The sequence below is a fragment of the Sphingopyxis sp. EU05-FHT14B03 genome (assembly GCF_058790875.1).
This window is the reverse complement of the sequence record NZ_JBYTDC010000002.1, coordinates 261,012-484,490: the sequence shown is the minus strand read 5'-3', so window position 1 is coordinate 484,490 and position 223,479 is coordinate 261,012. Positions and strand designations below refer to the sequence as shown.

Below are 223,479 nucleotides of genomic sequence, written 5' to 3'. Positions count from 1 at the left end.
GCGCGATCGCGATCAGATGCCCGGTCGCGAACGCTGCCGCGCCCTGCAACATTCCCAGCGCGTCGAGCAGATAATCCCCGAGCGCTCCGAAACCAAGCGCCGCCGCGATCAGCCAGCCGTCGGTGCTCCGCGCATTGGCGGCGGCCCACAGCGCGAGCAGCGCGACCCCCGACGTCTTCCACGCCCAGATCGCCGGCCCGTCCTGATGCTGCAGCACCGCCCAGAAAAAGCTTACGCCGCCGATCAGCGCCGCGCCCCACAGCCACCGCGCCCGATCCCAACCGCCGTCACCCGACATACCGCCCCCTTTGCATCTTGTGCCCAAGACGCCTACTGCGCGGCGCACCAACTGCAAGTCAACGATTAGGGTAAAGAGTGGCGCACGACATCCACATCATCGGCGGCGGCCTCGCCGGCTCCGAAGCCGCCTGGCAGCTCGCCGAGGCCGGCTATCGCGTCCGGCTGTCCGAAATGCGCGGCGGCGGCGACATGACCCCGGCGCATCAGGGCGACACGCTGGCCGAGATGGTGTGCTCGAACAGCTTTCGCAGCGACGACGGCGACAGCAACGCGGTCGGCCTGCTTCACCGCGAGATGCGCAGCCTCGGCTCGATCATCATGCGCGAAGCCGACGTCCACAAGGTCCCCGCCGGCTCCGCCCTCGCCGTCGACCGTGACCTTTTCTCGGGCGGCGTGACACAGGCGCTGTCGCAGCACCCCAACATCGCCATCGTCCGCGAACGCATCGACACGCTGCCCACCGAAGGCCTCACCATCGTCGCCACCGGCCCGCTGACTGGCGCCGCGCTCGCCGATAGCATCGGCACCGCGACCGGCAAGGATGCCCTCGCCTTTTTCGACGCCATCGCCCCGATCGTCTACCGCGACAGTGTCGACATGGACGTGGCCTGGATGGCGAGCCGCTGGGACAAGGTCGGCCCGATCGGCGACGGCAAGGACTATATCAACTGCCCGATGGACAAGGACCAGTATCACGCCTTCGTCCAGGGACTCGTCGACGGCGACAAGACCGAATTCAAGGAGTGGGAATCGAACACCCCCTATTTCGAAGGCTGCATGCCGATCGAGGTCATGGCCGAACGCGGCCCCGAAACCCTGCGCTTCGGCCCGATGAAGGGCGTCGGCCTCGACAATCCGCGCACCGGGCGCTGGCCCTATGCCGTCGTCCAGCTGCGCCAGGACAATGCGCTCGGCACGCTCTGGAACATGGTCGGCTTCCAGACCAAGCTGAAGCACGCCGCCCAGGTCGAGCTGTTCCGCACCATCCCCGGCCTCGAAAAGGCCGAATTCGCGCGCCTCGGCGGCCTCCACCGCAACAGTTTCATCCGCTCGCCCGAACTGCTCGACCATCAGCTCCGCCTCAAATCGGCGCCGCACATCCGCTTCGCGGGCCAGATCACCGGCTGCGAAGGCTATGTCGAAAGCGCCGCGATCGGCCTCGTCGCCGCGCGGTTCGCCGCCGCCGAGCTTGGCGGCCGCACGCTTCCGCCGCCGCCGCCTGAAACCGCGCTCGGCGCGCTGCTCGGCCACATCACCGGCGGCGCGGATGCGGCAAGCTACCAGCCGATGAACGTCAACTTCGGCCTGTTCCCGCCGCTCGCCGAGGATGTCCGCAAGAAGGACCGCAAACTGGGCTATACCCAGCGCGCGGGTGCGGCTTTGGCGGAGTGGATGAAAGTCGCCGAGGGAGTCGCGGCGTAAAGATCCTCCCCTTGGCGAAGCCATGGGGAGGGGGACCGCGCCCGCAGGGCGTGGTGGAGGGGCAGCGACGGTAGCGCCAAAGCCCCTCCGTCAGCGCTTCGCGCCGCCACCTCCCCATGGCCTGCGGCCACAGGGAGGATCATCACCTCAGCATTTGCACTTCGCCACCACCGCCCTTTTCGGCGCGGTCGTCGCGAACTCGGCGCGGCTCAGCCCGCCCGACTTGTCCTTGTCCGCCCCCGCGAAGCGTTCGCCGGTCGCCGCCGCCCATTCCTCGAAGGTCAGCAGATTGTTGCCGTCCTTGTCGAGCTTGCGGAACGCCGCGGTGCGCGTCGACATCATTTCGACCCGGCTGACCACTTCGTTGCGATCGCGATCATAGCGGTTGAAGCGCCGCTCCTCGCGCGACGCGTCCTTGGCGGCGGGAAGCTCTGGCGGCGCCGCGCCGCGTTTCGGCGTCCCCGCGCCCGCCACCGGGATCGGCCCCGGATCGGGCGGCGCGTCGGGGATCACCGCCTCCTCGGCGATCTGGCTATAGCCCTTCCAGATGAAGACGCCGCCGCTGAGCAACAGCGCGCTGGCGATACCGCCGATCAGGAACCGCGAAACCGCCATTGCCCATCCCCCTCGCCCGAAGAGCCAAGGCTATCATGGACCGGCCGCCGCGAGCAACCGGATGCCGCGCGGATCGGACCAAAGCCATGATCGAATGACCTGTTCAAATCCGGCGGGATGATTGCTATATTCGATCAATGCAAAATTACCTGCCCTCACTGAAACAGATGCAGTATCTGGTCGCGCTGCACGAGCATGGCCATTTCGGCCGCGCCGCCGACGCGTGCAACGTCACCCAGTCGACGCTGTCGGCGGGCATCCGCGAACTCGAGACTTTGCTAGGCCAGACCCTCGTCGAGCGCACCCGCCGCGTCGTCCGCTTCACCACCCTCGGCAACGCGATCGTCGCCAAGGCGCACCGCGTGCTGCGCGAGGCCGAGGAACTGGCGGACATGGCGGCCGCCGCCGCCGCGCCGCTCGTCGGCGAACTGCGGATGAGCGTCATCCCGACGATCGCGCCCTTCCTGCTCCCGGGCATGCTGCGCCTGCTGCGCAAGACCCGCCCCGCGCTCAAGCTCTTCCTGCGTGAGGAACCGAGCGCGCAGGCGTGCGAATCGCTCCACCACGGCGCCGTCGACTGCGTCCTGCTCGCCCTCCCCTATGCGTGCGGCGACGTCGAGAGCGAGGCGCTGTTCGACGACGCTTTGTTCGTCGCTTTCCCCGGCGACCAGTCGGAGGATCTTCCCGCGATGGTCAGCGCCGACCAGATCGACCCGGCGCAGATGCTGATGCTCGAGGACGGCCATTGCCTGAAGGACCATGCGCTCGCGGCGTGCAACCGCCCCGAACTGCGCGCCGGCGCGCGGATGATGGGCACCTCGTTGCACACGCTGGTCCAGATGGTCGACAACGGCCTCGGCATCACCATGCTGCCGCAGATGGCGATCGAGGCCGGCATCCTCGACCACACCGACATCGACACCCGCCCGCTCGATTCGGATCACGACTGGCGGACGATCGCGCTGGTCTGGCGCAAGGGCAGCCCAAGGGCCGAGGAGTTTCAGATGCTCGCCGAGATTTTCAGGCAGCATAAGGCGGGGTGAGCGCCCCAACCAAATACTCCGTCATTGCGAGCGAAGCGAAGCAATCCAGGGCGGGTTACGCAACTCTGGATTGCCGCGTCGCTTCGCTCCTCGCAATGACGGGTTCCTAATCCCACCGCTCGGCACGCTTATGATCGCTGCCGCGCTGCTCGACCCATGCCGCCCGCCCGTCGCCGAACGTCTCGCGCTTCCACAGCATCACATCGGTCTTCAACCGGTCGATCAGAAACTCGACCGCCGCCAGCGCCTCGCCGCGATGCGGGCTGCTCGCCAGCACCAGCACGATCGTCTCGCCCGGTGCCATGCCGGCGACGCGGTGGATCAAGGTCAGCGCCGAAATCCCCCAACGCTTTGTCGCCTCGGTCGCCAACTCCTCCAGGCCCGTCACGGTCAGCACCGGATGATGGTCGAGGAACAGCTCGGTCAGCCCGCCGTCGCCACGCACCCGGCCGACAAAGCTTGCGCTCGCGCCGTGCCCGCCGGCATCATGCGCGGCCAGTTCAGCGGCGACGTCGATCGCCGCGGGCTGGACCGCGACACGGATCATCCGCCGGTCACCGGCGGAAACAGCGCGACCTCGCCGCCGCGCGGCACCACGGCGCCGGGACCGGCCATATGCCCGTCGATCGCAGCGCGGATTCGCGCCGGTTCGGCAAAGGCCAGCGCCCCCGCATCGTCGCGCGCGGCGAGCCAGGCGATCAGGTCGGCGACCGTGTGCACGTCGTCGGGAAGCGCGACCGCCTCGTCGGCGATCCCCATCCGCTCCCGCACCCAGGCGAAATAGCTCAGTGTCAGCGCCATGCGCTCAATCCATATGCTTCAGGCCGACGCGCAGATAATCCCAGCCGGTGATCAGCGTCAGCACCGCGGCGCCCCACAAAGAGGCGAGGCCGACCGCCTTGATCCAGACCATCGCGGGCAATGCGCCGGCGAGGATCAGCGCCCCGAAGGCGACGAGCTGGAACGTCGTCTTCCATTTGGCGAGTTGGGTCACCGGCATCGACACCTGCAGCGTCGCGAGGAATTCGCGCAGCCCCGACACGATGATCTCGCGCAACAGGATCATCAGCGCGGCGATGACATGATAGCCGGTGATGTCGCGCGTGAAGACGAGCAGCAGGATCACCGCCGCGATCATGATCTTGTCGGCGATCGGATCGAGGAAGGCGCCCAGCCGCGACACGATCCCGCGCGAGCGTGCAACATAGCCGTCAAAATAATCGGTAATGCCCATCAGGCAATAGAGGACGAAGGCGAGCGCATAATCGATCGGCTTCGGCTGCATCGACCCTTCGACCACCCCCGGCCACAACAGGAAGAGCAGGATGGGCACCGCCAATATACGCGACAGCGTCAGGATATTCGGAAGGCTGAGCATGACCCCTGTTTCCCGCTCGCGCGGCCTTTTGGCTTTGACCCTGCTGTCCCTAGCCGATAAGCCCGCCGGGCGACAACCATAATGCCTGTAAGGCCCGAGGCGGTCGGACGAATTTTGACGGGATGGACCAATATATGACCGGCACCTTTGCGCTGTTGAAGCAACGCCGGTTCCTGCCCCTCTTCGTCACCCAGCTGCTCGGCGCGTTCAACGACAATCTGTTCAAGAATGCCATGGTGCTGTTCGTCGTCTATGGCGTCTACAACGACGAGACGCAGGAAACCCTGTTCAGCGCGGTCGCGACCGCGGTGTTCATCCTGCCCTTCTTCCTGCTTTCGGCGCTCGCGGGGCAACTCGCCGACACGCGCGACAAGGCGCGGATCATCCGCATCGTCAAATTCTGCGAGATCATCATCATGATCGTCGGCGGCACCGGGCTGGTGCTCGCCTGGATGGGCTGGGGCATCGAATTGCTGGCCATCCCGCTGATGATGCTCGCGCTGTTCGCGATGGGGGTCCACTCGACCTTCTTCGGCCCGATCAAATATGCGATCCTGCCGCAACATCTGAAAAGCGACGAAGTGCTCGCCGGCACCGGGCTGGTCGAGGCGGGGACCTATATCGCGATCCTCGCCGGCACGATCCTCGCCGGGGTGATCGACGTCGAATGGGCCGCGCTCGGCGTCGTGCTCGTCGCCGCGCTCGGCTATATCACCTCGCGCCAGGTGCCGCCGGCCCCGCCCGAACATGAAGAACATGGCATCGACTGGCACATCATCCGCTCGTCGAAAACGCTCGTCAGCGGCACGATGCACATCCCGCGCCTCTATCTCGCGATCCTCTCGATCAGCTTCTTCTGGACGATCGGCGCGGTGCTGTTCATCCAGTTCCCGCCGCTGGTGAAAAACATCCTCCACGCCGACAAAAGCGTCGCCAGCCTGTTCCTCGCGGTCTTCTCGATCGGCATCGCGATCGGCTCGGTCGCGGTCAACCGGCTGCTCAAGGGCCAGGTCTCGGCGAAATACAGCCCCGCCAGCGTGGTCGTGATGGGCGGCTTCGTCCTCTGTTTCTATTGGGTGTGCCGCAACTGGGAACAGGACCCGGCGGGGGTCATGTACGGCGTGTCCGGCCTGCTCGCGCACGCCGACGTCATCCCGCTCCTCGCCAGCCTGCTCGGCATCGCGATCAGCGGCGGCATGTTCGTCGTCCCGCTCTACGCCTTTCTGACCACCACGGTCCCCAAGGATCAGACCGCGCGCACCGTCGCGGCCAACAATATCGTCAACTCGGGCGCGATGGTCGCGGGCTCGCTGCTCGCGATCGGGCTGGGCTTCGCCGGCGTCGGCGTCGTCGATCAGCTGCTGATGAGCGCGGTGATGTGCCTGATCTCCGCGTGGCTGGCGGTCAAGCTCCACCGGGCGTGCGACTGAAGGCAAACTGTCGGTGCGCTGTAAAGGTCGGCTTAGGGGTGGGAAGCGGACTTTGCCGATCCTCCCTGTCGCGCAGCGATGGGGAGGTGGCAGCGCGAAGCGCTGACGGAGGGGCCGACGCCGTCAAAGGCTGGCGCAAGGCCGCCGCCCCTCCACCACCGCTGCGCGGCGGTCCCCCTCCCCACGGCTGCGCCGCAGGGAGGATTCATTTCCGCAATCGGTCATTAACGGTCGCCGTCGTCCGCTGGCCTTGAGGGTGAAGGATGGTCTGGATCGAGATATTCGCGACATCCGCAGTCTTTAACCGTACACGACATCTCGCCGTCGCCGTCCCAATGATACCCGATAAGATGGCCACATCGCTGACATCCGCTCGGCTCATTCATCGATCGTCTCCAGTGTCAGCTTTTAGCGCCCCAAAATGGCGACGGGAACGACAGCATTTGGTCGCTTCCCGCGCCTCAGATCAAAAACATCATCGTCGCGGTAAAAAAGATCGCGAAACTCTGCAGGAACAGCTTGAGGTCGGTCGACCCGACCACCGGCTGCGGACGCCGGTGCTGCGCGAGATCGTAACGCAGCGCGCCTTCCCAATCGGCCGGCGCGCTCATGCGGGCGATGACCAGTTGCCGGCGACCATGCGAACGCAGGCGGTCGCGGATGTCGATACGCAGTTCGGGGTCGAATTCGTTCATGCCCCCAAGCTAATGCGGGGTTAACGAGTCGGTAAGGTTAAAAAATCGTTAACGCCGGCCTGTCCCGCCCGGGGACGCGCGGCACAGCAACCGTTAACGCGGCATCGGCCGCACCTTCACCACCCGCTTGTCCGCCAGCCCGCGCTGGAACGGCAAGCAGCGCTGCGGCTTCATGCGCGGGCCGAGGCAATAGCGCACCTCGGACAGCCAACCGTCGCGGTCGGTCGCGACCGCCAGCATCTCGGGCCTTATGCCGCCATTGCGCGCGACGAACGCCTGACGGATCGACCCCGCGGTCTGCGGCCGCGCCGCCAGCGCCGTCATGTCGGGAAAGTTCACGGTGCGGAACAATATCTCGGCGGCGCGGAAATAGGAGGCCGGATCGGGGCTCATGCAGGTGCCATGCTTCGCCCATTCATGCTGCAACAGCTGCGCCGACGGCGTCATGCACATATGGCGGCGCAGCACCGGCTGCGGCACGATCTTCGCCGGGCGGCACCATTGTGGATAGCCGGGGGTCGCCGCCTCGGGCCAGAGGCCGTGCAGCACCCAGCCGAACCGGCCGTTCTCGCCCGAACATTGGAACCGGTCGCGCGCGTCCTTCGCATTGCGCACCCCCGCGCAATGCTCGGGCGACCAGCTCAGGCTCAAGAGGTAACCCGCGATCGGCGGATTGCGGACCGGCTCGCCGCGCTTCGGCTGTTCGAGGCGCGGGATGATCGTGCGGTCGGGGGCGACGCACGATGGCGCCTGCGCCAAAGCGACAGTGGGCGCGAGCGCCAACAGCGCCGCGGCAGCCCTAGGCCAGCGCAAAATCGAGCCCGATGTCGGCCGCCGGCGCCGACTGGGTCAGCCGCCCGACCGAGACATAGGTCACCCCCGTCGCCCCGATGCCGCGGATCGTGTCGAGCCGCACTCCGCCCGATGCCTCGACCGGCACCCGGCCCGCGACGATGGCGACCGATTCGCGCAAGGCGGCGAGGTCCATATTGTCGAGCAACAGGTGCGTCGCCCCCGCGCTCAGCGCGGGTTCGACCTGGTCGACCCGGTCGACCTCGACGATGATGTTCGCGATTCCCGCGTCGACCGCGCGGCGCACCGCCGCCTCGACCGATCCCGCGACCGCGACATGATTGTCCTTGATCATCGCGGCGTCCCACAATCCCATGCGATGGTTGGTCGCGCCGCCCATCCGCGTCGCATATTTCTCCAGCACGCGCAGCCCGGGGATCGTCTTGCGCGTGTCGAGCAGCGTCGCCTTGCCGTCCAGCGCATCGACATAGTCGCGCGTCAGCGTCGCGATGCCCGACAGATGCTGCACGGTGTTCAGCGCCGAGCGTTCGGCGGTGAGCATCGCCCGCGCGTTGCCCGACAGCCGCATCAGGTCGGTCCCGGCGGGCACGCGCGCGCCTTCTTCGACCAGTATCTCGATCTCCATCGCCGGATCGAGCGCGCGAAAAAAAGCTTCGGCGATCGGCAGCCCGGCGACGATGATCGCATCGCGGCTGTCCATCACCCCGCTGAAGCGCGCATCGGCGGGGATCACCGCCAGCGACGTGATATCGCCGCCTTCGCCCAGATCTTCGGCGAAAGTGGCGCGGACGAAGGCGTCGAGATCGAAGCCGGGCAGGGAAAAATCGCTCATGCCGTCCGCGATAAAGCGGCGCCCGCGCAAATCAACTTGACGTTTACGTAAACTAGCGCTGACATGGGCGATATGCGTGAAGATCGACAAAATAGACAAGCTGGAGAGACCTGATGCTATCCCCCATTTGCGCGATGCTCGGCATCGAATTCCCCCTCCTCGCCTTCTCGCACTGCCGCGACGTCGTGGTCGCGGTGTCGAAGGCGGGCGGCATGGGCGTCTTCGGCGCTGCCTCGCTCCCGCCCGAACGGCTCGAGGAGGAACTGGCGTGGATCGACGAGCATATCGGCGGGCGCCCCTATGGCGTCGACCTGATCGTTCCGAACAGTTTCGCCGGCAAGGGCGAGGAAAAAGCCGCGCTGCCACCGATCCCGGACGAGCACAAAGCCTTCATTTCGGGGCTGCTGCAAAAGCATGGCGTCGATGACAGCGACCTGTCGCTGCCCGGCGCCGCACGTACCAGCCTCGGCGACAATATGTCCGATGCCGGCGCTGCCGCGCTGCTCGAAGTCGCCTTCCGCCACCCGATCGCCCTGATCGCCAACGCGCTCGGCGTGCCGCCGCCGCTGATGCTCGAACTCGGCAAGCGTAACAACGTCCCCGTCGCCGCGCTCGTCGGCACCCGCGACCATGCGCTGGCGCAGGTCCGCGCCGGGGTCGACATCCTCGTCGTCGCGGGCGGCGAAGCCGGCGGCCATTGCGGCGAAGTCGCGACGATGGTGCTCGTCCCCGAAGTCGCCGCCGCGGTCGAGGCGGTCGGCGCGAACACCCCGATCCTCGCCGCGGGCGGCATCGTCACCGGGCGCCAGATGGCCGCCGCGATGGCGATGGGCGCGCATGGCGCCTGGACCGGCTCGGTGTGGCTGACCACCGCCGAGGCCGAGACCAATCCGGTGGTGAAGGAGAAGATGCTCGCCGCCTCGTCGCGCGACACGGTCCGCTCGAAAAGCCGCACCGGCAAACCCTCGCGCCAGCTCCGTTCGCCCTGGACCGACGCATGGGAAGCCGAAGGCGCGCCGAAACCGCTCCCGATGCCGCTCCAGTCACTGGTCAGCGAACCGGCGCTGCGCAAAGTCGATAAATTGTCCGAAGGCGGTCATGAGGGTGCGAAGCATCTCGCCACCTATTGGGTCGGTCAGGGGGTCGGGCTGATGAACGAGGCGATGGGCGCCGGGCAGGTGGTGCAGGAATTCAAAGAGGATTGGATCGCCGCCTGCGAACGGCTGAACGGCTTTATCGGCGACTAAAAAAATCCCCGCCGAAGCGGGGATTTTCCTTTATTCGCTGACGGTCGCCTTGACGATCTTGCCGGGCTCGCGCGGCGGCTCGCCCTTGGGCAGCGCGTCGACATTTTCCATGCCTTCGATCACTTCACCCCAGACGGTGTACTGCTTGTCGAGGAAACGCGCGTCGTCGAAGCAGATGAAGAACTGGCTGTTCGCGCTGTTCGGGTTCTGCGAACGCGCCATCGAGCACACGCCGCGAACATGCGGCTCGGCATTGAATTCCTGCGGCAGGTCGGGAAGCTTGCTGCCGCCCATGCCGGTGCCGGTCGGATCACCGCCCTGCGCCATGAAGCCGGGGATCACGCGGTGGAAGACGACGTCGTCGTAAAAGCCTTCGCCGGCGAGCTGGCTGATGCGCTCGACGTGCAACGGCGCGAGGTCGGGGCGCAGGCGGATGACGACATCGCCGGTCGACAGCGACAGGGTGAGGGTCTGTTCGGTCATGAAAAACTCCTGTGAAGCGGGATTGGCGGTCCCATAGCCAAGGGCGGCGCAGATGCCACGCAAATTTTGCCGATCATCGCGCACGTCGTTGCCTTCGCGGCGGGCCGGGACTAGGGGGAAGACCGGTTCGCAGCCGGGTTTTCCGGCATAGGTAAGGGAGGACCGCGCGATGGATAAACGCGAAGACTCCCTGCCCCCCGACGATGTGCTGGTCGATACCGCCCTGCCCGAAACCGAGCTCGACGAGGATGACCGGCTGAAACCAGAATTCGTCCGCGACGTCATCGAACTCGCCGAGGTCGGCGAAGCCGAAGCGGCGCGCGAGCGCATCGGCCGCCTGCATCCTGCCGACATCGCCGATCTGTTCGAACTCGCGCGCGCCGACGAGCGGCCGATGCTCGCCGCCGTCTTGGGTGACCTTCTATCCGCCGACGTGCTGGCGGAAATGAACGATTATGTGCGCGAGGAGCTGATCGACCTGCTCGCGCCGGAGCAAGTCGCCGAACTGGCGTCCGAGATGGATACCGACGACGCCGTCGCGATCATCGAGGACATGGAGGCGGACGACCAGCAGGCCGTCCTCGACGCGATGGAGCCCGAGGACCGGGCGGCGATCAAGGACGCGCTGTCCTTCCCGGAAGAGAGCGCCGGCCGCCTGATGCAGCGCGAGTTCGTTGCGGTGGCCGAGCATGTCACGGTCGGCGATGTCATCGACCGGCTGCGCGAGGATACCGACCTGACGAGCGATTTCTGGGAAATCTTCGTCGTCGATCCGATGCACAAACCCGTCGGCACTTGCCAGCTCAGCTGGATTTTGCGCACCCCGCGCGAGATTGCGATCAGCGACGTAATGAAACGCGAGCAGACGTTGATCCCGGTCGACATGGACCAGGAAGAGGTCGCGCTGCGCTTCCAGAAATATGCGCTGATCTCGGCGGCGGTCATCGACCGTTCGGGGCGGCTGGTCGGCATGATCACCGTCGACGATGTCGTCCATATCATCCAGGAAGAGGCGGGCGAGGATATTTTGCGCCTGTCGGGCGCCGGCGACGGCGACATCAACGAACCGATCCGCGAAACCTATGTGGCGCGCGTGCGCTGGCTGGTCGCCAATCTCGGCACCGCGCTCGTCGCCTCGTCGATCGTCGGCTTCTTCGGCGGCGCGATCGAACATATGGTCGCGCTCGCGGCACTGATGCCGATCGTCGCCGGGGTCGGCGGCAACGCCGGAACGCAGACGCTGGCGGTGACGGTGCGCGCGCTCGCGATGAACCAGCTGACCGATTCGAACAGCTGGCGCGCAGTACTCCGCGAGGTGAAGATCGCGCTGCTCAACGGCGGCACCATCGCACTGATCGCAGGGACGGCGACCGCGCTGTGGTTCGGCAATCCCCAGCTCGGCGGCGTCATCGCCGCCGCGATGATCGTGAACATCTTCGTCGCCGGCGTCGCCGGGGTCGCGATCCCGCTGTTGCTCGACCGGCTCGATCAGGATCCGGCAGTCGCGAGTTCGGTTTTCGTCACCATGACGACCGATTCCATGGGCTTTCTGGCCTTCCTCGGCCTCGCGGTGGCCAGCGGGCTTACCAGCCTGAACTGACAAAGCGCTGGAATCGCAAGCGATTCAAAAGAATCGAAAAAAATTTCCCCGTCCGCATTTTTTTCGGGAACTTATCCACCGCCTTGGCAGTTTCCCATATGAGCAGCGGTCATCGCCCCCCCGCAGCGCTGCTCAGCAACATTGGCCCGGTGCGTATTCCCTCCCCCCCCTCGAAGCGCGCCGGGCCATTTTGCACGCAGATTTCACGAGGTTCTGATCATGTCGAATGTCCGTATCGTTCTTGCCGCTTTGCTTGCCAGCTTTCTGGTCGCTGGCTGCAACACCGTGAAAGGTGTCGGCCGCGATATCGAGTCGGTTGGTCAGGCGGGAAGCGACGCGATTCACTGATCCCGTCGAGTCCTTACCCTAAACCTCTTCGAGAGGTTCGACAGGCGCCGTTTCGGCGCCTGTTTTGCGTCGGCGCTGGGTAAACCAGATCGCGAGTAGCGACAGCTCGTAAAGCAACACCAGCGGGACCGCGAGCAACAACTGGCTGACCGCGTCGGGCGGCGTGAAGATCGCCGCGATGAAGAAGGCGCCAACGATCATGTAGCGGCGCGCCGAAACCAGTTGGGCGCGTGTCACGATGCTCGAGCGCTCAAGCAGCATCAACAGGATCGGAAGCAGGAAGGCGATACCGAACGCCATGATGAACTGCATGATGAAACTGAGGTAATTGCCCGCCGAGGGAAGGGCTTCCTGGGTGATCCCGCCCATATTGCCCTGAAAACCAAGCAGGAACTTCAGTGCCACCGGGATGGTGATGAAATAGGCGAGACAGGCCCCTGCCGCGAACAGGATCGGCGTCGCGATCAGGAAAGGCAGCAAGGCCCGCTTTTCCTGCCGATAAAGCCCCGGCGCCACAAATTTCCAGAGCTGGTTGGCGATCACCGGAAAGGCGATCATCACGGCGGCGAACAGCGCGACCTTGATCTCGACGAAAAATGCCTCGCCGAGTTGGGTATAGATGAGTTTGCCCTGCCCGGCTGCGACCAGCGGCTGCACCAGCACGCTATAGATCGGCTTGGCGAAATAGAGGCAGACCGCGAAAGCGGCAGCCAGCGCCGCGAGCGACTTGAGCAACCGCGAGCGCAACTCGACCAGATGATCGAGCAAGGGCATCTTGCCGCCGGCGCCCTCCTCTTCCGCCGTCACCGGGGTTTCGACGCTCATGGAAGCGGGCCATCCTTCGGCGGGATGGCATGGGTCTCGGCGGGCTGCGCGGCGGCAGCCTGATCAGCCTCCGCGCTCGATTGCTCGGATGGCGTTTCGGCGGGGACACTCGCCGCCGAAATCATGGACGGGGCGCCATCGCCATCGACGCGCGGAAATTCGCGCATGATGGCTTCATTCTGCTCGCGCCACTTCTTCTCAAGTTCCTCGAGTTCGGCCTCGCGCATCATCGTGTCGAGACCCGAACGAAAATGACGCGCCATGCCGCGCGCCTTGCCGACCCATTTGCCGACGAAGCGCATCGCCTTGGGCAGGTCCTTGGGGCCGATGACCACCAAGGCCACCACCACGACGAGCAATAACTCGGTGGGCGCGACGTCGAACATCTACTAAACTTCCCCCAGCCGGCGGTCGGCGATCAGAGCTTGTCCTGTTCGCTGGTCGGCGTCGGCATCGGGGTGGCTTCGGGCGTGCGCTGCCCTTCGATGTGCTTCATCGGCGGGGCCGGCGTATCGTCGTCTGCCATGCCCTTCTTGAAGCTTTTCAATCCTTTGGCCACGTCGCCCATCATGTCGGAAAAACGGCCCTTGCCGAACAAGAGCAGCACGATGACACCGAGGATAAGCCAGTGAATCAGGCTGAATCCGCCCATGAAAAATCTCCTTTGCGCCCGACCCGAGCGTCTGTTGATGTCCTAATTAGGCGTCTTCGCCGTCTTTTACTAGGTCCAGTTCGCCCATCGCTTCCTCGAAAGCGAGATCGACCGGATCGAGCAGACCCGCCGCGCGCAGATCTTCGATGCCCGGCAAATCCTTGCGGCTGCTAAGTCCGAAATGCTGCAAAAATGCGTCGGTGGTCTTGTAGATGAGCGGGCGCCCCGGAACTTCGCGCCGGCCCGCCGGCGCGATCCACTCGGCCTCCATCAGCACGTCGAGCGTGCCCTTCGACGTCTGGACACCGCGAATTGCTTCGATTTCGGCGCGGCTGACCGGTTCGTGGTACGCCACGATGGCGAGCACCTCGGACGCGGCGCGCGACAATTTGCGCGGGTCGTCGCGTTCGCGGCGGAGCAAATGCGCCAGATCGGCAGGGGTCTGGAAATGCCAGTGACCGCCGCGCTCGACGAGTTCGATGCCGCTTCCCGCGTGGCGCGCGGCGATCGCATGGATCACCGCCTTGACGTCGGCCACCGGGATTTCCTCGGCAAAGCGCGCCGCGACTTGCCGTGCGTCGAGCGGTTCGTCGCTGGCGAACAGCATCGCCTCTATCGCACGTTCGCGGTCGTCGATCGTCATGTCGGTTGTTGTCCTATCTGGGCAGCCCTCAGATACAGCGGTTCGAAGGCCCCCTCCTGCTTCAGGTCGACGCGGCCCTGCCGCGCCAGTTCGAGCGCCGCGACGAAGCTGGACGCGATCGCCGAGCGGCGCAAGGGGCCGTCATAGTCGGGCGGCAGGAAATCGGCGAGTTCGGCCCAGTCGAGCTTGACCCCAATCAGCCGTCCAAGATGGTGCAACGCCGCGTCGAGCGTGATGACAGGGCGCCGCGACACGATATGGACCACCGGCTCGGTACGCAGCTTCACCTGCCCATAGGCCGACAGCAGGTCGTAGAGGCTCGCATCCCAGCGGCGCAACCTTACGTCACGCAGTCCCTCGGGCTTGGCGCGCAGGAACACGTCGCGCCCGACGCGATCGCGCGCGAGCAGGCGCGCCGCCGCTTCGCGCATCGCGGCCAGCCGCTGGAGCCGCAGTTGCAGGCGCAGGGCCAGCTCGTCCGGCGACGGATCCTCCAGCGGATCCTTGGGAAGCAGCAGCGCCGATTTGAGGTAAGCGAGCCACGCCGCCATCACCAGATAGTCGGCGGCGACCTCCAGCTTGGCGCGCATTTCGGTGATGAAGGTCAGATATTGCTCGACCAGCGCGAGAATCGAGATTTGCCGGAGGTCGACCTTCTGGCTGCGCGCCAGCGTGAGCAGCAGGTCGAGCGGGCCTTCCCAACTGTCGAGCGACAGCTGGAGCGCATCCTCACGCTCGGCCGCGGGCGCCACATCATAGTCGAGCGGCAGTTCCTCCATCGGCGGATCAGGCCCTCATCACGCCAGCGCCAGCAGCGCGTCGCGCTGGTCGACCAGCAGCGCGAACTGGCGTTCGTCGTGGGTGCCCGCGATGCGGTCCATCGCGCCTTCCAGCCGCGCCCGCGAAACGGTGCTGATCGGGTCGAGCGCGCGCGCGATGCCGATCATGTCGTCCATCTTACCCCAGCAATTGAGCGCGATGTCGCAGCCCGCCGCGACCGCCGCCGCCGCGCGCGAAGGAACGTCGCCCGAGAGCGCCTCCATGTCGAGATCGTCGCTCATCAGCAGCCCGTGGAAACCGATGCGCTGGCGGATCACGCTGTCGATGACGACCGGCGACATCGTCGCGGGCCGGTCGGGGTCCCAGGCGGTGAAGACGACATGGCAGGTCATCGCCATCGCCGCGTCGCGCAGCGCCGCGAAGGGGGCAAGGTCGGTCTGGAGGTCGCGGTCGAGCGCGGTGACCACCGGCAGTTCCTTGTGCGAATCGAGCAGCGCGCGGCCATGGCCGGGGATATGCTTGACGATGCCGACGACGCCGCCGTCCTGCAGCCCGCTCAGGATCGCGCGGCCGAGCGCGGCAACGCGCATCGGTTCGCTGCCGAGCGCGCGGTCGCCGATGACATCGCTCGCGCCGGGCTGGCGCACGTCGAGCAAAGGCAGGCAATCGACCGTAATACCGACTTCGGACAGCATCGATGCGAGCGCCATCGCGTTGAGCCGCGCCGCTTCGATCGCGCTCGCCGGCGCGCGTTCGTACAGCGCGTCGAACGCCGCCCCGCTCGGGAAAGCCGGCCATTCGGGCGATTTCATGCGCGCAACGCGACCGCCCTCCTGGTCGATCAGGATCGGCAGGTTTTCGCGCCCGTCGAGATCGCGCAATTCGTCGGTAAGCCTACGCAATTGCTGACGATTATCGATATTGCGCCCGAACAATATATAGCCCGCCGGGTCGCTGTCGCGAAAGAAGGCGCGCTCGTCGTCGGTGAGGCTGTGGCCCGACAGGCCGAAAATCGCGGGTATCATCGTGCGTCAACCTCCATCGGTCGGCACCCCCTCAGGCGCGTGCATGGCACAGCCCCTATATCGAACCAAAGTCCGCTGCGGCCAAGCGGGGCGAATCAGCGGACGACGACGCAATTTTCACCCGCCACGCGCAATTTTCCGCACAGGCTCTGGGCGTTGGCCGCCGTCCCGGCGACCGCGCGCAGGCGATAGACCTGGCCGCTGTCGACCGTCGCCGGCGACACCGACTTGGAAAGCTCGGACAGATAGGCAAAGCGTTTGGACAGGTTTGTCCAGGCCTTGGCCGCGGCCGCCTCGCTGCTGAACGCGCCGAGCTGGATCATCGCCGATCCCGAAGCCGCCGGTGCCGCCTTGGCCGGTTCGGCGGTCTTCGCCGAGGTCGCAGCGGGTTTGCCCTTGTCTTTGTCGGTGACGGTGCGCGCCGCTTTGGCGGCTGCGATCTTGTCGGCCTCGGCTTTCTTCGCGGCCTTGGAAGCGGCTTCGCGTTCGGCGGGGCTGGCGGCGGGTTCCTCAGGCATACGCGAGGCATCAACCTTGCCCGACGGCTCGGCGCCCTCGCTCGCGGCGAAACTCGCGTCGCCCTCGCCCTCGAAGGTCTTGGCGGCGTCATTCTTCGGCGCGACCTTGTAGTCGCCCTTTTGCGCGACGATCAGTTCGCCCTCACCGCGCGCCCCGCCATTCTGGATCCACCAGAGGCCTCCGAGAACCGCGCCGATCAGCAACAGGCCGCCGAGCACCATGACGAGCAGCCGGGTCGGCGAAACTTCACCGTCATCCTCGAACTCGTCGGCCGCTTCGAGCCAGGGCAGACGATCCTCGTCGCCCAGCCCCAGTCCGGCTTCGCCCTGCCCCTTGTCGCTGTCGCCCGCCATCAATGCATCTCCTCGAGCGCTTCCACACCCATCAGGTGGAGCCCGCCCCGGATAACCTGCCCGATTCCATCGGCCAAATAAAGGCGGGTCGCGGTCAATTCGGCGTCGTCGGCGATGATCACACGCGCCTCGGGCCGGTCGTTGCCCATATTCCACCAGGCGTGGAAGGCTGCGGCGACGTCGCCCAGATAAAAAGCGATCCGATGCGGCTCGCGCGCCGCCGCCGCCGATTCGACGATTCGCGGATATTGCGCGAGCAATTTCACCAGTCCCAGTTCCTGCTCGTCGAGCCGCGCGGGGTTCGGCTGTGCCGCCGCGATTCCCGCTTCGGCAACCTTGCGCTTCAACGACGCGATCCGCGCGTGGGCGTATTGGACATAGAAGACCGGGTTGTCGCGCGATGCCTCGACGACCTTCGCGAAGTCGAAGTCCATCTGCGCGTCGGCCTTGCGCGTGAGCATGGTGAAACGCACCGCGTCCTTGCCGACCTCGTCGACGATATCGGCGAGCGTGACGAAATTGCCCGCGCGCTTCGACATCTTGAACGGCTCGCCGTTCTTGAGCAGGCGGACCATCTGCACCAGCTTGACGTCGAACTTCTTCTTGCCCTCGGTCATCGCGGCGACCGCGGCCTTGATCCGCTTGACCGTACCGGCATGGTCGGCGCCCCAGATGTCGATCAGTTCGTCGGCAGTCTCGGCCTTCTGGAAATGATAGGCGAGATCGGCGCCGAAATAGGTCCAGCTGCCGTCCGATTTCTTGATCGGCCGATCCTGATCGTCGCCGAACCGCGTCGAGCGGAACAGCGGCAGTTCGATCGGCTCCCAATCTTCGGGCGTTTCGCCCTTCGGCGCTTCGAGCACGCCGTCATAGACGAGGTCGTGATCGCGCAGCCATTTTTCGGCGTCTGCCGGCTTGCCCGCCGCCTGCAGCTCGGCCTCGGACGAGAAGAGATTGTGATGGATGCCCAGCTTGGCAAGGTCAGCGCGGATCATGTCCATCATCGCGCTGACTGCCTCGGCACGGAACAGCCCAAGCCATGCGCTTTCGGGCGCACCGACGAAGCGGTCGCCATATTCGGTGGCCAGCTTCTGTGCGACGGGGATCAGATAATCGCCGGGATAAAGCCCCTCGGGCACCGCGCCGACATCATCGCCGAGCGCCTCGCGGTACCGCAGGTGCACCGACCGCGCGAGCACGTCGACCTGCGCTCCCGCGTCGTTGACATAATATTCGCGGATGACGTCATGCCCGACATATTCGAGCAGCGCGGCGAGCGCGTCGCCGACGACCGCGCCGCGGCAATGGCCGACGTGCATCGGCCCGGTCGGATTGGCGGAGACATATTCGACGTTGACCGTGCGCCCCTTCCCCATCGCCGAGCGGCCATAATCATCGCCGCTGGCGTGGATCAGCGCGAGTTCGGCGCGCCAGCTGTCGTCGGCGAGACGCAGGTTGATAAAGCCCGGTCCGGCGACACTCGCCTCGGTCACTTCGTCGAGCGCGCCGAGTTCGGCGACGAGCAGGTCGGCGAGCGCCCGCGGGTTCATGCCCGCGGGCTTGGCGAGCACCATCGCGGCGTTGGTCGCGACATCGCCGTGCGAGGGGTCGCGCGGCGGTTCGACGCTGATCGACGAACGATCGAGCCCGTCAGGAAGCGCGCCGCGCGCTACCAGCGCATCGAGGGCGGTGCCGATATGGGCGGAAAAACGGCTAAACAGGGTCACGGGCATGGCCTATCTTTGAACAAAGCTGCTGGCGCGCGCCCTATAGCAGCTTGGGCAACGCGAAAAGCCCTGCGTCGCCCGATGGCGCCGCAGGGCGAACCGAAGCGAACGGCGCGAAACGGCGCCGTCGCGATGCTTATCGTCGGACGTTATATTCGAGCTGGTCCTGCGTCAGCTGAAAGCCGACGAGCAGTTCGAAGCTGGCGCGCGCGACGGCGGCGCGGACCTCGGGGATGCTCAGCGGATCGATCGCGGCATCCTGGTCGCCCGCTTTGCGCTTACGCGTGATGCGTTCCATGATGTCGGCGGGCAACGTCGCCGCCGCGCGGTCGACATAGGCCGACGCCTGGCCGCGACCGGTGCCGCGGGTCTGGCCGTCGGCGAAGCTGACGGTCACCGCACCGATCCGCTTGGCGACGACGGCGGTGCCGCCCTGCACGACGGTCGAGAAATAGGGGATGGTCACCGAACGCGCCGGGCCGGCGTCGCGACGCGTCGCGACGACATCGAAACTGGCGAGCTGATAGACCTTCTCGCCGGTGTCGTTGCACTGGGGTGTCAGGTTGGTGATCGTCGCCACGACGTCGATCGCCGCCGCATCGCGGCTGGTCGCCGGGTCGAACAGCGTGACGTCGCCGGTCTGGAGCGGAACCGCCACCGCGGGGCAGGCCGACCGCGTCGCGGTGATGCCGACGCCGCCCGACAGGTCCAGCTCATTGTCCTTCGCGCAGCCCGCGACCGTCGCCATGGCCGCCGTGCCACACAGCACAGCCAGAAATTTACGCGACGGGGACGAAATGGGCATCATGATGGTCAAGGCTTTCCACTTGGCTGGGGCGACGAGGGCGATTGATCCCTGCTCCATGCGCGCCGCTTCTTATCGGGGCGATGAACGGGGCGCAACGGTGCGAAGTTGCTTTACCGCACCGCGGCCGCTGCGCTAGAGCGCCCGCGAGATGAACGCACCCCGTAATATACCCGCCGCAAATGGCAGCGAAGCGGCAGAACTGACGGTTTTGATCGCCGCGCCGCGCGGTTTTTGCGCCGGGGTCGACCGCGCGATCCGCATCGTCGAACTGGCGATCGATCGCTATGGCGCGCCCGTCTATGTGCGGCATGAGATCGTCCATAACCGCTATGTCGTCGATACGCTTAAGGCCAAGGGCGCGATTTTCGTCGAATCGCTCGAACAGGTTCCCGACGGCGTGCCAGTCGTGTTCAGCGCCCATGGCGTGCCCAAGGCGGTCCCCGCCAAGGCCGAGGCACGCGGACTCGATTACATCGACGCGACCTGCCCCCTGGTGTCGAAAGTCCATCGCCAGGCCGAACGCGCGTATGAAAGCGGCCGCCACATCATTTTCGTCGGCCATGCCGGCCACCCCGAGGTGATCGGGACGCTGGGGCAATTGCCCGAGGGGGCCATGACCCTGGTCGAATCGGTCGACGATGTTGCCGCGCTGTCGCCGCCCGATCCCGAAATGCTGTCCTTCCTGACCCAGACAACCCTCTCGGTCGACGACACCCGCGACATCATCACGGCGCTCCAGCACCGCTTTCCCGCGATCGCAGGACCGCGCGGCGAAGATATATGTTATGCGACGTCGAACCGGCAGGAAGCGGTGAAGGCGATCGCCGGCCGCTGCGACCGCATGATCGTGATCGGTGCGCCCAACAGCTCGAACAGCGTGCGACTGGTCGAGGTCGCCGAACGCATGGGCACGCCCGCGCATCTCGTCCAGCGCGGCGGCGACATCGACCCCGCATGGCTGGCCGATATCGGCACGCTCGGCATCACCGCCGGCGCCAGCGCGCCCGAGCAACTGGTGCGCGAGGTCATCGACGCGGTCGCGGCACACCGCCCGATCATCGAAGATGTAGTGGTAACCGCCGAAGAGAATATGGTGTTCAAGCTGCCGCGTGGCCTCGAGCCGGCAGCGGCCTGATGGCGGTCTATACCGGGGTCGACCCCGACGATCTCGCCGCGCTCGTCGCCCGCTACGACATCGGCACCGTCCTGTCGTGCAAAGGGATCGCCGAGGGCGTCGAAAACAGCAATTTCCTGCTCGAAACCACCGCCGGGCGGTTCATCCTGACCCTCTATGAAAAGCGGGTGAAGGTCGAAGAACTGCCCTTCTTCGTCGACCTGCTCGCTCATCTCGCCGCCAGCGGCTGCGCGGTGCCGCCGATGATCCGCGACCGCGACGGCCTTGCGATCCAGCGCATCTCGGATCGCGCCGCCTGCATCATCCAGTTCCTGCCCGGCATTTCGCTGAACCATCCGACACCGGGACAGTGCGCTTCGGCGGGTGCGGCACTGGGCGGCATGCATGGCGCCTTGGCGAACTATGCGGGCGGACGCGAAAACAGCATGGGGCATCGTCACTGGCGCGCCATCGCCGAGGCAACCGGTGACCTCGATGCGGTGCGCCCCGGCCTCGCCGCGATCGTCGGCGATGAACTCGACTATCTCGACGCGCACTGGCCGACCGATTTGCCGGCGCATGTCATCCATGCCGATCTGTTTCCCGATAATGTGCTGATGCTCGGCGACCGCGTCACCGGGCTGATCGACTTCTATTTCGCCGCGACCGATTTCCGCGCTTATGACGTCGCGGTCACCCATGCGAGCTGGACCTTTTCGGCTGACGGCACGCGGTGCGACGCGGCCCGCGCCAAGGCGCTGATGCGCGGCTATGCCGGCGCGATCACGCTCAGCGATACGGAACAGGCGGCGCTGCCCCTCCTCGCCCGCGGCGCATCGCTGCGCTTCCTGCTCACCCGCGCGCACGACTGGGTGCATACCCCCGCCGATGCGCTGGTGACGCGCAAGGATCCCTCGCCGTTCCTCGAACGGCTGCGCCGCTATCAGGCTGCCGACGCCGACAGCCTCTTCGCCGCCGCATGACCGAGGCGGTGGGCAAAACGGTGATCGTCGCGACCGACGGCGCGTGCAAGGGCAACCCCGGCCCGGGCGGCTGGGGGGCGGTGCTGCGCTGGGGCGACGTGGTGAAGACCCTGTCGGGCGGCGAACCCGATACGACGAACAACCGCATGGAAATGATGGCGGCGATCGAGGCGCTGGCGGCGCTCAAACGGCGGTGCAACGTCGAGCTGTCAACCGACAGCGTCTATGTTCGCGACGGTATTACCAAATGGGTCTTCGGCTGGCAGAAAAACGGCTGGAAGACCGCGGCGAAAAAGCCGGTCGCCAATGCCGATCTGTGGCAGCGACTGGTCGCCGAGGCGGCGCGCCACCAGATCGAGTGGCTGTGGGTCAAGGGCCATTCCGGGCACCCCGACAACGAACTCGCCGACCAGCTCGCCAGCGACGCCGCGCTGGACATCATGCGAAAGGCGCGGGCGCGCTGAACGCCCGCGCCCGATCGCTTATTCGGCTTCTTTGGTCTCGGCGCCCGGACCGTTCTTCTTGATCGATTCGATGGCGTTCACCGCGGACGCCTTGCTCGAATAGCCCTCGGTCCAGAACATCGTTTCGCTGTTATATTTGAAATAGGCGACAAACTCGCCGGCCTTGTTCTTCTTGATCTCGAAATAATGGGCCATCGGGGGTTCTCCAAAGATACAGCCGCCGGTCCGTGCGGCTAACCCATGTTAGCCCGGCGATTGCCGTGCGCAAGCGTGCCGTTGAGATATCAGGCGAAGCGTGCCCGCGCATAAGGCGATGGGTCGACGCGCGCGATCGCGCCGTCAGGCGCGGGCGCGCCAAGCTGCCAGGCGAGCAGACCCGCGATCGCGGGCGCGGTCTGGATGCCGAAACCGCCCTGCCCCGCGCACCAGACAAAACCCGGCACGTCGGGGTCGGGACCAAGGACCGCGAGCCGGTCGGGCGCAAAGCTGCGCAGTCCGGCCCATTTGCGCTCGACCGCCGCGATCGGCCAATCGACGACCGCCTGAAGCCGGTCGATCGCCAGAGCGACGTCGAGTTCCTCGGGCGCGGCGTCGCAGGGATCGCTCGGCGTCTCGTCGTGCGGGCTCAGCCAGATGCGCCCCTCGCCCTCGCCCTTGAAATAAAAATCACCACCGACATGCCCGATCAGCGGCAGCGCGGCGGGTGTAGGAACCCCGAGCCGGACCTGCGCGATCGTGCGGCGATAGGGACGGATACCGACCGGCGCGACGTCGCAAGCACGGGCGACCGCGTCGGCCCAGGCGCCCGCGGCGTTGACGATCAGCGCGGCGCGGATTGTGCCCTGGCCGGTTTCCACCCTCCAGCCGCCTTGTTCGCGGTGCGCCGAAACGAGCGGCGTGCGCACCGACAGCAGTGCTCCTGCCCGCTTCGCCGCGCGCAGATAGGCGGCATGCAAGCCGCCAACGTCGATGTCCCGGCATGACGGCTCGAACGCCGCCTCGCTCCAGTCGGGGCGAAGCCCGGGGATATGATCGGCAAGCGCGGCGGCCGACAGGCGCGACACCGCGACACCCTGCGCCTCGAACGCGGCGACAAAGGCATCGACTGCCGCGGCCTCGTCGCGACGCCCGATCATCACCGCTGTGCGCGGCAAGAGGAAGGGGCGATCCGAAAAATCGGGATGCGGGTGGGCGAGCGCTTCGAAGGACGCCGCCGTCAGCGGCTGGACGCCGGTTCCGCCATAGCTTTCCTGCCAAAAAGCCGCCGAGCGGCCCGTCGCATGATATCCAGGTACATCCTCTGCTTCAATCATCAGCACACGCCGATGCAACGCGAGCCCGGCGGCGAGGCTGGCGCCCGCGATCCCAGCGCCGACGATCAGGACGTCGATGTCGGAAGGGAGAGCGCTGTTCATGCCCCGCCGCATATCTTCTGGGTCCCGGAATGCAAGCATGCGCGGCGCTCGACATGGTTACTATTTGGTAAGCCATGACCTCTATGGGATCGGGGCATGAACGGCCATGTTCCTCAGTTGATCCTGATGCTGCTCGCGGCGATCCTGATGATCTGCTCGGCGATCAGCGATCTGCGCTGGCGCGAGATTTCGAACGGCCTCAATGGTCTTATCGCCATCCTCGCCATTCCCTTCTGGTTTGCCGCCGGATGGCCGCTGTGGCCCGATCTCGTGATTCTCGTGGGGGTTGCCGCCACGATCTTCGCCGCTTTCCTGGTGATGTACATGTTCAACGCCATGGGTGGGGGCGACGTGAAAAACGTCTTTGCCGTATTCCTGTGGGTGCCGGTTCCGCTGACGATGCCGTCACTGATGGTGATGGCGCTGTCCGGGGCGGCGGTGTCGGCCGCCATGCTCGTCTGGCAGATCGTCAAGCGTCCGGAGGCCAAGCCGCAGGTCCCCTATGGCGTTGCGATCGCCGCTGCGGGCCTTTGGGCGCTTCACCAACAATATCTTAACCAGTTTCAGGCTATCGCATCGAGTTGAGGGCAAGCACCGCCGCGTCTGGCGAGTGTTAGGAGGCGAAAAATCGTCATGGATACGCGAAAGATAATGCTGATCGTCGGCGCGCTGGTCATTGCGATCGGGGCGGCGTTCGGGGTCAACCAGATGATGCGCGGCGCGGCGGCTCCGCAGGCGCGCGCCGCCGCGGCGCCGGACGTCCAGGGCCCGATGATTCTGGTGGCAACCCGCCAGCTGCCCGTCGGGACGATTATCGGCCCCGACAGCTTCCGTTTCCAGCCTTGGCCCAAGGAACTGGTCGAGAAGGCCTATTTCCTGAAAGAGAAGACCGACGTGAACGGCCTTGTCGGCACTGTGGTTCGCTATCCGATCACCGCCGGCCAGCCGCTGACCCAGGGCGCGCTCGTCCATCCCGACGATCGCGGCTTCCTCGCCGCGGCGCTTGGGCCGGGCATGCGCGCGGTGACCGTCAAGGTCAGCCAGGAACAGGGCGTCGCCGGCTTCGTCTTCCCGGGCGACCGCGTCGACGTGGTGCTGGCCCAGGAAATCAAGGTCAAGGAAGGCAGCGCCTATCCCGACGACCAACTGTTCACCGCCGAAACGATCGTGCGCAACGTCCGCGTGCTCGCCACCGACCAGCGCTATGACGCCGAGGATGAGACGGGCAAGACCCCGGTTCGCACCTTCGGCTCGGTGACGCTCGAAGCGACGCCCGAGATCGCCGAAAAGATCGCCGTTGCACAGGACATGGGCAAATTGTCGCTCGCCCTGCGCCCGCTGGCCGAAAGCGCCGGCGAACTCGACGCCGCGATCGCTTCAGGCGAAATCAACGTGCCGACCAAGGGCGGCACCGCCGCCGAAAAGAAGATGATGGCCGAAGCCGCCGCACGCCCGACCTCGGGTCGTGGCTCGGCGACCACCGGCGGCGATGTGTCGCGCTTCTGGGTCCCAGTCAGCGGCCGCGTGTCGGCACCACGCCAGCAGCCGAACAACAACTACGGCGGCGGACAGAACTCGAATTATGGAGGTGCAGCACCGGCCGCACCCCGCGGTCCGATCGTGCGGGTGACGCGCGGCGAAAAAGTGACCGAAGTTCCGGTTGGGGGTAAGTAAGATGAGCAGCAAACCCAAGTTCAAGGCAGCGGCGCTGGCCCGCACCCTGGCCATCGGCCTGGTGGCAGCCACGCTGGTAACGGCCCCCGCCCACCAGGCGTTGGCACAAGCGGTCCAGAATGCCAGCAGCAGCGTCGACCTGTCGGTGGGACGCGGCCGGCTGATCAGTCTTCCCGCCGCGATGACCGACGTTTTCGTCGCCAACGACGAAGTCGCCGACGTTCAGGTCCGCTCGAGCCGCCAGCTCTACATCTTCGGCAAGAAGCCGGGCGAAACGAGCATCTATGCCACCGACGCCAGCGGCCGGGTCGTCTATTCGACCGTCGCGCGCGTCGGCAACAATATCGAGACCATCGACCAGATGCTTTCGCTGGCGATGCCCGAGGCGACGATTTCGGCGAACACGATGAACGGCTTTGTGCTGCTCACCGGCACCGTCCAGTCGCCTGACGACGCCGCCGAGGCCGAGCGGCTGGTCCAGGCCTTTGTCGGCGACCAGACCAAGGTCCTTTCGCGTCTGCGCACCGCGACGCCGCTGCAGGTCAACCTGCAGGTCCGCATCGCGGAGGTGAACCGCTCGCTGGTCAAGGAAATCAGCGGCAACCTGCTGACCCGCGACAAGGACGGCCCGTTGGGGAACGGTTTCCTCGGCGGCGTGTTCGGCGGTCGGTCCGCCGGCGAGATCAACTATCCGCTAGCCCCGACCGCAGTTTTTCCAGGCAGCCCGGTTCCGCGACCGTATAACCCGGTGACGGGGCAGCCGATCGATACGATTTATCAGGGTACGACCTACGGCATCTCCAATCCGGCCGGCATCCGTAGCCTCGCCGGCGCGGGTCGCCTGTTCGGCCTCGACCTGATCGCCTCGCTCGATGCGGGCGAACGTTCGGGCATGGTCGTGACGCTGGCGCAGCCGAACCTCACCGCGATTTCGGGTGAAACCGCCGACTTCCTTGCCGGCGGCGAATTCCCGGTCCCGATTCCCGGCAACTTCGCCGGCACGACGATCGAATATCGCAAATATGGCGTCAGCCTGGCCTATACGCCGACGGTGCTGTCAAACGGCCGGATCAGCCTGCGCGTTCGCCCGGAAGTGTCGGAACTGTCGACCGAAGGCGCGATCGAACTGCAGGGCTTCCAGGTTCCCGCACTGACCGTCCGCCGCGCCGAGACGACCGTCGAACTGGGATCGGGCGAAAGCTTCATGATCGCCGGGCTGATGAACAATCGTTCGATCGGGGCCATCGACAAGATGCCGGGGCTTGGCGACATGCCGCTTCTCGGCATGCTCTTCAAATCGGACAGCTTCCGCCGCGGCGAGACCGAACTGGTCATCATCGTGACGCCCTATCTGGTCCAGCCGGTCTCGGCCAACGACATCAAGCTGCCCACCGACGCCTATCAGGATGCCAACGATGCCGCGCGCCTGCTCATCAACCAGACGAGCAACGGCGTGACCGGCGGCGACCGCCCCAAGCCGCGCCTCGACACCTCGCCAGCCGACGCCGATCGCCTGCGCGCCGGGGCCGATGTGTCGCCGGGCTTCAGCATCAAGTGACGCGCTGGTTTTCAGGAGCAAGATTATGAACAAGATCGCAACTTGGACGACCCTCGCAATAGCCGCGACGCTCGCCGGCTGCACGGGCGGCGCCCATTCCAATACGGGTCTCGATTCGGTCCATCAGCCGATCGTCCGCAACAGCATTTATCAATTCGATGTCGCAACCAGCGGCGGCGAATTGCCGCCGAGCGAACAGGGACGCCTGCAAGGCTGGCTCGACGCGATGGGGGTGCGTTATGGTGATCGCATTTCGATCGAGGATCCTTCGCCCTATGGCGCAAGCGTGGCCCAGGCGTCGATCCGCGCGATGATCGAACGCCGCGGCATGCTGCTCAGCAACGCCGTTCCGGTCACCACCGGCACGGTGGCGCCCGGCAGCCTGCGTGTCGTCGTCACCCGTGCGACCGCTTCAGTCCCAGGATGCCCCGATTGGTCGAGCAAGTCGTCGATCAATTTCAACAATGCGACCTCGTCCAACTATGGTTGCGCGACGAACAGCAATCTCGCCGCGATGGTCGCCGATCCGAACGACCTGATCAAGGGCGCCAGCAGCGACCGTCAGGATCCCGCGTCGGCGACGCGCGCGATCAAGACCTACCGCGAGAGGCCGCCCACGGGCGCCGGCGAACTCAAACAGACGTCAACCAGCGGGGGAGGCAACCAGTGAACGCGCCATTTAAAATTGCCGGCTTGCGCGAACCCTTCAACGCCTTCGTGTGCGATGATGATACGCTGGAGTTGATCCGCGCGGCCGCCAACGACATGGGCTGGCCTATCGAGAAGTGCAACAAGGGCGGCCTGCGCAACGCGGTCCAGTCGCTGTCGGTCTCGGCGAGCCCGAACATCCTGTTCGTCGACATGTCCGAATCGGGCGATCCGATCAACGACATCAACGCGCTGGCCGAAGTCTGCGAGCCCGGTACGGTGGTGATCGCTGCCGGCCAAGTGAACGACGTGCGCCTGTATCGCGACCTGCTGTCGAGCGGAATCCAGGACTATCTGCTCAAGCCGCTGTCACTCGACCAAGTCCGCGAATCGCTGACGATGGCACAGGCGATACTGTCCGCACCGAAGCATGCCGACATGATGGACGACAAGCCGCATCACATGATGGCGGTAGTTGGCGTTCGCGGCGGCGTCGGCGCCTCGCTCGTATCGACATCGCTCGCTTGGGCGATGAGCGAACAGGCCGGTCGCCAGACGGCGTTGCTCGACCTCGACATCCATTTCGGGACCGGCGCGCTGACCCTCGACCTCGAACCGGGCCGTGGGCTGATCGACGCGATCGACAATCCGAGCCGCATCGACGGCCTGTTCATCGAACGCGCGATGGTGCGGGCATCGGACAAGCTCAGCCTGCTGTCGGCCGAGGCACCGATCCACCAGCCCGTGATGACCGACGGTTCGGCCTTTTTCCAGCTGGAAGAAGAATTGCGCAACGCATTCGAGATGACGATCGTCGACATCCCGCGCCACGTGTTGATCCCCTTCCCGCACCTTGTGTCGGAAGTCGGAACGATCCTGCTGGTCGCCGACGTGACGCTCGCCTCGGCGCGCGACACGATCCGGATCCTGTCTTGGTTCAAGCAAAACGTACCGGGTGCCCGCGTCATCCTGGTCGCCAACAAGTTCCAGACCGCAATCGGCGAGCTGTCGCGCAAGGAGTTCGAATCGTCGATCGAACGCCAGATCGACATCGTGATTCCGTTCGACCCCAAATTGGTCAGCCAGTCAGCAAAGCTTGGCAAATCCTACGCCGAGATTTGCAAGGGCACCAAGGCCAGCGCGGTGTGGAACCAGTTGATGCGGCTTATCCTCGATGGCGCGGACACCGAGGCTGATGAGGCCGTGGCACCGTCCGCCAAAGGCAAGTCGGGCGCCTCGCTGCTCGGCAAGCTTGGTGGGATCGGCGGCATGATGGCCAAAAAGGGCACGAAATAAGGACGATGGCGGCCGGGTGACCGGTCGCCAGCCGGCCTTGGGACGAGAAGCGGACGAAAACCGACTATGGACCTGTCAGTCATCCTTATCATCGGTGGCGCCTTTCTGGCCTTCACCATGCTCGTCCTGTTCAGCGGCCCCTCGATGGGCAAGGCGAAAACTCGACGGCTGGCGATGGTCAAGGACCGCCACGCCGCGTCGACCGAAGCGGTGGTCGCAGCGCAAATGCGCAAAACGATCCAGTCCGGAAGCAACAGGGGCAGTCAGAGCCTGTCCAGCTTCATGCCGCGTCGCGAAGAGATGGAAAAACGGCTCCGCCGGACCGGAAAGACCTGGACCGTCAGCCAGTATATGATGGCGTCGATGGCCCTGTTCGTGGTCGTTGCGGGCTTGCTGCTGCTGATCCGCAGCCCGTTCCCGCTAGCCGCCCTGATTGGTGTGATCGCCGCGCTCGGCTTGCCCTATTTCGTGGTCAACCGGCTGATCAAGAAGCGCGTCGCCAAGTTCAACACGCGTTTCCCCGACGCGATCGACCTGCTCGTCCGTGGCTTGAAATCGGGCCTTCCCGTGACCGAGACCTTCCAGGTCGTTAGCCAGGAATTGCCCGGCCCGGTCGGCGAAGAGTTCAAGGGCGTCGTCGAACGCATCCGCATCGGCAATACGATGGAAGCGGCTTTGCAGGAATCGGCCGAGATGCTCGGCACGCCGGAATTCCAGTTCTTCTGCATCACGATCGCAATTCAGCGCGAAACGGGCGGCAACCTCGCCGAAACGCTCGCGAACCTTTCCGACGTGCTCCGCAAGCGCGCGCAGATGAAGCTGAAGATTCGCGCGATGTCGTCGGAAGCCAAGGCGTCGGCCTATATCGTCGGCGCGCTGCCCTTCTTCGTCTTCGGTATCGTCTATTCGATGAACCCCGAATATCTTCATGGCTTCTTCGTCGAAGAAAGGCTGATCATCACTGGACTCGGCGGACTGGTATGGATGAGCCTCGGCGCCTTCATCATGTCGCGCATGATCAGCTTTGAAATCTAAGGGGCGCGACGAATGAACATCACCCTGCTCCTCGCCTCCTTCACCGGTTCGACCAGCGGCCCGACCATCATGGGCGTCGATGTCATCTGGGTCGCGACCACGCTCGCTGCGGTCGGCGTCGGCGCAGTACTGATCGCGCTTTATGGCGCGCTGACCGTGCGCGATCCGATGGCGAAGCGTGTCAAGGCGCTGAACGACCGCCGCGAACAGCTCAAGGCCGGTATCACCGCATCGACGGCGAAGCGCCGCGCGAAGCTTGTCCGCAAGAACCAGACCGCTGATAAGATGCGCACCTTCCTCGGCAAGCTTCAGGTGCTGCAGGAAGACCAGATCAAGGATGTGCAGCAGAAGCTGGCGCAGGCGGGTATTCGGTCAAAGGATCTCGCGGTCGCGGTCATCTTTGGGCGCCTGATCCTGCCGATCGTGTTCGGCGGCGTCGTCGCTTTCCTGATCTATGGCGTCGACATGTGGCCCGACCTGACCCCGTTCAAGCGGTCGGGGGCGACGATGGCGGCGTTGTTGTTGGGTTACAAGGCCCCTGACCTGTTCGTAGAGAACAAGCGGTCGAAGCGCACCGATGCGATCCGCAAGGGCCTGCCCGACGCGCTGGACCTTCTCGTCATCTGCGCCGAAGCGGGTTTGACCGTCGACTCCGCTTTCAGCCGCGTGTCCAAGGAACTGGGCCGCGCCTATCCCGAACTGGGCGAAGAGTTCGCGCTGACCTCAATCGAGCTCGGCTTCCTGACCGAACGCCGCCAAGCGTTCGAGAACCTTGCCTATCGCGTCAATCTCGATTCGGTGAAGGGCGTGGTCACGACCATGATCCAGACCGAGAAATACGGCACGCCGCTCGCCTCGGCGCTGCGCGTGCTGTCGGCCGAATTCCGCAACGAGCGCATGATGCGCGCCGAGGAAAAGGCCGCTCGCCTGCCCGCGATCATGACGGTGCCGCTGATCCTGTTCATCCTGCCGTGCCTGTTCATCGTGATCCTGGGCCCGGCCGCCTGTTCGCTCAAGGACGCGCTCAGCGGAATGTGACAAAGCCCCTCCCGCCGCGCGGGAGGGGTAATTGCTCCAGATCAGCCGACCTGCTGCTCGATTGCACCGAAAATGCTGTGGTGGCGATCGTCGTCCATCCAGATGCGGACCGTATCGCCCTTCTGCATGAAAGGCGTCTTCGCTTCGCCCTCCAGAATCGTTTCGACCGTGCGCACCTCGGCGAGGCAGCAATAGCCCAATCCGCCCTGCGCGATCGGTTTGCCCGGTCCGCCATCGGCATCGCGGTTCGACACCGTGCCCGAGCCGATGATCGTACCCGCGCCAAGGTCGCGGGTCTTCGCCGCATGCGCGATCAGCGCACCAAAATCGAAAGTCATGTCGACCCCGGCATCGGCACGGCCGAGCGGCTGGCCGTTGAGGTCAACGCACAGGGTGCCGTGAAGCTTGCCATCGCGGAACCGCTCGCCAAGCGCGTCGGGGGTGACGAACACCGGCGACATCGCGCTCGAGGGTTTCGACTGGAAGAAACCGAAGCCCTTGCCGAGTTCGGCCGGAATCAGCCCGCGCAGCGACACGTCGTTGGTCAGCCCGACGAGCAGGATATGGCCGCGCGCCGCGACCGCGTCGGTACCGGCGGGCACGTCGCCGGTGACCACGACGACCTCGGCCTCCATGTCGCAGCCCCACGCGGGATCGCCGAGCGGGATCGGGTCGCGCGGCGCGAGAAAGGCGTCGCTGCCGCCCTGATACATCAGCGGATCGTGCCAGAAGCTGTCGGGCATTTCGGCGCCGCGCGCCCGGCGCACCAGCGCGACGTGGTTCACATAGGCGCTGCCGTCGGCCCATTGATAGGCGCGTGGCAGCGGCGATGCCGCATCGCGCTCATGAAACCGATCCTTGGGGATCGCATCATGATTGAGATCCTCGGCCAGCGCTGCGAGGCGGGGGGCCGCATAAGCCCAATTGTCGAGCGCCGCCTGCATCGTCGGGACGATCTGGCCAGCGTCGGCATACCAGGCGAGATCGTCCGAAACGACGACCAGCCGCCCGTCGCGACCCTTCTTCAGCGAGGCTAGTTTCAAGCGGATTTCCTTTGTCTGGCGATGCGGGGGGAACCGTCATCGCCAACCAAGGAAGCGATGATCAGCGTTGCATCGTGATCGAGGCGAAACAGGTAAACCCGCTCTGCCCCGCCCGCAAGCGCCGGATATATTCCAGATAGGCCTGCGACTGGCTGGAGGTCGTGCCCGGCAGCGTCTGGCCGCGAAAGGCGCGCTTCACCTCTTCGCCGGTGAACGGCCGCGGCGAGCCGGGAAACGCCCCCTTGGTGCCCGCGGCGACCAGATTGCCCCTGCCGTCGATATATTTGCCCGCACCCGACACGTCGGGCACCGGGATCTGGCAATTCATCACCGATACCGCGGTCTGAGCAAAGGCGGGACGTATCGTCAGTGCCGCCGACACGCCGACCGCGCCGAGCGCGAGCATCCGGCGCCGCGACGGAACGGCTTCCATGGCTTCATCGGAATTGGGCGCCCCCGCGCCATTCGGCTGATCCTGCTGTTCCATGATCGGCGCATAAACCATGGACGACGCGGGGAAAAGCAAAAGACCGCTTGTGCGCCGCCACTTCCCGTTTCGGGACATTTGGCGACAAGGCGTTAATGGCTGCAAAGCCGCTTGCGCCGCGCCCCCGCTTCGTGCGAGGCCGAGCGCCGATGTTCGACCGCCTCTCCAGCCTCGTCGTGGCGCTGACCCTGGTCGCCATCGCGGTCATCCTTGCCGCGCTGGCCGGCGGCGACGCATTGGCGATAGCGATACTGGCCGCTGCGGGCGCCGCCGCCGCCGCGCTCGTCTATTCGGCGCTGCCCAGCCCCGTGATGGCCGAGAGCCGCGCCGACACAACGCCGTCCCCCGCCCCGCTGCCGGTGTCGCTGCTCCGCCATCCCGATTTCGCGCTGTGGGCCGACCAGGAAAAGGAGCCCCTGCTCGGCTGCGATGACAATATCGTCACCCTCGCCAACGACGCCGCTATCCGGTTACTCGGCCGCCATATCGTCGGCGCCGACGTGCGCACCGCGATCCGCCACCCCGCAGCGACCGAATGGCTGTCGGGGATCGACGGGCCCGCGACGCCGGAACCGATCAACCTCGTCGATTTCCCGCGGCCGGGCCAGCGCTGGACGATGCGCATCGCGGCGCTGTCGGGGGGGCAGAAGATCATCTTCCTAGCCGACCGCGCCGCGATCGACGCCGCCGACCGGATGCGGTCGGACTTCGTCGCCAACGCAAGCCACGAACTGCGCACGCCGCTCGCCGCGATCCTCGGCTATGTCGAGACGCTACAGGACATGAACGGCGACGCCGACACCGCGACCCGCCACCGCTTCCTGTCGATCATCGAACGCGAGGCGCGGCGGATGCAGCAACTCGTCATCGACCTGCTGTCGATCTCGCGGGTCGAGGCCGACCGGTTCCGGCGCCCCACCACCCCGGTCGATCTGACCGCGATCGTGCGCACGACGATCGCCCAGCTGCGCGACAGCGAAAGGCCGCGCGCCCGCGATATCGTCGCGGTCTTCGACGATATGCCGCTGCCGATGCTCGGCGACGAGGCGCAACTTGGGCAGTTGGCACACAATATCATTTCGAACGCGATGAAATATGGGCGCGCCGACACCCCGGTGACGGTCGAACTGATCCGCGAAGGCCAGCGCGCGCGGCTGGCGGTACGCGACGAGGGCGAAGGTATCGCCGCCGACCACCTCCCCCGCCTGACCGAGCGTTTCTATCGCGTCGACGAGGCACGCAGCCGCTCGGTCGGTGGCACCGGCCTGGGCCTGGCGATCGTCAAGCATATCAGCGAACGCCATCAGGGGCAGCTCGATATCGAAAGCGAAGTCGGAAAAGGCACGCGGGTGTCGGTGGCGTTTCCGTTGATGCGTGAAAGCTGAGCAGATTTCGACGAACGCTATCGGCTTGAAGGTCTGACAATCCCGTTTGCCGGCGCTATCCTGGTCCATCCCTGTTCGATGCGTTGCCCATCGACGTATCGGAAATAGACCGCAACCTGATCGCCTTCTTCGACGTCGGGTCCGGTCGGACCGCAGGTTCCGTTGCCTGTCGCCCAGCCGGTCCGATAGACGGGTTCTGAAAACTCTCCGGCGACCACGGCCTCGACCCGGACGCCGAACCATTTCCCCTGGATCGCGCCATCCATGCTGACATCGATGACGCGCCCGATCAGGATGACATCCGAACGCGCCTGCGCCGGATCGAACGGATATTTGGGCGCGCGGCACGCGTGTGCCGGCGTCGCGGTCAAAATCATCCCCATCAACGCGGCGATATATTTCCACATGGGTTCAATCCCGGGTCAAGAGTCGGTTTCAACCGATGGTTTCGAGCAAATCCCCGAGCTTCCCGAACATCGCGTCGATCTGGCTCTTCTCGACGATCAGCGGCGGCGACAGCGCTATGATGTCACCGGTGGCGCGGACGAGCAGGCCGTTGTCGAAGCAGGTATGGAACAGCTCGGTCGCGCGCGCGGTCGGTACGCCGGGGCGGGGTTCGAGTTCGATACCGGCGACGAGGCCGATGGTGCGAATGTCGATGACATGCCGCCGACCCTTCAGGCTGTGGGCAGCCTCGTCCCAATAAGCGGCGAGGTCGGCGGCGCGGTCGAACAGGCCGTCGCGGGCGTAGAGGTCAAGCGTCGCCAGCCCCGCCGCGCTGGCGAGCGGATGGCCCGAATAGGTGTAACCGTGGAACAGCTCGATCCCGCCCGGGACGCTGTCGATCACGGCGTCGTGAAGGTCGCGCTTCACCGCGACCGCGCCCATCGGGACCGCGGCGTTGGTCAGCCCCTTGGCCATGGTCAGGATGTCGGGGGTGACGCCCCACGCCTCGGCCGCGGTGGCGGCGCCGACGCGGCCGAAGGCGGTGATCACCTCGTCGAAGATCAGCAATATGCCGTGGCGGTCGCAGATTTCGCGGAGGCGCTGCAGATAGCCGACTGGCGGGATCAGCACCCCGGTCGAACCCGCCATCGGCTCGACGATCACCGCCGCGATCGTTTCGGCGCCGTGGAGGTCGACGAGGCGCTGCAGGTCGTCGGCGAGTTCGGCGCCCTGCGGCGGGAAGCCGCGCGCGAAGGCGTTGCCGGGAACGCCGTGGGTGTGACGGATATGGTCGGCGCCGGGCAGGCCGGGGCCGAAGGCGCGACGGTTGTTGCCGATGCCGCCGACGCTGATCCCGCCAAAGCCGGTGCCATGATAGCCGCGCTCGCGCCCGATCAGCCGCGTCCGGCTCCCCTGCCCGCGCGCACGCTGCACCGCGAGCGCAATTTTCAGCGCCGTATCAACCGATTCGCTGCCGCTGTTGGTGAAGAATATGCGGTCGAGACCGTCAGGCATCAGCGACGCGACGCGGCTGGCGAGTTCGAAGACGAGCGGGTGGCCAAGCTGAAAGGTCGGCGCGAAATCGAGCGTCCGCGCGGTTTGCGCGATCGCCTCGGCGATCTCGGGCCGGCAATGGCCGGCGTTGCAGCACCATAGCCCCGCGGTGCCGTCGAGGATATCGCGGCCGTCAGCGCTGCGGTAGAACATACCGCTTGCCGAGACGAGCTGGCGCGGGTTGGTTTTATACGCCTTGTTCGCGGTGAAGGGCATCCAGAAGGCTGCGAGGGGATCGTTTTCGCGGTGCATTGTCGCCTCCTTGGCAGAAAGGGCATCGTCATTGCGAGCGAAGCGAAGCAATCTCCAGCTATCGTCCGTGCTCCAGGTCGATAGCTGGAGATTGCCGCGTCGCTACGCTCCTCGCAATGACGACTTTCGGCGCGATTGTTACAACCTAATGCGCCGCCGCCTTCTTGCGCCCCGGCAGCAGATGGAGCGCACCGACGATCAGCCCACCAAGCAACAGGCCAAAGATGCCCGCGCCGCCGGCATTGATCAGCCATTCCCACAGGCCTGCGACCGGCAAGCCGCCGCCGACAGCCTCCGCAAAATGCTCGAGCGGTTCGGACAGGTTGGCCAGATGCAGGTCGTGCAGCCCGTGCAGCACGATCTGGCCGCCTACCCACAGCATCGCCGCGGTGCCGATCGTCGCCAGCGCCGCGAGCAGCTTCGGCATCGCCGTGACCAGCCCGCGCCCAATCGCGCGGCCGGCACCGGTGCCACCCTTGCTCATATGCAGCCCGATATCGTCCATCTTCACGATCAGCCCGACGACGCCGTACACCGCAATCGTGATGACGATCGCGACGACCGCGAGCGTCGCGGCGCGCATACCGAGCGGCTCGGTCAGCACTTCATTGAGCGCGATCACCATGATTTCGCCCGACAGGATGAAATCGGTGCGGATCGCCCCCGACACCATTTCTTCCTCGTGATTCTTGTCGGCGACCAGCGCGACATCTTCCTCGAGCGGATGATCCTTGGCGGTCAGGCTGTGCCAGACCTTCTCTGCGCCCTCGAAGCAGAGATAGGCACCGCCGACCATCAGGATAGGAGTGATCGCCCATTGCGCGAGCGCCGACAGCAGCAAGAGCACCGGCAGGATGAAGATCAGCTTGTTCTTGATCGACCCCTTGGCGATCCGCCAGATGATCGGCAGTTCGCGGTTGGGGGTGAAACCGGTCAGATAGCGCGGCGTCACCGCGGTGTCGTCGATCACCACCCCGGCGGCCTTCACCCCCGCTTTCGAGGCCGCCGCGCCGATATCATCGATACTCGCCGCCGCCACCTTGGCGATGGTCGCCACATCGTCGAGCAGCGCGAAAAGTCCTGAAGGCATATAAGCTTGATCCCCGTGGCAGTTTCCCCCGCTCTATCGAGCCGGAGCGCCATGCGAAAGGGGATGTTGCGCCGCGTCAGAGATGCTGGCGCGCAAAGGCGGCCGCCGCGCCGAACAATCCGGGCTGTGGGTGGGTGATCAGCTTCACCGGCAAGGCGGCCATAAAACCCTCGAACCGGCCCTTTTCGACGAACCGTTCGGGGAAGCCCGATTTGATCAGGCTGTCCTTGATCCGGAGGCCGAGGCCACCCGCGATCACCACGCCGCTCGCGCCCTGCGCGAGCGCGAGGTCGCCCGAAACGCTGCCGAGCGACAGGCAGAAGCGGTCGATCGCGGCAGCGGCGAGGCTGTCGGTGCCGCTGGTGCCGTTGGTCCAGATCGTGCGGTCGTCGAGCGGGGTCACCGCGCGCCCCTCCATCGCTGCGAGCGTCTCGTAAATGTCGACGATGCCGGGTCCCGAGACGATGCGTTCGATCGATACGCGGCGATGGCGTTTGCGCAGCCGCGCGAGGATCGCGTCCTCGATGCTGTCGAGCGGCGCGAAGTCGATATGGCCGCCCTCGGTCGCCTGGACACGATAATCGGTGCCATCACGCCAGATGTGCGCGACGCCGAGACCCGTGCCGGGTCCGATGACGCTGATCGTGCCGGTTTCGGGAAGCGGCGTTTCGGGGCCGCAGAGCGTCTCGAAATAGCCGCTATCGGCCTGCGCCACGGCATGGCCGACCGCCTCGAAATCATTGACCAGCACATAGCGGTCGACGTTGAGCTTTTCGCCAATCAGCGCGGGGCGGATAATCCACGGGTTGTTGGTGAAGCGGATCACCTCACCGCGCGTCGGCCCGGCGATCGCGATCGCGACGCCGCGCGGCAGGACTCCGCCCTGCTGGCGGCCGAAATCCTCCCACGCAGTCTGGAAGCTGGCATGGTCCTTGGTGTGCAAGGTCGTCGCTTCACCGAGCGACAGGACACGGCCATCCGCAATCTCGGCGATCGCGAAGCGCGCGTGGGTGCCGCCGATATCGACCGTGACGATGGACTCGCTCATATCTCTCCCTGACGGCATCCCGCGATAATCTGGCCGCAAGACTGTCGCATGACCCGGCGGCTGGCAACAGGGCATAGCTATGCGCAGGACTTGTCCCGGCGACGGATATCCGATACTTGCGAATAGATCGCAATAAGGAGCATCGTCATGAGCAGCGCCGCACCATCCCGTACGCATGAATGGACCGGCGCAAGCGGCGACAACTGGGTCCTCCACCAACAGCGACTCGACCTGATGCTCGCGGCGTTCGGCGATGCCGCAATCGCCGCCGCCGATGTCGCATCCGGCGACCATATCCTCGACATCGGATGCGGCGCGGGCGCGACGAGCTTCGCCCTGGCGGCGCGGACGGGATCCGAAGGCCATGTACTCGGCGTCGATATTTCTCCGCAGCTGATCGCCCGCGCCAGCGCCGATGCCCCCGCCGATGCGCCGGTCGCATTCCGGCTCGCCGATGCCGCCACCGCGGCGTGGGAACCGGCGGCGGCCGACCTGCTGTTTTCGCGCTTCGGGGTGATGTTCTTCGACGATCCGGTCGCGGCCTTCGACCACATGCGGGGCGCCCTGAAACCCGGTGGGCGGTTGGCTTTCGCCTGCTGGCGCACACCGGCGGAGAACGACTGGGTGCGCCTGCCGATGACGGCGATCCGCGATCTGGTTACGCCGCCTGTGACCGATCCACTGGCCCCCGGCCCATTCGCCTTCGCCGACCGCGCGCGAATCGAGGACATCCTCGCGGCCGCGGGGTTTGCGGACATCGCAATCGCCCCGTTCGATACGGTCATTCCCTATGGCCATGGCGCGACGCGCGCGGCGGCGATCGACGATGCCGTGCTGCTGGCGTCGGCGGTCGGACCGCTGTCGCGCGCACTCGCCGATCAACCCGATGATATCCGGGCAAAAGCCGGTGATGCGGTGCGCGCAACCTTCGCCCGGCAACCCGGCGAATCATCGGTACTTATCAACGGCGCCGCGTGGATCGTGACCGCGAAAAATAGTTAAAAAGCGCGACGAACGGAGAGACGACAACGCTGTCCGTCGGCGGCGAATCGCGCTATGATAGGGAACGATCACGGGAGCGACCACGGACGTCTGCCTGGGGGGTATACAGGCCCCGTGATCAGCAACCGCGAGACGTTTCGGACGTACTGCCCGGGGTATTCATCCACTTGCATCGGGCCTCGCGGCCAAGCTGCCGAAGCGGCACCAAGCCGCTTTCATATCTGCGATGAAAGAAATGGCGCACCCGGAACGATTCGAACGTCCGACCCTCAGATTCGTAGTTTTATGGTCTAGGTTTGACCGAGCTTCCCCCACCCACCCCTCCGCTTCCATCGGCCTAGGTAATTCGTGCCCGTTCCTTTCCTGTTCTTTCCTTGCGTTTGCTGGTGCTGGCGCTAGAATGATTGCCAGATGATTGCCAACATGGGCGGGCAGCGAAGTGGCTACAGGAAAGATCACAAAGCGCGCGGTTGACGCGATGCGGGCAGGCTCCCGCAATGATTTCCTGTGGGACACAGAGGTCAAGGGCTTCGGGGTCAAGATCACCCCGGCAGGCAAGCGCGTCTATATCCTGCAATACCGGCTCGGCGGCGCTGGCACGAAAACCAAGCGGTACACCATTGGCGCGCATGGGACTTGGACGCCTGACGCTGCTGAGAAAGAAGCAAAGCGGCTGCTCGCGCTGGTCGATCAGGGGAAAGACCCCGCCGACGATAAGCGCCAGCGCGTGCGCGAGGCAACGGACCTAACCTTTGATGCCGTTGCCGATCGATTTGAGACACTGGAACTGCCTAAGCGTTGGGCGAAGTCGGGCGGGTTCGCAAAGGACGCGCTGCGCCTGCACCTTCGTCCCAAGCTGGGCAAGCGCTCACTCCCGTCGATCACCGGCCAAGAGATTGTCGCGCTGCTCGACGACCTCAAGGGCGGGCAGGCCATGCGCCGCAACGTCTATGCCGTTGCCCATCGCGTGTTTCGGTGGGCACAAGGCCGGGGTGAGATTGACCGCAACCCGCTAGAGGGTGTCGAGGCGCCTAAGCCGGTCGCCAGTCGTGACCGCGTGCTTTCCGATAATGAGCTGCGCCTAGTCTGGATAGCGAGCGAGGAACTGCCCCGCGCCTTCTGCGCGCTGGTGCGCCTCCTGCTGCTGACCGGACAGCGCCGGGACGAGGTTGCCGCGCTCGAATGGCAGGAACTTGACCGCGACCGCGCCGAATGGCTGCTGCCTAGTGCCAGGGCGAAAAATAACCGGGAGCATCTTGTTCCCCTGTCACCGCAAGTTGTCGCTGAATTGGACGCGCTCGCTGGCGGCGAGACGTGGCCGCGCAAAGGCTACGTCCTGACTACTGACGGCGGCAAGTCGCGCGTCTCGGGCTATTCCAAGGCCAAGCGCAAGCTAGACGAACAAGTCACCGATCTTGTTGAAGATGACGAGGCGGCGGTCACCGCTTGGCGCTTCCATGATCTGCGGCGCTCGGTTGCAACGGGCCTGCAACGTCTCCGCATCCCGTCCGACTGGATCGAAGCAATCCAAAACCGCCGCAAGGCCGGGGTTGCTGGCACCTATCAGCGGTACGCCTTCGCCGACGAAAAGCGGGAAGCGTTACTAACGTGGGGCGGGCACGTCGCCACGCTTCTGCAAGAGGACAACAAGGTCGTTCCGCTCGCCTCGGTGAGCGCGGACAGGCGACGCGGCTAGGGTAGCTCCCGAACGGCTGTCATCCGCACAGCCTGCCGCGTCGTCATTTTATAGCGGATCGCCAGCGGAGGCGATGATGAGTGACGAGATTGAATGGATCAAGGCGCCGAAAGCGCACGCACTGTTGATAGGGGCAGGCGTTCACCCTGCCGAATTCAAAATTAGGCAGGCGCTGAGGCTCGGCAAAGTCAAAGCTCGGGCGATTGAAGCGGTCATAGAAAGGCGCACTGCCGGTCATTGGACGCCCAAAGAGGTCAAAGACGACTGGATCGTTCCCAAGGAAGTCTGGAAGGGCAGCGGGGATGACGGCGCTTTCGACCTGAATAACGATTATTTTTCGAACAGGTCGTATGAAACTGGATACCGCAGTGTGCGGCTCACCGGGCTTTCATTCGACAAGGCCGAGATAATCGAATATTTCGATATAGAGGAAGCCCCTGTCCCGCGCAGCCCCCCGGTGGTGTTTGACGACGCAACCAAGGACAAGGGCGGCGCGACGCTGGACTCGGAGAAGTGGGCAAACTTTGCCGCAATCGCGGTTGTTCTCCAGCACCATGCGGGCCTTGTCCACAAAGGCATGAAGAAGGCGCAGGTTTACAGCCAAATCGCTGATTATGCCTCGTCCCTCGATCTTGCGATACCCTCCGATACCGGCGTCAGCAAGGCGTTCGATAAGATGAAACAGCTTTCGGGACTGAAGCACGGCGCAGACGGCCAGCCGATGTTCGACGATCACGGACAGCCAATAAAGGCCTAGCCCCAAGGAACCTAGTTCCTTCGGGTTTCTGGGGGTAGCCCCGCGCAAATCTGCCGAATTTCCCCGACTTTGCTCCTGCCACCCAAGGCCATCCCGGCCAGTAGCAGGAGCGGACAATGACTACCGTATCTGAGATTTTCGACACTGACGGCGCGGCTACCTACATGGGCCTCGCGAAGAACACCCTTGAAAAGATGCGAACGTTTGGCACCGGCCCGCGATATGCGAAGCTAGGTCGCGCCGTGCGTTATCGCCGCTCCGATCTTGAGGCCTATGTGAGCGAGCGGCTGGTCTGCTCGACGAGTGAAGAGGCTTAACCCTGTGGCGGGGCACAATGGCGGCGATTCCCACCGCCTCCACAACGGGAAAGACCACGCTGCCGACAGGACGGTAGCGGTTCCGAAGATGCCGAAGCTGGAAAGCGGCTGGCTCGATCTCGACAGCGCGGAAGCGCGCCGCCTTCAAGTGTGGGGCGAGAGGATCATCGACGACATCAAGGCTTTTCGGCACCGCGAGCGCCGTCGTCGTGAAGGATGCCGGGAGGTGTCGGCATGATCGACGCTATCGAGCGCAAGAAGCGGGCGATCAAGGCTCGGGCCGCGTCGTCCACCTTCCCCGGTGAAGTCGCTGCCTGTGCCGCCGCGCTGGAGCGACTGGAGGCGGGTGTAGAGGGCACGCGCAACGTCGTGAGGGCCAAGGCTGCTGCGTCGGGGCTGTTGCCGCACCAGCGCACCGCGTGGCTCTGTCTCGTAACGGGGGCTGGTAAGCTCAGCCGCAAGGAGTCGTCCTTTCTCCACAACATGCGCGAACGGCGGTTCATCACCGGACCGCAAGAGCAATGGCTGGCCCTCCTAGATGCCCGCATTTCGTGGGAGGCTTCGCGATGAACCTGCAAGCCGACCTCGACCGCTCCCTCGCCAATGTTCGTCAATCCCATATCGACCATATCCGTTCGCTCGGGGTCACCCCTGCTGCGGTGGCCTCCCTCGGCCATCGGCAATTGCCCTTTGGGGTGGAGCGCATCGACGTGGACGACGCGGGGCGGTGGTGGCCTGATCCCGAAGGCAGGCCCGCACTGGTGGTTCCCGTCATTGAACATGGCGAGGCCATAGACATTGTGGCCTTCCGCTCTGCTCAGCCTGCGCGCTGGTGGTGGCGGATCGGCTGCGGCTCCATCCTCGGCGCCGACCTGATGGAGCGCAGCGTCTGGCCCGGTGACAAGCTGCTTGTGGTCGGAACGCCGCTGGCGTGGATCGCTGCGGGCGGTGACGCCTGCTGCATCTTGGATTGGGGCCTGCCTGACTACGAGGTGGCCCCGCTCCGCGACCAGCACGAACTGGTCTGCGACTCCCCTCTCCTCGCTGCCCGCCTTCGCAAGCGCCTCGCTGAGCCGCGCAAGGTTCCCCCTATCTCCTGCACCAAGGAATTCACCCATGCCGCCGCGTAACCTCGCCGACGAAATCGGCACCGACGACCCCAAGGTTGTCCCCCTGAATACTTGGCCCGAACCAAAGGCCCTCCCCGGCGGTCTGCTGCCGGTCCATGCCTTCGATAGCGCCCTGCTGCCCGCCGCCTTCCGCTCATGGGTGGATGACGTTGCCGAGCGGATGCAGACACCGCCCGACTTTATCGGCGTCTCGGCCATGGTCGCGGCGGGGTCCGTGATCGGGCGCAAGGTCGGTATTCGCCCCATGCGCAATGACGATTGGCAGGAAGTGCCTAACCTGTGGTCCTGCATCATCGGTCGTCCTGGCGTGATGAAGTCGCCCGCCGTCAAGAACGCGCTCAAGCCCCTGTCCCGCCTAGAAGCGCTGGCGGGCGATGCCTTCCAGACGGACAAGAAGCTTTGGGACGCTGAGGCCGACGAACGGGAGTTGCGGGGCGGGGCGCGCAAGGATCAGATGAGGAAGCTCCTCAAGGAAAACCCCGCCGCCGATGTGTCGCACCTCCGCGCGCCGCCAGAGGAAGAACCGAGCCTGCGCCGATACAAGGCGGTGGATAGCTCCTATCAGGCGCTTGGCGAGCTGCTGCGCCACAATCCTAACGGCCTGCTGGTCCACCGCGACGAACTTATGTCGCTGCTCCGATCGCTCGACCGCGAGGACAACGCGGAGGCGCGGGGTTTCTATCTCACCGGATGGAATGGGGCTGACAGCTATGTATTCGACCGCATCGGGCGCGGCGCGAACCTCGCTATCCCCTCGGTGACAATATCGGTCCTCGGCTCGACGCAGCCGGGGATGATCCAAGGCTATGTTCGCAAGATCATGTCGGGGACTGGATCCGATGACGGCCTGCTCCAACGCTTCGGCATGATGGTCTGGCCCGATATGTCGTCCTCTTGGGTCGAGCATGATCGGGAAGCAAACAGCACCTACCGCCAGCACGCCTATGACGCCTTCGATCATCTCGACGACCTCACGCCTGACAGGATCGGCGCGGCCTCCGACCAGTTCGACAAGGGCGGGGCCTATCTCCGGTTCGATGAACAAGGGTTCGGGCTATTCCGGGAATGGCGCCAGACGCACGAAACGCGGCTGCGCTCGGGCGAGCTTCACCCCGCGCTGGAATCCCATCTTGCCAAGTACCGCAAGCTGGTACCGTCGCTTGCTCTCATCCATCACCTCGCCGGGTTCGGCACCGGCCCTGTCAGCGAAGATTCGGTCATCGCGGCTCTGGCATGGGCCGAATATCTGGAGAGCCACGCGCACCGGGTCTATCAGGCAGGCGCCGCCTGTGACGTCGATGGGGCCAACGCCATCTTGCGAGGATTGCGGGGCGGGCGTCTCGACCGCGAATTTACCGCGCGTGAGGTAACGCTCAAGAATTGGACCCCGCTGGGCGAGGACGTCGAAAAGGTCAAATCGGCCCTGTCCCTGCTGGAAGATCACGGCTGGCTGCGCTCGGTAGATGTCCAGCCGGGGATGCGAGGTGGTCGCCCGACGACGCGCTACATCGCCAATCCGAAGGGCCTGTGACCATGGGCTATCTCGACCGGCTCAAGGCGCGGGTTGCCGAAAACGCGCCACCTGACCAACCTGCAGAACCTACAAAACCCGGTTTCGTAGGTTTTGCTGGTTCCTCCGATGGGTCCTTTTCGCTCCCTGATGATGTGTGCGCCGGTATCGAGCGGCTAAAGCGGATGCGCGTCCCTCGCCTGCTCCCTGCCCGCCTCTGGCCCGGTTTCGTCGCCGATTCGGTCTGGATCGCGGAACACGGCATCGCCGCCGACGCGATGCAACAGGGCTGGTCTGCGGTCGATCTGTTCGGGGTGTCTCGGGATGAGAGTTGGCAATGCCTCGCCGCGTGGATCGGCGGGCGCCGCGATGACCATGGGCGCGCCTGTTACCTGCTGACCGAGATACGGGGCGAGCGGACGCTACCCTATGCGGTGCAGGCTGCTGGCACCTCCCGGCGCTGGCACTACCCCGAACCCGCCCCGAGCGATGCGGTGCTGCCATGGACGATGTGATGCCCGACCTTCCGCCCGATCATGGCGAAGCGCTGCTCGATCCTGACTTTGACGATGGCGACGGCTGGTTGCCCGACTGGCTGCACCAGCACCCCCGCGATACCTCCCTTGATGATTGGATATGATGATGACCGAGCAACCGAAACCAAAGCGCGGCGGCAAGGCGAAAGCAGACAAGCCGAACAGCGGCGCGGCGACAGGCTTTGTGATCGATAGCGGAGACCCTGCCGAGGTCGCGGAGGCTCTGAGTAAGCGCATTCCGGAATGGTCCGAATTGAAACAAACGCAGCGCGACGAACTGGTGCAGCACTCAATTCGCAGTCGCGAGCGCCCTACCCGCGCCAAGGTGGCGTCTGTGAAAAACGGCGATGCAGTCCAGATCAGCCCGCCCGAACAGCACCAAGCAAGTCACGCGATCCGCATCTACGAAACCTTTGCCACGTCCTCCGACGATATCGTAATGACGCGGATAACCGAGATTCAGGCGCATTTCGCGAAGGCGGGCGATGACGTGGGGCAAAAGATGAGCGCTGCCCTCGCCTTTGTTGCCGGCTGCAATCCCGAGAATGAGCAGCAATCGGCAATGGCCACGCAATTGGCGCTGATCCACGACGCGGCCATGACTGCCCTAGGCGCCGCCAAGAGGGCTGAATTCATGGACGCCTACGAGAAGTACTCCAATCAGGCGAACAAGCTATCGCGGACCTTCGCCGTGCTGACGGACTCATACGCGAAGCTCCAGCGCGGCGGTGTCCAAACCGTCAAGCACGTCAACGTCTATGAAGGCGGCCAAGCCATCGTCGCGGATAACGTCCATACAGGGGGTATGAATGCAAAAAGATCGGATCAAGCCCATGCAACCGGAAATACTGGCGCAGGCGCCGCGATGCTTAGCTACAACGCGCAGGGGCACGGCGTGCCAATCGCCTGCGGTACGGGGGCGGAAGCGGTGCAGGATGCACGGTTGCGGCAAGGGTAGCGGGGCGCCTTCGGGCAATAGCAACGCGCTCAAGTCCGGCCTGCACACCCGCGAGCATCGGGAACGGATGGAACGCTATCGAAGTCTGGTCGAGGAAGCGCGGGCAATGGAGCGCTGGACTTGAGCGACGCGCCTTAACTCCATCGGCGCGGAAAATGACCGCTTTACCCGGCGACTCGCGGCCTGTAACCTCTGGTCCGAAGGCGCGAGAAATGGCAGAAAACGAGGAAAAAGGCAGTTTCACGATTTACCTTGATGGCCACGCCGGGCATCGGGGCAATGTCCTTGCGCACGCATTCCTCGCAAAGGCACGTGGCCTCATTTTAGTTTTGAATAAGCTAGAGCGAGCCTACATCGATTCCGGCGTTAGGCAGACGGATTTTGAGATTGTCGGTGCCGACAAATTCAATCCCACAACACTGTCTTTAAAGCCGGTTCCGAGAACGAAGGCCTATGACCCTTTCCCGACGCTCGATTGGAGTTTGCAGCAAATTGGGGCGGTCGGGAACGGCATCGAACCAGATCAAAAAGTCAGTAGCGAGATCGCCTACGACCTTGCGAGACTGGCGCTGAAAGAGAACGAAACGGCGTATCACTCTTTCTGGATCAATGGCCACGCGGCGCCGGTTCGATTCGACGAAGACTACCTGGAGAACGCCAGAAAGATCGCGCGGAAACGCGCCAGAGAAGAAGCCCCAAGCCGTTGGCGGGTAGGGGTGGCTCAAGGTTCCGTGGTTGGCGAGTTGAAGAAGGTAGACGATCTAGAAGGCGAAAACGAATTTGTTATCGTGCCGCCAGTGGGCGCCCGCCGCATCGTATGCACGTTTTCTGCTGAATTGCGGGAAAAGATGGGGAAGCACTTGTTCAAGGTGGTTCGGGTAACAGGCCAATTGCATTATGGCGAAGAAAGCCCTTTCCCGTATAGAGTCGATGCGGCCAATATAGATGAGATGCCGAAGCGGCGGAAGGCAATGAGGGAGTTGCGGGGAGTGTTTGCCGGACAAGATCGCGCCGCCACCGAATGGGGTCCAATGTTGGATGGCATCTAAGGCGACCTATTATTGGGATTCCTGCCTCTTTTACGAGTGGTTGGGAGGAGAAGACGTCACCCCCCAAAAGCGGGTCGGGTTGCAGGACATTCTCGACGCCAACGAAAGAGAGGAGAACCTAATCGTCACCTCTGTGATTGCTCACCTCGAAGTGTTGCCTCGAAAGCTGTCTGAAAAGAGCGCGTCCGACGAGGAGGATTATCTGTCGCTCTTTGATGGCGTTCGTTTTCACGAGATTGAATTAAACGCGAACACGATCTTGCGGGCGAGAGAGATACGAGACTATTATTATTCGCCGCTGTCCCAAGATGGCAGCTACAAGATGATGGACCTAGGCGACTGCCTCCATCTTGCCACCGCAACGATAAACGGCGTGGACGAGTTTCATACGCGCGACAATGATAAGAAGGGGAGCAAGGTCCCCCTGCTGAAGCTTTATGAGATCAGCGGAAACACGAAACTATGCGGTAAATATGATCTCAAAATTGTCTCGCCAGAATCGCCACAAGGTAGGCTCGAAGGAATATGACGGACGACAAGCAACCCCAACTCGAAAAGTTCAAACAGGCCGTCCGCGAGCTAGAGGCGGACGAGGACGCGGCCCGTTGGGATGAGCGGCTAAAGAAGGTCGTGAAGGCGAAGCCGAAACCCGAGAGGCCCGAATGAATTGGAAGCTGGGCATCGCCCGCATATGGCTGTTCGCGTTATTGCTCTATGAGGCCTTCTGCTTAGTCTATGCTGGTGTCTGGGCGTATACATATATGGACGACAAAGCCCGAGGTTTTGTTGACAGCACGGCCTTCGACAACGTGCTGGTTGGCATCTTATTTGCCGCCATCGGGGTTGCTGCCTATTTCGTCGGGCGATGGATCGCGCGAGGCTTCCTCAGCGACTGAGTTTGGAAAGTATACAATCGCCAATCTCCAGCCCTAAAAATCCACGACCGGCACCGTCTTTCGGTTCGACCCAAAGACTAGGAGGAATTGGCGCTCGCCATCGGTTTTTTGAATGTTCAAGAATCCGTCCGCGAACCGCCATGTAGCTGCTCGGGTGAACTGCTGTCCACCGGGTGTCGTAGGGACTAAATCGGTTGAGTCTGGCTTACCGTATTTGACTTTCAGGGCCTCGACTGCCTGACTGTAGAGGTTCGCGTCTCCGCCGATGAACAGGCCATAAAGGAGGCCATCGTGCATCACGACATTGCTATACAGGATCGGAACGTCGGCAAATGACGGGCGGGTGAGATTGCAGGATAGCTTGGCTGGCGGGCCTACGCACCGCGTCAGCTCGGGCCTGTCTGCTGCGATAAGCTCGCTAGCTCGCAGTCCGCCAAACTCGAATGACGGCAGCGGCGGCGCTACTGCTAGAGCAAGGGCTAGTGTCAGCGACATATGTTGCGCCACTCGTATAGACCGGTTGTCGGGTTGAGAACCTGCATCATGCGGCAAGTTTTGGTGCCGATGGGGGGGGTGGAAGGCGGGGAGATGGGCGTCACCGCTGGCGGGGCGATTGGGCAAATGCGCGGTGCGCAAATCGGGCGTATGTCTATGGAGCTAGTGCAGAGAGCCGTCGCCTTGCCGTTGACGCAACTGCACTGGCACGCGGCCTCTGCGCTGCCTGTACCGCAAAAGAACGCCGCGAACGCGATTGCCGCTGCTGAATATCGAACCTGAAACCGAGCCATCCCCAAGCACCCCTTGTTGTGGTGCGAGGAGGATGACAGAAAAGGGCGGCAAGGTCATCCCCTGCCGCCCTAATGCTTCTGCGCTCGCGCCTTACTCGGGTGGGTCGATCTTGTCGGCCTCGGCGTCCAATTCCTGCGCCTGTTGCCACAGCACGGCGGCGTGGTGGCGGTCTGGCTCGGTAAGGGAGTCTCCGCGCCTCTGGTTCGCCGCGTCTCTCATCCCTGCCGCAGCCCGCTTGTTCAACCCAGCCGCATCGTCGATGATCTTCTGCAAATGTTCGTTCATCGAAGCATCCCCCGCAACCCGTCGTTCTCGGTAAGCAGCCGGTCGGTTGACGGCTCGATGCGGTTGCTGTCGGCCCATGGGCTTTCGTCGGTAGATTTGCCGTACCGCCATCCGTGCAGGTCGGGCGGCAAGTCGGTGGGACGGGCGGTGGCGACGTGCGCGCCCTGCTGGAAGCCCCGCCGGTATGACCGCTCTGATATCCGAGCCATGAGCTTGGCGACGGCCTCTTTCTGCTTTGCGTCCATTCCGGCGAATAGAGCCGGGTCGATGCCGTGGGTCACGTCTGCTGCTGTTCGATGCATGGTAGTGCGTTCCTTCGTTCTGCGGGCACTGTAGGCCAAGGGTTGGGATGCCGAAAGGGCGGGAGCCGAAACCCCCGCCCGAAACCACCGCAATATGCTGCGGTTTAGCTGACACGGAAGCGGTAAGGCTCGATCCCCCTCGGCGCGGGCAGAATGATTACCGTTTGGTCCTCGCCGTCATGCGTCACCATGGGCAAGTCGGTGCAGTCGCGCTCGTCAGGGTCAGCGATCGGACAGCCCGGCCCGAGAAGCCAGTTGCTGACCACGCCGAAATCGTCCTCGCCGTTGCCCCCGTCCAGCTCGTCGCCATTCGGCTCAAGGTCCGTGTCGGCGTCCATGTCGTCCAGTCCGTCGATTAGGCGTTGTACCAGCCGCTCAAGCGCGGGACGGGGCAACGACGGAATGAGCGCTAGGGCGATGTGGGCGGGGAGCCTTTCAGCCCCCCGATGCCCTGCTGCCGCGCTCACTGGAACACCGCGAAAGCAAGGTCCACCATTTGGACGGTGAACCACGACACGCCAAGGGCCACGACGGTGCCCGCGAGCGTCATGGGGGCGGCGTCGCCCTTATGCCGCGCCCTCACGCCTCACCCCCTTTCGGGGCCGTCTTGCGATCGATCGCGCGGCGCAGCCAGTACCGCTGCTCAGGCGTGGCGCACGCGAGGTGGGCAAGTGCCGCCGCGTCGCTGCCGCGCCCGACTGCGGTTGCCAGCGCCTTTAGCTGGGTGTCCGCGTCGAGCGCGTGGAGGATTGCGTAGACGACGGCGCGCTCACCTTCCAACCTGTTGGAGAGCATGTAGTCGGCCATCTTTTCGACCTCGGCCATCTTGGCGCGCTCGAAGGGCAACGCATAATCGAACCACTCCCCATAGTGGTCCTTGAGCGCCCTTCCTGCGGCCCGCTGCTCTTTCCAGCGGTGATTGTTGACCTTGCGCGGCGCTGCGGTCGGCAGCTTCACGACAGCGGCGCTCATGCGGGTTTCCTTTCGGCCCACAGGTGCGCGGCGGGGGCGGCGTCGATAAATTCATCAAGGCCGGTCCGCATTTGCTCGATGCGGCGCTTGATCTCGAACGCCATCGTATCAATGGAGTTGATTTCACGAAAAACGCTGTCCGGGTGACCGCCCGCATTCACGGTGGCCCTCAGGTCGTTGATGAAGTGCTCCAGACATTCGGCGAAAACGCGAACCGTGCTGAGGTCGCCCGTGATGCACTCAAGGTTGAGCGGGGCGGGATTGTCGGTGTTCGCGGTAAACGCGGTGGCGCCGTTGGGCGCGGTGGTGCTATCAGTGGTCATAGTCGTTTCCCTGTCGAATAGGGTTGCGATTAGCGCCGGGGCTGGGATTGCCGTCCCGCCCTCGGCGCGCCTTGGCTTCTGGCCTTGGTGATATATGATTTATCAGCTAGTAACCATTGCGTCAACCGCCCATCTGATATAAGAATTATCACCATGAACGCTAAACAATCCCGCATGGCGCGCTCTGGCCTTGGCTGGCGCGCGTCCGATCTTGCCGCCGCTGCCGGTGTCGGCACCGCGACCGTTGCCCGGTTCGAGCTGGGCGAGACTGTGGCGCCGGAATCCATCGACAAGATGCGCTCCGCACTGGCCGACGCTGGCGCCGACTTCTCGCACAAGTCGGGTCGCGTCGGGGTGACGGTGCCGGAATAGATTTCGCAGCATTTTGCGTCGAAATTACCGAAGCCCGAGCGGCGAGCAGTTCCGCGTAGCGCCGGATATGCTCGTCCCGCTGCTCCTTGGTCAGGTCAAGCCGGTCACATCATCGGAGAAGGCGCTGTTCACCGCTCGCCGGAAAGAGGCTTACGAGGCGCTGCATCCTGAGACGAAGCGGGAAGCCACTCTCAAGCAGAATGCGCCGTCTCGCCAACTTGGCGAAACGGCAGACCGCTTCACCGCCGACACTGCCAACAAAACCGGCGAGAGTGAACGCACTGTCCAGCGCAATGCCGAGCGGGGAGAAGTCCGTTCCGACCGGCAACGCAGAGTTTCCGGTGCAGAAACTGTGGGCGCAGCTGTTCCGATGCGGAACACCTGCCAACCGCGTCTGACATTGGCCTCAGTCGCAAAGCTGTGCGCCAGGCGCCAACTTGACGCGCCCCCGATCCTCGGCGACAAGTCCGCTCGGAGGGCCTGACTATGCGTCGCGCTGCAATGTTCCTCGGTATCGTCTGGATGGTGGCATGTGCCGCGCTCTGGCTGTGGGTCGGGCTGATATGGGATTTCGATCCTCTCGCGTCTTGGCCTCGCCTTTCGACCTGGTCGGTGATCGCCCTGCTCGCTGATAGCAAGCTCGGGCTGACAATGGGGCCGATCCTGCTCGGCGGCGTCGGATATGCATTGTACCGCTGGGGCGCCTCTGCTCCCCCAACTTCGAGATAGGACCGATACTGCCCGCCGGGAGTCGCTGAGCGCGTTTCCAGACCATCGCGCTACCCACCTACCACAAACGGCCCTCGGCTCTGTGCGGCCTTTCTGCGCGCCCATATCGCTCTAATCGCTTCACTAGATCAGTTACGCCATACTGATTGACTTTTTCGATAAGTTGTGCTAGCTACAATGGACGGGCTGCGACTGGCACCGATCCCCTGAGGATCGAGCAAAGACCCCGCCAGTGTCTCAACATTCCTGCCGGTCGCAGCCCTCCCCTCAATCGGGAGGCCAACCATGCCCACCACCTGTGCCGAACCCCTCGTCAGCCCTGCCGACGCGCGAAACCGCGCCGACCTCCTTCTTGCCGCTCGGGGGGATGCGGACGCTCAGCTTCGCCTTGCAATTGAGGCCCGCCGCTTAGTCGTAAGCGGAGAGGCCGACGACATCATCGGATCAATCGACGGGGTGAACTACGCTCGCATGGCCGCAACGCAGGGTAAGCCCGACGCGCTGATGGTCCTCGCGGAACACTGCGCGCACCTTGCGACTGTCTACGGTGAGTGCGGCGAAACGGTCTGCTCGGAAGACTGGCACGGACAAGCCTTCGCGACGCTCGAACTGGCGGCGGAAAACATGCCAGCCAGTTGCGACGCCGAACGCGCCGACCTGATGCAGGCGCTCAACGAACTGGCCGACCAAGCCAGCCCCGCAATCATGGAATTCGCGAAGCATTGGCGTGCGCTGTGGGCGCCCGCCTTCGCTCCCCAAGCCGTCGCCTGACAAGAGAGGATCGCCCAAAGATGACCGCCCGCCAGCCCCGGACGCCCCAAGAAGCTGCCATGCTCGATCCCACCGGCCTTATGGCCTTCCCGCCGAACCAGCCGCGCGGCCTGTTTGGTTCCGGTCGGCGTCGTCGCTCCGCAATGTTCGGGAACGGCGCCCAAGCTGCCGACCAAGGCGCGAGTGGCTACCGTGGCGTCCAGCCAACCATGCCTGCCCCGCCGATCACAGACGCGCCGCCGCCGCCTGCCGATTGGGCTAACCAGCTCGGGCCGGAAATGCTCGGCAACCTCCCACAGATCGACCCCTATGCCAGCCAAGGGTTTGGCGCCGGTAGCGGTGTGGGCGGTCAGAACGCCACCGTTGCCCCGCTGGATGCGCAGGGCCTTCCCCCGGCACCGCCGATGCGCGGTGGTCCCCTCGGTAACCGCGGAATGTTCGGAAACGCTGCTACCCCGCCCCCCGGCGCTCCGCCCCTTTCGCCCTCCACCGTGGGAGCCGGTATCGGCGGCGCGATCCAGCGCGGCGGTATGAGCCTTGGCGACACGGCAGCGGACGCCATGCCGAAGAAGAAGGGTTTTGACTGGCGGATGCTCGCGGGGATTGTCGGGGACGGCCTGCTTGGTGCCGCCGGTCAGCCGGGAGTGTACGGCCCCGCGATGTACAGGGAGCGGCAGGCCCGCGCCGACCAGCAACGCCAGCTTGCCGAAATCTCCCTGCGCTCGCGCCTCGATGCCGCCAAGCCGGATTACTTCACGGTCAACAATGACCGCGTGCGCTACGATCCGACCACCGGGGCAACGGAAACGCTCTACACGGCGCCCGAAGATTTTGACCGCTATGCCCGATCGCTGGGCGCCGAACCCGGTACGCCGGAATATGACCGGCTCGCGCAAGACTATGTGCTTCGGACTGGCGGGCCGACCGCGACGCAATTCAACATGGAGGAGGAAGACCACCGGCAGGGCAACCGCCTTGACCTTGAAGGAGTGCGACAGGGCAACCGGGCCGCGTTGGTTGACCAGCGTTTCGGCAACAGCCGCACCCTGCGCCAGACGCCGACCTATCGGCAGGCCAACCCGCTGCCCCGCAAGCCTGCTGCCGGTCGTGGTGGTGGCGGCGGTGTCCGTGAAGGCCAGACGGCAACCGGCCCCGGTGGCGCGAAGATGGTCTATCGCGGCGGCAAGTGGGAGCCGCTCAAGTGAGCGGCCTTCCTCCCGGCTTCACGCTCGACACGCCGCCGCAGCGCCCCCGCAAGCCTTCGCGCCTCGATACGTACCAGCCCGCCGACGACGTGGTGGACCTCGGCACCACCCCGGCGGGCAAGACGCTTCCCATGCTCCCCAATTCGCCGCTCTACCCCACCGGCCGAATTGTCGATGGCGACACGTTCGGCCTGACCAACGGGCGCAACGCCCGCCTGTTGGGGGTGGATGCTTTCGAGAAGGGCCAGATGGGCTATCGCCCCGGTCAGGCGCCCATCAACCTCGGCGATGCGTCGGCAGCCGCCCTGTCGGCCTATATCCGTCCATCGCAGCCGGTATGGTCCACCGGCAAGCAAACCTACGGGCGCCCTGTCGTGACGCTCGGCAGCGGCCCCACTGACCCCGCCTTGCCGATGCTGCGGCAGGGTACGGCTCTGGCCGCTCCTGAGTATCTTAAGACGGACCCCGCGCGCCGCGCGCTCTACATGGAGGGGGAACGCCTCGGACGCCTGAACCTGCAAGGCGCTCATGGCACCGAACACCTCTCGCCTGAGGCCGACCGGATGTTCCGGCGCGGTCATGTGAAGCTGCGCCCCGGCGAAAGCATTGAGTTTACCAACGACCTCCCCGAGCTTCGCCCCGAGTTTCAGCGCCTCACGGATGCCGAGACAGAGGACTATGGGAGGTTCTTCGCCAGCCAAGCGGGTAATCCGAATTTCAGCCAGGCGGATATTGATACCTACTGGCGCGGCAAGGGTCGCCCCGCTGGGGCCATGACCGCCAGCCCCGAATTTATCGCCGCAATCCGCAAAGGGGACCGCTACAGCGGCAACATCGACTATTCGTCATGGGATGCCGCGACCCTGCGCGACTTCAAAATGGACAACGGCTTTGCTGGTCTGCGCCCTGAGGTTCGGGAAAGCTACGGCGCCCTGCTGAAAGACCCCAAGGCCGATGAGGAAACGCTAGCGCAGTTCGCGAACACCAACGGCCTGACCTTCGACCCCCGCGACGTGAAGGAGTTTTTCGCAGCCCGCGCTCGGGGTGAGAATCCGAACATCCCTATCCCGATCATCAACCCGGGCGATGGAGCTTTCGGTGCTGCTGGTCGCGGTTTCGGCGATCCCATCGGGTTCATTGATGAATGGGGCGCGGTGGCCGATACGCTCGGCGGCACCGACTACCGGGAAAACATCTGGAACAGCGACCGCTCTTTCGGAGACATCTACGACAACAACACGCGTCAAAATCGCGCGATCATCGACTATGACGAGACGAACCACCCCTATGCCCGGTTCGGTGGGCAACTCGCCAGCGGCATCGCAATCCCTTTCGGTGGCGGTGTTCGGAGCGCCTCGGGCTTGGCGAAGGTCGGCGGCGCATGGGGCGGGGCCTACGGGTTCGGTTCTGGCGATGGCTCCTTGATGCAGCGCCTTGCAAACGTCCCTGTCCCGGCTCTGGCTGGTGCGACGGGTACGGTCGCTCTTGGCAAGACGCTACAGGCCGCCGCGCCGCTGGTGTCGCGCGGCTGGACGAAGATGACGGGTCGCGGTGCTGACATGGCACCCGGTTCCCTCTCGTCGGCTGTCGCCAATGATGCGCCCGAACTGCCGCCGGGGTTCACGCTCGACCCCGCCCCGGCTGGTGACGATATGGTCAGGCTTTATCGCGGGGAAGGATCGCGCACTGCACCGCGCAACAGCGAGAACAACACAGCCGGAAAGCTGTATTTTACGGACGACCCCGAAAAGGCAGCCGGGTTTGCATGGCGCAATTCTGGCGACGTCTTTTACACCGACGTGCCGCGTTCGCGCATTGAAGGCATGGACCCCAACCACGTTGAATTGCCGGAAGATGGCTTAGACCTAACCCGCATGACTGACATGGGGCCTGTCCGCCAGTCTGCGATGGCAGAGGGTCACACCCTGACCCCTGACGATTATCGGGCAGCGGTAGCCAACATGGATGCGCCGAATGCGCTGCCTTCGCTGTCGTCGCCCCGCGTCCCGGATGTAATCGACATCAACGCCAACCGGACAACTCGCCTGCTCGACGGCCCCACAGAAGCGATGATGAACGCTGCGTCTGCCCGCGTCCAACCGGGCGACCTCCTGCCGCGCCCCGCGAACGAGGTTGGTTCAGTCGGTGAGGCCGCAGCGATCGGCAAAGGGCTTTACCCTGAGGTGAAGGCTCCCCGCGAGCGCGACGCTCTGGAAACCCGCCATTTCCCCTCGCGCTCCAATCCTGAAAACATGATCCCCCGCAAAGGCCCGATTGATCTTGTGGGCTTCGTCCGGTCGCACGGCGGCGTTGCCGACTGGCGGGGCGAGCTGCGACACGCGGGTATCGACAACGAGCCGCGCAATCTCGACTTCACGCAGGCCGAAAAGCGCCTCGGCAACCTCGTTGATGACGAGGCCGGTTCTACGCTCGACGACATGGCCTTGCGGGCATGGGAGGCGGGGTACTTCCCCGACCATTACCAGCGTCCGACCGTTGACGAGTTTGTCCAAGCGCTTTCGGAGACGCAGAGCGGAACCCGCCGCCTGTTCCATCCTGACGACTTCGACGAGATCGACGCATTCGAGGGCGCACGGCAAACCCGCTGGGACGTCGAGAAGGCGCAACAGGACGGCGCCCCGCTGGTCAACGACATGGGCCAGCCAGCCAGCCTTGACGACATGATCGCGAACACCCCGCCAGCGTCGGCCTATGACGACTGGAATAACGCGGTGGTGTCCAAGGTCGGCAACATCAGGGTCGATAAGCTCGATACGCCGCAGGACATTGGGCAGGCGCTCAAGATCGCGGACAATGTGGCCGGCGGATTCGATGCTGCCAAGCGCGGCAAGATCAGCTTTACCGAGACGCAGGCCCTTGCCCAAGACCTCGGGATGACCGCCGACGACTTGCTCGCCCGCCGCAAGGGGCAGGCGTTCAGCGCAGAAGAAGCCTATGCCGCCCGCGCCATCCTCGGGAAGTCCACCAACGAACTGACCAACATGGCGAAGCGCCTACACGCCATGGGCGACGATCCCGGCTCAGAGGCAATGGCAGCCTTTCGCAAGGCGTTCGTCCGCCACGCCGCAATCCAAGAGCAAGTTTCCGGCATGACGGCGGAAGCGGGCCGCGCCCTCTCAGCCTTCCGCATGGTCGCCGACAGCCGCGACATTCCGGGGCGGGTGCTGGAAAGCCTCGTCAACGCAGGTGGCGGACCCACCCGCATCAAGGAGGCCGCAGAGGCGATCATTGATCTTGCACGCGACCCGGCGAACATGAACCGATTTATCGAGAAGGCGAACAAACCGGGCTTCAAAGATAAAGCGGTGGAGCTGTGGTACAACTTCCTCCTGAGCGGTCCGCAAACGCACGCGGTCAACATGCTCTCCAACACGCTGACCAGCCTTGCGCAGATTCCCGAACACGCGGTCGCTGCTGGTGTCGGGTCGGCGCGAAGGGCTCTCCGCCGTGATGCAGCCGACCGGGTATTGCTCGGGGAAGTCGGCGCACGCACCATTGGCCTGATACAGGGGACCAAGGAAGGAATGCGCATGTTCGCCACTGCCCTGCGCACTGGCGAGCCATCGGACTTTGTTACCAAGATGGAGCATCAGGGGCAGAAGGCGATTAGCGGCCTCAAGGGCGAGGTTGTCCGCATCCCCTCGCGCTTCCTGACCGCAGAGGATGAACTGTTCAAGGGTATCGCCCGCCGCATGGAATTGAACGGCCTCGCGGTTCGTAAGGCCAGCAAGGAGGGATTGAAGGGGCAGGAAGCAAAGGACCGCATTGCCGAACTGACGGTCAACCCCACCGATGACATGATGCTGTCGGCGTTGGACTATGGGCGGTATGCGACCTTTCAGGCGAAGCTCGGCCCCCTCGCGTCCAAGGTCTCGGCGGCAACCAACGAAATGCCGATCCTCAAGCTTATCTTGCCGTTCGTCCGTACCCCTACCAACCTGTTCAAGTTCTTCCTTGAGCGGTCCCCCGCCGCTCCCCTGATGCGCGAATTTCGGAAAGACTTCGCAGCCGGGGGCGCCAAGCGCGACCTTGCTATTGCAAAGATCATGGTGGGTTCCGGCATGGGGGCGGTCTTTGCCGAAATGGCTGGCAAGGGTCGAATCACCGGCTCGCCACCGCCCGACGACAACAAGCGCCGCCTGATGGAAGCGGACGGCTGGCAGCCCTATAGCGTCAAGATCGGTGACACCTACTACAGCTATAAGCGCCTTGATCCGTTCGCCCTGACCATCGGCGCCGCAGCAGATATGGTGACGCTGAGCGAGGGCATGACGGAAAAGCAGCTCGACCATCAGGCCGCAAATGTCTTTGGCGCGATTGTCGGAAACCTAAAGGACAAGACCTGGCTTTCGGGGATTTCATCGATGATATTGGCGGCAGATGATCCCGACCGCCATGCAAGCACCTTCTTTGAACGCCTTGCAGGCTCAGCCACCGTGCCGACCGGCGTTGCTCAGACGGCCCGCGCAGTAGACCCTGTGGCCCGTCAGACGCCGGATATTGCTAGCGCAATCCAAAACCGCATCCCCGGTCTGTCTGATAGCCTGCTGCCTGTAAGGGACGTGTGGGGCGCCCCGCTGGTCAACGAAGGCGGCGTCGGTCCTGACATCCTGTCCCCGATCTGGACGAGAAGCGCACGCAACGACCCAATCACCAAGGAAGTCTTGCGGGTCGATGCCACCATATCAGCCCCTCAGAAGAAGGGCCTAACCCCCGAGCAGTACGACCGCCTGCAAGCGGCTGTCGGCCCGACCGCCCGCAAGTGGCTGGGCGATTTGTTCGCCTCGCCCCAATACCGGGCCATGAGCCAAGAGGACAAGGCGGAGGCCGTGGGCAAGGTGATGACCGCAGCGCGGAAGGCGGGCAAGGCCAACGTCCTGACCGGTGAAGCGATGCCCCCGGCCTTCCCGGTGGGGCGCCGTGGCGCTGCCCCGGACTTGCCGCCGGGGTTCGAGGTCGATGCGCTTCCTCCCGGCTTCACCTTGGACCAGTGAGCGCTAATCAATGCGCTTCACAATCTCCTTAGTCGCGACAATCTGGAAAGTGTCCTCGTCGATGTAGTTGACCCTGCCACCATCGGCGGTGAACAGTTCGCCAAGCTCGTTGGCATGGCTCTTCGTGTCGGTGATCTGGTAGATTGTGCCGTCGTCGGCCCTCGCTTCGAATGTTCGCGGCATACTGCCTCCATTGCGCTTTTTGCTCTGTCGTGCTGTCATCCCTCGCGGGAGTATGGGGGGGGTATGATATGACCAAGTTGTTCGAATGGATACTGGCGCTGTTCGGTATGGTTTCGTTCCCGCTGGCTATCCTCAACCTAGTGGGCGGGGTCGTCGGCGGGATATGGCTGATGGTTCTAGGCGAGTGGGGCATCTTCCTGTTTGGGATGGCTGTGCTGTTTGCCGGGGCTATGGCCGCGAGCCTTTTGCTGATGCCGGGAATGTTGGTGGCTGGCGGCGCCGTCGCCTCGTTGGAGCGCGGCAATAAAGCGCTGGGCTGGCCCTTGCTGATCCTGTCCAGCGTGTGGACCTACGGCGTTGTCATCGCGTGGGGTGTCGCGTTCTTCATATGGTTCGACCGGCGCGCAACTCCTGAGAACGTCATCCCGGTCTGGCTGTGGGCCTATGGCATGGCGTCCGGCGTGTGGGCATACCTCGCGAGCAAAGAGGATCGGGATAGCCTTGCCCCCCTCCTGACCTTGGCCGCGCAACTCGGGTTCGTCATCCTGTCCGTCTGCGTGCTACTGCTGGGCTGGTCGCTGGCGGACGGCATAAAGGCCATGCTGGCCCCGTTCGCGCTGACAGCAACGGTGGCAACCGTGTTGACGGTGGCGATGGTCCAAAGCGCCCGCCGCCCCGGCTGGTGACCCCTGAGCGGGAACTGTGGGCCTGTGCGCTTCTGGTCGAGCGCGAACACGGCGACGGCGCTGTGGCCTTCATCGCTGAACGCGTCGCGACGCTGGCGACTGCCGGGGACATGGCCGGGGTCGAACGCTGGCGGGCAGTTGCTGACAAGCTGGATCAACTGCTCGACGGCGGCTCTCCGACCTAACTGCGCTATGCGCGCTAACTGCACGGCGCACCGGGCCGCAGTGGCCAAGGGGGTTTCGTAGGTTTTGTAGGTTACCGCCGGGGCTGTTTTCGGCATCATATGCCTATGACAATGACCGTTGAGCATCGGCAGTGCGACCCTATGCGAAATAGCCCCGCCAGATTGCTATATGATTGCCAGAAGCAAAAGGCTCCCCAAGCCGAAACTTGGAGAGCCTAGGAAAAGCTGGCGCACCCGGAACGATTCGAACGTCCGACCCTCAGATTCGTAGTCTGATGCTCTATCCAGCTGAGCTACGGGTGCGTGGAGACGCGCCTTTAAGGGGGAGCGTGCGGGGGCGCAACCCCCTATTTCAGCTTTGTGACCACGGAGCAGGACGACTGGTGCCGCGCCGCGTCGAGACCGGCGATTTCGCCCGGCTCCCTGAGCAGCAGGCGGATCAGGGCGATGCCCCGGTCATGGGCGGTGCGCACGATCTCCGCGCCCACAGGCACCGCCTGCCCTTCGCGCGCGACAATGATTCGATAGGGCTTGCCGCCGGCTTCCAGATCGTTGCGGACAAAGATGACGTCGGTCGCCGCGTCGAACAGGCTGAGCGAACTGTAGCGGCCCGCCACCGGAGTGACGTCGATCGCCACCGGTCCGCCCGACAGATCATAGGGACAGCTCGAATAGGCAAGGTCGGGACTGGGCCGCACGACCGGTTGGCGTTCGGGCGTCGCGAGATTGCCGTAGGACATGGTGTTCACCCCGCCCTGCCCCAGCCGGTCCATCGCGACATTCATCAGGCCATAGGGGATGTAGAGAATCGCGGCCCATGCCGTCGCCGCCGCGACGAGCAGGCCGAAAAGGAGGGGTCCGAGCCAGTTCCGCATCTCAGCAGCCCTCCTTCACGATGCGCGGAAGCATCGCCTTGACGGGATCGGCGCGAAAAGCGGGGCCGGGGTTGTACATGCGCAGGGTCAGCTGGAAGGGTTGCCCCTTGATACCGGGCAGCCAGGCGGCGTCCTGCGGCTTGTCGGGCGAAATGCTGACGCTCCATTCGCCCTTGGCATCTAGCGCGACATTGGCGCCGTTGACCGACCAGACCCGGCCCGGATTGTCGACCAGATAGCCTTCGGCATCATAGACGGTGACGCTCCACCAGCGCGCGTCGAGCGGCTTGCCCGACAGGCTGTAGCGGCAATTGCCGTCGAGCGCCGCGCCGCTCGCGTCGGTCTTGGCAAGCCAGTAGACGGTTTCCTTCGCGGGCAGCGCGAGCAGCCCCGAGCGCGCGACCATCGCGCGCGTCAGCGGGTCGGTCGCCTTGGTCCCGTAACCGAGCGAGGTCGACCACGGGCCGTTGCGGATCCCGCCGTCGCCGAGCCCGCCATTAGTGAGCGCCCAGGCGCCGCCAAGCCCCACCGCCAATCCGCCCACCAAAGTGATCGCATAGCGGTGCCAGCTCTTCATGCGCGCCCTTCCCGGCTATTTGCCCTTTTTCAACGCCGCCTGCGCGGCCGCCAGACGGGCAATGGGCACACGGTAAGGCGAGGCGCTGACATAGTCGAGGCCGGTCGCTTCGCAGAAATGGATGCTCGGTGCGTCGCCGCCATGCTCGCCGCAGATGCCGAGCTTGACGTTCGGGCGCGTCTTGCGGCCGCGGTCGGCCGCGATCTCGATCAGCTGGCCGACCCCCTCGACATCGAGGCTGACGAACGGGTCGGTCAGGAAGATGCCCTTGTCGACATATTGGGTCAGGAAGCGGCCCGCATCGTCGCGGCTGATGCCGATCGTCGTCTGGGTGAGGTCGTTGGTGCCGAAGCTGAAGAACTCCGCCGTCTCGGCGATCTCACCCGCCATCAGTGCGGCGCGCGGCAGCTCGATCATCGTGCCGACCAGATAGGCGATCTCGCGCCCCTTTTCGGCGAACACAGCCTTCGCCTGCGCGTCGACGACCGCCTTCATCAGGTCGAATTCGCGGCGCGTCGCGACCAGCGGGATCATCACCTCGGGGATCGGCGCCGCGCCGGTTTCGGCGGCGACGTCGCACGCCGCCTCGAAGATCGCGCGCGCCTGCATCTCGTAGATTTCGGGATAGGTGACGCCGAGGCGGCAGCCGCGATGGCCGAGCATCGGGTTGAATTCATGGAGTTCGTTCGCGCGCGCCTTGAGCGCCTCGATCCCAACGCCGGCGGCGGCGGCGACATCGGCGAAATCCTCCTCGCGCGTCGGCAGGAATTCGTGCAGCGGCGGGTCGAGCAGGCGGATCGTCACCGGCAGCCCGGCCATTACCTGGAATATCCCGGCGAAGTCGGCGCGCTGTTCGGGCAACAGTTTCGCGAGCGCGGTGCGGCGGCCCGCCTCATTCTCGGCCAGGATCATCTCGCGCACCGCGGTGATGCGGGCGGCGTCGAAGAACATATGTTCGGTGCGGCACAGCCCGATGCCCTCGGCGCCGAAATCGCGCGCGACCTGCGCATCCTGGGGCGTTTCGGCGTTGGCGCGCACCTTCATGCGGCGGACCTTGTCGGCCCACACCATCAGGGTGCCGAAATCGCCGACCAGTTCGGGCAGCAGCGTCGGAACCTCGCCCGCCATCACCTCGCCGGTCGAGCCGTCGAGGGTCAGGATATCACCCTCGCGCAGTTCGCGCCCGCCGACGCGCAGCACACGCGCGTTGCCGTCGATCGACAGCCCGCCCGCGCCAGAGACACAGGGGCGGCCCATACCGCGCGCGACGACCGCTGCATGGCTGGTCATCCCGCCGCGCGCGGTCAAAATGCCCTTGGCGGCGTGCATGCCGTGGATGTCCTCGGGGCTGGTTTCGACGCGGACGAGGATTACCGCCTCACCCATGCCCGCGGCTTTCTCCGCACTGTCGGCGTCGAACATGATCTTGCCCGATGCCGCGCCGGGGCTGGCGGGCAGCCCCTTGGTCAGCACGTCGCGCACGGCCTTGGGGTCGAGCGTCGGGTGCAAGAGCTGGTCGAGCGCGCCCGGATCGACGCGACCGACGGCTTCTTCCTCGGAAATCAGCCCCTCGGCCGCCATGTCGACCGCGATCTTGAGCGCCGCCTTGGCGGTGCGCTTGCCGCTGCGCGTCTGGAGCATCCAAAGCGTCCCGCGTTCGACGGTGAACTCGATGTCCTGCATGTCGCGGTAATGGGTTTCGAGCGTGTCGAAGACGCGGCCGAGCTCGCCGAAGGTCTCGGGCATCGCCTCTTCCATCGACAGCGGCTTGGCGCCCGCCCGCTCGCGCGCGGCGAGCGTCAGATATTGCGGCGTGCGGATGCCCGCGACAACGTCCTCGCCCTGCGCGTTGATCAGCCATTCGCCGTACCAGGCGCGCTCGCCGGTGGCGGGGTCGCGCGTGAACGCCACACCCGTTGCCGAGGTGTCGCCCATATTGCCGAACACCATCGCCTGCACATTGACCGCGGTGCCCCATTCGGCGGGGATCGAGTTCAGGCGGCGATAGACTTTTGCGCGGTCGCTTTCCCAGCTCGCGAAGACGGCGCCGACCGCGCCCCACAGCTGGTCGTTCGGTTCTTGCGGGAACGGCGCGCCGGTCTCGCGTTCGACGATCGCCTGATATTCCTTGACCAGCGCCTGCCAATCCTCGGCCGACATTTCGGTGTCGAGGTAGAAGCCTTTGTCTTCCTTAGCGATTTCCAGCGCTTCCTCAAACTCGGCATGGTCGAGGCCCATGACGACGTCGGCGTACATCTGGACGAAGCGGCGATAGCTGTCCCACGCGAAGCGCGGGTCGCCCGAGGCTTCGGAGAGGCCGACGACGGTGCGGTCGTTGAGGCCGAGGTTGAGGACCGTGTCCATCATACCGGGCATTGAAACGCGCGCGCCCGAGCGGACCGAGACGAGCAACGGATCGGCAGGGTCGCCAAATTTCTTGCCCGTGATGCCCTCGATATGCGCGATGCCCGCGGCGACATCCTCGACCAGCCCGGCCGGAAATTGTTCGCCATTGGCGTAATAGGCGGTGCAGACGTCGGTGGTGATCGTAAAGCCCGGGGGAACCGGCAGGCCGATCGAGGCCATTTCGGCGAGGTTAGACCCCTTGCCGCCAAGCAATTCCTTCGAGCGCTCGGCCGTGGTGGCCGCGCCGCCGAACAAATGCACCATCTTCGTCATCATATGCTCCTGCTGCCCCGGGGAGGAGGTTGCGGCTGGATAGTTATGCAGTCCCGGTTGGTCGAATCAGTTTTGCTTTGTCATTCTCAAGGCTTCTCAAATCCGTTCGCATCGAGCGAAGTCGAGATGCCCATCGGTCGTTCGTGCCTTCACGGTGTCTCGACTTCGCTCGACACGAACGGGATTTCCTATGCCGGCCCTAACCCTCGATCTTCGAGAAATCGGCAACGCCATGCACCGCGCCGGTAAAGCGCGACAACAGACCGAGGCGATAGGCGCGAACCGCTTCGTCGGGGTCGTTGACCATCACGCCGTCGAAAAAGGCATCGATCGGCGCGCGGAGTGATGCGAGCGCGGCCATCGCGTCGGTGAAGCGCTCATCGGCGACCGCGGCAGCGGCCGTGGGCCCGGCGGCGTCGAGCGCGGCGAGCAGCGCCTTTTCCATCTCCGTCGCCCCAGCGAAAGCTGGGGCCGCCATCGTCGGCTCGCCATCGCCAGCGATCCCAGCTTTCGCTGGGATGACGGTATCTTTGCTCGCCTGCTTCAGGATATTCGCCGCGCGCTTGTAGCCCGCGAGCAGGTTGGTGCCGTCCTCGGTCGCCAAGAATGCTTGCAAGTCCCGGGCACGTGCTTCCGTCCGATCAAGCCGCGTGTCGTCTCGACTATTCCATTCACGCGACGCCTGCACCACATCTGCCGATACACCAGTTTCGCGCAATTGAACCGCCAGACGCTCCGTCAAAAAGTCCGGAATCGTTGTCAGGATTTTGCGATCAGCAATTTGCTTTTCGTTCAATGGAGCAACCGGATCACTTTGGCCAAGCCATTGCGTCGCTGCGGCGTCAGTCGACAGCTTCAATCCGTTTTGCAAAATCAGACGCAGTGAAGAAATGCCCGCACGCCTAAGAGCGAACGGGTCTTTCGACCCGGTCGGGAACATATCCTCACGAAAGAACCCGAACAGAGTATCCAGCTTGTCCGCCAGCGCTACAGCCACCGTCACCGGCGCCGTCGACACGTCATCGCCCTGCCCGACCGGCTTGTAATGGTCGCGGATCGCGTCGGCGACGGCATCGGGCAAGCCCTCGGCGCGAGCGTAATAGCCGCCCATCAGGCCTTGCAGTTCGGGGAACTCGCCGACCATTTCGGTGACGAGGTCGGCCTTCGCCAGTTCGGCCGCCTGCCGCGCGAGTGCGGGGTCGCAGTTCGGGACAATGCCTTCGCTCGCCAGCCATTCGGCGAGCTTCGCGACGCGCTCGACCTTGTCGGCGACCGTCCCCAGCTTTTCGTGGAAAGTGATGTTCGCCAGCTTCTCGGCATGCTGCGCGAGCGTCTTCTTCTGGTCCTGTTCCCAGAAGAAACGCGCATCCGAAAGCCGCGCCGCAAGCACCTTGCGATTGCCCGCGACGATCTCGACACCACCGTCGACCGCGTCGATGTTGGCGGTGCAAACGAAGCCGTTGGCGAGCTTGCCGCTCGCGTCGTTCACGACGAAATATTTCTGGTTCACGCGCGCCGTCAGCTGGATGACTTCGGGCGGCACTTCCAGAAACGCCTCGTCGAAGCGGCCGAGCAAGGGCACCGGCCATTCGGTGAGTCCGGCATTCTCGATCACCAGCCCCTCGTCCTCGACGAGCGTCAGCCCGGCGTCGGCGGCAACCTTTGCCGCACCGGTGCGGACAATGGCCTGCCGCTCCTCATGGTCAACGATGACGTGGCACGCGCGGAGCTTTTCGGCATAGTCGGACGCCGAGCCGATGGTGATCTCGCCCGGGCAGTGGAAGCGATGCCCGCGCGTCGCGAAACCCGCGGAAATCCCGCTAACTTCACACGGAATCAGCTTTTCGCCGAAGATCGCGACGATGCCCGACAGCGGGCGCACCCAGCGCAGGCTTTCGCTGCTCGCACTCGCCTTGCCCCAGCGCATCGACTTGGGCCAGGCGAAGGCACGGACGATGGCGGGGATCGCATCGGCGAGCACGTCGGCGGTCGCGCGGCCGGGCTTGTCGATCACCGCGAAATACACGCCGTCGCGGTCTTCGAGCTGGTCCTGCGTCAGGCCGGTCTTGCGCAGAAAGCCTTCGAGCGCCTGCGGCGGCGCGCTGCTGCGCGGACCCTTGAGTTCCTCGCTGACGGCGGCGGTCGCGTCGGGAAGGCCCTTTGCGATCAGCGCCAAGCGGCGCGGCGTCGACCAGACGGTAAGGTCGCCCGTTTCAAGGCCCGCGGCGGCCATCTGGGCGCGGAACAGTTTTTCGAGCTCGGCGCGCGCGCCGGCCTGCATTCGCGCCGGGATTTCCTCGCTGCGCAGTTCGAGAAGAAAGTCGGTCACAGCGTCCACCCCGGATATTTTGCGGTCCAGTTTTCGGACTGGCTGTCGATCCACGCCTTGCAGCTGCCCTTCGCGAGGTCGCGGACGCGGGCCATGTAATTGGCGCGTTCCTGCACGCTGATCACGCCGCGGGCCTGCAAGAGGTTGAAGAGGTGGCTCGCCTCGATCGCCTGGTCATAGGCCGCGAGCGGGACATTCGCCGCGATCGCGCGCTTGCACTCTTCTTCGGCGGCCTTGAAGCCCGCGAAGAGCGTGTCGGTGTCGGCGACCTCGAAATTCCATTTCGAGAATTGCCGTTCATTCTCGAGGAAGACGTCGCCATAGCTGACCGCCGCGACGTCGCCGACCGCGTCGGAAAAGCGCAGGTCGTACACATTGTCGACATTCTGGATATACATGGCGAGGCGTTCGAGCCCGTAGGTGAGCTCGCCCGCGACGGGTTTGCAGTCGAAGCCGCCCATCTGCTGGAAATAGGTGAACTGGGTGACTTCCATCCCGTCGCACCAGACTTCCCAGCCCAGCCCCCAGGCGCCGAGCGTCGGCGATTCCCAATCATCCTCAACGAAGCGGATGTCGTGGAGCAGCGGGTCGATGCCGATCGCGGCGAGGCTGCCCAGATATTGATCCTGCAGGTCGGCGGGCGACGGCTTCAGGATCACCTGATACTGATAATAATGCTGGAGCCGGTTGGGGTTCTCGCCATAGCGGCCGTCGGTCGGCCGGCGGCTCGGCTGGACATAGGCGACGTTCCACGGCTCTGGACCAAGGCTGCGCAGCGTCGTCGCGGGGTGAAAGGTCCCCGCCCCCACGCGCATATCATAGGGCTGCAGGATCGCGCAGCCGCGCGCCGCCCAATAATTATGCAGCGTCAGGATCATGTCCTGAAAGCTGAGGGGGGCCTTTTCCGCCGCGTCGGCCATTTTTCGCCATCTTTCGCAGGTGCAACAATTGCCGCCGCCCTTGGCGCAGCGGGGCGCGAGGGTCAAGGCTCCGCGCCCTTCGAACCCTCGCGAAACAGCGCCCCTTGTCAGGCTCACAAAACTTTTTGTCAGGTGTTGTTGACATAGTCAGCGAATCGCGACATATAGTCAACAACACCTGACACAAAGACAGGTGGCCATGACCAAAACCTAGCAAGCCAAGGAGATATAGACATGATGACCCGCACCCTGATCCTCGCCCTCTCGCTCACCGTCGCCGGCGCCCCCGCGCTCGCCGCCGAGCAGCCCACCGCCGAAGTCCGCATCGCCGACCTCGACCTTTCCACCGCGCAGGGCCAGCAGCGCCTCGAAACGCGCGTGAAGAGCGCGGCACGCAGCCTTTGCAACAACGGCGCGCGCGGCGTCGCCGAAATGACCCGCCAGTCGCAGTGCATTGCTGACGTCTTGGCCAGCGCCAAGCCGCAGGCCGACCGCGCCATCGCCCGCGCCGAAGGCGGCACGCAGCTCGCGCTGCTGATGGTTCGCGCCGCACGCTGATGACGGCGGCCGGTGTTTCGCGGTTTCGTTTCGACCGATGCTCCCCGGTGTCGGTCGGCGACCTGAGCTGGAGCGCCCGCCACGGCGCCGGCGCTCCAGTCTCTTGGCCCGAAACGCTCGCGCGCTCCATTGCCCGCAATTCGCAAATTGTCCTTGGCCGGGACCCTGCCGTCCTTCATGGCGGCGCGACCGGATCGAGGAACAGGCTGGCGAGGCCCCTATGAACAACAAACTCAAAGTGCTGCGCGCGATGCGCAACTGGAGCCAGGCCGAACTGGCCGACCGGCTCGACGTGTCGCGGCAGGCGGTGAATGCGATCGAAACGGGAAAATACGACCCGTCGCTGCCGCTCGCCTTCAAGCTCGCCCGGCTGTTCGACCTGCCGATCGAGGAAATTTTTGACGATGGTTCCGAAGGAAATGGCGATGACTGACACCGGCAAGACCACCAAGACCCGGCGTCCGATGTCGCCGCGGCGCAAGAAATACTGGCTGTCGCTCGGCGCCGCTGGCGTGATCGGCGGCATTATCGGCGGCTGGACCGTCGCCGACCAGCCGGCCGGGCGCAACGCGCTCGAAATGGCGAGCACCGGCTCGCTGAGCGAAAGCTTCGCGATCGGCGCCGCGCTGTTCTGGACGCTCGGCCTCGCGGTCTGCATGATCCTCTATCACCGCGCGATCGACGATCATGAGGAGCGCGCCTGGCTGTGGGCGGGGCTTGCGGGCTGGTACGCCTTCATCTTCCCCGCGCCGGTCTGGTGGGTCCTGCACCGCGCCGGGCTGGCACCGCCCGCCGACGCCATGCTGCTCTTCCTCCTGTCGATGGTCGTCAACGCGGTCGTTTACCTGTGGCTGAAGTTCCGCTGACGCTTTTCGCTCTCCCCTTTTTCCTGTCCGACGGCCAAAAGGCCCCATGAGAGGTTCGTTCCCCATGAAGAAATGGTTCAAGACGCTCGCCGCCACATGCGCGGTCATTCCCTTCGCCCAATGCGCGATAATCCCGGGCGGCAGCGTCGCCCGCGCCGCCGAACCGGCCCCGGTCAGCGCCCCCGCCCCCGCTTCTCCCGCCGCGACGGTGGATGCCGATCCCGCGCTGTGGGTGGTCAAGGACGATGACACCACCATCTATCTCTTCGGGTCGGTCCATGTGCTGAAGCCCGGCCTCGGCTGGTTCGACGAGGCGGTGAAGGACGCGTTCGACAAGTCCGACCAGCTGATCCTCGAAATGGTGATGCCAGAGGACCAGGGCGAGGTGGCGAAGGTGATGAAACCGCTCGCGATGGACACGACCGGCAAGACCATCCCGTCGCGCCTCAACGCCGAGGAACTCAAGGCCTATCAGGCGGCGATGACAAGCCTCGGGCTGCCCGCCAATGCCTTCGACAATTTCGAACCCTGGTTTCCTGCAATGACGCTGTCAGTCCTGCCACTGACCAAGCTTGGCTATGACCCCGAACAGGGCGCCGAAAAGAAGCTCACCGCGGCGGCGCAGGCTGCGGGCAAACCGATCGCGGGTTTCGAAACGCTCGAGGAACAGCTCGGCTTCTTCGACGCGCTGCCCGAAACGCAGCAAGTCGCCTTCCTCAACGCGACCGTCCGTGACCTCGACAAGCTGGGCCCGATGCTCGACAAGATGGTCGTGCTATGGGCCAAGGGCGACCCCAAGAAGCTCGCCGTGCTGATGAACGAGAGCATGGCCGGAACCCCTGAGCTGGCCAAGGTCCTGCTCTACGACCGCAACGCGCGCTGGGCCGAGCAGATCAAGGCACGTATGGCCCAGCCCGGAACCGTGTTCGTCGCGGTCGGGGCAGGACATCTTGCCGGGAAGAACAGCGTCCAGGATTATTTGAAGAAGCGCGGCCTGTCGGCAAAGCGGGTCAAATATTGACCCGCCGGGATAGTCTGTTCCGCCAACAGGGTCGCCGCTTTGCGGTCGCCCTGTTCGCGTGCCTGCTGGCAGCGTGCAGCCCGGCGCCGGAAGCCGAGGTGGCCAAACCCGCGATGTGGCTGGTCGCGGATGACGACACGCGCATCTTCCTGCTCGGCACGATGCACGCCCTGCCCGCCGGAACCGAATGGGACGGCGGCGAAGTCGGCAAGGCGATCGCATCCGCAGACGAACTGATCCTCGAACTGTCGCCCGACCAGCTGGCGGCGGTGGGGGCCGAGTTCCAGCGACTCGCGCCGCGCGAGGCGCCGCTCGCGATGGACAAGCGCCTGCCCGCGCCGGCGCTCGCCGCCTATCGCACGCTCGAGGCGAGCGGGGCGGGGCAGCCGTTCGGCGGCGACGCACTCGACGACTGGGCGGTGATGGTGATGATGGGCCAGCGCGTCGCGCAGAACGCCGCCTTGTTGCCGTCGAACGGCGTCGAAACCGGGCTGACCGTACAATTCAAGGACGCGGGGAAACCGATCGGCGGCTTGGAAAGCGCGCGGGCGCAGCTGATGATGTTCGAAACGCTCGATCCCGCCACGCAGCGGACCCTGCTCACCAAAGCCGCTGCTGGAGCCGGTGACGCGGTGCCGACGGTCGAGGCGCTGACCGCCGCCTGGGCGCGCGGCGACGTGAAGGCGCTGGAAGCGATGATCAACGAGGATGTCGACACGGTACCCGCCGCGCGCGCCACGATCATCACCGACCGCAACCGGCGCTGGAGCCTGTGGGCGAAGCAGCGGATGGCGAAACCCGGAACACTGCTCGTCGCGGTCGGCGCCGGGCATCTTGTCGGCCCCGACGGCGTGCCCGCCTTGCTGGAGGCCGAGGGTTTTCGGGTGACGCGGGTGCAATAGGCGCCGCAGCGCTTGCATTTCCGCCGGTTGGGCGCTAAGCGCCCCCGCTTCCGACCATGGTCATCCCTGGAGGCGTGGCGGAACTGTGTAATCTGTTTCGGAGAAAAATGATGAGCGACCAGCTGGTGCTGTCGGCCGAGACGCGTGATCGCGGAGGCAAGGGAGCCTCGCGTGAACTGCGTCGTAATGGCCGCGTCCCCGCCGTTGTCTATGGCGGCAAAGAAGAACCCCTGATGATCCATGTCGAAGAAAAGCTGCTGATGAAGCAGTTGATGACGGGTCACTTCATGAACTCGGTCGTTATGATCGAGGTCGATGGCAAGCAGGTTCGCACCCTGCCGAAGGACGTCGCTTTCCACCCGGTCAAGGATCGTCCGATCCACGCCGACTTCCTGCGCATCAGCAAGGATGCAAAGGTCCATGTCGCGGTTCCGGTGATCTTCGCCAATGAAGAAGCCTCGCCGGGCCTGAAGCGCGGCGGCGTGCTGAACATCGTGCGTCACGAGCTGGAGCTGGTGTGCGACGCGGCCAACATCCCCGACGACATCTCGATCGACGTCACCGGCTTCGACGTCGGCGATTCGATCCACATCAGCCACGTCAAGCTGCCCAAGGGCAGCGAAAGCGCGATCACCGACCGCGATTTCACCATCGCGACGATCGTTGCTCCGTCGGCACTCAAGTCGACCGGCGGCGACACGACCAAGGATGACGGCGAAACCGCCGAAGAAGCCTGAATCTGATCGGGCCGCCTTCGTTCGCGAAGGCGGCCCCTTCCGGACCCCGAGAAGGGCACTGCCATGCAACTCTGGGTCGGCCTCGGCAATCCCGGGCCCCAATATGCGATGCACCGTCACAATGTCGGCTTCATGGCCGCCGACGTCATCGCCGACGTCCATGGCTTTCCTGCCCCGGCCAAGAAATTCCAGGGCTGGATCCAGGACGGGCGCATCGGATCGCAGCGTATCCTGCTGCTGAAACCCGGCACCTTCATGAACGAAAGCGGCCGCAGCGTGCGCGCCGCGCTCGATTTCTATAAATTGACGCCGCAAGACGTCACCGTCTTTTACGACGAGCTCGACCTCGCGCCGATGAAGATCAAGATCAAGCAGGGCGGCGGCGCGGCGGGCCACAACGGTATCCGCAGCATGATCCAGCATATCGGCGACGATTTCCGCCGCGTGCGCATTGGCATCGGCCATCCGGGACACAAGGACCGCGTGACCGGCCATGTGCTGGGCAATTATCACAAGAGCGAGATGGAGCCGCTGGTCGACCTGCTCGGCGCGATCGCGGCCGAAGCACCGTGGCTGGCGGATGGCAACGACGCGCGCTTTGTGAGCGATATCGCGCTGCGATTGCAGAACTGAATCCCCGTGGAGCGGGTGCTGGTCATCGGTCCCTGCGGCGCCGGAAAATCGACGCTGTCAACCGACCTCGCCCGGCGGCTGAGCCTGCCGGTGCATCATCTCGACCGGCTCCATTGGCATCCGGGCTGGGTCGAGGGCGACAAGGACGAGCTGATCGAAGAACTCGCCGCGATCACCGCCGGCGAGCGCTGGCTGATCGACGGCAATTACGGGGGCACGATGGCGCAGCGGCTCAAGCGCGCCGACACCGTGGTCTATCTCGATTTTCCGATCGGGCTCTGCTTCTGGCGCGCACTGAAACGAATCTGGACATGGCGCGGCCGATCGCGCCCCGACATGAGCGAAGGCTGCCCCGAGCGGTTCGACCTCGCATTCCTCGCCTATATCCTACGCTGGAACCAGGGCCCTCGTCCCCGGACCGAAGCGGCACTCGAAGGATTCGCGGGCGAACTGATCCGGCTCAAAAATCCGCAGGCCTTGCAGGATTGGCTGGCGAGGTTGCCCAAGCGTCATTGACGGCAATTTGGCGCGCGCACCGGTTTGATGCATGATGGCGCCCCGAAAGGAGCCTCCTCATGCCCCACTCCGCGTCCCCCAATCGCCGCCAGTTGCTCGCCGGTGCCGCCGCGCTGACCGCCGCAGCGCCTGCCCTGTTGCGTGCCGCCGAACCACTGGCCCCCGATGCGCTGAAGGGCCGCACCGTGCTGATCACCGGCGCGTCGAGCGGGTTCGGGCGGATCGGGGCGCTGCTCTACGCGAAACATGGCGCGAAGGTGATCGCGACGATGCGCAACACCCCGCGACCGGAAGCCGACAGCCTGATCGCGGAGGCGGAGACGGACAGGCTCGACCTGCATGTCGTGGAGATCGACGTCACCGACGATGCATCGGTCGCCAGCGGCACCGCCGAGGCGCTGAAGATCGCGGGCGGACGCATCGATACGCTCATCAACAATGCCGGCATCGGCATCACCGGGCCGGTCGAGGTGCAGGATATGGAGGCGACGCGCCTCATCTTCGAAACCAATGTGCTGGGCATCCAGCGCATGCTGCGCGCGTTGTTGCCGCAGATGCGGGCGGCGAAGGGCGGGCAGATCTTCAACATATCGTCGCAGCTCGGCCGCGTCATCGTGCCCGGCGGCGGCCATTATTCGGCGACCAAATTCGCGGTCGAAGCCTTGTCCGAACAGCTCGCCTATGAGTTGGTGCCGCACGGCATCGAGGTGACGATCATCCAGCCCGGCGGTTATCCGACCAGGGTATGGGTCAACCGCAACATCTATACCGGCGCGCTGAAGGGCCGCAGCGATGGTGACCTGATCGCAGCTTACGAACCCTTCACACGCGGCATGGGGACCGAGGACGGCAGCGGGCGCAGCGCCGACTCCGCCGACGTGCCGCGCGCGATCGCCGAGATCATGGCGATGCCCGCCGGCACCCGCCCGCTGCGCCGCGCGGTGCATCCGGGCAGCAAGCCGCAGGAGGCGATCAACAAGGTCTCGGCCGAGGTCCAGCTAGCGTGGCTGGGCGGTAGCCAGCTTGGGCCGCTGGTCCGCGCGGTGCACGACTGACGGGGCCGGTTGTCACATCGGTGTCATGCAAGTCATGCCGGCCTGACATGTTCAAGCAACAACGCTGACACCTCCCCCTGCCATCGGGAGCCACCTCATCGGAGCGATCCAGCTCCGGGGCTCAACCGAACAACAGGGGTACTGCATGTCACATCTTACCGACGAAGCCCGCGCGCCCTACCGCCGCGCGACCGCCGATCTCGACGGCCCGAACAGCCTGGAAGCGATCGTCGCCGCCAACCCGTCGCGCCGCTCGCTGCTCGTCAACGGCCTGTTCGGCCTGTCGGTGCTGCCGGCGCTCGCGGCGTGCAACACCGATGGCGACCCGGTGGTGACGGTGCCGCCGACGCCCACCCCGACCCCCACGCCGACCCCCACGCCGCCGAGCTTCGCGGTCAATTTCACCTCGGTCGCCGCGAACCGCAACGACACGGTCACCGTGCCGGCGGGCTACACCGTCGACGTACTGCTGAAGGCGGGCGATTCGGTCGAGACCGGCACCCCCTATTCGGGCAGCTTCCCCGCCAGCCCCGCGGTCGCCGAGAAATGGGCCGGCGGCAACCATGACGGCATGGAATATTTCGCCTTTCCGGGCGTCGATGCGAACAACCGCGGCCTGCTGGCGCTGAACTTCGAATATCCCGATTTCAACATCCTGATGGCGGGCAACTACGACCCGGCGACCGCGAGCGCGGACCAGAAAGCGATCGCGCTGTCGGCGGTCGGCATCGGCGTCGTCGAGATTTCGAAGGGCAGCGACGGCAAATGGTCGGTGCAGGCGGGATCGACCTATAACCGCCGCTACACCGGCAACAGCGCCTATCGCGCCGGTGGCCCCGCCGCGGGCCTGCTGTCGGGCAGCATCAAGGGCATGCTCAACAATTGCGCCAGCGGCCGCACCCCGTGGGACACGTACCTCACCTGCGAGGAAACCACCGACAATTATCTCGACCCGACCAAGCCCGCCAACGACTATGGCTGGGTGGTCGAGATCGATCCGCTGCGCGAACTGGCGGCGCCGACCAAGCGCACCGCGATGGGCCGCTTCAGCCACGAGAACGTCGCCTTCATGGCGAATACTGATCGCCGCGTAGCCTTCTATATGGGCGACGATTCGACCCCCGGGTGCATATACAAATTCATCCCCGACCGGGCCTATAGCGCCACCAACCGCGCCGCGAACACCGACCTGCTCGATTACGGCACGCTCTATGTCGCGCGCTTCAACGGTGACGGCACGGGTGAATGGCGCGCGCTGGTCGTAGGCCAGAACGGCCTGACCGCGGGCGCATCGGACCCCGGCAATGTCAGCCAGAGCACGACGCCGCCGGCGCCGACGATCGTCAACTTCAACAACCAGGCCGACGTGCTGATCAACTGCCAATCGGCGGCGCGCGTCGCCGGCGGCACCGTGATGGATCGTCCGGAGTGGATCACGGTCGCCCCCGACAATAAGGCGGTGTTCGTCACGCTGACCAACAACAGCAGCCGCCGCGTCACCGACCCCGCCAACCCGCGCGTTACCAACCGCCACGGCCATATCCTGAAGTTCCGCGAGGAAGGCGATTCGCCGCTGGCGACCAAGTTCAGCTGGGAAATCTTCCTGCTGGCGGGCGACCCGGCCTGGGCGTCGGGCGGGTCTAACCTGACGGGCAATATCAACGGCGACACCTTCTCCAGCCCCGACGGGATCCGCATCGACCCCCAAGGCCGCCTGTGGGTGCAGACCGACCATAGCGTCCCCGGCACCTCCGGCGCCTCGGGCGTCAGCATCGAGGACACGGTCGGACAGAACGCGATGTTCTACCTCGACCAGGCGACGAAGCAGTCGAAACGCTTCCTCGTCGGCCCGGTCGGGTGCGAGATCACCGGTCTCGCCTATACACCCGACCTTCGTACCTTCTTCGTCAACATCCAGCATCCGACGGGCAACTGGCCGGTTTCGGGCCAGCAGCCGCGCTCGTCGACGATCGTGGTGCGCCGGACCGACAACCAGCCGGTCGGCAACTGAGCCGCGCCATCCGGTAACGACGGGGCCAGCCTCTCGGCGAGAGGCTGGCCCCTCTATTTTTCGGCCTTCGCCGGCCGCTGCACCACCGGCAGGCCGTCGGCGGTGCGCGCCATCAGGATCACGCACATCGTGCGATGAACCTTGTGCGTGCCGCACGCCACCCCGGCATAGCGATGGCTCTCACGCAGCAAGCTGAGTCGATGGCCCCGGTCGGGCACGCCGTCGTCGATCAGCAGCTGCTGGACGACCGAGGCCGGACTGTGATGGCCATAGGTAATCACCTCGTTGACATAGGGTCCGCCGCCGCGCGCCCTGACGCGCTCACCCGGACCGCGCCCGTTCGTCTCATGGCCGACTGCGCCCGAGCGTGACTGCATCGCGACATGGTCGGCGGCGGCACGCGCGAGAAGCGGGCTGTACCGGAGACGGGAGAGCGGCCTGGCGGGACGCAGGTCGCGGATCGCCTCGTCGACCGCCGCCACACCCTCGCTGGTCATGATATCGATCTCGCTGCCGCCCTCGCCGACGAGCAGCTTGCCCTCGAAACGCGGGCGATAGCCGCGCAGCACCGCCGCATAGCCCGAAGGATCGCCCCGAAAGCGGTTGAGTTCGGCGAGCACGCCGGTTTCGAAACGGCTCGTCGCCGCGCCGACCCCGGCCACACTCGTCGTCGCGATCACCGCAACCGCCGCCCATCGGATCGCTATTCTCATCATCGGCGCGATAAGGGCCCAAGACTGAACCTGCCGCAACCGCTTTCGCATCGGCGGCAAAGGCTGGTGTCGGCGGCCACTTGGCGCTAGGGGCGCGAACAACGCCGGCTCCCGCCGGAGGCATGGAGTTTTTATGGGTTTCAAATGCGGCATCGTCGGACTGCCCAACGTCGGCAAGTCCACCCTGTTCAACGCGCTGACCGAAACGGCAGCGGCGCAGGCGGCCAATTACCCCTTCTGCACGATCGAGCCGAACATCGGCAACGTCGCGGTGCCCGACGCGCGGCTCGAAAAGCTCGCCGCCATCGCGGGCAGCAAGAAGATCATCGCGACCCAACTCGCCTTCGTCGACATCGCGGGCCTGGTGCGCGGCGCGTCGAAGGGCGAAGGCCTCGGCAACCAGTTCCTCGGCAACATCCGCGAAGTCGATGCGATCGTCCATGTCCTGCGCTGTTTCGAGGATGATGACATCCAGCATGTCGAAAACCGCGTCGATCCGGTCGCCGATGCCGAGACGGTCGAAACCGAGCTGTTGCTCTCCGACCTCGAAAGCCTCGAAAAGCGCGTCCCCGCCTTTGCCAAGAAGGCTGCGCAGGGCGACAAGGAATCGAAGATCGCGGCCTCGGTGCTGGGCCAGACGCTCGAACTGCTGCGCGAAGGCAAGCCGGCACGGTTGACCGAGCCGAAGGACGAGGAGGAAGCCCGCGTGCTGCGCACCGCGCAGCTGCTGACCAGCAAGCCCGTCCTCTACGTCTGCAACGTCGACGAAGGCAGCGCCGCCAACGGCAACGCCTTCTCCGAGAAAGTCTTCGCCAAGGCCGCCGCCGAGGGCGCGCAGGCCGTCGTCGTCTCCGCCGCGATCGAAAGCGAACTGGTGACGATGGAGATGGCCGACCGGATGGAATTCCTCGAGGAAATGGGGCTGCACGAAACCGGCCTCGCGCGGGTCATCCGCGCCGGATACGAGCTGCTCCACTTGTTGACCTTCTTCACCGTCGGTCCGCAGGAAGCGCGGGCCTGGACCGTCCACACCGGCGCCACCGCGCCCGAGGCGGCGGGCGAAATCCACAGCGATTTCCAGAAGGGCTTCATCCGCGCCGAGACCATCGCTTACGACGACTATGTCGCGCTGGGCGGTGAAGCCAAGGCGCGCGAAGCCGGCAAGCTGCGCGCCGAAGGCAAGGCCTATGTCGTCCATGACGGCGACGTGATGCACTTCCTGCATAGTTGATCCTCCCTTCCCGCAAGCGGGAATGGAGTCAGGCTGGCTCGAACGCCGCCAGGATCGGGCATGGTCCCTTGTCGCTCGCCGCGCATTGGTCGGCGAGGCGTGAAAGCGCGGCGCGGGTTTCGGTCATCTGTGCGATCTTGGCGTCGAGGGCCTCGATCCGCTGACGTGCGAGGTGGCGCACCTGCACGCGATCGTCGCCCACCTCAAGTTCGAGTAATTCACCGATCTCGTCGAGCGTGAAGCCCGCGCCCTGCGCCGCGCGGATGAATTTCAGGCGCCTCAGATCATCCGCATCATAGCGTCGGATTCCTCCGCCCCAGCCGTCGCCGCCGGTGCGCGCGGGCGTCGCGAGCAGGCCGCGCCGCTGATAATAGCGGATCGTTTCGACCCCGACGCCGCCTGCGGCGGCCAATTTCCCGATGGTGATCTGCATCGCTTGACTCCGTACCATGGTACGGATGCGATATGGGGGGCATGACAAGACAAGCAACCCTCTATCGCATGGTCATGCCCGGCCACACCTGCCCCTATGGCCTGAAGGCCAAATATCTGCTCGAACGGAAAGGCTTCACGGTCGACGACCGTTGGCTGACGACGCGCGAGGCGGTCGATGCCTTCAAGGCCGAACACGGCGTCAAGACGACGCCGCAGACCTTCATCGACGGCGAGCGGATCGGCGGCCATGACGATCTGCGCCGCCATTTCGGCCTGCGCGTGCGCGATCCCGACGCGGTCAGTTACCGCCCGGTGATCGCGCTGTTCGCGATGACAGCGCTGATGGCGGTGGCCGCCAGCCATGCGGCGTTCGGCACGGCGCTGACGATGCAGGCGGCGGAATGGTTCGTCTCGTTCAGCATGGTCGTGCTTGCCCTACTCAAACTGCAGGACGTCGACAGTTTTTCGACGATGTTCCTGAACTATGACCTGCTCGCAAAGCGATGGGTGCCTTATGGCAAAGTCTATCCCTTCGCCGAGGGGCTGGCGGGCGTGCTGATGACCGCGCACGCCCTGCCCTGGCTGTCGATCCCCGTCGCGCTGTTCATCGGCACCATCGGCGCGGTGTCGGTGTTCAAGGCGGTCTATATCGACAAGCGCGAGCTCAAATGCGCGTGCGTCGGAGGCAGCAGCAAGGTGCCGCTGGGCTTTGTTTCGCTGACCGAAAATCTGGCGATGATCGGCATGGCGGTCTGGATGCTGGCGATGCTCGCCTGATCGCCTAGCCGTCCACCGCAACCCTTCCGTCACGATCCCTGGCCATTGGGATTTCCGCATCGGCTGGGCTATGCCCGGCGCAACGCCGAATCATCAGACAATGGGAACTGCCATGTATAATCGCCGCTCTTTTCTCGCCGGAGCGACGCTCGCTGGACTCGCCGCACCGGCGATCGTGCGCGCGCAGGGACTGTTCCGCGATTTTCCCTTCAAGCTGGGGGTCGCGGCGGGCGATCCGGCGAGCGACGGCTTCGTCATCTGGACGCGGCTCGCCCCCGAACCGATGGAGCGCCACGGCGGCATGCCGCTGACCAACATCCCGGTCGACTGGGAAGTGTCGCCCGACAGCGGGTTTCGCGAAATCGTCGCCAAGGGCACCGACCTCGCGCGCCCCGAACTGGCGCACAGCGTCCATGTCGAGGTCGCGGGATTGCAGCCCGACCGGCCCTATTTTTACCGCTTTACCGCGGGCGGCGAACGCAGCCTGCGCGGGCGCGCACGTACCCTGCCCGCCCCCGGCGCCAGGGCCGAGGCGCTGAAATTCGGCGTCGCGGGCTGCCAGCATTTCGAGGCGGGCTTCTTCGGCGCCTACCGCCACCTCGCGCGTGAGGACCTCGCCTTCGTCTATCATTATGGCGACTTCATCTACGAATATAGCGAGGAATATCTGTTCAACACCGGGCTGCCGACGCGCCCGGTGCGCAAGCATGCGTTTCGCGCGCTGGTCGACCTCGAAGATTTCCGCACCGCCTACAGCCAGCAACTCGGCGACATCGATTTACAGGCGGCGCGGTCGGTCCATGCCTTTCTGTCGAGCTTCGACGATCACGAGATCCGCAACGACTGGGTGTCGGACATCGACAATTGGAAGATGGGGCTGCCCGGCAACGACCCCGATGCCGCGCCGCCCGAAGTCTTCATGCTGAAGAAACAGGCGGCGATGCAGGCGTGGTACGAACATATGCCGGTGCGCAGGGCGTTGCTGCCGCGCGGCGGCATGGTCGCGATGAACCGCGAGTTCCGTTATGGCGACCTGATGGCGATGCAGCTGCTCGACACGCGGCAATATCGCAGCGACCAGCCGTGCGGCGACGGGTTCAAGCCCGCCTGCCCCGAAGTGAACGGCAAGGACGCGCAAGTGCTCGGCAAAGCGCAGGAAGAATGGCTCGGGCGCAACCTGGCGAAGGGCGGCGCGACGTGGAACGCGCTGGCACAGCAGATCACGATGATGTCGCTCGACCGGCGCCGCAAACCCGACGAGCCGGCGAAAATCCTCAACCTCGACAGCTGGGCGGGATATGAGCAGCCACGCGAGCGGGTGTTGTCCCGCATGGCGGGGCTGAAGAACTGCGTCGTGCTGACCGGCGACGAGCATCAGAATTTCTGCGGCGACCTGGTGCTCAAGGACAAGGTCGTCGGCGGCGAGTTCGTCGGCACATCGATCACCAGCGGCGGCGACGGCAGCGACAAGCGCCAGGGCACCGACGAATGGCTGGCGCTCAACCCCGAGTTGAAATTCGCCAATGACCAGCGCGGTTATATGGTCTGCGACGTCAATCGCGAGGCGTGGCAGACGCATTTCATGGTGGTCGACAAGGTGACGACGCCGGTCAACACGCTGTCGAAGCGTGCGACCGGCGTGGTCGAAAACGGCGTCGCCGGGATCAAGATGAGCTGAGACGCCTCAGGCGTCGCAGCTCCAGTCACCGTCGAAGCTGGTCGGCTTACCGAACGGGCGGCTCGCCGCAAGCTTGGCCTTCGTGCCGCCTTCCGACGGTTCGACGGTCAGGCTGAGACCCGGGCCCGAAAGGTCCATGCCCTTCTTCAACTCGTCGAAGCCGCCCGGGCCCGCGATACGCTGAACGCGGCTGCCGACCTTGACCGCACCCTGTGCGGTCGCGTTCGCGTCAACGTCGGTCTTGACGACGAGCGCGGGCGCATCCTGCCCGTCGATCGTGAAACGGCACGCGCGCTCGCCCTGCAGCGCGAGCAATTCGCCCTTGCCGATCGCGGCCAGTTCGATCGGCTTTTCGCTGCCGGTGTCGGGCACATCGGCCTTTTCCGCAACCGGAGCCGGCGCGGCCGCCTTTTCCGCTTGGGGTTCGCCCGAACAGGCCGCGAGGAGGAGGGCAACGCCGAGCGGCGCAGCAATCGTCAATTTCATTGATGGATACTCCATGGAGGGGAGCTCGCCCCCTAGCCCCGATTTCGTCCCAAAGCCGAGCAAAAAATTCTATTTCCGCCCGAAAAGCCTTTCAACATCGTCCATCGCGAGCTTCACCCAGGTCGGGCGACCATGATTGCACTGGCCCGAATGCGGGGTGATTTCCATCTGGCGGAGCAGCGCATTCATCTCGGCGACACCCAGCGTGCGGCCGGCGCGAACCGAGCCGTGGCAGGCCATCGTGGCAGCGACGAGTTCGAGCTTTTCGTTGAGTCCCAGCGCGGCGTCATAACCCGCGAGATCGTCGGCGATGTCGGTGACGAGCTTGATGCAATCTATATTGCCGAGCATCGCGGGAGTCGCGCGGACCATCACCGCGGCGGGGCCGAAGCGTTCGAGTTCGACGCCGAGCGCCGCAAGTTCGCCCGCCGCCGCCTCGAGCCGGTCGCAGGCGGGCTCGTCGAGTTCGACCACCTCGGGGAGGAGCAGCCCTTGCGAGGGCACCGCGCGGCCCGTCATGCCGCCGCGCAGTTGTTCGAGCACCAGCCGTTCGTGCGCGGCATGCTGGTCGACGATGACGAGCCCGTCCTCGGCCTCGGCGACGATATAGGTTTTGGCGATCTGACCGCGCGCGATGCCGAGCGGATGGGCTTCGGCTTCGGGCACGGGGGCGGCGGCAACCTCGGCGCGGCCGGCGAGCGGCGCGGGCGCCGAAGCGAAGGGCACAAGCCGGTCATAAACGCGCGCGACATCGGCGGCGGGCGGCGCGATGTCGGCGCCGAACAGGTGCACCGCGGGTTCGGTGCGCGTCGCGGCGCCGAAAAGGAAGCCGGTCGTCGGCGCCGGTGCCACCGGCTCCTGCTTCCAGGCGGCGAGCGCCGCCTCTGCCGGGCGCTGGACGCTGCGAAAGCCATGCTCGTCGAGCGCGCGGCGCAGGCCGCCGACGATCATGCCGCGCACCAGTTGCGGGTCGCGAAAGCGCACCTCGGTCTTGGCGGGGTGGACGTTCACGTCGACCTCGCTGGTCGGGACGTCGAGGAACAGCGCGACGACGGGATGGCGATCCCGCGCGAGCAGGTCGGCATAGGCGCCGCGCAGCGCCCCGACGAGCAGCCGGTCCTTCACCGGTCGGCCGTTGACGAAGAGATATTGGTGGTCGGAAATACCGCGATTGTAGGTCGGCAGGCTGATCACCCCGCCCAGATGCACGTCGCCGCGGTCGAGATCGACCCCGATGCTGTTGCCGGCCAGGTCACGGCTGGTCAGCGCCGCAACGCGCGCCAGCCGGTCCTGTCCAGCCTGCACGTCGAGTACCCGGCGTCCGTCATGCTCCAGTGTGAAACCGACCTCCGGATTGGCCATGGCGAGGCGCTTCACCACGTCGAGGCACGCGGCATATTCGCTGCGCCCGCTGCGCAGGAATTTGCGGCGCGCGGGGACGCGCGCGAACAGGTCCTCGACCAGCACGCGGGTGCCCTTGGCCAGCGCCGCGGGCCCTTCGGCCACCACCGCACCATTGTCGACGACCCGCCGCCAGCCGTCGGCGCCCGGCATCCGGCTTTCGAGCGTCAGCCGCGCGACGCTGGCGATCGACGGCAGCGCCTCGCCGCGAAACCCGAGCGTCGTCACCGCCTCGATCGCGTCGTCGGGGAGCTTCGACGTCGCATGGCGTTCGAGCGCCAGCGCCATGTCGGCGGGGGTCATGCCCGACCCGTCGTCCTCGACCTCGATTCGCGCGATTCCGCCATCGGCGATTCGCACCGAAATTCGGCGCGAACCCGCATCGATGGCGTTTTCAACCAGTTCTTTTAGCGCCGCAGCCGGTCTTTCGACCACTTCACCGGCTGCGATCCGATTTACGAGGGTTTCGGGCAGGCGGCGTATTGACATAGTCCCTCTCCTAGCGCAGTCGGGCGCAAATCGCGACCCACCCGCACAGCCTTATCTTCCCGTCCAGCCAGCCCCACCGGGGACGGCCGGAATCTCCCTCAGATTTGGTCCTGTTGACGGACGGGAAAGCGCGCTGAATATTGGCGACGGGGCGGTCCGTCCGCATGAAGACAGGAATGACGATCGATGTCCTTTTTTTCGCGTTGGTTTAAGTTCAATTCCCAAGACATGGCGATCGACCTCGGCACTGCCAATACGGTGGTTTACGTCCGCGGCAAGGGCATCGTGCTCAACGAACCCTCGGTCGTCGCGGTCGAGACGATCAACGGGGTCAAGCGCGTCAAGGCGGTCGGCGACGACGCCAAGCTGATGATGGGCAAGACCCCCGACAGCATCGAGGCGATCCGCCCGTTGCGCGACGGCGTCATCGCCGACATCGACGTCGCCGAACAGATGATCAAGCACTTCATCACCAAGGTGCATGGCGGCAAGCCCAATGCGTTCCGCAGCCCCGAAATCGTGATCTGCGTCCCCTCGGGCTCGACCAGCGTCGAACGCCGCGCGATCCGCGATGCCGCATCGAACGCCGGCGCGAGCGAAGTGTGGCTGATCGAAGAACCGATGGCCGCCGCGATCGGTGCCGACATGCCGGTGACCGAACCGATCGGTTCGATGGTCGTCGACATCGGCGGCGGCACCACCGAAGTCGCGGTGCTTTCGCTCCGCGGTCTCGCTTACACCACCTCGGTCCGCGCCGGCGGCGACAAGATGGACGAATCGATCGTCTCCTATGTCCGCCGCCACCATAATCTGCTCATCGGCGAAGCGACCGCCGAGCGGATCAAGAAGGATTTCGGCATCGCGCGGATTCCCGCGGATGGCGTCGGTCTGACCATCCACATCAAGGGCCGCGACCTCGTCAACGGGGTGCCCAAGGAAATCTCGATCAACCAGGCGCAGATCGCCGAAGCGCTGTCCGAACCGATCGGCACGATCGTCGAGGGCGTGCGCATCGCGCTCGAAAACACCGCGCCCGAACTCGCTGCCGACATCGTCGACCAAGGCATTGTCCTGACCGGCGGCGGCGCGCTGATCGCCGAGCTCGACGAACTGCTCAAGGACGCGACCGGCCTGCCGGTGACGGTGGCCGAGGATCCGCTGACCTGCGTCGCGATCGGCACCGGCCGCGCGATGGAAGACCCCGCCTTCCGCGGCGTGCTCCAGCAAGCCTGATAGGGTAAAGCTGCATCATGGTCCGCCCGGCACATCGACGTCCGGGGCAATCCCGCAAGGCCCAGACGAGCCTGTTCGTCGCCTATGTCATCGCGGTGACCGGGGCGGTGGCGGGCCTGTTGCTGGCAATCCTGTCGGTTGCCGATCCCGTGGGTTTCGCGGCGCTGCGCGTCGCGAGCCATGAGGTGACGGCGCCGGTCGCGCGCGGCAGCCGCTCTATCATCGGTTCGATCTCGGGCATCGATGACTGGGTGTCGGCCTATGTCGGCGCGGGGTCGCAGAACCGCCGCTTGCGCAAGGAACTCGCCGATACGCGGCGCCAGCTGGTCGCGACGAGCGCGCTACAGGAAGAAAATCGCCAGCTCAAGGCACTGCTCAAGCTGCAGGAAACCGACAAGGCCGCCTTTGCCAACGGCTATCTGCTCACCTCGACCTCGACAAGCAGCAAGCGCATCGCGCTGCTCAGCATCGGGCGCAACCTCGGCGTCGCGTCGGGGCAGCCGGTTCGCGGGGCCGATGGGCTGATCGGGCGGGTGCTGTCGAGCGGCCCCTCGGTTTCGCAGGTGCTGCTGCTCACCGACATCGACAATGTCGTGCCGATTCGTCGCGCTCGCGACGGGCTCCCCGCGCTCGCCAACGGCCGGGGCAACGGCGACCTCGATATCCGCACCCTCAACATCGCGAACAATCCGTTCAAACCCGGCGATATCCTCGTCACCTCGGGCACCGGAGGGTTGTATCCGCCTAATATTCCCGTCGCGATCGTCGTCCGGCGTACCGCTGACGGCGCTCTCGCTCGCCCGCTCGCAGACCCGGCCCAGGTCGACGCCGTATCCGTGCTGCGCGCCTACACCCCCGACAATATCGAGGCGCAGGCGACCCCCGCCCCGGCGCCCGCGCCATGAACCGCACCGACACGCGCCGGCTGGGCGAGCCCGCCTCGCTGTGGCGGATGCGGATGGTGCCCGTGGCCAGCGTCATGATCGCCTCCGCGCTGCCGTTGATGCTGCCGATGGTCGCCAGTTCGCCGGTGCTGCCGCCGCTCGGGCTGCTGTTCTTCCTGTGCTGGCAATTGCTGCGCATCGAAATGTGGCCGGTGTGGATCGGCCTGCCGCTGGGCCTGTGGGACGATCTGTTCAGCGGCGCACCGATCGGCTCGGCGATCGCGCTGTGGACCTTTGCCAGCATCGCGATCCAGTATTTTTCGCAGCGTATCTATTGGCGCGGCTTCTTTCACGACTGGGCGATCGCCGCGCTGCTCGTCGCGATCATTCAGTCGCTCGCGGCGCTGATCGCGCATCCCGATGCGCACACCGGCAAGGTTCTCGGCCTTGTGGCCCCGCAGATCATCGTGTCGGCGCTGCTCGTCCCGCTGTTCATGCGGCTGACCGGCATGTTTGACAATTTCCGCCTGAAACGCCGATAGTTCCCACCCATGCCCCGGAAAAAAAGTCCGCCGATCACCGAAGCCTGGAGGGGCATGACCTTCACGCGCCGCGCGTTGCTCGTCGGCGGCGGACAGATGGTCATCGGTGCCGCGCTCGCGACGCGCATGGCCTATATATCGGTTGTCGAAAACGACCGCTATGTGCTTGAATCCGAAAGCAACCGTGTCAATCTTACGCTAACCCCGCCGCGCCGCGGCTGGATCGTCGACCGGCATGGCAAGGCGCTCGCCGACAACCGCGTGTCCTTGCGCATCGACCTCATCCCCGACCGGCTGCACAACAAGGATATGGTGCTCGGCCAGCTTCGCACCCTGCTGCGGCTCGACGGCGATGCGATGGACCGGATCAACCGCGACCTCAAGGCGGCCTCGGGATTCCAGCCGGTGGCGGTCGCCGAGGATCTGTCCGAGGGGGATTATGCATCGATCCTCGTCCGCCTGCCCGAACTGTCCGGCGTCGCGCCGCAGCGCGGCTTTGCGCGCAACTATCCCACCGGCGCCGCAGTCGGCCATCTGATCGGCTATGTCGGCGCCCCGAATGCCGAGGAATATCAAAAGGACAAGGACCCGCTCTACATCACGCCGGGGTACAAGATCGGTAAGGACGGGCTCGAGAAATATTTCCAGCCGATGCTGAAGGGCACCCCGGGCGCGAAGCGCGTCGAGGTCACCGCGCGCGGCAAGGTCGTGCGCGACCTGACGACCACGTCGGACATCCAGGGCAAGACCGTCCACCTGACGATCGACGCCGACCTGCAGGAATATGTCGCGCGGCGGATGGGGCGCGAGTCGGGCGCTGCGATCGTTATCGACTGCCAAAACGGCGATATCCTCTCCTTCGTCTCGATGCCGAGCTTCGATCCGAACAGCTTTTCGGACGGGATCAGCAACAGCGAATATGCCTGGCTGCGTGCCGACGATCATCAGCCGTTGATCAACAAGGCGACGCGCGGCCTGTATCCGCCCGGGTCGACGCTGAAGCCGATGGCGGCGATCGCCGCGATCGAACATGGCGTCCACCCGAGCGAGCGTCACACCTGCATCGGCGGCTACCGCCTCGGCAACCGCTTCTTCCGCTGCCTCGGCACCCATGGCAGTCTCGACATGCCGTCGGCGATCATGAAAAGCTGCAACAGCTATTTCTACTGGCTCGCCGACCGGCTGGGCTATGACGCGATCGCGCCGACCGCGCGGCTGATGGGCCTCGGCGAGGAATTCCAGCTCGCGGGCAGCAGCCAGCGCTATGGCACGATCCCCGACAGCGCGTGGAAAATGAAGAAATACGACCAAAAGTGGTCGGCCTCGGACTCGCTGAACTCGGTTATCGGACAGGGCTATGTCAGCGTGAACCCGCTCCAGCTCGCCGTCATGGCATCGCGGATCGCGTCGGGGCGCCGGCTCTATCCGCGCCTGATCAACCGCGAATTCAAGAACGAGCCCCTGCCCTTTTCCCCCGAAGCGCTCGCCGTCGCCCGCCACGGCATGGACCTTGTCGTCAATGGCGCCGGAACCGCGGTGCGCAGCCGCCTGCCGCTCGACGGCATCACCATGGCCGGCAAGACCGGCACCGCGCAGGTGCGCGGACTGGGCACGGGGAACGGCAAAAGCGGGACATGGAAATTTCGCGACCACGGCCTGTTCATCGGCTTCGCGCCGGTCGTCAATCCACGTTACGCGACCGCCGTCGTGATCGAACATGGCATGGGCGGCGCGCGCGCCGCAGCGCCGATAGCGAAGGATTTCATGACCTTCCTGTTCGATCGCGAAAAGGCGATGGAGGCGCTCGACACCTTCGAGGCCGGCTGGGGCGGCACGATCAAGGAGCGGATGGACCGCGACTATGCGGCATGGAAATCGGGCGCATCGAGCGACCCCGAGCCCGGAGTTCCGCAATGATCCCGGTCCCGCCAGCCATACAGCGGATTCCGTGGAAGCTGATCGCGATACTGGCCGGCATCACCGGTTTCGGCCTGCTCGTCCTCTATTCGGCGGCGGGCGGCAACTGGTCGCCCTGGGCGTTGCAGCAGGGGGTGCGTTTTGTCGTCTTCCTGAGCGTCGCGCTCATCATCGGGCGCTTTCCGATCCGGATCTTCGAGGATTTCGCCTATATCGGCTATATCGGCGTGCTGGTGCTTCTGGTCGCGGTGGAATTGCTCGGCTTCGTCGGCGGGGGCAGCCAGCGCTGGCTCAACCTCGGATTCATGAACCTGCAGCCCTCGGAACTGATGAAGGTTGCGATCGTGCTGGCGCTCGCGCGTTTTTATGCCCAGCTGCCGCCGGGCAACACGCGCACCTGGACCGCGCTGTGGCCGGCGCTCGTCCTGATCGGCCTGCCGGCGGCGCTCGTGATGCTCCAGCCCGACCTCGGCACCGCGCTCGCCATCTGCGCCGGCGGCGTCATCGTGATGTTCGTCGGCGGCCTGCCCTTCTGGTGGTTCGGCAGCGCCGCCGCCGCGGGCGCCGCCGCCCTGCCCGTGCTCTTCTCGATGCTCCACGACTATCAGCAGAAACGCGTGCTGATCTTCCTCGATCCCGAAAGCGACCCGCTCGGCGCCGGCTATCATATCAGCCAGTCGAAGATCGCGATCGGGTCGGGCGGCATCGGCGGCAAGGGCTTCCTCAACGGCTCGCAAAGTCACCTCGACTATCTGCCCGAGGGGCATACCGATTTCATCTTCGCGACGATGGCCGAGGAATGGGGGCTGATCGGCGGGCTCGCGCTGCTCCTCGGCTTCTTCCTGCTGCTGCGCTGGTCGACCCGCGTCGCGCTCAAGGCGCGGACGCGCTTCGGGCAGCTGACCGCGACGGGCCTCACGATGACGATCTTCTTCTATATCGCGATCAACCTGGCGATGGTGATGGGGCTAGCGCCCGTCGTCGGCATTCCGCTGCCGCTCTTTTCCTATGGCGGCTCGTCGATGCTGACGATCATGACCTGCGTCGGCATCGTCCTGGCGATCGAGAATGACAGCAAAAAGCAGAGCAGCCGCCTCAGCTGACGAAAATTGTCGAGAAAAATGCGCAGGAGGCATTGCCATCCCCGCAAGGCCATGATAGCGGGCCGCTCGCTTCGCAGCAAAGGGTCCTTCCCAACGCTCCAAAGCGCGCCGGAATACGGTAGTGGACGCATAGCTCAGTTGGTAGAGCAGCTGACTCTTAATCAGCGGGTCCTAGGTTCGAGCCCTAGTGCGTCCACCATTTTCTCAATGACTTAACGGCCCCTTCCTCCCTTCATTCCGACAATGTCATTTGCGCATTCCGACAAGTCAGCGGGCGCGCTTCCTGAGCAGAAGATTGCGGACAATTCGGTTGGAATGATCGCTCTCGACGGGCAAGCCCTCTCGAACGCCGACATGTTACGCCGATCAATAGATTTCGTGCCAATTCTCGATTTCGGACGAGCGGTTCGCGAGGCCGAAGCAGATAAGCCCGGGGCGACTGGCCGATGCCGAACCTTTTTCCAGCCGGTATTCGAGGCGTCGGCAGCGGAAACCCTCGACCTGCTCCTCGCGCGTGACGGTCAGCATGCCCTTCGCGGCCCGCCCCTGCCAGCGGTGGACATGGCCGACCGGCCAGCTGCCGGCGCGTTTGGCGCGTTCGCCATATTGGCCGCTGAACTAGTCGTAGGGAAATTTGGGACGGCCATCGAAGTCGATCCCGCCCTCGCAATCGTTGCAGCTGACCTCGCCGAACTTGTTGTAGCCGGCCTTTTGCGCCTCGATCTCGGGCGGCACGCGCAGGCCGTCGATATAGGCCGCCCCGACGGACGTCGCGCGAGCGGGTTCCGGTGCGGGCGCGGGGTCGTTCGAACCCGTTTCGCTGCCCTCCTCTGCCCCGTCGGGGGACGGCTCGCTTCCACCGCCGCCGTGCAGCCCGCTCGCGATCGTGTCGCGCACGACGCTTTGGACCTCTTCCTCGGCCTGTTGCGCGGTGCGATCGACAAGGCGCTTGAGCAAGCTCTGGGCCTGCGCCGCGTGGGCGATGCCGAACAGCGTGGCGGCCGCCACGATCGTGCGAAAAACCTGTCGCATGAGGGTCTCCTGATTGTCGTGATGCCGGGGGGAAAGGGTCAGCCGAGGTCGGTGGTCAGCGTGGCGGTCAGCCGGCGCGGCAAATTGTAGAGGTAGATGCCCGACGGCCCGTTCGCCCAACCGAATTTGTTGCCGACATTGGCGATCTGGACGCGCAGCGTCGCGGGCGCCTTGCCAAGCTTGAAGCGATAGCGCCCACCGACCGACGCGATCGCGCGCGCCGGAATGACGAGCTTGCCGTCGGTGCTCGCGACGCGGTCCGAGGTGCTTTCGACGACGAGGTCGACCGAGACGGCGGGCGCGAAGGTTGGCCGGTAATCGAGCACCGCGGTCGACAGGCGACCGAAACTCGCCAGCGGCTTTCGGCCGAGTTGCCCGCTGTCGACCGCGTCGCCCGACAGCGTCGCGTCGATCAGCGCGGTGCCCGCGATCGCGGTGAGTCCCGGCGCGATCTGCCCCGAAAAGGAGAATTCGGCGCCGCGATGGTGGACGTCGCCGAGCTGGCGGAACACCCGCGCCGTATCGACCGAGTAGAAGGGCTTGGACACCTCGAACACGCCCGCGACGAGGCGGATCGCCGGGGTGATCGACCAGCGCACGCCGGCGTCGAACTGGCGGGTGCGGATGGCGGGGGGCGCCTCGTCGCGGTTGACCGCGTGGCCGGGCGCAACCGGGCTTTCCTCCAGCCCCTGCGTATAGCTGCCGTAAAAGGCGAGCGACGGCGACGCATAGACGGCGGCGGTCGCGTTGAGCAGCAACGGGCCGTCCTTGGTCGTGATGACCGGCGCGCCGGGGCCGAAGACGCGCTTGCGATAATCGGTCTTTTGCAGCCCGACGCTGATTTCGCCGACATCCTTCCACCGCCCCTCATAGGCGATGCCCGCTGTCCATTGTCCGACCGTGTCGCGCGTCTGCGGGCCAAAGCTGGTGACCGGTTCGGGGACGGTCACCGGGTCCTCGAGCGGATGGTTGCCGATGAAGATCTCGCGGCTGCCGCCATAGGTGCGCGACCTGTCGCGGCCCTTCAGCGACAGGTGCAGCGTATGCAGGCGCGGCCCGTCGGCGAAACGCCGCGACAGCCGCACTTCGCCGCTGGTCGAGGCCGAGCGGCGGCCGGGCTCGGCGATCACCACCTCGTCTGCGGTCCCGTCGGGCCGGACGTTGAGAAAGAGCTGGGTGTGCGAGCGATCGAGGTCGAGGATCGAGCGGAAGGCGCCGGCCTTGAGCGTCCAGTCGCCGCGCCGGATCGTCGTCGTCAGGCCTGTGGCGATGGTCTGGCCGTCGTTGGCCGCCCATTTCTGCCCGATCCGCTTCACCCGCTCGAGCCGCGGCGGCAGATGGTCGCCGGCGGTAAGCAGCAACGGCGGCAATTCCTCGTCGGCGATGCCGATGCGGCTCCAGAAAGGCGTGACCTCGACCCCGTCGACCGGCTCCCAGCGCGCGATCGCCGCCATGGTGCGGAATTGCGCGCTGCCGCCCGTGTGGTTGCGGTCGGAAAAATAGCCATAGCCCGCGCCGAGCGACAGCCGGTCGGTCACCGGCAACTGGCCGTCGAGTTCGACCACCTTCGCGCCGAAGGGCCCGAGCCGCCCGCTGACGCTGAGCAACCGCTTGTCGCCGGGCTTGCGCAGCTCATATTCGGCGATGCCCGTCGGCGCGGGAAAGGGATAGCCCTGCGCCGACAGGCCGACGCGCATCTGCAGTCCAGCGATCACCCGGTCGGTGAAGCTCGCCTGCTGGTCGATATAGAGACCGTCGAGGCGGATATTGCCCGCCTCTGCGGCCGAGAAGCCGCGGACATAATTGGGATTGTAGATGCCGATCTGCTCGCCGCCGATCGAGGTGCCGAAGGCATCCTCGGCGCTGGTCGTCACATTGTCGTCGGTGCGCTGGGCGAGCGCGGGGGCGGGCGCGGCGGCGAGCGCCAGCCCGAGCGTGGTCAGGGTAAAGCGGCGCATCATTTCACCTCCTTCATGCGGCGTTGAACATCGTCCCAGTCGGTCATGAACATCGCCGCGGCGAGGCGTGCCGCGGGGCGTTCAGGGCTCAGCCGATCACCGCGCAGATCGTCATTTTCGTGGGAGTAGCTCGACATATGGACGAGCAGCGGGTGGATGCCCGCCGCGCCGGGTTGATACCAGCTGCGGTCGTGCTGCAATTGCAGCGCGAGCGGCCGCGGACCCCAGGCATATTCGGTATCGGGATCATAGTCGGGGAGCCGGTCGGCGACATACAGGCCATAGGCCGCGCCGGTGCGGACCTGGAATCCCCCGCGCTGCACGCCCTCGGCCTGTACCTGGCGGCGCGCCATCATGTCATAGGGGTTGAGGAAAACGCTTAGCACTGCGCCCTCCTCCGACGGGGTCAGGTAGCGGCCGTCGCGCTGGACCGTGTCGGAACTGCCCTCGATCACGCTCTTGGCGCGGAGGGTGAAGGTCGCCCCGACCAGCCGCACGCCATCGAGCGTCGGCACGACCGAGATGTTGATGTCGGCGTGCAGGCTGGTGCCGCGCACGTCGCGCAGCGACGGCTGGCGCATCAGCGCGTCGAACGCAACCATCGCGCGGCGGCGCAGCAGGTCGATCTCGGCGATCGGAATCCGCGCCAGATTGCGCGGCTGGTGGACATGGACGTCGGGCGCCTTCGACGCCCAGCCGGGCAGGCCCGCGCCGGGTTCGGGCGCGGTGCCCGACCAGCGTGCCATCAGCTTCTTGGGCGCGCGGCTGTCGCCGGGCGCGGCGTGCGCCGCAAGAATGGCGGGCGCAGCCGCGAACAAGCCGAGCATCGCAAGACGGATCAGGGGATTTTTCATCGGACGGACTTTCGAACGGAGAGGATAGCCATCAACCCGGCAGACCGAGCGCGCCGCCGAGACCACGCAGCAGCCCGCGCTTCTTCTTCGGCTTTTCATCAGCGGCGGGCGCATCCTCGTCGTCCCCGCCCGCCATCATCGCGGCGAGATCGACCCCGAGCAGGCTCATATGCCTCGCCCGGGTGCGCAGCTTGACACTCCAGCCGGCGGGCGCCTCGCGCGGCGAGCCATAATTCGCCTCGGGGCCATAAGCCGTCATCATCAGCATCGCCGATTCCGCCGCGGTGGCGACCGCCGTGGGCACCGCGCATTCGGTCGCCGGGGGCGCGAGCAACACGCGTTGCTGGACGAGGCGCGCGATATCGCCCTGTTCGAGATAGTCGGGAAGCGCCATCGCGGGCATGCGCACCGTGCTCGACGTCCACATCACGATGGTGCCGTCCTCCTTGGCACCGGTGACCGACAGCAGATAACCGCGCGCATTGGCGAGCGCGGGCCAGCTGACCATGACCGCGCCCGAGGCGAGCGCGCCACTCCGCGGCGCGAGCGGCGCGAGGAAGTCATTCCCCGCGGCGACGGCAAAGCGCATCTCCGGCGTATAATTGCCCTGTACGACATGATCGCCGATCAGCGAGCCGCCGCGCGGCACGCGCGTGCCGTCCCGGCTGTTCGGCCATTCACCATAGGTCGCGTGGCTCGCGGTCGACGGCGGCGTCATCGCGCGCACATCGGGCAGGACGCCAAAGGGCGAGGCGCCGCCGGGCTTCATCGTCGCGAGATCGATCACCACCGGCTGCCCGGCGGGCGCGGTTTCGCCGCAGCCCCAATAAAGCTCGATCCGCCCCTTGGGCTTGTCGGCCGGGCCGGGCCGGAAATCGGGCCGCCCGTCGGGCTTGGGCGTTCCAACCGCCGGAGTCAGCAGCGGCAGGCGATCGCCAGCGCGCAGCCCCTGCGGCGGCACATGGTCGGCGCTCGGCACCGCGTTGCGGTGCACCGACCCCAGCTGGAGCATCAGAGTCTTTTCGATCCCTGCGGGCTGGCCGGTTGCCATGCCCGATACGGTCTCTGCCGACAGCCAATAGACCGCGTCGATCTTTTGCTTGGGTGCCGGCTGCGCGGTGGCGGCGGTCGCGGCGATGGCAAGCGCGGCTAGCGCGCTGCCGGAAAGGAGCATCTTCATGTTAGATATCGCTTTCGAGGTCAGGGCTGCGGGGTCGCGGCGGGGGTCACGATCGGCGGCGAGACGTGGAGGCGCAGGCCCGGATGATCGATGACGAAGCGCCGGTCGGCGAACATGTCGATACCCAGGATCACCGCGGGCTGTTCGAGCGTGAAGCCGAGGATCTTGAAGATCGAAAGGTCGGCGATACGGACCTTCCTGCCCTCGACCTTTGCTTCGCCGATGGTCAGCGCCGCGATCGGCGTCTCGACGCTGGGCATCGCATGATTGGTCGCGCCCTTGATGTCGGTCGCCTTGACCACCCCGGGGCTGTCGGGGGTGATCCCGATCGCCTTCGCCGCCGCCCAGTTGATGATCGTGCCGCGCGCGCCGGTGTCGAGGATCGCGGGGACTTCGACGCCATTGAGGCGGATCGTCAACCGCGGCGCACGCATGTCGTCGAGGGTGAAGGGCACCGAGGCCGGGAGGCCGTCCAGCCTGTCGGCCTCGACCTTTCGCGTCATGCGCCAGCGGCGGCCGGGAATGTCGAGTTCGACCACGAAATCGGCGATGATGTCGGCGCCGAGGATGCCGTCGACGCCCAGATGGTCGGTCGGCCCGGGGGGCAGCAGCAGCAGTTCGGGCGCGCGGAAGACATGGCCCGCGACCTCGACCTGGGTGACGATCGTCGTTTCGACATCGCTGCGGCCCGCCGCGCCATCGAGCGGGTCATCCGACAGCTTGGCGACCAGCCCCGGCATTTCGGTGCGCAGCTTGGGCATGATCGTCGTGCTGCTCGCCGCGGTGTCGATGACGAAGCGCCTGGGCGCGCCGTCGTCGATGCGGACGAGCACCACCGGGTGGCCCGAGGGCAGGATTTCGAGCGGCTGCGCGGCCGCGGCGGCGGGCGCCGCGATGGCCGGCGCGGGTTCGGCGGCGGCTGAGCGCGTCTCGGCGAGGATGAGGGCGCCGAGCAGGCCGAAGGCGGCCAGCCCCGTGCGATAACGATGTGCCATAGCGTGTCTCCTGGGCGGCGAGCTGCCGCGATGGAGGCCGGCTATCGGGCGGGCGCCGGCGCCGCCATCGGCGTGCGACCAAGGCCGATCGGCGGTCGCCGGGCATGATCCGGCGCGACGAAGGCGGACATGGATGCGACGAGCGAGGACGTCAGCCGCGCCCACTTCCCTTATGCTGGGCGCAAACTACACAATGGAACCGCCATGCCGTTGAAGCCCGAACATCGTCAGACCATCTGGCTGGTCATCACGACCTGGACCCTGTCCGGGATCCTCTACCTCATCCCCTATCATATCTTCAGCGGCGCCAGCACCTATGTGCTGGTGTCGGTCGTCAACATCTGCGTCATGGGGACGCTGCTGTCATGGGGGGTCTGGTGGACCGTGCGCCGGACGCGCCGACGCAACATGGCGGTGCGGCTCGCCGCGATGGGCGTCGCGGTCTGCCTCGCGTCGGGCACGCTCGCGCTGATCGACGCCGCGACGGGCGAATGGATCGGTCGGCTGGTGGTGTCGAAGCAGATGTCGGCGCCCTTCGGGCTGCGCGCCACCAATAATTTCATCGCGCTGATCTGGCAGTTCGCGCTGCTCGGCGCCGCCTTCACGGTGATCGAGGCGAACAAGCTGACACGCGAGCGCGAGTTCGAACTCGCGGTGGCGCGCGAGACCGCGAGCCGTGCCGAGGCCGCGGCGAGCGCCGCGAGCCTCGCCGCGCTGCGTTACCAGCTCAATCCGCATTTCCTGTTCAACACGCTCAACGCCATCTCGTCGCTGATCGTGACGCGCGAATATGCCACCGCCGACGCGATGCTGGCGAAGCTGTCCGAGTTCCTTCGCGCGACCTTGTCCTCCGAACCCGACGCGCTGCTGCCGCTCGAGGACGAGCTCGCGACGCTGCAACATTATCTGGAGATCGAGAGCGTGCGTTTCGGCGAACGGCTCGCGGTCGAATTCGTCTGCCCGCCGTCGCTCAACGCCGCGCTGGTGCCGAGCTTCCTGCTCCAGCCGCTGATCGAAAATGCGATCAAATATGCGCTCGCGCCATCGGCGGTGCCGGTGACGATCCGGGTCGAGGCGGCGCGCGAGGGCGACACTTTGGTCGTCACCGTCGAGGACGACGGCAACGGGCAGGAAAAGGACATGCGGCCGGGCACCGGCGTCGGCATCGCCAATGTCCGCCAGCGGCTCGAAGCGCTCTATGGCGCGGCGGGCAGCCTCCGGACCGAAAAAAGGGCGCGCGGCTTCGTCGCGGTCGCCCGCCTGCCGTTCAGCACCCATGTCGAGGGAGCGGCGACATGAGCGCGCTCACCGTCCTGCTCGTCGACGACGAACCGCTGGCGCTGCGCCGGCTCGAAACCCTGTTCGGCGACATCGACGATGTCGCGGTGATCGGCACCGCATCGACCGGCGGCGAGGCCGAGGAGCGGATCGCGGCGCTGACGCCCGACCTCGTCATGCTCGACATCTCGATGCCGCAAAAGAGCGGGATACGCGTCGCCGCCGACCTGGTCGCCAACCCGCGGCCCGAGATCATCTTCGTCACGGCCTTCGAGCAATATGCGCCCGACGCCTTCGAGGTCGACGCCGCCGACTATCTGCTCAAGCCCGTGCGCTTCGACCGGCTGCGCCAGGCCGTCGAGCGCGCGCGCCGCCGCCGCGCGATGCGCGACGCCGCCGACCGGTTGGCCTCCGCTCCGGCCGTCGAGGCGCGCGACGAGGCGATATGGGTCCAGGTCGCCACCGGCAACCTGCGTCTGCCGATCGCGCAGATCGAATGGGTCGAGGCCGCGCGCGACTATGTGCTCTTTCACACCGCGACGCGCAGCTACATCCACCGCATCTCGATGGCCGCACTTGGACAATTGCTCGATCCGCAGCAATTGATGCGCGTGCATCGCTCGACCTTCATCCGCCCGGCGCTGGTGAGCAGCGTCCAGCGGCTCGGCAAAGGGCTGATCGCGCTCGAGATGGCGGATGGCGCGGTGGTGCAGGTCGGGCCGAGCTATGTCCACGCCGTCCTCGAACGGTTGGGGCTCGCCTGACGCCTTCGTCGCGCGAGCGGCCGCCTTCGTCGACGCACCACCCGTCCTGTCGCGCCGCGATCGGCTTTCGAAGCACCACCGAGGCGCAGCCGCGCCGCCTGTCCTAGCCACGGGTTGCGGCATCCAGCCGCGAGCAGAGGTTGCCGGCCCCCTTCCCACCCCCGGCAAGGCCCGGCGCCTCTGCTCTCCCCCTCATGATGGAGAGACAGATGAAGCAAACCCTCCCCCTCCTCGCCGCGGCGATCGCTCTCAGCCTGCCCGCGTCGGCGCTGGCCGCCAAGGCCGAAGCGAAGCCCGAGGCCCGTGCCAAGGCCGAAGCCAAGCCCGAAGCGCGTGCGAAGGCCGAGGCCAAGCCCGAGGCCCGTGCCAAGGCGGAAGCCAAGCCCGAAGCCCGCGCCAAGGCCGAAGCCAAGCCCGAAGCCTGACCGCAACGGGACAGCGAGTGCCGGCGGCGTCCCCCCGGTTCGCCGGCACTCCTTCTCCGCGCGCGACCGAAGCCATCGTCAAGGCTCTCCCCGCCCGCTCCCCACACTATCCAGAAACGAGGCGATGATATGCGAACCCTTTTCCAAGCGGCGGCCTGCACCGCGTTGCTGCTGACCCTGCCCGTTTCCGCGATGGGCCAGGGTCTGTTCAAAAGCATCGCCAATCGTCTTTCCGAAACCACCGACAAGGAAAAGCCGGACGCGGCGCCGGACACGAGCGGCAAACCCGCCACCGCGAAGCCCGCCGCCAGGAAACAATCCGCGTCGACGGTGCAATATCCCAGCCAGATGCCGCCCCCCGACGGTTTCGCCGCGGTCAAACAGGCCTATGACGATTTCGGCAAGGTCCGCTGCACCGGCTGCGAGGGCGGCTATGCCTATGACGGCTGGGCGGTCTTCCCCCGCGACGAAACCCCGCGCCCCTACAACGGGTCGAAGCACATCCTCGGCGAATTCGCGATCGACCATGTCCACAGATGGCAGGGCGCCGAAGCGCAAGGATCGCTGACGATCGTCAGCGAAGAGCCGGTCCAGGGCTTCCGCTGCCGCCAATTGCTCTACCGATTGACCAAGGGCGGCGCCTCCGCCGAACGTCCGGGCCTGATCTGCTGGGGCTATGCCAACCAGTTCGCGGGCTCCGAAGGCTGGAACATGGTCTATTGAGCGAGAGTCCCCATAGCAATTCTACGCAGCTTGCCGGCGTTCGCCGTCGGCCTGACCCTGTCGAGCGCAGCCGCGCGGGCCGCAGCAGCGGCGGCATCTCACCAGGGAGTCCAAAGGCCCGGATTTCTCATGGCTGCAGGACATCGTCGGCCTTGCTCCGTTGCAGCGCACATTCGCGGGCGAAGAAGTCGAGAAGCGCGCGAACCGACGGCAGCAGGCCCCGGCGGGACGGGAATACGGCGTGCACGATGCCGGCCGGCGGTCGCCAATCCGGCACGACATGGACCAGCCGCCCGGCCTGGACGTCCGGCCAGATCAGCAACGTCGGCAGTTGTACGATCCCCAGCCCTTCGATCGCGGCCGCACGCAGCGTCGCCAGATCGTCGGTGATGATGCGCGGCGTGTGCGGAACGCTTGCCTTCTGGCCATCGGCACTTTCGAGGTCCCATCGATAATCCGATCGTACCGGACCCAGGTCGAGGCTGGGAAAGCCATTCAGGTCCGCGGGCGATCGGGCGGGGCCTGCCACCAGTTCTGGGCTTGCGACCAGGCATTGCCGGCTATCGTCGAGTTTGCGCATGACCAGGCCGGTATCGTCGAGGGGTGGGAAACGGACGCGGATCGCGAGATCGAACCCCTCCGCGATCACGTCGACCGGCCGGTTTAGGGTCTTGAGATGGACCTCGACCGCCGGGTTCGCCTTCACAAAACGGGCGATCAGGCCGCTGAACTGAAATTGCAGAAGCCCGACCGGACACGCCATGCGGATCACCCCGCGCGGCTCGGCCCGCAGTTCGGCGATGGCCTGCTCGGCCGCCTCGGCCTCGGCCAGCATGGCGACGCAGTGACGATAAAATTCCTGGCCAACCTCGGTCACCGAGAAACGGCGCGAGGAGCGGTTGAGCAGCCGAACGCCGAGCCGGTCCTCGAGCGCCGCGATCCGCCTGCTGAGCTTCGATTTCTGCAGACTGGTCGCGCGGGCGGCGGGCGCGAAGCCGCCATGATCGACGATCTGGACAAAATAATAGAGGTCGTTCAGATCCTTCATCGTTCCATTCATAGGACGCTGCGTCCGGAATCGCAATCTTTCGCGCCCGGCGATGCAGGAGCATCTTCCTCGCAAGTCAGGAGCGCCCCGTCTGGGGTCGCTCCCCGAGGAGATGAACGATGAACAAGACGATACTCGGCCGCTATGGCAATGAGCACGGCCATTGGGTGGGCGACGGCTTCCCCGTCCGCTCGCTCTTTTCCTACAATATGCTGGATCGGCACATCAGCCCCTTCCTGCTGCTCGACTATGCGGGACCGCATTATTTCGCACCGACGACCGATCGGCGCGGCGTCGGCCAGCATCCGCATCGCGGGTTCGAGACGGTCACCATCGTCTATGACGGCGAGGTCGAGCACAAGGATTCGGCGGGCAATGGCGGTGTGATCGGCCCCGGCGATGTCCAGTGGATGACCGCCGCCAGCGGCATCCTCCACGAGGAATATCATTCGGCAGCCTTTGCAAAGACCGGCGGCCCGTTCAAGATGATCCAGCTCTGGGTCAATCTGCCCGCAAAGGACAAGATGGCGCCCAGCGGCTATCAAGGCATCACCAACGCCGACATTCCGGTGGTCGAACTGGCCGGCGGTGCCGGGATGGCGCGCGTAATCGCCGGCGATTTCGGTGATGCCAAAGGTCCCGCCAAGACCTTCACGCCGATCAATGTCTGGGATCTGCGCCTCACCCGCGACGCCGACATGACCCTGTCGTTGCCCGAAGGGCACACGGCGATGCTGGTGGTCCTTGGCGGACATCTGACCGTCGAGGGCAATCAGGACGTCGGCGAGGCGGAGATGCTGATGCTGAGCCGCGAAGGCAGCGAGGTGCATCTGCGCGCCAACGGGGACACGACCATATTGGTCCTGACCGGCGAGCCGATCGACGAACCGATCGTTGGCTATGGCCCGTTCGTGATGAACACCGAGGCGGAAATCCGCCAGGCGATCGACGACGTCAACAGCGGCAGGTTTGCGATGGCGGCCTGATTGAAAGCCCGGCTCCTTTCGACACGGAGCCGGGCTTTTTTTGACCCGCGCCGGACCGGTCAGCGTTGAGAGTGATTTTTGCGGCCCGATAGCGGGCATTTTACAGGAGGACGACGATGACCAGTGAAGCCACCCGGGACCCAAGGGCCGACCATCTGCTGACGCCGCAGAACGCGGCGTTCATCATCATCGACTATCAGCCGGTGCAGGTGAACTCGATCGCCTCGATGGACCGGCAATTGATGCTCAACAATATTGCCGGCTGCGCCCGGGCCGCGGTCGTCTATGATCTGCCGATCATCCATTCGACGGTCAATGTCCAGACCGGCCTCAACAAGCCCCCGGTGCCGCACGTCGCCAAGGTTCTGGCGGACTATCCGACCTATGACCGCACGACGATCAACAGTTGGGAAGATGTCGAGTTCAGGAAGGCCGTCGAGGCCACCGGGCGCAAGAAGCTGATCATGACCGCGCTGTGGACCGAAGCCTGCCTGACCTTCCCGGCGCTCGACGCGCTCGCGGCCGGTTATGAGGTCTATGTCCCCGTCGACGCGGTCGGCGGCACCTCTCTCGCCGCGCATGAGGCGGCGCTGCGCCGCATCGAACAGGCGGGCGGCCAGATGATTTCCGTCCCCCAACTCTTCTGCGAACTACAGCGCGACTGGAAACGTAGCGAGACCGTTCCCGCCTTCATGAACCTGTTCATCGAGACGGGCGGCACCGCCGGCATCCAGTTTTCCTACGACCGCACCGAATAGCATCGCACAAACAGCCCGCGCGCCGGTGGGGCGCGGGCTGTCCACCCCGCTCAGCAAGGAGAAAACCCATGTCCACGCCCGCCAATTTCAACGGCGCCCGCCCGGTGATCGACCCCGACGATGCCGCGCTGCTGCTGATCGACCATCAAAGCGGCCTGTTCCAGACCGTCGCCGACATGCCCTTCCCGGTGCTCCGCAACCATGCGGCCGCGCTCGCGACCATGGCGACCCTCACCAACATGCCGGTGATCACCACCGCCTCGGTGCCGCAAGGCCCCAACGGCCCGCTGATCCCGGAAATCCACGAAAACGCCCCCCATGCCAAATATGTCGCACGCAAGGGCGAGATCAACGCGTGGGACAATCCGGACTTCGTCGCCGCAGTGCGGGCAACCGGGCGCAAGACGCTCATCATCGCGGGCACGATCACCAGCGTTTGCATGGCCTTCCCCGCGATCAGCGCGGTGCAGGAAGGGTATAAGGTCTTCGCCGTCGTCGATGCCTCGGGCACCTATTCAAAGATGGCGCAGGAAATCACCCTCGCCCGCGTCGTCCAGGCCGGTGTGGTCCCGATGGATACCGCCGCCGTCGCGTCCGAACTTCAGCGCACATGGCATCGCGACGATGCCGCCGAATGGGCGCAGGTCTATACGAAGATCTTCCCGCCCTATCAGTTGCTGATCGAAAGCTACGCCAAGGCGCAGCAGGTCGCGAACGATCGCGAAGAGCTCGATTCACAGCGTGTTTGAGGCAAATCGCATCCCGGCCCGCTATCGCCCGTTCGATCGGCGGACAGGAACGGCATTGGGGGCGGGACTTTTCGCTCGCGACGACAATGAGAATCGATTTGCCATCAAGCGCAACGAGACCATGATGCGCAACTGCGCCCAACGAGAATCAGGAGAGACGAAATGACCGATACACCGACCATCATCCTCGTTCATGGCTTCTGGGGTGGCGCGGCTCACTGGGCCGGCGTCATTCCGCTGCTCCATCAGGCGGGGCTCACCAAGCTGAAAGCGGTCGAAATGCCGCTCACGTCGCTGGCCGACGATGCCGAGCGCACCCGAAAGATGATTGCACAGGTCGGTGGCCCGGTGCTGCTGGTAGGGCACAGCTATGGCGGCGCGGTCATCACCGAAGCCGGCACCCATCCCGACGTTGTCGGGCTGGTCTATATCGCCGCTTTCGCTCCCGACGCGGGTGAAAGCCCGGGCGGCATAACGCAAGCCAATCCCCCGGCGGGCGCGGCAGCCATCGCGCCCGACAGCGATGGGTTTTTGTGGATCGCACAAGACCAATATCACGCCAACTTCTGCCAGGATCTGCCCGAGGATCAGGCGTTGGTGATGGCGGTGACGCAAAAGGCGCCGCTTGGCTCGACCTTCGGCGACACGATCTCTCAACCGGCATGGAAGAGCAAGCCGTGCTGGTACCAGCTGTCCGAGCAGGATCGCATGATTGCGCCGGCCAATCAGGAGATGATGGCCTCGCGGATGGCGCCCAAAAAACTGATCCGGCTCGCCGCGAGCCATGCATCGCTGGCGTCGCAGCCCAGTGCGATCGCCGCACTAATAATCGAGGCGGCAAACGGCTGACGGGACAAGGGATCGCTCGCCAATTGCGAAGGAATTTTCGAGATTGACCGTCCAGAGCTGATCTTCCGTTGATATTACGTTGTCCGTTCCCGGGTGGCTGGTCCGCACGCCGCCCTGAATAGGGCGATATCGTCGCCGCCTGGCTGATTTCAGAACAAGGGAAACACCAAGACCATGACGATCGAACGCATCATCGACAAACGCGAACGCGATCTCGGCGGCGGTTTCGTCGTCGGACGGGTTCTGCCCTTCCACGCGCGCCGGATGGTCGGGCCGTTCATCTTCTTCGACCATCTGGGGCCGCTCGACCTGGCGCCGGGCATCCCGCGCGAACTGGATGTGCGCCCCCACCCGCATATCGGCCTTTCGACCGTGACCTATCTTTATTCGGGCCAGATCACCCATCGCGACAGCCTGGGCTTCGAGCAGGAAATCCGCCCCGGCGAGGTCAACTGGATGGTCGCGGGCAGCGGCATCACCCACAGCGAACGGCTTGAATATGCGCGCGCGCATGGTGCGAACATGCACGGGATCCAGGCCTGGGTGGCGCTGCCCGTCGAGGCGGAGGAAAAGGATCCCAGCTTCCACCACCATGCCGGGGCCGACCTGCCCGAATGGGACGAGCATGGCGTCAAGGGCCGGTTGATCGCGGGCGAGGCCGATGGCCTTTCGTCGAATGTGACGGTTCATTCGCCGCTCTTTTATCAACACTGGGAGATGCAGGCCGGCGCGCGCCGCAGCGTCACCACCGCCTATCCCGAACGGGCGGTCTATTGCGCCGCCGGACAGATCGAGATTGGCGGAACGGTGCTGGGCGCGGGCCAGATGGCGGTGCTGAACGGACGCGACGGCGCCGATGTCACCGCGAACCAGCCCTCCACGGTGATGGTGCTGGGAGGCGAGCCGATCGGCGAGCGGTTCCTGCTTTGGAACTTCGTTTCGTCGAGCAAGGACCGGCTCGAACAGGCGCGCGCGGATTGGACGGCCGGGCGCATGAAATTGCCCGACGCGGACCACGCCGAATTCATCCCGTTTCCCGAGGTTGCGAAATGACCGCCGGCATCCAGGAAACGCGGGGACATCACCGGACATCGAATGGCTTGGGCCGGGTCCGAAATCCTCCATATACGGATGGCCGGAACCGTCCGATGATAGCCGAACAAGGAAAGCTGCCGCTATGGCCGAAATAACGATCACCAAGGAAGACGATGGCCGCCATGGCCGTTACCTGGCGCGGGTCGCCGGGATCGAGGATGCGGCCGAACTGGTCTTCACCCATCGCGGCCCCGGCCTTATCAGCGCGGACCATACCGGCGCGCCGGAGAGCCTGAGGGGCACGGGCGCGGCGGCGGCGCTGGTCGATTTCCTCATCGCCGATGCACGGGGCAATGGCTTTCGCATCATTCCCTTATGCCCCTATGTCCGCGCGCGATACGAGAAGCACCCCGATTGGCAGGATGTGATGACCGTCGGCCCGGGCGAAAAGCCGAGCATCGCCGCAAGGCCGCACCCATGACCCGTCTGCTCGGCATTTCGGGCAGCCTGAGGACAGGCTCGTTCAACACCGCCCTGCTCCGCAACGCGGCCGGGCTGGTGCCCGAGGGCGTATCGCTCGATATCCGCACGTTGCACGGCATCCCGCTCTACGACGCCGACGCGGAGGCGGCGAGCGGCCTGCCCGATGCGGTGGTCGATCTGAAGGAGGCGATCGCGTCGGCCGATGGTGTGATATTGGCGACGCCCGAATATAACAACGGGATACCCGGCGTGTTCAAGAACGCGATCGATTGGGCCTCGCGCCCGCCGGGCGACATTGCGCGGGTGTTCGGCGGGCGTCCGTTCGCGATTCTGGGCGCGTCGCCGGGTGGGTTCGGTACGCTGCTGGCGCAAAACGACTGGCTGCCGGTGCTGCGCACCCTTGGTGTGACCTTGTGGACCGGCGGCCGGATGCTCGTCTCGCGCGCGTCGGGGATGTTCGACGAGGATGGCGCGATGGGCGATCCCGGCGTCCGCAATCAGCTCGCGACGTTCCTTGCTGGTTACACCGACTTCATTCGACAAAAGGACGGCTGACACGATGGCGCAAAAGACCATGGCCCATGTTTCCGATGCTCAGGGCAGCCCGCTCGCGGTCGCCATCGAGGTGTCCGGTCATCATATCTTCGGGGACGAACCCCTGTCCAAGGGCGGAAAGAATCTGGGTCCGTCGCCCTATGACCTGCTCGCCGCCTCGCTTGGCGAATGCACCGCGATAACCATTCGCTGGTACGCGATTCGTGAAGGCTGGCCGGTCGAACATGTCGATGTCGAGGTTCGTCATGGCAAAAAGATGGAAGCGGGATCGGAGCAGATGATCGACGAGTTTCACAAGACCGTCACCATCATCGCCCCCGATTTGTCGGAAGAACAACGCCAAAAGCTCTTTGGCGTCTCCGAAAAATGCCCCGTTCACAAAACGTTGACCGGCGCCATCCGGATCGCAACCGAACGCGGATCATAGCCGGCGCCAGCCGGAAATCAGCGCCGTGGGTGAAAAGTGCATCGCGGATGCACCTGGGCCGTGGGTGGACGGCCCTGCGTTGGCGCCGAACGGGTTTTGCGTGTGTCTCGCGTCACAGCATCGTCCGTCTGCATCGCCTATCGGGATGGCATCGGATGAAAAGGCGACGGCAAGGAGATGAAAAGTGAGCGATAGAAAAGACGCCCCTGAAACGATCAGTGACGAAGCGCTCGACGCGGTCAGCGGCGGCCTGCCGGCCGTGCAGGCCGCGCGCGAGGCGGCGCGCCGGGCCAGCGTCAATTTCGTGATGGCGGACGGATCGGTCAAGGCCGGCGACGGATCGGTGAAGCCAGGTGACGGGTCGGTCAAGCCCGCCGTCGGCGGTTAAGCTCCCGGCCATCCTCGGCCCACGGTCGGACTCTAATGCTCGCGCCCCTCGAGCAGCGCGATCAGGCGAACGAAACGGTCGCCCGCCTCGCTGAGCGTGTCGAGCAGGCCTTCGTCGAGTTCGGTCTGCCCGCCCGCCGGGGTCGACAGGCTGCGCAGCCGATCGGACAGGAACACCGCCAGCGCGCGATAGAAGCGCGCCGCGAAGCCACTGTCCGCCGCAAATTCGGCCAGAATCGCCGCGCGCGGCACCGCGAGCACCCGGACATGGTCGCGCGCGGTCACCGTTGCCGACGGCAGCGCCTTTTCCACGAACGACATCTCGCCGACCACATCGCCGAGCGCGAGGTCGGCAACATGCGCACCGGCAGGGCTGGTGACCGCCAGCGTGCCATCGGTGACGAAGAACAGCTCGCCGATCGCCTGCCCCGCCTTGATCAGCACATCGCCGGGCGCGAGGCCGCGGACGCTGCCGTGACGCGACAGCCAGAGGATGTCGCTGTCCTCCAGATCGCCCAGGATATAGAGCGCCTTGCGCATATCAGTCCTCCAGCAATTGGCGGCGCGCGAGCGCGGCAAAGGCGCCATTTCGCGCCATGAGGTCGGCGAATGTCCCGGTTTCGACAAAGCGCCCGCGTTCGAGGACGCAGATGCGGTCCGCATTGCGCACGGTCGACAGCCGGTGCGCGATGGTGATCCGGCTGGCGTCGAGCGCGTCGAGGGTCGCCGCGACTATCGCCTGCGTCGCATTGTCGAGCGCGCTGGTGGCCTCGTCGAAGAACAGGAGGCGCGGCCCTCCGGCGAGGGCGCGCGCGATCAGGATGCGCTGGCGCTGCCCGCCCGACAGCGTCCCCGCCCCTTCGGTGACCATCGTGTGCAGCCCCATCGGCATCTGATCGAGGTCGTCGGCCAGCCCCGCCGCATCGGCCGCCGCCTGACATTGCTCGAGCCCGGCATCGCTCGCGCCGCGAATATTCTCCATGATCGTCCCCGCGAACAGCTGGCTCGACTGGAGCACGACGCCGATCTGGCTGCGCAGCCGTGCCGGATCGAGGCTGGCGAGTTCCTGCCCGTCATAGGCGATCGACCCCGTGGTCGGCGTCTCGAAGCCGAGGAGCAGCCGCAGGACGGTCGACTTGCCCGACCCCGAGCCGCCGACGATCGCGACATGCTCGCCCGGCGCGACGCTCAGCGACAGGTCGGCGAGCAGCGGCGCCATGGCCTGGTCGTAACCGAAGCTGAGCCCCGACACCTGGATATCGCCAGTCAGCCGCCCGGGGTCGGCGCGGCCGCCCGCCGCCTCGATCTCGGCGATCAGGATCGGGCGTGCGCGCTCGGCCAGCGGGCGCGCGGTGTAGATCGCGAGCAAAGAATCGCACAGCGCGACAAGATTGCCCTGAAAGATCGCGAAGGCGGCGAGGAAGCCGATGAACTGCCCCGGCGGCACGTCGCCCGACACGAGCAGCGCCGCGGTCGCGAACAGCGCGATCAGGCCGATGATCCCCCAGGCATCGGCGAAAGCGCCGAAATGCACGCCGATGCGCTGTCCCCGCGCATCCGCCGCGCGTTCGAGCGTGTAGGCGCCCGTCCAGCGATCCAGCATGCGGTCTTCCGCCGCCGCCGAGCGCAATTTGGGCAGCCCTTCCAATATCTCGAAGGTGAGACCAGCGAGCTTGCCGTCGCGTTCGGCTGCCTCGCGCAGCGGTGCCGCCTGTGCCACCCGGCTGACCGCCACCGCAGCGATATAGACGAGGGTGACGCCCAGCCCCGCGAGCGCCATGCGCGGTTCATAGACGAACAGCAGCACGAGGTAGAAAAGCGAGAAAAAGGCGGTCAGCCCGGCGTTGAGCAATATGCTTGCGACCAGCGCGCGAATACCTTCCAACGCCTCGATCCGCTGGTTGAAATCGCCCGGCGACAGCGTCTTGAAGAAACGCGCCGGCAACCGCAGCACGCGATCGGTCACCCCCGCCGCCATCGCGACCTGGCCGCGCCCGGTGACACGCGCGACGGCGAGCGCGCGCACCGCGGTGAAGGTGGTCCCAACCAGCGCCGCGATCACCAGCGCGATACCAATGCCGATCAGCAACCCGCCGGCGCCGCCGGGGACGATCTCGTCGAATATCCAGGCGCTGGCGACCGGAACGATCAATCCGAGCAGCGCCGTGCCCAGCCCCGCGCCGGCGATCAGCGGCAGTTCGCGCCGGATGCCCGCGGCGACGCTCACCGCCATCGGACGGAACGACGACAGGTCGCCGACCAGCGGCGCATAGAAACGCCAGCACAGCGGGTGTACCTCGCCGGGATCGAGCGTGTGGCCTTCGGCATCGCGATAGGCGCCGCGCTGCCACAGGGCTGCGCTGACATCGCCCTCGCCGTGCTGCACCAGCATCGGCCCCGTATCATCCTTCCACCAGCCCGGCGCCAGGATCGTCCGCCCGGCGCGCAAACCAGCGATCCGCGCGAGAACCGGGGCCTGCGCAAAGTCCATGCGCGCACCGCGAAAGATCGCAGGGTCTACCGTTTGACCGAGCGCCTCGCCGAGCGCTGCGATCGCCCGCGCGATCTGGTTGCCCTCGACGCTGCCCGGCGGCCCCGCGCCGAGCCGGTCGATCAGCGACGCGTCTCGCGCCGCCGCTTCGACCGCAAAGGCCGCGTCGACTGCGGCGCCGGGATCGTCGTCCGCGAATGTCCCTGCGGGCAGCGGCACGAGCGTGCAATCATCGAGCACAACGACGACGAAGCGCCGGGTCCCTTCGGGCAGCGGCGCGACATGCCCCTCGGTCTCGACCAGTTCGACGAAGCGCCGCCGCTCGGCCGCCACCAGATAGAGTTCGAGGCGCCCCGCCGCGACGCGCCAGCCGGAGCCGCCGTGCGGCAACGCCCGGGTCGCACCCGCAGCCAAGGCGATCGGTCCAGTCACGCCTCGACCAGCCGCGCATAGGCGCCGCGCCCGGCCATCAGTTCGCCATGGTCCCCCGCCTCGACCACCCGCCCCTGTTCGAGCACGAAAATCCGGTCGCAATCGCGGATCGCCGACAGCCGATGCGCGATGATGATGCAGGTGATGCCGCGCCGCCGGATCGCCTCCATCACCCCATGTTCGGTGACCGGATCGAGCGCGCTCGTCGCTTCATCGAGGATGATCAGGCTCGGATCGCTGGCCAGCGCGCGTGCGATTTCGATCCGCTGCCGCTCGCCGCCCGAAAAATTGCCGCCACCCTGCGCGATCGGCGCGTCATAACCGCCGGGCCGCGCCGCGATGACGTCGTGGATCATCGCATCGCGCGCCGCGCGGATCATGTCGGGTTCGGGCAAAGCGTCATTCCACAGCGTCAGATTGTCGCGCACCGACCCTTCGAACAGCATCACATCCTGCCGCACATAGGCGAGGCGGTGCGCAAGCGCGGCGCGTGGCCAGCCGAGCAGCGCGCGGCCGTCGAGCAGCAGGTCGCCGCCGCGCGGCTGTTCGAGCCCGGCGATCAGCTTGCCGACGGTCGATTTGCCCGACCCCGACGGCCCGACGAGCGCGATGCGTTCGCCGGGCAGCAGATCGAAGCTGAGCCCGTCGATGAGCGGCGGATCGAGCGGCGCATAGCCGAAGGACAGGTCGCGCGCGCTCACCCCTCCCTGCGGCAGCCGTCCGTCGGAGACAGGATCGGCGCGATCGAAACGCGGATCACTCGCCTCGGCCAGCACATCGTCGAGCCGCCCGGTGTAGGAGCGGATCTGGTGCAGTTCGGCCCCGAAACCCGCAAGCGCCGCGACCGGCGCGACAAAGCTTGCCGCCAGCGTCTGATAGCCGACGAGTTCGCCCAGCGTCATCGTCCCGCCCATCACGGCAAAGCCGCCCCACACCAATATGGTCGCGATAATCAGCGCACTGATCAGCGCCGGCATCGGCTGCACAAAGGCGGCCAGCCGAGCGACCTGTTGCTCGCCGTTCTGGACGGCAATCGTCAGGCCGGTCCAGCGCGCGAACAGCATATCCTCGCCGCCCGACGCCTTGAACGTCTCCATATCCTTCAAACCCGCGACACGCGCCCCCGCGAGCTTGCCGCGGTCGATCGATATCTTGCGATAGCGGTCGGACAGCAGGCTGTTCGACCGCAGCAGGACGGCGGCGTTGAGCAGCGCGAGCGCGGCGACCGCCAGCGTCAGCGCCCAATGATAAAAAAGCAGCACGATCAGGAAGAACAGCGCGCTGACCAGATTGACCGCCGCCTGCGCCAGATGGCCGGTCAGCAGCGTCGCCAGCGATTCATTGAGCTTCACCCGGTCGGCGATCTCGCCGGCGAAGCGCTGGTCGAAAAAGGCCACCGGCAACGTCAGCAGCTTGCGCATCAGCGCCCCGCCGGTGTTGAGGCTCATCGCCATGCGCGCGCGGAGCAATGTGCGCTCCTGCAGTTCGAGGAGGATGAAGCGGACCAGTGCGGTCAGCGCCATCCCGATCAGCAGCGGCAGCAACCAGTCGGACAGGCCGCGGACGAGCACATAATCAACAAAAATCCGGCTGAACACCGGCAGCACAACCCCCGGCACCACCAGCGCCAACGCGGTCAAGACCACGAACCACAGCGCGGTGCGTACCCCGTCGAACCGCTGACGCAGCGACTGCGCCAGGCTGGGGCGGCTGTCGCCCCGCTCGAAACCGGCGCCGGGGACGAAGGTCAGCACGACACCGGTAAAGCCATCGGAGAATTCAGCGATCGTCTCGCGGCGGCGACCCGACGCCGGATCGTTGAGCCAGACCTGGCGCGCGTCGATATGCTCGACGACGAGAAAATGGTTGAAATGGACAAAGGCGATCGCCGGCAATGGCAGGTCGGCGATATGCTCGGGCTCGGCCTTCAGCCCCTTGGCCTCCAGCCCCAGCGCGCGCGCCGCGCGCAGCAGGCTCGACGCCTTGGTCCCGTCGCGCGACACCCCGCACAGCGCGCGCAGTTCGTCGAGCCCCATGTGGCGGCCATGCGCGGCAAGGACCATCGCCAGCGAGGCCGCCCCGCATTCGGCTGCTTCGAGCTGGAGCACCGTTGGCGTGGATCGGCGCCGTGCCATTCGCTAGTTACCGGCGCCCGGCACCAGCAATCCGATGATGCGCCGGTCGGCGACCACCACCCTGCCCGCTACGATCGATCCCGCGCTGATCGCGCCCGGCGGCCCCTTCGACGCCGACCAGGCAAAGCCGCTCGCATTGGCGGCGTCGCGGTCGAGCAATATCCGCACCTCGATCGGCGCGCCGCGCGCATTGAGCTCTGCCACCAGTTGGTCGTTGCGCAGCATGCGCCTCATCCCTTCGGGGGTCGCGGGCAGCGGCGCGACCGACGCGACGCGGCCGCGGATATGGCCATAGACCGCACGCTCGACCGCGGTCGGCGTGATCTCGGCGCGCATCCCCGGCGCGATGCGCTTGCCTTCGGCGGCGGGAACATAGAGCAGCGCCACGAGCCCGCCCTGATTGGGCGCGACGGTCGCGAGCGCGGTGCCGGGGGCGACGATGTCGCCGGTCCCCAGCTTCACCTCGGTGACGCGCCCGGCAACGGTGGCGCGGATCACCTCCTCGTCGCCGAGCCGCGCCTCGAGCCGCTCGATCAGGCGCTGCTGCGTATCGACCTCGCGCTGTTCGTCAAGCAGGGCGAGACCGCTGGTGCCCGATCGCGCGTCGGCGTCGACCCGCACTCGCAGCGCCGCTTCGCCCAGGTTCGACAGTTGCTCGCGCACCGCCGCGAGTTCGATCTGGACATCGACCAGCTGGTCCTGGGTGATGAAGCCGCGCGCGATCAGTTTCTCCATCCGGCCCGCGCGCTGCTCGAGATAGCTGGCGCGGCTGGTCAGCGCGCGGCGGCTTTCGGAGATCGTCGCGAGCCGGGCGCTGTCGGCGCCGCGTTCGCGCCCGCCCTGTTCGCCGTAAAAACCCTGCAACCGCGCAAGCCGCGCCTGGGCATCGCGCAGGTCGAGGCGGGCGTCGGCCAGTTCGCGGGTGAGCTCGGTGCGGGCGATGGTTGCGATCGGTTGGCCGATCCGCACCGCATCGCCGGGGATGACCAGCATGGTCTGGATACGGCCATCCTGCGCGGCGGCGATTTCAGCGAGGCCCGACCGGTTGATCAGGATGCCGCTTGCACCCACGGTCACGGGCGCGCGCGCAACGCTGGCCCAGATCAGCGCCGCGACCAGCGCGACGGCGAAGGCGCCGAGCAGTATCCACGACGGGCGCGGCACCAGCGTCAGTGGGGCGTCGAGCCGCTCCGGATTCGCCATGCGATCCAGCGCCGTCTGCCGATAGATGGTTTCGCTCATCCGCGTGCCGCCCCTGTTGCCATGCGCACGCGACCCATATTGTTCTATCCGCGCACATGAACCGATTTTCCCCGTTGTGACAAGGGTGTCGGCATCGCTGTGACGCAAGGCACACTATCGCGCGCGGAATCGGCTATGCAGGACGCCTGTCGGGAAGGATATTCCGACTCGGGCCGCAACCTGTCGAACCGCCGCCTCCGCGCGGCGTTGTTAGGAGAATTGCGATGACCAGAAAGACCGACAAAGTGACCAGGGCGGGCGCCGTCGAGCTGAGCGAGGACGCGCTCGGCCAGGCATCGGGCGGCGCAGGCCCGACCTATATCAAGCTCGACCCCGACTTTGGCAGCGTCGTGCAGAAGGTCAACGAGGTGAAGCTCAGCCCCGCGACCGCCGCGAACAAATATACGCCCAACCCGGTGAAGTTATGACGGCGTAGCGGAGGATCGCGCGCATGGCGCCGCACGACACGACGGCGGGTCCGTCCGACAGCATCGACGGCTATGTCGGCGACTCGCTCTATCCGAGCAGCTTTCATGCGAGCTTCGCCCCGCCAAATATCGACGCGATGCTGGCGCATGTCGGGATCGCGTCGCCGCGCGGTCATGGCACGCGCTCGCCCTTCACGATGGTCGATATCGGCTGCGGCGACGGCATCGGGCTGATCCTCAACGCTGCCGCGCATCCCGAGGGGCATTTCATCGGTATCGACGGCAATCCGAACCATGTCGCGCGCGGCGCGGCGATGGCGGCGGAAATCGGCCTCGATAACATCGAACTCCATCATCAATATTTCGACGCCGCGCTGGCGGCACAAGCCGGCGACGCGGCCGATTATGTGCAATGCCAAGGCGTATTGGCCTGGGTCAGCGAAACCAATCGCGGCCATGTCCTCGACCTCGCCGCCCATATGCTGAAACCCGGCGGGGTGATGGCCGTCGGCTATAATTGCCTGCCCGGCTGGACACCGATGGTCGCGTTCCAGCAAATGCTGTGGACACTGGCGGACGGCCTGCCGGGCACGCCGACCCAGCGGTTCGAAACCGCGCTTGAACAGCTACGCGCGACCGGGATATTCGAAGCGGGCCATTGGGAATGGATCGACGAGATGCGCGGCCGCCTGCCGACCGATTATTTCGCGCATGAATATCTCAATCGCCACTGGACGCCGCTCTGGTCGGGCGCTGTTCTCGAAGCTGCGGCGGAGCGCGGACTGGCGCTGGCCGGCCAGGCGAGACCTAACCGCTTGCGCGCCGATTTTGCCCTGAAGGCGGCATGGCGCGAAACACTGTCCACGATCGCCAATCCCGCCGCGCGCGAATGCGCGCTCGACCTGCTCACCCGCAACTGGTTCCGCACCGACCTGTTCGTGAAACAGCGCTACGCGCGGCTTTCAGCGACCGAACAGGCCAAGGCGCGGATGCAGGGCTGGTGGTCAGCCCCGCGCCCGCTCGGCGAAGCCAGTTTCGAGGCCCGCACCGCCGCCGGCACGATCCGTTTCGACAACGATGCGGCGCATGCGATCCTGCGCGCGCTCGAAAACGGGCCGCAACCGCTGACCGCCGTGGCTGACATCGGCGAGGCCGATCTGTTCAACGCCCTCGACGCGCTCTTCATGGCGGGCGAAGTGGTCCCCGCCGACCCGCCGGCCGACGTGCCGCTGGCGGCGGCGACCCACGCCGCCTTGCTGCGGCTCGACGCCGCAACGATCAATGGCGCGGTTTCAAGCCACGGGGTCATCGGGATTCCGCGCGGGTCGCTACGGCCGTGACTTCGCAAGTCGGACGCTAGCCGAAAGCAGTCGATTGGCGCCAAAGTATCCCTATCAACTGGTCAGCAGCTTCAGGCCCGAAAACAGCAGGACAGCCGCAAGCGCCGGACGCAACAGATGATCGGGCGCACGACTGGACAAGAGGCTGCCGACGATCACGCCGGGGATCGATCCCACCAACAGGCTGATGAGCAGCGTCGGATCGACATCGCCATAGAGCCAGTGCCCCGAACCCGCCACCAGGGCCAGCGGAACCGCGTGCACGATATCGGTGCCGACAATCCGCGAGACCGGCAGGTGCGGGTAGAGCATCAGCAGGGCGGTCACGCCGATCGCCCCCGCCCCGATCGACGAGATGGAGACCGCAACTCCAATGAACGCGCCGAGCATCACGGTCGGCAGCAGTGCCCGCCCATCGTCGGGACCTTCGTGCCGCCGCGCGAACCGCATGAGATGTCCCTGAAAAAACGCGGCGAACGCCGTCAGGATCAACATAAAGCCCAGAAACAGAATGATGACATGCTCGGCACCGTCGCCGATACTGCCGAGCCCCTGCAACGCGACGACCGAAAGGACAGCGGCCGGGATCGATCCTGCGGCGAGACGGCGAAAAATATGCCAGTCGACGGTGTCGCGCCAGCCATGGACGGTGCTCCCCACCGTCTTCGTCAGCGCGGCGAACAGAAGGTCTGTGCCAACGGCTGTCTTGGGATTGACGCCGAACATCAGCACCAGCAGCGGCGTCATCAGCGACCCGCCCCCAACGCCTGTCAGCCCGACCATGATGCCGACCAGCAAACCCGCGGTCGCATGCATCGTGTCGACATGTTCAAGCAGATTTTGGAGCAACCCGATCACCCAGGAATTGACAGACGCATCCGACCTTCTGACGAAGGCCGTTCGGACTGTCGAATGAATTTGCTGTCATCGGCGCTGATCCGCCTGCGACGCCTTGAGCAACGCCTGGGCCAAGAGGGGCAGGGTTTCCACGAACCCCGTATCGTTTCAGGCAATCGACGACGGACGCGACGGCGGCAAGGGTTTCGCGCGGATCGCGTGTGCAAATCGTGTCGAGACCGAGCGTCTTTGCGCAATGGTCATTGCCCGCATGGGCAAGCATCCAGATTTGGCGTTTTAACCGTTCAATCGCGCCCGGTGCAGCCGGGCGGACGGGGCCTCAGCAGAGCGCGACCGGCAGCGGCGCCCGTTGTTCGACCGTCATCGACCGCCAATGCGCCATTGACGAAGAGTTTCCGAACACCGACGCTCAGTTCGCGCGGGTGCATATAATCGGCGCGCGGCGCATATTGGGCAGGATCAAAGACGAGCACGTCCGCAAAAAAGCCTGGACGCAGGTAACCACGCCCGTCGAGCTTGTAGATGTCGGCGGTGCGGCCGGTCGATTGACGGATGAAGGTCCGCAAGTCGATGACCTTGCGCTCGCGGACGTAACGCGCATATTTTTCGGGGAAAGTCGCGAACATGCGGGGATGGCCATCCGACCCGTCGGATGACGTCACCATCCACGGCTGCGTCATCAACAGGTCGACGTCCGCCTGCGCCATGTTGAAGGACGCGACGGCGGCGCCGCCGCCCTTCTGTCCCTCGCCCTTCGCCTCGATACCCTGACGGATGATCCGCAGCGCCGCGTCGCGCGGATCCGCCCTCCACTCCTCTGCAACCTGTTCCAGCGTCCGGCCGGTCCAGGGAAAGCCCTGTGCGATCAGGAGCAACGCGCTGGCCCCGCCGCGCCGGCGAAGATTGTCCTGCATTTCGCCCCGGATCCGCGCCAGCGTGACGGGATCGTCGAGCCGCTTCAGCAACGCCGCCCCGCCGCCATCGACCGCCCAGCGCGGCAGCAGCGACGCGTCGAGACTCGATCCCGACGCCAGCCAGGGATATTGGTCTGCAGTCACGTCGACCCCCGCCTTGCGCGCGGCGTCGATCGCGGAGATCACCGCGCCGGCCTGACCATGAACGTCGACGCCGAGCGCTTTCAGATGGGCGAAATGGACCGGCATTCCGGCCTGCCGGCCGATCTCGATCGCTTCCTCCACCGACCCGAGCAGGCCGATGCTGTAACTCGATTCGTCGCGCTGGTGGGTGTCGTAAAGGCCGCCGCGGATCGCCGCCTCGCGCGCCACGGCGACGACCTCGCCGGTGGTGGCGAAGCTTTGCGGCGCATAGAAAAGCCCCGTGGAAAGGCCTACCGCGCCTTCGCACATGCCCTTGGCGACCAACGCCTTCATCGCATCGAGTTCGGCCGAGTTCGGCGCGCGCGCATCCTGACCCAGCACCCGCTGGCGCACTGGTCCGAAGCCAACGAAGGGCACGATATTGGTGCCGATCCCCGATCCGGCCAGCCTGGCGGCATCCTCCGCGACGTCGGGCGTGCCATAGCCATCGACCCCGATCATCACCGTGCTGACCCCTTGGGCCAGCCAGGCGGCATTGACGCGCACCGTCGGGTCGGGCGAGCGGAGGAAGCTGTCGGCATGGGTGTGCGGATCGATGAAGCCGGGCGCGACGATCAACCCCTTCGCGTCGATGACCCGGGGCGCCGAATAGTCGCCGGACGGGCCGACATGGACGATCCGGTCGCCCCGGATCGCGACGTCGCCGACAAAGGGTTCGCCCTCGCCGCCGTCATAGATCGTCCCGCCCCGGATGATCACGTCGACCGCCTCGTCCGGCCGCGCTGCGGCGCCGGCCACGCAAAGCAGCGCCGCAGCGGCCGACAGCGAAGCGATCGTCCGGCGAACGGAAAGCGAAGCAAGCGACGACGGCATCGGCGTGATCCTTCTGTTGGGCAGTTGCGACCGCCGGCCGGGGCGCACCCTCGGTCGGCTTTTTCCGGCGATGAGGATGTCTCGAATAAGCGCCCCGCGTCCAGAGAGTGTAGTTGCAGCCCCTATAACCCAATGGCATAAGATCGAAAACCAGCGTCGATATTCGGCCGAAACAGCGGCAAATTCTTGCCCGACAACCGCAGCTTTGGAGCCACAACGCGATGAACCTGCGCCAGATCGAGATATTTCACGCAGTCTTCCTGCACGGCACGGTCAGTGCCGCCGCCCGGTCGCTCAACGTCTCGCAGCCCTCGGTGACGAAGGTGCTGCGCCACGCCGAACGCTCGATCGGGCTGACGTTGTTCGAGCGGTCGAAAGGGCGGCTGATCCCGACGCAGGACGCGCGCACCCTGTTCGCCGAAGTATCCGACATTCAGGACCGGGTGCGGTCGCTGCGCCAGGCGTGCCAGAACCTGCGCCACGGGCGCGGCGGCCTGCTCCGCATTTCGGCGCTTCCGTCGCTGGGGCTCGGCGCGATCCCGACGGCTGTCGCCCGGTTTCTGGACGATCATGCGGACGTCATGTTCGATCTCCAGACGCTGCACCATGATGAAATGGTGCGTAAACTCTATGAGCATGAAACCGACATCGCGATCAGTTTCGAGGTGCCGCTGTCGGCTCCCGTCGCCCATCAGGTGATCGGCGAGGGCGAACTGGTGGTCATCTACCGCGAAGAGGATATGCCGGCCGCGCCCCCGCGCCTGCGCCTCGACGAACTGTGCGGGCACAAGTTCATCAGCCCGGCGCAGAGCGGCCCGATCGGACGGATGCTGTCGAGCGAGCTCAATCGGCTGGAGGTCGTGCTGGACGAGGTTGTTTCGGCCCGCACCTATTATGTCGCCGCAGCGCTGGTCAGCGCGGGAGTCGGCATGGCGATCGTCGACAATTTCACGGCGCACGCCGCGCTGCCGCCCGGGCTGGCGAGCCGGCCGCTGCAGCCCGCGATCACCTTCGACATCAACGCGGTCTATCTGCAGAATCGCCCGCCGTCGCGGACGGCGTCGGCATTCCTCGCCGTACTCGCGACGGTGATCGAAGGTCTATAGCGTCAAGCTATAGGATATGGGGCGCTGGATATTGGGGCGTTGCGACAGGGGAAGCTATTATCGGCCCCATTACCATCAGGCAGGTTCCCGGATCCATGATCGAAACGCCCTATCTTCTCTATCTCGGCCATTCCAGCGACCCCGCTGACATCAAGACTTCGCGCGGACTGGCGGTGTTCCGGCCCGACATCTGCGTCGGCGAATATCGTCACGACGATTGCCCGTTAACCCTGGACCTGCCGCGCATGGATTTCGCCGCAGCCCACGCCGCCGGTGCGCGGACGCTGGTGCTCGGCATCGCCAATGCCGGCGGCAGGCTGGGCGAGGATCTGATCGTAGATGCGCTGGCCGCGATGGAGGCCGGGCTCGACATCGCTTCGGGGCTGCACCATCGGCTGAACGCCGAACCGCGGCTGATCGAGGCCGCGGCGCGGCGCGGCCGCCAGCTGCACGATGTGCGCGACCCGCGACCCGATATCCCGATCGGCAACGGCAAGCCCCGCGCGGGCAAAAGGCTTCTCACCGTCGGCACCGATTGTTCGGTCGGCAAGATGTACACGACGCTCTGCCTCGCTGCCGCGCTCGACAAGCGCGGCGTGGCGGCCGATTTCCGCGCGACCGGACAGACGGGCATCTTGATCGCGGGTGACGGCGTTCCGCTCGACGCCGTGGTCGCCGACTTCATCTCGGGCGCGATCGAACAGGTTTCGTCCGCACGCAGCGATGACGGCTGGGATCTGATCGAGGGGCAGGGTTCGCTCTATCACCCCTCGTTCGCCGGCGTATCGACGGGGCTGCTGCACGGCGCGCAGCCCGACGCGCTCGTCCTGTGCCATGACCCGGCGCGCCCGCATATGCGCGGCCTGCCCCATTATCCGCTGCCCGGCATTGCCGAAACACTGGAAGCCAATCTGCGCGTAGCCCGGCTGACCAACGCGAATGTGCGGGTTGTGGGCATCGCGCTCAACACCTCGGCCATGCCCGAGAACGAGGCACGTGCCCTGTGCGCCGCGACCGAGGCCGAATTCGGGCTGCCGACCAGCGATCCCTATCGTTTCGGGGTCGAGACGATCCTCGACCGGCTGCTGGAAACCGGTGCCGCCACACACAGCGTCGCCGAAACCGCCTGACGTCGCGATGGCACGCAGCCTGTCGACCCTCGGCGAGATCCTGCCGCTCCACACGCCCTTTCGCATTTCGCGCGGGGTGAAGACCGCGGCGCAGGTCGTCACCGTCGCGATCGCGCAGGACGGCGTCATCGGGCGCGGCGAATGCGTGCCCTATCCGCGCTACGGCGAGAATGAAGAAAGCACCATTCTGACGATCGAGGCCGCTCGCGATGCGATCGAAGCGGGCGCGACGCGTCAGGAATTGCTCGGCATCATGCCCGCCGGCGCCGCGCGCAACGCGGTCGATTGCGCGCTGTGGGACCTCGAACTGCGGCTGGCGGGAAGCGATATCGCGGCCGCGCTCGGCCTCGAAAAGCCGCTGCGCCCGATCGTCACCGCGATGACCGTCAGCCTCGACGCCCCCGATCGCATGGCGGCCGCCGCCGCCGCGCTCGCCGATGCCCCGCTCCTCAAGATCAAGGTCGACCGGAGCGATCCCGCGGCGCAGATCAAGGCCGTCCGCGCCGCGGCGCCGGCGCCGAAGATGATCGTCGATCCCAATGAAAGCTGGACCATCGCCGAAGTCCGGGCCCTCCAGGACCTGCTCACCGAGCTGCGTATCGACCTGCTCGAACAGCCTTTGCCCGCCGATGCCGACGACGATCTGCGCGGTTTCCGCTCGGCGATCCCGATCGCGGGCGACGAAGCGGTGCATGTCGCCGCCGACCTCGACACGCTGCCCGACGGCTATGGCGTCGTGAACATCAAACTCGACAAGACGGGCGGGCTGACCGCCGCGCTCGACCTGGCGCAGGCGGCGCGCGCGCGCGGGCTCGATGTGATGACGGGCTGCATGATCTGTTCGTCGCTGTCGATCGCGCCTGCCTGGGCCATCGCGGCCAACAGCAGTTTCGTGGACCTTGACGGACCGCTCTGGCTTGCAGAGGATCGCGCGGGCGGGGTCAGCGCGGCGCACGGCATCATGTCGCCGCCGCAGCCCGGCTTCTGGGGTGGCATTTGACAGGATCGGGGCACAGGGGCGAATGACGGGACTGCTTCGCCGCTGGGTCGCGGTGCCGCTGTGGCAAAGGGTGCTTGGCGCGCTCGCGATCGGCGTGGTGCTGGGACTCGTCTGGCCCGCCGCGACTGGAGCGATCGCCATCGTCGGCGAACTCTTCGTCCGGCTGATCCGGATGCTCGTCGTCCCGATCGTCTTCATCAGCATCGCATCGGGGGTCACCGCGCTCGCCGACCCGCGCAAGCTGGGATCGGTCGGCGCACGCACCGTCGGGATGTTCGCGGCGACGACCTTTTTCGCGGTGTCGATCGGAATCATCGTCGGCCTGTTGCTCGAACCCGGCAAGGGCGCCGCGCTTGCCGGTGCGGTCCCGCATGCGCTGGGCGAACCCAAATCGCTGCACGACCAGCTCGTCGGGATCATCCCCACCAACATCGTCCAGTCGCTGGTCGACGGCGACATGCTGGCGATCATCTTCTTCTCGATCCTCTTCGGCTTCGGCGTCATCCTCGCCGATGACGAAGGAAAACCAATGGCCGACCTTCTGCAATCGGCGGGCAAGGCCCTGTTCCACGTCGTGCGGATCGTCATGGAGGTCACGCCGTTCGGCGTCCTCGCGCTGATCGCCAAGGCCGTGGCGGACAATGGCGTCGCGGTCTTCGCCAACATCGGCTGGCTCGCAGTGGGGGTCGCCGTCGGCGTGCTGCTGCAAATCCTGCTCGTGCACATACCGCTGCTCGTCCTCGTCGCGCGGCGGCCGGTGCTGCTCTTCTACCGCACGATCGTCGATGCCCTCGCGGTCGCCTTCTCGACCGCCTCCTCCGCCGCCACCCTGCCCGTGGCGCTGCGCATCGCGCTCGAGGATCTGAAGATCGCACCCGGCGTCGCGAAGACCGTGCTGCCCATCGGCGCCAGCATCGGCAAGGACGGCACCGCCATGTACGTCGGCCTGCTCAGCATCTTCGCGTTACAGGCGGTGGGGGTCGAACCCGACCTGCAGATGCTGCTCGTCGTCCTGCTCACCGGCGCACTCGCGGCCTTCGGAACGGCGCCGATCCCCTCGGCCTCGCTGTTCATGCTCGCCGCGGTGCTTTCGGCGGTCGGCGTGTCGCCCGAACAGACCGCGCTCGTCGTCGGCTTCGTCCTGCCCTTCGACCGCCTGCTCGACATGACGCGCACCGTCGCGAGTGCGAGCGCTAACCTGACCGTCACCACCATCGTCGCACGCTGGGAGAAGGCGGACGAGACACCACCGCCCGCTGACGCAAGACCAGCGCCATGACGACAACGCTCGCGGCCGGCAGCCCGATCGAAGGGCTCCCCTTACCCGCCAAGCCCTCCGCACGGCGTCTGTTCGGCCTCTACCTGCTGCTCGGCTTTGCCGCCGGGCTGCCTTTCTACATGTTCAACGCGGTGCTTACGCTTCGCCTGTCGAAACACGGCGTCGACATCGTCATCATCGGTTTCTTCGCCTGGATCGCGCTGCTGCCGACCTTCAAATTCCTGTGGGCGCCGTTGGTCGAGCGCTATGACGTGCCGGGTTTCGCGCGCTTCTGGGGGCGGCGGCGCGGGTGGATCATGTTGTCGCAACTCGGCATCTTCACCGCGATGGTCGCCATGGCCTTCACATCGAACGATAAAAGCCTGCCGCTCACCGCGCTTTTCGCGATCCTGCTCGCTTTCTGGACCACGACATTGGAGGTTGCCGCCGACGGCTGGCGTATCGAGCTCGCCCCGACGCAGGCCGAGCAGGCACCGATCGTCGCCGCCAATCTATGGGGCTATCGCAGCGCGATGGTCGCGGCGGGCAGCGGCGCGATCCTGGTGGCGGCGCGCGCCGACTGGACGATCGCCTATCTCGTCATCGCCTTCGCCGCCTTCCTGCCGTTCCCGATCCTCGCCGCGATGCGCCCCGAACAGGCCGGCACGCGCGGTCGCCTGAGCGCGCTGGTCGCCGGGACGCTCGCCAGCCTCGCCATCCTGCTCGCGACCGCGCTAGCAACCGCAGCAGTCGGCTGGGTCGTCCTGTCGGCCGCCGAAAGCGCGGGCATCTCGGCGAAGACGAATGTCACCCCCGTCGTCCTCGCGATCGCGCTGCTCCCCTTCGTCGCGCTCGCGCTCGCGCTGCCGCGCATTAACCGCCTGCCCGCCGCCGCGCTGGCGAGCAAGCCGGGCTTCGCCGCCGCCTATGTCGAAATCTTCTGGCGTTACGGCTATGCCGTGCTCGCGGTGCTCGCCTTCGTCTCGCTCTATCGCATGGGCGACGTGCTGACGCTCACCCTGTCGCACCCCTTGTGGAACGAGGCGGGCTACAGCCTCGACCAGATCGGTTTCGCCGACGGCGTCGTCGCATTGTCGGCGAGCATGGCCGGCGTCGCGCTCGGCGGCTGGCTGTCGACGCGGCTGTCGCTCGGCTGGACGCTCGGCATCGGCGCGGTGACCGCCGCGCTCGGCAACTGGATCTATGTCTGGCTGTGGCACAGCGAGCCATCGTCCTTCATCCTCTATACCTCGGTTGCGATCGACCAGTTCGGCAATGGTTTCGCGGGTGCGGTGTTCGTCATCTATCTGTCGATGCTGGTCAGCCCGGCCCATCCGGCGGCACAATATGCGCTGCTCTCCGGCTTCGCCTTCCTGCTGCCCCGCCTGCTCGCGGGTGCATCGGGGTCGATGCAGACGCAGATCGGCTATGACGGCTTTTTCCTGCTGTCGGGGGCACTGAGCTTCGCCGCGATCTTCCTGTTGCCGGTCATCGTCCGCGTGAAGGCGCGCGCGGCGACATGACGCTGGAGGCCATCATCGACGCGGGTTTCGCCCCTGCCCTCGAAGCCGTCGAAAGCGGCCACATTCCAGGCGCTGCGCTCGGCCTCGTCGATGCCGAGGGCCGCACCGCCGTGCACCTTGCGGGCATGGCCGCGCTCGTCCCCGAGCGCGAGGTGCTGACCCGCGGCCATTGGTTCGACCTCGCCTCGCTCAGCAAGGTGATCGCGACGACGACGATCATCCTGAAGCTTGCCGAAGCGGGCCGCCTCGACCTCGACCGGCCGCTGACCGACGCGATCCCCGACCTGCGCCAATATGACGTCGCGAACGCCGCCGAACGGCGGCTGACCTTCCGCGACTGCCTGATGCACCGCAGCTTCCTGCCCGCGGTCGAACCGATCTACACCTATGGCGACGATCCGGCGCGGCTGCGCGCCTTCGTCCTCCAGCGCGAATGGCGCCACGGGCCGCCCGTCTATTCGGACATCAATTTCATCCTGCTCGGCATCGCGATCGAGCGGATCACCGGCGCGCCGCTCTCCGCGTGGCCGCTCGGCGAAGCACTGGCTTTCGGTCCGCCGCCCGGCCCGGCGGTCGCGACCGAGCATTGCAGCTGGCGCGGCCGCGTGATGAAGGGCGAGGTCCACGACGAAAACGCCTATGCCCTCGGCGGAGCGCCCGGCCATGCCGGGCTGTTCGGCACCGTCGACGGCGTGCTGGGCTTCGCCGCCGCGATGCTGCGCGGGGAAATCCTGTCGCCTGCGATGATGGCCGAAGTCCGCACCGCGGGTGCGAACCACCGGACCTGCGGCTGGGAGCGCGCCTTTGCCGGCTGGCACGGCGGCACCGCCTGCTCAGCCGACACCATCGGCCACACCGGCTTCACCGGAACCGGGCTGTGGATCGATTTCGAGCGCGGCCTCGCCTGGACCCTGCTCACCAACCGGGTCCACCCGACCCGCCATTTCGACAGCGGCATCGTCGCGCTCCGCCCCGCTGTCGGCAACGCCCTCATCACGGCATGGGACGAACGGACAGACCGATGAAAATGACGATCAAGAGCTTCGCCCTCGCCTCCGCCCTCGCGCTGTCGCTTGCCACGGTCCACGCCCAGACGGCACCGACCACCCCGCTGCTCTCCACCGTAGAACAGACGCTCGCCACGGGTCCCACCGGCACGCGCTACGGCCTGCTCGTCACGACGCTCGACGGCGAAACGCTCGTGTCGATCGCCCCCGACCAGCGCTTCATTCCGGCGTCGAACACCAAGATGTTCACGACCGCCATCGCCTATGCCGAACTGCCTCTGCTCCAGCAGACCGCAAAAGGCACGGGCGTAAGGCTCGAAACGGCCGCCGATGGCAAGGTCGACGTCGTGCTTCATGGCCGCGGCGACGCGGTGCTTTCCAGCGCCGACGACTGCAAGACCGATTGCCTCCAGACGCTCGCCGACGCGGTCGCTGCGAAGACGCGCCATGTCCGCAACATCGTCGGCGACGACAGCTGGTTCCCCGACGAACGCTGGAGCCCGGGAATGAGCTGGAACAATATCCAGTCGCGTTACGGCACCGGCATTTCGGCGCTGACGCTCGACGACAATGAACTGGTGGTCAAACTCGCACCGGGCGCGCTGGGTGCGGCGCCCGCCATTCAGGCCCTGGGCTATTACAGCATCGAAAATCACGTCACGACCGTCGCGGGCAAGGAGGACAAGGTCGCCGCCGACCGGATGCCCAACAGCCGCATCCTGCGCCTGACCGGCACCATCGGCGCCGAGGCCGCGCCGATGACGCTACGCTACGGCATCGACGATCCGGCGCATTATGCCGCGTGGCGCCTCAGCGAATTGCTGCGCGCGCGCGGCGTACGCGTCGACGGCGAGATCGCGGCCCGCCACCGCCCGCTGACCACCGCCGACGATCCCAAGACCCGCGACGGTGCGCCGGTCGCGCTGCCCGCCGAACCCGCGATGCTCGCCGAATTGCCCGCGCCGTCGCTCGCCGAGAATATGATCCGCATCAACAAGGAGAGCCAGAATCTCCACACCGAACTGATGCTGCGCCGCGTCGCGCGGCAAACCGGCAGCGGTTCGATCGCCGACGGTCAGGCGGTGATGCGCAAGGTCATGAGCGAAGCGGGCCTGCCCGCGACCAGCTATTTCTTCGCCGACGGATCGGGCATGTCGAGCTACAACCGCATCTCCCCGCGCGGTGCCGTCGGCCTGCTGAGCTGGATATCGCGCCAGCCCTGGGCCATGGCCTGGCGCGAAACATTGCCGATCGCCGGGCGCGACGGCACGCTGCAGAACCGCTTCAAGGGCACGCTCCTCGAGGGCAAGCTCTTCGCCAAGACCGGCTCGCTCAACGCCTCGCGCGCGGTGTCGGGCTATCTCGTGACGCGCAGCGGCAAGACCTTGATCTTTTCGGCGCTCGCCAACGACATACCCGACGAGCTCGACAGCCAGGCCACCGCCGCCGTCGACCGCGCGCTGGTGACCATCGCCGAGGCGCTTTAGGCGGGGTTCAGCACCAACCGCCCCGCGGCATGGCGGTCGACCGCCGCCTTGCTGTACCAGAGCGGCTGCATCGTTCCCGCCAGCCACAGCGGATAGAAATCGCGGTAGCGCGGCGAGCGCGGGTCGGCCGACTGGCCGGGCAGCAGCAGGTAACGGCTGTTGTCCCACGCGCCGACGTCGGCCACGAACAAATAGCTCGCGCCATGCGACACGTCGAAATTGCGCCGCGCGTTGAAACCGCGCGCCATCGGCGTGTTCCAGTCGCCGCCCGAGCGCCCGCCCATGATCTTCGGGAAGGCCTCGGCAATCTTGCGGTTCGACGCCGCGAGCGGATGCTCGATCGTGACGCGGTGCAGGTCGCCCCAGCGCCAGCTTGCCGGATCGGGCCCGCCGACCTCGACCGCCTTTTTCCAGCCCGCGACCAGCGCGCCGTCGACCAGCGCATCGCGCGCCGCCGCGGGATCGTCGCCGAACCTCTTGTCGAGACCCGCCAGCATGCGCAGCATTTCGGCGAGGTTGAGCGAGGTAACGAGGTCGCGCGCCGCCGCCGGCACGATGCGATCGTAAACCGCGGTCGACAGCAATGGCAGGACCATCTCATAGAGCAGCGCCGCAGCGCTGTCGGCCTCGATCCCGCAATCCCAGCGCTTGAGCAGCGCCGCCGCCTCCGCCGCTTCGGCCGAAGGCGCGGCGGGCAGCATCTTGGCGAGTGCCCGCGCCGGCAGCGACTGGACGTCGTGCTGCAACGCGATGCTGTCCTCGATCCGGTGCTTGGGCTGCGCGCGCAGCACCTCGGCGCAGCGATCGTAACGGAAGGGATCGCTCCAGCTGAAGCTGATGATCCGCTCGCGATAGGGATAATCCTTCGGCAGGTTCATCTGGTTGGCCGAGGCGAACCAGCCCTCGGCGGGGTTATAGACGTGCGGCATATCCTCGACGGGCAGGATGCCCGTCCAGTCATGGTCGCCGTCGCCGGGCGCCGGGAACAGCCCGTCGTGCTTCGGCCGCCGCGGGGTAAAGCCGATCGTCTGCCAACCGGTGTTGCCGTCGATGTCGGCATAATGGAAATTGGTCGGCGAGACGTGGAGCTTGAACGCTTGGCGCAGCGACGCCCAGTCGGTCGAAAGGTTGATCGCGATCATCGCGAAGCGCGAATTGGCGCCGGGGAGCATCGCGACGGTGGCAAAGGCGACCGCGCGATTTTGCGCCGCATCAGCCGATACGATCGGGCGGCCACCCGCATAGCGCAGCGTCACGCGCTCAGGCGGCGCGCCCTTGACGAGGATTTCGTCCTCGAACATCTCGAACGCCTTCCATTCGCCCTTGTGCCAGTAACGGCCGGGGTCGCCCTCCTTGGTGCGCAGGATGAACAAATCGCTCTGGTCGATGTGGAAATTGGTGCGGCCGAAGGCGAAGCGGTCGGTGTGCCCCTGCATGATCCCGGGCAGCCCCGGCGCGCCCGCGCCGATCACGTCGAGCCCCGGCGCCGTCAAATGGCACATATGGCGCGGACTCGACCGTCCGATGCCGAGATGCGGGTCGTTGGCGAGGATCGGGCGCCCCGTCGCGGTGCGCGACGGCGAAACGGTCCAGGCGTTGCTGCCCTGCGCAAAACGGTCTTCGCGGCGCGTTTCGGGGTCGAACCAGGCTTCCTGCAGCGGCTCGAAGCCCCCCGGCCGGTTGGCGGGGTCGAGCAAGCCGAGGTCGGCCTCGCTCACCGCCGCGGTGTCGAGCCCGTCGGGCACGGTGAAGGACCAGGCCGGGCGCAGCGGCGCCATCAGCAGCTCGGCATCGAGCAGCCCGCGCGCATGGAGCATCGCGCGGCGCACCTCGTCGTCGGCGTCGCCCATGCCGATCCCGCGCCCCCGCACCATGTCGCGCACGTCCCAGCGCAAGGGAACGATCCCGAGGATGCCATATTCGAGCGGCAGCAACGACGGGTCGGCGGCCAGCTCGTCGATGCGCGCGTTGACGCCCGCGACATAGCCCTTGGCGCATTCTAGCACGCCCGGCGGCAGCGACGCGAGCTCAGCCTCGATATCGCCGCGATAGAGGAACAGCCGCGCCGCCGTGTCGGCGGCGACGAAGCGCGGTCCGAACGCCTCGGCCATCCGGCCCATGTCGCGGCGATGCTCCATGTCGATCTGGAACAGACGGTCGCGCGCGACCAGATACCCCTGCCCGAAGAAGGCGTCGTGCAACGAGGCGGCGCGGACGTGCGGCACGCCCAGTTCGTCTTCGATAACCTCGACCGGCGCCCGCGCGCCGGACAGCCTGGCGGTGCGCGAGCTCTTGCCATCCTTGACCGCGGGTTTCGCCAAAAGGGTTCCAGGCAGCGCAACAAGCGCAACCGAAGCCAGCAGAAACGCACGGCGCTGGATCAACAGAGCCTCCCCGATAAGGATTGAAGATGACGAGGCCGACTCTATCGCAGCGGAGTGCGGCCATGCCATAGCAAGCGGACCGCGCCCTATAACTGCAAGCTATTCCGCGCCCGGCCTTCATCGATTTCGGCGACGCTATGCCTTGGGGCTATAGGTCCATATCGCCAGGGTAATCGCGAAGCTGTTGACCGGCGGTAACCACCCTGTAACCTCCCCGTCACGGAACGGTCTATCCGCGCACCTCGAACGCGGCGATAGCCGGGCCGATACGATGAATATCACGAAAACATAAGAAGGCGGAGCCAAGAGCCCGCCACGCGGTCAGGTGGGACAATAGGGCTAGCCGCGGCACGCACTGGCGGTGTGCGGCGTAGCCTTTGGGCAATTAAGGGGACTTGTTAACATGCGTGATCTTGGACGAATTTGTCGGCCGCTGGGCCGTACATGCCGCTTCGGCGCGGTGATGACCGCGCTGGCGCTGGTTCACAGCGCGCCGGCGTTGGCACAAGAGGCCACCGCCACGCCGAACAGCGGCGAAGCGGCCCCCAGCGAGCAGATCGTCGTCACCGGCTCGCGCATCGCCCGCGACGGGTTCCAGGCCCCCACCCCGGTGATCGTGCTGACGAAGGAAGATATCCAGAACACCTCGCCGTCGAACAACATCGCCGACTTCGTCAACCAGCTGCCGCAACTCGCCGGATCGACGAAGCCCGGCAACTCGCGCCTCAACATCTCCAACGGCTCGGCGGGCATCAACGCGCTCAACCTGCGCAACCTGGGCGAGAGCCGCGTGCTGGTCCTCGTCGATGGCCGCCGGTCGGTCGGTTCGACGATCTTCGGCTGGGTTGATATCAACACTATCCCGCAGGCGCTGATCGAGCGCGTCGAACTGGTGACCGGCGGCGCATCGTCAGCCTATGGTTCGGACGCCGTCACCGGCGTGGTGAACTTCATCCTCAACAAGAAGATGGAGGGGCTGCGCATCAGCGGCGACATAGGGCTCACCGACAAGGGCGACGGCTTCAACTATTCGGGCAGCGTCGCTGGCGGCACCTCCTTCGCCGACGGCCGCGGGCATATCGTCTTCAACGCCGAAATCGCACATCAGGACGGCATCTACGAAATCGACCCCGGGGATCGGCCGTGGAACCACAAGGGCTATCTGGCCATTGCCAACCCCGCATATACGACGACCAATGGCCAGCCCGCCTTCATCACCTTCCGCGAGAATGCTGGTCAGACCAATCAGGCCCCCGGCGGCTTCATCACCGCATCGACCGGGACCTCGACCAATGCTTTGCGCGGCAATTATTTCGGCCAGAACGGCCAGGTCATCCCGTTTCAATATGGGTCGTTCAACTCGCCGGTGCTGAACACCAACGGCACTGGCTCCCCCGTCACGCGCACGGTCGGCGGAGACTGGCGCGTCAACGATTCGGGCCGCCGCATCGGCCTCGCGCCAAAGGACGACCGCTGGGGCGTCTATGGCCGCACCAGCTTCGACGTATCGGATGGCCTCACGCTGTTCGCCGAAGGGTCGTACAACAAGCAGGAAGTCTTCTTCAACGCCGGCCCCAACCTGGGATCGGCGACTCTCAACACCGTCGGTTGCACGACCGTCCCGGTCCCGACCACCTGTAACGCCTTCGCCTTGCAGACGCTGGGCGCGGCGCGGCTCACCGGCGTCAACAGCATCAGCATCACGACCACCGCGGCCGACCTGCCGTTCCGCGGCATCAATAACAAGCGCCAGGTCCAACGCTACGTCATCGGTGCCGAGGGCGAGTTCGACGCCTTCGGCAAGGCGGCACGCTGGGACATCTTCGGCCAATATGGCCGCTCGGATGTGCGCGAACAACTCCGTAACATCATGCATGTCACGCGCATGGCGAATGCGACGAATGCGGCCTTTGCACCCGCCGGCAATGCGGGCGGCTATGCCGTCGGATCGATCCAGTGCCTGATCAACGTCGACACCGACACCACCAACAATGACCCGACCTGCGTGCCGCTCAATCGCCTTGGTATCGGCGTCGCCAATCCGGCGGCGATCGACTATGTGCTGGGCGATCCGTTCCGCAAGCAGGTGCTCGAACAATATGTCACGGGCGCCAACCTGTCGCTGACGCCCTTCGCCACCTGGGCGGGCGACGTCAGCATCGCGATCGGCGGCGAATATCGCGAAGAGAAGATCCGCGGCAGCGTGCCGACCGAGTTCCAGCCGATCGCGACGGTCGACGCCAATGGCCGGCCCGGATTCCGCAACGCCTGGTCGGTCGGCAACTATCTGCCGTTCAAGGGCAGCTATAATGTGAAGGAAGCCTATCTCGAAACGCTGGTCCCGCTGGGTTTCGGCCTCGAATTCAATGGCGCGGTGCGCGCGACCGATTATTCGACGTCGGGTTATGTCACCACCTGGAAACTCGGCGCGACCTGGGCGCCGATCGAGGACATCCGCCTCCGCGTGACGCGGTCGCGCGACATTCGCGCGCCGAACCTGAACGAGTTGTTCCAGGCCGGCACCGCGAACAGCGATTCGGTACGCAATCCCAAGTTCAATTCGGCCGATCCGAACAGCGGTCCGCAATTCTTTCCCTATTCGGGCCTGACGACGGGCAACCTCGCGCTGGAACCCGAAAAGGCGGATTCGTGGAACATCGGCGGCGTGATCACGCCGCGCTTCCTGCCGGGCTTCAGCGCATCGGTCGATTATTTCCGTATCAACCTGCAGGATGCGATCGACACGATCAGCGCGCAGGAAGTGGTCAACCGCTGCGACGAAGGGGTCCAGGCGTTCTGCGACGCGATCACCACCGATCCGACGCGCTCGACCCCGACGGTGCCTTATCTGCTGATCCGTACCCAGCCCTTCAACTATGTGCGCCGGCTGGTGCGCGGCATCGACTTCGACGCCGCCTATCGCCTGCCCGTGGGTGAAAGCAGCAGTATCACGCTGAAAGGGACCGCGACGCGCTACATCGAGAATCTGGCGGAAACGGGCATCGCCGGGACCACGCCGGTCAACACGGTGGGGGCGAACGGCGGTCAGGCGAGTACACCGAAGTGGATCTTCCGCGCCAACGCCAATTATTCGACCCCGACCTTCTCGGGCACCGTGACCGGTCGCGGCGTCAGCTCGGGCAAATATCTGGCGAACGCGATCGAATGCACAAGCGGCTGCCCGACCTCGACCAGCCAGAACCCGACCTATGACAACAACCGCGTCAAAGGGACGTTCTACGTCGACCTCAACCTGACTCAGAAGATCAAGGTCGGCAACGCATCGGAGGCGGAGTTCTTCTTCAACGTCACCAATCTGTTCGATGCCAACCCGCTGCTGCTGCCCGAAACGGGCCTCGCGGCGAACAGCACCTTTTCGGACCTGCTGGGTCGTACCTACCGCGTCGGCGTCCGGTTCAAGCTGGACTGACGCGCATCCAACCAAGGGAGAAAGGGGAGCCGGCGTTGCTCCCCTTTTTTTTGGTCGATGTGGAGACCTTGACGCGGCGCGAAACCAAAGCGCAGGTTCGAAAACTCCGCATATCGGCCATGATACAGCGTCTATATGTCGCCATATCGGCTTAGCTCTGGCGAATTCGAACGCCGCACCGTAAAGGCGCGGCCATGAGGATCGCGATCATCGACACCAGCACGACGCGCGCCGCGATCATCTCGGATGGCCTGCGCGAGGCCGGACTCGACGATCTGGTGCTGATCGATCCCGCCGGGCCGCTCGTCGCGCAGGTCGAGGCCGCGAAGCCCGAGGTTGTCCTGATCAACCTCGAAAACCCCAGCCGTGACCTGCTTGAGGATTTCTTCGCGATGTCGCGCGCGCTTGCGCGCCCGATCGCGATGTTCGTCGACCAGAGCGATGCCGAGGTGACGGGCGCGGCGATCGATGCCGGCGTCTCGGCCTATGTCGTCGACGGCCTGTCGAAGCAAAGGATCAAGCCCGTTGTCGAGCTTGCCGTCCGCCGCTTCCAGGCCTTCTCGCGGCTCCAGCGCGAACTCGACGATGCCAAGAACGCGCTTGCCGAACGCGCGGTGATCGACAAGGCCAAGGCGATCCTGATGAAGCGTCGCCAGGTCGACGAGCCCGCCGCCTATGCCCTGCTGCGTGGGCAGGCGATGCGCACCAACCGCCGGATTTCGGAAATCGCCGAAGCCATCGTGACCAGCGAAGCGCTGATGGGAGACATGGAATGACCGCCGAGCGCTTCCGTATCGGCTTCCTGCCGCTCGTCGACGCCGCGCTGCCGATCCTCGCGCACGAACTGGGCTTCGCGGCGCGCGAAGGCGTGGCGATCGAGCTGGTGCGCGACATGACCTGGGCGACGGTGCGCGACCGGCTGCTCTACGGCCATACCGATGCCGCGCACATGATCGCGCCGCTCGCGATCGCCACCGCGCTCGGGCGCGACCGCCCGGCGGTGCCGCTTGCCGTCCCCTTCGTCCTCGGCCTCAACGGCAATGCGGTCACCTTTTCGACCGCGCTCGCCCGCGCCGTCGGGCTTGGCGGGGCGCTCGGCGATCCGGCGGCGATCGGTGCCGCGCTCCGGACCGTCGCGGCGACGCGCAAGGCGGCGGGCAAGCCGCTGCGCTTCGGGGTCGTCCACCGCTATTCAAGCCACAATTACATGCTCCGTTACTGGCTCGCCGGGGTCGGCGTGCGTCCCGACAGCGACGTCGAGATCGTCGTCACCAGCCCGCCCTTCGCCGCCGATGCGCTCGCGGCGGGCGAGGTCGACGGCATCTGCGTCGGCGAGCCGTGGAACTCGATCGCGGTCGACCGCGGCGTCGGCCATATCGCGCTGGCGACCGCGCAAATCTGGCGCCGCGGCGTCGAAAAGGTGCTCGCGATGCGCGAGGAGACCATCGACGAACGCCGCGACGCGGTCGAAGCGTTGCTCCGCGCGCTGCACGCCGCCGCCGCCCATTTCGTCGCGCCCGGTACCGCGGAGGAGAGCGCCGACATTCTCGCGCGCCCCGAATATCTCGATGCCTCGCGCGATGCGGTGTTGCGCGCGATCACCGACCGCGTCCGCGTCGAGCCCGGCGGCGCGCCGATCCACTATGCCGATTTCATGTTCCAGTATCGCGAGGCCGCTAACTTCCCCTGGCGCAGCCAGGCCGCCTGGCTCTATTCGCAGATGGTGCGCTGGGACGATATCGGCTTTGCGCCCGGCGATGCCGCGACCGCGGCGGCGGTCTTCCGTCCCGACATCTATCGCGCCGCGCTGGCGGGCTCGGGCGCCCCGCTCCCGGGAGCCAGTTCGAAGCTCGAAGGCGGGCTCGACGAGCCGATCGGCGCGGGCTCGACGCAGGGCCGCCTGATGCTCGGCAGCGACCGTTTTTTTGACGGCCGCGCCTTCGATCCCGACGATATCGAGGCCTATCTCGCTGAACTTCCTTAGCTTTCGAGCCTATGCTGCACCTGCGAAATAACAGCTTGCGGCGCGGGAGCGAATCAGGCAGTCTTGAGGCACTCGGCAAGGCTGCCGGGGCAGGATAAAGCGGCGACGGCTCCAACGAGGGGGCTGGCCCGCGCGGCACATGGGGAGCCTTTCCCCATAATCCAACAGGCAATGAAGCCGTCAGGATGCGCCCGCGTGGCCGCCGTCCTGGCGGCTTTTTTATTGCCCGTCACACAAGGGGACGGACGATGACGACGATCAGCGGGGGCAGCGGAACGGGGCCCAAATCGAATTTCTGGACCAGCGGCCACTGGCCGACTTTGGTCGCCGCCTTTCTCTATTTCGACCTCGCCTTCATGGTCTGGGTGATCCTCGGCCCCCTCGCCCCCGCGATTTCCGAAGACCTCGGCCTCAGCCCCGCGCAAAAGGGGCTCATGGTCGCGGTGCCGACGCTGGCAGGGGCGCTGCTGCGCGTCGCCAACGGCCTACTCGTCGACCGCATCGGGCCCAAGCGCTCGGGCGCGATCAGCCAGCTCATCGTCATCGCCGGGCTGTTCACCGCCTGGGCCATGGGGGTCCACAGCTTCGCCGGCACCCTCGCGCTCGGCGTGATCCTCGGCTTCGCCGGCGCCAGCTTCGCGATCGCCCTCCCCCTCGCGAGCCGCTGGTACCCGCCCGAGCATCAGGGCAAGGCGATGGGCTTCGCCGGCATGGGCAATTCGGGCACAGTGCTCGCCGCGCTCTTCGCCCCCGGCCTCGCCAAGCTGTTCGGCTGGAACGCGGTGCTCGGCCTCGCCTGCATCCCGCTGACGATCGTCTTCTTCGTCTATCTCGCGATGGCGAAGGACGCGCCGAACGCGCCCGCGCCGAAGAAGCTGGTCGATTATTTCGAACCGCTCAAGACCGCCGACGCCTGGTGGCTGATGGCCTTTTATTCGGTGACCTTCGGCGGTTTCGTCGGGCTCGCCGCCTCGCTCCCCATCTATTTCACCGACCAGTTCCACCTTACCCCGGTGATGGCGGGCTATTGCACCGGGGCCTGTGTGTTCGCCGGATCGCTGGTGCGCCCGATGGGCGGCGCGCTCGCCGACCGGATCGGCGGGGTGAAGGCGCTGATGATGGTGTTCGTCGTCGCCGCGCTGGCGCTCGCCGGGGTGCCGCAGGCCGCAACCCTGCCCGCCGCGCTCACCCTGTTCGTCATCGCGATGCTCGCGCTCGGCACCGGCAACGGCTCGGTCTTCCAGCTCGTGCCGCAGCGCTTCTCGGCCGAGATCGGGGTGATGACCGGGCTCGTCGGCATGGCGGGCGGCGTCGGCGGCTTCTACCTCGCCTCCTCCTTGGGCTTCGCCAAGCAGTGGAGCGGCAGCTTCGGCCCCGGCTTCTACATCTTCGCGGGGCTCGCGGTCGTCGCGCTGGTCGGGCTGATCTTCGTCAAGGGCCAGTGGCGCGCGACCTGGGGCGCGGCCGAAGGCGTGCGGATCTAAATCATGACCCGCACCCTCTTCATCCTGCTGGCGCTGGCGCCGGCCGGGGTGGCGCACGCCCAGGACGTCACCCTCAAGCCGCTGGGCGAGGCCCGGCTCCGTTACGAGAGCGTCGACCAGGACGGCCTCGCCGCCGAAGCCGACGCCCTGACCCTGCGCGTCCGCGCCGGGATCGAGGCGAAGGCCGGGCGCTGGTCGGCGCTCGTCGAAGGCCAAGGCAATCTCGCCCTCGTCGACGATTATTTCGACGGTCTCCACGGCGCCGCGACGCGGCCGCTGGTGGCGGATCCCGAGAATATCGCCCTCGCCCGCGCCCAGCTCCGCTACGCCTCACCGACCTTCGCCCTCACCGCGGGGCGCCAGCGGATCGCGCTCGACGACGAGCGTTTCGTCGGAGCGGTGCCCTTTCGCCAGAACGGCCAGAGCTTCGACGCGCTGCTCGCCGAAATCACCCCGGCGAAGGGCGTAAAGGCCGATGTCACCTATGCGTGGAGCGTGCGCACCATCTGGGGGATCGACGGCGCCGGCGCGCGGCAGCAAGCGGTGTCGGGCGACAATCTCTTCGCCAATCTCGGCGTCGCGACGCCGATCGGCAAGGCCGTCGCCTTCGCCTATCTCGTCGACCAGGACGAGGCCGCGATGCAGGGCTTCCGCATGTCGAGCCAGAGCTATGGCCTGCGGCTCGACGGCAGCCAGCCGCTCGGCAAGGCGAAGATCGCCTGGCAGCTGAGCTATGCGCGCCAGTCCGACTGGCACCGCAATCCCAATAGCTATTCGGCGGATTATTACCTCGCCGACGTCGGCATAGACTTTGGCGGCCCCCGGGTCGGCGTCGGGTACGAGATACTCGGCGCCGACAAGGGTACGGCCCTCACCAGCTTCCAGACCCCGCTCGCCACCGGGTTCAAATATCAGGGCTGGGCGGACAAATTCCTCACCACCCCGCCCGACGGCGTGCGCGACCTATATGCGAGCGCCGGCTGGGGCTGGAAGGCGGTCGGGCCGCTCAAGGCCGTGACATTGCAGGCGGTCTACCACGACTATCGCAGCGACCGCGCCTCGCGTTCCTATGGCGACGAGATCGATCTGCTCGCCAGCGCCAAGCTCGGCAAATTCACCGCATCGGCGCGCTACGCCCATTACGATGCCGACACTTTCGCCACCGATACCGACAAATTCTGGCTGCAACTGGACTGGATGCTCTGATGGAACACCGCCCTCTCAAACCCGAAGTCGACACGCGCGAGCATCTGGTCGTCATCGGCAACGGCATGGCCGGCTGCCGCGCGGTCGAGGAACTGCTCGCGCGCGATCCCGCCCGCTACCGTGTGACGATCTTCGGCGCCGAACCGCGCGTCAATTACAACCGCATCATGCTTTCCCCCGTGCTCGCGGGCGAGAAATGCTTCGACGACATCGTGATCAACGACGCCGCATGGTACACCGACAATGGCATCGCGCTCGTCGCGGGCGCCCCCGTCGCAGCGATCGACCGCACGGCGAAGACGGTGACGACGCGCAGCGGGCTCGTCGAGACCTATGACCGACTGCTGATCGCGACAGGCTCCGATCCCTTCATCATCCCCGTGCCGGGCAAGGACCTGCCCGGCGTCATCGCCTTTCGCGACATGGACGATGTCGAGACGATGCTGGCGGCGGCGGATGCGGGCGGCGATGCGGTGGTGATCGGCGGCGGGCTGCTCGGGCTCGAGGCGGCGCACGGCCTCAGCCTGCGCGGGATGAAGGTCACGGTCATCCACCTGATGCCGTCGCTGATGGAACGCCAGCTCGACGAAGCGGCAGGCTGGCTGCTCAAGAACGCGCTCGAAGCGCGCGGCCAGACGATCCTGACCGGCGCCGACACCGCCGAGATCGTCGGCGACGGCAGGGTCGAAGGCGTGCGACTCAAGGACGGTACGCTGATCCCCGCCAGCCTCGTCGTCATGGCGGTCGGCATCCGCCCCTCGGTCGCCCTCGCCCGCGACGCCGGCCTCGCGGTCGGGCGCGGCATCCAGGTCGACGATCATATGGTGACCAGCGACCCCGCCGTGCTCGCGGTCGGCGAATGCGTCGAGCATGACGGACAGGTCTATGGCCTCGTCGCACCCTTGTGGGATATGTGCCGCAGCCTCGCCGACGGCCTCGTCGAGAAACCCAGCGGCTATCGCGGCTCGGTGACCTCGACCAAGCTCAAGGTGTCGGGCATCGACGTCTTTTCCGCCGGCGACTTCTCGGGCGGCGACGGGTGCGAGGATATCGTGCTGCGCGACGCCAGCCGCGGCGTCTACAAGCGCGTGATCGTCAGGGACGACCGCATCGTCGGCGCCGTCCTCTATGGCGACACCGCCGACGGCGGCTGGTATTTCGACCTGCTCAAGAAACAGGAGGATGTATCGCAGCTTCGCGACCTCCTGATCTTCGGCCAGGCCTTCGCCGCGGGAGGCGGCGCTGCGGACCCTAAGGCGGCCGTTGCAGCGCTCTCGGACGATGCCGAGATTTGCGGCTGCAACGGCGTCACCAAGGGCCAGGTCGTCTCGTGCATCGCCAAGGGCGCGCACAGCCTCGACGCCGTCCGCGGCACCTGCAAGGCGTCGGCGAGCTGCGGGTCATGCACCGGGCTCGTCGAAAACCTGCTCGCGCTGACCCTCGGCGACGATGTCCAGTCGGGCCCGAAGACGATGTGCAAATGCACAAGCTTCGGGCACGACGACGTCCGCCGCGAGATCGTGGCGCAAGCGATGCGCTCGATCCCAGAGGTGATGCAGAAGCTCCACTGGACGACCCCCGACGGTTGCTCGTCGTGCCGCCCCGCGCTCAACTACTATCTGCTCTGCGCGCTGCCCGGCGACTATGTCGACGACCAGCAGAGCCGCTTCGTCAACGAGCGGATGCACGCCAATATCCAGAAGGATGGCACCTACTCGGTCGTCCCGCGCATGTGGGGCGGGCTCACCAACCCGACCGAGCTGCGCGCCATCGCCGACGTCGTCGAAAAATATAACGCCCCGATGGTCAAGGTCACCGGCGGCCAGCGGCTCGACATCTTCGGGATCAGGAAGGAGGATCTGCCCGCCGTCTGGGCCGACCTCAACGCTGCCGGAATGGTCTCGGGCCACGCTTATGGCAAGTCGCTGCGCACCGTGAAGACCTGTGTCGGGTCCGAATGGTGCCGCTTCGGCACGCAGGATTCGACCGGTCTCGGCGTCAAGGTCGAACGGATGAGCTGGGGCAGCTGGATGCCGCACAAGTTCAAGATCGCTGTCTCGGGCTGCCCGCGCAACTGCGCCGAGGCGACGATCAAGGATTTCGGCATCGTTTGCGTCGACAGCGGTTACGAACTCCATGTCGGCGGCAATGGCGGCATCCATGTGCGTGCTACCGACCTGCTCTGCAAGGTCGCGACCGAGCAGGAGGCGATGGATTATTGCGCCGCCTTCATCCAGCTCTACCGCGAGGAAGCGCGCTACCTCGAACGTACCGCGCCTTGGATCGAGCGCGTCGGGGTCGATTATGTGAAGGCACGGATAGCCGACGATTCTGCTGGTCGCGAGGCGCTCCGCGCGCGCTTCCTCTATTCGCAAAGCTTCAGCCAGGACGATCCTTGGGCGCAGCGCGCCGAAGGCGCCGAAGCCGAACATCACGCACCGATGGCGCGCTTCATTCCGCAAGGAGAATATGCATGACCACCGCCGAATGGCTCGACATCGGCTGGGTCGACCAGATCCCCGTGCGCGGCAGCCGCACCGTGCAGGTCGCAGGGGGCGACGACATCGCGGTCTTCCGCACCGCCGAGGGCAAGGTCTTCGCGCTGCTCGACCGCTGCCCGCACAAGCATGGACGGCTGTCGCAAGGCATCGTCCATGGCGGTGCGGTCGCCTGCCCGCTCCACAATTGGCGGATCAGCCTGTCGACCGGCGAAGCGCTCGGCGACGACAAGGGCTGCACCCCGACCGTCCCCGTCAAGATCGACGGCGGCCGCGTCCTCATCTGCCGCGCGGGCACGCTGAAGGCGGCCGCCTGATGGTCGAGGCGGTCCGCACCACCTGCGCCTATTGCGGCGTCGGCTGCGGCATCCGCGCGACGGTGACCGGCGAGCGCACGGTCGAGATCGCCGGCGACCCCGATCATCCCGCCAATCGGGGCAAGCTCTGCTCGAAGGGCACGCATCTCGGCGAAACCGTCGGCCTCGAAGGCCGCCTGCTCCACCCGATGATCGGCAACAAGCGCGCGAGCTGGGACAAGGCGCTCGACCTCGTCGCCAAGCGCTTCAAGGAGACAATCGCGCGCCACGGCCCCGGCAGCGTCGCCTTCTACGTCTCGGGCCAACTGCTCACCGAGGATTATTATGTCGCGAACAAGCTGATGAAGGGCTTCATCGGCACCGCGAACATCGACACCAATTCACGCCTTTGCATGTCGAGCGCCGTCGCGGGCCACACGCGCGCCTTCGGCGAGGACATCGTCCCCGCCACCTATGACGATCTCGACGCCGCCGACCTGTTCGTGCTCGTCGGGTCGAACACCGCCTGGTGCCACCCGATCGTCTACCAGCGCATCCGCGCGCGCTGCGAGGCGGGCGCCAAGCTCGTCGTCATCGACCCGCGGCGCACCGAGACCGCCGAGGAAGCCGACCTTCACCTCGCCATCCGCCCCGGCAGCGACGTCGCGCTGATGAACGGGCTGCTCCAGCATTGCCGCGAAGCCGGCGTCGTCGACGAAGACTATCTCGCCGCGCATGTCGCGGTACCCGCCGAATTTTGGGACCAGCTTGGAGAGGGGAACGACCTGTGGTCGGTGGCACGGACATGCGACGTGCCGGCCGCCGACCTCAGGCGTTTCTATGAGCTGTTCGCCGCAACGCCGCGTAGCGTCACGATGTTCAGCCAGGGGATCAACCAGGCGACCGCCGGAACCGACCAGGTCAACGCGATCCTCAACCTCCATCTCGCGACGGGGCGCATCGGCAAGCCCGGTGCCGCGCCCTTCTCGATCACCGGCCAGCCCAATGCGATGGGCGGGCGCGAAGTCGGCGGACTCGCCTCGACGCTCGCGGCGCATATGGACTTCGCGCCCGAAAACCGCGCGCGTGTCCAACGTTTCTGGGCCGCGCCGACGATCGCCGAAAAACCCGGATTGAAGGCGGTGGATCTGTTCCGCGCCGTCGGCGAAGGCCGGATCAAGGCTTTGTGGGTGATGGCGACCAACCCCGCGGTGTCGATGCCCGACGCGAACCGCGTGCGCGAAGCGCTGGCCGCCTGCCCCTTCGTCGTCGTCAGCGACGTGATCGAAAAGACCGACACCGGGGTCTTCGCGCACGTCCGCCTGCCTGCCGCGGCGTGGGGTGAAAAGGACGGGACCGTCACCAACAGCGATCGCACGATCAGCCGCCAGCGCGCGCTGTTTCCGCTGCCCGGCGAAGCGATGCCCGACTGGTGGATCGTCAAGGAGGTCGCGCGGCGGATGGGGTGGAAAAACGCCTTCGCCTATGACCGCGCCGCCGACATCTGGCGCGAGCATTGCCGCCTTTCGAATTACGACAACGACGGCGCGCGGCTGTTCGCCCTGCCCGGCGCGGCTCAGGGAGGCAATGCCGCGTATGACGATATGCGGCCCTTTCGCTGGGGCGGCGAACATCCCTTTGCCGATGGACGCTTTTCGACCGACGACGGCCGCGCACGCCTCGTTCCCGTCGCGCAAAAGCCGCTGCCCGAACCGCTCGCCAAATGGCCGCTGACGCTCAATACTGGGCGATATCGTGATCAGTGGCACACGATGACGCGCACCGGCCTCGCGCCGAAACTCGCGCGTCACCGCGAGGAGCCGCTCGTCGAGGTCCACCCCGACGACGGCGCGCGCCTCGGCCTCGCCGACGGCGGCCTCGCGCGCATCGAAACCCCGCAGGGCTACAGCCTCTACCGCGTCACCTTCTACCCCGGCCAGCGCCCCGGCGAGCTGTTCGTGCCGATCCACTGGACCGACCGCACCGCGAGCGGCGGCCGCACCGGCCTGCTCCCCCGCCCGCTCGTCGATCCCGTGTCGGGCCAGCCGGGGTTCAAGCGCACCCCCGCATCGATCGCCGCGGTCGCCCCCAAATGGCGGGGCTTCCTCCTGCTCGCGCGCGAGCTTAGTGAGCCCCCGCGCTGCCTGTGGGCGACGCGCGTCGCGGTGCCTTCCGGCGTACTTTGGGAACTCGCGGGTAATGGCGACCTCAAGAGCATCGAAGCGCTGCTTCCCAAGGGCGAACGCATCGAGGCGCAGGACGCTGCGCGCGGCACGCGCCGTATCGCGATCGTCGCGAACGGCCGCCTCGCCGGCGCGCTGTTCGTCACCGAGAGCGGCGAATTGCCGCCGCGCGACTGGCTGATCGCCCAGCTGTCCGCGCCCGAGGTCGCCCCCACCCTGCTCGCCGGCCGCGCGCCCGGAATGCAGGCCGACCGCGGCCCGATCATCTGCGTCTGTTTCGACATCGGGCTCAAGACGATCGTCGGCGCCATCCGCGACCAGGGCCTGGCCGAGGTCGCGGCGATCGGCGCCGCGATTGGCGCCGGCACCAATTGCGGATCGTGCCGCCCCGCGCTCGCGCGCATCCTGACCGAGGAGACCAGTAATGCCGCCTGACGATTTCGCCCCCGGCGCGGTCTGGCTTGTCGGCGCCGGTCCCGGCGACCCCGAGCTGCTGACGATGAAAGCGGTTCGGTTGATCGCGGCGGCGGACATTGTCTTTTACGATGCATTGGTCGGCCCGGACATTCTTGCCCTTATCCCGCCGCATATCGAACGCGTCGGGGTCGGCAAGCGATCGGGTCGCCATTCGAAGGACCAGCAGACGATCGACGCGATGCTCGTCGCCGCCGCGGCGGCGGGCAAGCGGGTCGTGCGGCTGAAGGGCGGCGATCCGTCGCTGTTCGGCCGGTCGGCGGAGGAAATGACGGCGCTGCGCGGCGCCGGGCATGTCGTCCATGTCTGTCCGGGCATCACCGCCGCCAGCGCCGCCGCCGCCTCGGCGGGCGTGTCGCTCTCACTGCGCGGCGTGGCGCGCGACGTCCGTTTCGTGACGGCGCACAGCCGCCGCGGCGCAGCGCTCGATCTCGACTGGCCGGCGCTCGCTGCGGCAGGCACCACCCTCGCCTTCTATATGGGGCGCGAAGCCGCGGGCGAAATCGCGCGCGGATTGGTCGATGCCGGAATGCCCGCCGCGACGCCGGTGCTGGTCGTCTGCAACGTCAGCCTTCCCGACGAAAGGCAGCTCGCGACGCGCCTCGATCTTCTCGCGCTCGCGACCCGCGCGCTGGCCGCCGACGCACCGACGCTAATCCTCGTCGGCGAAGCGGTCGGCAAGGCACCGTCCCCGCACCCAGCCCCGGTCGCCGAAACCGAGGTGGCCTACGGCCGGTAAGGGACGGAATCGGGAAGGATGACGCCAACCGTTTTTGCATAGCTTGCCCAGGCCTCCACCAATTCGGTCCGGCGTTCGGGCTCGGCGAGCGACAGGTCGCGGGTTTCGCCGGGATCGCGGGCGATATTGAACAGGCGCCAGGTCCCGTCGCCGATGTCGGTGAGTTTCCACTCCCCGCGGCGATAAGCGCGCGATCCGAACAACTCCGCGCCCACGCCATCGTCAGGACCATAGACAGGGGCCCGGGGATCGCGCAGCCAGCGGACCCATGACCGGCCGGTGATCGGGCGGACCGCGCGATCGCCGACCCTCGTCGCCGTTGCATCGACCCCGGCAAGTTCGAGCACGGTCGGCGCGATATCGGCGACCGATCGATATTCGGTCGCGGCGCCGTCACGCCGGGGAATGCCGAACCCGCTGACGAAAGCCACGGCGCGCGTGCCGCCTTCGCTTTGATAGCCCTTGGTGAGCCAGGAAGGCGCGGTCGCAGCCTGGGCCCAACCGGCGCCATAGGTGAGATAGGAGGTCGCCGTGCCGCGATTGGCGAAGCCGTTGTCGGCGCCTTTCAGCGCACCTGCCAGCATTTCGGCGCCGGTAGTCTCGGCGTCGAGCGCCTCGGCGCCATTGTCGGCGAGGAAGATGATCACCGTATTGTCGAGTTCGCCCGCGGCGCGCAAAGCCTCGATCACGCGGCCGACATTCTGGTCGAGCCGGTCGACCATTGCGGCATAGATTTCCATATTGCGCGCGGCGAGGCGTTGCTGCCCGGCGGTCAGCGAGTCCCAGCTGCCGTCGCGGTTGCGCGGCGTGTGGGCCGCAACGCCGGGCGCCAATATGCCGAGTTCGCGTTGGCGCGCCAGGCGCCGTTCGCGCAGCACGTCGAAACCCTCGTCGTACCGCCCCTTGTAGCGGGCGATATCCTCGGGCGGCGCCTGCAGCGGCCAATGCGGCGCGGTGAAGGCCAGATAGGCGAAGAAGGGGCGCTCGCTCTCCCCGGTCACTGGCCGCTCGCCGAGAAAATCGACCAGGCGCGTCGCGAAATAATCGCTCGAATAGAAATCCCGCGGCAAGCGCGTCAGTCGCTCTCCCTGCTCGGTATAGGTCGCCCGGCCACCCTTTTCCGGATCGGCGTCGATCCCGAAATGATTATGCCCACCCTGCAGCAAGGCGAAGCTGCGTGCGAAACCGCGCGCGTGCGGATCCTGCTCAGGGGGCAGACCAAGGTGCCATTTGCCCGAAAAGAGCGTCTGATAACCGCCAGCCGAAAGCCGCTCGGCCAGCGTCGCGACATCGCTGCGCAAATAGCCTTCATACCCCGGTTGATCCTTCTGGTTCGGGCGTATCATCTCGGCCATCGTACCAAGGCCGGCGAGGTGATTGTCGGTGCCCGAAAGCAGCATCGAACGTGTGGGCGAGCAAGTCGGCGCGGTGTGAAAACCGGCGAGGCGAATGCCCGCGAGCGCCAGCTTGTCGAGATGCGGCGTCCTGATCTCACCGCCAAAGGCCCCGAGGTCCGAATAGCCGAGGTCGTCGGCGACGATGACGAGGAAATTGGGACGGCGCTCGGCGGCCGTGGCGGAAAGCGGCACGCCGATGGTCCCAAGGGTCAAGGCAAGAACGAGAAAGCGGCGGATCATGTTGGCGTCCGTTCGATCGAAACAAAGGGGCGGTGCGCCCGGGCGAATGGAACCCGAGCGCACCGCAGACAGGACCGGCGCAGTCGCAGGATGGGAGAGGAGAGTATGGGCGCCGGCCCATAATGCGTCAGGCCGGTTCGTATTGTACCGCCTTTTCCTTGCGCGCCGTCCGGCTGGTGCGGCCGTCGATCGCGACAGGGGTGTCGCCCGCGATCGTCGCGCGGCGCAGCGTGCGGCGCCGCAACCCGAAGTCGGCAACGGCGCGGTGCTGGGTCGCCTGATTGTCCCAGATGGCGACGTCGCCTTCGCGCCAGCGCCAGCGCACGACATTTTCGGGCTTGGTAATATGGTCCTGCAGGATGGCGAAGAGCCGCGCCGAATCCACCCCGTTCAACCCGACGAACTGCTTGACGAAATGCCCGAGCAACAGGCTGCGCTGGCCGCTGACCGGATGGACGCGGACCACCGGATGCTCGGTTTCATAGACGGTCGAGGCAAAGACGTTGCGATGGTCCTTGATGCGCTTGGCGGCGCTTTCGCCGTCAGGGGCGCTCTGCAGGATCGCCGCATAGTCGTAGAGGTTGGTGTGCGTCGCCCACAGCGTGTTGACGAGCTGGCGCAGCGTCTCGGGAAGCCCTTCATAGGCGGTCTCGCCATTGGCCCACAACGTGTCGCCGCCGGCTTCGGGGATCGTCAACGCACGCAGGATCGACGCCTTGGGATAGGCCTCCACGAAGGTCACGTCGGTGTGCCAGCTCGACGCCGCATAGCCTTCCTTGCTGTCGAGTTCGAGCAGGTAGCGCGACCCATCGGCGACCGGCACCGTCGGATGGGCAACCGGATCGCCGAGCGATGCGGCGAAATCCTCATGCTCCTGATCGGTCAGATGCTGCTGGTCGCGAAAGAAGAGCACCTTGTGGCGCACCAGCGCCGCCTGGATCGCCTGCACCGTCGCGGCGGGCAGATCGCCCGAAAGCTGGACGCCGTTGACGACGGCGCCGATGGTGCCGGTCACGGGCGTGACGTCGAGGTCGATTTTCTTGTCGCGAGCATTGGCGTAGCTGTTGTGAAGGTCCGTCATGATCAGTCTCCTTTGGGGGTTGGACGGCGGGCTATCCGGGAAGGGCGGGATCGGGCGGAACCGGTCGGGGCCTTCGGCGAATTTCGGGAAGGGGCGGCGCGGATCACAGCTTCGTCCGCAGCGTCGCGCCTATGGTGCGCGGTTCGCCGATCAGCGCGGTGACGATGCCGGTGTTCTGCGCCGACAAGGTCTGGAAATAATCCTTGTCGAACAGGTTGCGCGCCCAGATCGACAGGTCGAACAACCCGTCGTCGGTGCGGATGCCGATACGCGCATTGGCGATGCCGAACCCGGGGACATCGGCATAGCGGCTGTCGCTCGACGAAGTATTGAAGGTCGAGCGGTGCGAGTAATCGGCGTGGGCGTAGAGCGACAGGTCGCGTCCACCGAGCGCGCCGAGCGGTGCTGACGCGTCGCCGCCCAGCGTATAGGTGAATTTGGGCACGCCGGGCAGTTGCTCGCCGGTCAGGTCCTGCTTGCCGCTGAGGTTGAGCCTTTCGGGCGCCTGCGGTGCGTTCGGATAATCGCTATAGGTCGTATCGGCGTAGGCGGCCGACGCATAGAAGCTGATGCGATCGGTCGGCGCCGCGACCAGATCGGCCTCGACCCCGCGCGAACGGACGCCGGGAATATTGGCGATATATTGACGGAAATTGACGGTGCTTCCGATCTGCTCGGTGATTGCCGTCTGATAATCGCTGATCTCGGTCCAGAAACCCGCGAGGTTGAACGTTACCGCACGATCGAGCCACTGGGTCTTGACCCCGATTTCGTAACTGTCGACCTTTTCGGGCGCGACGTTGGGGTCGACGCCGACGGGCAGGCTGGTCAGGTTGAGCCCGCCGGACTTGTTGCCGCGCGAATAGGTCGCATAGCCCAGCGCGTCGTCGGAGAACTGCCACGACAGCGTCGCGAGACCCGACACACTGTTGTCGCTGAAGCTGGTCGAATAGTCGGTGACGGGATTGAACTGGGTCCTCAAGATCGCCGCGTCGCGCGCGATATCGGCGGGCAAGGTCGACAAGTCGACGCCCGCCACATGATATTGGTGAAAGGATCCGCTCTTCTTTTCACGCGTATAGCGAAGCCCCGCGGTCAACGTCAGGCGATCGGTGAACTTCCAGTCGAGTTGGCCGAATAGCGCATAGCTTTTGGTGCGCGGGTCGGAGGTCGAATTCGCCTCGAACCCGTTGACCGCCGCTTCCCACGTGGCGAGCGAGAAGGGCGATGCCGGCGGCCGGTTCCATAACGCCGCGGCGGGCCCATAAGCCGTCGCGCCCTTGCCACGGATCACCTGCCAGAAATAATAGGCGCCGACGACATAGTTGATCGGGCCGGTGCTGTCCGATGCGAGACGGACTTCCTGGCTGAACTGACGCTGCCGGTTCGCCTGCTGCGCCTTGGTGATGACCGGCAGCGACGTCGAGTCGCCGTCGTTGGCGGGGTTCCAGTCCCACCAGCGATAGGCCGTGATCGACGTCAGCTTGGCGCCGCCAATATCCCAGTCGACCTGCCCCGACACGCCATAACCGTCCATGTTCGACTGATAATGGCCGTCGGCCTCGCCGCGCCGCGCGAAGGGATCGATGGTCGGAAAGCTATATCCGGGGAAGCGCGCCGCACGCTGCGCGAAGTTGTTCGGGATCGCGGCACCATTGTCATAGGTGCCGAAATACTCAGCGAAGACGTTGAGGACATGGTTCTGCTTCTGGCGCGCGAAGTCGCCGATGATCCGCACTTCAACGTCGGACGAGGGGGTGAAAAGCAACTGCCCGCGCAGGCTCCAGTTCGAATAATCCTGCGCGCGTTCATTCTGGGTATCGTTGTAGAGAAACCCGCGCCGTTCGGTCGCCGAGCCGCTGACCCGGATCGCGAGCAGGTCCTGGACGATCGGACCCGAGGCCGAAGCACGCAGCTGATAATAGCCATAATCGCCGACGCTCGCCTCGCCCGAGAATTCGGGGTCGAAGCTCGGCTTGCGCGACGCGATGTTGATCGCGCCCGAGGTGGTGTTCTTGCCGAACAACGTTCCCTGCGGTCCGCGCAAAACCTCGATCTGCTGAAGATCGACGAGGTCGAACTGCGACTGACCGACGCGGCCGTAATAGACATTGTCGATATAGAAACCGACGCCGTTCTCCAGCCCGTCGTTGGTGAGCGCGACATTGCTGCCGAGGCCGCGGATATTGATGTTGGTGTTGCGCGGGTTGAAGCTGAACACCTGCAGGCTCGGCACGAGTTGCTGGACCTGGGTCAGCGTGTAATTGCCGGTCTTCTCGAGCGTTTCCGCGCCCACGACCGACAGCGCGATCGGGACGTTCTGCGCGCTTTCGTCGCGGCGGCGCGCCGAGACGATGATTTCGCTGCCGTCATAGCTGTCGCCGGCCGCTTCGGCCGAGGCTTCACCATCGATGATGGTCGCGGCGTCGGTGGCGGCTTCGGTGGCCGCGGCGGGCACCGCGTGCCATGCCACGGCGGCGCCGAGCAACAATTTGAGCCGGTGGTCGGGAGAGAATTTCGTCGTCATATTTTGTCCCCGGGCGGCGTTCCCGCCCCCTTTTTGATGTGTTTGAGATGGGCGCTATGCGCCGCGCCGGATCCTCCGCTCGCCAGACCGTCGCCCCACAAAGCGCGAGCCGCGCTGCGCAGGGACGCAGGATAGCGAGCCAGATCCGACAGGTCGGATTGGGTCAGCAAAGGCATGGTTTCACCTGTCGCCGACGCGCAGGCGCCGGACGCTGGACCGTGAGCCCTCGCGTGAGGGATATCGGCCACGATGAAAGAAAGGCGCCGCCGCGCGGAGGGGATGCGGTGGTCCGCTATCCCGCGCACAGGAAGGGCGAAGGTCTAGATGATGATACTACACATGCGCATCGCAATACCCCATCTGGGGGAACGCAATGCCTGGCGCTGTCGCCCGAGCATCACGCGCTTTAGCCGTTGGTAACGCGGAGCAAGCTGCTTTCCCGTTCAAAAGCCGCGGGTCGAAGAGGAGCGGGAGAGCCCGTCACCCGTCTCGACCAGCTCCGAGTGACAATCTCAACTTAAAAGATTGATATTGGAGTCGTCAATGGCGGACCGCGGTTTTTGCGGCAAAGAAAATCTTTGAGACGATGAACCGAGGTCTTTCAGACCGGTCATGCCAGCATCGCGTCCATTCCCGTCCGCGAGCGGATCGACGCTCGTCAGGCCGGATCGCCGCCGCCGGACAGCAGCAGCAGCGACAGATATTCGTTGATCGGGGCTGGAAGCGGAACCGGACCTGCGGGTCCGGTCGAGACGACGACGCTGTCGGCGCAGCCGATGCATTTGCCGCCGACGAACAGCCCCTGCCCGATGACGAGCGAACGCTCGCCGACGCGGACGATGCCGGTCGCGACGTCGATGGTGCCGGGGTAGCGCGCCTGTCCCAGAAAGGCGGTGTCGACATTAGCGATCACCAGCGCCGGACTGTCTTCCTTGGCGACCTGCACCCGCGCTTCGGCGAGCAGTTCGAAACGCGCTTCCTCATAAAATTGCCCGGTTGCAACATTGTTGAGGTGGCGGAACATGTCGAGGTCGGAAAAGCGGATCGGCACCGCCTTGTGCAGCGGGTAGGAGCCGGGATCGAGGCGGGGCGGCGTCGGTTTCATCGCGTTTCCAATCTGTCGCGCCACGTCATCAGCGCGGCATGGGTCGCTTCGGTTACCTCGCGCTGGGGGACGTGGCCGCAGGCGGGGATCATATGCAGCACGGCATCGGGCAAAGCGGCCGCCATGTCGCGCGAACGATCGGGAGCGACGATCGCATCGTCCTCGCCCGCGAGCACCAGCGCCGGAACGGCGATGCCGGCGAGCAGGCCGCAACGGTCGACGCGCGTCGAGGCCGCCGCCTGCTGCTCGGCGAACCGTTCGGCCCCGCAGCGCAGCAGCATCGCATGGGTGTCGGCGAGCAGACCGGCATCTGCCCGGCTGGTGCGCGACAGCATCGCGCGGGCAAGACGGCCCGCCAGCAGGCCAAAGTCGTCGCGCGCCTGCATGATGGCCGCTTGCCGCCCTGCCCTGGCTTCGTCGCTGTCAGCGGTGCAGGCGCTGCTGAGCATCGCAAAGCCCGTCAGCCGTTCGGGGACACGCGCGGCGAGTTCCAGTGCAACATAGCCGCCCATCGAATGACCGCAGAGCGCGAAACGGTCGGGCAGGTCGGCAAGGATCGCCTCGGCCATCGCGTCGATGGTTGCGCCGCGCGGCACGAAGATGCGGTCGACGGGCATGCCTTGCCAACTCGCCTCATCGGTGGCGATGCCGCAGATCGCGATTACCGGTGCATCCACCTGCCCTCTCCTCTCGCGTCGGTGCTGCTACTCCTCGACGATTCCCGCAAGGTCGCGCGCGAAACCTTTCTTGGTTTCGACATCCATGCCGCGCAGGATCTGGATGCGCTGCGCCTGCGGCGAGCCGGCGCCGTGCATCGATTCGGTGAGGTAACCGACAGCGTTGCGCCCCAAGGTCATATTCTCGATCAACCGCAGGATGCGCTGGCGATATTCGACCGGAACATTGTGTTTGCCCTTCATATATTTCTCGAGGATCGGGCCGATCGTCTCATTCTTGAAGTCGGCGTCCGACGGCATCGTCACCATGATGCCGCCGGCGAGATCCTGCGCGAGGCGCGAAATCTCGTAAGGGAAGCGCGTCACATTATGCTTGCACACATTGGCGAGCATCGCGTCGTTCATGAAGATACCCGACGGCAGCTGTTTCGCCTCATGGCTCGATGCGATGGCGGAGGAATAGATCGTCTCGTTGAGGTGTGTCATCTCGACGAGCTTGTCCTTGATATGGCTCGCCGCCTCGGCGCCGTTGTAATCGGCGACCTGCGCCGCGGCGCCGACCATCACGTCGCCGAGCCCGGTTTTGCAGACATAGGAGGCGCGATGGTATGAGGTGAAGCGCGCGACCATGTCCTGTGCGAACTCATATTCGCCGTCCATCAGCACATGTTCGTGCGGGATGAAGACATTGTCGAAGACGACGAGCGTTTCCTGCCCGCCGAAACGCGCATTGCCCTGGTCGATGTCGCCCGCCTCCATCGCGCGGGTGTCGCACGACTGGCGGCCATAGATGTAGGTGAGGCCGGTCGCATCGCCCGGCACCAGACCGACGATCGCGAAGTCGCGGTCGGCCTCGCCCATGTTCATCGTCGGCATCACGCAAATCCAGTGCGAGTTCAGCCCGCCGGTCATATGCGCCTTGGCGCCGGTGACATAGACGCCCGCCTCGGTGCGTTTGACGACGTGCAGAAACATGTCGGGGTCGGCCTGTTCGTGAGGACGTTTCGAGCGGTCGCCCTTGGGGTCGGTCATGCCCGCGCCGATGATGATGTTCGCGCGCTGGGCGTGGCGCATGAAGTCGAGGTAGCGCTGGTGGTAGGACGTGCCGTGCTTCGCATCGATGTCGTAGGTGATCGAGTGGAGGACGCTGATCGTGTCGAGTCCGGCGCAGCGCTGGAAGCAAGTGCCGGTGAGCTGGCCCATCTTGCGCTGCATGCGGTTCTTCATGACGAGGTCTTGCGGCGAGCCGACGATGTGGAGGAAGCGGTTGACCGGTGCGTCGATCAGGTCGCTGTGCGCGGTCGCGAGCTCGGGGTCGGCGACCGCGAGGTCATAGGTCATTTTGAGCGCGTTGATCGAGGGGCGGATGATCGGGTGGTCGACGGGTTCCGCGACGCGCTCGCCGAACAGCCAGACCTCGACGCCGCGGTTCCGAAGCGAGGCGACATAGTCGTCGCCGGTGACGATCGGGGCGAAGCGCGCCCAGCGATCGGCGGCACTTTCTTCGCGGGGATGGATGGTCATGCGCAGTCTCCCATTTTGTCTATCTTCACGCATATCGCGGAGACGCGGTGTCAAAACAGGGCATGACAGGCGAGGAAAACTCACCATAATGCGCAGCCATCATGGCGACGATCGACGGCTATTATTTTCAGGTTTGCACGAAGGGCGCCGAGCGCGCGGGCAAGCACGTGCGCGATCTGGTCGCGGGGACCGGATTGGACCCCGCGGATTTCGCGACGCCGGGGTGGCGCGGGTCGGCGGAGGCGATGGCGCTGCTGGTGCGCAACATCTGGGCGGCGCTGGACGATGAGTTTATGGGCCATACCGCGCGGCGGGTGCGGCCGGGGAGCTTCGCCTTCGCGTGCGAGCTGGCGCTGGAGGGGGCCGACGTCGCCGACGGGCTGGCGCGAGCAGCGCGGTTCTACAACCTACTCGATGCGGGCATCGCCACGGGCGTGCGGGCGACGGCGGCGGGGCTTGAGGTCGAGGTGCGCTTCGACCGGCCCGATCTCGATCCCGACCATTATTTCGGCGAATTCTGGATGATCATCTGGCACCGGCTCGCCTGCTGGCTGGCGGGCGAGACGATTTCACTGCTGTCGGCCGAGTTCGATTATCGACGCCCCGACGCCTATTTCGAGGAGTTCAAATATCTCTTCCCGTGCCGTCATCGCTTCGACGGCGCGGCGCGGCGAATACTGATGGACGGACACGCGCTGCACGCACCGATCCAGCGCACGCGGGACGAACTGGAGGCGATGATCGCGGCGGCGCCGCTCGACATCATGACGATCCCCGCGAGCGATGCGAGCGTCGCGCGGCGGGTGCGGCAGTATCTGACGCGCAGCCCCGATCTGACGCTGGAGGAACTGGCGGTGGCGACCGGGCTGTCACCGCACAAGCTGCGCCGCCTGCTCCGCGCGGAGGGCATGACGCTGGCGACGATCCGCGAGAATGTGCGGCGCGACAAGGCGATGCGGTTGCTGACGAGCGGCAATGCGACGGTCGAGGCGATCGCCGAGATGCTGGGTTATGCCGAAGCGCGGAGCTTTACGCGCGCGTTCCGGCAGTGGACGGGACGGTCGCCTTCGGCGTGGCGGGCTGGTGGGTGATGGGGTGGACAGCGGCGTTGCTTAACCCGTCGCCCCCGCGAAGGCGGGGGCCACTGGCCGCCTTGCTCAACGAGCGCTGCGCAAAACGATAGCGGCCCCCGCCTTCGCGGGGGCGACGACTTTTCCCTCGGCTCAGCTCCCCCCGCCCCGGCACATGCCGATGACATAGTCGATAATCATCCGGTCGCGTTGCGGCGACGGCGGGCCGAGGACGCCTTGCGCGTGGAGCGGAAGATGCGCGACCGCCTCCCCTGCCCCCTCGCCGAAGACATAATGGTCGAACCAGGTGCGCCACGCTTCACGTTCGGCGTCGGGCAGTTCGCGGATCGAATGCATCGCGAGCATCAGCGCCGCGAAGGGGAAGCGGTCGGTGCGCTGGCCGAACCAGTAGTTGACCAGCACATTGAGCGCGCCGGTCGAGCGGACATGGTGCCACCACATCGGCGGCATGAAGAGCGCGTCGCCGGGTTCGAGATCGGCGACCAGCTTGTGCCGTTCGGCCTCGGCATAAAGCGGATAACGGTCGAGGTCGGGATGGTCGGGGTCGACCATACTCGTCGGCTGGCCGGCGATGGTGCGCTCGACCGGGCCGACATAGAGGTTCGAAATCTGCTCGGGCGGGAAGAGCGAGAAGCGGCGGCGGCCCGCGACGACGACCGCGATGTTCGACGCCATGTCGTAGTGCGGCGCGATGCGGCTGGCGTTTCCGACCCAGATGCGCGGATCGACGCCCTGCACATCGATACCGAGCGGATTTTCGGCGGCGAAGCTGGACAGGCTGTCGGGGGTCGGGGTCGATCCGGCGTAAAGCGTGGGTCCCGCGGGATCGCCGCGGATCGCGAGGAGCCGTTCGACGAGCGTCGCCATCGGCATCTTCTCGCTGCGGAAATTCACCCCGCGCATGTCGTCGGTGTAGAAATAGCGCCCGCCGGTTTCTGGCGGGCCGACCAGCACTGTCAGCGGTTTGCCATTGTCGCGCGCCGCCAGATAGGCGGCGATGGCCTGGTCGCCCTGCCCTGCGGCTGCGACGGCGGGCCAGTGGGACGCGAGACCGCGCATGACGAAAGGGCGCGCGGCGGCGGCGATGGCAGCATCAATCGCCGCCAAGTTAGCGCCGTCAACTTCGTCGATCGTCTTTTCCGTTTCGGTGCTCACGGACATCAATCTAGCCGTTCGTGTCGAGCGAAGTCGAGACACCCCGAAGCCTTGCGGGTCCCAAGCGTGTCTCGACTTCGCTCGACATGAACGGGATTAGGGGGCGGCGCATAGATAGGCGAGATGCAAGCAGCTCGGGCCCCCCGGCGCTTACCGCCCGGGTTCGACACGAACCGTGCGGCTGGCACGCTTGCCGTCGGCGGAACGGCTACGCAGGTCGACCGCGCCGCCGACCGCGACCGGTCCCGCATAGCGCGTCCAGACGCCGCCTTCGACGCGATATTCGATGGTCGTGCCGGGATAGGCGCTGTTCGCTTCGAGCTTGCCCGCGGCGATGCGTGCGCCCGGCGGGGCTACGCGATAGGCGACGCCGATGCGGTCGAGCAGCGGGAATTGCGCCGCAGCGCGGCCGGCAAAATCCTGCCAGCCCGTTTTCAGCTTTGCCCGATCGACACGGCTGTCGCCCCATTCATAGGCCGCCCCCGCCTGATAGGCCGGCGTCCAGGGCGCGGGAGCCCAGCCGCGTTCGGCGAGCGCGAGCAGGCGCGGGAAGAGCATATAGTCGACCTGTCCGTCGGTTCGGATCGTCTCGCTCCACAATTGCGCCTGCACCCCCGCGACGCGGCGGCCGGGCTGGAGCGTCGGGGCATCGTCGATCGGCTTGCCCTCGGCATAGATGTTGCGGATCGTCGCGGCATTGGCGGGCAGATTGTCCGGCATGAAGCCGAAGACCTGATATTCGTCGACGCCGCGCGAGGCCCAGTCGTAACCGCCCTCGTCGGGATGCGGCGCATAGGGCATGTCGAAATAGCCGAGGTCGGGGATCGACAGTATGACGTTCCAGCCGCGATTGAGCTGGTCGTGCGCCTCGCGGATCGCGCCGGTGTGGAGAACGCCCCAGATGTTGGTCTGTGAATCCTTGGGCATGTTGGCGGCATCGGTATGCCCCATGCCGTCGCTCCAACCGCCGGCGCGCAGCCCCTTGGCGGCAAGGCTGGCGCTGACGCGTTCGATGAAGCGCGGGGTCAGCTTGCCGGGATCGCCGCCATTTTCGGCGATCATCGCGGCGCAGGCGGGCGATTTCACCCAGGCGCCCGCGGTTTCGTCGGCGCCGAGGTGGAAGGTCTTGAGCGGCGTTCCCGCCCGACGGTGCATCTCCGCCAGCGCATCGACGACGGTGTCGACGAAGCGATAGGTCGCGGGCAGGCAGACGTTGAGCGTGTTGTCGTCGTAATTCTGGATGCTGCGATATGCGGTGGTGTCGGCCGGGTCGATCAGGCGATAGGCGTCGGCCTCGGCGGTCTTGCCCGCAGCCGCCAGCCGCGCGTGGCGGAGTTCCATCGCCTTGATCGCGGCGCGGCTGTGTCCCGGCATATCGATCGACGGGATCACCTCGATCTGGCGCGCCGCCGCCGCCTGCACGATCGCGACATAGTCGGCGACGCTGAGATAGCCGTTGACCCCGCTCGTCCCGTCGGGACCGGCGCCGAGCTGCGGCAGGATGCAGGTCTTTTCCTCGGGGTCGTGGCAGCGTTTCGAGCCGATTTCGGCGAGTTCGGGCAGCGCCGGGATTTCGATCCGCCAGCCCTCATCCTCTGCAAGGTGAAGGTGAAGCTTGTTGAGCTTGAACCCCGCCATCGCCTCGACCAGCTTCAAAATCTCGTCACGACCATGGAAATTGCGCCCGAGGTCGATGTGCAGCCCGCGAAAGCCATATTCGGGCGCGTCCTCGACATGGAGCGGCTTGAGCTTGCCCTGTTCGAACGCCGCCTGTTGCGCGAGCGAGCGCAGCGCATGACTTGCCCCCGCCGCGTCATGCGCGCTGATCGTGACGCCGGATGCAGCGACGTCGAGGACATAGGCTTCGGGCGCGAGCGAGGGGGCGCCGATGCGGATGGTGAGCGGCAGCTTGCCGCCCTCACCCACCCCCGCCGCCGCCAGCGCGGACAGGGCGGGCGCGAGAGCGCTGCGATCGGTGCCGTCGAGCGTCAGCGCGATACCGCCGCCGAGGTCGACGGGCTTGCCCTTGCCCTGCACCGCCCTGGCCGGTTTGGGCAGGATAACGACGCCGGTCGCGGCGGGGGCCTGACGGTCGGCCTGCAGCGCGAAGGCGCGTTCGGGGAGCAGCCAGCGCGTCTTGTCGGCGTCGCTCTTGGTCGCGAGCCGCGCCTCATCGGTCATCGGCGCGACGAAAGGCAGGATTTCGAGGCCGGTTTCGGGGTCGATGACGGGCCGCGTCGCGGCGATCGTGCGCGCCCGCACCCCGTCGGCGACCAGATAGGCGTTGGGCATGCCGAACGCCTTTGAGAAATTGGCGCCGACGCCCCATAATTTGATCTTATGCGTCGACCCGGGTTTCAGCGTGACCCCGGGCTTGAGGGTCAATTGCTGGAGGTCGCCGTTGATCAGGCGATGGTCGAAGATGTCGCTTTCGACGACGGGGAGGCGGTTGACGAAGCTGAAGTAGAGCGAGAGGCTGTGAAGGTCGGCGGGGACCGTGTCGGGCAGCGTCAGCGTGATCGTCGAGAGGAAACAGGCGTCGATTCCCGTCGGGCAGGCCGGACGGTTGTCGACCATCGTCAGCCGGTAGCCGAGCGTATCGGCGAAGCGGTCGAACGCCGCCTGCGCGGGGGCTTCGTTCGCGAACGCCGCGGGCGCCATCGGCAGCGCCGCCACCATCGCCGCGGTCGTCATCGCCCTGGCCATCATCCGCATATCCGCTCTCCCGCTCGACAAGTTGTATCTAATTTGTCATGTAGTTTCCCAATGGTCAATGCGCTTCAAATGGGGCGCTTTCAAAAGGGATAGGCGTGACATGGCAGGATTGTCGGCTTTTTGGCGCATCGCGGCGATCCTGATTGGTTTTACATTAGTATTGTCGTCGGCATCGACCGCCTCCGCGACCGATCGTCCGGTTGTGGTCGGCTATCTCGCGGCGTTCAAGGGCCTCGACCTGTCGATCGAACGGACCGACCTGTCGTCCTTCACCCACTACAACCTCTCCTTCGCCAATCCCGATGCCGGAGGCGCTTTCGTCCGCGACGGGCGCATGACCTGCATGGGCGACGAGAATGGCGCGGCCATGCGCGTCGATGCCTTGCGTGCGGCGGTGGCGCGGTTGCACGCGGCGGGCGGAAAGGTGCTGTTGTCGACCGCCGGGGGCGTGATCCCCGGCTGTTCGGGCGACTGGCGGGCGTTGCTGGCGCCCAAGCGGAGCGCGGCGACGGTGGCGGCGCTCGTCGAGCTCGCCGAAACGCTGAACCTCGACGGGATCGACATCGACATCGAAGGGGCGCTGCTGACCGAGATCGACAAGGCCGGCAATTATACGCCGTTCATCGCCAAGCTGTCGGCGGCGCTGAAGGCGCGCGGCAAGCTGCTGACCTGCGCCACCGCATCCTATGAGGGCGGGATGATCCCGATTTCGTCGATCGGCTATTTCGATCTGGTCAATATCATGTCCTATGACGCGATCGGGCCGAGTTGGGGCCAGTCGGGCGGCGAGCATTCACCCTATGAGATGGCGAAACGCGACCTCGACCTGTGGCTGGCGCGCGGGGTGGCGCGCGAGCGGCTGGTGCTCGGCGTGCCTTTTTACGGCTACGGGTTCGGCGGCGAGACGGCCAATTGGTCCTATCGCGACCTTGCCGCAAGCAAGGGGCTGGACGCTACCAAAGCCGATGTCATCGGCGATCGCTGTGCGGGTTGCCGCTACATCACCCACAATGGTCCGGCGACGATCGCGGCGAAGGCGCGACTTGCGGCGGAAAAGGGGGGCGGCGTGATGGTGTGGGAATTGTCGCAGGACAGCCCCGATCATGCGCTGACCCGGGCGATCGGGCGCGGATTGTCACGCGAATAGGTCGCAACGAGGTTGACGCGACGATACCAATGCAACACATGGGGCGGGCGCACTGGTCCTATTGCCCGCGCGCCTGTTCGAAAAGGTATCGTGCGTGTCGCTGATCGATCGTCTGGGTCCGCTCCAGAAGGCGGACCCAACCCCGCTCTACCTGCAATTGCAGAAGATATTGCGCGACGCGATCGAGGGGCAGATCGTCAAGGCCGAGGAGGCGATCCCGACCGAGCGCGACCTGGCCGAGGAGTTCGACGTGTCGCGCATCACGGTGCGCAAGGCGATCGACGGGCTGGTCGCCGACGGCATCGTCACGCGGCGGCGCGGCGCGGGGACGTTCGTCACGCGGCCGCGGGTCGAGAAGAGCTTTTCGAAGCTGACCAGCTTTTCCGAGGACATGATTTCGCGCGGGCGGCGGCCGTACAGCAAATGGGTGAGCAAGACCGCGGGCACGGTGACCCCCGAGGAGGCGCTGTCGCTCGGGCTGTCGCCGGGGTCGCTCGTCTATCGTTTCCACCGCATCCGCTATGCCGACGACACGTCGATGGCGCTCGAACAGGCGACGATCCCTGCCTATTGCCTGCCGTCGGTCGAGGCGGTGGGCAATTCGCTCTATGAGGCGCTTGAGGCCGCCGGGCATCTGCCGGTGCGCGCGTTGCAGCGGCTGCGCGCGATCGCCTTTACCGCCGAGCAGGCCGAGGTGCTGGGGATCGAGCCGGGGACGCCGGGGCTGTTCATCGAACGGCGCGGTTTCCTGTCCGACGGGCGCACCGCCGAATATACCCAAAGCTATTATCGCGGCGACGCCTATGACGTCGTCGCCGAGCTAAACGGCGGATAGGCGGCGCAGAAACTCGCTGTGCGGGGGCAGTTCGGATAGCTGCTCGGCGACGCGGCCGCGCAGGGTAGCGAGGCGGGCGGACAGGTCTTCGGACGAGAGGCCGTCGGCGATCGGGTGCCAGCTTCGCGGTTTGACCCCCTGCCCCGTGAGCACCGCATACCAGTTGGTCGGGCCGAACAGGTCGCCGGGTTCGAACAATATGTTGCCGGTGGCGCGATACGCCTCGATCCGTTCGGCGAGGCTGTCGGGCAGACCGGCGGCGGCGACGTCGCGCCAGAAGGGCGTGTCGGCGCGGTTCGCGGTCGCATAATGGGCGATCACGAAGTCGCGGATCGTCGCATATTCGTGGAGCGCGTCGCGGTTGAAGCGCGCGACGACATGCGGGTCGAAACCGTCGCGCGGCAGCAGCGCGAGCAGCCGGATGATCGTCGTCTGGATCAGGTGGATCGAGGTCGATTCGAGCGGTTCGAGAAAGCCGCCGGCGAGGCCGATCGCGACGCAGTTGCGGTTCCAGATCGCCTTACGGTGGCCGGCGGTGAAGCGCAGCCGATTGGCGTCGGCGAGCGGGGCGCCGGGGAGGTTGGCGCGGAGCGCGGCCTCGGCGGCGTCATGGCCGAGGTGCGCGCTCGAATAGACATAGCCGTTGCCGTCGCGATGCTGGAGCGGGATGCGCCATTGCCAACCAGCGGCGCGTGCGGTCGAGCGGGTGAAAGGCGGCGGGTCGCCGCTGCGCTCGGCGGGCATGGCGACCGCGCTGTCGCAGGGGAGCCAGTGGTTCCAGTCGGCGTAACCGGTCTGGAGCGCGCCCTCGATCAGCAGGCCGCGGAAGCCCGAACAGTCGACGAACAGGTCGCCTTCGATGCGGCGGCCGTCGTCGAGGGTGAGCGCTTCGATATAGCCGTCCTCGGGGTCGAGGATGACGTCGGCGACCTTGCCCTCGACGCGGGCGACGCCCTTGTCCTCGGCATAGGTGCGCAGGAAACGGGCGTAGGCGGCGGCGTCGAAATGCACCGCGTGATGGACCGGGCCGTGGCGCGTCGCGGGGGCGAAACGGCCGGCGCGCGCCGCCATGGTTTCGAGGTTGTACGGGCCATGATCGGGATCGCCACCCGCGGCGAGGTGGCGCAGCCAATAGTGGTGGAAATGAATGCCCGCCATCTCGACGCCCAGATAGCCGAAGGGGTGGAAATAGGCGTTGTCGGCGCCGCCCCAGCCATCGAACGCGATGCCGAGCTTGATCGTGCCGTGCGTCGCGCGGAGGAAGTCGGCCGGGTCGATGCGCAGATAGCGGTTGAATTCGTGGATCGGCGGCACCGTCGCCTCGCCGACCCCGACGGTGCCGATCGCTTCGGATTCGACGAGGGTGATAGTCTGCTCCTGCCCCGCGAGCGCGCGGCCGAGGGCTGCGGCGGTCATCCAGCCGGCGCTGCCGCCGCCGACGATGACGATGCGGCGAACGGGGCGGGTGCGCGCGCTCATGCCCAGAGCCGCCGCAGCGCGTCGGCGTGGGTGTCCATCGCGCGCACGTCGGTGGCGACGGCGCGCAGCTGGCGCTGGAATTCGGTCATCAGCGCAGGGTCGTCGACCTGCAGCGCCTGCGGGTCGAAGGCGCGCGGGACGACGCCGTGGCCTGCCATGACGAGCGCCCAGCCATCCTCGACATGCGCCTCGTGGTTGTAATGCGCGAACATGCCGCGCGCGGCGAAGAGGTCGATCTTCGACGCGAGTTCCGACGAGACAGGTGCCGCGCGGGCGGCGGCCCAAAAGGGTTCGCTGCGCGCGTTGAGCCGGAAATGCTGCGCGGTGAAGTCGTGCACCCGCGCCCGGCCGCCGCCGATTTCCTCGTTATAGATATCGGCCTCGGGCATCGCGGCGCGATCGAGCGGCCAGAGCAGGACGAGCTGTGCGATCGCGAGTTGGAGAAGGAGCAGGTCGGCGCCGTCGAGCGGCGGCGCGTCGCCCGCGGCGCGGCCGATGGCGACGACATTGCCGACCCACAGCCGCGCGCGCGTCAGCGCCCCGACCGGTTCGGACGTGCCCTCGACAGGGCGACCGATCATCGCTGCCAGCGCCGCGCGGGCATCGGCGTCGGACAGACGCGCGCCATCGTAGAAGAACTCGACCGCGGTGCGGTCGGCGAGCGGGATCAGCGTCGTCCAGCCCGCCGGATGCGCGGCGGTGCGACTATACAGCGGCAGCGGATCGAAGGGCGCACCCGATGCGCGCAGGACGCGGTCGAAAAGGGGGGGCTTTTGCTCGGCCCCGCCGGGATCGAGTGCGGCGATCAGGACGCCATCGGCATCGACGAAAAGGTCGGCCGCGATGCGCTGCCCGTCGGCGAGTGTCAGCGCGGCGAGTTCCGTCCCGTCGCGTTCGGACACGGCATCGCGTCCCGGCACGATCCGCACCCCCGCCTTTTCGCAGGCATCGCGCAGCAGCCGGGCGTAACCGCCGGCGTCGAGATGCCAGCCGCGCTTGACCGCCTGCCCGGTCGCCTCGCCGCGCTCGCCGGTGCGCCCCTCCTTGGCGGCGGCGGCGGCGAGGCAGAAATCCTCGAGCCCGACACGCAAGCCGGCGGCGCGCGCGCGGGCCCAGTGCTGGACGAAGGGCAGCGAGGCATAGGGTGTCCCGGCATCGCCATAGGCATGGAGGAAGGCAGTCTCGCCGCCCGACCAGCCGGCATATTGCTGTCCCATGTTGAAGGTCGCGGCGGCCTGTCTGGCCAGCGCCGCTTCGTCGATGCCGAGCAGGCGGTGGAAGGTTGCCAGGTCGGGCGGCGCCACCAGCGCGGCGTGCGGGGGCGGCGCCTCCCCGGTGTCGACCCAAGTCACTTCGGTCCCGAGCCGCGCAAAAGCGCGGGCGATCGCGAGCGCCGCCATCGCCGCCGCGACGCCGCCGCCATAGACGGCAACCCGCTGCACCGCGCCGCTCAAGGCGCGGGCGCCGGGCAGTAGGAGGCAACGAAGTCGGCGTGGGACGGCGCCGACTTCGCGCCAAGCGCGATCGTCGCGGCCAGATTGCCGAGCCGATCGGCGAGAAGATCGTCGGGGAGCGTGTCGGCGAGCCGGTCGGCGGCGTGGGGCACGATCCCCTGCCCCACGAACACCGCCTGCCAGCTCGGCGGGCCGAACAGCCCGTCGCGATACGCCTGAACAAAAGCGCGCTGGCGGAAGCGGTCGATCTTGCCGGCGAGCGTGTCGGGGACATTCATCGTCGTCACCTGTTCCCACAAGGGCGCGTCGGCGTCGTTGGCGATATAGTGGAGGATCAGGAAATCGCGGATGCGGTCATATTCGACATCCATCACGCGATTGAACTCGGCGGGCAGCGCCGGGTCGATGCCATCGCGCGATGGTAACAATGTCAACATGTGCATGATCGCCATCTGCACGAGATAGATGCTCGTCGATTCGAGCGGTTCGAGAAAGCCGCCCGCGAGCCCCATGCCGACGACATTATGCGCCCATGCCTGGTCGCGCTTGCCGGCCTTGAACCGCAACACCCGCGGTTCGGCAAGCGCCTCTCCGTCGAGATTGGCGAGCAGGGTCGCCGCCGCTTCGTCGTCGGAAATGTCTTTTCTGGCATAGACATAGCCGTTGCCGGTGCGGTGCTGGAGCGGGATGCGCCATTGCCAGCCCGCCTTGCGCCGGGTCGAGCGCGTGTAAGGCGTGAAGTCGGGCGAGCGCACCGACGGCACCGCCGCGGCGCTGTCGCACGGCAGCCATTTCGACCAGTCGTCGAGGTCGACGCCAAGCGTTCCGCCGAGCAACAACGAGCGGAAGCCCGAGCAGTCGACGAACATGTCGCCCGCGACGCTGGTCCCCGAGGCGAGCGTCACCGACGCGATGTTGCCACTGTTAGCATCGCGCGCGACATCGACGATCCGGCCCTCGACACGCTCGATCCCGCGCGCTTCGGCCCAGCCGCGCAAATAGCGCGCATAGAGGAAGGCATCGAGGTGATAGGCATAGGCGAAAGCGTTGCGGACATCGTCCGGATCGCCGTTCGGCAGCATGAAGCGGTTCTGCAGCGCGGCGACGATCGGGAAACAATAGTCCGAGAGCGGCGCCGCAACGCCGGCGTTGCGGCCGCGCACCCAATAGCTGAAAAAATCGGCCTCGCCGATCGGGCGGCCAAAGGTACCGAAGGGATGGACATAGCGGTCGCCCTGCCGCCCCCAGTTGACGAATTCGATGCCGAGTTTGAAGCTCGCCTGCGTCGCCTGCATGAACTCGACCTCGTCGAGCCCGAGGAAGTCGTTGAAATCCTTCATTTGCGGCAGGGTGGCCTCGCCGACGCCGACCGTGCCGATTTCCTCGGATTCGATCAGGCGGACGCGGAAACGCGAGCGATCGAGCTTGGCGGCGCAGGCTGCGGCGCACATCCAGCCGGCGGTCCCGCCGCCGACGATCACCAGATTGAAAAGCCCCTCGTCCATCGCCTCACACTAACCGCGCCGGATACCGGCGCCAGCCCTTTCGGTCCGGCGCCGGCCCCCGCTTTTAGAAGGTCAGGCGCGCACCGACCTGGTAGCGCCGGTCGTTCCTGAACCAGGCGTTCGGCTTGAGCAGCCCGGTCGAGTCGACCTGCTGGAACAGCACGGTATCGGTGCCGAGCAGGTTCGTCCCTTCGAGGATGAATTCGATGTTCTTTGTGGCACGGAGGCGCACGGAGGCATCGAGATAGCCCGTCGCCTGCTGCCAGATCGGCAAGCCGACGCAGCAGTCGATCGCGGTCACCAGATATTTGGAGCGCCAGTTATAGGCGACGCGCGCCGAAATCGGACCCTTTTCATACATGCCGACGAGATTGTAGCTGTGCTTCGAAATCCCCTCGAGCGCGTTCGGTTTGACCGTGCTGTCCTCATAGGTGATGCCCCCGCCCGCGGTGCCGCCGGCGGTCTCGTTGGTCAGGTTGACCGTTTCGATGCCGTTGTTCTTCACATAGGTGTAGTTCGCCTGGACCCCGAAGCCGTCGAGCGGTGCGGGCAGGAAGTCGAAGAAGGTCTGGAAGGCGAATTCGGCGCCGTAGATCTTCGCACCATCGCCGTTGACCGGGCGATCGAGGCGGACCGTCTCGGTCACGCCGCCGTTGGTGATTTGCAGGCTGAACTGGCCCGCCTGGATATAATTGTAGAATTTCTTGTAGAAACCCGTGGCGGTGAACGAGCTCGACCGGCCGAAATAATATTCCAGCGTCAGGTCGAACTGGTCTGCGGTCATCGGCTTGAGATTCGGGTTCCCCGACTTGCCGGTATATTGCCAGTCATAGGCGATCGCCTCATTCGCTGCGTTGCGCGTCACATTGGGGTCGGAGAAATCGTTGAGGTTCGGTGACAGGCGGTTGATCGTCAGGAAGTTGCGCAACAGCCCGAAATCGGGGCGCGACATCGCGCGCGAATAGGCGAAGCGCGACACCAGCTTGTCGGTCAGGTCGAACTTGACGTTGAAGCTGGGCAAGGCGTGGAAATGATTGGCCTTTGTGGCATCAACCACGGTCGCGCCATTGTTGAACGCGATCTCGCTCGCGGTCACGACGCAGCCCGAGGTCGCGGTGGGACGGCCGTCGACAACGGCACGCTCGCAGGACAATTGGGTCGGGGTGAATGGGTTGGCGAAGGTCGTCGCACCCGCCGTGTCGTTGCGCGTCCAGATGAGGCGCACGCCGAGGTTGCCCGAAATGCCGACATTGCCGATGCTCAGGCTGTCGCCGCCGAACTTGGCCATCGCATAGGCCGACATCGTGCGCTCGCCCACCTTCAGCACTTCGCTGGGCAGATAGCAGCCATAGTCGCCGGTAATCGTTTCGCCGGCGCGATAGCCCTGGTTCGAGCAGACCGGGAAATATTCGCCGACGCCGATCGTCGGCCGGCCGAGCGTCGCCGCGAGTTCCTCGCGGTTCACCAGCCGGTCCATGTTGAAGAAGACGAACGAATGCTGGTTCAGCTGGTTGCCGGCGAAGAAGTCCTTGCCGAAGCTGTGGATCGCCGTCGAACCCGCGGGATAGGCGGGGCTGTCGGTGTTGAAATAGGGCGCCTGGGTGTAGGTCCAGGTGTTCGAGATATTCGCCCAGTTATAAGCGCCCCACCGCACCGTCTGATCGCGGTCGGCATAGCGGGCGCCGACCTTGATCGCGCTGAGCCAGCCCGAATCGACCTCATATTCCAGGTCCGCCTTCAGCGCGATTTCCTTGCCGTCGCTGTCCTCGGTGTGGTCGGTGACCGAATAGAAGAAATAATTGTTCGGATTGGTCAGGCCGCCGGCCGACAGGTTGATATTGTCGGCGGTGGTCGGGGTGAAGGTGAGGGTCGGATATTTGCCCGTCAGATCGACATAGGTGTTGGCGTAGCTGCGCGAGGTGACCGATGCGTTATAATTGCTGACGCTGGCATCGACATATTGCCCGTCGAGCGTCAGCCGCACCCGATCGGAGACGTCCCAGCGGAAGTTCAGGCCGAAATCCTGGGTAATCTGCTTGTTCTTCAGCGCGTTGGCGGCGGTGTCCACCTGCGGCGCGCGGCGGTCGTTGGTGCAGCCTTCCCACGAATAGCAGCGGTTGAAGAAGGCCTCGCCATCCTCGTTCAGGCCGAGCCCGCGATTCTCGTCGCCCTCGCCCACATAGGGACGCTGGTACGACCACCAGCCGCTCTGGAAATTGCCGTCGGCGTCGAAGGCGAAGGGCGCGGTGCCCTGAAGCGGGCTGATCAGCGACGCGTCGCCGAACTCATAGTCGCTCGGCTGGCCATAGAGGTCGCCGTAGAAGGTCGACGAGAAGACCGCATATTCGCGCCAGCTGTTGTTATATTGCGAGCGGTTATACTGCCCGGTGAGTTCCATCGTCTCGTCGTTCGAGCGCCACTGGAACGCCGCCGCGGCGCCATAGCGTTTACGGTCATATTCATTTTCGCGCATGAAGATGCCGCTGGGGATATATTGCTTGCCCGGGCCGAACACGCCGTCGAAAATGCCCATGCGTTCGAACTGGATGCCCTGGCTCGCGGTCTTCGCGTGCGAATAGGCGCCGTTGATCATCAAACCGATCTCGCCGATGCCGGTCTGCCAGCGGTCCGAAATGATGCCCGAGAATTCGGGCGTCGATTTGCGGGCGATGTCGCCATAGGTGTTCTTGATCGAGATCGAGATCAGGCGGCCGTCCTGGTCGAAGGGCACGCGCGTGCGCAGGTTGACGGTGCCCGCGATACCGCCCTCGATCATGTCGGCGGTCTGGTTCTTGTAGGTATCGATGCCGCCGAGCAGTTCGGGCGAGATGTCCTGCCAGGACAGGCCGCGCGACGAGTTGGCGCTGAAGGTGTCGCGGCCGTTGAATTCGGACCGGACCTGGTTGAGGCCGCGCACGATCACGCCCGAGGGTTCGGCGGAGAAGTGCGAGGTGTCGTCGGTGCCGGCGAACCGGATGACGGTGATGCCGGGGACGCGCTGCAAGGCTTCGGCAACCGATTTGTCGGGGAAGGAGCCGATATCCTCGGCGGTGATCGAATCGACCACCGTGTCGGCGTTGCGCTTGCGGTTCTGTGCCGATTCGAGGTTGGCGCGGATGCCGGTGACGACGATGTCGTCGGCATTTTCCTCGCTGGCCGGTGCGTCCTGCGCCGCGGCGGGCAGCGTGATCGCGCCCACCAGTGCGGCGGCGCAAACACCGCGCATCAGCGCATTGCGGCGCCCCAAAGCTTTTGCAGGCCCATGAACCATATTATATCCCCCATCATCGTCCGGTGGTCCGGTCCAGATTGCCTTCCCAACAATCTCGATAAGACCAATTGCGTCATTGGACTATTACCAATAGACTACAAATCTGACGCGCTGTCCATGGCAAATTTGTGGCAGTGTCGAGAAGCCGCCCGCGGGGGCGCGGCGACCAAGGGGAGGCACAGCCATGCGCCTGATTTCGCTCGACGTGCTGCGCGGCCTGACCGTGGCGGGGATGATCCTCGTCAATTCGGCGGCGGCGATGAAATATGGCGCCGAGGCCGATGTCGCGCCGATCCTGCTGCACGCCAGCTGGGATGGGCTGACCCTCGCCGACCTGGTGTTTCCAGGATTCCTGACGATGGTGGGGATCGCGATTCCCTTTTCGCTGCGCGCGGGCGGCGCACCGCAGACGGGGCGCATATTGTCGCGCGCGGGGCGATTGCTGCTGCTCGGCTTCCTGCTCAGCAACCTCTATTGGTTCATGAGCTTCGCGTCGGGCGAGTGGCGGTTGTTCGGGGTGTTGCAGCGAATCGGACTGGTCTATGCGGCGTGCGCCTTGCTGTTCCTGGGCGTCGGCCCACGGGCGCGGCTGGCGATGATCGTCGCGGTTCTCGCGCTTTACTGGCCGCTCGCGCTGCTGCCGTCGCTCGACGGGCCGGCGACCGATATCTGGGTGCGCGGGCATAATTTCATCGCGTCGGTCGACCGGCTGTTCCTGGGGACGCATCTTTATGTGCAAGGCCCCGAAGGCTATGATCCCGAGGGAATATTGGGGACGCTGCCGGCGATCGCGCAGGGGCTGATCGGGGTCGCGGTGGGCGAAATGCTGATCCGCCGCGCCGGACCGGCGACGCGGCCGCTGGCGCTGACCGGCGCGGCGATGCTGGCGGCGGGCGGGTTGTGGAGCTTCGCCTTTCCGATCGTCAAGGACATCTGGTCGAGCCCGTTCGTGCTGGTGACCAGCGGCATCACGATCCTCGCGCTCGCGCTGCTCCACCATATCCTCGATCGCGAGGGCCGGACGCCGGGGATCGCGGCGACCGCGATGCTGGCGTTCGGGGCCAATGCGATCGCCGCCTATACGCTGCATCAGGTGACCGCGGGGGTGGTGACGTGGGACCTGTTGCTCGCGCCGTTCCGCGCGACGCGGGCGATGCTGGGCGACCCGGTCGCATCGCTGATCCCGGTGCTGCTTTATATGCTGCTCATCTGGGGGGCGATGGAATGGCTGCGACGCAAGCGGTGGTTCGTAAAAATCTGATCGGCGAAAGATACAAGTTGATGCGATATATATAACCTATATAGTACCAATAATATCGGGGCGAACGAGGACCCCGGCGCGAGTCGGAGACGGTAGGAAGCATGACGCTGCAAGAGGCGCTGAAAACGGGGCGGACGCTGATGGAAAGCGAGGCGGGCGAGGCCGCCGCCGCGGTTGCGGCGATGCTCGCCGCCAATGCGCGGGCCTTTGCCGCGATCGGCGAACGGCTGCGGGCCGATCCACCCGCCGCGGTGGTGACCTGCGCGCGCGGATCGTCGGACCATGCCGCGACCTATGCCAAATATCTGATCGAGACGATGACCGGCACCCCGACCGCGTCGGCGGCGCTGTCGGTCGCGTCGCTCTATGACGGGCCGACGCTGGCGGGCAAAAGGCTGTGCCTCGCGATCTCGCAGTCGGGCCAGAGCCCCGACCTGCTCGCTTCGGTCGAACAGCAGAAGCGCGCCGGCGCCTATGTCGTCGCGCTGCTCAACGCCGAGGACGCGCCGCTGTGTGCGCTCGCCGACGTCGTGATCGCGCTCAAGGCCAGCCCCGAAAAATCGGTCGCAGCGACCAAATCCTATATCGCGTCGCTCGCCGCGATCGCCGCGCTCGTCGCCGCCTGGGCGCGGGATGACGCGCTGGAAGACGCGCTCGACGCCCTGCCCGGCCAGCTCGAACGCGCCTTCGCGCTCGACTGGTCGCCCGCGGTCGCGGCTTTTGCCAATGCGACGAACCTGTTCGTGCTCGGCCGCGGCTATGGTTATGGCGTCGCGCAGGAAGCCGCGCTCAAGTTCAAGGAAACCTCGTCGCTCCATGCCGAGAGCTTCAGCGCCGCCGAAGTGCGGCACGGGCCGATGGCGATCGTCGGCGATACGTTCCATGTGCTGGCGTTCGGCGGCAGCGACCGCGCCGCGACAAGCGTGCGCGAGGCGGCGGCGGAGTTTCGCGGCCGCGGCGCGACGGTGCTGCTCGCCGACCCCGCGGGCGGCGACCTGCCCGCGCTGCCCGCGCATCCGGCGATCGAACCGATCCTGCTGATCCAGAGCTTTTACCGCATGGCGAGCGCGCTCGCGGTCGCGCGCGGCCGCAACCCCGACTCGCCCCCGCATCTCAACAAGGTTACCGAGACCCTATGATCCTTCGCTTTCAGAATGGCTGGGTCGCACAGCCCGGTGGCGCCGTCGGCGCGGCGGACATCGCCGTCGCCGACGGCGTCATCACCGCCGTCTCGGCGACCGGCAGCGCGCGCGCCGATGCCGTAATCGACCTGGAGGGCGGCTGGCTGCTGCCCGGCTTCGTCGATACGCAGGTCAACGGCGGCGGCGGCATATTGTTCAACGACCATGTCGACGTCGAATCGATCGCCGCGATCGGGGCGGCGCATGTCCGTTTCGGCACCACCGCCTTCCTGCCGACGCTGATCAGCGACACCGCCGAGCAGATCGCCGCCGCGCTGACCGCGGTCGACCATGCGATCGACACGGGCGTTCCCGGCGTTATCGGCATCCATATCGAAGGGCCGTTCATCAACGAGGTGAAGCGCGGCATCCACGAGGCGCATCGCATCCGCAAGCTCGATGCCGAGACGCTGGCGCTGCTGACCGCGCCGCGCCGCGGCAAGGTGATGCTGACGCTCGCCCCCGAATTGTGCGATGACGAGGACATCCGCACGCTGGTCGCGCATGACGTAATCGTCAGCGCGGGGCACAGCGACGCCACCTATGACGAGGCGCAGCGCGCGATCGCCGCCGGACTGAGCGGCTTCACCCATTTGTTCAATGCGATGTCGCCGCTGCACCACCGCGACCCCGGCGCCGTCGGCGCGGCGTTCGATTCGGACTGTTATTGCGGGCTGATCGTCGACGACGTCCACCTCCATCCCGCGATCGTGCGGCTCGCAGTGAAGGCGAAGGGCATCGACCGGCTGATGCTGGTCACCGACGCGATGCCGAGCGTCGGCACCGACGACAGCGAATTCACCCTGCAGGGAAAGCGCATCGCGGTGAAGGACGGCGTCTGCATCTTCGAGGACGGCACGCTCGCGGGCACCCACCTCGACATGGCGTCGGCGCTGCGCAAGACGGTCGAGGTCACCGGCTTGTCGGTGCCCGAGGCCGCGACGATGGCGAGCGCCACGCCCGCCGCCTTCCTGTCGCTGTCGGCGAGCCATGGCGCGATCGCGCCGGGGCGCCGCGCCGATTTCGTGTGGCTCGACAAGGCGCTCGCGCCGCGCGAGACATGGATCGGCGGCGCTTCCGTCACCGATACCGCATCGGCCTTTGTCCAGGCCGCCCAGTAAAGTTGAGGAACCACCGATGAGCCTGATCGTCACCTCGCCGCTCAGGGGTTGGGTCTCGGCCCTCGACGGCGTCCCCGATCCCGTTTTCGCACAGCGCATGATGGGTGACGGGGTGGCGATCCAGCCGCTCGGCGACACCGTCGTCGCACCGTGCGACGGCGAAGTGACGACGCTCCATTCCTCGGGCCATGCGGTCGCGCTGCGCAGCGCCGAGGGCGCCGAACTGCTGATCCATATCGGGCTCGATACGGTGATGCTGAAGGGCGAAGGATTCACCCCGCTGGTGTCGGTGGGGCAGATGGTGTCGCGCGGCGACCCGCTGATCCGGTTCGACATGGACGCGGTCGCGCTCGCCGCGACGAGCCTGATCACCCCGGTGCTCGTCACCAATGCCGAGGCCTTCACGATCACGAAGCGCACCGTCGATGCGGCGGTCGGCGCGTGCGAGGCGCTGATGACGCTGGTCCCGGTGCAGACCGATGCGCGCAAGCGGTCGGACGACGGGACGCTGATCGAGCAGGCGGTGACGCTGTCGCTGCCGCACGGCATCCACGCCCGCCCCGCCGCGCGGATCGGCGAGACGGTGCGCGGCTATGAGGCGGACGTCCACCTGCTGCACGGCGAGACGCGCGGCGATGCGCGCAGCACCGTCGCGCTGCTCGCGCTCGGCACCAGCTTCGGCAGCGAGATCGTCGTGCAGGCGCGCGGCGACGATGCCGAGGCGGCGCTGGCGGCGGTGGTCGCATTGCTCGCGACCGACATGGGCGAAGGCGCACGCCCCGCCCCTGCCCCGGTCGCAGCACCGGCAACGTCACTGGCCGAGGGGCATATCGGCGGCGTGATCGCCTCGCCCGGCCTCGCCATGGGTCCGGCTGTGCGGCTGCACCGCGCCGAGATCGCGGTCGCACGCGAAGGAACCGGTGCCGTGGAAGAACGCGCCGCGCTGATCGCCGCGCGGACCGATGTGCGCGGGCGGATCGCCGCGCGTGCCGAGGCGGCGGGCGGCAGCGTCGCGGCGGTGATGCAGGCCCATCTCGCGCTGATCGACGATCCCGAATTGCTGGGCGCCGCCGAGCGCCGCATCGCCGACGGCGCGAGCGCGGGTTTCGCGTGGCGCGGCGCGGTCCACGACCAGATCGACGCGCTGCGCGCGACCGGCAATGCGCATCTGATCGAACGGATCGACGATCTGGTCGATATCGAACGCCAATTGCTGTCGGCATTGACCGGCGCCCCGACCGAAGCCGAGACGATCGCGCCGGGCACGATCCTGGTCGCCGACGACCTGCTGCCGTCGCAGTTGATCGCGCTGTCGGCGACGGGGCTGGCCGGCATCGCGCTGTCGCGCGGCGGGCCGACCTCGCATGTCGCGATATTGTGCGCGGGCATGGGGCTGCCGTCGCTGGTCGCGATGGGCGACGCGCTCGATGTGGTCGAGGATGGCCATTTGCTGTTGCTCGACGCCGAAGCGGGCCATGTTAACAGTGTTCCGTCGGCTGCCGATACCGAGGCTTTCACGCGGCGCCTGACCCAACGCGCCGCGCGCCGCGAAGCCGCGCGCGCCGCCGCCGCCGAGGCGTGCCACAGCGCCGACGGCACCCGGATCGAGGTCTTCGCCAATATCGGCACCGTCGACGATGCGTTGTTGGCCGCCGCACAGGGGGCCGAGGGGTCAGGTCTGGTGCGCAGCGAGTTCCTGTTCCTGGGCCGCGACGCTGCGCCGTCGGAGGATGAGCAGCACGCGGCCTATCAGGCGATCGCCGATGCACTCGCCGGCAAGCCCGTGATCATCCGTCTGCTCGACATCGGCGGCGACAAGCCCGCCGCCTATATTCCGATCGGGCCCGAGGAAAATCCGGCGCTCGGCCAACGCGGCATTCGCGTCGCGCTGGCGCATCCGGGCCTGCTCGAAACCCAGCTCCGCGCGATTCTGCGCGTCGAGCCCGTCGGCCAGTGCAGGATCATGATCCCGATGGTCGCGAGCCTCGACGAACTGCGCGCTGTGCGGGCGCTGGTCGACACGCTGCGCGGCGATATGGGCATCGTCGTTCCGGTCGAGGTCGGGGTGATGGTCGAGACCCCCGCCGCCGCGATGACCGCCGACCTGCTCGCCGCCGAGGCCGATTTCCTGTCGATCGGCACCAATGACCTGACCCAATATGTGCTGGCGATGGACCGCGGCAATCCGGCGGTCGCCGCCGGGGTCGACGCGCTCCATCCCGCGGTGCTGCGGATGATCGGCGAAACGTGCCGCCTCGCCGCCACGCATGGCCGCTGGGTCGGGGTGTGCGGCGGGCTGGCGTCGGATCCCGCGGCGCTGCCGATCCTGATCGGGCTGGGCGTCACCGAAGTCTCGGCGGTGCCGGGCTTCGTCGCCGAGGCCAAGCAGGTGGTGCGCCGGCTGACGCTGATCGAGGCGCGCGCGCATGCCGACCTGGCGCTGCAATGCAAATCGGCGGCGGACGTGCGCGCGCTGGCCCGCGCGTTCGAGGAGACACGATGATGCGGAAAATTCTCGAAACGCTCCAGCCGCTCGGCCGCGCACTGATGCTGCCGATCGCGGTGCTGCCGGTGGCCGGCCTGCTGCTGCGCATCGGCCAGGACGACCTGCTCGACATCGCCTTCATCTCGGCGGCGGGGTCGGCGATTTTCGCCAATCTGGGGATATTGTTCGCGATCGGCGTCGCGGTCGGCTTTGCGCGCGACGGCAATGGCGCCGCGGCGCTCGCCGGGGTCACCTGTTACCTCGTGACCGTCACCGGGGCGCAGACCTTTATGGTTGCGCCGCCCGATATCGGCGCCGGATTGCCCGACGCGGCGGCAGCGCTGGTGGCGAAGGACTGGGCGTTGAGCCAGATCGACAAGCTGGAGGTCCCGATCGGCATCTTGTCGGGGTTGATCGCCGGCAATTTCTACAACCGTTTCGCGACGATCGCGCTGCCCGAATATCTCGCCTTTTTCGGCGGTCGCCGCTTCGTGCCGATCGCGAGCAGCGTCGCCGGACTGCTGCTCGCGGCGGTGATCGGCTATGGCTACGCGCATATCAGCGGCGCGATCGACAGCGCCAGCCGCACCGTGGTCGAAAGCGGCAGCGTCGGACTGTTCCTCTATGGCGCGCTCAACCGCCTGCTGATCGTCACCGGGCTGCACCATATCATCAACAACGCCGCCTGGTTCGTCGTCGGCGATTTCAATGGTGCGACGGGCGACCTCGGTCGTTTCTTCGCGGGCGATCCCAAGGCTGGTGCCTTCATGTCGGGATTCTTCCCGGTGATGATGTTCGGCCTGCCCGCCGCGTGCCTCGCCATGTATCACGAGGCCCGGCCCGAACGGCGCAAGGCGGTCGGCGGCATGCTCTTTTCGCTCGCCTTCACCAGCTTCCTGACCGGAGTGACCGAACCGATCGAGTTCACCTTCATGTTCGTCGCGCCCCTGCTCTACGCGATCCACGCGCTGCTGACCGGGGCGTCGATGGCGCTGATGAACGCGCTCGACGTGAAGCTTGGCTTTGGCTTTTCGGCGGGATTGTTCGACTATGTGCTGAACTTCGGCCTCGCGAAGAACCCCCTGTGGTTGCTGCCAATCGGGGCGGTTTATGCGGGGGTCTATTACGGACTGTTCCGCTTCTTCATCCGCCGCTTCAACCTGGCGACCCCGGGGCGCGAGACGGGCGAGGTCGCCGAGGCGGCGACCGCCTCGGCGGGCAGCGAACGCGGGCGGGCCTTCGTCGCGGCGCTGGGCGGCGCGGGCAATCTGACGAGCGTCGACGCCTGCACCACCCGGCTGCGGCTGATCGTCGCCGACAGCCACGCGGTCGACGAGGCGGCGCTGTCGGCGCTTGGCGCGCGGGGGATCATCCGCCCGTCGGCGAACGCGGCGCAGGTCGTGCTCGGCCCCGTCGCCGATCTGGTCGCGGAAGAGATACGCGGCGCGCTGGCGGCGGGCGGCACGGCGGCAGCGATGGTCACCGCGACACCGGCCGGCCGGCCCGCGGACGCGGTGCTGCCCGCCGCGATCCTCGATGCGCTGGGCGGCGCGGCGAATGTGCGCAGCGTGCAGGCGCTGCACGGGCGGGCACGGGTCGAACTCACCGCTCCGGCGCGGGTCGACGAAGCCGGGCTGGCGCGCGTCACGCGCGGCGTCGCGCGGCCCGGCGGCGACGTGCTGCATATCCTGCACGATTAGGGTTCCGCCCTCCTCTTCCCGGAGGGCATGGAAGTGGCGGCGCGGCCTGACTGGACTATAGGACCGCGCCGCCACGCTTTCTCAACAGCTTGTCATTCGGCGGACGCGGCCCCGCGCACCGCCTGGCGATAGATACGGACATGTTCGATCTCGAACTGCACCGGGAAGATCGCATCGTCGACCGCGCCGCCCATGGCGCCGCCGATCGCGAGGTTGAGCAGCAGATAATGCGGCTTGTCGAACGGCCATTGGTCGTCGCCCGTTCCGGCGTTGGCATAGCGGTGATAGGGATTGCCATCGACCGCGATGCGCAGCTCGCGCGGAGTCCACAGCAGTTGATAATCGTGAAAGGCGGTGCAGGCGTCGTCGACGCGGATCTTGTTGCCGTTACCCGACGTCCCCGCGGTCGAGCGGTTGTGGATCGTGCCGAAGACGTCGCCGGGGGTGGCGCCGACATGCTCCATGATGTCGATCTCGCCGCCGTCGGGCCAGGGCGCGGTCGCGCCGAGCATCCAGATCGCCGGCCAGCTGCCCTGCCCGCACGGCAGCTTGGCACGAACCTCGACCAGCCCATAGGTGAAGTCGGCCTTTCCCCTGGTGATCAGCCGCGCCGAGCTATAGCCCTGCCCGCCATGGTCGGCGCGGTCGGACAGCACCTCCTTGCGCGCGGTGATGATCAGCCGGCCGCCTTCGACGCGGGCGTTCTCGGGCCGGTCGGCGGCATAATATTGCAGTTCCTTGTTGTACCAGCCGATCTTGTTGGCGTGGGTGTCCCACACCCATTTGGCGGGATCGGGCGGGCCGTCGGTGTCGAATTCGTCGGCCCAGACGAGTTCGTAGCTGCCCTTGGCCGCCGCGCCGTCCTGCGCATATGTCGCGGGAGCGAGCGCCGAGCCCGCGACTCCCAGAGCCAGTATCGCCGCGATCCGCATGCCGATCCCCTTTTTCGTCAATTGGTATTAGATTGATATCTTACTTGTCTCTATAAGATCATGCAATCGACTCGTGCAAAATGGGGAGACTTGCCATGATTTCGATGCGTATCGCGCTGACTGCCGCCGCTCTGGCACTGACCTTTCCGCTTCAGGCCCAGAACGAAGCCGCGCCGCCGCCCTTGCTCAACGAGCCGACCGCGGGCTGGACCGTCTTCGGCCCCGGCCAGACCCACAAGGCGCGCAAGGACGGCGCGGTGCAGGGCGGCACGGCGATGCGGGTGACGATCGCCGCGAAGCCCGCCAATGCGTGGGACATCGGCGCGTCGGTGCCGATCGACAAGCCGATCGCGCGCGGCGACAAGTTGATCGTCGCGCTGTGGGTGCGGATCGCCGACGGCGAGGCCGGCGACATCGGCGCCGCGATCCAGCAGAATTACGCGCCTTATGCGGCGATCGTCGCGGGCCGCGTGCCGGTGACGAAGGACTGGGCGCTGGTCCATATCAACGGCATCGCCGCCGCCGACCATGAAGCGGGCAAGGCCAATGTCGCGCTGACGCTGGGCGACGGCGCACGGACGATCGACCTTGGCCCGGCGTTCGTGATGAAGGCCGACTAGCCCGGCGGGTGCCGCCGCCTTTGACTTGGCGGGCCGCCGGCCTAGGTTCGGGCGGACCGTCAGGACGGCGGCGCGGAAGGACGGGCCAGAGGTGAAACTATTCTTCGACGACCGGCAGACGGCGCACGCGCCGGCGCGCGAACTGCACAATGGCGAATTCGTGCCCTATGCCGAGAATGCCGCGCGGCCGCGGTCGATCGTCGCGGCGTTGGCGGACTGGCAGCCGGTGCGCGATTTCGGGATGGCGCCGCTCGCCGCGGTGCACGACGCCGCCTATCTCGCCTTCCTCGAACGCGCTTATGACGGCTGGCTCGCGGCGGGACGCACGGGCGATGCGATCGGTTACAGCTTTCCGGTGGTGCGGCGGCGGCCGCTGCGCTTCGACCGCATCGACGCCGAGATCGGTGCGTACAGCTTCGACGCTTCCACCCCGATCGCGGCGGGCACCTGGCAATCGGCATACTGGTCGGCGCAATGCGCACTGACCGCGCTCGACGCGCTGGCGGCGGGCGAGCGCCACGCCTTCGCGCTGTGCCGCCCGCCGGGGCACCATGCCGGGCGCGACTATATGGGCGGCTATTGCTACCTCAACAACGCCGCGATCGCGGCGCGGCAGGCGGCGGCGCTGGGGCTCGGCCCGGTCGCGATCCTCGATGTCGACTATCACCATGGCAATGGCACGCAGGACATCTTCTATGCCGATGGCGACATCTTCTTCGCCTCGATCCACGCCGATCCGGTCACCGACTATCCCTTTTTCTGGGGCCATGCCGACGAGCGCGGCGAGGGGGCGGGCGAAGGCGCGACGCTGAACCTGCCGCTGCCGCGCGGGACAGATGGCACGGCGTACCGTCCGGCGCTCGATACCGCGCTGAGCGCGATTGCCGACCGGGGCGCGCGCTGCCTGATCGTCTCGTTCGGCGCCGACACCTTCAGCGGCGATCCGATCTCGAGCTTCCGGCTCGAACGCGCCGATTATGGCGACATGGCGCGGGCGATCGCCGACCTTGGCCTGCCGACTTTGGTGGTGATGGAAGGCGGCTATGCGGTCGGCGACCTCGGCGTGAATGTCGCCGCGTTCCTGGCGGGGTTCGATTAGGTCCTCTCATATCTTTGGAACAGGGAGGATTTGAAGGATCGATTGCGGCTGTGAATATATTGGCATACCATGTGTCAATATATCGGAGGGGGATTCGCGATGAAGAGGCGGGGAATGGCGGCACTGGCCGCCGCGTTGATGCTGGCGCCGGTGCAGGCGGCCCCTGCCCCCTCTCCCACCCCGAAGCGTCCCAATATCGTCATCCTGCTCGCCGACGACTGGGGCTTCAGCGACGTCGGGTCGTTCGGCGCCGAGTTCGCGACCCCCAATATCGACGCGCTCGCCTATTCGGGCATGCGCTTTTCGAATTTCCACGCCGCGGGAAGCTGCTCGCCGACACGCGCGATGTTGCAGACCGGGGTGATGAACCACCGCAATGGGCTGGGCAACATGCCCGAGACGATCCCCGACGCGCATCACGGCCAGCCTGGGTACGACACGGTGATGAACCATCGCGTCGTGACGATCGCCGAACTGTTCGGCGCGGCGGGATACAACACCTATCTGACCGGCAAATGGCATCTGGGGAGCGACGCGACGCGGCTGCCCGAGGCGCGCGGTTACAATCGCGCCTTCAGCCTCGCCGATGCCGGCGCCGACAATTTCGAACAGCGGCCGATCGAGGGCATGTACGACACCGCCGCCTGGACCGAGAATGGCAAGCCGGCGACGCTGCCGAAGAACTTCTATTCCTCGACCTTCGTCGTCGAGAAGATGATCGATTATATCGACGCCGACCGGGCGAGCGGCAAACCCTTCCTCGCGTCGATCAACTTCCTCGCCAACCATATCCCGATACAGGCGCCCGACAGCGACATCGCGCGCTATTCGGCGATGTACAAGGACGGCTGGACCGCACTGCGCGAAGCGCGGGCCAAGCGCGCCGCGGCGCTGGGCATCGTCCCCGCAGGCGCGCCGATGACGACGATGGCGACCACCCCCGACTGGGCCAAACTCGACACCGAGGAGCGCGCGGCGGCGGTGCGGGTGATGCAGGCCTATGCCGGCATGGCGACCGCGATGGACCGCGAGGTCGGGCGGCTTGTCGACCATCTGAAGGCCAGCGGCCAATATGAGAACACGATTTTCGTCTTCCTGTCGGACAATGGCGCCGAGCCGATCAACCCGTTCAGCAGCACCCGCAACCGGCTGTTCCTGAACATGCAGTACGACACTGCGACCGCGAACATCGGGCGGCGTGGCAGCTTCGCCGCGATCGGCCCGGGCTGGGCAAGCGCGGCGGTGTCGCCTTTGTCGGGGTATAAGTTCAGCGCGACCGAGGGCGGGCTGCGCGTGCCGCTGATCGTCGCCTGGCCGGGCCATGCGAAGATCCGCGCCGGCGCGATCAACGGCGGGCTGGCGCATGTCACCGACATCCTGCCGACGCTCGCCGAGCTGGCCGGGGTGCCCGGGCATGGCGGCAGTTGGAAAGGCCGCGCGGTCGAGCCGGTGACCGGCCGCAGCCTCGTCCCCATGCTCGGCGGCGCGGCGGGCAGCGTGCATGGCGACGATCCGCTGGGGTATGAGCTGTCGGGCAATGCCGCGCTGTTCCGCGGCGATTACAAGCTGGTGCGCAACCTGCCGCCGACCGGCGACGGCAGCTGGCGGCTGTACGACCTGAAGAGTGATCCGGGCGAGACGAAGGATTTGTCGGCGGCGATGCCCGACCGGTTCAAGGCGATGATGGCCGACTACCGCGCCTATGCGAAGGCCAATGGCGTGCTCGACATGCCCGCGGGCTATACCGCCGATGCGCAGATCAACGCCTATGCGTGGGAGAAGCAGGGCAAGAAGCGCGCGATCAAGGCCGGGCTGTGGCTCGGCGGCGGGATCTTGGCGATCGTGGCGCTGATCTGGGGCTGGCGGCGGCGCAGGCGGGTTCGGACATCGGGTTCGCGCTGAATCCGGGAGGTCCTGCCTTCGTCACCCCGGGCTTGACCCGGGGCCTGCCTTGTCTTTGATCCGACGGCGACAGAAGGAAGGCGGGTCCCGGGTCAAGCCCGGGATGACGATGAAATGGAATGTCCGCCCCGGTTAGCGACCCGGCGCGGTCGCGCGCTACCCAATTACCCCGTCGGCGCCGGGCGCGCCGTGTCGATCAGGCGGAAGCCGATGTGGTCGGTGCCCAGCGAGCGTTCCTGGAACTGGCGCGCGGCGGGGCGGTAGCGGGCGCAATAATTGGCGGCGCACAGGAAGCTGCCGCCCTTGATGACATTGCTTTCGTCGTCGATCGCGCCGGTCGTCCATTCCCAGACATTGCCGATGAGGTCGTGCACCCCATGCTTGTCGGCGGCGAAGCAGGCGACGGGGGCGCGGCTGGTGAAGCCGTCGGTGCCCATGTCGCGGACCGGGAAAACCCCCTGATAATAATTCGCCTGCGGCTTGCCGTCGACGATGGGGACATTGCGGTCGGCGCCCCCGGTCGCGGCGGCGAGTTCCCATTGCTCCTCGCTCGGCAGCGCCTTGCCCGCCCAGCGGGCGTAGGCGAGCGCGTCGTCATAAGCGATCTGCACCACCGGTTCGCGGTCGCGGCCGTCGATCGCGGTGTCGGGTCCGGCGGGATGGCGCCACTCGGCGCCGACGACCCAGCGCCACCAGTTGGGATTGCCGTCGGTCGGCGCGGTGAACACCGCACCGCCGGGCACGAGCATGTCGGGCGGCGCGCCGGGCAGTGGCGGCGGGTCGCGTTCGGCGATGGTCTTGTAGCCGGTGGCTTTCACGAAGGCGGCGAATTCGCCGTTCGTCACTTCGTGCGTCGCCATCCAGAAGCCGGCGACGGTCACCGGCTTTTCCGGCCCCTCTTCGGGCAGATGCGCGTCGGCGCCCATCGCGAAGGTGGCGCCGGGGATCCAAACATAATCCGCCTTCGGCATCGCGGGGCAGATCGGCGTCGAAGTCGCCGCGACCTTGTCGGCGGGCTTGTCGCCGCAGGCGGCGAGCAACCCGGCCAGTGCGAGCGATCCGGTCAGGACGGCCCGCTTCATCGCACCGCCCCCGCGATCAGCGCTTCGACCATCTGCGCGACGACCGCCCCGGCTTCGTCGACCAGCAAGCCCTGGTCGTGGCGCAGCGCGCGCCAGGTCTGGAACGACAGCGCGACGCACAGAGCCTCCCGGCCGACGCGGTCGGCGATCATGGTGTCGGGGAGCAGGCGGAACAGGAGATCGCGTTCGAGCGCGACGACCTGGCCATATTGTCCCATCAGGAACGGCGACTGATAGCGCTTGATATTGGCGGCGAGGCGGAAGGGCAGCATCGTTTCAAAGACGCGCGCACGCCGTGCCGCGAGGTCGCGCACATCGGCACGCCAGTCCTTGCCCGCATAAGGCGCGACGACGATCGGCATCACCCGCTCGGCGATGGTTTCGGACATTTCGCGGTAGAGCGTATCCATGTCGTCGAACTGGCGGAACACGGTGCGCAGGCCCACCCCCGCTTCCTCGGCGACGCGCGCCGCACTCGGCGACAGATCGCCGCGGTCGATGAGGTCAAGCATCGCGGCGACGATGCGCGCGCGGCTCGACCGGCTGCGTTCGCGGCGGCCGTCGACCCGCGGCGCGGCGTCGGCGTCGATCCTGGCTTTGGTTTTCGTTGCCATGGCGTCCCCGCTGGCCCAGCTTGACGCCCGGGTCAATGCCGCGCCGAACGATCTTGCATGGCGCATCATATAATGACACATATAGTGCCATAACATCGACGACAACCGTGGAGCGGGTGGGGCTATGAAGAAAAGATGGGCGGCGCTGAGCGTGCTCGCGCTGTTGGGAGCGGGCGGATATTGGGCGTATCAGGCGAACAGCTATCGCCTGCCCGGGCTGGTCCAGGACTGGCGCGACCCCGTGCAGCCGAACCATGTGGTGACATGGGCCGCGGGACCTGCGGACGCACCCGCCGCCCCGCCGGGAACGAAACGGCCGCCGAACATCATCCTGATCGTCGCCGACGACCTGGGGTTTAACGACATCAGCCTCAACGGCGGCGGGGTCGCCGGCGGGATCGTCAAGACCCCGAATATCGATGCGCTGGCACGCGAGGGGATGAATTTCACCACCGCCTATGCCGCCAACGCAACCTGTTCGCCGTCGCGCGCGGCGATGATGACGGGGCGCTATCCGACGCGCTTCGGCTTCGAATTTACCGCCGTGCCGGTCCAGTTCGCCGAGAATCTGGCGCATGGCGACGCGATCGGACCGCTGCGGCCGGTGTTCCACAAGGAGCTGATCACCCCCGACATCCCCGACTATCCCGACATGGGCGTTCCCGCGAGCGAGGTGACGATCGCCGAGGCGGTAAAGGCGGCGGGCTATCACACGCTGCATATCGGCAAATGGCATCTGGGCGAGTCCCCGACCCTGCAACCGCAAAACCAGGGCTTCGACGAAAGCCTCGCGGTGCTTGGGGGGGCGGCGATGTTTTTGCCGGAGGATGACCCTGAGGTTGTCAACGCCAAGCTGCCGTGGGACCGCATCGACCGCTTCCTGTGGGCGAATTTGCGCCATGCGGTGAGTTTCAACGGCAGCAAAAGATTCCACCCCAAGGGGCATATGACCGATTATTTCGCCGCAGAGGCGACAAAGGCGATCGAGGCGAACCGCAACCGGCCTTTCTTTATGTACCTCGCGTTCAACGCCCCGCACACCCCGCTGCAGGCGACGCGCGCGGAGTATGACCGACTGCCGCAGATCAAGGATGAGAAGACCCGCGTCTATGGCGCGATGATCGCGCAGCTCGACCGGCGGATCGGCGACGTGATGGCGAAGCTGAAAGAGCTGGGCATCGACGACAATACGCTGGTGATCTTCACCAGCGACAATGGCGGCGCCTGGTACACCGGGATCGACCGGCTGAACGCGCCCTATCGCGGGTGGAAGGCGACCTTTTTCGAGGGCGGCATCCGCACCCCCTTTTTCATGCGCTGGCCAGGGACGATCGCGCCGGGGTCGACGCGGGCCGACCCGACCGGTCACCTCGACATCTTTTCGACGATCGCGGCGGTCGCCGGTGCGAAGCTGCCGGCCGACCGGGTGGTCGACAGCGAGGATATATTGGCGGGTCCGGCGAAACGGCAGGCGCTGTTCTGGCGCTCGGGCGACTATCGTGCGGTGCGCGCGGGCGACTGGAAATTGCAGGTGACGAAGCGGCCGGCGAAGACGCGCCTCTATAATCTCGCGGCCGACCCCACCGAACAATTCGATCTTTCGGCGCACGAGCCGCAGCGCGTCGCCCAGCTCAGCGCGATGCTCGAGGCGCAGAACCGGGGCATGGCGAAACCAATCTGGCCGGGCCTGATCGAAGGCCCAGTGCGGATCGACGTGCCGCAGAACGCGCCGTGGAAAGACGGGCAGGATTATGTGTACTGGACGAATTGATGCAGTCCCCTCCCCCTTGATGGCGCCGCTCTCGTCGATCGCCTGAGTTTGGACTATGATGCCGCCGCGACGCGGCGACGCCTTGCCCGCGCCGAAGGAGTCATCGCATGACCGCCGAGCTCGTCGAGACGATCCAGTCCACGATCCAGCCGAACGACCATCCCTATATGCAGGGCGCATGGCGGCCGACGTTCAACGAATGGAACGCGATCTTCGCCAATGGCGATGCCGAGGTGATCGGCACGATCCCCGCCGACATCGACGGCGTCTATGTCCGCACCGGCGAGAATCAAGTGCATGATCCGATCGGGCGCTATCACCCCTTCGATGGCGACGGGTTCATTCATGCGATAAGCTTCAAACAGGGGCGTGCGAGCTATCGCAGCCGCTTCGTCCGCACCAAGGGGTTCGAGGCCGAGAAGGAAGCCGGGCGTTCGTTATGGGCGGGGTTGATGGAGCCACCGCACAAGTCGACGCGGCACGGCTGGGGCGCGCAAGAGTGGCTGAAGGACAGCAGTTCGACCGACGTTACGATCCATGCGGGCAAGATCATCTCGACATTCTATCAGTGCGGCGAGGCGTATCGGCTCGATCCGTTTACGCTGGAACAGCATGGCACCGAAAGCTGGGTACCGCTCGACGGCATTTCGGCACATTGCAAGGTCGATCCTGCGACCGGCGAACTGATGTTCTTCAATTACTCGAAGCACGCGCCGTACATGCATTATGGCGTCGTCGGCGCGGACAATAAGCTGAAGCATTATATCCCGGTGCCGCTGCCCGGGCCGCGCCTGCCGCACGATATGGCGTTCACCGAAAACTACGCGATCCTCAACGACATGCCGCTTTATTGGAGCCCCGAGCTGCTCGAAAAGCGGCTCCACGTCGTGCAATTCCACCCCGACGAAAAAACACGTTTCGCGATCATCCCCCGCCACGGGAGCCCCGAGGACATCCGTTGGTTCGAGGCCGAACCGACCTATACGCTGCACTGGCTGAATGCATGGGAGGACGGCGACGAGATCATCCTCGACGGCTATTATCAGGAAGAGCCGATGCCGAAATCCTATCCGAATGCCCCCGAGGGGTTCGAACGGATGATGGCCTATCTCGACCAGGAACTGCTCAAGCCGCGCCTTCACCGCTGGCGCTTCGATCTGGTGACGGGCGAGACGAGCGAAGAGCGGCTGGACGACCGCAACCTCGAATTCGGGATGTTCAACCAGCGCTATGCCGGCAAGCGCTATCGCTACGCCTATAGCGCGATCCCCGAGCCGGGCTGGTTCCTGTTTCGCGGGCTGGTCAAACACGACCTTGAGGCGCGGACGAGCGAGCAATATGAATTTGGTCCCGGCCGTTTCGGCAGCGAGGCGCCCTTCGCACCGCGGATCGATGCGAAGGACGAGGATGATGGCTATCTCGTCTCCTTCATCGCCGACCTCGAAACCGACCAGTCCGAATGCGTGCTGATCGACGCGAAGAATATCGCGGCGGGCCCGGTGTGCCGGATCATCCTGCCCGAGCGCATCTGTGCCGGCACCCACAGCGTGTGGGCGAACGGCGACGATATCGGCATGGGCGAAAACGATATCCTCGCCGCCTGACCTCGCCTTGTCGCGCGGCCTGAGCCAAGCCCGTTGAAACGGTGCGCGTTTCCCCGTAGCGCCGGATCCACAGTCAGAGGAGGCGAACATCGACATCGGTCAGGCACAGGATGAATTGCGCAGCGGCTATCTGGGCGGCGCGCCCGGGGTTTTCGTTTCGGGGCTGGCCTGGCTCGCGGCGGACGTCGCCTGGTACATCTGGGGCGGCTTTTACGCCTATGTCGCGATCTTTGTCGGCGGGATGCTGATCTTTCCGCTGGCGCTGCTGATCGCGCGGGCGTTTCGTGCACCCAAGGTGTCGAAGGGCAATCCGCTGTCACTGCTCGGGTTCGAGGCGACCTTTCCGTTGTTCGCGGGTCTGCTCATCGCGTTCGGCCTGCTGCCCGCGTCGGAGACCTTCGCCTTTGCCGCGCTCGCGATCGTCGTCGGGGCGCGCTATTTCGTCTTTGCGACGCTCTATCGCGACCGGCTCTATTGGGCGCTTGGCGGCGCGATCTTCCTGATCGGCACCGGCTTCGCGATCCAGGCCGAGGCGCTGCCGGTCCATATCACGCTGGCGGTCGGCAGCGTCGAATTGCTGTTCGGCGCCTGGCTGTTCACGCGGTGGAACGCCGCCACCGCGTGACCGTCAAGCGGTCGCCTGGCGTGCCGCCCACAGCCCGAAACCGGCGATGATCGCATAGCAGACCAGCGGCACCGCCAGCGCGAGCCGGATGTCGATATCGGCCACGGTTCCGAACAGGAACGGCACGATCGCGCCGCCGATGATCGCGGTGCACATGATGCCCGACCCCTGCGGCGTCCGTTCGCCCAGCCCCTCGGTCCCGAGGCTGAAAATCGTCGGGAACATCAGCGAATTGCAGAAGCCGACGAGGATCAGCGCCCAGCCCGACAGCGCGCCCGTCGTCACCGCCGACAGGATGATCAGCGAAATCGCCCCCGCCGCAAAGGTCGCAAGCACGCGCCCCGGCTTTGCCAGTCGCAGGATGAAACCGCCGAGCAAGCGGCCGATGAGCGCGCCCAGCCAGTAGAACGCCACCAGCTTGCCCGCGGCCTGAAGCCCCAGTCCCATCACGCTGGGGTCGCCGAGATAGGCGATGAGGTTCGAACCGATCGCCACTTCGGCGCCGACATAGACGAAGATGCACAGCGCGCCGAGCTGGACGCGGCGGTTGTGGGTGAGCAGGCCCCACGTGCCCTCGAGCTTCACGTCGCTCGCCTTGGCGTGGTCGAGCGCCGACCGGAACATCCAGAACACCGCCGCGATCACCAGCATCAGCACGCCGAGCCACATATAGGCGGTGCCGATCGACGCCCCCTCGGCGACGCGATAGGCCTGAATTTGCGCCTCGGTCGCGGTCTCGGCGTCGATCGGGGTTGAATCGCCAAGCAGAAAAGATGCGCCGCCATAGACCATCGCGAACACGCCGACGGAATTGAACGCCTGGGCAAAGGTCAGGCGGCTGTGCGAGGTTTCGATCGGCCCCAGCGTGGTGATCACCGGGTTCATCGCCACCTGCAGAACCGTGATGCCCGCGCCGATGCAGAACAGCGCGGCGAGGAAGCCCGGATAGGACGCCGCCGCCGACGCGGGGATGAACAGGAAGGCGGCCGCCGCCACGATGACGAACCCGAGCACGAAGGTGCGGATATAGCCGAGCTTCGACATGATGATGCCGGCCGGGATCGAAAAGGCGCCATAGGCGATGAAAAACGCCATCTGCACCAAATTCGCCTGCGCATGCGTCAGGTGGAACATCGGCTTGAACTTGCCGACCAGCAGGTCGTTGATGTTGGTTACCCCGCCCAGCAGGAAGAACACCGCAAAGGCGAGGATCAGCACCACCAGCGCGCTGCCACCACCCTTGCCCGTTTTTTCGACCATGTTCGGGTCCGCACTCTTCGCGACGTTCGGCGCCAATGCCATCTAAGCTCTCCCCATTTTATCGGACTTACGCCAACCCGTGTACGGGTCTGGTCACTTTCCCCGGGGCGGACAAGGCAGATTCTCGCCGACCGCCTCGACATTCGTATGCAGCAGCGTTGCCGCGAAACCCTTGTCGGCCTGCACCGCCACGGCTGCGCCGACGCGCGTCAAATCGGCGCCGGCGTCGGCAAAGCAACGCAGCGGCACCTTTATCGTCGACACCTGCCCCTTCGGCGCCGCGGCGACAAGCGCGCTGATGTCGAAGGGGATGTTCGCGAAGGACAGTTGCACCGGCCCCGTGCCCACCGCATCGATCCGCCAGTCGATCCGCACCGCGAAGCTGTTGTTCAGCTGGCGCGACAGGTCGGCGTTCGGCCCCGACAGGCTGAACGATCCCGGGCCGGTCCAGGTGAAGCTTTTGCCGTCCTCCTGCGCCGCGACATCGACCGAGCGCGACGCGACATGGCCATAGGGGCTGGCGAGCGGCGGCGAGGCCACCGGTCGCGCGCCGCCGGCATCGGTCACCGACAGCAGCCATGGCGCCCGCGCGCGGCCACCGGCGAAATATTTCTCGACATTGAGCGCCGCGCCGACGTCGATGCCGAGGTCTTCGGAGAGCGGCGGCACCGGTTTGGTCTCGCCATATTTCAGGCCATAACCCTCGGCGAACAGCGGCTTCTTCACCGGCGAGGCGGCATCGGCGGGCCAGGCGAAGGGCAGCACGCCGGAGAAGCCGTGCGCAGGCTTGCCGGTCTTGCCCGCGACGAGGACGTCGGCAACGCCTGCGCCTTGCGACCCCGGCAGCCAGCCCGCGACAAAGGCGTCGGCGGCATTGATTTCGGGGTTGGTGAACATCGGGCGGCCCGAGAGGAACAGCGCGACCACCGGAATACCCGCCGCCTTCAGCTTCCGGAGTGTCGCCAAGTCATTCGCCTCGTTCGGCTGGTAATCGAGCGTCGACACGTCGCCCTGAAATTCGGCATAGGGTTCCTCGCCGAAGACGACGATCGCGACGTCGGGCTTGTCCTTGAAGCTGCCGTCCTTCGACAGCGCGGCGGCGCCACCCGCCTCGCCGACCGCTTTCTGCAACCCTTCCCAGATCGTCTGGCCGTTGGGGAAGTCAGCGTGGGTGACGTCGGTGCCCTGCCAGCTGATTGTCCAGCCGCCCGATTGCATCGCCATATTGTCGGCGCCGGGGCCGGTCACGAGGACGCGGGCGCCCGCCTTGATCGGCAGCACGCCGCCATTGTTCTTGAGCAGCACCAGCGACTTCGCCACCGCCTCACGCGCGACCGCGAGATGCGCGGGGGCGCCGACCGCGGCAAAATCGCCGCGGCCGCCATGATCGGCGTCGAACAGCCCGAGCTTATATTTCACCCGCAGAATGCGGCGCACCGCATCGTCGAGGCGCGCGGCGGAGATGGTGCCGTCCTTCGCCTGTTTGACCGTGGTTTCGTAGAGGCCCTTCCAGCTGTCGGGGGCCATGAACATGTCGAGCCCGGCGTTGATCGAGGCGGGGCAGTCGGTGACGCTGCACCCCGCGACCTGGCCATGGCCGTTCCAGTCGCCGACGACGAAGCCGTCGAAGCCCATTTTCCGCTTGAGCGCGTCGGTGAGCAGCCCCTTGTTGCCGTGGTGCTTGATCCCCTGCCAGCTTGAGAAGCTGGCCATGACGGTGAGCGTGCCGGCGTCGATCGCGGCGGGATAACCCATCGCGTGTTTGGCGATCAGTTCCTTTTCGTCGACCCTGGCGTCGCCCTGATCGCGGCCGCCGTCGGTGCCGCCATCGGCGAGGAAATGCTTCGCGGTCGCCGCGACATGCGCCTTGCCGACCACCTTGCCCGCGACGAGCTGGCCCTGCAGCCCGATGACCATCGCCTTGGCATAGTCGGCGACGAGCCTGGGATCGGCGGCATAGCCTTCGTAACTGCGGCCCCAGCGCAGATCCTGCGGCACCGCGAGCGTCGGGGCGAAGGTCCATTCGATGCCGCTGCCAGCGATCTCGGCAGCGGTGACCGCGCCGATGCGCTGGATCAGTTCGGGGTCGCGCGTCGCGCCGAGCGCGATATTGTGCGGGAACAGCGTCGCGCCGGGGATATTGTTGTGGCCATGGACGGCATCGACCCCGAAGATGATCGGGATGGCGACGCCGTTCGCCTGCGGCTTCAGCGACACCGCGCGGAATTCGCCGACCAGCTTGGCCCAGTCGGCGGCGCTTGAGCGCTCATTGCCGTTCGGACCGCTGTTGCCGCCCGCCAGAATCGAGCCGAGCGGGTAGGTTTCGAGGTCCTTGGGCGTGATCGTGCTGATGTCGCCCTGGACGAGTTGGCCGACCTTCTGTTCGACCGTCATCTTCGCGAGCAGCGCGTCGATGCGCTTCTCCGTCGCGGCGTCGGTGATCGCGGCCGGGCTTTTCGCCGCCGGCCAAAGGTCGGGATGGACCGTCGCGGCGTCCGCCGCACCGGTCTGTGCTGCCGCTGCGCTGGCCGTGCCCGCCAAAAGGAGCGCCGTCGCCATCGCGATTGCAGGTCGCCGCATATTCTCTCCCATTCCGCTTATGTGAACGTTATCAAACATCCTCTCGCATAGCGGGTGAATGAAATCAAGCGCCTGTTTGATTGCGCTATCAGCGCAGGCGCGGCATCGTGGCGAGCAGGACGACCGCGATGCTCGCAAAGGCCGCGAGCAGCAGGAACAGCGCATCGAAGCCGAAACCCGGGACCAGCGAAATGGTGAGCCAGGGCATGATCAGCGACGGCACGGTGTTGGTCAGGTTGAACAGGCCGAGATCGCGCCCGCGCCGGTCGGGGCGCCGGAGCACCCGCAGCGTCTGGCCGCTGTGCAGCGACAGGAAGATCGTCGCGGCAACCCCGAAGACGACATAGGCGAGCTTCGCCGCGAGCAGCGTTTCCGCCAGCGCCATTCCGGTGAGGCCGAGCGTCAATATGCCCGTACAGATCGCGAGCGGCAGGATCGGGCGGTCGGTGCGGTCGGCCCAGCGGCCCGCGAGCAGCGCCATCGGCACCGCGATCGTCAGCACGAGGCTGAACAGCTGTGCGGTCTCGCTGTCGGTGATCGTCGGCTCGATCGAGCGGAACCAGAAGAAGAGATAGGCGAACAGCGCCGCCTCGGCGATCTGGACGAGCAGGCGCGCGCTCCACATGCGGACGACGATCGACCGAGGCCGCGGCGTGCCGGTTTCGGGTTCCGGGGTGCCGGGTCGATTGAGCTCGGGAAAGGCGCGCGGCCGACCGATCAGCAGCACCGGAAGCACCGCGCCGGCGACAAGCATTGCGACGAGCGTGAGGCGGCCGTCGGCGTCGGCGAGGCCCGGCAGCGTGACGAAGGCGCAGGAGACTGCGCCGAGCGCGGGCGAAAAAGCGAGCAGCCCGCCGAGCAGCCCCTTTTGCTGGTCGGGGACGCTATCGCCGGCCCAGGCCGCGAGCGGCGCCAGCATCATGTTGAGTGCGAGTTGCCAGCCGATGATGATCGCGATCAGCGACGGCACATCGCTTGCCAGCGGCACCGCGAGCAGCAGCGCGATCGTCAGCAGCAGGCCCGCGGTCACCCAGCCACGGCGGTTGCCGGTGCGATCGCTGAGCCAGCCGAACAGCACGCCCCCCGTACTCGCCGCGATCGCGCCGAAGAAGGTGACATAGCCGAGCGCCTGAATGTCGTTCGTCCCCGCGAGCGCGGTCATCCGCACCGGCAGCAAGATGGTCAGGAAGGGCACATAGGCGATCGCGCCGCCCGCGGCGGCGAGCGCGTAGAGCAGCAGGAACCCCGTCGACTGGCGGCGCGGCGCGGCGTCCTCAGCCATTCGCGGACGGCGCCGCGGTCGAGCCGCGCTCGATCAGGCTGCCGTGAACGACGGTCGGCGCGGTGGGGCGCGGTTCGCCGCGCTGGGCGGCGATGATCAGTTCGACCGCGCGCGACACCGTCGCGGCGATCGGCTGGTCGACCGCGGTCAGCCCCGGCGGGGTGAAGCGGATGATCGGGGTGTTGTCGAAGCTGATCAGCGACAGGTCGCGCGGGACGTCGAGACCGCGCTCGCGCGCGACGCCAAGCGTCGCGAGCGACATCTGGTCGTTGCTCGCGATGATCGCGGTCGGGCGGTCGGGAAGCGCGAGCAACTGCCGCGCCGCCGCCTCGCCCGAGGCCGCGCTGAAATCGCCCTCGGCGAGCAGATCGTCGGTCGGCAGGCCGGCAGCGGCCATCTCGGCGCGCCAGCCGTCGATACGCCAGTGGCTGAGGTCATATTCGACCGAGCCCGAGATGAAGCCGATGCGGCGATGGCCGAGAGTGGCGAGATGGCGGGTGGCGAGCGCCGCCGAGCCTTCGTCGTCCATCGTCAGCGCGATGCCGGCATCGCCGCCGTGCGAGCCGATGCGCGCGAAGGGGATTTTCTGCTGGTGGAGCAACGCGACGATCAGCGGATTGTCCGAATGCGGCGGGGTCAGGATCACCCCGTCGGGCTGGAGCGCCGCGATGATCGCGCGCAATTCGCGCTCGACATGGTCGTTGTGGGTGTCGACCAGCTCAAAGATCATCCGATAACCGAGTTCGGCGCATTTGAGCATGCCGCCGAACAGCATCTGGTCGACCCAGTCGGTGCCTTCGCGCGCATTCCAGTCGGCGATGGTCCGTTCGCGGTCGTTGATCGCGAGGATCAGATAGGATCGCGAGCCGCTCATCCGCTGCGCCGCAATCGACGGGACATAGCCCAGCTTGTCGATCGACGCCTGGACGCGCTCCTTCATCTCGGGCCGCACATTGGGTTCGTTGTTGATGACGCGGCTCACCGTCTGCAGCGACACCCCCGCATCGGCCGCCACATGTTTGATCGTCACCGACTGCCGCCGACGCCCCATTATATCGTCCGATCCCCGCTAGCTGCGCAACGCGCCCTGCTAGCGACAACTTCGCCGCATGGCCAGACGCGCATCATGCCGCCTGCGGCACCGCGGCGCCGCAATAGCGCGCGACATAGGCGTGATGCTCGGGCAGCTTCGCTACCGTGTCGCGGACATTGTCGCGGATGCCGCCGAGGAAGCGCGCCAGTTCCTCGTCGCTGAGCTTGGTCGCGATCGGATGATGGCTCTGCGGCGCGATCCCCTGCCCCATCATCACCTGGACCCAGCTGTTCTCGGCGAACAATTCCTCATTCTTGCGGAAGACGCGGCCGGTTTCACGGAACAGCTCGATCTTTTGCGCGAGGCTGTCGGGAATCGGCATGTCGGCGCATTGGCGCCAGAAGGCGCTGTCGCGCCGTTCGGTCGCCTTATAATGGAGGATCAGGAAGTCGCGGATCTGCAGATTGTCCTGCATCTGCTGATCGTTGTACTCGGCAATATCGCGTTCGCTGACCTTGCCGAGCGGCAGCATGCGGATGAAGCGCAGCACCGCGCGCTGGATCAAATGGATGCTCGTCGATTCGAGCGGTTCCGTGAAGCCGCTCGACAGCCCGACCGCGATGCAGTTGCGATACCATTGGCGGCGGCGCACCCCGGTGGTGAAGCGCAGGAAATTCGGCTCGGTCAGCGCCTCACCCTCGATATTGCCGAGCAGCCGGTCGAGCGCCGCGTCGCGATCGAGGTAGCGGCTGCAATAAACGAGGCCGTTGCCGGTGCGGTGCTGGAGCGGGATGCGCCATTGCCAGCCGGCATCATGCGCCATCGCGCGGGTGTAGGGCACGGGTGGGCGGACGTTCGGGGTCTGGAGCGCGATCGCGCTGTCGCACGGCAACCAGTGCGTCCAGTCGTCGAAGCCCGCGTGGAGCGCGCCCTCGATCAGCAGCGCGCGGAAACCGGTGCAGTCGAGGAACAGATCGCCCTCGATCCGCCGATCGCCGTCGAGGACGAGCGCCGCGATGTCGCCGCTTTCGCTGTCGAGTTCGACGCGCGCGATCTTGCCCTCGACGCGTTTTGTCCCGTCGCCCTCGGCCATCTGGCGCAGGAAGCGGGCGTAAAGGCCGGAGTCGAGTTGATAGGCATAGTTGATGCCCTCGTCCGGCAGGTGCGCGAACTTGCCTTCCAGCGCGGCGACGAGTTCCATGCAATAATCGTCGTAGCTCTGCTCGTGCCCGCGCGTCTTGCCGTGGAGCCAAAAATGCTGGAATCCCGCCGACCAATGGTCCTTGCCAGTCAGCCCGAAGCTGTGGAAATAGCGGTGGCCGGGCTGCTTCCAGTGATCGAACAATATGCCGAGCTTGAAGGTCGCCTGCGTCGCGCGCATGAAATCGGCCTCGTTGATCCCGAGCAGCCGGTTGTAGTTGACGAGCGGCGGGATCGTGCTTTCGCCGACGCCGATCGTGCCGATCGCTTCGGATTCGACGAGTGTCAGATCGACCGCGTTGCCCATGGTGCGCGCGATCGCGGCAGCGGCCATCCAGCCGGCGGTGCCGCCGCCCGCGATGACGATGCGTTGTTTCTTGTCGGTCATCGGCTGAGGCTCCTCAGGAGGAAGGCGCGGAGGCGCCCGGCACTTTCGGGGGTGAGCGGCGCGAGGATGCTGCGCGCGGCTTCCGGGATATGGTCGATGACCCGGCCGTCATTCTCGAACACATAATGGTCGAACATCGCGCGCCAGATCGCCTTGTCGGCGTCGGGCAGGTCGCGGATCGCGAGGATCGCGTGGTTCAGCGCCTCCTGCGGCTGGCCGAGCCAGGCCGGGGTGCTGCGCCACCAGTAATTGACGAGGATGTTGAAGGGTTCGAGTCCCTCGACATGATGCCACCACATCGACGGGATGAAGAGCGCGTCGCCGGGTTCGAGTTCGACGGTCATCGCGTGCGCCATCGCCTCGACGAAGCGCGGAAAAGCCGCGAGGTCGGGCGCGTCGAAATCGACCATGCTCACCGCGCGCCCCGCTGGGGTGTTGTCGATCGGCCCGAGATAGAGATTGGCGAACTGGTCGGGCGGAAACAAAGTGAAGCGGCGCCGTCCCGCGGCGCAGCAGGCGAGATTATCGGGGAAATCATTGTGCGCGGCGATCCGCGTCTTAGTGCCGATCCAGATGCTTTTCAGCGGATCGCGGTCGCCGAGCTCGATCGGGTTGGCGGCATCGAGGCCGTCGAAATGCGCCGGTATGTCGATCGAGGCGAGATAGACGGTGCGCGCTTCGCCGCGTTCCTCGGCGGTGTCGATGCCGGCGAAGATGTCGGGCAGCTTGCCGGTGCCCGAGCGGAAATTCATCGCCATGTCTGTGTCGTAGAACAGCCGGCCATCGTGCCCCGGCGCGCCGATCGACACCGCAAACGGTCGGTCGCGCGCATGGTCGAGCAGATGCTGGCGCGCATCGCGCGCCGAGCGCTTCGCCGCAGCGACCAACGGCCAGTCGGCGACGAGGCCGCGCAGGACAAAGGGCTCGCGCGCGCCTTCCAGCAACGCGTCGAGCCCCGCCCCCTTATCGCATAAGCGCTCGGGCACGCGCGCTAGGCGGTCGTAGAGGGCGCCGTCGCGCTCAGCCATGGCCGAGCCTGCGGTTCTTCCGCGCGATCAGCGGTGCGAGTTGCGCCAGCGAGGCGAGTGCCATGAAGATCGGCATCAGATGCCCGGCGGCGTGCAGCTTGCCGATCGTGTCGGCATCGAGCGCCTGCAACTTCGCCTCGTCGATGATGTGGAAACCGACGAGCGAGTTCACCGCGCCGTCGTCGAGCGTCACCTCGAGCGTGAAAGGTTCGAGCAGGTCATGGTCGCGCAAGGCCGCGAAAAAATCGCCGCTGGCCCGGTACCCCTCGTCGAGCGCGCCGAGCTTTTCGGCGATATCCTCCAGATAAGGCGTTGGCTGGCCGTCGGCGTCGAACAGCCGCACCCCTTCGCCGCCGTCCGCAAGGCGCGGGTGATCGAGGTCGATATGCACCTGCCCCGGCCCGTCGCCGTTCGCCGGGCGGCCGACGAGAAAGGGCTGGATCGCCGCCGACAGCGGACGATAGCGCGCGTCCCAGCAGGTGCCGTCGAGATAGAGATTTTCGCCCGGCTCGAACCCGAACAACGCCATCGCGATAAACGCCTCCTGCCCGGTCTCGCGGCGGAACAGGATCGGATAATGCGCCTGCACCTGGCGAAATTCGCTCGGCACGGTCAGCGTCGCCATCACCGCGTCGCCCAGACCGGCGCCCGCATCGGTGCGGACGCGCAGGTCGCGGTGGCTGTTGGTGTCGAGCGCGGCATGCCTGGTCATTCGGGGTCCTTCATTCCGCCGCAGTGGCGGTGGCGGTGAGTGCATCGAGATAGTCGCGGTTGGTCGGCAACGCCGAGGCGAGCGAGCGGGCGCGCTGGCGCTGCTCGGCGAGCGCCGCGACTGCGCGGTCGCTGGCGACGAGGCCGGGAGGGATCGGATGGCCCATGCCGTAGAGGATATATTGGTGGCTTTCGGCCGAGAAAATCTCGTCGACCTGCGGGAAATCCCACGCCGATGGCGGCTGGTCCTGCCACAGCGCCAGCATATCGGTGAGGCGTTGCGGGACCGACGCAGGGTCGCGCTGCGCCAGCCAATAGGGCTCATCACGCCGGCTCAGCACATAATGGAGTTTGAGGAATTCGACGATGCGATCCCAGCGATAACGGAACAGCGTGTTGAAGCGCTCGGCGTGGATCGGCATCGCCGCGGAACTGGCGGGGAAATTGTCGATCAGCGCGTTCAGCGACAATTCGATCAGTACGATCGCCGAGGCTTCGAGCGGTTCGATGAAGCCCGCCGACAGGCCGATCGCGACGCAATTGCCCTGCCAGAAGCGCGCGCGGTGGCCGGTCGGGAAGTTCAGTCGGCGGACCGGCACGTCGGGCGCACCCGGCAGGACCCTGGCAATATAGGCGCGCAGTTCGGCCTCGGCCGCGTCGTCGCCCAGGAAACGGCTGGCATAGACGCAGCCGATGCCGCGGCGTCCCGGCAGGCCAATGTCCCAGATCCATCCCGCGCGGTGCGCGGTCGAGATCGTCTGCGAAGCGATCGCGCTGCCCTCGGCGACAGGCACTTGCGCCGCGAGCGCGCGGTCGTTGAACAGGGTGTCGCTACGATCGATCCATTCGACGCCCAGTTCGCCGCCGATCAGCAGCGCGGCGTGCCCGGTGCAGTCGAGGAACAGGTCGCCCGCGATCTCGCCATGCGCGCGCGTGGCGACCGCCGCGAGGGTATCGCCCTCGCCGCGCGTCACCGCGGTGACATGATCGGCAATGTGCCGGACGCCGAGCCGCCGCGTCGCATGATCGCGGAGCAGCGCCGCGAATTTTCCGGCATCGAGATGATAGGCGTAGTTCGCCGCGCCCTGATAATCGGGCATCGCGCGCTGGCGCGGCGCGAGGTCGAGGTCGCAGACCGCGGCCTGCGCGGTCATCGCGGCGCCGAAACTCCCGTCAGCCGCCGTCGCCTGCCATGCCGCCAGCAATTCGCGCGTCGGCACTGCCGGGGGCGAGGTGAAGGGATGGAAATAGCGATCGGCCGCGCCGCCATCGACCCAGCCGTCGAAGCGCGACCCCTGTTTGAACGACCCGTCGCACGCCGCGAGGAATTGCCCCTCCGAAATCCCGATCGCGGCCAGCGTCGCGCGCATCGTCGGCCAGGTGCCCTCGCCCACCCCGATCGTCGGAATGTCGGGTGCCTCGATCAAGGTGACATTGAGCGTCGGCCGGGCCGCGGCGAGCCGCGCGGCCGCCAGCCAGCCGGCGGTGCCGCCGCCGACAATGACCACCCTCTCGACCGTTTTTGCCATTGGGAACGTTCCTAAGCCACTCGCCGGCCCGCGTCACGCAAAAGAGCCGCGCCCCGATTGGAAGCGCGGCTCTCTCGCCAGTCGGTCAATGCACCGCGCCCGCCCTAGAAGGCGAAGCGAACGCCCGCCGCGTAGCGGGCAAAGCCCGGCGACACGAAAGTCACATTGTTGTTGTGCCGCAGATGCCCGCGCCGGCCCTCGCCCGTGATGTTGATCGCCTCGACGAACCCGGTGAGACCCGGCATGAACTCATAGCTCGCGCTGGCGTCGATCTGCCAATAATCCTCGATATAGGTCGGGTTCGGCCCCGAACTCTGGAGGAATTCTTCGCGCCAGTTCCACGCGACACGCGCCTGTAGTCCGTTCTTGTCGTAATAGGCGACCGCGTTGGCGCTGTCGCTGAGTCCGGTCAGCGCGAACTGCGGCACCGACGACGGCAATTTATTGTCATAAGTCGCATCGCCGTTGACGATTGTATAGTTCAGGATGACCCCGAAGCCGGTGTCCCAGAAGCTGTGCTGGAGCGCGAATTCGAAGCCGTTGAGCGACGCGGTCTGGTCGCTGTTGATCGGCGTCGTAATCTCGAAGTTCAGCGCCGGGTCGCCCGGGATGCTGTTGATCGTGCCGACATAGGTGCCCGGCCCGCCCCCGGTGATCGTCACCGAATTGGGGAAGTTGGCAAAGATGTACTGGCGGATCTGGGCGACGGTCGCGTTCGCGCCGAGCGAGGCGAGCGCCGCGTTCCAGCGCGGACCACCGACCGGGGTGGTCAGGCCGAACGCCTCGGTATCGATGCGCGTCGTCGAGATGAAGTTGCTGACGTCCTTGTGGAAATAGCCGACCGAAACATAGCTGCCCGGCGAGTAATACCATTCGGCCGACAGATCGATATTCTTCGACTTGTAGGGAACGAGGCCCGGATTGCCCTGCGCCCCGCCGCCGCCGCCGACGCGGAACAGCGTGTCGAGCGTGCGCCCGCCCTGCAGATTGGCATAGTCGGAGCGCGTGATCGTGTGGCTGTACGATGCGCGCAGCTTCACATTATCCATCGGCGAGATGTCGAAATCGACCGCCGGCAGCCAGTTATTGTACGACCCCTTGAAGCGGGTGAAATCGCTGTCGCCCGAGAAGATGATGTTGAATTCATTGTCGCCGACCCAGCGCGTGCCGGTCGGCACCGGTACCAGCGCCGCCGACGACACATCGGTGACCTCGTAGCGGACGCCGGCGACGAAATGCGCCGGATTGTCGAACAGGTCGAACTTGGTCGCGACCTGCAGATAGGGGGCCAGCGTCTTTTCGGTGATGCGCCGGTCGGTGTTGAAGGCCGCGATACAGGTGCCCGGGATCGCCGCCGAACCCGTCTGCGGTCGGCTGCAGACGCCATATTTGCTTTCGATCAGGTCGACCATGCGCTCATAGTCGAACCGGTAAAAGCTCTGGATCATGCCTGGCTGCGCCAGCCCCGGGAATTTGTCGGGCAGCGTTTCGAGCGTGAAGATGTCGTCGGGAATGTCGGCCGCCGGACCCGAACCGCCCCAGGTGTCGTTCTGGATCGTGCCGAAGGCCGAGCGGACCTTGTTCTCGACATAGGAGACGCCGAAATCGATGCTGTCGAGGAAGCCCCCGTCATGGTCGTAATTGCCGCGCAGCTGGACCTGGTTGATCTCGTCGCGGAAATAGGCGGCGCGGAAGGCGTTGCCGGTCGGCTGGATCAGCGCCGCGTTCAGCGGGTCGATACCGGGATGCATATTGTAGGAGAGGACCGGCAGGTCGTTCTCGAAGTTGACCGTCTGGTTGGCGATGCCGAAGATGGCGTTGCCGACCGAGGTGCTCGACCCGAAGCGGTTGACCGGCTTCACCGTCGCGCTCGACCGATGATAGTCGAGGTCGATGGTCACGCCGCCGGGGCCGTCCCAATGGATATTGCCGCCGAGCGATTTATTCTCGGCGCGGTTCTCGGTCAGCGAGCCGCTGTACGACAGGTCCTTGCCGCCGTTGAGCGCGGTGGTGCTGGGCGGAGCCGGCGGCTGCGGGAAGGCTTCGGAATAGAAGATCGGGCCGGCGACGGGGCCGTCAGTCCACGAACTGGTCGTGTTTTCATGGTTGAACCAGATGCCGACATTGCTGTTGCGCGTTTCGACGGTGTTACGCGAATAGGTATAATCGATCGTCGCGGTCAGGCTGTCGGTCGGGCGGAATTGCAGCACCGCCTGCCCGTTGATACGCTCGCGGTTGACGTCGTTGAGGTCGTAGGACGCGTTCTGCGGCACCTGATAGACGTCGGTCGGGTCGGGCCGGTTGGTGATGCGCGCCGCGCCCGGCGTACCCGGCTGGGCCAGCGAACCCCAGTTGTTCTCGGACCCCAGATACCCGTCGCGCCAGCCGACATTGGCCGAGTTCGTGCTCGACTTGCGCTTCTGGTACGACCCGGTGACGAGGATACCGATCGTGTCGTCGGCAAAGGTGGTGCTGAAGATGCCCGAGATTTCGGGAGTGACCGGATTGCCCTCGTTGCGCGACGAGTCATAGACCGCCTTGGCCGAGATGCTGCCGTGCATGCCCGGTTTGTCGAGCGGGCGCGGGGTGCGGATGTTGATCGTCGAACCGATGCCGCCCGATTCATTCGTCGCGCGGCCGCTCTTGTACACCTCGACAGCCGAAACCGCTTCCGACGCGAGGTTGGCGAAGTCGAACGAACGCGACGCAGGCGCGCTGCCCCCGTCGCCGATGAAGGCGGTCGGCATCTGGCGGCCGTTGAGCGTCACCAGGTTGAATTCGGGACCGAAGCCGCGGACCGTGACCAGCGAGCCTTCGCCGTTCGAGCGGTCGATCGACACGCCGGTAATGCGTTGCAGCGATTCGGCGAGGTTGGTGTCGGGGAATTTGCCGATGTCTTCGGCCGAGATCGCATCGACGACGCCCTGCGCATCGCGCTTGATATCGGCGGCGGCGGACAGGCTGGCCCGGATGCCGGTGACGACGATCTCGTCGCCGTCGACGGTGCGGTCTTCGGGGGGCGCGTCCTGCGCCATCGCGACTTGCGCCACGCTCATCAGCGCAACTGCCGACGTGCCGGCCAGAATCTTCGCGAGCCAAAGCTTATGCGGAGCCTGCATCCCTGTTCCCTCCCGTTTAGCCGCTCATTTTCGGCGGCATTTCGCTAATGTGAACGTTATCTAAATGAGAACGTTCTCATTGTCAACGCGGGTCGTCGTTGCATTCCTATGCAACGGATAAGGAAATTGCACCGGGGATCGGTGCAGCGGAGGGTCCGTGGGCGCCGGCCCCTTCATATGATTCCGGTCAGAGCATCGGATAGCTCAGCCCGTAATAGCCATAGACGGTGCGGCCATATTCGTCGGTATATTCGGGGGTGTCGTCGCGCGCATAGCGCGGCGCGCCGGTCACCTGCTCCTTGCTGATCTCGACGACATAACCGCCCTTTTCGGTGTCGTAGCGCAGCATATCCCAGGGGATCGGATAGTGATCGCTGCCGAGGCCGAAGAGGCCGCCGAACTGCAGCACGGCATAGTCGGCCTTGCCCGAAACCTTGTCGAGCATGACATTGGCGATGGTGCCAAGCTTTTCATCCTGCGGATTGTAGACGGCGGTGCCTTCGACCTTGTCGGAGGAAATGAGGCGATTGGTTCCGCCGCGTTCGAGCGTGTCAGCCATGATGCGTCTCCTTGACGAAGGAGCGCACGAGAGCCGGAAGAGCCGGCCCCGCCGCCCCCATGTCCAGGCAACGGCGCGCCGGGGCGCGAGTTGCCCGGCTCGCCGCGAACGGTGCCGGATTAGGGCTCAGCGGCTCCAGCGCGCGAAGATCGCGGTGGGAAGCAGCAGCCCCCTCGCCTCTTCGCGCACCGCGAGTTCGCCGCATTCGACCTTGCCGGGAAGGTCGGCGAAGAGCTGGTTCAGCAATTCGCCGATCGCCAGCGCCGACATGCGCACCGCATAGACGGTGAGGAACAGCGCGCGGCTGTCGGCGTCGAGCAGCTGGCGGCAGTCAGCGAGCAATGGCGCGAGCCCTTCCTCGAGCTGCCAGCGTTCGCCGGTCGGGCCACGGCCGAACTTGGGCGGGTCGAGCAGGATCGCGTCATAGCGCTTCTCGCGCCGCACTTCGCGCGCGGTGAACTTGCCGGCGTCGTCGACGATCCAGCGGACCGGCTTGTCCGCCATGCCCGCCAGCGCGGCATTTTCGCGCGCCTGCGACACCGATTTCTTCGACGCGTCGACATGGGTGACAGACGCGCCCGCGGCGGCGAGCGCCTGGCTGCCGACGCCGGTGTAACCGAACAGGTTGAGGAAGGCGGGATCGGGCTTGTCGGCGATCTGCCCGCGCAGCCAGTCCCACACCGGCGCCATGTCGGGGAAGAAACCGAGGTGACGAAAGGGGGTGCATTGCGCGGTAAAGCGCGTTTCGCGCCAGCCGAGCGGCCAGCCCTCGGCAGGAACGGGTTTGTTGTAATACCAGCGGCCGCCGCCATCGTCGTCCGACGCCGGGATGAACTCGCCATCGGCGGCGTCCCATTCGCTTTGCGGGAGCGCGGGCGCCCACATCGCCTGCGGTTCGGGGCGGATGAAGCGGAACCGGCCATAGCGTTCGAGCTTGCGCCCGTTGCCGCTGTCGACCAGCCCATAATCGTCCCACGCCTCGCCGACGAGCGTGACGAGCGGCAGGAGGTCAGCCACGCGCGGCTTCCGCGAGGACGAAGTCCTTCACCGCTTCATAGTCACCGGGCAGCTTGGTATAGCGTTCCTCGCGATCGAAGAGATTGCCGAGCCGCGCGGGCAGCGCCGGACGCACGCCGGTCGCACGCTCGACCGCCTCGCGGAACTTCGCGGGATGCGCGGTGGCGAGGGTGACGACGGGAATGTCGGCATCGATGTCGAGCTGGCGTGCCGCCGCGAGGCCGACCGCGCTGTGCGGGTCGATGACCTGTCCGCCCTTTTCCTGCGCCCAGCGCAGCGCGAGCGACATCGAATCGCCGTCGATGCTGGCGCTGGAGAACAGCCCGCGCGCGCCGCTGAGCATGTCGGCGGGGATCGTCATCGCGCGGTTCGTGTCGAAGTCGCCCATCATGCCGGTGATCGCGGCGCCGTCGCGGCCCGACAGGTCGAAGAGCAGCCGTTCGAAATTGCTGCTGACCTGGATGTCCATGCTCGGCGTCGCGGTCGGCGTCACGGTGCCGGCGCTATAGTCGCCGCTGGTCAAAGCGCGGTGGAGGATATCGTTGACGTTGGTCGCGACGACGAGCCGCGCGATCGGCAGGCCCATGCGCGACGCGACATAGCCCGCGAAGACATCCCCGAAATTGCCGGTCGGCACAGAGAACGCCACCGGGCGGTCGGGGCCGCCGAGCCGGACCGCGGCGTAGAAATAATAGACGACCTGCGCCATCAGCCGCGCCCAGTTGATGCTGTTCACCGCCGAGAGCGTGACCTGGCTGCGCGCCTCGGCGTCGCCGAACAGCCTTTTCACCATCGCCTGCGCATCGTCGAAGCTGCCGTCGATCGCGATGTTATGGACGTTCGGCGCCAGCACCGTCGTCATCTGGCGGCGCTGGACGTCGCTGACCCGGCCTTCGGGGTGGAGCATGAAGATCTGGATATGCTCGCGCCCCGCGACCGCCTCGATCGCCGCCGAGCCGGTGTCGCCCGAGGTCGCACCGACGATCGTGATATTCGTGTCGCCGCCCGCGAGGAATTTCTCAAACAACTGGCCGAGCAGTTGCAGCGCGACATCCTTGAACGCCAGCGTCGGGCCGTGGAACAGCTCGAGCAGCCAGTGGCGATGGTCGAGCTGGACGAGCGGGGTCACCGCGTCGTGGCTGAACCGGCCATAGGCCGCCTTGCACAGCTGACGCAGTTCATCCTCGTCGAGCGCGCCCGCGACGAAGGGGGTCATCACCCGCACCGCTGTTTCGACATAGTCGAGGCCGGCGAAGGCGCGGATTTCGTCCTGGCTCAGCGTCGGCCATGTCGCCGGCACATAAAGCCCGCCGTCGCTGGCGAGGCCGGCGAGCGTGGCGGCACGAAAGTCGAGGGTCGGCGCGGAGCCGCGGGTGCTGATATATTCCATGGCGGCCCAGCGCCTAGCGGTGTCCGCTCAAGCCCGCAAGCGGCGGCGCACCGCGAGGATGTAGATGATCAGCGCCGCGGCGGCGAACAGGAACCATTGCCCGGCATAAGCGAGATGATTGTTCGGGGTGTCGGCGGCCGACGGCACCGCGCTGGCGCGCAGCCCGGGCGCCGGCGCGTCGGCGACAAGCATCGCGCGCGCCGGCACGGCCTTGCCCGTCATCCGTTCGATCAGCGTCGGTTGTTCGGGACCCGGAACGATCGTGCCCTGCACGATGCCGCCGGTCCATTTCGGCGGCGTGAAGTCGTCGGCGGTGCCGACGTCGACGAGCACGCCCGGCCCCTCGGCACCGGTGCGGCAGTCGGCGATCATCCGGATCCCCGTCTTGCCGGCGCGGTCGGTGCCGCTGCGCTGGTCCCAGCGCACCGGTTCGAGGCAGGTGACGCTGCTCTTGCGATAGAGCATCGTGTCGGGAACCGGCGGCAGTTTGGGATAGGCGACGGTCGCCGACATCGCGCTGTTGCGCTGAAAGAGCGCGATCAGCGCTTCCTTTTCGCCCTTGCGCTGTAGCTGCCAGACGCCGAGCGCGATCATCGCCGCCACCGCGGCGAGGACGAGGATCGTCGGGACGATCGGCCAGCGGCGGGCGGGCGCGGACGTGTCCGGGGTTTCGGGGGGTGCAGGCTGGTCAGTCATCCGGTTTCTCCACCCGTCCCTCGGCCGCGTCGCGCTGATGCTCGCTCGCCAGCAGCGCCCCCTTGGCGATGCGGAGGCCATAGATGACCGCGGCGACGGTCAGCGGCACCCACAGGATGACATGCACCCACAAGGGCGGCGCAACGGCGGCATCGAGCAGGAGCGCGGCGACGATCAGCAGCGCGCCGATAATCAGGGTCAGGAAGGCGGCGGGGCCGTCGCCGACATTGTAGCGGCCCGAATCGAAGCCGCACGTCGGGCAGCGTTCGCGAAAATTCGCCGCGCCCTCGAACAGTCCCGGCGTCCCGCATTCGGGGCAGAGACCAAAAAGGGCAGCGCGCCAGAGCGGCGGCTGCCCCTTTTGAAGTTGGTCGGTGTCCGGCAACTCAGTGCGCGGCGACAGGTGCGCCCCAGCCGCCCCAGACATAGACGATGATGAAGAGGAACAGCCACACGACGTCGACGAAGTGCCAGTACCAGGCAGCCGCTTCGAAGCCGAAATGCTGGGTCGGGGTGAAGTGGCCCTTATAGGTACGCGCGAGGCAGACGATCAGGAAGATCGTGCCGACGAGCACGTGGAAGCCGTGGAAGCCGGTCGCCATATAGAAGGCCGAGCTGTAGTTGCTCTGACCAAAGCCGAACGGCGCGACGCTATATTCATAAGCCTGGATCGACGAGAAGACGACACCGAGGATGATCGTTGCCCACAGGCCCTTTTTCAGGCCTTCGCGGTCGCCGTGGATCAGCGCATGGTGCGCCCAGGTGATCGTGGTGCCCGAGCAGAGCAGGATCAGCGTGTTGAGCAAGGGCAGCGAGAAGGCGTCCATGACGTGGATGCCCTTCGGCGGCCACATGGTGATCGCGGTGGCGCCGTCCTGGCCGAACAGCGAGGTGACCGCGCCGTCGGCATATTCGATCGGCACCGGGAACAGCGAGAAGTCGAACCAGGCCCAGAACCAGCCGACGAAGAACATCACTTCCGACGCGATGAACAGGATCATGCCATAGCGCAGGTGCAGCTGGACGACCGGGGTGTGATCGCCGGCATGGGCTTCGTTGATGACGTCCGACCACCAGCTGAAGAAGGTGGCGATGACGCCCATGAAGCCGAGGCCGAGCACCCATTTGCCCGCGCCGCCGAAATAGTCGGCGTGCATGAACATCACGAGGCCGAAGAACATCACCAGCGCGGCAGCCGAGCCGATGAGCGGCCAGACGCTCGGGTTTACGAGGTGATAGTCATGATGTTTCGCACCGGACATGGCGTTTTTCCCGTTTTTAGCAGCCCCAGCATCACGATTCCCCATCGTCCGCCGGCCTTGGTAAGACTCTTTGATCGCGGCCTTAGCTCGCCTTTTTGCCCCCGTCTACTGGCTCCACAGGGTGGAAGGTGTAGCTGAGGGTGATTTCCTGGATGTCGCGCGCGTCGGGATCGTCCATGATCTTGGGATCGACGAAAAACAGCACCGGCATGCGCACTTGCTGCCCCGCCTCAAGCCGTTGTTCGGTGAAGCAGAAGCACTGGATCTTTGTGAAATATTTGCCCGCTGCGTCGGGGGTGACGTTGAAGCTCGCGGTCCCCGTCACGGCATGCGACGAATTATTCTCGGCGATGAAGATCGCCATGTCGCGCGCGCCGATGCTGACCGTGTCGGTCGGGTGCTCGGGATAGAATTTCCACGGCAGCTTGGGCGACACATTGGCGTCGAAGCGGACCGAGATCGTCTGGCTCAGCACCTGCGGCGTTTCCGCCGCGGCGACCGGGTCGTAGCGCTGGGTCGTGCCGCCGAAGCCGGTGACGCGGCAGAAAAGATTGTAGAGCGGCACCGCCGCGAACCCCAGGCCGACCATCGAAATCGCGAGCAACGCAGCGAGGCTGGCGGTTTTAGCGTTGGGCGACATCCGCGCGATCATTTCAGCACCGTCATCTTGGCGATCGTGATGAAGAAAAAGAGTATCGCGAGCCCGCCGAGCAGCAGCGCCATCAGATTCGCGCGGCTGCGTTGACGGCGGCGATATTCGGCCTCGTCGAAAGGTTCGGGGGCGTCGTTCACGGGTTCGGTCATAGCGGCCACCAATGGTCGGCGACAACCGCGCCGAACAATATGAAAAGATAGGCGATCGAATAGGCGAAGAGGCGCTTTTCGGGCTGCATCGGGTCGCCCTCTCGCGCCATGCGCGTGCCGACCTGCGCCGACAATATCACGAACAGCGCCGAGAGCACCACCGCGATCCAGCCATAGATCGCGCCGGTGTAGCCGAGCGGCCAGGGCGCGATCGCGGCGGCGGCCATGATCAGCGCATAGAAAAGAATCTGGCGCCGCGTGGATTTCTCGCCCGCGACGACCGGCATCATCGGGATGCCCGCGGCGGCATAGTCCGAGCGCACGAACAGCGCGAGCGCCCAGAAATGCGGCGGCGTCCACAGGAAGATGAGCAGGAACAGCAGCACCGGCAGCGGTGCGACAGTGCCGGTCGCGGCGACCCAGCCGATCAGCGGCGGAAAGGCGCCGGCGGCGCCGCCGATGACGATATTCTGCGGCGTCCGCGGCTTGAGCCACATCGTGTAGACGAAGACATAGAAGAGAATCGAAACCAGCAGCAGCAGCGCCGCCTGCCAGTTCGACGCGAACAGCATCAAAAAGACCGAGAAGGCGGCGAGTCCGACCCCGAACTGCAATGCGGTCTGCGGGTCGAGGCGTCCGGCAGGCAGCGGGCGCCCGGCGGTGCGCTTCATCTTGGCATCGAGACCCGCTTCATACCATTGGTTGAGCGCCCCCGAGGCCCCTGCCCCCAGCGCGATCGCGAGGATCGACGAGAAGGCGAGAACCGGATGGACGGTCCCCGGTGCGGCGAGCAGGCCGCACAGCGCCGTGAACACGACGAGCGACATCACGCGCGGCTTGGTCAGCGCGAACAGGTCGCGCCAGTCGGCCGGAAGGGCCAGGTCGCCATGGGTCAGGCTCTGCGCCATGATAACTCCAGGCCGGAAAGCTATCGCCCCCTGCCAAGGCTATTTGGCAGGGGGCGAGTGCAATCAGGCGATACGCGGCAGTTCGTTGAACTGGTGGAACGGCGGCGGGCTCGACAGCGTCCATTCGAGCGTCGTCGCGCCTTCGCCCCACGGATTGTCGGCGGCCTTCTTGCCGGCGAACAGCGAGTAGAGGATGTTCACGAAGAAGAAGATCATGCCGACCGCCATGATGACATAGCCGAGCGACGAGATGTGGTGCCAGTAAGCATAGGCTTCCGCATAGTCGGGGTAACGGCGCGGCATGCCCTGCTGACCCAGGAAGTGCTGGGGGAAGAACATGACGTTCACGCCGATGAAGAAGATCCAGAAGTGCAGCTGGCCGAGGACTTCGCTGTACATCCGGCCCGACATCTTCGGGAACCAGTAATAGAAGCCGGCAAAGAGCGAGAAGACCGCGCCCAGCGACAGCACATAGTGGAAGTGCGCGACGACATAATAGGTGTCGTGCAGGTTGGTGTCGACGCCGCCGTTGGCGAGCACGACGCCGGTGACGCCGCCGACGGTGAACATGAAGATGAAGCCGAGCGCCCAGACCATCGGCGTCTTGTAGCTCATGGAGCCGCCCCACATGGTGGCGATCCAGCTGAAGATCTTGATGCCGGTCGGCACCGCGATGACCATCGTCGCGGCGGTGAAGTACATCTTCAGGTTCACGCTCATGCCGACGGTGAACATGTGGTGCGCCCACACGATGAAGCCGACGACGCCGATCGCGACCATGGCATAGGCCATACCGAGATAACCGAACACCGGCTTCTTGCTGAAGGTCGAGATGATCTGGCTGACGATGCCGAAGCCCGGCAGGATCATGATATACACTTCGGGGTGGCCGAAGAACCAGAAGAGATGCTGGTAGAGCACCGGATCGCCGCCGCCCGTCGCATCATAGAAGGTGGTGCCGAAATTGCGGTCGGTCAGCAGCATGGTGATCGCAGCGGCGAGAACCGGCAGCGCGAGCAGCAGCAGGAAGGCGGTGACGAGCACCGACCAAACGAACAGCGGCATCTTGTGCAGGGTCATGCCCGGCGCGCGCATGTTGAAGATGGTGGTGATGAAGTTGATCGCACCAAGGATCGACGCCGCACCCGCGAGGTGGAGCGAGAAGATCGCCATGTCGACCGCCGGCCCGGGCGACCCGCTGGTCGACAGCGGGGCATAGACCGTCCAGCCGGTCCCGGCGCCAAGCCCGTTGCCCCCCGTGACGAACATCGAGCCCGTCAGCATGACGAAGGCGACGAAGGTCAGCCAGAAGGACACGTTGTTCATGCGCGGGAAGGCCATGTCGGGCGCGCCGATCATCAGCGGCACGAACCAGTTGCCGAAACCGCCGATCATCGCGGGCATGACCATGAAGAACACCATGATCAGGCCGTGCGCGGTGATCAGCACGTTCCACATATGCTTGGCCTGCGTTTCGCCGGCCGCGGAGTCGAACATGCGCGCCCAGTCACCCAGATACTGGATGCCGGGTTCGGCGAGTTCGAGGCGCATCATGCCCGAAATCACGCCGCCGACGATACCGGCGACGATCGCGAAGATCAGGTAGAGGGTGCCGATGTCCTTGTGGTTCGTCGACATGAACCAGCGGACGAAGAATCCGGGCGTGTCATGGTCATGGTCGTCATGCGCGTGATCGGCATGGCCATGGGCGGGTGCAGTTGCAGCAATATCGGTCATCTGTCGGACCCCTTGTTATTTCTTGGCGGCCGGGGCGGCGGCGGGCGCCGCTGCAGCCGGTGCGGCTTCGGTCGTGGCGGCCGGCGCCGCGGCGGGCGCGGTTGCCGGAGCGGTGGCAGCGGCGGGCGCCGGAGCCGGCGCCGCGGCGGGTGCCGCGGCCACCGGGCCGGCCGGATTGCCGCCCCGCGAGCGGACCCAGGCTTCCCATTTGTCGACCGGCAGCACTTCGACCGCGATCGGCATATAGCCATGGTCGACGCCGCAAAGCTCCGAACACTGGCCGTAATAGACGCCGACCTTGGTGGCGGTGAAGGTGGTCTCGTTGGCGCGGCCGGGGACCGCGTCCATCTTGGTCCAGAAGGCCGGGACCGCGAAGCTGTGGATCACGTCGGCGCCGGTGATGATCAGCTTCACCTGGCGGCCGACGGGGACGACCATGCGGTTGTCGACCGCGAGGTGATAGGGCTCGCCGGCGGCCTTGGCCTGCTCTTCGGTCAGAATCTTCGAGACATATTCACCGATGCCCTGGTCGGGATAGGCGTAACCCCAATACCATTGGTACCCGGTGACCTTGATCGTCAGCGCTTCCTTCGACGGCGGCTCGTACTGCGCTGCGAGCAGGCGGATCGACGGGACGGCGATAACCGCGAGGATCAGCACCGGGATCGCGGTCCAGATGATTTCGATGAAGGTGTTGTGCGTCGTCTTCGACGGCACCGGGTTCGCGGCGGCGCGGTAGCGGACCACTGCCCAGAGCAGCAGACCGAGAACGAAGAGCGAGATCACCACGATCACCGGCAGCAGGATATAGTGGTTGAACTCATAGGCCTGGACGCCGATCGGCGTGACCTGCGGCTGGAAGTTGATCCCCGCGTCGACCGGCTGACCCACGCCCGGGGTCGGCTTCATCGGCACATAAGTCGCGTCGCCGGCGGGAACCGCCGCCGCCTTCGTCGCATCGGCCGCAGCCGGAGCGGCGGTCGTCGCAGCCGCCGCATCGGCGGGGGCCGGAGCCGGATTCGCCGCGGTGGTCGCTGCGGGGGCCGCGACAGGTGCCGCCGCCGGTGCCGCCGCCTGACCGACGCTGACCGCGCCCAGCGACAAAACCGCCGCGATTACAAGGGTTTTCAAGCTCTTCATAAGGATAGTGCCGCCCGTTGCCTGTTGTTCTTATCGATGCTTCATTCCCGCCGCGCGGATACCGGACATGCGTCGCGGCAGCCGGGCGGCTGGCTGAATCTCGCGGGCGCTATAGACCCGCTTGCCGCTTGCCTCAAGCATCTCTAACACTATTTTGCGGCTGGCAAATCTGCCCCGTCGAAACCCCGTCGTTCCCGATGGACGACGTCCTGAACAAAAGACCCATTCTCCCATGACCGACGACGACATCCTGGCCGAATTCCGCGCCGCCGACGCCCTGCTGCAGGGGCATTTCCTGCTCTCCTCCGGGCGGCACAGCGAATATTATCTCCAGTGCGCACGCGTGCTGATGGACACCGAGCGGGCCGGACGGCTCGCGATCGCGCTCGCCGCCAAGCTGCCGCGCGACCTCAAACAGGCGATCGACATCGTCGTCTCGCCCGCGATGGGCGGCGTCATCATCGGCCATGAAATGGGCCGCGCGCTCGGCAAGCCCGCGATCTTCGTCGAACGCCCGACCGGCACCTTCGAACTGCGCCGCGGCTTCACCATCGCACCGGGTGCCAAGGTGCTGATGGTCGAGGATGTCGTCACAACCGGCCTGTCGTCACGCGAAGCGATGGCGTGCGTCGCCGACGCTGGCGGCGAAGTGATCGCCGAAGCGGCGCTCGTCGACCGCTCGGCGGGCAGCGTCGACCTTGGCGTTCCCTTCTATCCGCTCGTCGCGATCAACTTCCCGACCTATGCCGAAGACGAACTGCCACCCGAACTCGCAAAGACCAAGGCGGTGAAGCCGGGGAGCCGCGCGAATTGAATCTTGAACGATCTGGTGGGCGCCTCCGCCTCGGGGTCAATATCGACCATGTCGCGACGATCCGGAATGCGCGCGGCGGCGAGCATCCCGATCCGGTCCGCGCGGCCGAGATCGTCGCGGCGGTCGGCGGCGACGGCATCACCGCGCACCTGCGCGAAGACCGGCGTCATATCCGCGACGACGACCTCGCGCGCATCCAGGCCGCGACCGACCTGCCGCTGAACCTCGAAATGGCGGCGACCGAGGAAATGCTGGAAATCGCGCTGCGCCATATGCCGCACGCCGCGTGCATCGTCCCCGAAAAGCGCGAGGAACGCACGACCGAGGGCGGGCTCGACGCCGCCGGACAGCACAACCATCTCGCGCCGATCGTCGCGCGGCTGAACGACGCGGGCATTCGCGTCAGCCTGTTCATCGAGCCCGACCCGCGCCAGATCGAAGCCGCGATGCGACTGCGTGCGCCGGTCGTCGAGTTCCACACCGGCCGTTATGCCCATGTCGAGGGCGAGGAACGCGCCGCCGAACTGCGCCGGATCGCCGACGCCGCCGCGCTGGCGTGGAAGAACGGCATCGAGCCGCATGCCGGGCACGGCCTGACCTATGACAATGTCATCCCCGTCGCCGCGATCCCCCAACTCGCCGAGCTCAACATCGGCCATTATCTGATCGGCGAGGCGATCTTTACCGGCCTCGACCCCGCCGTGCGCCGGATGCGCGCGCTGATGGACGAGGCGCGCGGATGAAACCGAAGCAGTCCGATGGGACGATCCTTTGGGCCCCGTTGCTCAATGCGCCGACGATCCTGATGGCCGCAGCCTGGTTCGTCGCAACCATTTTCGCGACGGCAATCGGTTCGAAACCGCCAACGGCCTGGCAATATATGCAGATGCTGTGGCCCGCTTTGGCGGGGATGGCACTTGCCTGCACATCGCTGTGGGTAGCATTTCGGGTGAGCCGAGCCATCGGCGCCCTTTTGGGCTTGGCAGGCTTGCCAATCATGCCCATCGCATTCCAGGCGATGATGCCATGATCATCGGTCTCGGCTCCGACCTGTGTAATATAGAGCGTATCCAGAATTCGCTCGACCGCTTCGGCGAGCGGTTCGAGAATCGCGTGTTCACCGACGTCGAGCGCGCCAAGGCCGCCCGCCGCCCGTTCACCCGTGCGGGCACCTATGCCAAGCGCTTCGCCGCCAAGGAGGCTTTTTCGAAGGCCGTCGGCACGGGGTTCAAGCGCGGCGTGTTCATGAAGGACATCGGCGTCGTCAACGCCCCCTCGGGCGCGCCGACGCTGGCACTGACCGGCGGCGCGGCCGAACGGCTGGCGGCGATGATCCCCGCGGGCCATAAAGTGCATATCCACCTGACACTGACCGACGATCATCCCTGGGCCCAGGCGTTCGTCATCATCGAAGCACTGAAGGACTAGGCAAGGACCGACATGGCAAAGAACAAGAGCGGCGGCGCCAAGGGCGAGGAAAGCTGGGGCAAGCTGATCCGCGATATCGCGGTGATCCTGCTGCTGGTACTCGGTATCCACAGCCTGCTCGCCAAGCCCTTTTATATTCCGTCCGATTCGATGATGCCCGGGTTGCTCAGCGGCGACCGCCTGATCGTCAGCAAATATCCCTATGGCTGGTCCTATGCCTCGGCGAGCTTTCACCTGCTCCCCAGGATGGAAGGCCGCATCTTTGCCAAGCTGCCCGAGCGCGGCGACATCGTGGTGCTCGAGCATCCGGTCGACCGCACCGACTATATCAAGCGCGTCATCGGCCTGCCCGGCGACACGATCGAATTGAAGGGCGGCGCGCTGTTCATCAACGGCAAGCCGGTGAAGCGCGAACAGCAGCCCGACCTGCGCATCCCCGTCGACGCCAATACGCCGTCAGGCGGCGGCGGCAGCGCGCTCGACCGGTTCAGGCAGGTCGACGGATCGGGCCGCGAAACGCTGGTGCTGCCGATCATCCGCGAAACGCTGCCGAACGGCGCGTCCTATGACACCATCGACATGGGCGAACGGCCGAGCGTCGACGAATATGGCCCCTACAAGGTCCCGGCGGACCATTTGTTCCTGATGGGCGACAACCGCGACGGCAGCGCCGACAGCCGGGTTCCCGTCAGCGAACTTGGCCTCGGCGGCGCGGTGCCGTTCGACGTCATCGCGGGCCGCGCCGAGATCATCACCTTCTCGACCGACGGCACCGCTAAATGGTACAACCCGATCAGCTGGTTCCAGGCGCTGCGCTCGGGCCGTGCGGGAACCGACCTGACCCCCGAACGTAAGGGCAGTTAGGCACAGGGGAGCACAGCGCATGGCCGAGACTGACGCACGGGCGAAAGCCAAGGCCAGCGTCGAGGCGCCCGGCCCCACCGAAATCCGAAGCGACGCGGTCCGCGGCGAATTGCTCAAGGCCGGGGTCTGGCTCGGCCTCGCGCTGTTGATCGGCGTCTGCATCATCCTGATCCAGCCGATCCTGCTGATCTTCGCCGGCGTCGTCATGGCGGCGATGCTCGACGGCGGTACCCGCCTGCTGGGTCGGGTGTTGCCGATCGGCCGCGGCTGGCGGCTGCTGATCGTCTGTCTCTCGCTCGTCGCCTTCCTTGTCTGGACCATCCTGTTCGCGGGCTCGCAGATCGCCGATCAGGCGGCGACGCTGCAGACGGTGGTGATGGGACAGGTAGAGCGCATCGCCGCCTGGGCCAGCGCGCATGGCATGGGCAATCTGCAGATCGACACCAAGACGATCACCGAAAATCTGGCCGGGACCGTCGGGCGCGTCACCGCCGCGGTCGGGACCGTGCTCGGTGCGCTGACCAGCCTGGTCATGGTGCTGGTGCTCGGCGTCTTCCTCGCGATCGAGCCGCGACTCTATGAGCGCGGGGTGGCGTGGATGCTGCCGATGAACGCCCGCGAGAATTTCTACATCGTCACCGCGCGCATGGGCTTCACCCTGCGCCGGTTGATGGCGGGGCGCCTGCTCGGCATGCTGGTCGAGGGGATCGGCACCTGGCTCGCCTGCCTTGCCGTCGGCATCCCGATGGCGGCGCTGATGGGGCTGCTCACCGGGCTGCTCGCCTTTATCCCCAACATCGGCGCGATCGTGTCGGGCGTGTTGCTGGTGCTCGTCGGCTTTTCGGCGGGGACCGACACCGGGCTCGCCGCCATCGCCATCTATTTTATCGTCCAGACGGTCGACGGCTATCTGATCGTGCCGATGGTCGCGAAGCAAACCGTCGACCTCGCCCCAGCGCTGGTGCTGGGAGCGCAGATATTGTTCGGCACTTTGCTCGGCATCATGGGCCTGTTCCTCGCCGACCCGATCGTCGCGATGATCAAGGTCGCGCTGGAGCGCGAGGCCGAACGCAATGCGGGGACGCAGGGGACGCGAAAGGCGGCGGGGTAGCCGGGCCGACAGGGCCGCTCACGACCGAGATTCGCCTCTCTCTCGTCTCGTCACCCCGGACTTGATCCGGGGTCCCGCTTGAAATCGAAGCCTGTTGATGCCTCAAAAAAGCGGGATCCCGGATCAAGTCCGGGATGACGACGGGAAATACGACGACGTCCACTTACCACCCGAAAACCGCTCCAAACAAAAACGGCGGCAGGATCAACCCGCCGCCGTCTTGAATGCCCGAAAGTCCCTGCTCCAGGTCAGGGCTGCGGTGCGCCCTGTGGCGGGGCGCCCTGCATCTGCTGTTGCTGCATCTGCTGCTGCATCATCTGCATCTGCTGCTGCATCGCGCGAACTTCGGCCTCGGTCTTGAATTCGAGCAGTTCGACGTCGAAATGCAGCGTGCTGCCACCCGGGATCGGGCCATTGTCCTTGTCGCCATAACCGAGCGCGGGCGGGATAGTGACCTTGTACTTGCCGCCCTTTTTCATGCGGGTCAGCGCCTCGGCAAAGCCCGGCGCGGTCTGCGCGACCTGGAACGGCGCCTGTTCATTGGCGTCGAAAACCTTGCCGTCGTCGAGCTTGCCTTCATATTTGACGAGAACAACATCGGACATGGTCGGGCTGTTGCCCGTGCCTTCCTTGACGACTTCAAAGCCGATCCGAGGAGTCGACATCACCGCGAAGGCGATCGCCGCGGCAATCAGCCCAGCGACGCCGAACCACATCAGCCACAGGCCGCCCTTGCTCACCGGACGCAATGGAACCGTCGTCACGCTCATTTTCTGATCCTTCCCCTGCCCCCGCACCATATTTCGGCGGAGCAAAAACATCGGCTCGCCTATAGGCGGAGCGGCGCGGAGCGGTCCAGCGACAATTGCACACACGCCGCACAACGAAAAAGGCGCCGCGTTGCCGCAGCGCCTTTTTCAAATCCGGATCCCGAACGGGAAGGACGGGTCTTACTTGATCCCGTCGCGCTCCATCCGCTTGCGCTCCATCTTGCGGGCGCGGCGGACGGCGGCGGCATGTTCGCGCGCACGCTTTTCGCTGGGCTTTTCGTAATGACGGCGCAGCTTCATTTCGCGATACACGCCCTCACGCTGCAGCTTCTTCTTGAGCGCGCGAAGGGCCTGGTCGACATTATTGTCGCGAACGATGATCTGCATGTGCCGTGTCGTCTCCGGTTCGTCCAACGATGAACGGCAACCGGATAGCCGGTCCGCCATAAATCGCCGATATAAGGGCAATAAAAGAAGCGCCGCGAACCCGCGACGTTCCGTTGGGAGCGCCACTAGCCAGATTCGCGGCCAAATGCAAGCCCCTGCGCGGCGGCAGGGGCGTGAAACATGGCTATTGCCCTCCCCTGCGGCGCGCGTCCGGAACTTCGGGTCCACCGCCGGGCTGCTGGGTCGCCAGCGGCATCGGCGAAATCGCCACCCCGAACAGGCGCCACTTGCCATTATACCACTGAAATTCGAAGTCGAAGGCGACCGCAGTCGGGCGCAACCCGAAACTGCCGCGCACGCGCAGGATGTTCCCCGCCCCGACCTGCGGCGCGCCGTTATAGACGGGCGCGAGCAACAGGCTGTTCGACAGATCGACGCGATTGTCACGCAGCGAGGCGAAGATTTGCGCCAGCCGCGACGGATCATTGGCGAGCTGGAACGACGGCGACGATATGTCGCGCAGCACCGAATAATTGCCCGACTGATTGGCATGGTCGATCGCGGTCAGCGTCGACCAGATCAGCTTGGCGAGTTCGAGGTCGCCGGGCACCGGCATCGCGGCGACGGGCGGCGGCGCGGCAGCCCCCGTCTGCGCCTGTGCCGGAGCGGCAAGCGCGACCAGCAGCGCCGCGGGCAAAGAAAAGGCGGCCGAAGACCAGCCGCGCGAGAAGGAAGATGGCTTTTTCATAGGTCCCAACATGAAAGGGCGATGCTCCCTTGGCAAGGAGCATCGCCCGTTTTCATTTACGGCTTACCAGACGACCTGGAAGCCGCCACGCGCACCGATCTCACCCGAGTCGAAGCCCGCGCCGACACCGGCCGAGAAGGTGGCCTTCTCGCTGATCCGCGCGGTCATCGCGATCGAGCCGGCGGTGCGGTCGTTGTAATAACCGATGCCGCCCGACATGCCGAACTTGGCATCGGCCGGCAGCGCCGGGGTTTCCATCGACAGCGCCAGCGCGACGCCTTCGTTGGCGAGGCGCGCCTGACGGCGGTTCTCGTCCGACTGCGCGAACAGCGTGTTGATCTGCCCGGTATGGGTCGTGGTCAACGTCTGCAGGGCCGCGATGTTGGCATTCTGCGTCGCGTTGACGCCCTGAATGGCCGTGATGGCGGCGCTGTTCGCGGCAACGCCCGCCGTATTCGCCGCGATCGCGGTGCGTACGGTCGGGTCGCGGCCGACGACGCCATTGGCATCGACCGTCATCACGTCGGTCGCCCCCGTCTGCGCCGCGGTGCTCGCCGCGATATCGCCGACGCGAACCGCGCTGCCCGCGCCGCCAAGCGCGACCTGGTTCGCCGCCGTGGCGGTGGCACCGAAACCGAGCGCGGTCGAATTGTCGAACGCCGCATTGGCATTCTTGCCGACCGCGCTGGCATTGATGCCCGCCGCATTGGCCTGGTGACCGACCGCCAGGCTGAGATTGCCCGTGGCCATGGCCTGCCAGCCGAATGCCTGCGCACCGCGACCCGAAGCGACCGATTCGCCGCCGACGGCGGTCGAATGGAAGCCCGAGGCCACGGCATTGTCGCCGACCGCGACGGCATCCTCGTCCGACGCCGCGGCGAAGTTGCCGATGGCGGTCGAGGTCGTGCCCGAGGCGGACGCGCTCTTGCCGAAGGCTGAGCTGTTGGCGCCCGATGCGCTGGCCTGATGGCCCGAGGCGACGCTGAGGTTGCCCGTCGCCGAAGCCTGCCAGCCGAACGCCTGCGCGCCGCGGCCCGAGGCGACCGATTCGGCGCCGACCGACGTCGAGTGGAAGCCCGAGGCATTGGCGCCCTGCCCAAAGGCGGTGGCGTCCTCGTCGGTCGCCTGCGCGCCGGTGCCGACCGCCGTCGATTGCAGCCCAGTGGCATTCGCCAGCACACCGACCGCCGTCGATTCGTCGCCCGACGCGTTCGAATTCGAACCGAGCGCGCTCGACAGGTCGCCCGAGGCGTTGGCGAGTTCGCCGACCGCGCTCGAGAAGGTGCCCGACGCGGTCGCGAACGACCCGTTGGCGGTCGAGGCGAGGCCGGTGGCCTGCGCGCTCGCGCCGGTCGCGACGCTGAACGTGCCCGAAGCGACCGCAGCGCGGCCGGTCGCGGTGTCGTTGTCGCCCGTCGCCTGGGCATTGTCGCCGACTGCGGTCGAGTTCAGGCCGGTCGCCTGCGCCTGACGGCCGGTCGCGACACTGAAGTTGCCGGTCGCCGCCGATTGCCAGCCGAACGCCTGTGCCCCACGGCCCGAGGCGAGTGATTCGGCGCCGACCGAGGTCGAGTGGAAGCCCGTGGCCTGCGCCTGTTCGCCAATCGCGACGGCATCTTCATCGGTCGCCGATGCCAGGTTGCCGATCGCGACGCTGGTCTGGCCGGTCGCGGTACTCGAGCGGCCGATCGCGGTGCTGCGGTCGTTCGCGGTCGCATTCTGGCCGACCGCGGTCGAACCGGTGTTGGTGGCGGTTGCCCCCGAACCCACCGCCGTCGAACCATTGCCGGTCGTACGCGCGTTCGGACCGCAGGCAAGCTGCGTGTTGTTGCCCGAGATGGCACCGCCATCGGTGTCGCCAGCCGACACGACGCCGTCGTTATCGCTGTCGAGCAGGCAGGTTTCGGCCTGCGCGGGCGCCGCCGAGAAAGCGGCATAGGCCGCCAGCGCCATCGCAGACGCGGACAGTTTCACCGTATAACGCATTGTTCCTCACTCCCCATTGCGCGGGCAGCAGGAGGCCGCACCGCGAAAAGATGCACTGCAACCGACATGAAGAGGATGGTCGGATCGACCAAGCGCACACACGCCGGCGGACCACATTGTCTCTTTTGGACAAATGGAAGCCCCGCAGCTCGACCCTGATTCGAAGACTGACAACTAACCGCCGCAAGGTCAACGTTTTATCGCTCTTGTTAACCAGTTCGCCGCGCGACTTCGCGGGATTGTGCGAACCGGCGCGGCTGTGGCATAGGTGGCACAACGAAACCGACTGCGAGAGGATCAGGCCATGGCGACCCAGCTGAAGCGCAACAGCAAATATAGCGAAGCCGAGTGGACGGCGCGGCAGGAACTCGCCGCCTGTTACCGCATCTTCGCGATGATGGGCTGGGACGAGATGATCTTCAACCACATCACGGTGAAGCTGGAGGACCAGGAAGGCGCCTTCCTGATCAATCCCTATGGCATGCATTTCAGCGAAGTGACCGCGTCGAGCCTGATCAAGATCGACATCGACGGCAACAAGCTGGACGAGGATAATCCCTGGCACGTCAACAAGGCGGGTTTTGTCCAGCACAGCCTGTTCCACCGCGTCCTGCCCGACGCGCATGCGATCATCCACACCCACACCACCGCGACGATGGCAGTGTGCGGACTCGAGGGCGGGCTGCAGCCGACGAACTTCTATGCCTGCAACTTCATGGGCCAGCTCGCTTATCATGATTTCGAGGGCGTGACGGTGCGCGAGGAAGAGGGCGAACGGCTCGTCGAGCATCTCGGCAACAAGCGCATCCTGATGCTGCGCAACCATGGCCCGGTGGTGATGGGCAAGTCGCTCTCCGACGCCTTCATCAAATATTGGGCGCTGCAGCGCGCGTGCGAAATCCAGCTTGCGACGATGAGCATGGGCAAGCCGATCCTGGTCGACGAAGAGGTGATCAAGGTCCACCAGCGCGACCTGTATATGGCGGCGATCCCCGGCCAGTCGGGCAAGGCTGAATTCGACGCGATGGTGCGCAAGGTCGACAAGATCGACACGAGCTGGCGTGACTAATCCCGCCATTCGGCTAACAGGGGCGGCATGACGCGCTTTTCGGTCAACGACCGCCCGGTCGAATATCGCATGGATCCCGAAACGCCCCTGCTGTGGGCGCTGCGCGACGCGTCGAACCTGACCGGGACCAAATATGGCTGCGGCACCGGCGAATGCGGCGCGTGCACCGTCGACATCGACGGCGAGGCGATCCGCAGTTGCCTGGTCACCATTGCGGAGTGCGAAGGCCGTTTCGTCACCACGATCGAGGGGCTGACCCGCGACCGCAGCCATCCGGTGCAGCAAGCGTGGGTCGCCGAACAGGTGCCGCAATGCGGCTTCTGCCAGTCGGGCATGATCATGGCGGCGGCGGCGTTGCTGCGCACCAACAGCAATCCGAGCGATACCGAGATCGACGCGGCGATGACCAACATCTGCCGCTGCGGCACTTATCCGCGCATCCGCGGCGCGATCAGGCGCGCCGGGCGCGTGCTGCGCGGCGAGGAACGCATCGCCGCCGCGCCGCCGCCGGGCATCCGCCCGCAGGACGCCGCCGGCGCCGTTCCGGCGATGCGCGCGCCGCCGGACCATTAAACGCTTTCGCACCGTTCATCTAGCTGAACCGCAGGCAACATCATGGTTCAGCCATGACTCATATTGCCGACGGTAAATATCGGTTCATCTTCCCGGTCGGCTATCCGTCGCCCATGGGAAACCGAGGAGTATGGCAGATGAAGAAGTTTATCGGAGGATTGCTGATCGCCGCGACGATGCTGACCCCGATCGCCCCGGTGTTCGCACAGGGCCGCGATGGCCAGCAACAGGCGCAGCGCGGCGACCGCGGGGATCGCGGCAACCGTGCCCAGCGCGGCGGTGGCGGCGACCAGCGCGGTCAGCGCCAGCAGGCACCGCGCCCGCAGGTGCAGCCGCAGGTGCAACGCCAGCAGGTACAGCGTCAGCAAGGCCAGCGCCCGCAGGGACAGCAGCCGCAACGCCGCGACTGGTCGGGCAACCGCGATCGCGGCGGTCAGGTCCAGGGTCAGCGTCCGCAGGTCCAGCGTCAACAGGCTCCGCGCCAGCAGTGGCAAGGCCAGGATCAGCGCCCGCGTCAGGACCGCAACCGCGGCACCTATGACCGCAATCGCGACGGCCGCACCGACCGCCAGTGGGATCGCAACCGCGACGGTCAGGTCGACCGCCAGTGGGACCGTAACCGCAATGGCCAGGTCGACCGGCGTTACGACCGCAATCGCAACGGCGACCTCGATCGCCGCTGGGATCGCAACGACAACAACCGCGTCGACCGCCGCTACGACCGGAACCGCGACGGCTATGCCGATCGCCGCTATCGCGACGGACGCCACGACAACAACTGGAACCGTGGCTGGCGCAACGACAACCGCTACAACTGGCGCGACTATCGCCAGCGCTACGGCAACAACTATCGCCTGCCGCGCTATTACAACCCCTATCGCGGCCGCAATTACACGCGGTTCAGCGTTGGCTTCACGCTCGGCTCGCTCTTCTATGGCCAGCGTTACTGGATCAACGATCCGGGCTATTACCGCCTGCCGCCGGCCTATGGCGGGTATCGCTGGGTCCGCTATTATGACGATGCGCTGCTCGTCGACACCTACAGCGGCGAAGTGGTCGACGTGATCTACGATTTCTTCTGGTAATATTCCTTTCGATTATCAGATGGCAAACTGAGGGGCCGGTCAACCGGCCCCTCTTTTTATGCGCTTGCCCTCCCCCGCCCGGCGCGCCACGATGAAGGGACAAAGCAGGGGAAAATCGGATGCGTAAACTCGGACTCGTCGCCGCGGCGACGCTCGCGCTCATGGGCAGCGCGGCTTTTGCGAAAACCACCGTCATCTACGCCGGCCATGTCATCACCGACGCCGACAAGCCCGCGCTCGGTGCCTCGACCGTCACCGTCACCGACGACCGCATCACTTCGATCAGCGCGGGCCGCAGCCCCGCTCCCGCCGATGCGGAGATCGTCGACCTAGGCGACAAGACGCTGCTTCCCGGCCTGATCGACCTCCACGTCCACCTCACCGGCGACCCGGGCGGCGATTATCGTAGCGAAGCGGTCGATCCCGACGAATGGGGCGTCGTCGTCGGCGTCAAAAATGCCGGCATCACGCTGCGCGCCGGCTTCACCACGGTGCGCGAGGCGGGCTCGGCACAATATACCGCCTTCTCGCTGCGCCGCGGCACCGCCGCCGGTTTCATCACCGGTCCGCGCATCATCGCCGCCGGCCCGGCACTGTCGATCGTCGGCGGTCACGGCGACGTCACCGGCTTTCGCGAGGACGTCCATGGCGTGCTCGATCAGGGCTATACCTGCACCGGCGCGGTCGAATGCGCCGAAAAGGTGCGCAAGGCGTCGCGCGCCGGCGCCGACATCATCAAGATCACCGCGACCGGCGGCGTGCTGTCGCAGCAGGGCCGCGGGCTTGAGGGCCATTTCAGCCGCGCCGAACTCGACAGCATCGCGACCACCGCGCACTCGCTGGGGCTGAAGGTGATGGCGCATGCGCACGGCGCGCGCGGCATCGAGGATGCCGCTGCGGCGGGCATCGATACCATCGACCATGGCACCTTCGCCGACGACGCCGCGCTGAAGGTGATGAAGGCCAAGGGCACCTATCTGGTCCCGACGCTGATGGCGTTCGAGGGGATCAAGGAGCGGCTGGGCAAGGGCATCTATACCCCGACCGTCGAGGAAAAAGTCCGCATGACGATGGGCAGCGTCGGCAAGGCGGTGACCCGCGCCAAGGCGCTGGGCGTCCCCGTCGCCTTCGGCACCGATGCCGGGGTGTTCGACCATGGCCGCAACGCCGGCGAATTCGCGCTGCTGGTGGCGAACGGCCTGACCCCGCGCGAAGCGGTCGCGGCGGCCACGACCGTCGCGGCGAAGGCGCTGTCGATGGAAAATGAAATCGGCCGCATCGCGCCGGGCATGTCGGCCGACCTGATCGCGGTGTCGGGCGATCCGCTGACCGACGTGCGCACGCTGGAAAAGGTCGACTGGGTGATGGTGCGCGGGCGGATCGCGGACTAGTTTTCAGCGGCTTCGGGCGTAAACCGCCATTCTTTAATGGGGTTAGCCGCTCCCCACCCCGAAGCCGACTCCACCACCCACCCACGCAGCAGCGCGGGCGCAGGCCATCACGCCGCGCGTTCGATCCGCGCGCGTACCGACTGCCCCGCCACGCTTCCGCCGATCAGCGCCGTGATCTCGACCGCCTGCGCGAATTGCACCCCGACGCGGTTTTGATCGGACCAGCGCGCCTCGGCATCGAGCACAAGGTCGGGGCCGAATTCGAGGCGAAATCCGGTGCCCGCGGGCACGTTCCACAGCCCCTCGATCAGCGCGCCGCGCGTCGACAGGTTGCGGACGATCGCCTCATAGCGATGCCCGCCGCTCTCGACCTGAATCGTGCGGAAGGTGCGGCTGCGCGTCTCGCGCGCGCTCTTGTACCCCTGCGCGACGACCCGGCCACCATCGGCACGCAGCAGCGCGACCGCTTCGTCGAGGCTCATCGGGCGCCCATAGATATAGCCCTGGACGTGGCTGCATCCGAGTCCGCGGATCAGGTCGAGATCGTCGTGGGTTTCGACCCCCTCGGCGGTGGTCTCCATCTTGAGCGCCGCCGCCAGCCCGACGATCGACGAGATGATCGCGGCGTTCATGCTGTTCTTGTCGGCGGCGCCGCGCACAAAGCTCTGGTCGATCTTGATCTTGTCGAACGGCGCCTTCTTCAGATAGCCGAGCGCCGAATAGCCGGTGCCGAAATCGTCGAGCGCCAGCCGCACCCCGGTGCGTTTCAGCCGCTGGAACATCTCCAGATTCTCGGCGCTTTCGTCGAGGAACACGCCCTCGGTGATTTCGAGTTCTAGTTGTTCGGGACGGATGCCCGCTGCCGATACCGCGCTCATGATCGTCGCCGGCAATTTGTCGTTGGCGAACTGGCGCGGCGAAACATTGACCGCGATGCGATAGTCGGGGCCAAGCCGGGCGATCGACGCGCAGGCCGAGCGGATGATCCACTCGCCGATCGGCACGATCAGGTTCGATTCCTCGGCGATCGGAATGAATTTCGACGGGCTGATCATCGCCTCGTCGCCGCGCTGCCAGCGGATCAGCGCTTCGAATCCCGAGATGCGCTCGCTCGCTACATCGACGATCGGCTGGTAGACGAGCTTGAGTTCGTCCTTCGCCAATGCGTCGCGCAGTGCGTCCTCGATCGCCTTGCGCTCGCTGGCCTGGTTGTGCATCGCGTCGGCATAGAAGCGATATACGCCGCGCCCGGCATCCTTGGCGGCATAGAGCGCGAGGTCGGCGTTGCGCACCAGCGCCGCCGACGACACCCCCGCCCCTTCGGACACCGCGATGCCGATCGACGAGCCGACCCGCACCTGTTCGCCCTCGATCGCAAACGGCTTGGCGAGGCTGAGGATGACCGCATTGGCGATGTTGGCGAGCTTGTCGGCGTGGGTGATCTGCGGCAGCACGATCTGGAATTCGTCGCCGCCGAGCCGCCCGACCTGGCCGCGGTCGCCAACGATCTGCGCGAGCCGCGCCGCGACCTGCTGCAGCAACTGGTCGCCGACCGGATGGCCGAGCGTGTCGTTCACCGCCTTGAAGCGGTCGAGGTCCATTAGCAGCAGCGCGCACGGCTGCGGCTGGCCAATATGGTTCTTCAGCGCGCGTTCGAGCAGGTCGGTGATATGCAGCCGGTTGGCGAGCCCGGTCAGCACGTCGTAGCGCGCGAGCTGGTTGATCTCGCGCTCGGACTTCTTCTTTTCGGTGAGGTCGGTGCCGCTGCCGCGAAACCCCTGGAAATTGCCGAGCTCGTTGCTGATCGGGTGGCCCGAGATCGACCACCAGCGCTCCTCGCCCGGCACCGCCGCCTGCACCGTCAGTTCCTTGAACGGGGTGCGCGACGACAGGCTGAAGCCGAGGGTCCGTTCCTCGCTTTCGTCATTGCCGATGCGTTTGCGGATGATGTCGGTGAACGGCTTGCCGCGCAGGTCGCTCGGCGCACGGCCGAGCTTGGCCGCCACCGTCGGCGAGATATAGACGAGCTGGCCGTGGCGGTCGGTTTCCCAGAACCAGCCGCGCCCGGCGCGTTCGAAGTCGCGCACCAGGTTGAGCGCGCGTTGCTGGTCGCTGATCGTCCTCCGGTTCGCGCGCTCGGTACGCCGCTGGTGCCGCGCATCCTCGCGGACCATGACGATCAGCAGGAAGAGAAAGATCATCGCGGCGAAGGCGAAGGGCATCGACGCCTTGCCGATCGCCCCGCCGAGCGCGGTCGCGCCGGCAAAGGCGAAAAAGGCCGGGCGCGCGATCGCCACCGCCGCCGCCGCGACGAGCACGGCCCCGATGCGGATCGCGGCAAAGGCGTCGACATAGGGCGTGGCGTCGGCCGACGGCGAAGAAACGAACATCGCGATGCTGGTCAGCAAGGTGCCGAGCGCGATCAGCGTCATGCACGACGTGCCCCACACGATGGTGCGCCGCGCCAGCGCATTGCCCGGCGCACGCGACAGCTGGCCGATCACCGTCAGCACCAGATCGCAGCCGATGCCGAGCGCCAGGACCAGCCATTGCGACGGACGATCGAAAAAGCCGGGAAGGCCAGGAAAAAAAGCGCAGGCGAAATAGACGAGCGCGCGGCTGACCAGCACATAGTGCCACAGCTGCGCGACGCGCGTCAGGCGTGTCACGAATTCCGGCGATTCGAACAGCGATCCGTCGAACGACGGCTCGCTATTCTCCGGTCGCACGATGGCCCGCTTCAACCCCAATCCCGCCGTTCCTGCTTTAGTCGGTCCTTGCGGCATTCCGTGCCAGAAAGGGGTTTCCAAAACCTTATCCCTCCGATCCGTAAATCCCCGGAATTGCTCCATAATGGGAGGGATTGGGTTTTCGTGTGAAACCGATTATAGTCGCACCATGCCTGCCGTTCGCCTCTTGCCGCCCGACCGATTCTTCGACCGCGCCGAATGGGCCGCGATCACCCGCGCCTCGGCGTGGCGCGGAATCTGGCTCGTCGCGCACGGGTGGATCGTCAGCATCGCGGTGATCGGCCTCGCGGCCTGGCTCCAGAATCCCCTGGCATGGCTCGCGGCGATCATCCTCGTCGGCGGGCGCCAACTCGGCTTCGCGATCCTGATGCACGACGCCGCGCACGGCGCGCTGCATCCGAACCGAAAACTCAACAATTTCCTCGGTGACTGGCTGACCGGCGCCGCGGTGGGATCGGACCTTATCGCGTATCGCACCTATCATCTGCAGCATCACAAATTCACCCAGCAGCCCGAGGATCCCGACCTGTCGCTGTCGAAGCCCTTCCCCACCACCCGCGCCAGCCTGGGACGCAAGGTGGCGCGCGACCTGACCGGCCAGACATTTTTCAAGCAGCGCGTCGCGCAGTTCGGCTTCGCGCTTGTCGGGCTGAAGGCGATGCTACGCGGCGAGAAGCCCGAAAAGAAGGGCGCGAGTACCAAGGCCGGTACACCCTTCAACAAGCAATCCGACGACGGCATGACGTCACCCACGGTCGACGTCGCGGGTGCGATGGCGGTGACGCGCGCGGTCGGACGTTTCCTGCTCGTCCAGGCGGTGCTGCTGGCGCTGTCACTCGCGCTCTACGGTTGGACGCCGTATCTGCTCTGGCTCGCGGGGCTGGCGACGACGTTCCAGCTTTATCTGCGCATCCGCAACATCGCCGAACATGCCTGCACGACCACCGGCAGCGACGATCCCTTCACCCATGCCCGCACGACGCACGCCGGCTGGCTGGCGCGCGCAACAGTCGCGCCCTACTGGGTCAATTATCACGCCGAGCATCACCTGTTCATGGGCGTCCCCTGTTATCGCCTGCCGCAGGTCCATGCCGCGCTCGGCCGCGCCGGGCGGCACGAGGCGATGACGATCGCGCCGGGCTATTTCAGCGTATTGCGGCAGGTGACGGCGGTTCGCGCCTAATCCGCGAGCACCAGCACCCCGTCGGCAAGCCATTGCGCGAGCCACCCGGCCAGCGCCTGCATCGCCGCATCCTCACCCATTCCCGCAATCGCCGCGGCGCTGAGATCGGTGAAGCTGGCGCCCGCTTCGAACAGCGCCAAGGCATCGGCCTCCCCCTCCGACAGCGTGCGGAACTGCGACTGGACGCCGCGGCGCCATATCAGCAGCCGCACCGGCACCGCGAGCGACACCGCGTCGGGCGGCGCCTCGCCCTCGTCGAGCGCGCTCCAGATCGCGCGGCTGTTGTGGCACTGGCGCAGCACCTGCGCCGCCGGATGAAGCGTCAGCCGCCGGTCGATCCAGCCTTCGCCGAGCGCGCCGACCGCTGCGGCATCGAGCGGCGCCGCATCGGCGGCGTCGAACGCGCTCCGCAGCGCCCAGTCGAGGGCGGCCAGTTCCGCCAACTCGCCGTCGGCGGGATAATGCTGCGCCAGAAACGCCGGAAATTCGCCGCCATAATAACGTAAATTGCGCGTGAGCGACGGATGCGCAGTGACATAGGCGTCGGCCAGATTGTCGAACTGATCATCGCCGAGCCAGGCGTGGACGCGCTCGAAATGGTCGGCGAGCACGTCGCGCAGGCTGGCGCGGTAATTGTTGCGATAAATGTCGAGCCGCCGCGCCGCGCCGACGCGGTTGTCGTCGACAATCAGCGCCTCGGCCTCCGCATCGCCGGACATCACCCCGGCGAGGAATCGCGCCTGCACATCGCGCAACGCCTCAACCATGCACCGGCTCCAACACCCGCGCGGCGAGGGACCGCGCGCGGTCGAGTTCGGCGATGACGTCGGCAAGCGGCGGAATGTCGTCGTCGCGCTCGATCATCGTCGCGACGGGGCCGAACATGCGGCACGCCTGCGCATAGAGGTCCCACACCGCATCGCAGACGTCGGCATCGTGGGTGTCGATGACATAGTCGCCCATGTCGCTATGGCCGGCGAGGTGGATTTGCTGGATGCGATCCCCCGGCAGGCCGGCGAGATAATCGAGCGGGTCGAAGCCATGGTTGCGCGCGCTGACGTAGATATTGTTGACGTCGAGCAGCAACAGGCAATCGGCGCGCACCGCCATGTCGGCGAGGAAATCCCATTCGCTGCGGTCCGAGGAACGGAAGGTGACATAGCTCGACGGATTTTCGATCAGGATGCGCCGGCCAAGATAGTCCTGCACGCGGGCGATATTGTCGACGACGCACGCCAGCGCGGGCGCGTCATAGGGCAGTGGCAGCAGGTCGTGGCTGTTGTGCGCGTTGATCCCGGTCCAGCACAGATGGTCCGAGATCCACAAAGGCTCGACCCGCGCCGCGAGCGTCTTCAGCTCGGCCAGATAAGTCCTGTCGATCGGCTCGTCCGACCCGATCGACAACGACACCCCGTGCATCACCATCAGATAATCGGCGCGGATCGTATCGAGCATCGCCATCGGCTTGCCGCCGGGCACCATGTAATTTTCGGAGATGATCTCGAGCCAGTCGACCGCTTGCGGTCCGGCCAGGAACTCGGGGTAATGATCGGGGCGCAGGCCGAGCCCGAAGCCCGGCGATGGCGCCGTTTTGCGGTCGTCCATGGGCGTCCCTTCAAATTCCAATCGGCAGGCCCGGCGGCGCCGGACCTGCCGAGCGGAAATCAGGCGCCGATCGTGCCGCCGTCGGCAAGGCACTTGCTGGCCGCGACCTTCTTGTACCCCTTGCCCTTGCAGGCATTGGCGCCCTTGCAGCTGTTGCCCGCGGTGCTGCAGCCCGACGCGCTCTTGCACGAACTCGCTTCGGTCTTGCAATCCGACGTGCCCTTGCAGCTGTTGACGCCATAGCATTTGACCTCGTCGTTCGCGCCAACCTTCTTGGCGGCGGCCGGCGGATCGGCGGCCAGAGCGGCGCCCGACAGGGCCAGCGCGGTGGCCGAAGCCGCGATCAGCCCGGCAAGTTTGTTGGTCATGAGATCGTCCTTCCCTTGATTGTCAGAATAAAGGTGGGGCGAATCATTGCCCCTTGGCCTTTGTCACACGACCCGGGAGGATATTGGCATGATCTCGATCACAGGCGAAAGAAAAACTGCCCCGCGCGGTCCTTTTCGGTCGTCGCGGGGTCGAAGATCATCCCGTTC

General features: G+C 66.0%; 214 protein-coding genes and 2 tRNA genes (1 of these 216 cut by a window edge). 116 read left to right on the top strand and 100 right to left on the bottom strand.

Features of this window, described 5'->3' with window-relative positions:
- On the bottom strand, positions 1-298 hold the beginning of the coding sequence (locus tag AC3WS4_RS11475) for a lysoplasmalogenase (protein WP_492738636.1). Its footprint begins 389 nt before the window's first position; 298 of the gene's 687 nt are visible here — the first part of the coding sequence; it begins with the start codon at positions 296-298; the stop codon falls past the left edge of the window.
- A gap of 77 nt (positions 299-375) precedes the next feature.
- Between AC3WS4_RS11475 and trmFO the strand changes: the two genes are divergently transcribed.
- Positions 376-1,722: a methylenetetrahydrofolate--tRNA-(uracil(54)-C(5))-methyltransferase (FADH(2)-oxidizing) TrmFO gene (trmFO, locus tag AC3WS4_RS11470; protein ID WP_492738638.1), complete on the top strand. Its 1,347-nt coding sequence runs from the start codon at positions 376-378 to the stop codon at positions 1,720-1,722.
- Between the two features lie 147 nt (positions 1,723-1,869).
- On the opposite strand, the gene AC3WS4_RS11465 is transcribed toward trmFO, so the two are convergent.
- Positions 1,870-2,337: an EF-hand domain-containing protein gene (locus tag AC3WS4_RS11465; RefSeq protein ID WP_492738641.1), complete on the bottom strand. Its 468-nt coding sequence runs from the start codon at positions 2,335-2,337 to the stop codon at positions 1,870-1,872.
- A 137-nt stretch (positions 2,338-2,474) separates the two neighbouring features.
- Here AC3WS4_RS11465 and AC3WS4_RS11460 point away from each other — a divergent pair, with 137 nt between their 5' ends.
- Entirely contained in the window at positions 2,475-3,380 is a 906-nt protein-coding gene (locus AC3WS4_RS11460) for a hydrogen peroxide-inducible genes activator (protein WP_056347895.1), read from the top strand.
- A gap of 106 nt (positions 3,381-3,486) precedes the next feature.
- On the opposite strand, the gene AC3WS4_RS11455 is transcribed toward AC3WS4_RS11460, so the two are convergent.
- Genes AC3WS4_RS11455 through pgsA form a run of 3 tightly spaced genes read right to left on the bottom strand, consistent with a single transcriptional unit; the run spans position 3,487 to position 4,758 of the window.
- Entirely contained in the window at positions 3,487-3,927 is a 441-nt protein-coding gene (locus AC3WS4_RS11455) for a molybdenum cofactor biosynthesis protein MoaE (protein WP_492738643.1), read from the bottom strand.
- On the bottom strand, positions 3,924-4,181 hold the full coding sequence (locus AC3WS4_RS11450; protein ID WP_492738645.1) for a MoaD/ThiS family protein: 258 nt from the start codon (positions 4,179-4,181) through the stop codon (positions 3,924-3,926). The genes AC3WS4_RS11455 and AC3WS4_RS11450 overlap by 4 nt, the downstream gene beginning before the upstream one ends.
- A gap of 4 nt (positions 4,182-4,185) precedes the next feature.
- The gene (gene pgsA / locus AC3WS4_RS11445; RefSeq protein WP_056347900.1) at positions 4,186-4,758 is read right to left on the bottom strand and encodes a CDP-diacylglycerol--glycerol-3-phosphate 3-phosphatidyltransferase; all 573 of its coding nucleotides are present in this window, start codon (positions 4,756-4,758) and stop codon (positions 4,186-4,188) included.
- A gap of 134 nt (positions 4,759-4,892) precedes the next feature.
- On the opposite strand from pgsA, the gene AC3WS4_RS11440 reads away from it, so the two are divergent.
- Positions 4,893-6,188 carry an MFS transporter gene (locus AC3WS4_RS11440; RefSeq protein WP_492738647.1) on the top strand — a complete coding sequence of 432 codons (1,296 nt, stop codon included), beginning with the start codon at positions 4,893-4,895 and terminating at the stop codon, positions 6,186-6,188.
- Positions 6,189-6,649: 461 nt separating this feature from the next.
- Here the strand turns inward: AC3WS4_RS11440 and AC3WS4_RS11435 are convergent, their stop codons facing one another.
- The 3 genes from AC3WS4_RS11435 to nadC all read right to left on the bottom strand — a co-directional run bounded on the left by AC3WS4_RS11435 (position 6,650) and on the right by nadC (position 8,528).
- A complete protein-coding gene (locus tag AC3WS4_RS11435; protein ID WP_056347903.1) occupies positions 6,650-6,883 on the bottom strand; it encodes a hypothetical protein in 234 nt (77 codons plus the stop codon).
- A 93-nt stretch (positions 6,884-6,976) separates the two neighbouring features.
- Complete coding sequence (locus AC3WS4_RS11430) at positions 6,977-7,666, bottom strand: ribonuclease T2 family protein (RefSeq protein WP_492738649.1); 690 nt, start codon at positions 7,664-7,666, stop codon at positions 6,977-6,979.
- A gap of 16 nt (positions 7,667-7,682) precedes the next feature.
- Positions 7,683-8,528 carry a carboxylating nicotinate-nucleotide diphosphorylase gene (gene nadC, locus AC3WS4_RS11425; RefSeq protein ID WP_492738651.1) on the bottom strand — a complete coding sequence of 282 codons (846 nt, stop codon included), beginning with the start codon at positions 8,526-8,528 and terminating at the stop codon, positions 7,683-7,685.
- A 113-nt stretch (positions 8,529-8,641) separates the two neighbouring features.
- On the opposite strand from nadC, the gene AC3WS4_RS11420 reads away from it, so the two are divergent.
- The gene (locus AC3WS4_RS11420; protein WP_492738653.1) at positions 8,642-9,775 is read left to right on the top strand and encodes an NAD(P)H-dependent flavin oxidoreductase; all 1,134 of its coding nucleotides are present in this window, start codon (positions 8,642-8,644) and stop codon (positions 9,773-9,775) included.
- A 30-nt stretch (positions 9,776-9,805) separates the two neighbouring features.
- On the opposite strand, the gene AC3WS4_RS11415 is transcribed toward AC3WS4_RS11420, so the two are convergent.
- Positions 9,806-10,258, bottom strand: coding sequence for a peptidylprolyl isomerase (locus tag AC3WS4_RS11415; RefSeq protein WP_056347909.1), 453 nt, complete (start codon positions 10,256-10,258; stop codon positions 9,806-9,808).
- A 169-nt stretch (positions 10,259-10,427) separates the two neighbouring features.
- Between AC3WS4_RS11415 and mgtE the strand changes: the two genes are divergently transcribed.
- Both mgtE and AC3WS4_RS11405 read left to right on the top strand, forming a co-directional pair.
- Entirely contained in the window at positions 10,428-11,858 is a 1,431-nt protein-coding gene (mgtE, locus tag AC3WS4_RS11410; protein WP_492738655.1) for a magnesium transporter, read from the top strand.
- Between the two features lie 219 nt (positions 11,859-12,077).
- Complete coding sequence (locus AC3WS4_RS11405) at positions 12,078-12,206, top strand: entericidin A/B family lipoprotein (RefSeq protein ID WP_056347913.1); 129 nt, start codon at positions 12,078-12,080, stop codon at positions 12,204-12,206.
- An 18-nt stretch (positions 12,207-12,224) separates the two neighbouring features.
- Here AC3WS4_RS11405 and tatC read toward each other — a convergent pair whose 3' ends face one another.
- From tatC to AC3WS4_RS11360, 9 genes are all read right to left on the bottom strand, one after another.
- Positions 12,225-13,031, bottom strand: coding sequence for a twin-arginine translocase subunit TatC (gene tatC, locus AC3WS4_RS11400; RefSeq protein WP_056347915.1), 807 nt, complete (start codon positions 13,029-13,031; stop codon positions 12,225-12,227).
- The gene (tatB, locus tag AC3WS4_RS11395; RefSeq protein WP_492738658.1) at positions 13,028-13,417 is read right to left on the bottom strand and encodes a Sec-independent protein translocase protein TatB; all 390 of its coding nucleotides are present in this window, start codon (positions 13,415-13,417) and stop codon (positions 13,028-13,030) included. The genes tatC and tatB overlap by 4 nt, the downstream gene beginning before the upstream one ends.
- 32 nt (positions 13,418-13,449) lie before the next feature.
- Positions 13,450-13,683, bottom strand: a complete 234-nt coding sequence (locus AC3WS4_RS11390) for a twin-arginine translocase TatA/TatE family subunit (RefSeq protein WP_056347917.1) — start codon at positions 13,681-13,683, stop codon at positions 13,450-13,452.
- Positions 13,684-13,729: 46 nt separating this feature from the next.
- The gene (scpB, locus tag AC3WS4_RS11385; RefSeq protein ID WP_056347919.1) at positions 13,730-14,326 is read right to left on the bottom strand and encodes an SMC-Scp complex subunit ScpB; all 597 of its coding nucleotides are present in this window, start codon (positions 14,324-14,326) and stop codon (positions 13,730-13,732) included.
- Positions 14,323-15,105 (bottom strand): segregation and condensation protein A, encoded by a 783-nt coding sequence (locus AC3WS4_RS11380; protein WP_056347921.1) that lies wholly within the window; start codon positions 15,103-15,105, stop codon positions 14,323-14,325. Before AC3WS4_RS11380 ends, scpB begins: the two co-directional genes overlap by 4 nt.
- An 18-nt stretch (positions 15,106-15,123) precedes the next feature.
- Complete coding sequence (gene nagZ / locus AC3WS4_RS11375) at positions 15,124-16,131, bottom strand: beta-N-acetylhexosaminidase (RefSeq protein WP_492738661.1); 1,008 nt, start codon at positions 16,129-16,131, stop codon at positions 15,124-15,126.
- Positions 16,132-16,226: 95 nt separating this feature from the next.
- Entirely contained in the window at positions 16,227-17,003 is a 777-nt protein-coding gene (locus AC3WS4_RS11370; protein WP_492738663.1) for an SPOR domain-containing protein, read from the bottom strand.
- Positions 17,003-18,730 (bottom strand): arginine--tRNA ligase, encoded by a 1,728-nt coding sequence (argS, locus tag AC3WS4_RS11365; RefSeq protein WP_492738665.1) that lies wholly within the window; start codon positions 18,728-18,730, stop codon positions 17,003-17,005. Before argS ends, AC3WS4_RS11370 begins: the two co-directional genes overlap by 1 nt.
- Before the next feature lie 136 nt (positions 18,731-18,866).
- Positions 18,867-19,538 (bottom strand): hypothetical protein, encoded by a 672-nt coding sequence (locus tag AC3WS4_RS11360; RefSeq protein WP_187140763.1) that lies wholly within the window; start codon positions 19,536-19,538, stop codon positions 18,867-18,869.
- Positions 19,539-19,686: 148 nt separating this feature from the next.
- Between AC3WS4_RS11360 and ispH the strand changes: the two genes are divergently transcribed.
- The 3 genes from ispH to rnhA are packed head-to-tail and all read left to right on the top strand — an operon-like array spanning position 19,687 to position 22,099.
- Positions 19,687-20,673 (top strand): 4-hydroxy-3-methylbut-2-enyl diphosphate reductase, encoded by a 987-nt coding sequence (gene ispH / locus AC3WS4_RS11355; RefSeq protein ID WP_187140682.1) that lies wholly within the window; start codon positions 19,687-19,689, stop codon positions 20,671-20,673.
- Positions 20,673-21,635 carry a homoserine kinase gene (gene thrB / locus AC3WS4_RS11350; protein ID WP_492738667.1) on the top strand — a complete coding sequence of 321 codons (963 nt, stop codon included), beginning with the start codon at positions 20,673-20,675 and terminating at the stop codon, positions 21,633-21,635. The genes ispH and thrB overlap by 1 nt, the downstream gene beginning before the upstream one ends.
- Entirely contained in the window at positions 21,632-22,099 is a 468-nt protein-coding gene (gene rnhA, locus AC3WS4_RS11345) for a ribonuclease HI (protein ID WP_492738669.1), read from the top strand. Before thrB ends, rnhA begins: the two co-directional genes overlap by 4 nt.
- 18 nt (positions 22,100-22,117) lie before the next feature.
- Here rnhA and AC3WS4_RS11340 read toward each other — a convergent pair whose 3' ends face one another.
- Both AC3WS4_RS11340 and AC3WS4_RS11335 read right to left on the bottom strand, forming a co-directional pair.
- Positions 22,118-22,294 (bottom strand): YegP family protein, encoded by a 177-nt coding sequence (locus tag AC3WS4_RS11340; RefSeq protein WP_082545046.1) that lies wholly within the window; start codon positions 22,292-22,294, stop codon positions 22,118-22,120.
- Between the two features lie 89 nt (positions 22,295-22,383).
- On the bottom strand, positions 22,384-23,514 hold the full coding sequence (locus tag AC3WS4_RS11335; protein WP_492738671.1) for an NAD(P)/FAD-dependent oxidoreductase: 1,131 nt from the start codon (positions 23,512-23,514) through the stop codon (positions 22,384-22,386).
- A 96-nt stretch (positions 23,515-23,610) separates the two neighbouring features.
- Between AC3WS4_RS11335 and AC3WS4_RS11330 the strand changes: the two genes are divergently transcribed.
- The 7 genes from AC3WS4_RS11330 to AC3WS4_RS11300 all read left to right on the top strand — a co-directional run bounded on the left by AC3WS4_RS11330 (position 23,611) and on the right by AC3WS4_RS11300 (position 30,763).
- Complete coding sequence (locus AC3WS4_RS11330; protein ID WP_492738673.1) at positions 23,611-24,099, top strand: A24 family peptidase; 489 nt, start codon at positions 23,611-23,613, stop codon at positions 24,097-24,099.
- A gap of 48 nt (positions 24,100-24,147) precedes the next feature.
- A complete protein-coding gene (gene cpaB, locus AC3WS4_RS11325) occupies positions 24,148-25,188 on the top strand; it encodes a Flp pilus assembly protein CpaB (protein ID WP_187140687.1) in 1,041 nt (346 codons plus the stop codon).
- Position 25,189: 1 nt separating this feature from the next.
- Positions 25,190-26,746, top strand: a complete 1,557-nt coding sequence (locus AC3WS4_RS11320) for a type II and III secretion system protein family protein (protein ID WP_056347940.1) — start codon at positions 25,190-25,192, stop codon at positions 26,744-26,746.
- A gap of 25 nt (positions 26,747-26,771) precedes the next feature.
- Positions 26,772-27,416, top strand: coding sequence for a CpaD family pilus assembly protein (locus tag AC3WS4_RS11315; RefSeq protein ID WP_492738676.1), 645 nt, complete (start codon positions 26,772-26,774; stop codon positions 27,414-27,416).
- Complete coding sequence (locus AC3WS4_RS11310; RefSeq protein ID WP_492738678.1) at positions 27,413-28,690, top strand: CpaE/TadZ family protein; 1,278 nt, start codon at positions 27,413-27,415, stop codon at positions 28,688-28,690. The genes AC3WS4_RS11315 and AC3WS4_RS11310 overlap by 4 nt, the downstream gene beginning before the upstream one ends.
- Before the next feature lie 66 nt (positions 28,691-28,756).
- The gene (locus tag AC3WS4_RS11305) at positions 28,757-29,725 is read left to right on the top strand and encodes a type II secretion system F family protein (protein WP_056347947.1); all 969 of its coding nucleotides are present in this window, start codon (positions 28,757-28,759) and stop codon (positions 29,723-29,725) included.
- A 69-nt stretch (positions 29,726-29,794) separates the two neighbouring features.
- A complete protein-coding gene (locus tag AC3WS4_RS11300) occupies positions 29,795-30,763 on the top strand; it encodes a type II secretion system F family protein (protein WP_056348529.1) in 969 nt (322 codons plus the stop codon).
- A 41-nt stretch (positions 30,764-30,804) separates the two neighbouring features.
- On the opposite strand, the gene AC3WS4_RS11295 is transcribed toward AC3WS4_RS11300, so the two are convergent.
- Both AC3WS4_RS11295 and AC3WS4_RS11290 read right to left on the bottom strand, forming a co-directional pair.
- Positions 30,805-31,806, bottom strand: a complete 1,002-nt coding sequence (locus AC3WS4_RS11295; RefSeq protein WP_056347949.1) for a fumarylacetoacetate hydrolase family protein — start codon at positions 31,804-31,806, stop codon at positions 30,805-30,807.
- A gap of 61 nt (positions 31,807-31,867) precedes the next feature.
- Positions 31,868-32,311 (bottom strand): hypothetical protein, encoded by a 444-nt coding sequence (locus tag AC3WS4_RS11290; protein ID WP_443028039.1) that lies wholly within the window; start codon positions 32,309-32,311, stop codon positions 31,868-31,870.
- A gap of 131 nt (positions 32,312-32,442) precedes the next feature.
- Between AC3WS4_RS11290 and AC3WS4_RS11285 the strand changes: the two genes are divergently transcribed.
- The gene (locus AC3WS4_RS11285; RefSeq protein ID WP_492738681.1) at positions 32,443-33,678 is read left to right on the top strand and encodes an ATP-binding protein; all 1,236 of its coding nucleotides are present in this window, start codon (positions 32,443-32,445) and stop codon (positions 33,676-33,678) included.
- Positions 33,679-33,695: 17 nt separating this feature from the next.
- On the opposite strand, the gene AC3WS4_RS11280 is transcribed toward AC3WS4_RS11285, so the two are convergent.
- The 4 genes from AC3WS4_RS11280 to AC3WS4_RS11265 form a co-directional block, all read right to left on the bottom strand.
- Positions 33,696-34,085 carry a hypothetical protein gene (locus tag AC3WS4_RS11280; protein ID WP_492738683.1) on the bottom strand — a complete coding sequence of 130 codons (390 nt, stop codon included), beginning with the start codon at positions 34,083-34,085 and terminating at the stop codon, positions 33,696-33,698.
- A 28-nt stretch (positions 34,086-34,113) separates the two neighbouring features.
- A complete protein-coding gene (aptA, locus tag AC3WS4_RS11275; RefSeq protein ID WP_492738687.1) occupies positions 34,114-35,430 on the bottom strand; it encodes an omega-aminotransferase AptA in 1,317 nt (438 codons plus the stop codon).
- Between the two features lie 145 nt (positions 35,431-35,575).
- On the bottom strand, positions 35,576-36,520 hold the full coding sequence (locus AC3WS4_RS11270) for a DUF808 domain-containing protein (protein ID WP_492738689.1): 945 nt from the start codon (positions 36,518-36,520) through the stop codon (positions 35,576-35,578).
- A gap of 76 nt (positions 36,521-36,596) precedes the next feature.
- A complete protein-coding gene (locus tag AC3WS4_RS11265; RefSeq protein ID WP_492738691.1) occupies positions 36,597-37,568 on the bottom strand; it encodes a glucokinase in 972 nt (323 codons plus the stop codon).
- A gap of 147 nt (positions 37,569-37,715) precedes the next feature.
- On the opposite strand from AC3WS4_RS11265, the gene AC3WS4_RS11260 reads away from it, so the two are divergent.
- The 16 genes from AC3WS4_RS11260 (at position 37,716) to AC3WS4_RS11185 (ending at position 47,419) form a co-directional block, all read left to right on the top strand.
- Positions 37,716-38,570 carry a class I SAM-dependent methyltransferase gene (locus tag AC3WS4_RS11260; RefSeq protein ID WP_492738694.1) on the top strand — a complete coding sequence of 285 codons (855 nt, stop codon included), beginning with the start codon at positions 37,716-37,718 and terminating at the stop codon, positions 38,568-38,570.
- A 439-nt stretch (positions 38,571-39,009) separates the two neighbouring features.
- Positions 39,010-40,266, top strand: a complete 1,257-nt coding sequence (locus AC3WS4_RS11255) for a tyrosine-type recombinase/integrase (RefSeq protein WP_492738696.1) — start codon at positions 39,010-39,012, stop codon at positions 40,264-40,266.
- Between the two features lie 76 nt (positions 40,267-40,342).
- Positions 40,343-41,023: a hypothetical protein gene (locus AC3WS4_RS11250; protein ID WP_492738697.1), complete on the top strand. Its 681-nt coding sequence runs from the start codon at positions 40,343-40,345 to the stop codon at positions 41,021-41,023.
- Between the two features lie 116 nt (positions 41,024-41,139).
- Positions 41,140-41,340 carry a helix-turn-helix transcriptional regulator gene (locus AC3WS4_RS11245; RefSeq protein WP_492738699.1) on the top strand — a complete coding sequence of 67 codons (201 nt, stop codon included), beginning with the start codon at positions 41,140-41,142 and terminating at the stop codon, positions 41,338-41,340.
- Positions 41,341-41,428: 88 nt separating this feature from the next.
- Complete coding sequence (locus AC3WS4_RS11240; protein ID WP_492738701.1) at positions 41,429-41,578, top strand: hypothetical protein; 150 nt, start codon at positions 41,429-41,431, stop codon at positions 41,576-41,578.
- Positions 41,575-41,910, top strand: coding sequence for a hypothetical protein (locus AC3WS4_RS11235; RefSeq protein ID WP_492738703.1), 336 nt, complete (start codon positions 41,575-41,577; stop codon positions 41,908-41,910). The genes AC3WS4_RS11240 and AC3WS4_RS11235 overlap by 4 nt, the downstream gene beginning before the upstream one ends.
- On the top strand, positions 41,907-42,470 hold the full coding sequence (locus AC3WS4_RS11230; protein WP_492738707.1) for a hypothetical protein: 564 nt from the start codon (positions 41,907-41,909) through the stop codon (positions 42,468-42,470). The genes AC3WS4_RS11235 and AC3WS4_RS11230 overlap by 4 nt, the downstream gene beginning before the upstream one ends.
- The gene (locus tag AC3WS4_RS11225) at positions 42,457-44,001 is read left to right on the top strand and encodes a YfjI family protein (protein WP_492738710.1); all 1,545 of its coding nucleotides are present in this window, start codon (positions 42,457-42,459) and stop codon (positions 43,999-44,001) included. The genes AC3WS4_RS11230 and AC3WS4_RS11225 overlap by 14 nt, the downstream gene beginning before the upstream one ends.
- 164 nt (positions 44,002-44,165) lie before the next feature.
- The gene (locus tag AC3WS4_RS11220; protein ID WP_492738712.1) at positions 44,166-44,495 is read left to right on the top strand and encodes a hypothetical protein; all 330 of its coding nucleotides are present in this window, start codon (positions 44,166-44,168) and stop codon (positions 44,493-44,495) included.
- Positions 44,483-44,620, top strand: coding sequence for a hypothetical protein (locus AC3WS4_RS11215; protein ID WP_492738714.1), 138 nt, complete (start codon positions 44,483-44,485; stop codon positions 44,618-44,620). The genes AC3WS4_RS11220 and AC3WS4_RS11215 overlap by 13 nt, the downstream gene beginning before the upstream one ends.
- 2 nt (positions 44,621-44,622) lie before the next feature.
- On the top strand, positions 44,623-45,474 hold the full coding sequence (locus AC3WS4_RS11210) for a hypothetical protein (RefSeq protein ID WP_492742788.1): 852 nt from the start codon (positions 44,623-44,625) through the stop codon (positions 45,472-45,474).
- The gene (locus tag AC3WS4_RS11205) at positions 45,362-45,598 is read left to right on the top strand and encodes an HGGxSTG domain-containing protein (protein WP_492742890.1); all 237 of its coding nucleotides are present in this window, start codon (positions 45,362-45,364) and stop codon (positions 45,596-45,598) included. Before AC3WS4_RS11210 ends, AC3WS4_RS11205 begins: the two co-directional genes overlap by 113 nt.
- Before the next feature lie 31 nt (positions 45,599-45,629).
- On the top strand, positions 45,630-46,523 hold the full coding sequence (locus tag AC3WS4_RS11200) for a hypothetical protein (protein WP_492742786.1): 894 nt from the start codon (positions 45,630-45,632) through the stop codon (positions 46,521-46,523).
- The gene (locus tag AC3WS4_RS11195) at positions 46,513-47,052 is read left to right on the top strand and encodes a type II toxin-antitoxin system VapC family toxin (RefSeq protein WP_492738720.1); all 540 of its coding nucleotides are present in this window, start codon (positions 46,513-46,515) and stop codon (positions 47,050-47,052) included. The genes AC3WS4_RS11200 and AC3WS4_RS11195 overlap by 11 nt, the downstream gene beginning before the upstream one ends.
- Positions 47,049-47,189 carry a hypothetical protein gene (locus AC3WS4_RS11190; RefSeq protein WP_492738722.1) on the top strand — a complete coding sequence of 47 codons (141 nt, stop codon included), beginning with the start codon at positions 47,049-47,051 and terminating at the stop codon, positions 47,187-47,189. The genes AC3WS4_RS11195 and AC3WS4_RS11190 overlap by 4 nt, the downstream gene beginning before the upstream one ends.
- Complete coding sequence (locus AC3WS4_RS11185; RefSeq protein WP_492738724.1) at positions 47,186-47,419, top strand: hypothetical protein; 234 nt, start codon at positions 47,186-47,188, stop codon at positions 47,417-47,419. Before AC3WS4_RS11190 ends, AC3WS4_RS11185 begins: the two co-directional genes overlap by 4 nt.
- 33 nt (positions 47,420-47,452) lie before the next feature.
- Here AC3WS4_RS11185 and AC3WS4_RS11180 read toward each other — a convergent pair whose 3' ends face one another.
- The 6 genes from AC3WS4_RS11180 to AC3WS4_RS11155 form a co-directional block, all read right to left on the bottom strand.
- Complete coding sequence (locus AC3WS4_RS11180; RefSeq protein WP_492742785.1) at positions 47,453-47,716, bottom strand: hypothetical protein; 264 nt, start codon at positions 47,714-47,716, stop codon at positions 47,453-47,455.
- Positions 47,717-48,298: 582 nt separating this feature from the next.
- A complete protein-coding gene (locus AC3WS4_RS11175) occupies positions 48,299-48,493 on the bottom strand; it encodes a hypothetical protein (RefSeq protein ID WP_492738729.1) in 195 nt (64 codons plus the stop codon).
- Complete coding sequence (locus tag AC3WS4_RS11170) at positions 48,490-48,795, bottom strand: hypothetical protein (RefSeq protein ID WP_492742783.1); 306 nt, start codon at positions 48,793-48,795, stop codon at positions 48,490-48,492. Before AC3WS4_RS11170 ends, AC3WS4_RS11175 begins: the two co-directional genes overlap by 4 nt.
- Before the next feature lie 104 nt (positions 48,796-48,899).
- Positions 48,900-49,133 carry a hypothetical protein gene (locus AC3WS4_RS11165; RefSeq protein ID WP_492738733.1) on the bottom strand — a complete coding sequence of 78 codons (234 nt, stop codon included), beginning with the start codon at positions 49,131-49,133 and terminating at the stop codon, positions 48,900-48,902.
- Between the two features lie 241 nt (positions 49,134-49,374).
- Positions 49,375-49,767, bottom strand: a complete 393-nt coding sequence (locus AC3WS4_RS11160) for a hypothetical protein (RefSeq protein ID WP_492738735.1) — start codon at positions 49,765-49,767, stop codon at positions 49,375-49,377.
- Complete coding sequence (locus tag AC3WS4_RS11155) at positions 49,764-50,090, bottom strand: hypothetical protein (protein ID WP_492738737.1); 327 nt, start codon at positions 50,088-50,090, stop codon at positions 49,764-49,766. Before AC3WS4_RS11155 ends, AC3WS4_RS11160 begins: the two co-directional genes overlap by 4 nt.
- 153 nt (positions 50,091-50,243) lie before the next feature.
- On the opposite strand from AC3WS4_RS11155, the gene AC3WS4_RS11150 reads away from it, so the two are divergent.
- The 5 genes from AC3WS4_RS11150 (at position 50,244) to AC3WS4_RS11130 (ending at position 58,182) form a co-directional block, all read left to right on the top strand.
- Complete coding sequence (locus AC3WS4_RS11150; RefSeq protein WP_492738739.1) at positions 50,244-50,462, top strand: hypothetical protein; 219 nt, start codon at positions 50,244-50,246, stop codon at positions 50,460-50,462.
- 67 nt (positions 50,463-50,529) lie between these two features.
- A complete protein-coding gene (locus AC3WS4_RS11145) occupies positions 50,530-50,946 on the top strand; it encodes a hypothetical protein (protein WP_492738741.1) in 417 nt (138 codons plus the stop codon).
- Between the two features lie 530 nt (positions 50,947-51,476).
- Positions 51,477-51,962, top strand: a complete 486-nt coding sequence (locus tag AC3WS4_RS11140; protein ID WP_492738743.1) for a hypothetical protein — start codon at positions 51,477-51,479, stop codon at positions 51,960-51,962.
- Positions 51,963-52,021: 59 nt separating this feature from the next.
- Positions 52,022-53,167: a hypothetical protein gene (locus AC3WS4_RS11135; RefSeq protein WP_492738745.1), complete on the top strand. Its 1,146-nt coding sequence runs from the start codon at positions 52,022-52,024 to the stop codon at positions 53,165-53,167.
- The gene (locus tag AC3WS4_RS11130) at positions 53,164-58,182 is read left to right on the top strand and encodes a thermonuclease family protein (protein WP_492738747.1); all 5,019 of its coding nucleotides are present in this window, start codon (positions 53,164-53,166) and stop codon (positions 58,180-58,182) included. Before AC3WS4_RS11135 ends, AC3WS4_RS11130 begins: the two co-directional genes overlap by 4 nt.
- Before the next feature lie 3 nt (positions 58,183-58,185).
- Here AC3WS4_RS11130 and AC3WS4_RS11125 read toward each other — a convergent pair whose 3' ends face one another.
- Positions 58,186-58,365 carry a hypothetical protein gene (locus AC3WS4_RS11125; protein WP_492738749.1) on the bottom strand — a complete coding sequence of 60 codons (180 nt, stop codon included), beginning with the start codon at positions 58,363-58,365 and terminating at the stop codon, positions 58,186-58,188.
- A 68-nt stretch (positions 58,366-58,433) separates the two neighbouring features.
- Here AC3WS4_RS11125 and AC3WS4_RS11120 point away from each other — a divergent pair, with 68 nt between their 5' ends.
- Positions 58,434-59,051, top strand: a complete 618-nt coding sequence (locus AC3WS4_RS11120) for a hypothetical protein (protein ID WP_492738753.1) — start codon at positions 58,434-58,436, stop codon at positions 59,049-59,051.
- Positions 59,048-59,236, top strand: a complete 189-nt coding sequence (locus tag AC3WS4_RS11115; RefSeq protein WP_492738756.1) for a DUF6961 family protein — start codon at positions 59,048-59,050, stop codon at positions 59,234-59,236. The genes AC3WS4_RS11120 and AC3WS4_RS11115 overlap by 4 nt, the downstream gene beginning before the upstream one ends.
- Before the next feature lie 226 nt (positions 59,237-59,462).
- On the opposite strand, the gene AC3WS4_RS11110 is transcribed toward AC3WS4_RS11115, so the two are convergent.
- From AC3WS4_RS11110 to AC3WS4_RS11085, 6 genes are all read right to left on the bottom strand, one after another.
- Positions 59,463-59,539, bottom strand: a tRNA-Arg gene (locus AC3WS4_RS11110).
- A gap of 44 nt (positions 59,540-59,583) precedes the next feature.
- Positions 59,584-60,111 (bottom strand): DUF1254 domain-containing protein, encoded by a 528-nt coding sequence (locus tag AC3WS4_RS11105; protein ID WP_492738758.1) that lies wholly within the window; start codon positions 60,109-60,111, stop codon positions 59,584-59,586.
- 1 nt (position 60,112) lies between these two features.
- A complete protein-coding gene (locus AC3WS4_RS11100) occupies positions 60,113-60,688 on the bottom strand; it encodes a DUF1214 domain-containing protein (RefSeq protein WP_492738761.1) in 576 nt (191 codons plus the stop codon).
- 15 nt (positions 60,689-60,703) lie between these two features.
- Complete coding sequence (ppdK, locus tag AC3WS4_RS11095) at positions 60,704-63,367, bottom strand: pyruvate, phosphate dikinase (RefSeq protein ID WP_187140754.1); 2,664 nt, start codon at positions 63,365-63,367, stop codon at positions 60,704-60,706.
- A 199-nt stretch (positions 63,368-63,566) separates the two neighbouring features.
- On the bottom strand, positions 63,567-65,696 hold the full coding sequence (glyS, locus tag AC3WS4_RS11090) for a glycine--tRNA ligase subunit beta (RefSeq protein ID WP_492738765.1): 2,130 nt from the start codon (positions 65,694-65,696) through the stop codon (positions 63,567-63,569).
- On the bottom strand, positions 65,693-66,616 hold the full coding sequence (locus AC3WS4_RS11085; RefSeq protein ID WP_187140756.1) for a glycine--tRNA ligase subunit alpha: 924 nt from the start codon (positions 66,614-66,616) through the stop codon (positions 65,693-65,695). Before AC3WS4_RS11085 ends, glyS begins: the two co-directional genes overlap by 4 nt.
- 234 nt (positions 66,617-66,850) lie before the next feature.
- On the opposite strand from AC3WS4_RS11085, the gene AC3WS4_RS11080 reads away from it, so the two are divergent.
- The 10 genes from AC3WS4_RS11080 (at position 66,851) to AC3WS4_RS11035 (ending at position 74,915) form a co-directional block, all read left to right on the top strand.
- A complete protein-coding gene (locus tag AC3WS4_RS11080) occupies positions 66,851-67,174 on the top strand; it encodes a UrcA family protein (RefSeq protein WP_056347969.1) in 324 nt (107 codons plus the stop codon).
- Positions 67,175-67,394: 220 nt separating this feature from the next.
- Entirely contained in the window at positions 67,395-67,607 is a 213-nt protein-coding gene (locus tag AC3WS4_RS11075) for a helix-turn-helix transcriptional regulator (RefSeq protein WP_056347971.1), read from the top strand.
- Positions 67,600-68,040, top strand: a complete 441-nt coding sequence (locus tag AC3WS4_RS11070; protein WP_156377710.1) for a hypothetical protein — start codon at positions 67,600-67,602, stop codon at positions 68,038-68,040. The genes AC3WS4_RS11075 and AC3WS4_RS11070 overlap by 8 nt, the downstream gene beginning before the upstream one ends.
- A gap of 64 nt (positions 68,041-68,104) precedes the next feature.
- Entirely contained in the window at positions 68,105-69,061 is a 957-nt protein-coding gene (locus AC3WS4_RS11065; protein WP_187140758.1) for a TraB/GumN family protein, read from the top strand.
- Positions 69,058-69,963 carry a TraB/GumN family protein gene (locus tag AC3WS4_RS11060; RefSeq protein WP_492738771.1) on the top strand — a complete coding sequence of 302 codons (906 nt, stop codon included), beginning with the start codon at positions 69,058-69,060 and terminating at the stop codon, positions 69,961-69,963. The genes AC3WS4_RS11065 and AC3WS4_RS11060 overlap by 4 nt, the downstream gene beginning before the upstream one ends.
- Before the next feature lie 110 nt (positions 69,964-70,073).
- Positions 70,074-70,700 carry a 50S ribosomal protein L25/general stress protein Ctc gene (locus AC3WS4_RS11055; RefSeq protein WP_187140759.1) on the top strand — a complete coding sequence of 209 codons (627 nt, stop codon included), beginning with the start codon at positions 70,074-70,076 and terminating at the stop codon, positions 70,698-70,700.
- A 63-nt stretch (positions 70,701-70,763) separates the two neighbouring features.
- Positions 70,764-71,333 carry an aminoacyl-tRNA hydrolase gene (gene pth, locus AC3WS4_RS11050; RefSeq protein WP_187140760.1) on the top strand — a complete coding sequence of 190 codons (570 nt, stop codon included), beginning with the start codon at positions 70,764-70,766 and terminating at the stop codon, positions 71,331-71,333.
- Positions 71,334-71,339: 6 nt separating this feature from the next.
- Positions 71,340-71,849 carry a P-loop NTPase family protein gene (locus tag AC3WS4_RS11045; protein ID WP_262408036.1) on the top strand — a complete coding sequence of 170 codons (510 nt, stop codon included), beginning with the start codon at positions 71,340-71,342 and terminating at the stop codon, positions 71,847-71,849.
- 59 nt (positions 71,850-71,908) lie between these two features.
- The gene (locus AC3WS4_RS11040) at positions 71,909-72,904 is read left to right on the top strand and encodes an SDR family oxidoreductase (RefSeq protein ID WP_492738775.1); all 996 of its coding nucleotides are present in this window, start codon (positions 71,909-71,911) and stop codon (positions 72,902-72,904) included.
- 145 nt (positions 72,905-73,049) lie between these two features.
- Positions 73,050-74,915 carry a PhoX family protein gene (locus tag AC3WS4_RS11035; protein WP_492738777.1) on the top strand — a complete coding sequence of 622 codons (1,866 nt, stop codon included), beginning with the start codon at positions 73,050-73,052 and terminating at the stop codon, positions 74,913-74,915.
- A 53-nt stretch (positions 74,916-74,968) separates the two neighbouring features.
- Here AC3WS4_RS11035 and AC3WS4_RS11030 read toward each other — a convergent pair whose 3' ends face one another.
- A complete protein-coding gene (locus AC3WS4_RS11030) occupies positions 74,969-75,628 on the bottom strand; it encodes a CAP domain-containing protein (protein WP_492738779.1) in 660 nt (219 codons plus the stop codon).
- A 133-nt stretch (positions 75,629-75,761) separates the two neighbouring features.
- On the opposite strand from AC3WS4_RS11030, the gene ychF reads away from it, so the two are divergent.
- Positions 75,762-76,859, top strand: a complete 1,098-nt coding sequence (gene ychF, locus AC3WS4_RS11025; protein WP_492738781.1) for a redox-regulated ATPase YchF — start codon at positions 75,762-75,764, stop codon at positions 76,857-76,859.
- Positions 76,860-76,887: 28 nt separating this feature from the next.
- Here the strand turns inward: ychF and AC3WS4_RS11020 are convergent, their stop codons facing one another.
- On the bottom strand, positions 76,888-77,292 hold the full coding sequence (locus AC3WS4_RS11020; RefSeq protein ID WP_187142208.1) for a MerR family transcriptional regulator: 405 nt from the start codon (positions 77,290-77,292) through the stop codon (positions 76,888-76,890).
- A 41-nt stretch (positions 77,293-77,333) separates the two neighbouring features.
- Here AC3WS4_RS11020 and AC3WS4_RS11015 point away from each other — a divergent pair, with 41 nt between their 5' ends.
- Complete coding sequence (locus tag AC3WS4_RS11015) at positions 77,334-78,071, top strand: MauE/DoxX family redox-associated membrane protein (protein WP_492738783.1); 738 nt, start codon at positions 77,334-77,336, stop codon at positions 78,069-78,071.
- A gap of 112 nt (positions 78,072-78,183) precedes the next feature.
- A complete protein-coding gene (locus tag AC3WS4_RS11010; protein ID WP_056347991.1) occupies positions 78,184-79,749 on the top strand; it encodes an alkaline phosphatase D family protein in 1,566 nt (521 codons plus the stop codon).
- 6 nt (positions 79,750-79,755) lie between these two features.
- Here AC3WS4_RS11010 and AC3WS4_RS11005 read toward each other — a convergent pair whose 3' ends face one another.
- Together AC3WS4_RS11005 and mutL are read right to left on the bottom strand one after the other, a co-directional pair.
- Complete coding sequence (locus AC3WS4_RS11005) at positions 79,756-80,235, bottom strand: hypothetical protein (RefSeq protein ID WP_056347992.1); 480 nt, start codon at positions 80,233-80,235, stop codon at positions 79,756-79,758.
- 69 nt (positions 80,236-80,304) lie between these two features.
- On the bottom strand, positions 80,305-82,125 hold the full coding sequence (mutL, locus tag AC3WS4_RS11000; protein ID WP_492738786.1) for a DNA mismatch repair endonuclease MutL: 1,821 nt from the start codon (positions 82,123-82,125) through the stop codon (positions 80,305-80,307).
- Between the two features lie 186 nt (positions 82,126-82,311).
- Here mutL and AC3WS4_RS10995 point away from each other — a divergent pair, with 186 nt between their 5' ends.
- The 6 genes from AC3WS4_RS10995 to AC3WS4_RS10970 all read left to right on the top strand — a co-directional run bounded on the left by AC3WS4_RS10995 (position 82,312) and on the right by AC3WS4_RS10970 (position 88,003).
- Positions 82,312-83,358, top strand: coding sequence for a rod shape-determining protein (locus AC3WS4_RS10995; protein WP_056347999.1), 1,047 nt, complete (start codon positions 82,312-82,314; stop codon positions 83,356-83,358).
- A 17-nt stretch (positions 83,359-83,375) separates the two neighbouring features.
- Positions 83,376-84,263 carry a rod shape-determining protein MreC gene (mreC, locus tag AC3WS4_RS10990; RefSeq protein ID WP_492738788.1) on the top strand — a complete coding sequence of 296 codons (888 nt, stop codon included), beginning with the start codon at positions 83,376-83,378 and terminating at the stop codon, positions 84,261-84,263.
- A complete protein-coding gene (locus tag AC3WS4_RS10985; protein ID WP_187142214.1) occupies positions 84,260-84,784 on the top strand; it encodes a rod shape-determining protein MreD in 525 nt (174 codons plus the stop codon). The genes mreC and AC3WS4_RS10985 overlap by 4 nt, the downstream gene beginning before the upstream one ends.
- 9 nt (positions 84,785-84,793) lie before the next feature.
- Entirely contained in the window at positions 84,794-86,701 is a 1,908-nt protein-coding gene (gene mrdA, locus AC3WS4_RS10980; RefSeq protein ID WP_492742781.1) for a penicillin-binding protein 2, read from the top strand.
- On the top strand, positions 86,698-87,804 hold the full coding sequence (gene rodA / locus AC3WS4_RS10975) for a rod shape-determining protein RodA (protein ID WP_056348005.1): 1,107 nt from the start codon (positions 86,698-86,700) through the stop codon (positions 87,802-87,804). Before mrdA ends, rodA begins: the two co-directional genes overlap by 4 nt.
- Before the next feature lie 123 nt (positions 87,805-87,927).
- Positions 87,928-88,003 (top strand) — tRNA-Lys (locus AC3WS4_RS10970).
- Positions 88,004-88,170: 167 nt separating this feature from the next.
- On the opposite strand, the gene AC3WS4_RS10965 is transcribed toward AC3WS4_RS10970, so the two are convergent.
- The 6 genes from AC3WS4_RS10965 to AC3WS4_RS10940 all read right to left on the bottom strand — a co-directional run bounded on the left by AC3WS4_RS10965 (position 88,171) and on the right by AC3WS4_RS10940 (position 93,823).
- Complete coding sequence (locus AC3WS4_RS10965; protein WP_492738793.1) at positions 88,171-88,332, bottom strand: hypothetical protein; 162 nt, start codon at positions 88,330-88,332, stop codon at positions 88,171-88,173.
- Between the two features lie 90 nt (positions 88,333-88,422).
- Positions 88,423-88,836 carry a hypothetical protein gene (locus AC3WS4_RS10960; protein WP_492738795.1) on the bottom strand — a complete coding sequence of 138 codons (414 nt, stop codon included), beginning with the start codon at positions 88,834-88,836 and terminating at the stop codon, positions 88,423-88,425.
- Positions 88,837-88,874: 38 nt separating this feature from the next.
- Entirely contained in the window at positions 88,875-90,794 is a 1,920-nt protein-coding gene (locus AC3WS4_RS10955) for a TonB-dependent receptor domain-containing protein (protein WP_492742779.1), read from the bottom strand.
- Entirely contained in the window at positions 90,794-91,648 is an 855-nt protein-coding gene (locus tag AC3WS4_RS10950) for a hypothetical protein (protein ID WP_187142219.1), read from the bottom strand. The genes AC3WS4_RS10955 and AC3WS4_RS10950 overlap by 1 nt, the downstream gene beginning before the upstream one ends.
- A 31-nt stretch (positions 91,649-91,679) precedes the next feature.
- Positions 91,680-92,828: a hypothetical protein gene (locus tag AC3WS4_RS10945; RefSeq protein WP_492738799.1), complete on the bottom strand. Its 1,149-nt coding sequence runs from the start codon at positions 92,826-92,828 to the stop codon at positions 91,680-91,682.
- A 20-nt stretch (positions 92,829-92,848) separates the two neighbouring features.
- Positions 92,849-93,823: an aspartyl protease family protein gene (locus AC3WS4_RS10940; RefSeq protein ID WP_187142221.1), complete on the bottom strand. Its 975-nt coding sequence runs from the start codon at positions 93,821-93,823 to the stop codon at positions 92,849-92,851.
- Positions 93,824-94,027: 204 nt separating this feature from the next.
- On the opposite strand from AC3WS4_RS10940, the gene AC3WS4_RS10935 reads away from it, so the two are divergent.
- From AC3WS4_RS10935 to AC3WS4_RS10920, 4 genes are all read left to right on the top strand, one after another.
- The gene (locus AC3WS4_RS10935) at positions 94,028-95,122 is read left to right on the top strand and encodes a sensor histidine kinase (protein WP_492738801.1); all 1,095 of its coding nucleotides are present in this window, start codon (positions 94,028-94,030) and stop codon (positions 95,120-95,122) included.
- Positions 95,119-95,865: a LytR/AlgR family response regulator transcription factor gene (locus AC3WS4_RS10930; protein ID WP_492738803.1), complete on the top strand. Its 747-nt coding sequence runs from the start codon at positions 95,119-95,121 to the stop codon at positions 95,863-95,865. Before AC3WS4_RS10935 ends, AC3WS4_RS10930 begins: the two co-directional genes overlap by 4 nt.
- A gap of 209 nt (positions 95,866-96,074) precedes the next feature.
- Positions 96,075-96,290, top strand: coding sequence for a hypothetical protein (locus AC3WS4_RS10925; RefSeq protein ID WP_492738805.1), 216 nt, complete (start codon positions 96,075-96,077; stop codon positions 96,288-96,290).
- A 129-nt stretch (positions 96,291-96,419) separates the two neighbouring features.
- Entirely contained in the window at positions 96,420-97,013 is a 594-nt protein-coding gene (locus AC3WS4_RS10920; RefSeq protein ID WP_492738807.1) for a hypothetical protein, read from the top strand.
- A gap of 127 nt (positions 97,014-97,140) precedes the next feature.
- Here AC3WS4_RS10920 and AC3WS4_RS10915 read toward each other — a convergent pair whose 3' ends face one another.
- Positions 97,141-98,061 carry a LysR substrate-binding domain-containing protein gene (locus AC3WS4_RS10915; protein WP_492738809.1) on the bottom strand — a complete coding sequence of 307 codons (921 nt, stop codon included), beginning with the start codon at positions 98,059-98,061 and terminating at the stop codon, positions 97,141-97,143.
- Positions 98,062-98,180: 119 nt separating this feature from the next.
- On the opposite strand from AC3WS4_RS10915, the gene AC3WS4_RS10910 reads away from it, so the two are divergent.
- From AC3WS4_RS10910 to AC3WS4_RS10870, 9 genes are all read left to right on the top strand, one after another.
- Complete coding sequence (locus AC3WS4_RS10910; RefSeq protein ID WP_187138780.1) at positions 98,181-99,047, top strand: pirin family protein; 867 nt, start codon at positions 98,181-98,183, stop codon at positions 99,045-99,047.
- A gap of 116 nt (positions 99,048-99,163) precedes the next feature.
- Positions 99,164-99,805: a hydrolase gene (locus tag AC3WS4_RS10905; RefSeq protein WP_492738811.1), complete on the top strand. Its 642-nt coding sequence runs from the start codon at positions 99,164-99,166 to the stop codon at positions 99,803-99,805.
- 68 nt (positions 99,806-99,873) lie between these two features.
- On the top strand, positions 99,874-100,554 hold the full coding sequence (locus AC3WS4_RS10900) for an isochorismatase family protein (RefSeq protein WP_492738813.1): 681 nt from the start codon (positions 99,874-99,876) through the stop codon (positions 100,552-100,554).
- Positions 100,555-100,716: 162 nt separating this feature from the next.
- Positions 100,717-101,403, top strand: coding sequence for an alpha/beta hydrolase (locus AC3WS4_RS10895; RefSeq protein WP_492738815.1), 687 nt, complete (start codon positions 100,717-100,719; stop codon positions 101,401-101,403).
- A gap of 174 nt (positions 101,404-101,577) precedes the next feature.
- On the top strand, positions 101,578-102,456 hold the full coding sequence (locus tag AC3WS4_RS10890) for a pirin family protein (protein WP_492738817.1): 879 nt from the start codon (positions 101,578-101,580) through the stop codon (positions 102,454-102,456).
- Between the two features lie 124 nt (positions 102,457-102,580).
- Positions 102,581-102,919, top strand: coding sequence for a GNAT family N-acetyltransferase (locus AC3WS4_RS10885; protein ID WP_492738819.1), 339 nt, complete (start codon positions 102,581-102,583; stop codon positions 102,917-102,919).
- A complete protein-coding gene (locus AC3WS4_RS10880; RefSeq protein WP_492738821.1) occupies positions 102,916-103,476 on the top strand; it encodes an NADPH-dependent FMN reductase in 561 nt (186 codons plus the stop codon). The genes AC3WS4_RS10885 and AC3WS4_RS10880 overlap by 4 nt, the downstream gene beginning before the upstream one ends.
- Positions 103,388-103,903 (top strand): OsmC family protein, encoded by a 516-nt coding sequence (locus tag AC3WS4_RS10875; RefSeq protein ID WP_492742777.1) that lies wholly within the window; start codon positions 103,388-103,390, stop codon positions 103,901-103,903. Before AC3WS4_RS10880 ends, AC3WS4_RS10875 begins: the two co-directional genes overlap by 89 nt.
- A 184-nt stretch (positions 103,904-104,087) precedes the next feature.
- Positions 104,088-104,291 carry a hypothetical protein gene (locus AC3WS4_RS10870; protein WP_056348035.1) on the top strand — a complete coding sequence of 68 codons (204 nt, stop codon included), beginning with the start codon at positions 104,088-104,090 and terminating at the stop codon, positions 104,289-104,291.
- A gap of 32 nt (positions 104,292-104,323) precedes the next feature.
- Here AC3WS4_RS10870 and AC3WS4_RS10865 read toward each other — a convergent pair whose 3' ends face one another.
- Genes AC3WS4_RS10865 through AC3WS4_RS10850 form a run of 4 tightly spaced genes read right to left on the bottom strand, consistent with a single transcriptional unit; the run spans position 104,324 to position 110,590 of the window.
- Positions 104,324-104,830, bottom strand: a complete 507-nt coding sequence (locus AC3WS4_RS10865) for a cyclic nucleotide-binding domain-containing protein (RefSeq protein ID WP_492738825.1) — start codon at positions 104,828-104,830, stop codon at positions 104,324-104,326.
- A gap of 1 nt (position 104,831) precedes the next feature.
- Positions 104,832-107,213: an ATP-binding cassette domain-containing protein gene (locus AC3WS4_RS10860; protein WP_492738827.1), complete on the bottom strand. Its 2,382-nt coding sequence runs from the start codon at positions 107,211-107,213 to the stop codon at positions 104,832-104,834.
- Positions 107,210-109,348 (bottom strand): NHLP family bacteriocin export ABC transporter peptidase/permease/ATPase subunit, encoded by a 2,139-nt coding sequence (locus tag AC3WS4_RS10855; RefSeq protein ID WP_492738829.1) that lies wholly within the window; start codon positions 109,346-109,348, stop codon positions 107,210-107,212. Before AC3WS4_RS10855 ends, AC3WS4_RS10860 begins: the two co-directional genes overlap by 4 nt.
- A 3-nt stretch (positions 109,349-109,351) precedes the next feature.
- Positions 109,352-110,590: an NHLP bacteriocin system secretion protein gene (locus AC3WS4_RS10850; protein ID WP_492738831.1), complete on the bottom strand. Its 1,239-nt coding sequence runs from the start codon at positions 110,588-110,590 to the stop codon at positions 109,352-109,354.
- A gap of 224 nt (positions 110,591-110,814) precedes the next feature.
- Between AC3WS4_RS10850 and AC3WS4_RS10845 the strand changes: the two genes are divergently transcribed.
- Together AC3WS4_RS10845 and AC3WS4_RS10840 are read left to right on the top strand one after the other, a co-directional pair.
- On the top strand, positions 110,815-111,018 hold the full coding sequence (locus AC3WS4_RS10845) for a hypothetical protein (protein WP_492738832.1): 204 nt from the start codon (positions 110,815-110,817) through the stop codon (positions 111,016-111,018).
- A 23-nt stretch (positions 111,019-111,041) separates the two neighbouring features.
- Positions 111,042-112,358 (top strand): methyltransferase regulatory domain-containing protein, encoded by a 1,317-nt coding sequence (locus tag AC3WS4_RS10840; RefSeq protein ID WP_492738833.1) that lies wholly within the window; start codon positions 111,042-111,044, stop codon positions 112,356-112,358.
- Positions 112,359-112,412: 54 nt separating this feature from the next.
- Here the strand turns inward: AC3WS4_RS10840 and AC3WS4_RS10835 are convergent, their stop codons facing one another.
- The gene (locus tag AC3WS4_RS10835; RefSeq protein ID WP_492739175.1) at positions 112,413-113,174 is read right to left on the bottom strand and encodes a sulfite exporter TauE/SafE family protein; all 762 of its coding nucleotides are present in this window, start codon (positions 113,172-113,174) and stop codon (positions 112,413-112,415) included.
- 136 nt (positions 113,175-113,310) lie between these two features.
- Between AC3WS4_RS10835 and AC3WS4_RS10830 the strand changes: the two genes are divergently transcribed.
- Complete coding sequence (locus tag AC3WS4_RS10830; protein ID WP_156377712.1) at positions 113,311-113,496, top strand: hypothetical protein; 186 nt, start codon at positions 113,311-113,313, stop codon at positions 113,494-113,496.
- A 4-nt stretch (positions 113,497-113,500) separates the two neighbouring features.
- On the opposite strand, the gene AC3WS4_RS10825 is transcribed toward AC3WS4_RS10830, so the two are convergent.
- A complete protein-coding gene (locus AC3WS4_RS10825; protein ID WP_492738835.1) occupies positions 113,501-115,147 on the bottom strand; it encodes an N-acyl-D-amino-acid deacylase family protein in 1,647 nt (548 codons plus the stop codon).
- A 221-nt stretch (positions 115,148-115,368) separates the two neighbouring features.
- Here AC3WS4_RS10825 and AC3WS4_RS10820 point away from each other — a divergent pair, with 221 nt between their 5' ends.
- The 7 genes from AC3WS4_RS10820 (at position 115,369) to dacB (ending at position 123,658) form a co-directional block, all read left to right on the top strand.
- Entirely contained in the window at positions 115,369-116,253 is an 885-nt protein-coding gene (locus AC3WS4_RS10820) for a LysR family transcriptional regulator (RefSeq protein WP_056348052.1), read from the top strand.
- Positions 116,254-116,348: 95 nt separating this feature from the next.
- Positions 116,349-117,383: an N-acetyltransferase DgcN gene (gene dgcN, locus AC3WS4_RS10815; RefSeq protein ID WP_492738838.1), complete on the top strand. Its 1,035-nt coding sequence runs from the start codon at positions 116,349-116,351 to the stop codon at positions 117,381-117,383.
- A 7-nt stretch (positions 117,384-117,390) separates the two neighbouring features.
- Entirely contained in the window at positions 117,391-118,383 is a 993-nt protein-coding gene (gene dgcA, locus AC3WS4_RS10810) for an N-acetyl-D-Glu racemase DgcA (RefSeq protein ID WP_492738840.1), read from the top strand.
- A gap of 22 nt (positions 118,384-118,405) precedes the next feature.
- Complete coding sequence (locus AC3WS4_RS10805) at positions 118,406-119,662, top strand: dicarboxylate/amino acid:cation symporter (protein ID WP_492738841.1); 1,257 nt, start codon at positions 118,406-118,408, stop codon at positions 119,660-119,662.
- Positions 119,659-121,164, top strand: a complete 1,506-nt coding sequence (locus AC3WS4_RS10800) for an MFS transporter (protein ID WP_492738844.1) — start codon at positions 119,659-119,661, stop codon at positions 121,162-121,164. Before AC3WS4_RS10805 ends, AC3WS4_RS10800 begins: the two co-directional genes overlap by 4 nt.
- Positions 121,161-122,189: a serine hydrolase domain-containing protein gene (locus tag AC3WS4_RS10795; RefSeq protein ID WP_492738846.1), complete on the top strand. Its 1,029-nt coding sequence runs from the start codon at positions 121,161-121,163 to the stop codon at positions 122,187-122,189. The genes AC3WS4_RS10800 and AC3WS4_RS10795 overlap by 4 nt, the downstream gene beginning before the upstream one ends.
- On the top strand, positions 122,186-123,658 hold the full coding sequence (gene dacB / locus AC3WS4_RS10790; protein ID WP_492738849.1) for a D-alanyl-D-alanine carboxypeptidase/D-alanyl-D-alanine endopeptidase: 1,473 nt from the start codon (positions 122,186-122,188) through the stop codon (positions 123,656-123,658). Before AC3WS4_RS10795 ends, dacB begins: the two co-directional genes overlap by 4 nt.
- Here the strand turns inward: dacB and AC3WS4_RS10785 are convergent.
- Positions 123,655-125,979, bottom strand: a complete 2,325-nt coding sequence (locus tag AC3WS4_RS10785) for a penicillin acylase family protein (RefSeq protein ID WP_492738852.1) — start codon at positions 125,977-125,979, stop codon at positions 123,655-123,657. The genes dacB and AC3WS4_RS10785 overlap by 4 nt on opposite strands.
- Positions 125,980-126,445: 466 nt before the next feature.
- On the opposite strand from AC3WS4_RS10785, the gene AC3WS4_RS10780 reads away from it, so the two are divergent.
- From AC3WS4_RS10780 to cobA, 9 genes are all read left to right on the top strand, one after another.
- Positions 126,446-129,472, top strand: a complete 3,027-nt coding sequence (locus tag AC3WS4_RS10780; RefSeq protein ID WP_492738855.1) for a TonB-dependent receptor plug domain-containing protein — start codon at positions 126,446-126,448, stop codon at positions 129,470-129,472.
- A 194-nt stretch (positions 129,473-129,666) separates the two neighbouring features.
- Positions 129,667-130,248, top strand: a complete 582-nt coding sequence (locus tag AC3WS4_RS10775) for an ANTAR domain-containing response regulator (RefSeq protein ID WP_492738861.1) — start codon at positions 129,667-129,669, stop codon at positions 130,246-130,248.
- Complete coding sequence (locus tag AC3WS4_RS10770) at positions 130,245-131,456, top strand: ABC transporter substrate-binding protein (protein ID WP_492738865.1); 1,212 nt, start codon at positions 130,245-130,247, stop codon at positions 131,454-131,456. The genes AC3WS4_RS10775 and AC3WS4_RS10770 overlap by 4 nt, the downstream gene beginning before the upstream one ends.
- A 248-nt stretch (positions 131,457-131,704) precedes the next feature.
- Entirely contained in the window at positions 131,705-132,940 is a 1,236-nt protein-coding gene (locus AC3WS4_RS10765; RefSeq protein WP_492738869.1) for a nitrate/nitrite transporter, read from the top strand.
- 3 nt (positions 132,941-132,943) lie between these two features.
- The gene (locus AC3WS4_RS10760) at positions 132,944-134,146 is read left to right on the top strand and encodes an alginate export family protein (protein WP_492738875.1); all 1,203 of its coding nucleotides are present in this window, start codon (positions 132,944-132,946) and stop codon (positions 134,144-134,146) included.
- The gene (gene nirB / locus AC3WS4_RS10755) at positions 134,146-136,623 is read left to right on the top strand and encodes a nitrite reductase large subunit NirB (protein WP_492738877.1); all 2,478 of its coding nucleotides are present in this window, start codon (positions 134,146-134,148) and stop codon (positions 136,621-136,623) included. The genes AC3WS4_RS10760 and nirB overlap by 1 nt, the downstream gene beginning before the upstream one ends.
- Positions 136,620-136,961: a nitrite reductase small subunit NirD gene (gene nirD, locus AC3WS4_RS10750; protein ID WP_492738879.1), complete on the top strand. Its 342-nt coding sequence runs from the start codon at positions 136,620-136,622 to the stop codon at positions 136,959-136,961. Before nirB ends, nirD begins: the two co-directional genes overlap by 4 nt.
- Positions 136,961-139,558: a molybdopterin-dependent oxidoreductase gene (locus tag AC3WS4_RS10745; RefSeq protein ID WP_492738881.1), complete on the top strand. Its 2,598-nt coding sequence runs from the start codon at positions 136,961-136,963 to the stop codon at positions 139,556-139,558. Before nirD ends, AC3WS4_RS10745 begins: the two co-directional genes overlap by 1 nt.
- On the top strand, positions 139,548-140,336 hold the full coding sequence (gene cobA, locus AC3WS4_RS10740) for a uroporphyrinogen-III C-methyltransferase (RefSeq protein ID WP_492738883.1): 789 nt from the start codon (positions 139,548-139,550) through the stop codon (positions 140,334-140,336). Before AC3WS4_RS10745 ends, cobA begins: the two co-directional genes overlap by 11 nt.
- Here cobA and AC3WS4_RS10735 read toward each other — a convergent pair.
- The 6 genes from AC3WS4_RS10735 to AC3WS4_RS10710 all read right to left on the bottom strand — a co-directional run bounded on the left by AC3WS4_RS10735 (position 140,324) and on the right by AC3WS4_RS10710 (position 148,887).
- The gene (locus AC3WS4_RS10735; RefSeq protein WP_492742773.1) at positions 140,324-141,946 is read right to left on the bottom strand and encodes an arylsulfatase; all 1,623 of its coding nucleotides are present in this window, start codon (positions 141,944-141,946) and stop codon (positions 140,324-140,326) included. The two genes, cobA and AC3WS4_RS10735, sit on opposite strands and share 13 nt — an antisense overlap.
- A gap of 154 nt (positions 141,947-142,100) precedes the next feature.
- Positions 142,101-143,054, bottom strand: coding sequence for a TauD/TfdA dioxygenase family protein (locus tag AC3WS4_RS10730; protein ID WP_492738890.1), 954 nt, complete (start codon positions 143,052-143,054; stop codon positions 142,101-142,103).
- Between the two features lie 103 nt (positions 143,055-143,157).
- Complete coding sequence (locus AC3WS4_RS10725; RefSeq protein ID WP_492738892.1) at positions 143,158-145,581, bottom strand: TonB-dependent receptor; 2,424 nt, start codon at positions 145,579-145,581, stop codon at positions 143,158-143,160.
- A 658-nt stretch (positions 145,582-146,239) separates the two neighbouring features.
- Positions 146,240-146,686, bottom strand: coding sequence for an acyl-CoA thioesterase (locus tag AC3WS4_RS10720; RefSeq protein ID WP_492738894.1), 447 nt, complete (start codon positions 146,684-146,686; stop codon positions 146,240-146,242).
- A complete protein-coding gene (locus tag AC3WS4_RS10715) occupies positions 146,683-147,363 on the bottom strand; it encodes an alpha/beta fold hydrolase (RefSeq protein ID WP_492738896.1) in 681 nt (226 codons plus the stop codon). The genes AC3WS4_RS10720 and AC3WS4_RS10715 overlap by 4 nt, the downstream gene beginning before the upstream one ends.
- A 27-nt stretch (positions 147,364-147,390) precedes the next feature.
- Complete coding sequence (locus AC3WS4_RS10710) at positions 147,391-148,887, bottom strand: 4-hydroxyphenylacetate 3-hydroxylase family protein (protein WP_492738898.1); 1,497 nt, start codon at positions 148,885-148,887, stop codon at positions 147,391-147,393.
- A gap of 101 nt (positions 148,888-148,988) precedes the next feature.
- Between AC3WS4_RS10710 and AC3WS4_RS10705 the strand changes: the two genes are divergently transcribed.
- Complete coding sequence (locus AC3WS4_RS10705; RefSeq protein WP_492738900.1) at positions 148,989-149,978, top strand: AraC family transcriptional regulator; 990 nt, start codon at positions 148,989-148,991, stop codon at positions 149,976-149,978.
- Positions 149,979-150,110: 132 nt separating this feature from the next.
- On the opposite strand, the gene AC3WS4_RS10700 is transcribed toward AC3WS4_RS10705, so the two are convergent.
- Positions 150,111-151,133, bottom strand: coding sequence for a cupin-like domain-containing protein (locus tag AC3WS4_RS10700; RefSeq protein WP_492738903.1), 1,023 nt, complete (start codon positions 151,131-151,133; stop codon positions 150,111-150,113).
- A 150-nt stretch (positions 151,134-151,283) separates the two neighbouring features.
- Positions 151,284-153,848: a beta-N-acetylhexosaminidase gene (locus tag AC3WS4_RS10695; RefSeq protein WP_492738905.1), complete on the bottom strand. Its 2,565-nt coding sequence runs from the start codon at positions 153,846-153,848 to the stop codon at positions 151,284-151,286.
- Between the two features lie 100 nt (positions 153,849-153,948).
- On the opposite strand from AC3WS4_RS10695, the gene AC3WS4_RS10690 reads away from it, so the two are divergent.
- Both AC3WS4_RS10690 and AC3WS4_RS10685 read left to right on the top strand, forming a co-directional pair.
- Complete coding sequence (locus AC3WS4_RS10690) at positions 153,949-154,995, top strand: glycosyl hydrolase family 18 protein (RefSeq protein WP_492738907.1); 1,047 nt, start codon at positions 153,949-153,951, stop codon at positions 154,993-154,995.
- 94 nt (positions 154,996-155,089) lie between these two features.
- Positions 155,090-155,830, top strand: coding sequence for a GntR family transcriptional regulator (locus AC3WS4_RS10685; RefSeq protein ID WP_492738909.1), 741 nt, complete (start codon positions 155,090-155,092; stop codon positions 155,828-155,830).
- Here the strand turns inward: AC3WS4_RS10685 and AC3WS4_RS10680 are convergent.
- The 4 genes from AC3WS4_RS10680 to AC3WS4_RS10665 all read right to left on the bottom strand — a co-directional run bounded on the left by AC3WS4_RS10680 (position 155,816) and on the right by AC3WS4_RS10665 (position 163,494).
- Positions 155,816-157,309, bottom strand: a complete 1,494-nt coding sequence (locus AC3WS4_RS10680) for a tryptophan halogenase family protein (RefSeq protein WP_492738912.1) — start codon at positions 157,307-157,309, stop codon at positions 155,816-155,818. The genes AC3WS4_RS10685 and AC3WS4_RS10680 overlap by 15 nt on opposite strands.
- Complete coding sequence (locus tag AC3WS4_RS10675) at positions 157,306-158,763, bottom strand: tryptophan 7-halogenase (protein WP_492742770.1); 1,458 nt, start codon at positions 158,761-158,763, stop codon at positions 157,306-157,308. Before AC3WS4_RS10675 ends, AC3WS4_RS10680 begins: the two co-directional genes overlap by 4 nt.
- Complete coding sequence (locus tag AC3WS4_RS10670) at positions 158,760-160,268, bottom strand: tryptophan halogenase family protein (RefSeq protein WP_492738916.1); 1,509 nt, start codon at positions 160,266-160,268, stop codon at positions 158,760-158,762. The genes AC3WS4_RS10675 and AC3WS4_RS10670 overlap by 4 nt, the downstream gene beginning before the upstream one ends.
- A 64-nt stretch (positions 160,269-160,332) precedes the next feature.
- Entirely contained in the window at positions 160,333-163,494 is a 3,162-nt protein-coding gene (locus AC3WS4_RS10665) for a TonB-dependent receptor (protein ID WP_492738918.1), read from the bottom strand.
- A gap of 229 nt (positions 163,495-163,723) precedes the next feature.
- Between AC3WS4_RS10665 and AC3WS4_RS10660 the strand changes: the two genes are divergently transcribed.
- The 5 genes from AC3WS4_RS10660 to nagE all read left to right on the top strand — a co-directional run bounded on the left by AC3WS4_RS10660 (position 163,724) and on the right by nagE (position 171,287).
- Complete coding sequence (locus tag AC3WS4_RS10660) at positions 163,724-164,800, top strand: acyltransferase family protein (RefSeq protein WP_492738920.1); 1,077 nt, start codon at positions 163,724-163,726, stop codon at positions 164,798-164,800.
- A 101-nt stretch (positions 164,801-164,901) separates the two neighbouring features.
- A complete protein-coding gene (locus AC3WS4_RS10655; protein WP_492738922.1) occupies positions 164,902-165,939 on the top strand; it encodes an SIS domain-containing protein in 1,038 nt (345 codons plus the stop codon).
- Positions 165,936-167,102: an N-acetylglucosamine-6-phosphate deacetylase gene (nagA, locus tag AC3WS4_RS10650; protein WP_492738924.1), complete on the top strand. Its 1,167-nt coding sequence runs from the start codon at positions 165,936-165,938 to the stop codon at positions 167,100-167,102. Before AC3WS4_RS10655 ends, nagA begins: the two co-directional genes overlap by 4 nt.
- A gap of 16 nt (positions 167,103-167,118) precedes the next feature.
- Positions 167,119-169,605 (top strand): phosphoenolpyruvate--protein phosphotransferase, encoded by a 2,487-nt coding sequence (gene ptsP / locus AC3WS4_RS10645; RefSeq protein WP_492738926.1) that lies wholly within the window; start codon positions 167,119-167,121, stop codon positions 169,603-169,605.
- Positions 169,605-171,287, top strand: coding sequence for an N-acetylglucosamine-specific PTS transporter subunit IIBC (nagE, locus tag AC3WS4_RS10640; RefSeq protein ID WP_492739176.1), 1,683 nt, complete (start codon positions 169,605-169,607; stop codon positions 171,285-171,287). Before ptsP ends, nagE begins: the two co-directional genes overlap by 1 nt.
- A gap of 92 nt (positions 171,288-171,379) precedes the next feature.
- Here the strand turns inward: nagE and AC3WS4_RS10635 are convergent, their stop codons facing one another.
- The gene (locus AC3WS4_RS10635) at positions 171,380-172,219 is read right to left on the bottom strand and encodes a glycoside hydrolase family 16 protein (protein WP_492738928.1); all 840 of its coding nucleotides are present in this window, start codon (positions 172,217-172,219) and stop codon (positions 171,380-171,382) included.
- 95 nt (positions 172,220-172,314) lie between these two features.
- Between AC3WS4_RS10635 and AC3WS4_RS10630 the strand changes: the two genes are divergently transcribed.
- The 3 genes from AC3WS4_RS10630 to AC3WS4_RS10620 all read left to right on the top strand — a co-directional run bounded on the left by AC3WS4_RS10630 (position 172,315) and on the right by AC3WS4_RS10620 (position 175,840).
- Entirely contained in the window at positions 172,315-172,839 is a 525-nt protein-coding gene (locus tag AC3WS4_RS10630; protein WP_492738930.1) for a carbohydrate binding domain-containing protein, read from the top strand.
- 91 nt (positions 172,840-172,930) lie between these two features.
- Positions 172,931-173,938 carry a histone deacetylase family protein gene (locus AC3WS4_RS10625; protein ID WP_492738932.1) on the top strand — a complete coding sequence of 336 codons (1,008 nt, stop codon included), beginning with the start codon at positions 172,931-172,933 and terminating at the stop codon, positions 173,936-173,938.
- Between the two features lie 99 nt (positions 173,939-174,037).
- Complete coding sequence (locus tag AC3WS4_RS10620) at positions 174,038-175,840, top strand: arylsulfatase (RefSeq protein ID WP_492742768.1); 1,803 nt, start codon at positions 174,038-174,040, stop codon at positions 175,838-175,840.
- A 164-nt stretch (positions 175,841-176,004) separates the two neighbouring features.
- Here AC3WS4_RS10620 and AC3WS4_RS10615 read toward each other — a convergent pair whose 3' ends face one another.
- A complete protein-coding gene (locus tag AC3WS4_RS10615) occupies positions 176,005-176,922 on the bottom strand; it encodes a formylglycine-generating enzyme family protein (RefSeq protein ID WP_492738936.1) in 918 nt (305 codons plus the stop codon).
- Complete coding sequence (locus tag AC3WS4_RS10610) at positions 176,919-177,536, bottom strand: TetR/AcrR family transcriptional regulator (RefSeq protein WP_492738938.1); 618 nt, start codon at positions 177,534-177,536, stop codon at positions 176,919-176,921. Before AC3WS4_RS10610 ends, AC3WS4_RS10615 begins: the two co-directional genes overlap by 4 nt.
- Before the next feature lie 124 nt (positions 177,537-177,660).
- On the opposite strand from AC3WS4_RS10610, the gene AC3WS4_RS10605 reads away from it, so the two are divergent.
- The 3 genes from AC3WS4_RS10605 to AC3WS4_RS10595 all read left to right on the top strand — a co-directional run bounded on the left by AC3WS4_RS10605 (position 177,661) and on the right by AC3WS4_RS10595 (position 181,536).
- Complete coding sequence (locus AC3WS4_RS10605; protein WP_492738940.1) at positions 177,661-179,307, top strand: sulfatase-like hydrolase/transferase; 1,647 nt, start codon at positions 177,661-177,663, stop codon at positions 179,305-179,307.
- Between the two features lie 107 nt (positions 179,308-179,414).
- Complete coding sequence (locus AC3WS4_RS10600; protein ID WP_492738942.1) at positions 179,415-180,911, top strand: carotenoid oxygenase family protein; 1,497 nt, start codon at positions 179,415-179,417, stop codon at positions 180,909-180,911.
- A gap of 88 nt (positions 180,912-180,999) precedes the next feature.
- Positions 181,000-181,536 carry a DUF7010 family protein gene (locus AC3WS4_RS10595; RefSeq protein WP_492742888.1) on the top strand — a complete coding sequence of 179 codons (537 nt, stop codon included), beginning with the start codon at positions 181,000-181,002 and terminating at the stop codon, positions 181,534-181,536.
- A gap of 3 nt (positions 181,537-181,539) precedes the next feature.
- Here AC3WS4_RS10595 and AC3WS4_RS10590 read toward each other — a convergent pair whose 3' ends face one another.
- From AC3WS4_RS10590 to coxB, 20 genes are all read right to left on the bottom strand, one after another.
- Positions 181,540-182,838: a sugar MFS transporter gene (locus tag AC3WS4_RS10590; protein WP_492738944.1), complete on the bottom strand. Its 1,299-nt coding sequence runs from the start codon at positions 182,836-182,838 to the stop codon at positions 181,540-181,542.
- Positions 182,839-182,889: 51 nt separating this feature from the next.
- Positions 182,890-185,376: a glycoside hydrolase family 3 protein gene (locus AC3WS4_RS10585; RefSeq protein WP_492738946.1), complete on the bottom strand. Its 2,487-nt coding sequence runs from the start codon at positions 185,374-185,376 to the stop codon at positions 182,890-182,892.
- An 88-nt stretch (positions 185,377-185,464) separates the two neighbouring features.
- On the bottom strand, positions 185,465-186,658 hold the full coding sequence (locus AC3WS4_RS10580; RefSeq protein WP_492738949.1) for an MFS transporter: 1,194 nt from the start codon (positions 186,656-186,658) through the stop codon (positions 185,465-185,467).
- Positions 186,651-187,709: a LacI family DNA-binding transcriptional regulator gene (locus tag AC3WS4_RS10575; protein ID WP_492738951.1), complete on the bottom strand. Its 1,059-nt coding sequence runs from the start codon at positions 187,707-187,709 to the stop codon at positions 186,651-186,653. The genes AC3WS4_RS10580 and AC3WS4_RS10575 overlap by 8 nt, the downstream gene beginning before the upstream one ends.
- A gap of 73 nt (positions 187,710-187,782) precedes the next feature.
- Entirely contained in the window at positions 187,783-189,279 is a 1,497-nt protein-coding gene (locus tag AC3WS4_RS10570; RefSeq protein ID WP_492738955.1) for a tryptophan halogenase family protein, read from the bottom strand.
- Positions 189,276-190,307 carry a cupin-like domain-containing protein gene (locus AC3WS4_RS10565; protein WP_492738958.1) on the bottom strand — a complete coding sequence of 344 codons (1,032 nt, stop codon included), beginning with the start codon at positions 190,305-190,307 and terminating at the stop codon, positions 189,276-189,278. Before AC3WS4_RS10565 ends, AC3WS4_RS10570 begins: the two co-directional genes overlap by 4 nt.
- Positions 190,300-191,019, bottom strand: coding sequence for a SapC family protein (locus tag AC3WS4_RS10560; protein WP_492738960.1), 720 nt, complete (start codon positions 191,017-191,019; stop codon positions 190,300-190,302). The genes AC3WS4_RS10565 and AC3WS4_RS10560 overlap by 8 nt, the downstream gene beginning before the upstream one ends.
- A 10-nt stretch (positions 191,020-191,029) precedes the next feature.
- Positions 191,030-192,547: a tryptophan halogenase family protein gene (locus AC3WS4_RS10555; RefSeq protein WP_492738962.1), complete on the bottom strand. Its 1,518-nt coding sequence runs from the start codon at positions 192,545-192,547 to the stop codon at positions 191,030-191,032.
- Between the two features lie 104 nt (positions 192,548-192,651).
- Positions 192,652-195,666: a TonB-dependent receptor gene (locus AC3WS4_RS10550; protein ID WP_492738963.1), complete on the bottom strand. Its 3,015-nt coding sequence runs from the start codon at positions 195,664-195,666 to the stop codon at positions 192,652-192,654.
- Positions 195,667-195,853: 187 nt separating this feature from the next.
- Complete coding sequence (locus tag AC3WS4_RS10545; RefSeq protein ID WP_492738965.1) at positions 195,854-196,225, bottom strand: PRC-barrel domain-containing protein; 372 nt, start codon at positions 196,223-196,225, stop codon at positions 195,854-195,856.
- Between the two features lie 126 nt (positions 196,226-196,351).
- A complete protein-coding gene (locus tag AC3WS4_RS10540; RefSeq protein ID WP_492739178.1) occupies positions 196,352-197,230 on the bottom strand; it encodes a class I SAM-dependent methyltransferase in 879 nt (292 codons plus the stop codon).
- A gap of 4 nt (positions 197,231-197,234) precedes the next feature.
- The gene (gene thrC, locus AC3WS4_RS10535; RefSeq protein ID WP_492738967.1) at positions 197,235-198,632 is read right to left on the bottom strand and encodes a threonine synthase; all 1,398 of its coding nucleotides are present in this window, start codon (positions 198,630-198,632) and stop codon (positions 197,235-197,237) included.
- 27 nt (positions 198,633-198,659) lie between these two features.
- Positions 198,660-199,328: an SURF1 family protein gene (locus AC3WS4_RS10530; RefSeq protein ID WP_492738969.1), complete on the bottom strand. Its 669-nt coding sequence runs from the start codon at positions 199,326-199,328 to the stop codon at positions 198,660-198,662.
- The gene (locus AC3WS4_RS10525) at positions 199,321-199,713 is read right to left on the bottom strand and encodes a DUF983 domain-containing protein (RefSeq protein WP_262408042.1); all 393 of its coding nucleotides are present in this window, start codon (positions 199,711-199,713) and stop codon (positions 199,321-199,323) included. The genes AC3WS4_RS10530 and AC3WS4_RS10525 overlap by 8 nt, the downstream gene beginning before the upstream one ends.
- A gap of 1 nt (position 199,714) precedes the next feature.
- Entirely contained in the window at positions 199,715-200,590 is an 876-nt protein-coding gene (locus AC3WS4_RS10520) for a cytochrome c oxidase subunit 3 (RefSeq protein WP_492738971.1), read from the bottom strand.
- An 82-nt stretch (positions 200,591-200,672) separates the two neighbouring features.
- Positions 200,673-201,242 (bottom strand): cytochrome c oxidase assembly protein, encoded by a 570-nt coding sequence (locus AC3WS4_RS10515; RefSeq protein ID WP_056348162.1) that lies wholly within the window; start codon positions 201,240-201,242, stop codon positions 200,673-200,675.
- Positions 201,239-201,394, bottom strand: a complete 156-nt coding sequence (locus AC3WS4_RS10510) for a cytochrome c oxidase system small membrane protein (protein WP_492738974.1) — start codon at positions 201,392-201,394, stop codon at positions 201,239-201,241. Before AC3WS4_RS10510 ends, AC3WS4_RS10515 begins: the two co-directional genes overlap by 4 nt.
- Positions 201,391-202,302: a heme o synthase gene (locus AC3WS4_RS10505; protein WP_056348164.1), complete on the bottom strand. Its 912-nt coding sequence runs from the start codon at positions 202,300-202,302 to the stop codon at positions 201,391-201,393. Before AC3WS4_RS10505 ends, AC3WS4_RS10510 begins: the two co-directional genes overlap by 4 nt.
- Positions 202,303-202,365: 63 nt before the next feature.
- A complete protein-coding gene (gene ctaD / locus AC3WS4_RS10500) occupies positions 202,366-204,039 on the bottom strand; it encodes a cytochrome c oxidase subunit I (RefSeq protein WP_056348166.1) in 1,674 nt (557 codons plus the stop codon).
- 15 nt (positions 204,040-204,054) lie between these two features.
- The gene (gene coxB / locus AC3WS4_RS10495; protein ID WP_492738976.1) at positions 204,055-205,179 is read right to left on the bottom strand and encodes a cytochrome c oxidase subunit II; all 1,125 of its coding nucleotides are present in this window, start codon (positions 205,177-205,179) and stop codon (positions 204,055-204,057) included.
- 232 nt (positions 205,180-205,411) lie between these two features.
- On the opposite strand from coxB, the gene pyrE reads away from it, so the two are divergent.
- The 6 genes from pyrE to AC3WS4_RS10465 are packed head-to-tail and all read left to right on the top strand — an operon-like array spanning position 205,412 to position 209,396.
- Positions 205,412-205,993 (top strand): orotate phosphoribosyltransferase, encoded by a 582-nt coding sequence (gene pyrE / locus AC3WS4_RS10490; RefSeq protein WP_187138848.1) that lies wholly within the window; start codon positions 205,412-205,414, stop codon positions 205,991-205,993.
- Positions 205,990-206,736: a pyridoxine 5'-phosphate synthase gene (locus AC3WS4_RS10485; RefSeq protein ID WP_056348172.1), complete on the top strand. Its 747-nt coding sequence runs from the start codon at positions 205,990-205,992 to the stop codon at positions 206,734-206,736. Before pyrE ends, AC3WS4_RS10485 begins: the two co-directional genes overlap by 4 nt.
- Positions 206,733-207,023, top strand: coding sequence for a hypothetical protein (locus AC3WS4_RS10480; protein WP_492738979.1), 291 nt, complete (start codon positions 206,733-206,735; stop codon positions 207,021-207,023). Before AC3WS4_RS10485 ends, AC3WS4_RS10480 begins: the two co-directional genes overlap by 4 nt.
- The gene (gene acpS / locus AC3WS4_RS10475) at positions 207,020-207,421 is read left to right on the top strand and encodes a holo-ACP synthase (RefSeq protein ID WP_492738981.1); all 402 of its coding nucleotides are present in this window, start codon (positions 207,020-207,022) and stop codon (positions 207,419-207,421) included. Before AC3WS4_RS10480 ends, acpS begins: the two co-directional genes overlap by 4 nt.
- A 12-nt stretch (positions 207,422-207,433) precedes the next feature.
- Positions 207,434-208,285 carry a signal peptidase I gene (gene lepB / locus AC3WS4_RS10470; protein WP_492738983.1) on the top strand — a complete coding sequence of 284 codons (852 nt, stop codon included), beginning with the start codon at positions 207,434-207,436 and terminating at the stop codon, positions 208,283-208,285.
- Between the two features lie 19 nt (positions 208,286-208,304).
- Entirely contained in the window at positions 208,305-209,396 is a 1,092-nt protein-coding gene (locus AC3WS4_RS10465; RefSeq protein WP_492738985.1) for an AI-2E family transporter, read from the top strand.
- A gap of 248 nt (positions 209,397-209,644) precedes the next feature.
- Here AC3WS4_RS10465 and AC3WS4_RS10460 read toward each other — a convergent pair whose 3' ends face one another.
- The 4 genes from AC3WS4_RS10460 to AC3WS4_RS10445 all read right to left on the bottom strand — a co-directional run bounded on the left by AC3WS4_RS10460 (position 209,645) and on the right by AC3WS4_RS10445 (position 213,287).
- A complete protein-coding gene (locus tag AC3WS4_RS10460; protein WP_187138852.1) occupies positions 209,645-210,166 on the bottom strand; it encodes an FKBP-type peptidyl-prolyl cis-trans isomerase in 522 nt (173 codons plus the stop codon).
- A gap of 180 nt (positions 210,167-210,346) precedes the next feature.
- Complete coding sequence (gene rpsU / locus AC3WS4_RS10455; RefSeq protein ID WP_037510267.1) at positions 210,347-210,553, bottom strand: 30S ribosomal protein S21; 207 nt, start codon at positions 210,551-210,553, stop codon at positions 210,347-210,349.
- A gap of 184 nt (positions 210,554-210,737) precedes the next feature.
- Positions 210,738-211,301, bottom strand: coding sequence for a hypothetical protein (locus AC3WS4_RS10450; protein ID WP_492738988.1), 564 nt, complete (start codon positions 211,299-211,301; stop codon positions 210,738-210,740).
- A gap of 63 nt (positions 211,302-211,364) precedes the next feature.
- Complete coding sequence (locus AC3WS4_RS10445) at positions 211,365-213,287, bottom strand: YadA-like family protein (protein WP_187669051.1); 1,923 nt, start codon at positions 213,285-213,287, stop codon at positions 211,365-211,367.
- Between the two features lie 304 nt (positions 213,288-213,591).
- On the opposite strand from AC3WS4_RS10445, the gene AC3WS4_RS10440 reads away from it, so the two are divergent.
- The 4 genes from AC3WS4_RS10440 to AC3WS4_RS10425 all read left to right on the top strand — a co-directional run bounded on the left by AC3WS4_RS10440 (position 213,592) and on the right by AC3WS4_RS10425 (position 217,405).
- Positions 213,592-214,356 (top strand): class II aldolase/adducin family protein, encoded by a 765-nt coding sequence (locus tag AC3WS4_RS10440; protein ID WP_054729410.1) that lies wholly within the window; start codon positions 213,592-213,594, stop codon positions 214,354-214,356.
- Between the two features lie 27 nt (positions 214,357-214,383).
- Positions 214,384-214,929 (top strand): (2Fe-2S)-binding protein, encoded by a 546-nt coding sequence (locus AC3WS4_RS10435; protein WP_492738991.1) that lies wholly within the window; start codon positions 214,384-214,386, stop codon positions 214,927-214,929.
- A 137-nt stretch (positions 214,930-215,066) separates the two neighbouring features.
- Positions 215,067-216,014, top strand: coding sequence for an RcnB family protein (locus AC3WS4_RS10430; protein ID WP_492738993.1), 948 nt, complete (start codon positions 215,067-215,069; stop codon positions 216,012-216,014).
- A gap of 119 nt (positions 216,015-216,133) precedes the next feature.
- Positions 216,134-217,405 (top strand): metal-dependent hydrolase family protein, encoded by a 1,272-nt coding sequence (locus AC3WS4_RS10425; RefSeq protein ID WP_492738997.1) that lies wholly within the window; start codon positions 216,134-216,136, stop codon positions 217,403-217,405.
- Positions 217,406-217,512: 107 nt separating this feature from the next.
- Here AC3WS4_RS10425 and AC3WS4_RS10420 read toward each other — a convergent pair whose 3' ends face one another.
- Positions 217,513-220,149 carry an EAL domain-containing protein gene (locus tag AC3WS4_RS10420; protein WP_492738999.1) on the bottom strand — a complete coding sequence of 879 codons (2,637 nt, stop codon included), beginning with the start codon at positions 220,147-220,149 and terminating at the stop codon, positions 217,513-217,515.
- 154 nt (positions 220,150-220,303) lie between these two features.
- On the opposite strand from AC3WS4_RS10420, the gene AC3WS4_RS10415 reads away from it, so the two are divergent.
- Positions 220,304-221,338 carry a fatty acid desaturase family protein gene (locus AC3WS4_RS10415; RefSeq protein ID WP_492739001.1) on the top strand — a complete coding sequence of 345 codons (1,035 nt, stop codon included), beginning with the start codon at positions 220,304-220,306 and terminating at the stop codon, positions 221,336-221,338.
- Here the strand turns inward: AC3WS4_RS10415 and AC3WS4_RS10410 are convergent.
- The 3 genes from AC3WS4_RS10410 to AC3WS4_RS10400 are packed head-to-tail and all read right to left on the bottom strand — an operon-like array spanning position 221,335 to position 223,311.
- Positions 221,335-222,105, bottom strand: coding sequence for an HvfC/BufC family peptide modification chaperone (locus AC3WS4_RS10410; protein ID WP_492739004.1), 771 nt, complete (start codon positions 222,103-222,105; stop codon positions 221,335-221,337). The two genes, AC3WS4_RS10415 and AC3WS4_RS10410, sit on opposite strands and share 4 nt — an antisense overlap.
- Positions 222,098-222,943, bottom strand: a complete 846-nt coding sequence (gene bufB / locus AC3WS4_RS10405; RefSeq protein ID WP_492739007.1) for an MNIO family bufferin maturase — start codon at positions 222,941-222,943, stop codon at positions 222,098-222,100. The genes AC3WS4_RS10410 and bufB overlap by 8 nt, the downstream gene beginning before the upstream one ends.
- A gap of 59 nt (positions 222,944-223,002) precedes the next feature.
- Positions 223,003-223,311 carry a hypothetical protein gene (locus AC3WS4_RS10400; protein WP_056348204.1) on the bottom strand — a complete coding sequence of 103 codons (309 nt, stop codon included), beginning with the start codon at positions 223,309-223,311 and terminating at the stop codon, positions 223,003-223,005.
- Positions 223,312-223,479 lie beyond the last annotated feature (168 nt).

Excerpts from the sequence above, each read along its gene's own strand:
- AC3WS4_RS11465 (WP_492738641.1), bottom strand. The coding sequence starts at position 2,337 with ATGGCGGTTTCGCGGTTCCTGATCGGCGGTATCGCCAGCGCGCTGTTG.
- AC3WS4_RS11460 (WP_056347895.1), top strand. The coding sequence starts at position 2,475 with ATGCAAAATTACCTGCCCTCACTGAAACAGATGCAGTATCTGGTCGCG.
- AC3WS4_RS11455 (WP_492738643.1), bottom strand. The coding sequence starts at position 3,927 with ATGATCCGTGTCGCGGTCCAGCCCGCGGCGATCGACGTCGCCGCTGAA.
- AC3WS4_RS11450 (WP_492738645.1), bottom strand. The coding sequence starts at position 4,181 with ATGGCGCTGACACTGAGCTATTTCGCCTGGGTGCGGGAGCGGATGGGG.
- pgsA (WP_056347900.1), bottom strand. The coding sequence starts at position 4,758 with ATGCTCAGCCTTCCGAATATCCTGACGCTGTCGCGTATATTGGCGGTG.
- AC3WS4_RS11440 (WP_492738647.1), top strand. The coding sequence starts at position 4,893 with ATGACCGGCACCTTTGCGCTGTTGAAGCAACGCCGGTTCCTGCCCCTC.
- AC3WS4_RS11435 (WP_056347903.1), bottom strand. The coding sequence starts at position 6,883 with ATGAACGAATTCGACCCCGAACTGCGTATCGACATCCGCGACCGCCTG.
- nadC (WP_492738651.1), bottom strand. The coding sequence starts at position 8,528 with ATGAGCGATTTTTCCCTGCCCGGCTTCGATCTCGACGCCTTCGTCCGC.
- AC3WS4_RS11420 (WP_492738653.1), top strand. The coding sequence starts at position 8,642 with ATGCTATCCCCCATTTGCGCGATGCTCGGCATCGAATTCCCCCTCCTC.
- AC3WS4_RS11415 (WP_056347909.1), bottom strand. The coding sequence starts at position 10,258 with ATGACCGAACAGACCCTCACCCTGTCGCTGTCGACCGGCGATGTCGTC.
- mgtE (WP_492738655.1), top strand. The coding sequence starts at position 10,428 with ATGGATAAACGCGAAGACTCCCTGCCCCCCGACGATGTGCTGGTCGAT.
- AC3WS4_RS11405 (WP_056347913.1), top strand. The coding sequence starts at position 12,078 with ATGTCGAATGTCCGTATCGTTCTTGCCGCTTTGCTTGCCAGCTTTCTG.
- tatC (WP_056347915.1), bottom strand. The coding sequence starts at position 13,031 with ATGAGCGTCGAAACCCCGGTGACGGCGGAAGAGGAGGGCGCCGGCGGC.
- tatB (WP_492738658.1), bottom strand. The coding sequence starts at position 13,417 with ATGTTCGACGTCGCGCCCACCGAGTTATTGCTCGTCGTGGTGGTGGCC.
- AC3WS4_RS11390 (WP_056347917.1), bottom strand. The coding sequence starts at position 13,683 with ATGGGCGGATTCAGCCTGATTCACTGGCTTATCCTCGGTGTCATCGTG.
- scpB (WP_056347919.1), bottom strand. The coding sequence starts at position 14,326 with ATGACGATCGACGACCGCGAACGTGCGATAGAGGCGATGCTGTTCGCC.
- AC3WS4_RS11380 (WP_056347921.1), bottom strand. The coding sequence starts at position 15,105 with ATGGAGGAACTGCCGCTCGACTATGATGTGGCGCCCGCGGCCGAGCGT.
- nagZ (WP_492738661.1), bottom strand. The coding sequence starts at position 16,131 with ATGATACCCGCGATTTTCGGCCTGTCGGGCCACAGCCTCACCGACGAC.
- AC3WS4_RS11370 (WP_492738663.1), bottom strand. The coding sequence starts at position 17,003 with ATGGCGGGCGACAGCGACAAGGGGCAGGGCGAAGCCGGACTGGGGCTG.
- AC3WS4_RS11360 (WP_187140763.1), bottom strand. The coding sequence starts at position 19,538 with ATGATGCCCATTTCGTCCCCGTCGCGTAAATTTCTGGCTGTGCTGTGT.
- ispH (WP_187140682.1), top strand. The coding sequence starts at position 19,687 with ATGAACGCACCCCGTAATATACCCGCCGCAAATGGCAGCGAAGCGGCA.
- thrB (WP_492738667.1), top strand. The coding sequence starts at position 20,673 with ATGGCGGTCTATACCGGGGTCGACCCCGACGATCTCGCCGCGCTCGTC.
- rnhA (WP_492738669.1), top strand. The coding sequence starts at position 21,632 with ATGACCGAGGCGGTGGGCAAAACGGTGATCGTCGCGACCGACGGCGCG.
- AC3WS4_RS11340 (WP_082545046.1), bottom strand. The coding sequence starts at position 22,294 with ATGGCCCATTATTTCGAGATCAAGAAGAACAAGGCCGGCGAGTTTGTC.
- AC3WS4_RS11335 (WP_492738671.1), bottom strand. The coding sequence starts at position 23,514 with ATGAACAGCGCTCTCCCTTCCGACATCGACGTCCTGATCGTCGGCGCT.
- AC3WS4_RS11330 (WP_492738673.1), top strand. The coding sequence starts at position 23,611 with ATGAACGGCCATGTTCCTCAGTTGATCCTGATGCTGCTCGCGGCGATC.
- cpaB (WP_187140687.1), top strand. The coding sequence starts at position 24,148 with ATGGATACGCGAAAGATAATGCTGATCGTCGGCGCGCTGGTCATTGCG.
- AC3WS4_RS11320 (WP_056347940.1), top strand. The coding sequence starts at position 25,190 with ATGAGCAGCAAACCCAAGTTCAAGGCAGCGGCGCTGGCCCGCACCCTG.
- AC3WS4_RS11315 (WP_492738676.1), top strand. The coding sequence starts at position 26,772 with ATGAACAAGATCGCAACTTGGACGACCCTCGCAATAGCCGCGACGCTC.
- AC3WS4_RS11305 (WP_056347947.1), top strand. The coding sequence starts at position 28,757 with ATGGACCTGTCAGTCATCCTTATCATCGGTGGCGCCTTTCTGGCCTTC.
- AC3WS4_RS11300 (WP_056348529.1), top strand. The coding sequence starts at position 29,795 with ATGGGCGTCGATGTCATCTGGGTCGCGACCACGCTCGCTGCGGTCGGC.
- AC3WS4_RS11290 (WP_443028039.1), bottom strand. The coding sequence starts at position 32,311 with ATGGTTTATGCGCCGATCATGGAACAGCAGGATCAGCCGAATGGCGCG.
- AC3WS4_RS11285 (WP_492738681.1), top strand. The coding sequence starts at position 32,443 with ATGTTCGACCGCCTCTCCAGCCTCGTCGTGGCGCTGACCCTGGTCGCC.
- AC3WS4_RS11280 (WP_492738683.1), bottom strand. The coding sequence starts at position 34,085 with ATGTGGAAATATATCGCCGCGTTGATGGGGATGATTTTGACCGCGACG.
- aptA (WP_492738687.1), bottom strand. The coding sequence starts at position 35,430 with ATGCACCGCGAAAACGATCCCCTCGCAGCCTTCTGGATGCCCTTCACC.
- AC3WS4_RS11270 (WP_492738689.1), bottom strand. The coding sequence starts at position 36,520 with ATGCCTTCAGGACTTTTCGCGCTGCTCGACGATGTGGCGACCATCGCC.
- AC3WS4_RS11265 (WP_492738691.1), bottom strand. The coding sequence starts at position 37,568 with ATGAGCGAGTCCATCGTCACGGTCGATATCGGCGGCACCCACGCGCGC.
- AC3WS4_RS11260 (WP_492738694.1), top strand. The coding sequence starts at position 37,716 with ATGAGCAGCGCCGCACCATCCCGTACGCATGAATGGACCGGCGCAAGC.
- AC3WS4_RS11250 (WP_492738697.1), top strand. The coding sequence starts at position 40,343 with ATGAGTGACGAGATTGAATGGATCAAGGCGCCGAAAGCGCACGCACTG.
- AC3WS4_RS11245 (WP_492738699.1), top strand. The coding sequence starts at position 41,140 with ATGACTACCGTATCTGAGATTTTCGACACTGACGGCGCGGCTACCTAC.
- AC3WS4_RS11240 (WP_492738701.1), top strand. The coding sequence starts at position 41,429 with ATGCCGAAGCTGGAAAGCGGCTGGCTCGATCTCGACAGCGCGGAAGCG.
- AC3WS4_RS11235 (WP_492738703.1), top strand. The coding sequence starts at position 41,575 with ATGATCGACGCTATCGAGCGCAAGAAGCGGGCGATCAAGGCTCGGGCC.
- AC3WS4_RS11230 (WP_492738707.1), top strand. The coding sequence starts at position 41,907 with ATGAACCTGCAAGCCGACCTCGACCGCTCCCTCGCCAATGTTCGTCAA.
- AC3WS4_RS11225 (WP_492738710.1), top strand. The coding sequence starts at position 42,457 with ATGCCGCCGCGTAACCTCGCCGACGAAATCGGCACCGACGACCCCAAG.
- AC3WS4_RS11220 (WP_492738712.1), top strand. The coding sequence starts at position 44,166 with ATGCGCGTCCCTCGCCTGCTCCCTGCCCGCCTCTGGCCCGGTTTCGTC.
- AC3WS4_RS11215 (WP_492738714.1), top strand. The coding sequence starts at position 44,483 with ATGGACGATGTGATGCCCGACCTTCCGCCCGATCATGGCGAAGCGCTG.
- AC3WS4_RS11210 (WP_492742788.1), top strand. The coding sequence starts at position 44,623 with ATGACCGAGCAACCGAAACCAAAGCGCGGCGGCAAGGCGAAAGCAGAC.
- AC3WS4_RS11200 (WP_492742786.1), top strand. The coding sequence starts at position 45,630 with ATGACCGCTTTACCCGGCGACTCGCGGCCTGTAACCTCTGGTCCGAAG.
- AC3WS4_RS11195 (WP_492738720.1), top strand. The coding sequence starts at position 46,513 with ATGGCATCTAAGGCGACCTATTATTGGGATTCCTGCCTCTTTTACGAG.
- AC3WS4_RS11190 (WP_492738722.1), top strand. The coding sequence starts at position 47,049 with ATGACGGACGACAAGCAACCCCAACTCGAAAAGTTCAAACAGGCCGTC.
- AC3WS4_RS11185 (WP_492738724.1), top strand. The coding sequence starts at position 47,186 with ATGAATTGGAAGCTGGGCATCGCCCGCATATGGCTGTTCGCGTTATTG.
- AC3WS4_RS11180 (WP_492742785.1), bottom strand. The coding sequence starts at position 47,716 with ATGCACGATGGCCTCCTTTATGGCCTGTTCATCGGCGGAGACGCGAAC.
- AC3WS4_RS11175 (WP_492738729.1), bottom strand. The coding sequence starts at position 48,493 with ATGAACGAACATTTGCAGAAGATCATCGACGATGCGGCTGGGTTGAAC.
- AC3WS4_RS11170 (WP_492742783.1), bottom strand. The coding sequence starts at position 48,795 with ATGCATCGAACAGCAGCAGACGTGACCCACGGCATCGACCCGGCTCTA.
- AC3WS4_RS11165 (WP_492738733.1), bottom strand. The coding sequence starts at position 49,133 with ATGGACGCCGACACGGACCTTGAGCCGAATGGCGACGAGCTGGACGGG.
- AC3WS4_RS11160 (WP_492738735.1), bottom strand. The coding sequence starts at position 49,767 with ATGAGCGCCGCTGTCGTGAAGCTGCCGACCGCAGCGCCGCGCAAGGTC.
- AC3WS4_RS11155 (WP_492738737.1), bottom strand. The coding sequence starts at position 50,090 with ATGACCACTGATAGCACCACCGCGCCCAACGGCGCCACCGCGTTTACC.
- AC3WS4_RS11150 (WP_492738739.1), top strand. The coding sequence starts at position 50,244 with ATGAACGCTAAACAATCCCGCATGGCGCGCTCTGGCCTTGGCTGGCGC.
- AC3WS4_RS11145 (WP_492738741.1), top strand. The coding sequence starts at position 50,530 with ATGCTCGTCCCGCTGCTCCTTGGTCAGGTCAAGCCGGTCACATCATCG.
- AC3WS4_RS11140 (WP_492738743.1), top strand. The coding sequence starts at position 51,477 with ATGCCCACCACCTGTGCCGAACCCCTCGTCAGCCCTGCCGACGCGCGA.
- AC3WS4_RS11135 (WP_492738745.1), top strand. The coding sequence starts at position 52,022 with ATGCTCGATCCCACCGGCCTTATGGCCTTCCCGCCGAACCAGCCGCGC.
- AC3WS4_RS11125 (WP_492738749.1), bottom strand. The coding sequence starts at position 58,365 with ATGCCGCGAACATTCGAAGCGAGGGCCGACGACGGCACAATCTACCAG.
- AC3WS4_RS11120 (WP_492738753.1), top strand. The coding sequence starts at position 58,434 with ATGACCAAGTTGTTCGAATGGATACTGGCGCTGTTCGGTATGGTTTCG.
- AC3WS4_RS11105 (WP_492738758.1), bottom strand. The coding sequence starts at position 60,111 with ATGCGGAACTGGCTCGGACCCCTCCTTTTCGGCCTGCTCGTCGCGGCG.
- AC3WS4_RS11100 (WP_492738761.1), bottom strand. The coding sequence starts at position 60,688 with ATGAAGAGCTGGCACCGCTATGCGATCACTTTGGTGGGCGGATTGGCG.
- ppdK (WP_187140754.1), bottom strand. The coding sequence starts at position 63,367 with ATGACGAAGATGGTGCATTTGTTCGGCGGCGCGGCCACCACGGCCGAG.
- AC3WS4_RS11085 (WP_187140756.1), bottom strand. The coding sequence starts at position 66,616 with ATGGCCGACGCGGCGGAAAAGGCCCCCCTCAGCTTTCAGGACATGATC.
- AC3WS4_RS11080 (WP_056347969.1), top strand. The coding sequence starts at position 66,851 with ATGATGACCCGCACCCTGATCCTCGCCCTCTCGCTCACCGTCGCCGGC.
- AC3WS4_RS11075 (WP_056347971.1), top strand. The coding sequence starts at position 67,395 with ATGAACAACAAACTCAAAGTGCTGCGCGCGATGCGCAACTGGAGCCAG.
- AC3WS4_RS11070 (WP_156377710.1), top strand. The coding sequence starts at position 67,600 with ATGACTGACACCGGCAAGACCACCAAGACCCGGCGTCCGATGTCGCCG.
- AC3WS4_RS11065 (WP_187140758.1), top strand. The coding sequence starts at position 68,105 with ATGAAGAAATGGTTCAAGACGCTCGCCGCCACATGCGCGGTCATTCCC.
- AC3WS4_RS11055 (WP_187140759.1), top strand. The coding sequence starts at position 70,074 with ATGAGCGACCAGCTGGTGCTGTCGGCCGAGACGCGTGATCGCGGAGGC.
- pth (WP_187140760.1), top strand. The coding sequence starts at position 70,764 with ATGCAACTCTGGGTCGGCCTCGGCAATCCCGGGCCCCAATATGCGATG.
- AC3WS4_RS11040 (WP_492738775.1), top strand. The coding sequence starts at position 71,909 with ATGCCCCACTCCGCGTCCCCCAATCGCCGCCAGTTGCTCGCCGGTGCC.
- AC3WS4_RS11035 (WP_492738777.1), top strand. The coding sequence starts at position 73,050 with ATGTCACATCTTACCGACGAAGCCCGCGCGCCCTACCGCCGCGCGACC.
- AC3WS4_RS11030 (WP_492738779.1), bottom strand. The coding sequence starts at position 75,628 with ATGAGAATAGCGATCCGATGGGCGGCGGTTGCGGTGATCGCGACGACG.
- ychF (WP_492738781.1), top strand. The coding sequence starts at position 75,762 with ATGGGTTTCAAATGCGGCATCGTCGGACTGCCCAACGTCGGCAAGTCC.
- AC3WS4_RS11020 (WP_187142208.1), bottom strand. The coding sequence starts at position 77,292 with ATGCAGATCACCATCGGGAAATTGGCCGCCGCAGGCGGCGTCGGGGTC.
- AC3WS4_RS11015 (WP_492738783.1), top strand. The coding sequence starts at position 77,334 with ATGACAAGACAAGCAACCCTCTATCGCATGGTCATGCCCGGCCACACC.
- AC3WS4_RS11010 (WP_056347991.1), top strand. The coding sequence starts at position 78,184 with ATGTATAATCGCCGCTCTTTTCTCGCCGGAGCGACGCTCGCTGGACTC.
- AC3WS4_RS11005 (WP_056347992.1), bottom strand. The coding sequence starts at position 80,235 with ATGAAATTGACGATTGCTGCGCCGCTCGGCGTTGCCCTCCTCCTCGCG.
- mutL (WP_492738786.1), bottom strand. The coding sequence starts at position 82,125 with ATGTCAATACGCCGCCTGCCCGAAACCCTCGTAAATCGGATCGCAGCC.
- AC3WS4_RS10995 (WP_056347999.1), top strand. The coding sequence starts at position 82,312 with ATGTCCTTTTTTTCGCGTTGGTTTAAGTTCAATTCCCAAGACATGGCG.
- mreC (WP_492738788.1), top strand. The coding sequence starts at position 83,376 with ATGGTCCGCCCGGCACATCGACGTCCGGGGCAATCCCGCAAGGCCCAG.
- AC3WS4_RS10985 (WP_187142214.1), top strand. The coding sequence starts at position 84,260 with ATGAACCGCACCGACACGCGCCGGCTGGGCGAGCCCGCCTCGCTGTGG.
- mrdA (WP_492742781.1), top strand. The coding sequence starts at position 84,794 with ATGCCCCGGAAAAAAAGTCCGCCGATCACCGAAGCCTGGAGGGGCATG.
- rodA (WP_056348005.1), top strand. The coding sequence starts at position 86,698 with ATGATCCCGGTCCCGCCAGCCATACAGCGGATTCCGTGGAAGCTGATC.
- AC3WS4_RS10965 (WP_492738793.1), bottom strand. The coding sequence starts at position 88,332 with ATGCTGACCGTCACGCGCGAGGAGCAGGTCGAGGGTTTCCGCTGCCGA.
- AC3WS4_RS10960 (WP_492738795.1), bottom strand. The coding sequence starts at position 88,836 with ATGCGACAGGTTTTTCGCACGATCGTGGCGGCCGCCACGCTGTTCGGC.
- AC3WS4_RS10955 (WP_492742779.1), bottom strand. The coding sequence starts at position 90,794 with ATGCGCCGCTTTACCCTGACCACGCTCGGGCTGGCGCTCGCCGCCGCG.
- AC3WS4_RS10950 (WP_187142219.1), bottom strand. The coding sequence starts at position 91,648 with ATGAAAAATCCCCTGATCCGTCTTGCGATGCTCGGCTTGTTCGCGGCT.
- AC3WS4_RS10945 (WP_492738799.1), bottom strand. The coding sequence starts at position 92,828 with ATGAAGATGCTCCTTTCCGGCAGCGCGCTAGCCGCGCTTGCCATCGCC.
- AC3WS4_RS10940 (WP_187142221.1), bottom strand. The coding sequence starts at position 93,823 with ATGGCACATCGTTATCGCACGGGGCTGGCCGCCTTCGGCCTGCTCGGC.
- AC3WS4_RS10935 (WP_492738801.1), top strand. The coding sequence starts at position 94,028 with ATGCCGTTGAAGCCCGAACATCGTCAGACCATCTGGCTGGTCATCACG.
- AC3WS4_RS10930 (WP_492738803.1), top strand. The coding sequence starts at position 95,119 with ATGAGCGCGCTCACCGTCCTGCTCGTCGACGACGAACCGCTGGCGCTG.
- AC3WS4_RS10925 (WP_492738805.1), top strand. The coding sequence starts at position 96,075 with ATGAAGCAAACCCTCCCCCTCCTCGCCGCGGCGATCGCTCTCAGCCTG.
- AC3WS4_RS10920 (WP_492738807.1), top strand. The coding sequence starts at position 96,420 with ATGCGAACCCTTTTCCAAGCGGCGGCCTGCACCGCGTTGCTGCTGACC.
- AC3WS4_RS10915 (WP_492738809.1), bottom strand. The coding sequence starts at position 98,061 with ATGAAGGATCTGAACGACCTCTATTATTTTGTCCAGATCGTCGATCAT.
- AC3WS4_RS10910 (WP_187138780.1), top strand. The coding sequence starts at position 98,181 with ATGAACAAGACGATACTCGGCCGCTATGGCAATGAGCACGGCCATTGG.
- AC3WS4_RS10905 (WP_492738811.1), top strand. The coding sequence starts at position 99,164 with ATGACCAGTGAAGCCACCCGGGACCCAAGGGCCGACCATCTGCTGACG.
- AC3WS4_RS10900 (WP_492738813.1), top strand. The coding sequence starts at position 99,874 with ATGTCCACGCCCGCCAATTTCAACGGCGCCCGCCCGGTGATCGACCCC.
- AC3WS4_RS10895 (WP_492738815.1), top strand. The coding sequence starts at position 100,717 with ATGACCGATACACCGACCATCATCCTCGTTCATGGCTTCTGGGGTGGC.
- AC3WS4_RS10890 (WP_492738817.1), top strand. The coding sequence starts at position 101,578 with ATGACGATCGAACGCATCATCGACAAACGCGAACGCGATCTCGGCGGC.
- AC3WS4_RS10885 (WP_492738819.1), top strand. The coding sequence starts at position 102,581 with ATGGCCGAAATAACGATCACCAAGGAAGACGATGGCCGCCATGGCCGT.
- AC3WS4_RS10880 (WP_492738821.1), top strand. The coding sequence starts at position 102,916 with ATGACCCGTCTGCTCGGCATTTCGGGCAGCCTGAGGACAGGCTCGTTC.
- AC3WS4_RS10875 (WP_492742777.1), top strand. The coding sequence starts at position 103,388 with ATGGCGCGATGGGCGATCCCGGCGTCCGCAATCAGCTCGCGACGTTCC.
- AC3WS4_RS10865 (WP_492738825.1), bottom strand. The coding sequence starts at position 104,830 with ATGCGCAAGGCGCTCTATATCCTGGGCGATCTGGAGGACAGCGACATC.
- AC3WS4_RS10855 (WP_492738829.1), bottom strand. The coding sequence starts at position 109,348 with ATGGCACGGCGCCGATCCACGCCAACGGTGCTCCAGCTCGAAGCAGCC.
- AC3WS4_RS10850 (WP_492738831.1), bottom strand. The coding sequence starts at position 110,590 with ATGAGCGAAACCATCTATCGGCAGACGGCGCTGGATCGCATGGCGAAT.
- AC3WS4_RS10845 (WP_492738832.1), top strand. The coding sequence starts at position 110,815 with ATGACCAGAAAGACCGACAAAGTGACCAGGGCGGGCGCCGTCGAGCTG.
- AC3WS4_RS10840 (WP_492738833.1), top strand. The coding sequence starts at position 111,042 with ATGGCGCCGCACGACACGACGGCGGGTCCGTCCGACAGCATCGACGGC.
- AC3WS4_RS10835 (WP_492739175.1), bottom strand. The coding sequence starts at position 113,174 with ATGCATGCGACCGCGGGTTTGCTGGTCGGCATCATGGTCGGGCTGACA.
- AC3WS4_RS10825 (WP_492738835.1), bottom strand. The coding sequence starts at position 115,147 with ATGCCGTCGTCGCTTGCTTCGCTTTCCGTTCGCCGGACGATCGCTTCG.
- AC3WS4_RS10820 (WP_056348052.1), top strand. The coding sequence starts at position 115,369 with ATGAACCTGCGCCAGATCGAGATATTTCACGCAGTCTTCCTGCACGGC.
- dgcN (WP_492738838.1), top strand. The coding sequence starts at position 116,349 with ATGATCGAAACGCCCTATCTTCTCTATCTCGGCCATTCCAGCGACCCC.
- dgcA (WP_492738840.1), top strand. The coding sequence starts at position 117,391 with ATGGCACGCAGCCTGTCGACCCTCGGCGAGATCCTGCCGCTCCACACG.
- AC3WS4_RS10805 (WP_492738841.1), top strand. The coding sequence starts at position 118,406 with ATGACGGGACTGCTTCGCCGCTGGGTCGCGGTGCCGCTGTGGCAAAGG.
- AC3WS4_RS10800 (WP_492738844.1), top strand. The coding sequence starts at position 119,659 with ATGACGACAACGCTCGCGGCCGGCAGCCCGATCGAAGGGCTCCCCTTA.
- AC3WS4_RS10795 (WP_492738846.1), top strand. The coding sequence starts at position 121,161 with ATGACGCTGGAGGCCATCATCGACGCGGGTTTCGCCCCTGCCCTCGAA.
- dacB (WP_492738849.1), top strand. The coding sequence starts at position 122,186 with ATGAAAATGACGATCAAGAGCTTCGCCCTCGCCTCCGCCCTCGCGCTG.
- AC3WS4_RS10780 (WP_492738855.1), top strand. The coding sequence starts at position 126,446 with ATGCGTGATCTTGGACGAATTTGTCGGCCGCTGGGCCGTACATGCCGC.
- AC3WS4_RS10775 (WP_492738861.1), top strand. The coding sequence starts at position 129,667 with ATGAGGATCGCGATCATCGACACCAGCACGACGCGCGCCGCGATCATC.
- AC3WS4_RS10770 (WP_492738865.1), top strand. The coding sequence starts at position 130,245 with ATGACCGCCGAGCGCTTCCGTATCGGCTTCCTGCCGCTCGTCGACGCC.
- AC3WS4_RS10765 (WP_492738869.1), top strand. The coding sequence starts at position 131,705 with ATGACGACGATCAGCGGGGGCAGCGGAACGGGGCCCAAATCGAATTTC.
- AC3WS4_RS10760 (WP_492738875.1), top strand. The coding sequence starts at position 132,944 with ATGACCCGCACCCTCTTCATCCTGCTGGCGCTGGCGCCGGCCGGGGTG.
- nirB (WP_492738877.1), top strand. The coding sequence starts at position 134,146 with ATGGAACACCGCCCTCTCAAACCCGAAGTCGACACGCGCGAGCATCTG.
- nirD (WP_492738879.1), top strand. The coding sequence starts at position 136,620 with ATGACCACCGCCGAATGGCTCGACATCGGCTGGGTCGACCAGATCCCC.
- AC3WS4_RS10745 (WP_492738881.1), top strand. The coding sequence starts at position 136,961 with ATGGTCGAGGCGGTCCGCACCACCTGCGCCTATTGCGGCGTCGGCTGC.
- cobA (WP_492738883.1), top strand. The coding sequence starts at position 139,548 with ATGCCGCCTGACGATTTCGCCCCCGGCGCGGTCTGGCTTGTCGGCGCC.
- AC3WS4_RS10730 (WP_492738890.1), bottom strand. The coding sequence starts at position 143,054 with ATGACGGACCTTCACAACAGCTACGCCAATGCTCGCGACAAGAAAATC.
- AC3WS4_RS10725 (WP_492738892.1), bottom strand. The coding sequence starts at position 145,581 with ATGACGACGAAATTCTCTCCCGACCACCGGCTCAAATTGTTGCTCGGC.
- AC3WS4_RS10720 (WP_492738894.1), bottom strand. The coding sequence starts at position 146,686 with ATGAAACCGACGCCGCCCCGCCTCGATCCCGGCTCCTACCCGCTGCAC.
- AC3WS4_RS10710 (WP_492738898.1), bottom strand. The coding sequence starts at position 148,887 with ATGACCATCCATCCCCGCGAAGAAAGTGCCGCCGATCGCTGGGCGCGC.
- AC3WS4_RS10705 (WP_492738900.1), top strand. The coding sequence starts at position 148,989 with ATGGCGACGATCGACGGCTATTATTTTCAGGTTTGCACGAAGGGCGCC.
- AC3WS4_RS10695 (WP_492738905.1), bottom strand. The coding sequence starts at position 153,848 with ATGCGGATGATGGCCAGGGCGATGACGACCGCGGCGATGGTGGCGGCG.
- AC3WS4_RS10690 (WP_492738907.1), top strand. The coding sequence starts at position 153,949 with ATGGCAGGATTGTCGGCTTTTTGGCGCATCGCGGCGATCCTGATTGGT.
- AC3WS4_RS10680 (WP_492738912.1), bottom strand. The coding sequence starts at position 157,309 with ATGAGCGCGCGCACCCGCCCCGTTCGCCGCATCGTCATCGTCGGCGGC.
- AC3WS4_RS10670 (WP_492738916.1), bottom strand. The coding sequence starts at position 160,268 with ATGGACGAGGGGCTTTTCAATCTGGTGATCGTCGGCGGCGGGACCGCC.
- AC3WS4_RS10665 (WP_492738918.1), bottom strand. The coding sequence starts at position 163,494 with ATGCGCGGTGTTTGCGCCGCCGCACTGGTGGGCGCGATCACGCTGCCC.
- AC3WS4_RS10660 (WP_492738920.1), top strand. The coding sequence starts at position 163,724 with ATGCGCCTGATTTCGCTCGACGTGCTGCGCGGCCTGACCGTGGCGGGG.
- AC3WS4_RS10655 (WP_492738922.1), top strand. The coding sequence starts at position 164,902 with ATGACGCTGCAAGAGGCGCTGAAAACGGGGCGGACGCTGATGGAAAGC.
- nagA (WP_492738924.1), top strand. The coding sequence starts at position 165,936 with ATGATCCTTCGCTTTCAGAATGGCTGGGTCGCACAGCCCGGTGGCGCC.
- ptsP (WP_492738926.1), top strand. The coding sequence starts at position 167,119 with ATGAGCCTGATCGTCACCTCGCCGCTCAGGGGTTGGGTCTCGGCCCTC.
- nagE (WP_492739176.1), top strand. The coding sequence starts at position 169,605 with ATGCGGAAAATTCTCGAAACGCTCCAGCCGCTCGGCCGCGCACTGATG.
- AC3WS4_RS10635 (WP_492738928.1), bottom strand. The coding sequence starts at position 172,219 with ATGCGGATCGCGGCGATACTGGCTCTGGGAGTCGCGGGCTCGGCGCTC.
- AC3WS4_RS10630 (WP_492738930.1), top strand. The coding sequence starts at position 172,315 with ATGATTTCGATGCGTATCGCGCTGACTGCCGCCGCTCTGGCACTGACC.
- AC3WS4_RS10620 (WP_492742768.1), top strand. The coding sequence starts at position 174,038 with ATGAAGAGGCGGGGAATGGCGGCACTGGCCGCCGCGTTGATGCTGGCG.
- AC3WS4_RS10615 (WP_492738936.1), bottom strand. The coding sequence starts at position 176,922 with ATGAAGCGGGCCGTCCTGACCGGATCGCTCGCACTGGCCGGGTTGCTC.
- AC3WS4_RS10610 (WP_492738938.1), bottom strand. The coding sequence starts at position 177,536 with ATGGCAACGAAAACCAAAGCCAGGATCGACGCCGACGCCGCGCCGCGG.
- AC3WS4_RS10605 (WP_492738940.1), top strand. The coding sequence starts at position 177,661 with ATGAAGAAAAGATGGGCGGCGCTGAGCGTGCTCGCGCTGTTGGGAGCG.
- AC3WS4_RS10600 (WP_492738942.1), top strand. The coding sequence starts at position 179,415 with ATGACCGCCGAGCTCGTCGAGACGATCCAGTCCACGATCCAGCCGAAC.
- AC3WS4_RS10590 (WP_492738944.1), bottom strand. The coding sequence starts at position 182,838 with ATGGCATTGGCGCCGAACGTCGCGAAGAGTGCGGACCCGAACATGGTC.
- AC3WS4_RS10585 (WP_492738946.1), bottom strand. The coding sequence starts at position 185,376 with ATGCGGCGACCTGCAATCGCGATGGCGACGGCGCTCCTTTTGGCGGGC.
- AC3WS4_RS10580 (WP_492738949.1), bottom strand. The coding sequence starts at position 186,658 with ATGGCTGAGGACGCCGCGCCGCGCCGCCAGTCGACGGGGTTCCTGCTG.
- AC3WS4_RS10575 (WP_492738951.1), bottom strand. The coding sequence starts at position 187,709 with ATGGGGCGTCGGCGGCAGTCGGTGACGATCAAACATGTGGCGGCCGAT.
- AC3WS4_RS10570 (WP_492738955.1), bottom strand. The coding sequence starts at position 189,279 with ATGACCGACAAGAAACAACGCATCGTCATCGCGGGCGGCGGCACCGCC.
- AC3WS4_RS10565 (WP_492738958.1), bottom strand. The coding sequence starts at position 190,307 with ATGGCTGAGCGCGACGGCGCCCTCTACGACCGCCTAGCGCGCGTGCCC.
- AC3WS4_RS10560 (WP_492738960.1), bottom strand. The coding sequence starts at position 191,019 with ATGACCAGGCATGCCGCGCTCGACACCAACAGCCACCGCGACCTGCGC.
- AC3WS4_RS10555 (WP_492738962.1), bottom strand. The coding sequence starts at position 192,547 with ATGGCAAAAACGGTCGAGAGGGTGGTCATTGTCGGCGGCGGCACCGCC.
- AC3WS4_RS10550 (WP_492738963.1), bottom strand. The coding sequence starts at position 195,666 with ATGCAGGCTCCGCATAAGCTTTGGCTCGCGAAGATTCTGGCCGGCACG.
- AC3WS4_RS10545 (WP_492738965.1), bottom strand. The coding sequence starts at position 196,225 with ATGGCTGACACGCTCGAACGCGGCGGAACCAATCGCCTCATTTCCTCC.
- thrC (WP_492738967.1), bottom strand. The coding sequence starts at position 198,632 with ATGGAATATATCAGCACCCGCGGCTCCGCGCCGACCCTCGACTTTCGT.
- AC3WS4_RS10530 (WP_492738969.1), bottom strand. The coding sequence starts at position 199,328 with ATGACTGACCAGCCTGCACCCCCCGAAACCCCGGACACGTCCGCGCCC.
- AC3WS4_RS10520 (WP_492738971.1), bottom strand. The coding sequence starts at position 200,590 with ATGTCCGGTGCGAAACATCATGACTATCACCTCGTAAACCCGAGCGTC.
- AC3WS4_RS10515 (WP_056348162.1), bottom strand. The coding sequence starts at position 201,242 with ATGATCGCGCGGATGTCGCCCAACGCTAAAACCGCCAGCCTCGCTGCG.
- AC3WS4_RS10510 (WP_492738974.1), bottom strand. The coding sequence starts at position 201,394 with ATGACCGAACCCGTGAACGACGCCCCCGAACCTTTCGACGAGGCCGAA.
- AC3WS4_RS10505 (WP_056348164.1), bottom strand. The coding sequence starts at position 202,302 with ATGGCGCAGAGCCTGACCCATGGCGACCTGGCCCTTCCGGCCGACTGG.
- ctaD (WP_056348166.1), bottom strand. The coding sequence starts at position 204,039 with ATGACCGATATTGCTGCAACTGCACCCGCCCATGGCCATGCCGATCAC.
- coxB (WP_492738976.1), bottom strand. The coding sequence starts at position 205,179 with ATGAAGAGCTTGAAAACCCTTGTAATCGCGGCGGTTTTGTCGCTGGGC.
- pyrE (WP_187138848.1), top strand. The coding sequence starts at position 205,412 with ATGACCGACGACGACATCCTGGCCGAATTCCGCGCCGCCGACGCCCTG.
- AC3WS4_RS10480 (WP_492738979.1), top strand. The coding sequence starts at position 206,733 with ATGAAACCGAAGCAGTCCGATGGGACGATCCTTTGGGCCCCGTTGCTC.
- acpS (WP_492738981.1), top strand. The coding sequence starts at position 207,020 with ATGATCATCGGTCTCGGCTCCGACCTGTGTAATATAGAGCGTATCCAG.
- lepB (WP_492738983.1), top strand. The coding sequence starts at position 207,434 with ATGGCAAAGAACAAGAGCGGCGGCGCCAAGGGCGAGGAAAGCTGGGGC.
- AC3WS4_RS10465 (WP_492738985.1), top strand. The coding sequence starts at position 208,305 with ATGGCCGAGACTGACGCACGGGCGAAAGCCAAGGCCAGCGTCGAGGCG.
- AC3WS4_RS10460 (WP_187138852.1), bottom strand. The coding sequence starts at position 210,166 with ATGAGCGTGACGACGGTTCCATTGCGTCCGGTGAGCAAGGGCGGCCTG.
- rpsU (WP_037510267.1), bottom strand. The coding sequence starts at position 210,553 with ATGCAGATCATCGTTCGCGACAATAATGTCGACCAGGCCCTTCGCGCG.
- AC3WS4_RS10450 (WP_492738988.1), bottom strand. The coding sequence starts at position 211,301 with ATGAAAAAGCCATCTTCCTTCTCGCGCGGCTGGTCTTCGGCCGCCTTT.
- AC3WS4_RS10445 (WP_187669051.1), bottom strand. The coding sequence starts at position 213,287 with ATGCGTTATACGGTGAAACTGTCCGCGTCTGCGATGGCGCTGGCGGCC.
- AC3WS4_RS10440 (WP_054729410.1), top strand. The coding sequence starts at position 213,592 with ATGGCGACCCAGCTGAAGCGCAACAGCAAATATAGCGAAGCCGAGTGG.
- AC3WS4_RS10435 (WP_492738991.1), top strand. The coding sequence starts at position 214,384 with ATGACGCGCTTTTCGGTCAACGACCGCCCGGTCGAATATCGCATGGAT.
- AC3WS4_RS10430 (WP_492738993.1), top strand. The coding sequence starts at position 215,067 with ATGAAGAAGTTTATCGGAGGATTGCTGATCGCCGCGACGATGCTGACC.
- AC3WS4_RS10425 (WP_492738997.1), top strand. The coding sequence starts at position 216,134 with ATGCGTAAACTCGGACTCGTCGCCGCGGCGACGCTCGCGCTCATGGGC.
- AC3WS4_RS10415 (WP_492739001.1), top strand. The coding sequence starts at position 220,304 with ATGCCTGCCGTTCGCCTCTTGCCGCCCGACCGATTCTTCGACCGCGCC.
- AC3WS4_RS10410 (WP_492739004.1), bottom strand. The coding sequence starts at position 222,105 with ATGGTTGAGGCGTTGCGCGATGTGCAGGCGCGATTCCTCGCCGGGGTG.
- bufB (WP_492739007.1), bottom strand. The coding sequence starts at position 222,943 with ATGGACGACCGCAAAACGGCGCCATCGCCGGGCTTCGGGCTCGGCCTG.
- AC3WS4_RS10400 (WP_056348204.1), bottom strand. The coding sequence starts at position 223,311 with ATGACCAACAAACTTGCCGGGCTGATCGCGGCTTCGGCCACCGCGCTG.